At 51.8% G+C, this 230,686-nt stretch carries 185 protein-coding genes, 1 tRNA gene, 6 riboswitches and 3 other annotated features (2 of these 195 running past the window's edge); of the genes, 143 read left to right on the plus strand and 43 right to left on the minus strand.

The features are described 5' to 3' along the window. Both NW747_RS04800 and NW747_RS04805 read left to right on the plus strand, forming a co-directional pair. Nucleotides 1–1,554 carry the 3' portion of a diguanylate cyclase domain-containing protein gene (locus NW747_RS04800; protein WP_273188208.1) on the plus strand. Its footprint begins 168 nt before the window's first position, so the window shows 1,554 of its 1,722 coding nt (coding positions 169–1,722); its start codon lies beyond the left edge, outside the window; it ends in the stop codon at nucleotides 1,552–1,554. A 944-nt stretch (nucleotides 1,555–2,498) separates the two neighbouring features. After that, nucleotides 2,499–5,243, plus strand: a complete 2,745-nt coding sequence (locus NW747_RS04805) for an EAL domain-containing protein (RefSeq protein ID WP_273188209.1) — start codon at nucleotides 2,499–2,501, stop codon at nucleotides 5,241–5,243. A gap of 26 nt (nucleotides 5,244–5,269) precedes the next feature. Here NW747_RS04805 and NW747_RS04810 read toward each other — a convergent pair whose 3' ends face one another. Beyond that, nucleotides 5,270–6,733, minus strand: a complete 1,464-nt coding sequence (locus NW747_RS04810) for an ISLre2 family transposase (RefSeq protein ID WP_273188210.1) — start codon at nucleotides 6,731–6,733, stop codon at nucleotides 5,270–5,272. 135 nt (nucleotides 6,734–6,868) lie between these two features. Here NW747_RS04810 and NW747_RS04815 point away from each other — a divergent pair, with 135 nt between their 5' ends. From NW747_RS04815 to NW747_RS04915, 22 genes are all read left to right on the plus strand, one after another. Further along, nucleotides 6,869–8,815, plus strand: a complete 1,947-nt coding sequence (locus tag NW747_RS04815; protein ID WP_273188211.1) for a GGDEF domain-containing protein — start codon at nucleotides 6,869–6,871, stop codon at nucleotides 8,813–8,815. A 1,416-nt stretch (nucleotides 8,816–10,231) separates the two neighbouring features. Continuing rightward, the gene (locus NW747_RS04820; protein ID WP_273187597.1) at nucleotides 10,232–11,695 is read left to right on the plus strand and encodes an ISLre2 family transposase; all 1,464 of its coding nucleotides are present in this window, start codon (nucleotides 10,232–10,234) and stop codon (nucleotides 11,693–11,695) included. A 163-nt stretch (nucleotides 11,696–11,858) separates the two neighbouring features. Further along, nucleotides 11,859–13,214 carry a hemolysin family protein gene (locus NW747_RS04825; protein ID WP_273188212.1) on the plus strand — a complete coding sequence of 452 codons (1,356 nt, stop codon included), beginning with the start codon at nucleotides 11,859–11,861 and terminating at the stop codon, nucleotides 13,212–13,214. Further along, on the plus strand, nucleotides 13,204–13,659 hold the full coding sequence (locus NW747_RS04830) for a hypothetical protein (protein ID WP_273097422.1): 456 nt from the start codon (nucleotides 13,204–13,206) through the stop codon (nucleotides 13,657–13,659). Before NW747_RS04825 ends, NW747_RS04830 begins: the two co-directional genes overlap by 11 nt. Nucleotides 13,660–14,039: 380 nt before the next feature. After that, nucleotides 14,040–14,843: a uridine phosphorylase gene (gene udp / locus NW747_RS04835; RefSeq protein ID WP_273188213.1), complete on the plus strand. Its 804-nt coding sequence runs from the start codon at nucleotides 14,040–14,042 to the stop codon at nucleotides 14,841–14,843. 866 nt (nucleotides 14,844–15,709) lie between these two features. Continuing rightward, nucleotides 15,710–15,970, plus strand: a complete 261-nt coding sequence (locus NW747_RS04840; protein ID WP_008860614.1) for a hypothetical protein — start codon at nucleotides 15,710–15,712, stop codon at nucleotides 15,968–15,970. Between the two features lie 105 nt (nucleotides 15,971–16,075). After that, nucleotides 16,076–16,750 carry a Pr6Pr family membrane protein gene (locus NW747_RS04845; RefSeq protein ID WP_008860613.1) on the plus strand — a complete coding sequence of 225 codons (675 nt, stop codon included), beginning with the start codon at nucleotides 16,076–16,078 and terminating at the stop codon, nucleotides 16,748–16,750. Between the two features lie 836 nt (nucleotides 16,751–17,586). Beyond that, nucleotides 17,587–18,363, plus strand: coding sequence for a hypothetical protein (locus NW747_RS04850; RefSeq protein ID WP_273188215.1), 777 nt, complete (start codon nucleotides 17,587–17,589; stop codon nucleotides 18,361–18,363). Nucleotides 18,364–19,075: 712 nt separating this feature from the next. Next, nucleotides 19,076–19,204, plus strand: a complete 129-nt coding sequence (locus NW747_RS04855) for an OadG family protein (RefSeq protein ID WP_008860609.1) — start codon at nucleotides 19,076–19,078, stop codon at nucleotides 19,202–19,204. A gap of 33 nt (nucleotides 19,205–19,237) precedes the next feature. Further along, nucleotides 19,238–20,362: a sodium ion-translocating decarboxylase subunit beta gene (locus NW747_RS04860; protein ID WP_008860608.1), complete on the plus strand. Its 1,125-nt coding sequence runs from the start codon at nucleotides 19,238–19,240 to the stop codon at nucleotides 20,360–20,362. Nucleotides 20,363–21,041: 679 nt separating this feature from the next. Next, nucleotides 21,042–22,340: an SLC13 family permease gene (locus NW747_RS04865; protein WP_273188216.1), complete on the plus strand. Its 1,299-nt coding sequence runs from the start codon at nucleotides 21,042–21,044 to the stop codon at nucleotides 22,338–22,340. A gap of 188 nt (nucleotides 22,341–22,528) precedes the next feature. Beyond that, on the plus strand, nucleotides 22,529–22,618 hold the full coding sequence (locus NW747_RS04870; RefSeq protein ID WP_418249456.1) for an OadG family transporter subunit: 90 nt from the start codon (nucleotides 22,529–22,531) through the stop codon (nucleotides 22,616–22,618). Nucleotides 22,619–22,654: 36 nt separating this feature from the next. After that, nucleotides 22,655–23,779, plus strand: coding sequence for a sodium ion-translocating decarboxylase subunit beta (locus NW747_RS04875; protein WP_273188217.1), 1,125 nt, complete (start codon nucleotides 22,655–22,657; stop codon nucleotides 23,777–23,779). Between the two features lie 709 nt (nucleotides 23,780–24,488). Further along, nucleotides 24,489–25,787, plus strand: coding sequence for an SLC13 family permease (locus NW747_RS04880; protein WP_273188218.1), 1,299 nt, complete (start codon nucleotides 24,489–24,491; stop codon nucleotides 25,785–25,787). A gap of 187 nt (nucleotides 25,788–25,974) precedes the next feature. Next, nucleotides 25,975–26,064, plus strand: coding sequence for an OadG family transporter subunit (locus tag NW747_RS10335; protein ID WP_288972829.1), 90 nt, complete (start codon nucleotides 25,975–25,977; stop codon nucleotides 26,062–26,064). 36 nt (nucleotides 26,065–26,100) lie between these two features. Beyond that, a complete protein-coding gene (locus tag NW747_RS04885; protein ID WP_273188219.1) occupies nucleotides 26,101–27,225 on the plus strand; it encodes a sodium ion-translocating decarboxylase subunit beta in 1,125 nt (374 codons plus the stop codon). A gap of 749 nt (nucleotides 27,226–27,974) precedes the next feature. Then, nucleotides 27,975–29,273 carry an SLC13 family permease gene (locus NW747_RS04890; protein WP_273188220.1) on the plus strand — a complete coding sequence of 433 codons (1,299 nt, stop codon included), beginning with the start codon at nucleotides 27,975–27,977 and terminating at the stop codon, nucleotides 29,271–29,273. A gap of 115 nt (nucleotides 29,274–29,388) precedes the next feature. Then, a complete protein-coding gene (locus tag NW747_RS04895) occupies nucleotides 29,389–29,517 on the plus strand; it encodes an OadG family protein (protein WP_273097472.1) in 129 nt (42 codons plus the stop codon). A gap of 29 nt (nucleotides 29,518–29,546) precedes the next feature. Beyond that, complete coding sequence (locus tag NW747_RS04900; RefSeq protein ID WP_273188221.1) at nucleotides 29,547–30,671, plus strand: sodium ion-translocating decarboxylase subunit beta; 1,125 nt, start codon at nucleotides 29,547–29,549, stop codon at nucleotides 30,669–30,671. Nucleotides 30,672–31,515: 844 nt separating this feature from the next. Then, nucleotides 31,516–31,827 (plus strand): phospho-N-acetylmuramoyl-pentapeptide-transferase, encoded by a 312-nt coding sequence (locus NW747_RS04905; RefSeq protein WP_273188222.1) that lies wholly within the window; start codon nucleotides 31,516–31,518, stop codon nucleotides 31,825–31,827. A 205-nt stretch (nucleotides 31,828–32,032) separates the two neighbouring features. Beyond that, nucleotides 32,033–33,184, plus strand: a complete 1,152-nt coding sequence (locus NW747_RS04910) for a sodium ion-translocating decarboxylase subunit beta (protein WP_273188223.1) — start codon at nucleotides 32,033–32,035, stop codon at nucleotides 33,182–33,184. Between the two features lie 10 nt (nucleotides 33,185–33,194). After that, the gene (locus NW747_RS04915; protein ID WP_273188224.1) at nucleotides 33,195–33,317 is read left to right on the plus strand and encodes a hypothetical protein; all 123 of its coding nucleotides are present in this window, start codon (nucleotides 33,195–33,197) and stop codon (nucleotides 33,315–33,317) included. A 186-nt stretch (nucleotides 33,318–33,503) separates the two neighbouring features. Here NW747_RS04915 and NW747_RS04920 read toward each other — a convergent pair whose 3' ends face one another. Beyond that, nucleotides 33,504–34,877 carry an aminopeptidase gene (locus NW747_RS04920; RefSeq protein ID WP_273188225.1) on the minus strand — a complete coding sequence of 458 codons (1,374 nt, stop codon included), beginning with the start codon at nucleotides 34,875–34,877 and terminating at the stop codon, nucleotides 33,504–33,506. A gap of 156 nt (nucleotides 34,878–35,033) precedes the next feature. Continuing rightward, nucleotides 35,034–36,497 carry an ISLre2 family transposase gene (locus tag NW747_RS04925; protein WP_273188226.1) on the minus strand — a complete coding sequence of 488 codons (1,464 nt, stop codon included), beginning with the start codon at nucleotides 36,495–36,497 and terminating at the stop codon, nucleotides 35,034–35,036. A gap of 368 nt (nucleotides 36,498–36,865) precedes the next feature. Between NW747_RS04925 and NW747_RS04930 the strand changes: the two genes are divergently transcribed. The 15 genes from NW747_RS04930 (at nucleotide 36,866) to NW747_RS05000 (ending at nucleotide 54,217) form a co-directional block, all read left to right on the plus strand. Further along, nucleotides 36,866–38,863, plus strand: coding sequence for a TRAP transporter permease (locus tag NW747_RS04930; RefSeq protein ID WP_273188227.1), 1,998 nt, complete (start codon nucleotides 36,866–36,868; stop codon nucleotides 38,861–38,863). Nucleotides 38,864–38,946: 83 nt separating this feature from the next. Next, nucleotides 38,947–39,948, plus strand: coding sequence for a TAXI family TRAP transporter solute-binding subunit (locus NW747_RS04935; protein ID WP_273188228.1), 1,002 nt, complete (start codon nucleotides 38,947–38,949; stop codon nucleotides 39,946–39,948). A 200-nt stretch (nucleotides 39,949–40,148) separates the two neighbouring features. After that, complete coding sequence (locus NW747_RS04940) at nucleotides 40,149–40,592, plus strand: cupin domain-containing protein (RefSeq protein ID WP_273188229.1); 444 nt, start codon at nucleotides 40,149–40,151, stop codon at nucleotides 40,590–40,592. Nucleotides 40,593–40,639: 47 nt separating this feature from the next. Next, nucleotides 40,640–41,635: a DUF362 domain-containing protein gene (locus NW747_RS04945; protein ID WP_273095288.1), complete on the plus strand. Its 996-nt coding sequence runs from the start codon at nucleotides 40,640–40,642 to the stop codon at nucleotides 41,633–41,635. Further along, nucleotides 41,625–42,356 carry an HAD family hydrolase gene (locus tag NW747_RS04950; protein ID WP_273188230.1) on the plus strand — a complete coding sequence of 244 codons (732 nt, stop codon included), beginning with the start codon at nucleotides 41,625–41,627 and terminating at the stop codon, nucleotides 42,354–42,356. The genes NW747_RS04945 and NW747_RS04950 overlap by 11 nt, the downstream gene beginning before the upstream one ends. Nucleotides 42,357–42,638: 282 nt before the next feature. Next, entirely contained in the window at nucleotides 42,639–43,208 is a 570-nt protein-coding gene (locus NW747_RS04955; RefSeq protein ID WP_273188231.1) for a manganese efflux pump MntP, read from the plus strand. A gap of 138 nt (nucleotides 43,209–43,346) precedes the next feature. Continuing rightward, the gene (locus NW747_RS04960) at nucleotides 43,347–43,997 is read left to right on the plus strand and encodes a histidine phosphatase family protein (RefSeq protein WP_273188232.1); all 651 of its coding nucleotides are present in this window, start codon (nucleotides 43,347–43,349) and stop codon (nucleotides 43,995–43,997) included. Between the two features lie 109 nt (nucleotides 43,998–44,106). Beyond that, nucleotides 44,107–44,586, plus strand: a complete 480-nt coding sequence (locus NW747_RS04965; RefSeq protein ID WP_273188233.1) for a YbaK/EbsC family protein — start codon at nucleotides 44,107–44,109, stop codon at nucleotides 44,584–44,586. 33 nt (nucleotides 44,587–44,619) lie between these two features. Next, a complete protein-coding gene (locus tag NW747_RS04970) occupies nucleotides 44,620–45,753 on the plus strand; it encodes an aminotransferase (RefSeq protein WP_273188234.1) in 1,134 nt (377 codons plus the stop codon). 584 nt (nucleotides 45,754–46,337) lie between these two features. Then, nucleotides 46,338–47,630 carry an IS110 family RNA-guided transposase gene (locus NW747_RS04975; RefSeq protein WP_273186860.1) on the plus strand — a complete coding sequence of 431 codons (1,293 nt, stop codon included), beginning with the start codon at nucleotides 46,338–46,340 and terminating at the stop codon, nucleotides 47,628–47,630. A gap of 665 nt (nucleotides 47,631–48,295) precedes the next feature. After that, nucleotides 48,296–48,727, plus strand: coding sequence for a hypothetical protein (locus NW747_RS04980; RefSeq protein ID WP_273188235.1), 432 nt, complete (start codon nucleotides 48,296–48,298; stop codon nucleotides 48,725–48,727). Between the two features lie 3 nt (nucleotides 48,728–48,730). Then, nucleotides 48,731–49,159, plus strand: a complete 429-nt coding sequence (locus tag NW747_RS04985) for an EamA family transporter (protein WP_273188236.1) — start codon at nucleotides 48,731–48,733, stop codon at nucleotides 49,157–49,159. Between the two features lie 172 nt (nucleotides 49,160–49,331). After that, nucleotides 49,332–51,488: an ATP-dependent helicase gene (locus NW747_RS04990; RefSeq protein WP_273188237.1), complete on the plus strand. Its 2,157-nt coding sequence runs from the start codon at nucleotides 49,332–49,334 to the stop codon at nucleotides 51,486–51,488. 255 nt (nucleotides 51,489–51,743) lie between these two features. Then, a riboswitch (ZMP/ZTP riboswitch) is annotated at nucleotides 51,744–51,829 on the plus strand. 66 nt (nucleotides 51,830–51,895) lie between these two features. Next, complete coding sequence (locus tag NW747_RS04995) at nucleotides 51,896–53,197, plus strand: L-lactate MFS transporter (RefSeq protein ID WP_273188238.1); 1,302 nt, start codon at nucleotides 51,896–51,898, stop codon at nucleotides 53,195–53,197. Between the two features lie 114 nt (nucleotides 53,198–53,311). After that, nucleotides 53,312–54,217 (plus strand): carbon-nitrogen hydrolase family protein, encoded by a 906-nt coding sequence (locus NW747_RS05000; RefSeq protein WP_273095312.1) that lies wholly within the window; start codon nucleotides 53,312–53,314, stop codon nucleotides 54,215–54,217. Nucleotides 54,218–54,276: 59 nt separating this feature from the next. On the opposite strand, the gene NW747_RS05005 is transcribed toward NW747_RS05000, so the two are convergent. The 7 genes from NW747_RS05005 to NW747_RS05035 all read right to left on the minus strand — a co-directional run bounded on the left by NW747_RS05005 (nucleotide 54,277) and on the right by NW747_RS05035 (nucleotide 59,226). Then, complete coding sequence (locus NW747_RS05005) at nucleotides 54,277–55,461, minus strand: RuBisCO large subunit C-terminal-like domain-containing protein (RefSeq protein ID WP_273188239.1); 1,185 nt, start codon at nucleotides 55,459–55,461, stop codon at nucleotides 54,277–54,279. A 100-nt stretch (nucleotides 55,462–55,561) separates the two neighbouring features. Next, the gene (locus tag NW747_RS05010) at nucleotides 55,562–56,527 is read right to left on the minus strand and encodes a glycosyltransferase family 2 protein (RefSeq protein WP_273188240.1); all 966 of its coding nucleotides are present in this window, start codon (nucleotides 56,525–56,527) and stop codon (nucleotides 55,562–55,564) included. Nucleotides 56,528–56,786: 259 nt separating this feature from the next. Further along, a complete protein-coding gene (locus NW747_RS05015) occupies nucleotides 56,787–57,467 on the minus strand; it encodes a hypothetical protein (protein WP_273188241.1) in 681 nt (226 codons plus the stop codon). Nucleotides 57,468–57,505: 38 nt separating this feature from the next. Next, on the minus strand, nucleotides 57,506–57,874 hold the full coding sequence (locus tag NW747_RS05020) for a hypothetical protein (RefSeq protein WP_273188242.1): 369 nt from the start codon (nucleotides 57,872–57,874) through the stop codon (nucleotides 57,506–57,508). A gap of 128 nt (nucleotides 57,875–58,002) precedes the next feature. Then, on the minus strand, nucleotides 58,003–58,308 hold the full coding sequence (locus NW747_RS05025) for a hypothetical protein (RefSeq protein WP_273188243.1): 306 nt from the start codon (nucleotides 58,306–58,308) through the stop codon (nucleotides 58,003–58,005). After that, the gene (locus tag NW747_RS05030) at nucleotides 58,305–58,907 is read right to left on the minus strand and encodes a DUF1700 domain-containing protein (RefSeq protein ID WP_273188244.1); all 603 of its coding nucleotides are present in this window, start codon (nucleotides 58,905–58,907) and stop codon (nucleotides 58,305–58,307) included. Before NW747_RS05030 ends, NW747_RS05025 begins: the two co-directional genes overlap by 4 nt. After that, nucleotides 58,900–59,226 carry a PadR family transcriptional regulator gene (locus NW747_RS05035; protein WP_008860263.1) on the minus strand — a complete coding sequence of 109 codons (327 nt, stop codon included), beginning with the start codon at nucleotides 59,224–59,226 and terminating at the stop codon, nucleotides 58,900–58,902. The genes NW747_RS05030 and NW747_RS05035 overlap by 8 nt, the downstream gene beginning before the upstream one ends. A gap of 250 nt (nucleotides 59,227–59,476) precedes the next feature. Further along, nucleotides 59,477–59,676: a binding site (T-box leader), on the plus strand. 179 nt (nucleotides 59,677–59,855) lie between these two features. On the opposite strand from NW747_RS05035, the gene NW747_RS05040 reads away from it, so the two are divergent. Further along, the gene (locus NW747_RS05040) at nucleotides 59,856–61,004 is read left to right on the plus strand and encodes an ABC transporter substrate-binding protein (RefSeq protein ID WP_273188245.1); all 1,149 of its coding nucleotides are present in this window, start codon (nucleotides 59,856–59,858) and stop codon (nucleotides 61,002–61,004) included. A 112-nt stretch (nucleotides 61,005–61,116) separates the two neighbouring features. Here the strand turns inward: NW747_RS05040 and NW747_RS05045 are convergent, their stop codons facing one another. From NW747_RS05045 to NW747_RS05060, 4 genes are all read right to left on the minus strand, one after another. Beyond that, a complete protein-coding gene (locus tag NW747_RS05045; RefSeq protein WP_273188246.1) occupies nucleotides 61,117–61,815 on the minus strand; it encodes a TonB family protein in 699 nt (232 codons plus the stop codon). A 353-nt stretch (nucleotides 61,816–62,168) separates the two neighbouring features. After that, entirely contained in the window at nucleotides 62,169–63,002 is an 834-nt protein-coding gene (locus NW747_RS05050; RefSeq protein ID WP_273188247.1) for a D-alanyl-D-alanine carboxypeptidase family protein, read from the minus strand. 12 nt (nucleotides 63,003–63,014) lie between these two features. Continuing rightward, complete coding sequence (locus tag NW747_RS05055; protein WP_008860267.1) at nucleotides 63,015–63,338, minus strand: DMT family transporter; 324 nt, start codon at nucleotides 63,336–63,338, stop codon at nucleotides 63,015–63,017. A gap of 59 nt (nucleotides 63,339–63,397) precedes the next feature. Continuing rightward, a complete protein-coding gene (locus NW747_RS05060) occupies nucleotides 63,398–64,792 on the minus strand; it encodes an NCS2 family permease (RefSeq protein WP_273188248.1) in 1,395 nt (464 codons plus the stop codon). Between the two features lie 224 nt (nucleotides 64,793–65,016). On the opposite strand from NW747_RS05060, the gene NW747_RS05065 reads away from it, so the two are divergent. Then, nucleotides 65,017–65,925: a radical SAM protein gene (locus NW747_RS05065; protein WP_273188249.1), complete on the plus strand. Its 909-nt coding sequence runs from the start codon at nucleotides 65,017–65,019 to the stop codon at nucleotides 65,923–65,925. A 76-nt stretch (nucleotides 65,926–66,001) separates the two neighbouring features. On the opposite strand, the gene NW747_RS05070 is transcribed toward NW747_RS05065, so the two are convergent. Then, nucleotides 66,002–66,592: a GNAT family N-acetyltransferase gene (locus NW747_RS05070; protein ID WP_273188250.1), complete on the minus strand. Its 591-nt coding sequence runs from the start codon at nucleotides 66,590–66,592 to the stop codon at nucleotides 66,002–66,004. Further along, nucleotides 66,576–66,971: a thioesterase family protein gene (locus tag NW747_RS05075; RefSeq protein ID WP_273188251.1), complete on the minus strand. Its 396-nt coding sequence runs from the start codon at nucleotides 66,969–66,971 to the stop codon at nucleotides 66,576–66,578. Before NW747_RS05075 ends, NW747_RS05070 begins: the two co-directional genes overlap by 17 nt. A gap of 150 nt (nucleotides 66,972–67,121) precedes the next feature. On the opposite strand from NW747_RS05075, the gene mltG reads away from it, so the two are divergent. The 7 genes from mltG (at nucleotide 67,122) to NW747_RS05110 (ending at nucleotide 77,817) form a co-directional block, all read left to right on the plus strand. Next, the gene (gene mltG / locus NW747_RS05080) at nucleotides 67,122–68,180 is read left to right on the plus strand and encodes an endolytic transglycosylase MltG (RefSeq protein ID WP_273188253.1); all 1,059 of its coding nucleotides are present in this window, start codon (nucleotides 67,122–67,124) and stop codon (nucleotides 68,178–68,180) included. Beyond that, the gene (locus tag NW747_RS05085) at nucleotides 68,170–68,760 is read left to right on the plus strand and encodes an O-methyltransferase (protein WP_273188254.1); all 591 of its coding nucleotides are present in this window, start codon (nucleotides 68,170–68,172) and stop codon (nucleotides 68,758–68,760) included. Before mltG ends, NW747_RS05085 begins: the two co-directional genes overlap by 11 nt. 12 nt (nucleotides 68,761–68,772) lie before the next feature. Continuing rightward, entirely contained in the window at nucleotides 68,773–70,002 is a 1,230-nt protein-coding gene (locus tag NW747_RS05090; protein WP_273188255.1) for a peptidase U32 family protein, read from the plus strand. After that, entirely contained in the window at nucleotides 69,999–70,235 is a 237-nt protein-coding gene (locus NW747_RS05095; protein ID WP_273188256.1) for a DUF4911 domain-containing protein, read from the plus strand. The genes NW747_RS05090 and NW747_RS05095 overlap by 4 nt, the downstream gene beginning before the upstream one ends. A 470-nt stretch (nucleotides 70,236–70,705) precedes the next feature. Then, nucleotides 70,706–71,122 (plus strand): pyridoxamine 5'-phosphate oxidase family protein, encoded by a 417-nt coding sequence (locus NW747_RS05100; protein WP_273188257.1) that lies wholly within the window; start codon nucleotides 70,706–70,708, stop codon nucleotides 71,120–71,122. A gap of 228 nt (nucleotides 71,123–71,350) precedes the next feature. Then, complete coding sequence (locus NW747_RS05105) at nucleotides 71,351–72,796, plus strand: nicotinate phosphoribosyltransferase (protein ID WP_273188258.1); 1,446 nt, start codon at nucleotides 71,351–71,353, stop codon at nucleotides 72,794–72,796. Nucleotides 72,797–73,143: 347 nt separating this feature from the next. Beyond that, nucleotides 73,144–77,817, plus strand: a complete 4,674-nt coding sequence (locus NW747_RS05110) for an EAL domain-containing protein (RefSeq protein WP_273188259.1) — start codon at nucleotides 73,144–73,146, stop codon at nucleotides 77,815–77,817. A 53-nt stretch (nucleotides 77,818–77,870) separates the two neighbouring features. Here NW747_RS05110 and NW747_RS05115 read toward each other — a convergent pair whose 3' ends face one another. After that, nucleotides 77,871–78,560, minus strand: a complete 690-nt coding sequence (locus NW747_RS05115) for an HAD hydrolase-like protein (RefSeq protein ID WP_273185613.1) — start codon at nucleotides 78,558–78,560, stop codon at nucleotides 77,871–77,873. 358 nt (nucleotides 78,561–78,918) lie between these two features. On the opposite strand from NW747_RS05115, the gene NW747_RS05120 reads away from it, so the two are divergent. Beyond that, nucleotides 78,919–80,166, plus strand: coding sequence for an IS256 family transposase (locus NW747_RS05120; protein WP_273185616.1), 1,248 nt, complete (start codon nucleotides 78,919–78,921; stop codon nucleotides 80,164–80,166). A 625-nt stretch (nucleotides 80,167–80,791) separates the two neighbouring features. Here the strand turns inward: NW747_RS05120 and bla are convergent. After that, complete coding sequence (gene bla / locus NW747_RS05125; protein ID WP_273185619.1) at nucleotides 80,792–81,733, minus strand: class A beta-lactamase; 942 nt, start codon at nucleotides 81,731–81,733, stop codon at nucleotides 80,792–80,794. Between the two features lie 44 nt (nucleotides 81,734–81,777). Continuing rightward, nucleotides 81,778–82,314 (minus strand): flavin reductase family protein, encoded by a 537-nt coding sequence (locus NW747_RS05130; protein WP_273185622.1) that lies wholly within the window; start codon nucleotides 82,312–82,314, stop codon nucleotides 81,778–81,780. Nucleotides 82,315–82,424: 110 nt separating this feature from the next. Between NW747_RS05130 and NW747_RS05135 the strand changes: the two genes are divergently transcribed. Together NW747_RS05135 and NW747_RS05140 are read left to right on the plus strand one after the other, a co-directional pair. Next, the gene (locus NW747_RS05135) at nucleotides 82,425–82,757 is read left to right on the plus strand and encodes a winged helix-turn-helix transcriptional regulator (RefSeq protein ID WP_273185624.1); all 333 of its coding nucleotides are present in this window, start codon (nucleotides 82,425–82,427) and stop codon (nucleotides 82,755–82,757) included. Nucleotides 82,758–83,048: 291 nt separating this feature from the next. Next, entirely contained in the window at nucleotides 83,049–84,296 is a 1,248-nt protein-coding gene (locus NW747_RS05140; protein WP_273185627.1) for an IS256 family transposase, read from the plus strand. Between the two features lie 185 nt (nucleotides 84,297–84,481). Here NW747_RS05140 and NW747_RS05145 read toward each other — a convergent pair whose 3' ends face one another. From NW747_RS05145 to NW747_RS05155, 3 genes are all read right to left on the minus strand, one after another. Next, the gene (locus NW747_RS05145) at nucleotides 84,482–85,135 is read right to left on the minus strand and encodes a TetR/AcrR family transcriptional regulator (RefSeq protein ID WP_008860282.1); all 654 of its coding nucleotides are present in this window, start codon (nucleotides 85,133–85,135) and stop codon (nucleotides 84,482–84,484) included. Next, nucleotides 85,132–89,421, minus strand: a complete 4,290-nt coding sequence (locus tag NW747_RS05150) for an acyl-CoA dehydratase activase (protein WP_273185630.1) — start codon at nucleotides 89,419–89,421, stop codon at nucleotides 85,132–85,134. Before NW747_RS05150 ends, NW747_RS05145 begins: the two co-directional genes overlap by 4 nt. Before the next feature lie 323 nt (nucleotides 89,422–89,744). Then, nucleotides 89,745–90,299 (minus strand): LOG family protein, encoded by a 555-nt coding sequence (locus NW747_RS05155; RefSeq protein ID WP_273185632.1) that lies wholly within the window; start codon nucleotides 90,297–90,299, stop codon nucleotides 89,745–89,747. 298 nt (nucleotides 90,300–90,597) lie between these two features. Here NW747_RS05155 and NW747_RS05160 point away from each other — a divergent pair, with 298 nt between their 5' ends. From NW747_RS05160 to NW747_RS05305, 30 genes are all read left to right on the plus strand, one after another. Further along, a complete protein-coding gene (locus tag NW747_RS05160) occupies nucleotides 90,598–90,849 on the plus strand; it encodes a L7Ae/L30e/S12e/Gadd45 family ribosomal protein (protein ID WP_008860285.1) in 252 nt (83 codons plus the stop codon). Nucleotides 90,850–90,916: 67 nt separating this feature from the next. Next, nucleotides 90,917–91,291 (plus strand): 30S ribosomal protein S12, encoded by a 375-nt coding sequence (gene rpsL, locus NW747_RS05165; RefSeq protein WP_008860286.1) that lies wholly within the window; start codon nucleotides 90,917–90,919, stop codon nucleotides 91,289–91,291. A gap of 60 nt (nucleotides 91,292–91,351) precedes the next feature. Beyond that, nucleotides 91,352–91,822 carry a 30S ribosomal protein S7 gene (gene rpsG / locus NW747_RS05170; protein WP_008860287.1) on the plus strand — a complete coding sequence of 157 codons (471 nt, stop codon included), beginning with the start codon at nucleotides 91,352–91,354 and terminating at the stop codon, nucleotides 91,820–91,822. A gap of 21 nt (nucleotides 91,823–91,843) precedes the next feature. Then, nucleotides 91,844–93,922 carry an elongation factor G gene (gene fusA, locus NW747_RS05175; protein WP_273095378.1) on the plus strand — a complete coding sequence of 693 codons (2,079 nt, stop codon included), beginning with the start codon at nucleotides 91,844–91,846 and terminating at the stop codon, nucleotides 93,920–93,922. A 19-nt stretch (nucleotides 93,923–93,941) separates the two neighbouring features. Then, entirely contained in the window at nucleotides 93,942–95,129 is a 1,188-nt protein-coding gene (gene tuf, locus NW747_RS05180; RefSeq protein ID WP_273185634.1) for an elongation factor Tu, read from the plus strand. 440 nt (nucleotides 95,130–95,569) lie between these two features. Next, the gene (locus tag NW747_RS05185) at nucleotides 95,570–96,337 is read left to right on the plus strand and encodes a hypothetical protein (RefSeq protein ID WP_273185637.1); all 768 of its coding nucleotides are present in this window, start codon (nucleotides 95,570–95,572) and stop codon (nucleotides 96,335–96,337) included. Further along, nucleotides 96,334–97,146, plus strand: a complete 813-nt coding sequence (locus NW747_RS05190; RefSeq protein WP_273185639.1) for a hypothetical protein — start codon at nucleotides 96,334–96,336, stop codon at nucleotides 97,144–97,146. Before NW747_RS05185 ends, NW747_RS05190 begins: the two co-directional genes overlap by 4 nt. Before the next feature lie 120 nt (nucleotides 97,147–97,266). Then, complete coding sequence (locus NW747_RS05195; protein ID WP_273185642.1) at nucleotides 97,267–98,316, plus strand: asparaginase; 1,050 nt, start codon at nucleotides 97,267–97,269, stop codon at nucleotides 98,314–98,316. 165 nt (nucleotides 98,317–98,481) lie between these two features. Further along, nucleotides 98,482–98,652: riboswitch (cobalamin riboswitch) on the plus strand. Between the two features lie 100 nt (nucleotides 98,653–98,752). Beyond that, a riboswitch (cobalamin riboswitch) is annotated at nucleotides 98,753–98,928 on the plus strand. Nucleotides 98,929–99,647: 719 nt separating this feature from the next. Further along, nucleotides 99,648–100,193 carry a glutathione peroxidase gene (locus NW747_RS05200; RefSeq protein WP_273185643.1) on the plus strand — a complete coding sequence of 182 codons (546 nt, stop codon included), beginning with the start codon at nucleotides 99,648–99,650 and terminating at the stop codon, nucleotides 100,191–100,193. Nucleotides 100,194–100,427: 234 nt separating this feature from the next. Then, nucleotides 100,428–101,891: an ISLre2 family transposase gene (locus tag NW747_RS05205; RefSeq protein ID WP_273185646.1), complete on the plus strand. Its 1,464-nt coding sequence runs from the start codon at nucleotides 100,428–100,430 to the stop codon at nucleotides 101,889–101,891. A 124-nt stretch (nucleotides 101,892–102,015) separates the two neighbouring features. Next, nucleotides 102,016–102,186, plus strand: a riboswitch (cobalamin riboswitch). Between the two features lie 100 nt (nucleotides 102,187–102,286). Continuing rightward, nucleotides 102,287–102,462, plus strand: a riboswitch (cobalamin riboswitch). A gap of 719 nt (nucleotides 102,463–103,181) precedes the next feature. Beyond that, nucleotides 103,182–103,727: a glutathione peroxidase gene (locus tag NW747_RS05210; protein WP_273185643.1), complete on the plus strand. Its 546-nt coding sequence runs from the start codon at nucleotides 103,182–103,184 to the stop codon at nucleotides 103,725–103,727. Nucleotides 103,728–103,929: 202 nt separating this feature from the next. Beyond that, nucleotides 103,930–104,691, plus strand: coding sequence for an HAD-IIB family hydrolase (locus NW747_RS05215; protein WP_273185648.1), 762 nt, complete (start codon nucleotides 103,930–103,932; stop codon nucleotides 104,689–104,691). 35 nt (nucleotides 104,692–104,726) lie between these two features. After that, complete coding sequence (locus NW747_RS05220; protein ID WP_273185650.1) at nucleotides 104,727–105,119, plus strand: HI0074 family nucleotidyltransferase substrate-binding subunit; 393 nt, start codon at nucleotides 104,727–104,729, stop codon at nucleotides 105,117–105,119. Between the two features lie 271 nt (nucleotides 105,120–105,390). Further along, on the plus strand, nucleotides 105,391–106,275 hold the full coding sequence (locus tag NW747_RS05225; RefSeq protein ID WP_050805729.1) for an energy-coupling factor transporter ATPase: 885 nt from the start codon (nucleotides 105,391–105,393) through the stop codon (nucleotides 106,273–106,275). Then, a complete protein-coding gene (locus NW747_RS05230; RefSeq protein ID WP_008860298.1) occupies nucleotides 106,251–107,117 on the plus strand; it encodes an energy-coupling factor transporter ATPase in 867 nt (288 codons plus the stop codon). Before NW747_RS05225 ends, NW747_RS05230 begins: the two co-directional genes overlap by 25 nt. Continuing rightward, entirely contained in the window at nucleotides 107,111–107,914 is an 804-nt protein-coding gene (locus tag NW747_RS05235) for an energy-coupling factor transporter transmembrane component T family protein (RefSeq protein WP_008860299.1), read from the plus strand. The genes NW747_RS05230 and NW747_RS05235 overlap by 7 nt, the downstream gene beginning before the upstream one ends. Nucleotides 107,915–107,956: 42 nt before the next feature. Continuing rightward, nucleotides 107,957–108,754 carry a tRNA pseudouridine(38-40) synthase TruA gene (truA, locus tag NW747_RS05240; protein ID WP_273188275.1) on the plus strand — a complete coding sequence of 266 codons (798 nt, stop codon included), beginning with the start codon at nucleotides 107,957–107,959 and terminating at the stop codon, nucleotides 108,752–108,754. Between the two features lie 178 nt (nucleotides 108,755–108,932). Next, nucleotides 108,933–109,712: a TetR/AcrR family transcriptional regulator gene (locus NW747_RS05245; RefSeq protein ID WP_273185655.1), complete on the plus strand. Its 780-nt coding sequence runs from the start codon at nucleotides 108,933–108,935 to the stop codon at nucleotides 109,710–109,712. Nucleotides 109,713–109,955: 243 nt separating this feature from the next. Next, the gene (locus NW747_RS05250; protein WP_273185658.1) at nucleotides 109,956–111,413 is read left to right on the plus strand and encodes an amino acid permease; all 1,458 of its coding nucleotides are present in this window, start codon (nucleotides 109,956–109,958) and stop codon (nucleotides 111,411–111,413) included. 263 nt (nucleotides 111,414–111,676) lie between these two features. Continuing rightward, nucleotides 111,677–111,752, plus strand: a riboswitch (cyclic di-GMP riboswitch). 109 nt (nucleotides 111,753–111,861) lie between these two features. Then, a complete protein-coding gene (locus NW747_RS05255) occupies nucleotides 111,862–113,232 on the plus strand; it encodes a sensor domain-containing diguanylate cyclase (protein WP_273185660.1) in 1,371 nt (456 codons plus the stop codon). A gap of 84 nt (nucleotides 113,233–113,316) precedes the next feature. Then, nucleotides 113,317–113,527, plus strand: a binding site (T-box leader). A gap of 124 nt (nucleotides 113,528–113,651) precedes the next feature. After that, on the plus strand, nucleotides 113,652–114,431 hold the full coding sequence (locus tag NW747_RS05260; RefSeq protein WP_273185663.1) for a transporter substrate-binding domain-containing protein: 780 nt from the start codon (nucleotides 113,652–113,654) through the stop codon (nucleotides 114,429–114,431). A 30-nt stretch (nucleotides 114,432–114,461) separates the two neighbouring features. Then, complete coding sequence (locus NW747_RS05265) at nucleotides 114,462–115,457, plus strand: ABC transporter substrate-binding protein (protein ID WP_008860305.1); 996 nt, start codon at nucleotides 114,462–114,464, stop codon at nucleotides 115,455–115,457. Between the two features lie 215 nt (nucleotides 115,458–115,672). Continuing rightward, nucleotides 115,673–116,362 (plus strand): YggS family pyridoxal phosphate-dependent enzyme, encoded by a 690-nt coding sequence (locus NW747_RS05270; RefSeq protein ID WP_008860306.1) that lies wholly within the window; start codon nucleotides 115,673–115,675, stop codon nucleotides 116,360–116,362. A gap of 12 nt (nucleotides 116,363–116,374) precedes the next feature. After that, nucleotides 116,375–116,881 carry a cell division protein SepF gene (locus tag NW747_RS05275; RefSeq protein WP_273185666.1) on the plus strand — a complete coding sequence of 169 codons (507 nt, stop codon included), beginning with the start codon at nucleotides 116,375–116,377 and terminating at the stop codon, nucleotides 116,879–116,881. After that, the gene (gene sepF, locus NW747_RS05280) at nucleotides 116,881–117,303 is read left to right on the plus strand and encodes a cell division protein SepF (RefSeq protein WP_273185669.1); all 423 of its coding nucleotides are present in this window, start codon (nucleotides 116,881–116,883) and stop codon (nucleotides 117,301–117,303) included. The genes NW747_RS05275 and sepF overlap by 1 nt, the downstream gene beginning before the upstream one ends. A 2-nt stretch (nucleotides 117,304–117,305) precedes the next feature. Beyond that, nucleotides 117,306–118,103, plus strand: coding sequence for a pyrroline-5-carboxylate reductase (proC, locus tag NW747_RS05285; protein WP_273185671.1), 798 nt, complete (start codon nucleotides 117,306–117,308; stop codon nucleotides 118,101–118,103). Between the two features lie 161 nt (nucleotides 118,104–118,264). Further along, nucleotides 118,265–119,056, plus strand: coding sequence for a YlmH family RNA-binding protein (locus NW747_RS05290; protein ID WP_273096080.1), 792 nt, complete (start codon nucleotides 118,265–118,267; stop codon nucleotides 119,054–119,056). A gap of 56 nt (nucleotides 119,057–119,112) precedes the next feature. Next, nucleotides 119,113–119,832, plus strand: a complete 720-nt coding sequence (locus tag NW747_RS05295) for a DivIVA domain-containing protein (RefSeq protein WP_273185673.1) — start codon at nucleotides 119,113–119,115, stop codon at nucleotides 119,830–119,832. Nucleotides 119,833–119,836: 4 nt separating this feature from the next. Beyond that, entirely contained in the window at nucleotides 119,837–120,694 is an 858-nt protein-coding gene (gene speE, locus NW747_RS05300; protein WP_273185675.1) for a polyamine aminopropyltransferase, read from the plus strand. 406 nt (nucleotides 120,695–121,100) lie between these two features. Next, nucleotides 121,101–121,763, plus strand: a complete 663-nt coding sequence (locus NW747_RS05305; protein WP_273185678.1) for a TetR/AcrR family transcriptional regulator — start codon at nucleotides 121,101–121,103, stop codon at nucleotides 121,761–121,763. A gap of 147 nt (nucleotides 121,764–121,910) precedes the next feature. Here the strand turns inward: NW747_RS05305 and NW747_RS05310 are convergent, their stop codons facing one another. The 3 genes from NW747_RS05310 to NW747_RS05320 all read right to left on the minus strand — a co-directional run bounded on the left by NW747_RS05310 (nucleotide 121,911) and on the right by NW747_RS05320 (nucleotide 124,419). After that, the gene (locus NW747_RS05310) at nucleotides 121,911–122,582 is read right to left on the minus strand and encodes a TetR/AcrR family transcriptional regulator (protein ID WP_273185681.1); all 672 of its coding nucleotides are present in this window, start codon (nucleotides 122,580–122,582) and stop codon (nucleotides 121,911–121,913) included. Nucleotides 122,583–123,489: 907 nt separating this feature from the next. Beyond that, on the minus strand, nucleotides 123,490–124,236 hold the full coding sequence (locus NW747_RS05315; protein WP_273185684.1) for a class I SAM-dependent methyltransferase: 747 nt from the start codon (nucleotides 124,234–124,236) through the stop codon (nucleotides 123,490–123,492). 27 nt (nucleotides 124,237–124,263) lie between these two features. Next, the gene (locus NW747_RS05320) at nucleotides 124,264–124,419 is read right to left on the minus strand and encodes a hypothetical protein (protein WP_273185686.1); all 156 of its coding nucleotides are present in this window, start codon (nucleotides 124,417–124,419) and stop codon (nucleotides 124,264–124,266) included. A 221-nt stretch (nucleotides 124,420–124,640) separates the two neighbouring features. On the opposite strand from NW747_RS05320, the gene NW747_RS05325 reads away from it, so the two are divergent. Beyond that, a complete protein-coding gene (locus NW747_RS05325; RefSeq protein WP_273185689.1) occupies nucleotides 124,641–125,894 on the plus strand; it encodes an argininosuccinate synthase in 1,254 nt (417 codons plus the stop codon). Continuing rightward, nucleotides 125,891–127,318 carry an argininosuccinate lyase gene (gene argH / locus NW747_RS05330; RefSeq protein WP_273185692.1) on the plus strand — a complete coding sequence of 476 codons (1,428 nt, stop codon included), beginning with the start codon at nucleotides 125,891–125,893 and terminating at the stop codon, nucleotides 127,316–127,318. Before NW747_RS05325 ends, argH begins: the two co-directional genes overlap by 4 nt. 108 nt (nucleotides 127,319–127,426) lie before the next feature. On the opposite strand, the gene NW747_RS05335 is transcribed toward argH, so the two are convergent. The 3 genes from NW747_RS05335 to NW747_RS05345 are packed head-to-tail and all read right to left on the minus strand — an operon-like array spanning nucleotide 127,427 to nucleotide 131,751. Then, complete coding sequence (locus tag NW747_RS05335; RefSeq protein WP_273185693.1) at nucleotides 127,427–129,799, minus strand: transglutaminase-like domain-containing protein; 2,373 nt, start codon at nucleotides 129,797–129,799, stop codon at nucleotides 127,427–127,429. Beyond that, nucleotides 129,796–130,809: a DUF58 domain-containing protein gene (locus NW747_RS05340; protein ID WP_273185694.1), complete on the minus strand. Its 1,014-nt coding sequence runs from the start codon at nucleotides 130,807–130,809 to the stop codon at nucleotides 129,796–129,798. The genes NW747_RS05335 and NW747_RS05340 overlap by 4 nt, the downstream gene beginning before the upstream one ends. Further along, nucleotides 130,810–131,751, minus strand: a complete 942-nt coding sequence (locus tag NW747_RS05345; protein ID WP_273185697.1) for an AAA family ATPase — start codon at nucleotides 131,749–131,751, stop codon at nucleotides 130,810–130,812. Nucleotides 131,752–132,786: 1,035 nt separating this feature from the next. Between NW747_RS05345 and NW747_RS05350 the strand changes: the two genes are divergently transcribed. The 6 genes from NW747_RS05350 to bioA all read left to right on the plus strand — a co-directional run bounded on the left by NW747_RS05350 (nucleotide 132,787) and on the right by bioA (nucleotide 138,920). Further along, a tRNA-Ser gene (locus NW747_RS05350) sits at nucleotides 132,787–132,876 on the plus strand. Nucleotides 132,877–132,935: 59 nt separating this feature from the next. After that, entirely contained in the window at nucleotides 132,936–133,787 is an 852-nt protein-coding gene (locus tag NW747_RS05355) for a YitT family protein (protein ID WP_008860322.1), read from the plus strand. A 255-nt stretch (nucleotides 133,788–134,042) separates the two neighbouring features. Further along, nucleotides 134,043–135,350 (plus strand): MFS transporter, encoded by a 1,308-nt coding sequence (locus tag NW747_RS05360; RefSeq protein WP_008860323.1) that lies wholly within the window; start codon nucleotides 134,043–134,045, stop codon nucleotides 135,348–135,350. A 227-nt stretch (nucleotides 135,351–135,577) separates the two neighbouring features. Next, on the plus strand, nucleotides 135,578–136,153 hold the full coding sequence (locus NW747_RS05365; RefSeq protein ID WP_008860324.1) for a biotin transporter BioY: 576 nt from the start codon (nucleotides 135,578–135,580) through the stop codon (nucleotides 136,151–136,153). A 60-nt stretch (nucleotides 136,154–136,213) separates the two neighbouring features. Then, entirely contained in the window at nucleotides 136,214–136,888 is a 675-nt protein-coding gene (gene bioD, locus NW747_RS05370; protein ID WP_273185699.1) for a dethiobiotin synthase, read from the plus strand. Nucleotides 136,889–137,567: 679 nt separating this feature from the next. Beyond that, on the plus strand, nucleotides 137,568–138,920 hold the full coding sequence (bioA, locus tag NW747_RS05375) for an adenosylmethionine--8-amino-7-oxononanoate transaminase (protein ID WP_008860326.1): 1,353 nt from the start codon (nucleotides 137,568–137,570) through the stop codon (nucleotides 138,918–138,920). Between the two features lie 292 nt (nucleotides 138,921–139,212). On the opposite strand, the gene NW747_RS05380 is transcribed toward bioA, so the two are convergent. Next, entirely contained in the window at nucleotides 139,213–140,289 is a 1,077-nt protein-coding gene (locus tag NW747_RS05380) for an energy-coupling factor transporter transmembrane component T family protein (protein WP_148363769.1), read from the minus strand. A gap of 351 nt (nucleotides 140,290–140,640) precedes the next feature. After that, nucleotides 140,641–140,838 (plus strand) — a binding site (T-box leader). Between the two features lie 149 nt (nucleotides 140,839–140,987). Here NW747_RS05380 and NW747_RS05385 point away from each other — a divergent pair. Both NW747_RS05385 and NW747_RS05390 read left to right on the plus strand, forming a co-directional pair. Further along, complete coding sequence (locus NW747_RS05385) at nucleotides 140,988–142,169, plus strand: YkvI family membrane protein (RefSeq protein ID WP_008860328.1); 1,182 nt, start codon at nucleotides 140,988–140,990, stop codon at nucleotides 142,167–142,169. Nucleotides 142,170–142,588: 419 nt separating this feature from the next. Next, nucleotides 142,589–142,753 (plus strand): hypothetical protein, encoded by a 165-nt coding sequence (locus NW747_RS05390; RefSeq protein WP_273185705.1) that lies wholly within the window; start codon nucleotides 142,589–142,591, stop codon nucleotides 142,751–142,753. Between the two features lie 518 nt (nucleotides 142,754–143,271). Here NW747_RS05390 and NW747_RS05395 read toward each other — a convergent pair. The 3 genes from NW747_RS05395 to NW747_RS05405 form a co-directional block, all read right to left on the minus strand. Beyond that, complete coding sequence (locus NW747_RS05395; protein ID WP_273185707.1) at nucleotides 143,272–144,024, minus strand: LytR/AlgR family response regulator transcription factor; 753 nt, start codon at nucleotides 144,022–144,024, stop codon at nucleotides 143,272–143,274. Nucleotides 144,025–144,036: 12 nt separating this feature from the next. Next, entirely contained in the window at nucleotides 144,037–145,758 is a 1,722-nt protein-coding gene (locus NW747_RS05400) for a histidine kinase (RefSeq protein ID WP_008860330.1), read from the minus strand. 635 nt (nucleotides 145,759–146,393) lie between these two features. Next, nucleotides 146,394–146,780: an endonuclease domain-containing protein gene (locus tag NW747_RS05405; protein ID WP_273185710.1), complete on the minus strand. Its 387-nt coding sequence runs from the start codon at nucleotides 146,778–146,780 to the stop codon at nucleotides 146,394–146,396. 1,001 nt (nucleotides 146,781–147,781) lie between these two features. Here NW747_RS05405 and madL point away from each other — a divergent pair. From madL to NW747_RS05500, 19 genes are all read left to right on the plus strand, one after another. Then, the gene (gene madL / locus NW747_RS05410) at nucleotides 147,782–148,177 is read left to right on the plus strand and encodes a malonate transporter subunit MadL (protein WP_008860331.1); all 396 of its coding nucleotides are present in this window, start codon (nucleotides 147,782–147,784) and stop codon (nucleotides 148,175–148,177) included. Nucleotides 148,178–148,189: 12 nt separating this feature from the next. Beyond that, nucleotides 148,190–148,954 carry a malonate transporter subunit MadM gene (gene madM, locus NW747_RS05415; RefSeq protein WP_008860332.1) on the plus strand — a complete coding sequence of 255 codons (765 nt, stop codon included), beginning with the start codon at nucleotides 148,190–148,192 and terminating at the stop codon, nucleotides 148,952–148,954. Between the two features lie 302 nt (nucleotides 148,955–149,256). Next, nucleotides 149,257–150,930, plus strand: a complete 1,674-nt coding sequence (gene mdcA / locus NW747_RS05420; protein ID WP_273185712.1) for a malonate decarboxylase subunit alpha — start codon at nucleotides 149,257–149,259, stop codon at nucleotides 150,928–150,930. A 2,457-nt stretch (nucleotides 150,931–153,387) separates the two neighbouring features. Then, the gene (locus NW747_RS05425) at nucleotides 153,388–153,651 is read left to right on the plus strand and encodes a hypothetical protein (RefSeq protein WP_273185714.1); all 264 of its coding nucleotides are present in this window, start codon (nucleotides 153,388–153,390) and stop codon (nucleotides 153,649–153,651) included. Next, nucleotides 153,648–154,412, plus strand: coding sequence for a zeta toxin family protein (locus NW747_RS05430; protein ID WP_273185716.1), 765 nt, complete (start codon nucleotides 153,648–153,650; stop codon nucleotides 154,410–154,412). Before NW747_RS05425 ends, NW747_RS05430 begins: the two co-directional genes overlap by 4 nt. A gap of 1,398 nt (nucleotides 154,413–155,810) precedes the next feature. Further along, entirely contained in the window at nucleotides 155,811–156,458 is a 648-nt protein-coding gene (locus tag NW747_RS05435) for a prepilin peptidase (protein WP_273185719.1), read from the plus strand. Between the two features lie 42 nt (nucleotides 156,459–156,500). Then, a complete protein-coding gene (locus NW747_RS05440) occupies nucleotides 156,501–157,310 on the plus strand; it encodes a TadE/TadG family type IV pilus assembly protein (protein WP_273185722.1) in 810 nt (269 codons plus the stop codon). Nucleotides 157,311–157,518: 208 nt separating this feature from the next. Beyond that, nucleotides 157,519–159,096 (plus strand): IS21 family transposase, encoded by a 1,578-nt coding sequence (gene istA / locus NW747_RS05445; protein WP_273185725.1) that lies wholly within the window; start codon nucleotides 157,519–157,521, stop codon nucleotides 159,094–159,096. Continuing rightward, the gene (locus tag NW747_RS05450) at nucleotides 159,093–159,848 is read left to right on the plus strand and encodes an ATP-binding protein (RefSeq protein WP_273185728.1); all 756 of its coding nucleotides are present in this window, start codon (nucleotides 159,093–159,095) and stop codon (nucleotides 159,846–159,848) included. The genes istA and NW747_RS05450 overlap by 4 nt, the downstream gene beginning before the upstream one ends. Before the next feature lie 40 nt (nucleotides 159,849–159,888). Then, nucleotides 159,889–160,311, plus strand: a complete 423-nt coding sequence (locus NW747_RS05455; protein WP_273185731.1) for a type II secretion system F family protein — start codon at nucleotides 159,889–159,891, stop codon at nucleotides 160,309–160,311. 73 nt (nucleotides 160,312–160,384) lie between these two features. Beyond that, nucleotides 160,385–160,612 carry a hypothetical protein gene (locus NW747_RS05460; protein WP_273185734.1) on the plus strand — a complete coding sequence of 76 codons (228 nt, stop codon included), beginning with the start codon at nucleotides 160,385–160,387 and terminating at the stop codon, nucleotides 160,610–160,612. Nucleotides 160,613–160,722: 110 nt separating this feature from the next. Then, nucleotides 160,723–161,199: a TadE/TadG family type IV pilus assembly protein gene (locus NW747_RS05465; RefSeq protein ID WP_273185736.1), complete on the plus strand. Its 477-nt coding sequence runs from the start codon at nucleotides 160,723–160,725 to the stop codon at nucleotides 161,197–161,199. A 29-nt stretch (nucleotides 161,200–161,228) separates the two neighbouring features. Beyond that, nucleotides 161,229–162,626, plus strand: coding sequence for a TadA family conjugal transfer-associated ATPase (locus NW747_RS05470; RefSeq protein WP_273185739.1), 1,398 nt, complete (start codon nucleotides 161,229–161,231; stop codon nucleotides 162,624–162,626). A gap of 2 nt (nucleotides 162,627–162,628) precedes the next feature. Further along, nucleotides 162,629–163,558, plus strand: a complete 930-nt coding sequence (locus NW747_RS05475) for a type II secretion system F family protein (protein WP_273185741.1) — start codon at nucleotides 162,629–162,631, stop codon at nucleotides 163,556–163,558. Between the two features lie 838 nt (nucleotides 163,559–164,396). Beyond that, entirely contained in the window at nucleotides 164,397–164,747 is a 351-nt protein-coding gene (locus NW747_RS05480; RefSeq protein ID WP_273185743.1) for a hypothetical protein, read from the plus strand. A 2-nt stretch (nucleotides 164,748–164,749) separates the two neighbouring features. Next, nucleotides 164,750–165,604 carry an IS3 family transposase gene (locus tag NW747_RS05485; RefSeq protein WP_273188276.1) on the plus strand — a complete coding sequence of 285 codons (855 nt, stop codon included), beginning with the start codon at nucleotides 164,750–164,752 and terminating at the stop codon, nucleotides 165,602–165,604. Nucleotides 165,605–166,054: 450 nt separating this feature from the next. Next, nucleotides 166,055–166,402 (plus strand): DUF192 domain-containing protein, encoded by a 348-nt coding sequence (locus NW747_RS05490; RefSeq protein ID WP_273185745.1) that lies wholly within the window; start codon nucleotides 166,055–166,057, stop codon nucleotides 166,400–166,402. 134 nt (nucleotides 166,403–166,536) lie between these two features. Beyond that, nucleotides 166,537–167,469 (plus strand): sensor domain-containing diguanylate cyclase, encoded by a 933-nt coding sequence (locus NW747_RS05495; RefSeq protein WP_273185748.1) that lies wholly within the window; start codon nucleotides 166,537–166,539, stop codon nucleotides 167,467–167,469. A gap of 522 nt (nucleotides 167,470–167,991) precedes the next feature. After that, nucleotides 167,992–171,372, plus strand: a complete 3,381-nt coding sequence (locus NW747_RS05500; protein ID WP_273185750.1) for an EAL domain-containing protein — start codon at nucleotides 167,992–167,994, stop codon at nucleotides 171,370–171,372. Nucleotides 171,373–171,498: 126 nt separating this feature from the next. On the opposite strand, the gene NW747_RS05505 is transcribed toward NW747_RS05500, so the two are convergent. The 4 genes from NW747_RS05505 to NW747_RS05520 form a co-directional block, all read right to left on the minus strand. Beyond that, nucleotides 171,499–171,903, minus strand: a complete 405-nt coding sequence (locus NW747_RS05505) for a pyridoxamine 5'-phosphate oxidase family protein (protein ID WP_273185753.1) — start codon at nucleotides 171,901–171,903, stop codon at nucleotides 171,499–171,501. Between the two features lie 475 nt (nucleotides 171,904–172,378). Continuing rightward, nucleotides 172,379–173,554 carry a MalY/PatB family protein gene (locus tag NW747_RS05510; protein WP_273185756.1) on the minus strand — a complete coding sequence of 392 codons (1,176 nt, stop codon included), beginning with the start codon at nucleotides 173,552–173,554 and terminating at the stop codon, nucleotides 172,379–172,381. A 1,344-nt stretch (nucleotides 173,555–174,898) separates the two neighbouring features. Beyond that, nucleotides 174,899–176,029 carry a trans-sulfuration enzyme family protein gene (locus tag NW747_RS05515; RefSeq protein ID WP_273185759.1) on the minus strand — a complete coding sequence of 377 codons (1,131 nt, stop codon included), beginning with the start codon at nucleotides 176,027–176,029 and terminating at the stop codon, nucleotides 174,899–174,901. A gap of 923 nt (nucleotides 176,030–176,952) precedes the next feature. Further along, nucleotides 176,953–177,330, minus strand: a complete 378-nt coding sequence (locus NW747_RS05520) for an endonuclease domain-containing protein (RefSeq protein ID WP_273185761.1) — start codon at nucleotides 177,328–177,330, stop codon at nucleotides 176,953–176,955. A 400-nt stretch (nucleotides 177,331–177,730) separates the two neighbouring features. On the opposite strand from NW747_RS05520, the gene NW747_RS05525 reads away from it, so the two are divergent. Together NW747_RS05525 and NW747_RS05530 are read left to right on the plus strand one after the other, a co-directional pair. Continuing rightward, nucleotides 177,731–177,979: a hypothetical protein gene (locus NW747_RS05525; RefSeq protein WP_273185764.1), complete on the plus strand. Its 249-nt coding sequence runs from the start codon at nucleotides 177,731–177,733 to the stop codon at nucleotides 177,977–177,979. A gap of 217 nt (nucleotides 177,980–178,196) precedes the next feature. Continuing rightward, nucleotides 178,197–179,432: an IS110 family RNA-guided transposase gene (locus NW747_RS05530; RefSeq protein ID WP_008859454.1), complete on the plus strand. Its 1,236-nt coding sequence runs from the start codon at nucleotides 178,197–178,199 to the stop codon at nucleotides 179,430–179,432. A 318-nt stretch (nucleotides 179,433–179,750) separates the two neighbouring features. On the opposite strand, the gene NW747_RS05535 is transcribed toward NW747_RS05530, so the two are convergent. Both NW747_RS05535 and NW747_RS05540 read right to left on the minus strand, forming a co-directional pair. Further along, nucleotides 179,751–181,094: a sensor histidine kinase gene (locus tag NW747_RS05535; RefSeq protein WP_273185768.1), complete on the minus strand. Its 1,344-nt coding sequence runs from the start codon at nucleotides 181,092–181,094 to the stop codon at nucleotides 179,751–179,753. Nucleotides 181,095–181,993: 899 nt separating this feature from the next. Then, on the minus strand, nucleotides 181,994–182,728 hold the full coding sequence (locus tag NW747_RS05540) for a LytR/AlgR family response regulator transcription factor (protein ID WP_008860341.1): 735 nt from the start codon (nucleotides 182,726–182,728) through the stop codon (nucleotides 181,994–181,996). Nucleotides 182,729–183,518: 790 nt separating this feature from the next. On the opposite strand from NW747_RS05540, the gene NW747_RS05545 reads away from it, so the two are divergent. From NW747_RS05545 to NW747_RS05555, 3 genes are all read left to right on the plus strand, one after another. Continuing rightward, complete coding sequence (locus NW747_RS05545; RefSeq protein WP_273185773.1) at nucleotides 183,519–183,707, plus strand: hypothetical protein; 189 nt, start codon at nucleotides 183,519–183,521, stop codon at nucleotides 183,705–183,707. A 419-nt stretch (nucleotides 183,708–184,126) separates the two neighbouring features. Beyond that, a complete protein-coding gene (locus tag NW747_RS05550) occupies nucleotides 184,127–184,588 on the plus strand; it encodes an ESPR domain-containing protein (RefSeq protein ID WP_273185775.1) in 462 nt (153 codons plus the stop codon). A 181-nt stretch (nucleotides 184,589–184,769) separates the two neighbouring features. Next, nucleotides 184,770–190,283 (plus strand): S-layer homology domain-containing protein, encoded by a 5,514-nt coding sequence (locus NW747_RS05555; protein WP_273185778.1) that lies wholly within the window; start codon nucleotides 184,770–184,772, stop codon nucleotides 190,281–190,283. 542 nt (nucleotides 190,284–190,825) lie between these two features. On the opposite strand, the gene NW747_RS05560 is transcribed toward NW747_RS05555, so the two are convergent. The 4 genes from NW747_RS05560 to NW747_RS05575 form a co-directional block, all read right to left on the minus strand. Then, complete coding sequence (locus tag NW747_RS05560; RefSeq protein WP_273185781.1) at nucleotides 190,826–191,686, minus strand: IS3 family transposase; 861 nt, start codon at nucleotides 191,684–191,686, stop codon at nucleotides 190,826–190,828. Further along, nucleotides 191,683–192,033, minus strand: a complete 351-nt coding sequence (locus NW747_RS05565) for a hypothetical protein (protein WP_273185784.1) — start codon at nucleotides 192,031–192,033, stop codon at nucleotides 191,683–191,685. The genes NW747_RS05560 and NW747_RS05565 overlap by 4 nt, the downstream gene beginning before the upstream one ends. Before the next feature lie 255 nt (nucleotides 192,034–192,288). Continuing rightward, the gene (locus NW747_RS05570) at nucleotides 192,289–192,672 is read right to left on the minus strand and encodes an endonuclease domain-containing protein (protein WP_273185787.1); all 384 of its coding nucleotides are present in this window, start codon (nucleotides 192,670–192,672) and stop codon (nucleotides 192,289–192,291) included. Nucleotides 192,673–193,326: 654 nt separating this feature from the next. Continuing rightward, a complete protein-coding gene (locus NW747_RS05575) occupies nucleotides 193,327–195,591 on the minus strand; it encodes a helix-turn-helix transcriptional regulator (RefSeq protein ID WP_273185789.1) in 2,265 nt (754 codons plus the stop codon). 866 nt (nucleotides 195,592–196,457) lie between these two features. Here NW747_RS05575 and NW747_RS05580 point away from each other — a divergent pair. The 27 genes from NW747_RS05580 (at nucleotide 196,458) to NW747_RS05710 (ending at nucleotide 228,260) form a co-directional block, all read left to right on the plus strand. Then, nucleotides 196,458–197,099 carry a CpXC domain-containing protein gene (locus NW747_RS05580; RefSeq protein WP_008860348.1) on the plus strand — a complete coding sequence of 214 codons (642 nt, stop codon included), beginning with the start codon at nucleotides 196,458–196,460 and terminating at the stop codon, nucleotides 197,097–197,099. A gap of 1,464 nt (nucleotides 197,100–198,563) precedes the next feature. Next, the gene (locus tag NW747_RS05585) at nucleotides 198,564–199,166 is read left to right on the plus strand and encodes a TetR/AcrR family transcriptional regulator (protein WP_273185794.1); all 603 of its coding nucleotides are present in this window, start codon (nucleotides 198,564–198,566) and stop codon (nucleotides 199,164–199,166) included. Continuing rightward, on the plus strand, nucleotides 199,163–200,227 hold the full coding sequence (locus NW747_RS05590; RefSeq protein ID WP_273185795.1) for an efflux RND transporter periplasmic adaptor subunit: 1,065 nt from the start codon (nucleotides 199,163–199,165) through the stop codon (nucleotides 200,225–200,227). The genes NW747_RS05585 and NW747_RS05590 overlap by 4 nt, the downstream gene beginning before the upstream one ends. After that, the gene (locus NW747_RS05595; protein WP_273185798.1) at nucleotides 200,224–203,367 is read left to right on the plus strand and encodes an efflux RND transporter permease subunit; all 3,144 of its coding nucleotides are present in this window, start codon (nucleotides 200,224–200,226) and stop codon (nucleotides 203,365–203,367) included. Before NW747_RS05590 ends, NW747_RS05595 begins: the two co-directional genes overlap by 4 nt. A gap of 941 nt (nucleotides 203,368–204,308) precedes the next feature. After that, a complete protein-coding gene (gene rpmG / locus NW747_RS05600; protein WP_008860352.1) occupies nucleotides 204,309–204,458 on the plus strand; it encodes a 50S ribosomal protein L33 in 150 nt (49 codons plus the stop codon). 29 nt (nucleotides 204,459–204,487) lie between these two features. Continuing rightward, entirely contained in the window at nucleotides 204,488–204,727 is a 240-nt protein-coding gene (gene secE / locus NW747_RS05605; RefSeq protein ID WP_008860353.1) for a preprotein translocase subunit SecE, read from the plus strand. Nucleotides 204,728–204,740: 13 nt separating this feature from the next. After that, nucleotides 204,741–205,364: a transcription termination/antitermination protein NusG gene (gene nusG / locus NW747_RS05610; protein WP_008860354.1), complete on the plus strand. Its 624-nt coding sequence runs from the start codon at nucleotides 204,741–204,743 to the stop codon at nucleotides 205,362–205,364. 105 nt (nucleotides 205,365–205,469) lie between these two features. Further along, the gene (gene rplK / locus NW747_RS05615) at nucleotides 205,470–205,895 is read left to right on the plus strand and encodes a 50S ribosomal protein L11 (RefSeq protein WP_008860355.1); all 426 of its coding nucleotides are present in this window, start codon (nucleotides 205,470–205,472) and stop codon (nucleotides 205,893–205,895) included. 53 nt (nucleotides 205,896–205,948) lie between these two features. After that, nucleotides 205,949–206,653, plus strand: coding sequence for a 50S ribosomal protein L1 (rplA, locus tag NW747_RS05620; RefSeq protein WP_008860356.1), 705 nt, complete (start codon nucleotides 205,949–205,951; stop codon nucleotides 206,651–206,653). A 166-nt stretch (nucleotides 206,654–206,819) separates the two neighbouring features. Then, nucleotides 206,820–207,368, plus strand: coding sequence for a 50S ribosomal protein L10 (gene rplJ, locus NW747_RS05625; protein WP_008860357.1), 549 nt, complete (start codon nucleotides 206,820–206,822; stop codon nucleotides 207,366–207,368). A gap of 38 nt (nucleotides 207,369–207,406) precedes the next feature. After that, entirely contained in the window at nucleotides 207,407–207,778 is a 372-nt protein-coding gene (gene rplL / locus NW747_RS05630; protein WP_008860358.1) for a 50S ribosomal protein L7/L12, read from the plus strand. A 681-nt stretch (nucleotides 207,779–208,459) separates the two neighbouring features. Further along, on the plus strand, nucleotides 208,460–211,882 hold the full coding sequence (locus NW747_RS05635; RefSeq protein WP_273185802.1) for a DNA polymerase III subunit alpha: 3,423 nt from the start codon (nucleotides 208,460–208,462) through the stop codon (nucleotides 211,880–211,882). A 175-nt stretch (nucleotides 211,883–212,057) separates the two neighbouring features. Then, complete coding sequence (locus NW747_RS05640) at nucleotides 212,058–212,849, plus strand: electron transfer flavoprotein subunit beta/FixA family protein (RefSeq protein ID WP_273185806.1); 792 nt, start codon at nucleotides 212,058–212,060, stop codon at nucleotides 212,847–212,849. 10 nt (nucleotides 212,850–212,859) lie between these two features. Beyond that, nucleotides 212,860–213,873 (plus strand): electron transfer flavoprotein subunit alpha/FixB family protein, encoded by a 1,014-nt coding sequence (locus NW747_RS05645; protein WP_273185809.1) that lies wholly within the window; start codon nucleotides 212,860–212,862, stop codon nucleotides 213,871–213,873. Nucleotides 213,874–213,947: 74 nt separating this feature from the next. Beyond that, a complete protein-coding gene (locus tag NW747_RS05650; protein ID WP_273185811.1) occupies nucleotides 213,948–214,826 on the plus strand; it encodes an aminotransferase class IV in 879 nt (292 codons plus the stop codon). Between the two features lie 925 nt (nucleotides 214,827–215,751). After that, the gene (gene ruvC / locus NW747_RS05655) at nucleotides 215,752–216,249 is read left to right on the plus strand and encodes a crossover junction endodeoxyribonuclease RuvC (protein WP_008860423.1); all 498 of its coding nucleotides are present in this window, start codon (nucleotides 215,752–215,754) and stop codon (nucleotides 216,247–216,249) included. Next, nucleotides 216,246–216,857, plus strand: a complete 612-nt coding sequence (gene ruvA / locus NW747_RS05660; RefSeq protein ID WP_273185813.1) for a Holliday junction branch migration protein RuvA — start codon at nucleotides 216,246–216,248, stop codon at nucleotides 216,855–216,857. The genes ruvC and ruvA overlap by 4 nt, the downstream gene beginning before the upstream one ends. A gap of 3 nt (nucleotides 216,858–216,860) precedes the next feature. Continuing rightward, entirely contained in the window at nucleotides 216,861–217,955 is a 1,095-nt protein-coding gene (ruvB, locus tag NW747_RS05665) for a Holliday junction branch migration DNA helicase RuvB (protein ID WP_008860425.1), read from the plus strand. Next, complete coding sequence (locus tag NW747_RS05670) at nucleotides 217,942–218,154, plus strand: DUF2905 domain-containing protein (RefSeq protein ID WP_273185816.1); 213 nt, start codon at nucleotides 217,942–217,944, stop codon at nucleotides 218,152–218,154. Before ruvB ends, NW747_RS05670 begins: the two co-directional genes overlap by 14 nt. A gap of 5 nt (nucleotides 218,155–218,159) precedes the next feature. Continuing rightward, nucleotides 218,160–219,437 (plus strand): SpoIID/LytB domain-containing protein, encoded by a 1,278-nt coding sequence (locus NW747_RS05675; protein ID WP_273185819.1) that lies wholly within the window; start codon nucleotides 218,160–218,162, stop codon nucleotides 219,435–219,437. Between the two features lie 170 nt (nucleotides 219,438–219,607). After that, complete coding sequence (gene queA / locus NW747_RS05680; protein ID WP_008860428.1) at nucleotides 219,608–220,627, plus strand: tRNA preQ1(34) S-adenosylmethionine ribosyltransferase-isomerase QueA; 1,020 nt, start codon at nucleotides 219,608–219,610, stop codon at nucleotides 220,625–220,627. Nucleotides 220,628–220,637: 10 nt separating this feature from the next. Further along, nucleotides 220,638–221,747 (plus strand): tRNA guanosine(34) transglycosylase Tgt, encoded by a 1,110-nt coding sequence (tgt, locus tag NW747_RS05685; RefSeq protein ID WP_273185822.1) that lies wholly within the window; start codon nucleotides 220,638–220,640, stop codon nucleotides 221,745–221,747. Between the two features lie 61 nt (nucleotides 221,748–221,808). Further along, nucleotides 221,809–222,285, plus strand: a complete 477-nt coding sequence (gene yajC / locus NW747_RS05690) for a preprotein translocase subunit YajC (RefSeq protein ID WP_273096131.1) — start codon at nucleotides 221,809–221,811, stop codon at nucleotides 222,283–222,285. Continuing rightward, nucleotides 222,282–222,875: a 5-formyltetrahydrofolate cyclo-ligase gene (locus tag NW747_RS05695; protein WP_273185824.1), complete on the plus strand. Its 594-nt coding sequence runs from the start codon at nucleotides 222,282–222,284 to the stop codon at nucleotides 222,873–222,875. Before yajC ends, NW747_RS05695 begins: the two co-directional genes overlap by 4 nt. A 28-nt stretch (nucleotides 222,876–222,903) precedes the next feature. Beyond that, a complete protein-coding gene (secD, locus tag NW747_RS05700; protein ID WP_419095313.1) occupies nucleotides 222,904–224,127 on the plus strand; it encodes a protein translocase subunit SecD in 1,224 nt (407 codons plus the stop codon). Beyond that, nucleotides 224,127–225,053, plus strand: coding sequence for a protein translocase subunit SecF (gene secF, locus NW747_RS05705; protein ID WP_008860433.1), 927 nt, complete (start codon nucleotides 224,127–224,129; stop codon nucleotides 225,051–225,053). The genes secD and secF overlap by 1 nt, the downstream gene beginning before the upstream one ends. A gap of 147 nt (nucleotides 225,054–225,200) precedes the next feature. Then, nucleotides 225,201–228,260: a leucine-rich repeat protein gene (locus NW747_RS05710; protein WP_273185830.1), complete on the plus strand. Its 3,060-nt coding sequence runs from the start codon at nucleotides 225,201–225,203 to the stop codon at nucleotides 228,258–228,260. Between the two features lie 111 nt (nucleotides 228,261–228,371). On the opposite strand, the gene NW747_RS05715 is transcribed toward NW747_RS05710, so the two are convergent. Then, the gene (locus NW747_RS05715; RefSeq protein WP_273185832.1) at nucleotides 228,372–229,343 is read right to left on the minus strand and encodes an NAD(P)-dependent oxidoreductase; all 972 of its coding nucleotides are present in this window, start codon (nucleotides 229,341–229,343) and stop codon (nucleotides 228,372–228,374) included. Nucleotides 229,344–229,698: 355 nt separating this feature from the next. Here NW747_RS05715 and tyrS point away from each other — a divergent pair, with 355 nt between their 5' ends. Further along, nucleotides 229,699–230,686 carry the 5' portion of a tyrosine--tRNA ligase gene (gene tyrS / locus NW747_RS05720; protein ID WP_273096147.1) on the plus strand. 260 nt of this gene lie beyond the right edge of the window, so 988 of the gene's 1,248 nt are visible here — the first part of the coding sequence; the start codon lies at nucleotides 229,699–229,701; its stop codon lies beyond the right edge, outside the window.

Raw genomic sequence — 230,686 nt, forward strand, 5'->3', positions numbered from 1 at the left:
GCTGCCGAGGTGATCGGGTCCATGATTGATGAAAAGAATGGCATCATTGACGGCATGGGGGACATGGCAGGACTTATGAAAATCGATCCCTCCATCCGGTTTATAGCACTGGTCCCCCGGGAGGGGGAGGCACTATCTTTCCAGGGGAACCGGTGGCTGGGAAGCGGGCGGTCCATGCTGGAAGGGCCGCTGAAGGAAGAGGCTCATGAGGCGCGCCGGCTGGGCGAGCCGGTGATTGCAGACTCTCTGGTACTGGACCATGAGAGGGAGTATCTGGCGGTGCTGAGACCGGTGTATCTGGAGCGGCGTGAGGGCCGCCTGTTCTGGGGCTATGTGCTGATTCTGGGAAATCAGAATTCCATGCTTCAATCGGCCGGTATCACGTCTGGGGAAAGCGGTGAGAAAAATTACCGGCTGCTGCGGGAAAAGAAGGGAGTAGAGCAGGTGGTGGCCGAACAGGGCCAGGTAGGGGATGATGCTCCTTCTGCCTCTGCTTCTATTGGCAAAGAACGGTGGGTGCTGCTCTTGGAGCCCCATAGGGGATGGTTCAATCTGGGGGCCTTCTTCTTTGCCACTCTCTGTGGTGTCATGGCTTCTTTCTTCGTTTCTTTCCTGTGGAAAAGAAACAGGGCTCTTAAGGTCATAGGGGACACAGACAGTTTGACTGGCGTATACAACCGTAAGGGCGGCGATGAGGCGGTGGCTGCCTATCTCCATGAGCATCCCGAAAGCCCCGCCATGGTCATAGCGCTGGATATCGACAATTTCAAGCTCATTAACGATGTGTACGGCCACAGCGCCGGCGACGCCGCCCTGAAGACCCTGGTGGCCGATATGCGGCGCCTCTTTGGCGCAGAAACCCTGATAACCAGAAACGGAGGCGACGAGTTCATCCTTTTCCATCCTTTCCAGAAAAGGGAAGAGGTGGAGAAGAAGATGACCTATTTCACTGAAAATCCCCACAGGATTCAGGTGGATGGAAAGAATGTGCCCTTCTACTCCTCCATGGGCTCTGCGGAATATCCCCGTCAGGGAAGGGAATACGGGAAATTGTGCGTACAGGCGGATTTCGCCCTCTATACAGTGAAGCTGAACGGCAAGGCAGGATGGCGGAAATATGATGATACCATAACCGAAAACAAGCAGCGCACCCAGTTCGGCTTCAACCTGTCGGAGCTTTCAAACAGCATGCCCGGTGCCATGCTGGTGTGCAGGGCCACGGAAGACCAGGAAATCCTCTTCGCCAACCGGGGCATGATCGACCTTCTGGAATGCGATAACTTTGAAGATTTCATGCACTACACCGGCGGCACCTTCTTCTCCATCCTCCATGAGGGAGAAGAAAGGGCCATGAAAAAAGAATTCCACCGGCAGCTGGATGAAAAGGGAAATAAAAATCACACCGACTTCCTCACCTTCCGCCTCATCACCAAGAAGGGACGAGTCATTACAGTGGAAGACATAGGAAGAAAAGTAAATAATCCCTTCTACGGCGAGCTGTACTATATCTTCATGTATGATAAAGCGGAAAAAGAAGGCCGGCAGCGGGGCTAGAGGATAGACGGTCAGACCACAGGGGAACCTATGGGCCGCTGAGAACCCAGTGACACCCTTCCCATCGGGGGGGAGGGGGACCGAGATAGGGGAAGAGAATTTTTCTGCTTATGGACAAGCCCCTTTGGGGCTTGAAGGTTCAGGCGCCTTTCGGCGCCCGGGTTCTATCGTTCGTGTGCTACGCACCGAACGATGGGTTCGGCCCACAGAGCGGGCTGGTTCAGAGGGTAGTTTTATATGCCGCTGCCTGGGGCAGCGAAAACCGTCCAATCGGGCTTCGCTCAAGGGGCCGCCGATTGGCGTTCAGGACCGCGATGGAGCATCCTATCGGTGCTCTGCCCCGTACACCCTTTCCCGCTTCGCGGGACATCGCCCCGATGGGAAGCATGCCACTGGATTTTCAGATCGCTTCGCTCTCTTACAAATCCAGTTCCTTTGCCACCTCAAGGGGAAACGAGAAAATAGGTGGCACTGGATATTGTGTCACATATGACACAGACAGCCAATCCCGTAACGTTCTTGCGTCCCCTTTAGGGGAAGAGGGCCACGAAGTGGCGAAGGGATGTACGAGGGTAAGAATGATTATGATACTCGATGTGGACGTGACCGCCGCAGGCGGCATTATAAAACTCATCGCCCGAAGGGCGCCACCACAACCCTCGGCCTGAAAGGCCGTCAAACTTACGAACCTTAAGAACCCTCGGGGCGCAGCCCCGTCAACCCTCACGCCGAAGGCGTGTCCATTGGCGGCCCTTCCATTTATTTTTCTATATATTTATTACTTCACATAGCATGTGATATAATATTTTCAAAAGGCTAATGTAACATAAGACTTATATTACATGGCATTCTGTTTTTTATGAAGGTGATTTTGTGAAGCTTTTCGGTCCGGGGAAAAGGGATGTACCCTGACGGCGCCGGGTGTTATAAGGCAGATGGTAAATATGGCAGATGGCAGCGGCATGAGAAAGGCGGGGCTCGATGGGCTTCCCTGCGGGATTTGTCTGGTGTCTATGGATGATGAGGAAAGGGTGCTTTATGCAAATCGTTCTTTTCTTCTGCTCATGGGCTTCTCTTCCATGGAGGAGCTTTTTTCACAGCGGGGCAGCTCTTTTAAGGGGCTTGTGGCTGAGGGGTATGTGCCTCTTAGCCAGCGCTGCGGAGCAGAGGAAAGGAGCGGCTCTTTTTATTTTCAGCTGCGCACGTCTTCCGGCAGTGTCCCTGTGAAGGGGGCGGCGGGGGTCTACGAGGACGATAAGCAGGGGAAGGCCTGGTGTCTTTCCTGTATCCGTGACCGGGCGGGAAAGGCGCAGGGGCTGGAGGTCATGGACCGAAAGTCTTTTTATTCTGCCATTACCAGGCTGGCCCGGGAGGATGTGAAGAAGGGCATCTTCGGCAGCCGGGCGCCGGTGTATTTCAATCTCACCAATTTCAAGGTTTATAATTCCCGCCACGGTACAGGGGCGGGGGATGAGCTCATCCATTTCCTGGCAGAGAGTCTTTCTACCCATTTTCCCCATTCCTTCATTGCTCATCTCAATGGTGATACCTTTGCGGTGCTGGCCCTGCATCATGATGTGGCGGAGCGGATCGAGGCGGTGTCCCGGGATGTGAGGGACTACACCGGGGATCCGGCAGTGCAGCTGAAGGCAGGGGTGAATATATTCGACCCCGATACGGTGGAGGTCAGTGAAAGCGGCCTTCATCTTCTCTTTGACCGGGCTAAGATTGCGGCGGACTGGATCAAGGGGGACGCCGGCAGGATCTGGGCGGTTTATGACAAGTCCATGGGGCAGTACCTGACGGATCGGGCCTATGTGCTGGGCAGTTTCGACAGGGCCTTGAAGGAAGAATATATCAAGGTGTACTATCAGCCGGTCATCCGTACGCTTAACGGTAAGGTCTGCGGCACGGAGGCTCTGGCCCGGTGGGAGGATCCGGTGCGGGGCGTGATTATGCCTTCTGTTTTTGTGCCGGTGCTGGAGGAGGCCGGGCTGATTCATCGGCTGGACTGCTATGTCATAGAAAAGGTGGCGAAACTGTACCGGTTTATTATGGATAATCACCGGCCTTTTGTGCCGGTGTCGGTGAATCTGTCGGCCGTGGATTTTGAGGTGATGGATCCTTTCTCTTTTATGGAGGAGCTGATAGAGAAGTACCAGGTGCCCCGGAATTTCTTCCATATCGAAATCACGGAGTCTGCATTGAAGAAGAATGAGGGGCGGCTGAAGCAGGAAATCGAGAAGTTCCGGAAGGCAGGCTATGAGTGCTGGCTGGACGATTTCGGCAGCGGCTATTCCTCTTTGAATGTGCTGAAAACGTACCGGTTCGATACGCTGAAGCTGGATATGGCGTTCCAGCGTAACCAGAATGACCAGGGCCGGAAAATCATGAGTTCCATCATTTTCATGGCCAAGAAGCTGGGCATCCATACCCTGGCAGAAGGGGTGGAAACCAGGGCCCAGGCGGAGCTTCTGAAGAGCATGGGATGCGAGAAAATCCAGGGCTGGTACTACGGAAAGGCGCTGCCCTATGAGGAGAGTTACCAGTACTGCCTCCAGCGTCATCTGGCTGTGGAAACACCGATGGAAAATGCTTTCTATGAAAAGGTGGGACTGGCCAATGTGATTGGCGACACGCCTATGTCTCTTTTCCTCTATGACGGAGAGAATATAGCCATCCTTCTGGAAAATGAAGCCAGCCGCCGGGAAGCGGCGGCCCTGAAGGCCACATATACCGATGTGAAAGGTATGAAGCTGGTGAAACTGGACCTGCCGGTGATGCAGCAGTTTCATGAACTGCTGGACACATCTGCCAAGGGCGGCAGGAAGGAGTCCATGAATTACCTCTTCCATGGACAGTATGTGCGCTGCACTCTGCAGGTGCTGGCAAAGGATGATTATGGCTATGCAGGGAAAATGGAATACTACCTGATTTCAGCCGGTGGGGACAAGAAGGAAACCCATCGCATGGATAAGCTGCTGCGCCATCTTTTCATTGTTTATGACGGGCTCTATGTGATCCGGAAGAAGGAAGGCCTGGTGGAGGTGGCGGAATCCATGAACCGCGTGGTCCGTACCGGGGAGACTGTGCCACTGGGCCGCTTCCTGAAGCTTGGCGATTTCATGCATCCCGAGGATAAGAAACGGTTTCTCCGGATTATGAAGCCGGGGGTGCTGGAAAAGGAGGCCCGGGGAGCCAAGCGCAGTGCGGTGACCGATCTTTTCCGCATAAAAATGGATGACGGCAGCTATCGGTGGAAGGAATTTAATTTTGCCCTTTTGGGTTCCTCCTGGGATGGAGATATTCTTCTGGGCATCAAGGATACCGCCTCGGCTGCCGCCAGGGGGACGGCGGTGCTTCCTTCCTATCTGTCCACTCTGGGGTCTCTGCCGGAAATGGAGAAGGAAGAAAAGCAGCGCTCTTCGGTGCTGCAGGCGCTGGAAGACAATGGAACTATCTGTTTCTTCTGGAAGGACCGGAACGGCCGCTTCCTGGGGGCCAGCCGGGCATTCCTTGAAAAATACGGTTTCACCCTGCCCGACATTCTGGGAAAGACGGATGATGAAATCGGCTGGCACGTCAACGGGCGCCGCTTCCGGGATGAAGAGGAGAAGGTGCTTCGCCAGGGGGCGGTGGCTAGGGGTAAGTGTCAAGTTTTCCTCGGTAATTCATTTGACTGTCGATAATTACTATCTCCGTGGCTTCGGTTTTATCAGTATTTCTGTATAGCTCTGGCCAGTCTCCCCATTGGTGAAGAAGAAGCTCCATAAACGCCTATACGTCCCTCCAGGCATCCCGGCCTATAGTTTCTCATTTTACGCTTCTGCGCCTCACTCCGGACATTCTGGGCGATTTTACGCTCTGCCTGCACCGCAGCCTTGTGCATGGCTCTATCCATCTTTTTGTAGTTTTTCCCATTAGCATGGTACAGGAGAGCTGCTGTAAGTGTTTTATTCTTCCGGGCGGTCAATACCCAAACCATACACTCCATTCCCTCGCTGGACCAGCTCCGTCCCTGCCGCTTCATGCGATAGCTGTAGAACCGGTGATTTGTTTCTGCAGTCCCCAGGTGAATCTCTGTATGGATGCCGCGCTGACTCAGGCTGGGGATATAGGGAGCATTTCTTTTCAGATAGCTCTGCAGCTTGTCTACCTCCTCCAAATCCTCCTCTGTCCGGGCGCAGCTCCGGGCAGTATCCATCCATACGGGAATCTGTTTCATAATATCGTCGCTCTGGTGAAGTTCTCGGATAATACGGTCTATCAGTTTCCTGTTGCAGAAGCTGAGCCGGGTCCGGATCTTTTCATGCACATGATAGCAGTCGCGGAAGTGCTGGTGATCCAGGCAGCCTTCTACCATTCGCTCAAAGTCCTGAAACTGGTATCCGGACCCTCCATCCCCATTCGACAGCACTGTGGTCTTAGATAGGTCATAGTGCCCAAGCAGATAGCTTCTTACCATTGCAAAAAGTTCTTTTCTGCTGGTAGCTGCAAAGCAGCGAAGTCCTACCAGTTCTGTCCTGTTGCCATTTTTCCTGACTCCCTCATATACCTGGAGGCGGTGCACTTCCGAAACGCCGCCTTTCTCCTTGTTCTTGAGTACAATTCCATCTCCTTCAATCGCTATAATTTCCGGCTGTGTCCGCTTTTCAACCTTTTCCTCTTCTGCCAATGCTTTTTCGTAAGCCTTTGCCTTCTTACCGGCATAATTCTTGAGTGAGATAACGGACTGATGGGAGATGGTAATCCCCGCCAGGCTTTGCAGGAGTTCGCTGGCACTGCGAGATGTGGTAATTGCGACAGCCTCGACAATCCGCTCAATCATTCCCAGGCTGTAGTGCTTTCTGGACTCAAAGCCCATTTTGCAGTCCAGGGGATAGAAGCTCTTCCCTTCTTTCTGCAGAAGTCTTCGGGTATAGGTCAGCTCTCCATAGCGGCAGCAAATCGTCCGGGAGTCCCGGCGCGCTACACGCCACCCCTGTGACCTGTAAATCCGATAGAGCTCGGCATCAATATGCTCCAGAGCCATAGCTATAAGCTGACAGTTCATTTCTTCGAGCCAATGAGTTAGCTTCCTTTCAGACTCAATAGAATCATCAGATTCCTTGATGATAGAAATGACTGCTCCTATTGCATTTTCACTCCAAATTTCTCCAGTTTTTGTTATAATATCCATGAGGAAAGCCCTTTCTTTGTTTTATTCTTTGCCACGGAAATTATAACATTTCCACTCAAGGGGAGGCTTTCCTCTTTTATTGTTTCTGGAAAAATTCCCCTACCGAGTAAAATTTTACACTAAGTGGCTAGGGATGTGATCGGCCAGTGCGTCATCAAGGGCCGGATCCACTATGTACAGGCTACCAAGTTTCCCATATACCGGGGCAATGAAATCGCCGGCCTGGTGGGATATTTCATCGATCGGGACAGCATCGGGAAAATCCGGCGGGATAACCAGGAGCTGGATATGAAGGATGCGGAAACGGGCCTTTTAAACTACCGGGGCATGTTTATCACAGCTATCCATTACTTCGACAATTACAAATCCTATGGCGAAAACTGCGCTGCCCTCTTCATGGACATCCCCGCCCTGGACGATGTGGGCCGTCTCTATGGCATGGCCGTGCGAAAGAAACTGATTTCCCGGCTGGCGAAACTGATTTCCCATTTCTTCCGCCAAGGTGCTTCCATCGCGCATCTGGGAGGCGGACGGTTCTGTGTCCTGATGAAGGCGGAGAACACGGCAGACATCCGGCGCCGTATGCTGGATCTGTCCAATGAAATCCATGGCATCCGGGAAGAGGCGGGACGGCAGGTCACCCTTTTCCTCCAGTATGCCCTGGCCATGATATCGGAGGCGCGCACGGTGGATGGACTCTTCCATCTTCTGGCCCGCCGCCTGACGGAGGCGGAACAGGAGAAATACGGGGAATCCCTGTATTATGGGGACCGCATCGCCTTTGACAGGGCCGTCTTCGACAACAGCAGAGACCAGATCATGATTTCCGACCCCGACACTTACAGCCTCCTCTATATGAACAAGGCAGGCCTTCGGGACCTGGGTCTGCCGGAAGACTATCCCTATGCCGGAAGGAAGTGCTATGAACTCATCTGCGGCCAGCCTTCGCCCTGCGAAATCTGTCCCCTGCCCTTCCTCCGGCGGGACCGTTTCTATACCCAGACCTTCCATAACATGAATACCGGCGGCGATTATCTCATCCAGCATACCCTGATTACCTGGCATGGAAAGAACGGCCATTTTGAATTAGCCACAAACCTGGGCAGCTATGCGGAAGGGGACTACCGGAAGAAATACCTGCTCTTCCAGGAAATGGCGGTGAATGATGCCCTGGCGGCAGGAATTACCGCCCCCACACCTCATGAAGGCATCGACCGTCTCCTGGCCCGGGTGGGAAAAATCCTGGAGGCCGAGAAGGTATGTATTTTTGAAGAACAGGGCGATGGCACTGTGAAGAACACCTACGAATGGTGCGCTCCCGGCATACCGCCTTCCCAGGCCTCCATGCAGCATGTGCCCATGGAACTGGCAAGGCCCATTTACGACCGCTTCGGGCCCGACCAGATTGCCATCATTGATGATGTGGAAGAAGTGCAGAAAGAGTACGGGATTTGCAGCGGGGACTACCGGCCGGGACTGAAGCGTCTCATCTCCGGCCATCTGGTCATCAGCGGCCTGTCCCTGGGCTACACGGAAGTGGTGAACCCTTCGGACAAAATCATGAAAGAAGCCAGCCCCCTTCTGGATACTCTCACCCGCTTTGCGGCGAGCCTCATCCGCAACCGGAATGTGATGGACCGGCTTCAGGCCCTGAGTCATGAAGACCAGCTCACAGGCCTCAAGAACCGACTGGCCTTCATGGAATACGTGGAGGGCCTTCCGGCAGGCACAAAGACAGCCTTCCTCTTCGGCGATATGAACGGCCTCAAACAAATCAACGACAAAGAGGGTCACGAAGCCGGCGACAGGGCCCTCCAAACACTGGCAGCCATTGCCGGCGAACTGGTGGGCCGGGATCACGCCTTCCGCATGGGCGGCGACGAATTCATCCTGGCGGCACAAGGAGCTGATGAAGAAAGGGCACAGCAGCTGGCGGCGGAACTGAAGGGCAAACTGCACCTGCAGAACCTCAGCATGGCCCTGGGCATTGCCTGCCGCACCGCTCCCATCACCGATATCGACGAACTGATCATGGAAATGGACAGGAAAATGTATAAGGATAAGAAACATCCGAGAAAGTAGGGAACTGGTGAGCTGGGAAACCAGTGAGCTAGGGAAAATAGTGATGGTCAAAAAAAGCGCCTTTTGGTAAAGAGGGCGCCTTTTTGATGGCTGGCGGGATCAAAGACAGGGAAGATAGAGAGGTTTATTCTGCCCCTGAATAGGGGGGAGGCGAGCGCAGCGAGCCAGTCAGCAGAATGCTTGTCATGCCATATGACACTGAAAGTGAATCCTGTAACGCTCCTTGCGTCCCCTTTAGGGGAAGAGGGCCACAAAGTGGCGAAGGGGTGGACGGTGGTAATCCTGATTATGATACTCGATGTGGACGTGACCGTCGCAGGCGGCCTGTGTCATTTGGGGTTCTTGTCCTTGGACATGCTTGCGGTATGAGGGTTGACGGGCCTTTGGCCCGAGGGTTATGGCCGCCTGATGGCGGCAGGTTGTGTTCGCTAGCGCTCAGGGGGCAACGGCCCTTCGGGCCGAGGGTTGCGGATTGCCGCTCTGCGGCAATGCTTATAAAGTCAGCGTTACAGGATTGGCTTTATGGATCCTATAGCATGATACCCGGATGATGAGCCACCTTCGGTAGCTTCCCCCCCTTTGGTGCCTTACGGCACCACCTTCCCCCCGCTGAGAGGTGGGACAATAAAGCACCGCGGCTGAAAGTTCTGTCAAACCTTAGAACCTTCTGAACCCTTTGAACCCCGGGTCACGGAGTGGCCCATCCAGCCGCCCCCTTCCGTCTCGCTCCGCTCGCCACCCACCCCCGGGAAGGGGGTGGGCAAGTAGCATGGAGGAGAGGAACGTTGCCATATCACATGCCGCTTATGGGTGGAGAGGGCCGCCAAAGGCGGCATTATAAAATCTGCGGCGAAGCCGCCACCACTACCCTCGGCCTGAAAGGCCCGTCAAACTTAAGAACCCTCCGGCCAATGGCCGGTCCATCTTAAGAACCTTCCCTTCTGAACCTTTTGAACCCTCACATCGAAGGTGTGTCCAATGGTGCCTGCCGCTACCGTCATCTCGAGCGGAGCCGCATGCCGCTATGGGGAGCAGATGGAAACCGATCCCATGATGCTCTGAGTCGAGAGATCTCCTACCGTAATGCTGCCCGTACCATCAGAGGGGGGGAGATTTCTCCACTCCGCTTCGCTTCGGTCGAAATGACGGGGATGGGGCCGGCTTTTTTATAATTTGCGGCGAAGCCGCCACCACAACCCTCGGGCCAAAGGCCCGTCAAACTTAAGAACCCTCCGGCCCATAGGGCCGGTCAATCCTAAGAACCTTCCCTTCTGAACCCTGTCAACCCTCACACCTTAGTGTAAAATTTTACTCGGTAGGGGAATTTTTCCAGAAACAATAAAAAAGGAAAGCCTCCCTTTGAGTGGAAATGTTATAATTTCCGTGCACAAATAAAACAAAGAAAGGGCTTTCCTCATGGATATTATAACAAAAACTGGAGAAATTTGGAGTGAAAATGCAATAGGAGCAGTCATTTCTATCATCAAGGAATCTGATGATTCTATTGAGTCTGAAAGGAAGCTAACTCATTGGCTCACTGAAATGAACTGTCAGCTTATAGCTATGGCCCTGGCGCGTATTGACACTGAGCTGTATCAGATTTACAAGGTACAGGGGTGGCGTGTGGCGCGCCGGGACTCTAGGACGATTTGCTGCCGCTATGGAGAGCTGACCTATACCCGAAGACTTCTGCAGAAAGAAGGGAAGAGCTTCTATCCCCTGGACTGCAAAATGGGCTTTGAGTCCAGAAAACACTACAGCCTGGGAATGATTGAGCGGATTGTCGAGGCTGTCGCAATTACCACATCTCGCAGTGCCAGCGAACTCCTGCAAAGCCTGGCAGGGATTACCATCTCCCATCAGTCCGTTATCTCACTCAAGAATTATGCCGGTAAGAAGGCAAAGGCTTACGAAAAAGCATTGGCAGAAGAGGAAAAGGTTGAAAAGCCGACACAGCCGGAAATTATAGCGATTGAAGGAGATGGAATTGTACTCAAGAACAAGGAGAAAGGCGGCGTTTCGGAAGTGCACCGCCTCCAGGTATATGAGGGAGTCAGGAAAAATGGCAACAGGACAGAACTGGTAGGACTTCGCTGCTTTGCAGCTACCAGCAGAAAAGAACTTTTTGCAATGGTAGCAAGCTATCTGCATGGGCACTATGACCTGTCTAAGACCACAGTGCTGTCGAATGGGGATGGAGGTTCCGGGTACCAATTTCAGGACTTTGATCGAATAGTAGAAGGCTGCCTGGATCACCAGCACTTCCTCGACTGCTATCATGTGCATGAAAAGATCCGGACTCGGCTCAGCTTCTGCAACAGAAAACTGATAGACCGTATTATCCGAGAACTTCACCAGAGCGACGATATTATGAAACAGATTCCCGTATGGATGGATACTGCCCGGAGCTGCGCCCGAACAGAGGCGGATTTGGAGGAGGTAGACAAGCTGCAGAGCTATCTGAAAAGAAATGCTCCCTATATCCCCAGCCTGAGTCAGCGCGGCATCCATACAGAGATTCATCTGGGTACTGCAGAAACAAATCACCGGTTCTATAGCTATCGCATGAAGCGGCAGGGACGGAGCTGGTCCAGCGAGGGAATGGAGTGTATGGTTTGGGTATTGACCGCCCGGAAGAATAAAACACTTACAGCAGCTCTCCTGTACCATGCTAATGGGAAAAGCTACAAAAAGATGGATAGAGCCATGCACAAGGCTACGGTGCAGGCAGAGCGTAAAATCGCCCAGAATGTCCGGAGTGAGGCGCAGAAGCGTAAAATGAGAAACTATAGGCCGGGATGCCTGGAGGGGCGTATAGGCGTTTATGGAGCTTCTTCTTCACCAATGGGGAGACTGGCCAGAGCTATACAGAAATACTGATTAAACCGAAGCCACGGAGATAGTAATTATCGACAGTCAAATGAATTACCGAGGAAAACTTGACACTTACCCCTCACACTGAAGGTGTGTCCACGGCCATTCCATTCATGATATAATGAAACCAGATAAAATCCATTGTTTTCAGTAAAGAAGGAGTAACGAAATGGACGACGGCCACATATGGCTTGAAATCATTATTATCATTTTACTGGTCCTGGCCAACGGGGTCTGTTCTCTGGCAGAAATCGCCATTGTGGGAGCGCGGAAGACGAAGCTCCAGGAAATGATTGATGAAGGGAATAAGAGCGCCGGCTATGCCCTGCGTCTGGCAGAGCGGAAGGAGGAGCTTTTTTCTACCATTCAGGTGGGCATTACTACCATCAGCATCATTACCGGTATGTTTTCCGGAGCGTCCCTGTCGGGACCTCTGGGAGAGGAGCTGTCGAAGTTCCCGCCGCTGGCGCCTTATGCCCAGATGGTGAGCATGGTGGCTGTCATGGTGCTGGTGACTTATTTTTCCCTGATTATCGGGGAGCTGGCGCCGAAATGGATTGCCATTGCCATTCCGGAGAAGGCGGCCTGCTTTGTGGCCCGGCCCATGATTATAATGGCTACGGTGTGCAAGCCGCTGGTGCTTTTTTCCACCTGGTCCACCAAGGCCGTGGTGGGTCTCCTTGGCATTCATATGGAAGGGGAGCAGCCGGTTTCGGAAGAGGAAATCAAGGTGCTTCTCCAGCAGGGGGCCAAGCTGGGCACTTTTGATAAGGAAGAACCGGAAATCATTGATAATGTATTCGAGCTCAATGACCGCACGGCAGCGGACTGTATGACGGCCCGTCCCCAGCTGGACTGGATCGACTTGGAGGACAGTGAGAAGAAAATCTGGGCCGATATGATGAAGACGTCCCATTTCCGCCTGCCCCTTGGCAGCGGCTCTCTGGACGATTTCAAAGGGCTGGCTGATTTGTCCGATGTGCTGATGGACCAGCATGCCCATCCGGGGAAGGCTTTGAAGAAATCCCTCATGGAAACGGTGCATGCGCCGGTATACATTCCGGAAACCCTGACGCTGACCAAGGTGCTGAAGCTTTTCCGCACCCGCGGCGTCCATGAAGCCATCGTCATCGATGAGTACGGCACCCTGTCTGGCCTCATCACCCTTCATGATGTGCTGGAAGAAATCGTGGGGGATATGCCCGGTGACAAGGAAGATATTCTGGAGGAGCAGAACAAGTTCATCCGCCGTTCCGAAAATTCCTGGCTGGTGGAGGGACTCTGCTCCATCGACGATTTTCGTGAGTATTTCCACATAGAAGACGAGCTGCCGGGAGAAGCGGAAGGCTACTACAAGACATTGGGAGGGTTTATTACCTATCTCCTTGGATATATACCGAAAGAAACAGAAAAAGCCCGGTATGGCATATTCACCTTTGAGGTGATGGACTGCGATAACCGGCGGGTGGACAAAGTCCTTGTAACGAAAGGCAAAGAAGAGGAGGAAATAAAACATGAGCAGTGAAACGAAAGAATGTCTGAAAGAACGGCTTCATAGGCTGGAACAGGATCTGAAGGAGAATCAGGCTTTCCTTCAGACCTATATGCTGTCCCCCAGCCCCGATTTCCGGCCGGCAGAGGAGGAAAGAATCCGCCAGATTTCCCGCCTGGCCGATGAAATGATGGAAATTCTCACCGAGCTGGCAGGAAGAAGCGAGGACAATGGGGAAGCCGATGCCATGGACGACGATTTGAACCTGGAATACAAGACCCACACACTGGGGGATCCGGACGGCGAGGACAACATTGAAGGGGACTGGAATCTGGATGAAGAAGATATGATTCCCATCAGCGAAGCCCGCACCCTGCCGGAAGCAGAAGAACTTCTGTCCAAAAAAGAAAAGAAAGGTAAGAAGCACGGGAAAAAGGATAAGAAGAAAGGAAAGAAGGGGAAGAAGGGGAAGAAATAAGACATAGCGGCAGGAGGCTGTATTCCCGGACTGGGGAAAGGGGCTTCGCCGCAGGGGAAGTGCCATGGTAAGTGTCCCATGGGGAAAGGTGGTACCGAAAGTACCCCAACGGGGCGTATTCCTACAGGCAAAGCCCGGCGGTATGGGTTTTCTGCCGCCGCAGGCGGGTCTATATACTCATCGCCCGATAGGGCGATACCACAACCCTCAGCGCCGCAGGCGCTGTCGCCCCCTGAGCGAAGCGATACACAACCCGCCGCCGGCAGGCGGCCACAACCCTCGGGGCGCAGCCCCGTTTACCTTTCTTTCTGAACCCTTTGAACATTTGACACATCCCTATGTCAAAGTTAGTGACTGATAAAAGTAAGGAGCCTGAAACCATGCCTCACTATGCATTGCCTCATGAAATCATGTATCATACCGGCCTTTCCCGGGAGATGACGGAAGGTGCCCGGTATGCCCTGGTGCCCGGAGATCCGGGGCGGGTGGAAGGATTGGCGAAGGCGCTGGATGAGAAGGCATCTTTCGTCTGCTCTCACCGGGATTTCACCACCTGGAAGGCCAGGGTTTCCGGCGAAACGGTGCTGGTCATGTCCACCGGCATGGGCGGTCCCTGTGTCACCTTTGCGGTGGAGGAACTGGCCCGGCTGGGGTTGACTTCCTTTATCCGGGTAGGCACCACCGGGTCCATTCAGGAGGACTTGAATCTGGGGGACCTGGTCATCAATAAGGGGGCCGTCCGCAGGGACGGCGCTTCCCGGGCCTATGCGCCCCTGGCCTATCCTGCCATGGCGGATATGCGGATCACCCTGGCACTGGAGGAAGCGGCCCGGGAACTGAAGGTACCCTGTAAAACAGGGATTTCCGTATCCACCGACAGCTTCTGGCCGGGCCAGGAGCGTTACGACAGCTTCTCCGGCTATGTGCGGAAAAATCTGCAGGGGAGCCTCTCCGAATACCGGGCCCTGGGCTGTACGAATTTTGAAATGGAAAACGCCACCCTCTTCACCCTCACCTCAGTGCTGGGCCTTTCGGCCGGTTCTCTCTGCGGCGTAGTGGCCAAGCGGACGGACAGCGAGGCCGTGGCTCCGAAGGCAGTGTATGAGCTGGCGGAAAAAAGATTCCATCAGGTGGTGAAAAGGGCGCTGGAAATGCTGATCGGCCATTTCATGGTGACCATTTAAAAAATAGAAAAGACGCCTTCAGAAAAAGGCGTCTTTTTGAATGAGAAGCAGAGCTCTGGAGAGGGCGTGCCACCTCAAAACTTGCCACCCGCAGCTCGGTGGGCGGCCAAAGGAAAGCGCCTTCACGGGCAGGCCAGGCGCCCACCTTGGCTGACGTGTATCCTTATGCCGGATGTGCACAGTGGGAAGGGGTGACACATGGAAAAATGAGACATAGGTGGTTCTTACCATCACGGAGTTTCCCCCTTTGGTGGCTGCGCCACCACCTTCCCCCCGCAGGCGGTGGGACAATCACAGGGGGACGAAGTCCCGCCAACCCTCACACCGAAGGTGTGTCCAATGGCGAAGCCGCGCCCCTTTTTTTAAAATATGACGTTAGGGCACCACGGCTCTTTCGTCATCTCGAGCGGGGCTGCGTGTCAGTATGGGGCAGATGGAAAACGCTTTGATGATACTCTGAGTCGAGAGATCTCCCACCTCAATGCTTCATGTACCATGGTGGAGTGAGATTTCTCCACTCCGCTTCGCTTCGGTCGAAATGACGGAGGGCGCGGGCCGGCTTTTTTGTCATTTGGGCGTGAGATTTCTCCACTCCGCTCCGCTCTGGTCGAAATGACGGGGATGGGGGCCGGCTTTTTTATAATCTGCGGCGAAGCCGCCACCACCACCCTCGGCCTGAAAGGCCGTCAAACTTAAGAACCTTAAGAACCCTCGGGGCGCAGCCCCGTCAACCCTCACGCCCGCAGGGCGTGTCCCATAGCCCCTTTTTCAAAATCCCCTTGCCATTGAAGGCAAAATCATTTATCATAACAATGATATACTATTGCTTTCAAAGGGAAGCAGAGATAAAGGAGATTTTTGGAAGAATGAGAGCACGTGGTCTTTTATTTGGCGTGGCAGTGGCATTTTCTGTGTGGAATATCATTACCAATGGTGTCAATGTGCGGACTGTGGCAATCTGTGCCATGATCCTGGTATGCCTGGTCATTAATATTTACAATTATCGTCAGAAGCAGCAGCAGCGGGCAGCAGCGGAGGAAGCTGTAAGGGAGAAGGAAGAGGTCCGCCAGCTTCGGGCAGAGGCCCGGCGCAGGCAGAATCGGAGGAACCGGAAGCATCGCAAATAATTCTCTTTCTGCTTGAGGGCCTTTGGCCCTTTTTCTGTTTTCAGGGAAAGTATGAGAAGATGGCATAGGTCATCTGAAAAGTCATAGCTTATCCCGGGAGGTACTATGCCGGCGGCGCTTATCTATCGCTGGGCAGTCTTTATTCTGCTCATTTTGGGTCTGATTCTTCTCATGAAGCACAAGGTGCTGACGCCCTTTGTATTCTGGTCGAGGATCCAGTACTATACGTTTTCTACTTTCACCCTTTTTGTGGTGTGGCTGGGGGCCACTCTGTTCCAGGTGGATGTGCCCTTCCTGTATACAGCGGACTGCCGTTACATAGTGGCGGCCAGTCTGGGGACTCTGTCCCTCATGTATCATCTCATCGTACGGCCCGGTGCCATTCGCACCCACAAGCTGAACGATATCAGCTACGAGCATTTTTCTTTCTACAATTACATATTTCACTATTTCATCCCCATCCTGATGCTGGTGGATTATATCTTCTTCGTGGATAAGAGGGACATGCACTGGTACACCATGTTTACCTGGATGATTTACCCTGCTTTCTATGTGGTATTCGTGTATTTCAGGGCCTGGGTGACCATCGTGACCCACGGGAAATCCCATCTTTATCCCTATACGTTCATGGATCCCAACTTCCATGGACCTCTCTCTATTACCAGGGGGGTGCTCATCGTAGGCGCCCAGTTCTTCGTCATCGGCGTTTTCGTCTATGCTCTGGGCATGGGCCTTTTCTACCTGGGCATTCCGCCCCTTTCCTGGACTTTTAATGGATGAAATCAAAGGCAGAGGCGCTCCGCTGGGGGCGCTTTTTTGATGCGGTCGGGATCGGAATCGGGGCGGTGCTTGCCGGTATTCCCGAAGGTTGACGCGGCTTCGCCGCGAGGGTTGATGGCGCCGCCGGGCCTCAGGCCCTGGGCGCCAAGGGTTCTGTCCGGGACCGGCTGACGCCTTCCGGACAGGTTGAGGGCTCCGCCCTCGGAAGGTATATAGTATCGCTGCGCTGACGAGGTGGGCGCCTCTAAATTATAGAAGGCGCCAGTTTGTATAAAACCATACAACCGCCCTGCGGGCGTTGGAAATGCATCCCCCTTTGGTAGCTGGCGCCACCACCTTGCCCGGTGGGAAGCATGTCACTGGATTCTCAGTCGCCTACGGCTCCTTACGAATCCAGTTCCTTTGCCACCCCCGCAAGCGGGGGCACTATGGGTGCTTAGCCATGGAGCCATGTCTCTGCAGGAAAGCATAGAAACCTATTCTTCCCCCTGAATAGGGGGAAGTCCGGCGCAGCCCGGATAGGGGGTGGCGAGCGCAGCGAGCCAGTCAGCAGAATGGTTATTTTGCCATATGACACTGAAAGTTAATCCCGTAACGCTGACTTTATAAGCATTGCCCGCAGGGCAATCCACCCCCTCTGAACCCTCTGAACCCTCTGAACCCTCTGAACCCTCTGAACCCTCTGAACCCTCTGAACCCTCTGAACCCGGGCCGCGGAGCGGCCCCATAGCGGCCCTTTTTCCCCCGGCCACAAAACATAGAGACATATAAGAAAATAAATGATATAATAATTCCGTTGCATTGAATTTATGCTTTTGCTGTAAGGAGTTTAATTGATGGCAGATACAAAAGACGTGACGACGAAGGATTTTGTGGATCATTCCTATTTCTATAAGCCCTATTGGTTTGTGGTGGCTCTTGGCTTTATCCTGTGGGCCGCTTATGTGTGCTGGACGGGGTACTGGGGGATTGTCCATCACAGGGTGCCGGTGATTGACCTGGGCATGCAGGTGGCCATTCTGTGGTGGCTTCTGGATACGGTGCTCACGAAGACGGTATACCGGCTGGAAAAGGACCGCCTTTATATGCTGAAAACAGGGGTGGGGCACAAGAAGGAGCTTTCCATTCCTTATGAGGATATTTTCGGCGTTCACCATTTCAAAAACCAGCTCATGAAGCCGGTGACTTATCGCTATACCTTCCACCAGTATTCGAAGCTGGACAATCGTCCCATCTGGTCCCTGCTCTATGATATCGACAGTGACAAGAAGGTGGGCCGGGTGCTCATGAAGGCTTCCGAGGATTTCTGGAAGGAGTTTGAACGGCGTATGCCGGGGCAGATCCGCATTCCTCAGGAAGAAGTGGTTACGTTCACATACAAGGCTATGGAAAAGAAACTTCGTGACCAGGGCTATTTCAAGGAACATCCGGAAATGTCCTTTGAAGAAGGTATCAAACAGCTCCGCCAGAAAGGTACGGAAATGGGGGGCCGGGAGGATGAACTGACCGGTGCTGATTTCCACGGTGAAAAGGTGGAACTGGAAAATGGTACCAGTAAGGAAACGTTGGAAGCGGCCAGAAGAAAGATGGAGGAAGGAAGTCAAAAAGAATAGGTTCGTTGAGGGAGCTGTGAAAAGATGTAAATCATTTTTTCACAGCTCTTTTTTATATAGATGAATATATAAAATTATTATAGATACTTATAGAAGGAATATATAGCAGGTAAAAAGAAAAAATGATTCATAGATTGCAGGCAGGCTATTTGCATTTATTCATAGATACATATCCCCGGACAGGGGGAAAGACATGGTGGCGAACGGGGGAGATTAAGGAAGGAAAGGTGGTAAAAAAATGAATCGCCATCTATCCATCATATATAGCAACTTCTAAAAAATAGGAGAATAAATGAGAATACGGAAGTATCATAATGATAAAACACAATAATAGGAATAAATAACCATAATATACTATATTTATTTGAAAATCATGGAAAAATACTGTATATTGACTGTAGATATCTGCGATTCCTGAAGTTTATGCAGTGAAGAAAGGAGGCGTTTCCCTGTTTGATGGATAACAGGATGGGCAGGCTTATTTTCCAGGTGCAGTGATTCTCCGGTTTCATGCCATTATTTCACATAGAGAAGTCATTTTATGGAGAAGTCATTGGACCGCTCTTGGAAAAGCGGATGAAGGCCTGCAGGAGGCGGGGCTCGCGGGCAGCTCTTGGCCCTCCCTTCAGGAAATTTCACAGGCGAAATGCTGATGGCATTCTTTGTCTAGGATGGTATCAGCAGGTTTATTTTTCGAAAGGCGGTTGACTCTATGGCATCTCCAAGCCCCCTCTCCATTTGTCTCACTAACATGGTTATCGTATTTGCGGTCCTCGTTTTCCTGGCGTTTGTGATCCAGCTGATTCACATCGTGGACCCCACGAAGAACAAGAAGAAATAGGAAGATAACGATTAAGGTTAGGAGGTAGACATTATGGATGGTTTTATGAGAGCCCTTGCTTCTGTGTGGACAGATTCGGGATTTGCTTCTCTTACGATTGAAAATATCATTATGATTCTGGTGGGTCTGGTGCTCCTGTACCTGGCCATTGCCAAGGAATATGAGCCTCTTCTGCTCATGCCCATTGCTTTTGGCGACATTATGGCCAATTTCCCCAACACCGGTTTTGAATCGGAAATGGGCGTTATGATGGCTATTGGATTTGGTATTAAGTATGAAATTTTCCCGCCGTTGATTTTCATGGGTGTGGGAGCAATGACGGACTTTTCTCCCCTCATTGCCAACCCGAAAACCATGCTTCTCGGCGCTGCTGCCCAGATCGGCGTTTTCGTGGCCCTGGCAGGTGCCATGATTCTGGGCTTCAATGTGCAGGAAGCGGCAGCCATTGGCATCATCGGCGGCGCTGACGGCCCCACTTCTATTTATCTGACGTCCAAGCTGGCGCCCCACCTTCTGGGTGCCGTAGCTGTGGCAGCGTATTCCTACATGTCCCTGGTACCCCTGATTCAGCCGCCGATTATGAAGCTCCTCACTACGAAGGAACAGAGACAGATCCGCATGGTGAATCTTCGTCCGGTGACTCATTTCGAAAGGGTAGCTTTCCCCATTGTCGTATCTATCGTGGTTTCCCTGCTTCTCCCGCCGGTGGCATCCCTCATGGGCATGCTCTGCCTGGGCAATCTCTTTGAAGTATCCGGCGTAACCGGCCGTCTGTCTGATACGGCGAAAAATGCACTGTGCAACATCGTTACCATTTTCCTGGCAACCGGCACCGGCCTCACCATGACCGGCGACAAGTTCATCCGTGTGCAGACTCTGGAAATCATCTGCCTCGGTCTCGTAGCCTTTGCAGCAGGCACCGCAGGGGGCGTCCTCTTCGGCCAGCTCATGCGCATTGTGTCCGGTAACAAGGTGAACCCCCTCATCGGTTCTGCCGGCGTATCTGCCGTACCTATGGCAGCCCGGGTATCCCAGGTGGTAGGTCTTCGGGACAATCCCTCCAACTATCTGCTCATGCAGGCCATGGGTCCCAACGTGGCAGGCGTTATCGGCACCGCTGTGGCGGCAGGCACCATGCTGGCCCAGTTCGGAGGCTGATTTCCCTTAAAAAATCTGTCATTGATTATGAAAAAGCACTCTCTTTGGAGAGTGCTTTTTGTATATAATCATTTTTTATAGGGGCATATAGAAAATATAACGAATTGAGAAATTAGGAATGATAGCATTTAATAGTTTATAAAATAAAAATTTATAATTTCGGTATATATTTCATGCAAAAGACTGTCAAAATCGTATGAAGAATATAATGAATAGTATACGATGAAATCAATCGAATCATTAGCAGTAAAGTTTTGCATTTGCAGTTTTCAGGGGACAATGGGGAAGGAATAAATTTCAATGACTTAAATGGGAATCATAATCAATAGCATACTATTTTTTAAATAGAATAATATATTCTAAATTGAAATAGACGGTGGAGTGGTTGAATTTTGACAGGTCCATGAATACAATAAGCATAGATGCCTATGTAAGTGCATGCCATGTGCAGCTTCATAGATGGGAGCCCGACCCTGGGACTGTGAACAAAGGAGGATAGAAGGTTTACCAAGGGATTATCATTGTTTTCCGGATCATATTTCGGATTCATGTGGAAACTTGCAATTATTCTTTATAACTTTATATGAGTCCAACAATCTTCCGGAGAAGATTCCGATTTCTGTCCGGTATGCATCGAACCTGGCAGCTATCGAAAAAAATCAAAAGGAAGGTGAACCTTATGGATCCAGCCATTATCACACTGTGTGTATTGGCAGTAGCAGCATTCCTGTTTGTTACCGAACTGATCCCGCTGGCAGTTACCGCTATGGCAGCCTGCACAGCCCTCGGTATTCTCGGCGTTCTTCCGGCTAAACAGGTATATGCAGGTCTTTCCAACTCCACCGTCGTTCTTTTCGGTGGTATGTTCGTTATCGGCGCCGCTATGTTCAAGACTGGCCTCGCTGAAGCCATCGGTCTTGCTGTTGTTAGAAAAGCAGGTACCAAAGAAGTTCCGCTGATGGGCGCCATCATGCTGGTAACCATCATCCTGTCTTCCGTATCTTCCAATACCGGTACCGTAGCATGCCTCATGCCGGTAGTTATCGGTATTGCTCAGGCAGCTAACATTCCGGCTTCCAAGGAACTGATGCCTCTGGCAGTCGCTGCTAACGTAGGCGGCACCATCACCATGATCGGTACTCCGCCAAACGTTATCGTTACCGGCGCTCTGTCTGCAGCAGGACTTCCGTCCTTCGGATTCTTCGAATTCGCCCTCATCGGTGTTCCGCTGTCCGTTATCGTCCTGGCTTACATGCTCACCATTGGCCGTAAGACCATTCCGATCAAGAATGCAGGCGCTATGGATGAAGAAGCTGTGAAAGCAGCTAAGGAGGAAGCTGGTGCTTCTGATGACGACGCTCCGAAGAGCAAGACAAAGATGTGGATTTCCGGTCTCATTCTGATCGGCGTTGTTGTCTGCATGGCTCTGAACCTCAAAACCGTTCCTCTTCAGACTGCCGCTGTTACCGGCGCAATTCTCTGCGTCATCACCGGCTGCCTGAAAGAAAAAGAAGCTTATGCAGGTATCGACTGGGTAACCATTTTCCTCTTCGCCGGCATGCTTTCCGTAGCTACCGCTATGGATAAGACTGGCGCAGGCAAACTGATTGCCGACACCGTAGTAGGTATGATGGGCGATCATCCAAACCCCATTGTTCTCTGCGCTGTACTGTACCTGATTTCCAACGTACTGACCCAGTTCATGAGTAACACTGCATCTGCAGCACTTCTTGCACCAATTGGTATTTCCATTGCTCAGTCCATCGGCGCTGACCCGAAACCGGTACTTATGGCTATCGGTATCGCAGCATCCATGGCTTATGCAACACCAATGGCTACTCCGCCAAACACCCTGGTTCTTGGACCTGGCGGATTCTCTTTCAATGACTATGTAAAAGTAGGCGTTCCGCTCTGCATTATTACATTCATTGTAAGCGTAATCATTATCCCGATTTTCTGGCCATTCTTCCCAGGCTGATACATCTCTTAGCCTTTGGGATTGAAAGACTTGCTGTTAGAAGTGAGAGCTGCCTTTCCGGCAGCTCCCTGCTTCTGATTCTCACTGCGTGAGGCAGAATCCTCACCGGTATCTGCTAAGGTACTGAAAAAAGAAAGGTGGATTTATACATGGACACTCCAAGCCCACTTTCCATTTGTATCACTAACATGGTTATTGTATTTGCGGTTCTGATTGTTCTTGCCTTCGTTATTCAGCTGATTCACATTGTGGATCCAACCAAGAATAAAAAGAAATAAGTAAAACAAAACCATTAGAATTAGGAGGATACAATTATGGATGGCTTTATGAGAGCACTGGTTTCTGTATGGACAGATTCCGGATTTGCTGCATTAACATGGCAGAACATTGTCATGATTCTTGTCGGACTGGTTCTGCTCTATCTGGCAATCGCAAAAGAATACGAACCTCTTCTGCTGATGCCTATCGCTTTTGGCGATATTATGGCTAACTTCCCGAATACCGGTTTTGAAACCGATATGGGCGTTATGATGGCTATTGGATATGGTATTAAGTACGAAATTTTCCCGCCGCTGATTTTCATGGGTGTAGGTGCCATGACCGACTTTGGTCCTCTCATCGCTAACCCGAAGACCATGCTTCTGGGGGCAGCTGCCCAGATCGGCGTATTCGTAGCACTGGCAGGCGCTATGGCACTGGGCTTCAACGTCCAGGAAGCAGCTTCCATCGGTATCATCGGTGGTGCTGATGGCCCGACCGCTATTTATCTGACTTCTAAACTGGCTCCGCATCTGCTGGGCGCCATCGCTGTAGCAGCTTACTCCTACATGTCCCTGGTTCCGCTGATTCAGCCGCCAATCATGAAGCTCTGCACCACCAAGGAACAGAGAAAGATTAAGATGGTTAACCTCCGTCCGGTTTCCCATTTTGAAAAGGTTGCATTCCCGATCGTCGTAGCTATTGTGGTATCTCTGCTTCTGCCACCGGTAGCAGCACTGATGGGTATGCTCTGCCTGGGCAACCTGTTCGAAGTATCCGGCGTAACCGCTCGTCTGTCTGATACCGCTCAGAACTCCCTGTGCAACATCGTTACCATTTTCCTGGCAACCGGCACAGGCCTCACCATGACCGGTGATAAATTCCTTCGTCTCCAGACCATTGAAATCATTTTCCTGGGCCTCGTTGCATTCGCAGCCGGCACCGCAGGCGGCGTACTCTTTGGTCAGATCATGAGAATTGCATCTGGCAACAAGGTAAACCCGCTGATTGGTTCCGCAGGCGTATCTGCCGTACCAATGGCAGCCCGCGTATCCCAGATCGTAGGTCTGAAAGACAACCCGTCCAACTACCTGCTGATGCAGGCTATGGGCCCGAACGTAGCAGGCGTTATCGGTACTGCAGTTGCTGCAGGCACCATGCTGGCACAGTTCGGAGGCTGATTTCTGTAAGAAATCTGTCAATGAAAAGCATCCTCGAAAGAGGATGCTTTTTTATTGCGCCAAAAGCTGATTTGCTCCTTCCAAGCCCTTATAATAATTATTTATATCATCATATATAAAAAAACTAGAATGCTCATTTTAGGTAAACAATAAAACAGAAAACTTGGATTTTCAAAAAGTTGCATAGTATACAATGCGAACATGCAAATGATAATGAACATTGATAACTATGAATTTTCATAGAAGACGATGAAATCGTATACTATGAAAAATTTCAGCTTGAAAAGAGGAAGGAAAGAGGGGAGTATGGGGCAGGTTATTTTCAATTAGAAAATGACAAAAACAGGGGAAATGAAAGGGGCTTGGCAGCTATTTTCAAGGGGAAAGGAAGGATACATAGAATATTATGTAAATTTGCGAAAATCATAGCATCCATATAGAATGAACATAGGTGCCTATGTAATGCATATCAATCGCATCTACATAGATGCAGGCCCTGCCCCAGGGCTTTTCTCAAAGGAGGATAGAAGGTTTGCCGGGGGTCGAATTATTTTCCGGATCGTATTCGGGATTCATATTCGGAATTCAGCATTTATTCTTTTATAACTTCATATGAGTCCTATGACTTTCCGGAGAGTTCCGTTCTGATTTCCTCGTAAGCACCAGTAAAGGAAAAAAGAGTGGAAAAATCAAAAGGAAGGTGAACCTTATGGATCCAGCCATTATCACACTGTGTGTACTGGCAGTAGCAGCATTCCTGTTTGTTACCGAACTGATCCCGCTGGCAGTCACTGCAATGGCAGCCTGCACAGCCCTCGGTATTCTGGGCGTTCTTCCGTCCAAACAGGTTTATGCAGGTCTTTCCAACTCCACCGTCGTTCTTTTCGGTGGTATGTTCGTTATCGGCGCCGCTATGTTTAAAACAGGCCTGGCAGAAGCAGTTGGCCTGTGGGTAGTAAACAAAGCAGGTGCCGGTGAAGTCAAACTGATGGGTGCCGTTATGCTGGTAACCATCATCCTGTCTTCTGTATCTTCCAATACCGGTACCGTAGCATGCCTCATGCCGGTTATTATCGGTATTGCCCAGGCAGCTAACATTCCGGCTTCCAAGGAACTGATGCCTCTGGCAGTCGCTGCTAACGTAGGCGGCACCATCACCATGATCGGTACTCCGCCAAACGTTATCGTTACCGGCGCTCTGTCCGCTGCCGGTCTTCCGTCCTTCGGATTCTTCGAATTCGCCCTCATCGGCGTTCCGCTGTCCGTCATCGTTCTTGCTTACATGCTGACCATTGGCCGCAAGACCATTCCGGTCAAGAGTGCAGGCGCTATGGATGCTGACGCTGTAGAAGCTGCTAAGAAAGAAGCAGGCGCAGGCGATGACGATGCTCCGAAGAGCAAGACAAAGATGTGGATTTCCGGTCTCATTCTTCTGGGCGTAGTTGCTGCTATGGCTCTGAACCTCAAGACCGTTCCTCTCCAGACTGCCGCTGTTACCGGCGCTATTCTCTGCGTCATCACCGGCTGCCTGAAAGAAAAAGAAGCTTATGCAGGTATCGACTGGGTAACCATTTTCCTGTTCGCCGGCATGCTTTCCGTAGCTACCGCTATGGATAAGACTGGCGCAGGCAAACTGATTGCCGACACCGTAGTAGGCATGATGGGCGAACATCCAAACCCCATTATCCTCTGCGCTGTACTGTACCTGATTTCCAACGTACTGACCCAGTTCATGAGTAACACTGCATCTGCAGCTCTGCTTGCACCAATTGGTATTTCCATTGCTCAGTCCATCGGTGCTGATCCGAAACCGGTACTGATGTCCATCGGTATCGCAGCATCCATGGCATTTGCAACACCAATGGCTACTCCGCCAAACACCCTGGTCCTCGGACCTGGCGGATTCTCTTTCAATGACTATGTCAAAGTCGGCGTACCGCTCTGCATTATTACCTTCATTGCAAGCGTTATCATTATCCCGATTTTCTGGCCATTCTTCCCAGGCTGATTTCCAGCTGTGGAAAAGAAAGTCAATTGAAATTTTTCAGGAGATGGGAAGCGCTTCCGGCGCTTCCCGGCTTCTGATTCTCACTGCGTGAGGCAGGAACCTCACTGGTATCTACTAAGGTACTGAAAAAAGAAAGGTGGATTTATAGATGGATACTCCGAGCCCACTTTCCATTTGTATCACTAACATGGTTATCGTATTTGCTGTTCTGATTTTCCTTGCTTTCGTTATTCAGCTGATTCACGTTGTGGATCCAACCAAGAACAAGAAGAAATAAGTAAAACATAACCATTAGAATTAGGAGGATACAATTATGGATGGCTTTATGAGAGCTCTCGTTTCCGTATGGACTGACTCCGGCTTTGCCGCCCTCACCATCGAAAACGTCATTATGATTCTGGTAGGACTTGTCCTGCTCTATCTGGCAATCGCAAAAGAATACGAACCTCTTCTGCTGATGCCTATCGCTTTTGGCGATATTATGGCTAACTTCCCGAATACCGGTTTTGAAACCGATATGGGCGTTATGATGGCTATTGGATTTGGTATTAAGTACGAAATTTTCCCGCCGCTGATTTTCATGGGCGTAGGCGCAATGACCGACTTTGGTCCCCTCATCGCTAACCCGAAGACCATGCTTCTGGGTGCAGCTGCCCAGATCGGCGTATTCGTAGCACTGGCCGGCGCTATGCTCCTGGGCTTCAATGTTCAGGAAGCAGCTTCCATCGGTATCATCGGTGGCGCTGATGGCCCGACCTCCATTTACCTGACTTCTAAACTGGCTCCTCACCTTCTGGGTGCCGTAGCCGTAGCAGCTTACTCCTACATGTCCCTGGTTCCGCTGATTCAGCCGCCAATCATGAAGCTCTGCACCACCAAGGAACAGAGAAAGATTAAGATGGTTAACCTCCGTCCTGTAACCCATTTCGAAAAGGTTGCATTCCCGATCGTCGTTGCCATCGTCGTTTCCCTGCTTCTCCCGCCGGTAGCATCTCTGATGGGCATGCTCTGCCTGGGCAACCTGTTTGAAGTATCCGGTGTAACCGCTCGTCTGTCTGATACCGCTCAGAACGCACTGTGCAACATCGTTACCATTTTCCTGGCAACCGGCACTGGCCTTACCATGACCGGCGACAAATTCATTCGTGTACAGACCCTTGAAATCATCGTTCTCGGCCTGGTTGCATTCGCAGCTGGCACCGCAGGCGGCGTACTCTTTGGTCAGATCATGAGAATTGCATCCGGCAACAAGGTAAACCCGCTGATTGGTTCCGCAGGCGTATCTGCCGTACCAATGGCAGCTCGTGTATCCCAGGTTGTAGGTCTGAAAGACAACCCGTCCAACTACCTGCTCATGCAGGCTATGGGCCCGAACGTAGCAGGCGTTATCGGTACTGCAGTTGCTGCAGGCACTATGCTGGCACAGTTCGGAGGCTGATTTCTTCTGGAAATCTGTCAATGAAAAGCATCCTCGAAAGAGGATGCTTTTTTTATGCTTTCTTTGAGAAAGGAATCTTTCCCTTTGAGGCAGGTCTTAGGTGTCAGGGCGGGACCCAGGAGGAAAGGAAGCCGGATGTTCCGACAGGGAGAAGGGGATATGACGAGTTCCATAAGCCATTATAATAATCTTCTATAGCATCATATAGAAAAATAAAATTCTGAAACAGAAATCAGGTTTCCAAAGCAGAAAGGGAATATCCGGGGATATCCGTTTTTTGTAAATGCTATTCACCAAAGGGAATAAAGATGCATCACAAAGAAATATAAGAAATGATTTATCCGAAAATATCGGATATTTTTCCCTTTGTTTTTCATGGCAGCCTCCTTGAAAAGAGAGTATTTCCATAGGCTGCAATGTATATACATATGCATTGAGTACTATATAATTATAAATACATAGCTATATATATAGTAATATATGCAGATTTGATTATGAATTCTGCGGCAGTTACAATACAAATGAACGAGAGCGCAGTTCCGTTTCTTGTTTCCCATGTGAGTCTTTCCCGGAGACTGTGATGAAAGGAGGATAGCCGGTTAATCAGGGATACAACGGAATGATGCAGATTTTCCTATCGCAGTCAGCTATTATTTATGCTTATTTTTGAAGGTCTGCCATCTTCCGCAGTTTACAGTTCTTTTTTCTATGATGAGAAGAGAGACATTTCTTTAAAGGAAGGTGAACTTATGGATCCAGCTATTACTACACTATGTGTACTGGCAGTAGCAGCATTCCTGTTTGTTACCGAACTGATCCCGCTGGCAGTTACCGCTATGGCAGCCTGCACAGCCCTCGGTATTCTCGGCGTTCTTCCGTCCAAACAGGTATATGCAGGTCTTTCCAACTCCACCGTCGTTCTTTTCGGCGGTATGTTCGTCATCGGCGCCGCTATGTTTAAAACAGGCCTGGCAGAAGCAGTAGGTCTCTGGGTAGTAAACAAGGCAGGTACAAAGGAAGTACCGCTCATGGGCGCTATCATGGTCGTTACCATTGCCCTGTCTGCGGTTTCCTCCAATACCGGTACGGTAGCATGCCTCATGCCGGTTATCGTTGGTATTGCCAATGCAGCCCACATTCCGGCTTCCAAGGAACTGATGCCTCTGGCAGTGGCTGCTAACGTAGGCGGCACCATCACTATGATCGGTACTCCGCCAAACGTTATCGTTACCGGCGCTCTGTCCGCTGCCGGTCTTCCGTCCTTCGGATTCTTCGAATTTGCCCTCATCGGCGTTCCGCTGTCCGTTATCGTTCTGGTTTACATGCTCACCATCGGCCGCAAGACCATTCCGGTTAAAAATGCAGGCGCTATGGATGCAGCTGCCGTTGAAGCAGCTAAGAAAGAAGCTGGTGCTTCTGATGACGATGCTCCAAAGAGCAAAACCAAGATGTGGATTTCCGGTCTCATTCTTCTGGGCGTAGTTGCTGCTATGGCTCTGAACCTCAAGACCGTTCCTCTCCAGACTGCTGCTGTGACCGGTGCCATTCTCTGCGTCATCACCGGCTGCCTGAAAGAAAAGGAAGCTTATGCAGGTATCGACTGGGTAACCATTTTCCTCTTCGCCGGCATGCTCTCCGTAGCTACCGCTATGGATAAGACCGGTGCAGGCAAACTGATTGCCGACACTGTCGTAGGCATGATGGGCGAGAACCCGAACCCCATCGTTCTCTGCGCTGTACTGTACCTGATTTCCAACGTACTGACCCAGTTCATGAGTAACACTGCATCTGCAGCACTTCTTGCACCAATTGGTATTTCCATTGCTCAGTCCATCGGTGCTGACCCGAAACCGGTACTCATGTCCATCGGTATCGCAGCATCCATGGCATTCGCAACACCAATGGCTACTCCGCCAAACACCCTGGTCCTTGGCCCTGGCGGATTCAATTTCAATGACTATGTGAAGGTCGGCGTACCACTCTGCATCATTACATTCATTGCAAGCGTTATCATTATCCCGATTTTCTGGCCATTCTTCCCGGGATAATCTATCCGGAAAGGTTTTGCCTTATGGGAAACAGAGGCTTCTCTGTCCCGTCTCCTGATGGGACAGGGATCTCCCTTTTCCTCGAGACTGTATAAAAAGAAAGGTGGATTCATACATGGCATCTCCAAGCCCGCTGTCCATTTGTCTCACCAACATGGTTATCGTATTTGCGGTTCTGATTTTTCTTGCCTTCGTTATTCAGCTGATTCACATTGTGGATCCAACCAAGAATAAAAAGAAATAAGTACAATAATCATATAGGAGGATACAAACATGGATGGCTTTATGAGAGCTCTTGTTTCCGTTTGGACTGACTCCGGCTTTGCCGCCCTCACCATCGAAAACATCATTATGATTCTGGTAGGCATTGTCCTGCTTTATCTGGCAATCGCAAAAGAATACGAACCTCTTCTGCTGATGCCCATCGCTTTTGGCGATATTATGGCTAACTTCCCGAATACCGGTTTTGAAACCGATATGGGCGTTATGATGGCTATTGGATTTGGTATTAAGTACGAAATTTTCCCGCCGCTGATTTTCATGGGCGTAGGCGCAATGACCGACTTTGGTCCCCTCATCGCTAACCCGAAGACCATGCTTCTGGGTGCAGCTGCCCAGATCGGCGTATTCGTAGCACTGGCCGGCGCTATGCTCCTGGGCTTCAATGTTCAGGAAGCAGCTTCCATCGGTATCATCGGTGGTGCTGATGGCCCGACCTCCATTTACCTGACTTCTAAACTGGCTCCTCACCTTCTGGGTGCTGTAGCCGTAGCAGCTTACTCCTACATGTCCCTGGTGCCCCTGATTCAGCCTCCTATCATGAAGCTCTTCACCACCAAGGAACAGAGAAAGATCAAGATGACCAACCTTCGTCCTGTAACCCATTTCGAAAAGGTGGCATTCCCGATCGTCGTTTCCATCGTTGTTTCCCTGCTTCTCCCGCCGGTAGCAGCACTGATGGGTATGCTCTGCCTGGGCAACCTGTTTGAAGTATCCGGCGTAACTGCTCGTCTGTCTGATACCGCTCAGAACGCACTGTGCAACATCGTTACCATTTTCCTGGCAACCGGCACAGGCCTTACCATGACTGGCGACAAATTTATCCGCGTACAGACCCTTGAAATCATCTGCCTCGGCCTGGTTGCATTCGCAGCAGGCACCGCAGGCGGCGTACTCTTCGGCCAGATCATGAGAATTGCATCGGGCAACAAGGTAAACCCGCTGATCGGTTCCGCAGGCGTATCTGCCGTACCAATGGCAGCCCGCGTATCCCAGGTGGTAGGTCTTCGCGACAACCCGTCCAACTACCTGCTCATGCAGGCTATGGGCCCGAACGTAGCAGGCGTTATTGGTACTGCAGTTGCTGCAGGCACCATGCTGGCACAGTTCGGAGGCTGATTTCTGTAAGAAATCTGTCAATGAAAAGCATCCTCGAAAGAGGATGCTTTTTTGCTCTGGAGGCTCCGCCATTGGATACACCCTATCGGGTGTGAGGGTTCAGAGGGGAAGGTTCTTAAGATGGACCGGCCGTTGGCCGGAGGGTTCTTAAGTTTGACGGGCCTTTGGCCCGAGGGTTGTGGTATCGCCCTTTGGGCGATGAGTTTTATAAGCCGCCTGCGGCGGTCATGTCAGCATAGAGTATCTATTCTCTCCGCTTACCTCGTACACCCTTTCCCGCTACGCGGGACTTCGCCCCGGTGGGAAGCATGTCACTGGATTCGCGGGTCGCGGGGCTCCCCTACGGATCCAGTTCTATTGCCACCTCAAGGGAAAAGAGAGATATGAGGAAAAAAACAGCGAGTCATATACTTCACGTACCATTTCGGCGTTTTCCCCCCTTTGGTGGCTGGCGCCACCACCTTTCCCCCGCAAGCGGGGGCACTATGGGTGCTTAGCAATGGAGCCATGTCTCTACAGGAAAGCATAGAGCAATTTATTCTGCCCCCGCTTGCGGATAGGGGGGCGCTCGGCGCAGCGAGCCAGTCAGCAGAATTCCTATCATAACGTATGATACAGAAAGGTAAATCCGTAACGCTGACTTCATATTCATCGCCCCATAGGGCGATACCACAACCCTCGGCCTGAAAGGCCGTCAAACTTACGAACCTTAAGAACCCTCGGGGCGAAGCCCCGTCAACCCTCGTCAACCCTCGCGCCAAAGGCGCGTCCAAAGGGCCATCATTATCCCCTTGCATTCTCTTTAAAATGCTGATATCATTACACTTGATAAGGAGTACTAATTATGCAGCTAATTGATTTATCTGATGTACATGATTTCAGCGCAGCTCGTTTTCTGCTGTACTGGCTGATTGCTTCCGTGGTGGCCATCATTGTGGCCTACAGTATCGGACAGGAAAACAAACTGAAGTGGTTCAGGCAGCGCAAATCCAATGGTTTCATGGTACGCCGCGGGGTGTTTGGCAATTTCAGTCTGCTGGGCGTGCCGAATTCCAAAGAAGGCTTTGCCATTACGGCAGGCATCTTTATCGGTTCCGGTGTGATCTGGGCCGTTCTTGTATTTGTCATTCTTCCTGTTTTCGGTTATAATTTATAAAGTAAGAGTTTTACAGTTTCATATTCTGTTTCCTGCGTATGGCACAGGGGTAGGAAATCCATCCTGATAGAAGGACCTGGCATTGAAAAAATGTCAGGTCTTTTTTTTAGGAATATATGCATGGCAGGTTATCAAACAGGATGGGCAGAGACAATCTATTTCATAAAGGCAGTTATTTGTATTTTTATTCATTTGGGAGGTTTCAATGACAGCCTGGGAAAGTATTGCCAAAGAGTTGTTCAGCGGGGTCATGGGCATGGGAGACCCTTCGGTGTGGATGATGTTCCTCATTGGAGGTATCCTGATTTATCTGGGGGTGAAAAAGGATTATGAGCCCATGCTTCTTTTCCCCATGGGGGTAGGCTGTATCCTGGCCAATATCCCCGGTCATTTTGCAGTGATTCCCACAGGCGGCGGGGAGCCGGGATTCCTGTCCGTGCTTTATGAGGCAGGCATTGCCAATGAGCTTTTCCCGGTGCTTATCTTCATTGCGGTGGGAGCCATGTGTGAGTTCGATCCTCTGATCCGGGCGCCGTATGTCATGCTCTTTGCGGCGGCTGCCCATTTCGGCATTTTTGCTGCGGCCTTCCTGGCATCGCTGGCGGGATTTCCTTTCAATGAAGCGGCGTCCATCGGCATCATCGGTGCCGCCGACGGTCCTACCACCATTTTCGTGGCCCAGAAATTTGCCACCAATCTTCTGGCACCGTTGACGGTGACAGCTTTCTGCTATATGTCCCTGGTGCCGATTATCCAGCCGCCCATTGTAAAGCTGCTGACTACGAAGAAGGAGCGCCTGATCCGCATGCCCTTCAAGGCGGAGAAACCGGTCTCCTGGACGGCCCGTTTCCTTTTCCCCCTGATGGTGGTGCTTATTGCCGGTATTCTGGCGCCTATTTCGGTACCTCTTATCGGTGCTCTCATGTTCGGCAACCTGCTGAAGGTATCGGGAGTTACAGATTCTCTCTCCAATGCGGCGCAGAATGAGCTGTCCAACCTGGTCACCCTTCTTCTGGGCATTACCGTAGGGGCCACCATGACGGCGGAAAACATTCTGACCATGGACGTGCTCAAAATCCTGGTACTTGGAGCCCTGGCCTTTGTATTCGATACGGTGGGAGGCATTCTCTTTGCCAAGCTGGCCAATCTGTTCCTCACGAAGAAAATCAATCCCATGATCGGTGCCTGCGGTATTTCCGCCTTCCCCATGTCCGGCCGGGTCATTGCGAAGATGGCGCTGAAGGAGGACCCGTCCAATTATATTATCCAGCATGCCATGGGGGTCAACGTGGCAGGCCAGGTGGCGTCAGTGGTAGCCGGCGGTCTGGTGCTGGCATTGATTCCCGTACTGGGATAAGGAGGAAATCATGACGAGCGTAGAATCATCAATGGCTTTAATGGTCATCGCCTATCCTCTTCTTTTCGTGGTGATGGCTGTATTTGCCGGACTCACCTATCTTCTGAACCGGATGTTTCAGGAAAGGAAATAGGGGATGGTGAAATAGGGAAAGGGCTCTCTTCTTTCACAGGAAAAGGTCCCTCCTGACGGGGCAGGCTCTGCGGAAGACTGTTTTTTCGCTGAAGCGGAAGAGGGAACCGCGCTTTTCTATAAAAGACAATCAAAAAGGGCTGTGAAGAAATGATTTCCATTTTTTCACAGTCCTTTTTATTACTTTTTATTTACTTTCAAAGAATGCTTTGTAAGCCAGGTAGGTTTCGTAGGCATCGGCCTTGGAGAGGAGGTCGTAGGGGGAGTGCATGGACAGCATGGCTGTGCCGCAGTCCACCACTTCAGCGCCCCAGTCGGCCATCATGAAGGCGATGGTGCCGCCGCCGCCCTGGTCTACTTTGCCCAGTTCGCCGATCTGCCAGCATACGCCGGCTTCGTTGAAGATGGTGCGGATTTTCTGCAGGAATTCCGCATTGGCATCATTGCTGCCCGCTTTGCCCCGGGCGCCGCCGTACTTGGTGAGGTTAATGCCGTAGCCCATGAAGGAAGCATTGTCCTTTTCCGAAACTTCGGGGAACATGGGGTCCAGGCAGGAGTTTACGTCGGCAGAAAGCATTTCGCTGTTTTCCATGGTTTCATAGAAATCAAGGATGGTATCCTGTCCCTGGAGGGAGAGAAGTTTCATGACGAATTTCACGAAGTAGGAGGATTCCATACCTGTGTTGCCGTAGGAACCGATTTCTTCCTTATCGGTGAGGAGAGCGGCCTGGGTCTTAACCCCCGACTTGGCGTCCAGAATGGCTTCCAGGTTGGCATAGGAGCATACCCGGTCGTCCTGTCCGTAGGAGGCAATGAGGGAACGGTCGAAGCCCACGTCCCGGCTCTTTGTGGCCGGAACCAGTTCCAGTTCGGCGGTGGCAAAGTCTTCTTCTTCAATGCCATAGGTGTCTTTCAGCCATTTCATGAACAGCTCCTTCGGCTTGGCTTTGCCTTCGGCGTTGGTCCAGGCAATGGCCTGCAGCTGTTCGCCGGTAATGCCTTCGGCCAGGGTCTTCTTCATCTGGTCCTGGGCCATGTGGATGAGAAGGTCGGACACGTAGAAAATGGGGTCTTCTTCCTTCATGCCCACATTGATTTCCACTTTCTTTCCATCTCTGGTGTAAATGACGCCGATGAGGGCCAGGGGAATGGTGGGCCACTGGTATTTCTTGATGCCGCCGTAGTAGTGGGTGCGGAAATAGACCACCCCTTCCTGCTCGTGCACCGGGTTGGCTTTCAGGTCCAGCCGGGGAGAGTCGATGTGGGAGCCCACGATTTTGATGCCTTCATGCACCGGTTCTTCGCCGATGACGGCCAGAATGACCGATTTGCCTTTCTGGTTCCAGTATACTTTGTCGCCGGGCTTCAGGGATTTCATGGTGTATACCGGTTTGAATCCCTTTTCCTCGGCCTGGCGGATGATTTCAGCCGCTGCCAGCCGTTCCGTGCGGGCGGTGTCAAGGAAAGCTTTGTATTTCTCGCCATAATCCATAACGGCCTTTCGCTCTTTCTGATTCATGCGCTGCCATACGGATTTTGTTCTGCTGTATGTTTCTTTCATAGCAAACCTCCTGTAATAGAGAATAATTATCACATTTATCATTATACTACAGAGACTCCGGTGGGGCTATGGGAATTATGGGCTTGGTAAGTGTCAAGTTTTCCTCGGTAATTCATTTGACTGTCGATGATTACTATCTCCGTGGCTTCGGTTTTATCAGTATTTCTGTATAGCTTTGGCCAGTCTCCCCATTGGTGAAGAAGAAGCTCCATAAACGCCTATACGTCCCTCCAGGCATCCCGGCCTATAGTTTCTCATCTTACGCTTCTGCGCCTCACTCCGGACATTCTGGGCGATTTTACGCTCTGCCTGCACCGCAGCCTTGTGCATGGCTCTATCCATCTTTTTGTAGCTTTTCCCATTAGCATGGTACAGGAGAGCTGCTGTAAGTGTTTTATTCTTCCGGGCGGTCAATACCCAAACCATACACTCCATTCCCTCGCTGGACCAGCTCCGTCCCTGCCGCTTCATGCGATAGCTGTAGAACCGGTGATTTGTTTCTGCAGTCCCCAGGTGAATCTCTGTATGGATGCCGCGCTGACTCAGGCTAGGGATATAGGGAGCATTTCTCTCCAGATAGCTCTGCAGCTTGTCTACCTCCTCCAAATCCTCCTCTGTTCGGGCGCAGCTCCGGGCAGTGTCCATCCATACCGGAATCTGTTTCATAATATTATCGGTCCGGTGAAGCTCTCGGATAATGTGGTCTACCAGTTCCTTGTTGCAGAAGCTGAGCCGGGTCCGGATCTTTTCATGCACATGATAGCAGTCGCGGAAGTGCTGGTGATCCAGGCAGCCTTCTACCATTCGCTCAAAGTCCTGAAACTGGTATCCGGACCCTCCATCCCCATTCGACAGCACTGTGGTCTTAGACAGGTCATAGTGTCCAAGCAGATAGCTTCTTACCATTGCAAAAAGTTCTTTTCTGCTGGTAGATGCAAAGCAGCGAAGTCCTACCAGTTCTGTCCTGTTGCCATTTTTCCTGACTCCCTCATATACCTGGATGCGGTGCACTTCCGAAACGCCGCCTTTCTCCTTGTTCTTGAGTACAATTCCATCTCCTTCAATCGCTATAATTTCCGGCTGTGTCGGCTTTTCAACCTTTTCCTCTTCTGCCAATGTTTTTTCGTAAGCCTTTGCCTTCTTACCGGCATAATTCTTGAGTGAGATAACGGACTGATGGGAGATGGTAATCCCTGCCAGGCTTTGCAGGAGTTCGCTGGCACTGCGAGATGTGGTAATTGCGACAGCCTCGACAATCCGCTCAATCATTCCCAGGCTGTAGTGCTTTCTGGGTTCAAAGCCCATTTTGCGGTCCAGGGGATAGAAGCTCTTCCCATCTTTCTGCAGAAGTCTTCGGGCATAGGTCAGCTCTCCATAGCGACAGCAAATCGTCCTAGAGTCCCGGCGCGCTACACGCCACCCCTGTGCCTTGTAAATCTGATACAGCTCAGTGTCAATACGCGCCAGGGCCATAGCTATAAGCTGACAGTTCATTTCAGTGAGCCAATGAGTTAGCTTCCTTTCAGCCTCGATAGAGTCATCAGATTCCTTAATGAGAGAAATGACTGCACCAATTACATTTTCACTCCAAATTTCTCCAGTTTTTGTTATAATATCCATGAGGAAAGCCCTTTCTTTGTTTTATTTGTGCACGGAAATTATAACATTTCCACTCAAGGGGAGGCTTTCCTCTTTTATTGTTTCTGGAAAAATTCCCCTACCGAGTAAAATTTTACACTAAGATGGGCTTGCCCCTTTCCCTGCCGGCGGAAGCACTTTCCGATTCCCCGTTCCGATTTCCCCGTTCCGATTCCCCATTCCCGATTCCCCAATCCCCATTCCCCATTTCCCATACCAGGTGCCTGCTTTTCCGGCGGCTCATCAGTCCTGGTGGCATAGGATTTCCTTTCGTGGTATACTTTCATTAATTACTTTCCAAGCAGGGGTATCCCTGGGGGAGGATAGAAGTATAGGAGGAGTTTTAACAAATGAACAACGAAAAAGCAGACGTCCGCCTGGAAGATGTGGAGGGGACGAAAGCGGAGCTGGATAAGAAGGCTCAAAAAATGCTGGAGGATAAGGATGTCGATTCCCGTATGAGGATCTATGATGGACCTCTGGGGAAAGCCATTGTGGTCCTTTTATGTGTATGGACAGCCTTTCAGCTGTATTTCACCACCATCGGCGCCATCAGTGCCATCAACCTTCGGGCTATCCACTGCATTTTCCTTCTGGTATTTACCTTTCTTTTATTTCCTACGTATAAGAAGGAGAAGAGGCGTAGGAAACTGCCGCCGCTGTGGGACTGGTTCTTTATTCTGGGGTCTGCAGGGTCTTTCCTGTACCTGATTTTCAACTATACCCGCATTGCCCAGACGGGAGGACGCATCAGCAGTCTGGAAATCGGCATCGCCTTTGTAGCCATTATCTGCGTATTTGAAGCAGCCCGGCGTGCTTCGGGAAATCTGGCCATTCTGGCGGCCCTGTTCCTGGCGTACAACTGGTTTGGCGCTTACCTGCCGGGATATCTGGGACATAACGGATTTACGCTGAAGCGTGTGCTCATTACCCAGTTCTGGGGCACCCAGGGCCTTCTGGGCACCGGTATCGGTGTATCGGCGACCTATATTTTCCTGTTCGTCGTTTTCGGTGCATTTTTGAAATACAGCGGATTTTCCCATTTCATCAATGATTTTTCCCTTACCCTGGTGGGCCGCACCTCCGGCGGCCCTGCCAAGGTGGCAGTCATTGCGTCGGGTCTCATGGGCATGATCAATGGTTCCGCCATTGCCAATGTGGCTACCACCGGCACCATTACCATTCCCCTGATGAAGCGTACCGGCTACAAGAAGGAATTTGCCGGAGCCGTAGAAGCGGTGGCATCCACCGGCGGCCAGTTTACGCCGCCTATTATGGGAGCCGTGGGCTTCGTGATGGCGGAATTTCTGAATCTGTCTTATACCTATGTGGCTCTGGCTGCGGTAACACCGGCGCTTCTCTACTATGTGGGTCTTCTTCTGGCCGTTCACTTTGAAGCCAAAAGGCTGGGCCTATCCGGCATTGCCAAAGAAAATATTCCTGATGCCATGAAGGTCATCAGGGAGCAGGGCCATCTGGTACTGCCTCTGATCAGCCTTATCGGCCTCATGTTTGCGGGATTCACACCTCTCTATGCAGCGGTGATTTCCATTTTCGTTACCATCGGAGCCAGCTGGCTTCGGAAGGATACCCGCATGACGCCGGACAAAATTCTGGCAGCTGTGGTGGAGGGATCCAAGAGTGCCATTTCCGTCGGGGTCTGCTGTGTCATCATCGGTGTTATCATCGGTACGGTGACCCTCACATCCCTGGGACTCAATATGGGATATCTGATCCTTTCTGTGGTGAATGGAGGAAGCATTTACCTGGCGGGGTTCCTGGTCATGATTATGTCCGCCATTCTGGGCATGGGCGTTCCCGGTGTGGCTGCCTACGTTATCGTGCAGGCCGTGGCAGTACCGGTGCTGATTAAAGCAGGGGCCATGCCTCTCATTGCTCACCTGTTCTGCCTGATTTACGCCTGCCTGTCCAACATTACTCCGCCGGTAGCCATGTCTGCCTATGTGGCATCGGGCATTGCTGATTCGGACCAGACGAAGACAGGCCTTTGGGCGGTGCGTCTGGGACTGATCGGATTTATTATTCCTTTCTTTTTCCTGGATAATCCGGTGCTTCTCATCGGCGTGTCCAAGACAGCCACTCTCTTTGATACGGGATGGGCAGTCTTTACGGCCATGGTGGGCACCTTTGCCCTGGTGGCCGGGCTGGAAGGATGGATCCTTCGCCGCTGCACATTGGTGGAAAGGATTATCCTCATCGCATCATCGCCGTTCCTGCTTCTGCCCGGCGTCCTTACCGATGCGGCCGGTGCTGCAGGTATTGCGGCGGTATGCATTTACCAGTGGATGAGAAGAAATAAAGAGAAGAAAGAAATCGAAGCAGCATAGCAGAAACAGGGGCCCTGGTTTTTGGGTTTACGCCGGGCTTCTGTGATATATTAGTGAAGAATTGCAGTAAGGGAGGAAACAGTATGAAAAACTGGAAAAAAGTATTGGCTGTATCCATGGCGGCCATGGTGATGGCAGGTGCCCTGGCAGGGTGCGGAGATGACAAAAAAGGCGGCAGTGCCAAGCCGGCTGCAGGACAGACCCTGAAAATCAATTTCCCCACCGCCGGAGCATCGGGGGCCCTCTATGCCGTAGGGGCAGCTATTACCAATATGTGGAGCAATAACGTTCCCGGCGTCCAGGCAGCCAGCCAGGCCTCTGCCGGCGGCATTGAAAACCTGAACATGGTATCTGACGGGGAAGCCCAGGTATCCATTGCCATTGCCAGCAATGTGTACCAGTGCTATAAGGGTCTGGACTCATTCAAAGACCATGCCTATCCGGACCTGAAGGTCATCGGCGGATTGTACCTCAATCCGAACCAGGTGGTGGCCAGCGCCAATTCGGGCATTGAAAAAATTCAGGATATCAAAGGCAAGCATTTTGCTGTAGCTTCCGCCGGCTCTTCCGTGTATAACGAAGCAGAGGCTCACCTTACCACGGCAGGCATGAAGTTCCCTGACGACATCAAGGCAGAATACATTACCTTCGGCGATGCAGCTGATATGATTCAGAATGGTTCCATCGACGGCGCCTGGATCATGTCCGGCGCTCCCGCTTCCGCTGTTACCCAGGCTCTCACCAGCGGTGCCCATCTGGTGCCCATTGACGACAACCTTATGAAGGAACTGAAAGCTAAGTACCCCTGGTACACCAGCTACACCATCAAGGCAGGCACCTATCCAAACCAGGATAAGGACATTCAGACCTCCGCCATTAAGATGGTCATGTTCTGCCGCGGCGATCTTCCGGACGATGTGGTGTACCAGCTCACCAAGACTCTGTGGGAACATATGGATGAAATGGGACAGTCCCAGAAGAACCTGAAAGGCCTTACCGCAGAAAATGCAGTGAAAGACATTGCCGGCGTACCGCTCCATCCGGGCGCTGAAAAATACTACAAGGAAATCGGTGTGCTGAAATAGTCTGCAGCCAAAAACGCTTCCCCCTGGGGAGGCGTTTTTTGAGTTAGTGGACTAGTGGACTAGTGGACTAGTGAACTAGTGAACTAGCCTACTATCTCCCCCTTGACTCAAGTGCCCTTTAAGTTTCTATAATAAGGAGGATGAAACAGTTTCCTGTGTATTCCTCTCTATGATAAAATAAGCATAGAACAGGAGGACATATGATACATCGCTTTCATCAGGACAAAAACAGGTGGGACGGCATAGAGCCCCATATTTACAAAGAAAACCCCGGTGTTTTCCGGGATGTGACCAAGCAGGTCCTTTTTGACAACGAGGCGGACCTTCCGGTGCAGTTCCGCTATTTCCAGGTGGAAAAGGGAGGCTTTTCCTCCTTTGAGCACCATAAGCACATGCACGCGGTTATGATTTTCAAAGGGAAGGGCCATGCCCTTCTGGGAAATCAGGTGGTGGAAGTCCATGAAGGAGATTTCATCACCATTGCTCCCTGGGAATGGCACCAGTTTAAGGCGGATATGGGAGACATCCTTGGATTTCTCTGTCTGGTGAACCATGACAGGGATATTCCGGTGTATCCTACGGAAGAAGATATACGGGAAATCCGGAAAAATCCGGAGGCGGCGCGCTTTCTGGACGAAGAGTAGAAGGGCCTGCCGAAGGGCAGGTTTTTCTTATGAAAGGAGAAAAAGAAATGGAACAGGAGAAAAAAGCAGGACTTGGCGGGGAGCATTACATTCCCTATGAGGAAAGAAAGGGAAACGAGTCCATTGTGTATTTCACCCGTGATTTATCGGCAGAGGGCCTTATCCGGCTGTATGAGAAAATCAAAGAGAACCTTACCGGCAGAGTGGCAGTGAAGCTTCATACCGGGGAGCAGCATGGCCCCAATATCATTCCCCGTCCCTGGGTGAAGGAACTGATGGAGAAGGAAATCCCCAATGCCGCCATTGTGGAAACCAATACCTATTATGACGGAGACCGCTATACTACGGAAGAGCATCGGAAAACGCTGGAAGTCAACGGCTGGACCTTTGCACCGGTGGATATTATGGACGAAGAAGGCACCACCATGCTTCCGGTGAAAGGAGGCAAATGGTTCACCGAAATGTCCGTAGGCAGCCATGAGACCCAATACGATTCCATGCTGGTGCTCACCCATTTCAAAGGCCATACGATGGGAGGCTTTGGCGGTTCCAATAAGAATATCGGCATCGGCTGCGCCGACGGACGTATCGGCAAGGCTATGATTCATACCTATCCGGGCAAGGACCAGTGGTCTATTGCAGAGGAAGAGTTTATGGAACGAATGACTGAATCGGCCAAGGCCACAGTGGATTATTTCGGCAGACACATAGCCTTTATCAATGTGATGCGGAATATGTCCGTATCCTGCGACTGTGAAGGCGTGAATGCCCAGCCTGTGGTGACACCGAACGTGGGCATTCTGGCTTCTCTGGATATCCTTGCCATCGACCAGGCTTCGGTGGACATGGTATATGCCATGAAGGAAGAAGACCATCATGACCTGGTGGAACGGATGGAATCCCGCCACGGCCTTCGCCAGCTCACTTATATGAAGGAACTGGGCATGGGCAATGATCGCTACGTGCTCATCGATATGGATCATGGAGAAAAGCGGATTGACGCCAGAGAAGCAGTGGCAGGAGTGAAGCCCTTTGGGAAATAGGACATCTTTTCTTCAGAGAAATACCATCATTTTTGATATGGACGGTACCCTCATTGACTCCATAGGCATATGGAACCAGGTGGACCAGGCCCTTATGGCAGCCATGGGAGGCGCGGCAGAAGAGGAAATGGCGGTGGGAAGAAGGCGGGATGCCTTTCTTGCAGACCACGGGAATGAGGAAAATCCCTACCTTTCCTACTGCCTTTTTCTGGCCAGGCACTGCGGCTGCTCCTGGAGCGGCGAAAAAGTATTCCAAAAGCGCTATGAAATCTCCCGGGATTTTCTCATCCATCAGGTGGACTACAAGAAAGGGGCGCCGGAGGTGATTCAAAGGCTCCATGGCCTGGAAAAGACCCTGGTCATTGCCACTACCACCAAAAGGGCCAACATGGATATATACCGCCATCTGAATGAAAATATCCGGTCCAAAGCGTCGCTGGACAGGTACTTTACAGCCATCTATACCAGAGAGGATGTGTCTTCCATCAAACCGTCGCCGGAGGTCCATGAGAAGCTCATGGCAGACCTGAAAAAGACAAGGGAAGAGTGCTTCATTTTTGAAGACTCCCTGGCAGGACTCATGGCAGCCCGGGCAGCGGGCATTCCGGCAGGCCTTATTTATGACAGGTATTCAGAAAAGGACAGGAATCGCATGGTTCCTCTGGCAGAGGCATGGTATGACAGCTGGGATGAGGTGCTTTCTGAGATGGAAGTTGATTGAGAATGGATTTCGATTAGAAAATTCAGTATTTATGGGCTTTTTCCTTTGACAAGGGGAGAGGAACATGGTATGATTCTCAATAAGTGAGGGAGTAGCAGCCACCCTGTGGAGTAAGTCAACATACTGGCGTGAAGGAAAAACTGATGACATCATGAGTTATCCAAAAATCAGTATTTCCGGCCTGGCTTTCCTTGAAATTGCGAGACTCACGTGCATGGTTTTTACCTGCACGGAGTCTTTTTTTGATGGCTTCGTGAGATCGTTCTTTCAGGAAGTGGGACAATGGATTTTTTATTTCTTTTTAACAGTGTGCTTCTGGGAGCAAGTCTGGCCATGGACGCTTTTTCCGTGTCTTTGGCCAACGGGATTCACGAGCCTTTCATGAAGAAGAGGAAAATGGCCCTCATTGCCGGCACCTTCGGCTTTTTCCAGTTTCTCATGCCTCTTCTGGGATGGATATGCGTCCACTGGGTGGTGGATCTCTTCCAGAGCCTTCTCCCCTATATTCCCTGGATTTCCCTGGTCCTTCTCTTTACCCTGGGCCTCATGATGATTCGAGACGGCCTTTCGGGAGAGGAAGAAGAGGTGTGCCCGGAAACCAGTTTCTCCTGTCTCCTCCTCCAGGGACTGGCCACTTCCATGGATGCTCTGTCCGTGGGCTTTGCCATCGCCTCTTTCGGGGCGAGGGAAGCTGTGGTATCATCTGCCATTATCGGCGTGGTGACTTTTCTTATCTGCCTTGCCGGCATTGTTCTGGGCAGACACTTCGGCATGAAGCTGGCGGACAAGGCCACCGTGGCCGGCGGATTGATCCTCATGGGCATCGGACTGGAAATCTTCCTTTCGGCGTGAGGCAGAGGAAATGGGGAAAAAGGGGCTGTCCGTTTACCGCTGGACTGTATTCCTGCCTTCTATGAACCATTTTCTCCTGCCCTCTTGGCGGCCATGGGGAAAAAAGTGGTATGATACTGATAGAGAAGGAGGCAGGCAATGACTAGGGTATACATGATACGGCATGGAGAAACGGACTGGAATAAAGCTCACCGTCTGCAGGGGTGGAGCGACATCCCCCTGAATGAAAGGGGGAGAGCCCAGGCAGCCTGTGCGGCGAAAATGATGGCCTCAGTCCCGCTGGATGTGATTTACACCAGTCCCCTGAAAAGGGCGGTAGAAACGGCGGACATCATCCGGGGAAAAAGGGCTGTCCCGATGATTTCTGAAAAAGGTTTCATTGAAATCAACCTAGGCCGCTGGGACGGGCATTCGCCGGATGAAATGGATGAGCTTTATCCGGGGCAGTATGATATATGGCGGAGCATGCCCGGCGATGTGCACATTGACGGCGGGGAAAGCTTTGCATCCGTGCAGGAACGGGCGTGGAAATCTTTCCTTTCCATGACAGAGAAGAACAAGGGAAAACGTATACTGCTGGTATCCCATATGGGCTGCCTCAGCACCATCCTTTTCAAAATCGCCGGCTATGGGCTCAATGATTTGTGGAAGCACCCCATCGGAAACTGTGCTCTCTGCAGAGTGGATATAGGGGAAGAGGGGACCATGCATATCGGGGAGTGGGGAAGGGATGACTACATTCCCCCTGATTTAAAGATGAAGGTACCCTTCGGCAGAGTGAAAGATTGATTTCCTTATGGAGACAGCGCGAGGAGCTGTCTCTTTTCTATTGAAAGGGCCTTTCCCTTCGTGGTATAGTTAATCATTATGGAGAAAAATTACAGCAAGGAGGATTTCTATGTCCTTTGAAAAAGTAAAAGCCTATCTGGCACCCTTCGGCCTCTCGGACCGGTGCATTGATTTGAAAGAATCAAGCGCCACTGTGGCACTGGCGGCAGAAGCACTGGGAACCGAGGAGGCACGGATTGCCAAGACCATGTCCTTTCTGGTGGACGATGCGCCGCTCATTGTAGTGGTGGCAGGCGATGCCCGGGTGGACAATCATAAATATAAGGAAACCTTTCATAAGAAAGCCAAAATGATTCCCGGAGCAGACTGCGAAAGGTATATCGGCCATCGCCCTGGCGGCGTATGCCCCTTTGCCCTTCCGGAGGCAGTGCCGGTGTACCTGGATGTGTCCCTGAAGCGTTTTGACATTGTGTATCCCGCAGCTGGTACGGACCACAGCGCCGTGAAGCTGACGCTGGATGAACTGGAAAAGGCGTCCCGGGCCAAAGGCTGGGTGGATGTATGCAAGAACTGGCAGAGCGGGGAATGAAGCGTTTCATGTGGTATGGATGGAGAGAAAGACATGATTGTTGAGCAGTTTGGCGTAGAAGACTGGATGGACCGGTATGAGGAAGGGGCCCGGTACAATATTACCGATACCTGTGCAAAGCCCCTGACCCTGAATGAACTTTTTACCCTTTCCGGGGAAGACCGGCAGGATTTCATGGAAACCTTTTTCCAAAGGGAGCAGACCTATGGTCCCATCTGGGGCGACCGGGAGCTGAAGGAGGAAATTTCGCACCTCTATGAGCATATTTCTCCTGATGAAATCCTGACGGAGCATGGTGCCACCGGCGGCAACCAGCATATTTTCTTTTCCCTCATCCGGCCCGGCGACAGGGTCATTGCCTATGCGCCCAGCTATCAGCAGTTTTATTCGGCGCCCCGGTCCCTGGGAGCCCAGGTGACAGTGCTCCATCTGAAAAGAGAAAGGGGCTACATGCCGGACCTGGAAGAGCTCAGGCAGGCAGCCAGGGAAGGGGTGCGCATGATCTGCCTCAATAACCCCAACAACCCTACGGGCTCTTTGATTCCAAAGGATATGATGGAAGAAATCGTGGACATTGCAAGAGAAGCAGGGGCCTATCTTTTCTGCGATGAAGTCTATGCCGGCGTTTCCCAAAGGGAAGAAGACCGCTGCCCTTCAGTGGCGGACCTCTATGAGAAAGGCATTGCCACAGGCTCCATGTCCAAGGCCTTCTCCCTGGCAGGACTCCGTCTGGGCTGGCTGGCCACAAAGGATGAGGAAGCACTGGCTCAGTTCCGACGGGTGAGGGACTATGACCTGGTGAGCTGCAGTCTCTTCGATGAAGCCGTGGCAGCTCTGGCCCTTCGCCATAGGGAAAAAATCCTGCAGCGCAACAGGGCCATCCTCCAGCACAACCTTCCCATTCTGGAAGACTGGGTGCATGGGGAAAATCATGCTTCCTTCGTGAAACCAAAGGCAGGCACCATGGCTCTGGTTTACTATGATTTCCCTCTGCCCTCCACTCTGTTTTCTCATCGCATGTACTACGAAACCGGCGCCTTCACCGTACCGGGAGACTGTTTCGATGAGCCCTTCTCCTTCCGCGTAGGCTACGGCCACGACGAGGAAACATTGAAAAAAGGGCTGGCAGCGGTAAGCGAATTCTTCAAAATACTGGAAGGAAAGTGAGCTGGTGGACTGGTGTGCTAGGGAAACACTGATTAATTCATAGAGTTTTCTTTTATAAGAATTTTTATGCACTGTTTCGTCATGGGCTTCCTTAAATAGCTCGCTATTCGCGTCAGCCCATTCCTTGCATTGCATAAAAATTCAAGAATAAAAGCAAACAATGATTTAATCAGCGCTTCCCTAGTGAGCTGGTGGGCTAGTGAGCTAGTGGGAGAGTAGAAGCTGCTATCGGCTATCCGCCTTCCGCCGAACGCTGTCATCCTCGTATAGTATGTGTAGGGCATGAAGTCAAATACTTCCATTGCCCATCTTGATGGGTAGGGAATCCTGGTGCTACGATGAAAGTAACATGGAATAGCTCAGAAGACGACCAAGTCATCCTGCGGTTCTACCGCCAGCTCAGTATTCTCGCCTGGCTCTTTCTCCCATTCTGCCTACTTCAGAATTTGCGGCCCCGGGCGGAGCTTCTTCCAGTAAACGATTTACCTCCACGGGTGATTGCCTATTAACGAGATTTTAGAGGGAGTTTGAGATCAGGATTCCTTCTCCTATTTCATGAATGTTGCCAGGAAGGAGGTGCGATTATGAAACAATATGAATTACTCCATTCTTTGTTTGTTGGTATAGACGTTTCGATGAAAGAGAACGTTGTGCATGCGATGCCTTTTTCCCCTGAGGACCATCCTGGGCACGCGCATCTGCGTTTTTCCGCTCCTAACACTCCTGCTGGATCTGTAGGAATTGTCGAAAAAGTCAGTGACTTCTTGAAATTCTATCCTGATGTCATACAGGTTGTCATTGCGTTAGAGGCTACTTCGGTTTATTCTTTTCACCTGGCAACATTTCTGTCCGTTGCACATTTTAACGGACACATCCCAGCCATCGTCTATTCCGTTAATCCCAAAGAGATTCATGCTTACAAGAAAACTTTTACGGATGTAGGGAAAGACGACTATGTCGATGCCATGGTTATTGCCGATTATGCGCGTTCCAACAAAATCCGGTCACGCCCTTGGAAAGGGCCAGAACTGCTTGGCTTGCGGGTACTTACACGTTTGAGATTCCGCATCGCCAAACTCATGGGAATAGTGAAGAACTCGACCGGAAACAGCATCTACCTTGAATGCAGCGGACTTATGACAGGAGAGAATCCCTTTTGTAATGTATGGACCACCACCTGCCAGGAGCTGCTGACAACCTTTCAGGGCCCTGATGAAATCCTCAGTCTGTCCGATGAGGAACTGCTCAATTTCATCACAGAAAAAGGACACGGAAGATTTTCCCATCCTTTAGATGTCGTCGAAAAAGTGAAGAAGGCAGCCCGCAATTCCTATCGGTTGGACAAAAGGGTTTATGAGCCACTGACTTCGGGATTATCCGTGTCCTTTTTCATTATACACTCTCTTGAGGCTGCAATAAAGAAATTGGACAAGTCCATTGAGACAATGGCCAAAAGTTTTTCAAGCGACTCATATCAGATCCTGCTGTCAATCGACGGCGTCGGACCAGTCATAGCCGGAGGGCTCCTAGCGGAAATTGGCGATATCAAGCGGTTCAAAACCGATGATGCCCTAGCTAAATACATAGGATTAACCTGGAGAGGAAAGCAATCCGGTCAATCAGAAAGCCCGGTTAAGCATCTGTCAAAAGCCGGTGATGTGTATCTCCGCTATTATGTGCTCTTAGCTACAGGACAGATCATAAACTACAGCGCTAAATATCGCGAGGCATATGAACGTATTCGCAGTCGTAAGACCCTATTTCCATACAGGGCCGCACTCAATCTCGTTGCTCGAAAGATCGTCCGGCTGATCTTTACATTACTGGATAAACATCAGCTGTATTCCGATAACAAAGTAATGGTAACGTTGGAATAGAAAGATCGAACGCCGGAATATATTCGAAAAAATCAATTTACCCGGTGGTGTGTTAAGGTTACACTTTTTTAAGAAAAAATAATAAATTTCTTCAAAAAAAAGACTTGACCTATGACCAGAATACTGAGCGGAGCGAAGGATCTCGGTGCGTGGAGGCGGTGGGATAAATACTGATAAATACCGGTCGGCGGGAAGACGTTAGACTGTCAGACGGCAGACATCAGAAGGCTGAATTCCTCAATGCAAATGGATTCAAAGAAAGTTATAAAGCCCACTCCGTGGAGGCAAAGTGGGCGCCTTTGGCGCCATTTTATAATGCGGCGAAGCCGCCACCATAACCCTCGGGCCCAAAGGGCCCGTCAAACTTAAGGGCTCTCCGGCCAAAGGCCGGTCAAACTTCATAACCTTATGTTCTTAGCCCTTCTGTACAATCTGCCTTCATCGGCAGGCCGCAGCCGGCGGCGAAGCGGCACCTTTTTTACTTTATGAACATGGGGCGGCGAAGCCGCTCCCCTTATGCTATAATATGATTACACGCTGCTTCGCCACCGGGTGGGGCAGAGGATTTATGAATCCAGGTGTTTTCCCTATTTCCGCAGGTACGGCAGTGAGCCGGGAGAAATGGGGAAAACACTTTTTTTATACCGCAGGAAAGGAAGGAAAATATGGAGCTGTGGAATCTTTGGTGGCCGGTGGGGCTGGTGGTGCTGGCCGATGTGTTTTACCAGGTCTGTGCCCGCCGGCTGTCTTCCCTGAAAAGTCCGCTGGCCGCTCTGGGCATGACCTACCTGGTCAGTGCCTGCCTCTGCGCCCTTCTTTTTGAAATGCTCATACCGGGAGGTCATATTTTCCATGAAATCTGGCCGCCCCATCCGGCGGCGCTTCTGGTGGGGCTTGCCATAACGGGGCTGGAGGTGGGTTCCATTTTCATGTACCGGGCCGGCTGGCCTATGAATATCGGATTCCTTGTGTATACAGCCCTGGCCATTGTGGTGCTGCTCATGGTGGGCCATTTTATGTACGGGGAATCGCTGCGCCCTCTGCAGCAGGCAGGCATATGTCTGGCAGCAGCAGGCATGTTTCTGATTGTGAGGTAATCTATGAAATTCTGGTGGCCCATTGGCCTTATTGTATGCTGCAGCACTGCTTACCAGGTGGGAGTCAAGGAAATTTCCAGCGGCATCCATCCCCTGGCAGCCCTGGTGCTGACCTATCTCTCTGCCTCTTTCGCATCCTTCCTTTTATATTTCTTCCTGGCGCCGAAAGGGGAAAACCGGGGGAAGGCACTGCTTTCCTGGAATCCCTGGGCCCTGGGTCTTGGATGTTCCATTGTAGGCATCGAACTGGGCGTGGTGTACATGTACCGGGCCGGCTGGATGGTGCAGACCTCCTTCATTCTGACCAACAGCCTCATTGTGGCGGCCCTCATGGTGACCGGCGCCCTTTTCTATGGAGAAAAGCTGAAGCTCCGCCAGCTGGCAGGCGCAGTGCTTACCCTGGCAGGGATTGCCTGCATTGTGTGGCAGTAGGATGGAGTCATGGGCGGCATTGTATCATGCGGCGAAGCCGCCACCACAATCTTTTGAACTTTCGAACCCTTTTTCACAACCCTTCTGCACAGCCTCTCTTAACAGCCGCACCCTTTGCATTATGCCCATCCTATTGTATAATGGACTTAGAATATAAGTTCGGAGGGCAGTTATGGACGCATTATGGAATGAGCTGAATGAAAAGCAGAAAGAGGCAGTCACTTCTACGGAAGGCTATGTACGGGTCATTGCCGGGGCAGGATCAGGGAAGACCAGAGCCCTTTCCTACCGGTTCGCCTACCTGGTGAATGAGCTGGGCATCCTGCCGGGGCATATCCTCTGCGTTACATTTACCAATAAATCAGCCAGGGAAATGGCGCGGCGCATCCACAGCCTCACTGGAGACAATGATACGGGATACATCAATACCTTCCACGGCTTCTGCGTGTCGGTGCTGCAGGAAGACAGCCATGCCGTATCCTATCCGAAAAATTTCCTGGTCATCGATAATTCGGACATTGATGACATGCTGCAGATGATTTACGAGGAGCGGGGGCTGACTCTTCGGGATATGCCCTTCAACAAGGCCAGGGACATGATTGAAATGAAAAAGTGTGTGTGGCAGCCGGAGTATTATAAAGACATGATTGCCATGCCCCTGTCCCTCCTTTATGAAAAGTACCACCAGGCCCTTACGGTGGAAGACATCATTTTCTACGGCTACCTGTACCAGGAAAAGAAATGCTTCGCCCTGGACTACAATGACCTCATCAAGTTTACCCTCTATATTTTCGAGGAAAACCAGGACATCCGGCTGAAGTGGCAGAAGCGGCTGGAGTATATCATGATTGATGAATTCCAGGATATCGATCCTCTCCAGTACAGGCTCATGAAGGCCCTCTGCGGATATCACAACAACCTTTTCATTGTAGGGGATCCGGACCAGACCATTTATACCTGGCGCGGCGCCGATGTGCGGTATCTCTTGCATTTTGACAGGGAATTTCCCCATGTGAAAACCATCATTATGGATGACAATTACCGGTCCACGCCGGACATCCTGGATGCCGCCAATTCCCTGATTGATAAGAATGAGAACCGCATCCCCAAGAATCTGATTTCCCATAAGGAAAAGGGAAGGCCTGTGACCGTGATGGCAGCGGCCAACGGCGGGGAAGAGGCCAAAGCAGTGGCGTCGGCTGTCAAAAAACTTCATGCATCGGGCCGGAAATACAGCGACATAGCCATTCTCTACCGGGCCCATTATGTGACCCGGAACCTGGAGGAAGGACTGATAAAGGCGGATATTCCCTATGTGATTTACAGCGGTGCCCAGTTCTTCGACCGTATGGAAATCAAGGATGCTCTCTGCTATCTTCGCATGATTGCCTGCAGAGATGACATGGCTTTCCGCCGCATTGTCAATAAGCCGAAGAGAAATATAGGAAGGCGCCGTATGGATTTTCTCACGGAAAAGGCGCAGGAAGAGAACACAAGCCTCTATGAAACGCTGAAGAAGTATGTGGAAGATCCCCTTTTCAAAAAGACAAAGGCCGGCGATTTCATCGAGCTCATCGAATACTTTACCAAGGACAGCGAAGGGAAGCAGGTGTCCGAGGTTTTGTCTGCCATTCTGGATGAAAGCGGCTACGAAAAAATGCTCCGCACCGAAGGCAGCCAGGAGCGGCTGGATGATCTGGCAGAGCTGAAGCAGTCTATTTTTGAGTATGAATCAACGGCAGGGGAAGAAACGTCCATTTCCGACTATCTGGACCATGCGGCTCTCTTTTCCAATATGGACCGGGGGCCGGAGAGGGATGCGGTGCGGCTTATGACCGTCCATACCGCCAAGGGTCTGGAATTTCCGGTGGTGTTCCTCTGCGGCATGAATGAAGGCATCTTCCCCTCCCGGAAGACAAGGACGAAAAGAGGTATGGAAGAGGAAAGGCGCCTGGCCTTCGTGGCCATGACCCGGGCAGAGGATGAGCTCTACCTCACAGAGGCGGAGGGGACGAATCTGGACGGCACGCCCCGTTTCCCTTCCCGTTTCATTCTGGACATAGACAGAAAGTACCTCTCCTTTGATCCGCCAGTGAATGAATCCCTCTGGAAGGCGGGGAAGGCTTATGTGGAAAGAACAAGCGCCTACCTGAAGGATGATGGGGACAAAGGCCATTTTCCCGTGGGCTGCCGGGTGCGGCACACCGTCTTCGGCATGGGCACCATTGAAGAGGTGGATGAAAAGAACAATTCCTACCGCATCCGTTTTGACAGCATGGATACCACCAGGGATATCGCCTTTAGGGCCAGACTGGTGAAGGTGGATTGAGTATCTGCCTGCGTTGATGGCAGGAAACTCTCTTCTTGAAGGTTGACGCCTCCTTTTGCAGGCGGGGATTGAGGCCCCCGAATCAGCTGCCCTCTAGAGTTTAGCGAATATAACCTTTTGCCTGCAGGGGCAAAGATTCTGCCCCAAAGTGGCACCCTCAACCCCATTCCCCATTCCCCAATCCCCAGTCCACTAAACCATATAGAAAATCCTTGACATACTTCTCTTTCCATGGTATTCTGTATGCACAAACGAAAGAGATACCGGAACTGACGGAGAAATGTGGAATTGACCACGTGAACCGGTATTATCTGAATCAGCCGACCGTCTGGGCAGGGAAACCTACTCAGACGGTCTTTGCGTCTCCGGTTTCCCTTCATTGCTTACTGCTTATGGAGGGATTTCAAATGAAAAAGAAAAATCGCTGGCTTATTGCCCTGGCAGCTGTGGGCATCCACATCTGCATCGGCAGTGTGTATGCATGGAGTGTGCTGACGAAGCCGGTTATGGCGGCTATGGGTCTTTCCCTTTCGGAAACCACCTGGGCCTTTTCTATTGCCATTCTGTTTCTGGGGCTGTCGGCCGGCTTTCTGGGCGGCGTGGTGGAACGGATGGGACCGTCCCGGTCCGGTCTGGTATCGGCAGCCTTCTTCGGCACCGGCCTTCTGGGCACGGCGCTGGCTGTCCACGTCCATTCGCCGATGCTCCTTTATATTTTTTACGGCATGATCGGCGGTATCGGGCTGGGCACCGGCTATATCACCCCTGTGTCCACCCTGGTGAAATGGTTCCCGGAACACCGGGGCTTTGCCACTGGCCTGGCTATCATGGGCTTTGGCTTTGCCGCCCTTGTGGCAGGACCGCTCATGCGTTATCTCACTGACACCTATGGCCTGACTGCCAATTTCCTCATCCTTGGCATTGCCTATGCGGTGATTATTTCCCTTTCCGCTTCCTATCTCCGTCCGCCGAAGAAGGGTGAAATCCCAGTTATGCTGGAAGAAGTGCTTCGCCGGGAAGCGGCTATGGGCAGGAAACGCACCGTGGTAGGTCCTCAGATGACGAGAAAAGAAGCGATGCATAGCTGGAAATGGTTTGCTCTGTGGTGGATTTTCTTTACCAATATTACCTGCGGCATCGGTCTTCTGGCCGTGGCTTCTCCCATGGCCCAGGAAGTTATCGGCATGACGCCGGTTCAGGCGGCCTCTCTGGTAGGCATCATCGGCATCGTCAATGGCGGCGGCCGTATCGTGTGGTCCACCGTTTCTGACTGGATCGGCCGCGGCGTGACCTACATGGTATTCTTTGCCCTGGAAGTATGGGCTTTCTACCAGCTCTCCATTACCACGGAAGGTCTCATTTTCCAGGCTCTGGTTCTTCTCATTATCAGCTGCTACGGCGGCGGCTTCTCCTGCATGCCCGCTTACCTGTCCGATATTTTCGGCGTGAAACAGCTGTCCTCCATTCATGGGTCCATCCTTACTGCCTGGGGCATTGCCGGTGTAGCCGGTCCCCTGATCCTGGCATTCATGAAGGAAAATACCGGCGGCTATGCAGCTACCCTTCATCTCTTCTCCGCCATGCTGGCGCTGGCTTTCCTCATTGCCGCCGTGCTTCGCTGGAGAAATGAAGTGGATAAAAGAAAATGGGAAGTGAAGGAAGAAAAGAATTTTCATGGCCCCGTGGCAAAAACCACCACAGTCTCCTGAAGAAAGATTGACTTTCCTCCGGAAGGGGACTATACTGAAGCCATACAAATCAAGCAAAGGTGCTTATAGGGATTTTCCCTGTAGGCACTTTTTTGTTTACAAGGAGGGTTTATCATGAAGGATATCTGTACGATTTCGGTGGTTACTTTTCATCCTGTGTGGGGCGATAAGGCGTCCAACCTGAGACGGATTGAAGAATATATCGAATGTGCTTACCGCAAGGGCAGCCAGATCGTTATATTCCCGGAAATGAGCCTCACCGGCTACGACGATGAAGCAGATAAGCCTTTCAAAGAAAAGATGCAGTACAAGCTGGCGGAAACGGTGCCGGGGCCAAGTACGCTGGAGGTGGCAGAGCTCACAAAGAAACTGGGCATGTATGTCATCTTCGGCATGCCCATCAGGGATGATAAGAATCCGGATATCATCTATAACGGGCTGGCCATTTTCTCGCCGAAAGGACTGGAAGGGGCTTATCACAAAATGCACCTGCCTTCTCCGGAACCGAACTGGGCCACCCGGGGGGACAAGCCTTTCATCCTCCATTCCGAATGGGGCCCTATTGGCTGCGCCATCTGCTATGATAATTATGCCTTCCCGGAACTGACCCGGTACTATGTGGCCAAGGGCTGCCGCCTCCTCATCAACAGTACAGCCCTGGCCAAATGCCATGGCCCTTATTTCGGTTCGCCCACCCTGGAAGCCTCGGTGATCCAGAATGGCATTTACATCGCTTCTGCCAATATTGGCGGCCTGGATGTGGATAACTATTTCTGGGGCGGCAGCTCCATTATCGGGCCGGGACAGAAGCATCCCTGGTCCTTCTATTACTATGCAGGACGGAAATTTACCGATGAAGATGCACCGGAAATTGAAATGTTCACCGCCACCGTGGATTTGTCCCTGGCAAGCCGCTATGCCTTCAAACATAACCCGGCAGTAGACGGAACGGACTGGAGACCGGATAAGTATATTGAAATGTACAAGGATATCCTGAAGGATCCGGATTTCGGAAAATAAAGCATAAAAAAGGTCTGCGAAGAAATGATTTACATTTCTTCACAGACCTTTTTATGATGTTACTGCTGTGCTTCTTCCAACTTTTCAAGGAAGAATTTCACATTGTCCGTCAGGTTTGGCCCTTCAGTCTGGAGAGCGCCGCCTACGAGGAAAATGGTATCGGCACCGTAGGTCTTGTACATGTCTTTGAAGAGCTGCCATCTCATGCCGCCGGAGGGAATGGGGAAAATGGGGCGGAGGTAGGCCATTTTTTCATTGGTGCCTTCGCAGATGTTGGTGCAGGTCTCCCGGGAGAAGGAGAAGCGGCCGCCGAAGCTGGTGAAAATGACGGCGTCAGCGCCGGCCAGGCGGGAGAGCTGGCCGTAGTAGCAGAAGGGGGAAATGCCCGATTCTCTGGAAAGAACCTGGGGGCCGGAGAAGCAGGGATGGAGGAAAATAGGAAGGTTAAAGTCCGGATCCCTGGCCAGGTCGCGAATCATGGTGAAACCGGTAATGGCAGGCGCTGCCATGATGCCGTCGGCACCGATTTCCTTTGCCTTGTAGGCCCTATCCAGGAACTGGAGGCCGTCGGCGGTACAGTTGGCAATGTACATGCTCTTTTTATCGGTTTTCTCTTTAGCATCGGCCAGTGCCATGACGCACTGAAGGACTCTTTCCTCGAAGGGGGCATAGTCCTGGTTCATGAGGCTGTGGTCGTCTTTAATGATGGGGCAGCCTCCCATGGCCAGGTCATACACCATCTGGCCCAGTTCCTTGGGGCTTCTGCCCAAAGGTTTGATGGCGCTCATGAGAATGGGTCCCCGGGGTACGCCGCAGAGATCCCGAAGGCCCGTGCGGCCGAAGCGGGGACCGGGATAGTTGTCATACATGGCTTCAGGAAGGTCGAAGGACATGAGCTTGATACCGGGCTGGAGACTTGTATTGCCGAAGAGCATGTTCAGAAGCTCCGCCATTTCATTGCCCACTGCCGTTGGGTCATAGGAAATGGTGGCGTAGTAGGCGCCGGGCTCTGCCTTTTTCAGGTCTTCGATCTGGCCTACGATGGTATCGCCGATGGGAGTTCCCTTCACCAGCTCGTAGGGGCATTCTACGGTCTGTTCGACGCAGATGCCAAAAGCCAGCTTCCTGGCTTCTTCATAGTCCGGGGCCGCAATGCGGTAGGTGGCAGTAAAACGGGAAGACTGGGTCAGGTCTTCTTTCAGCTCTGCAAAAAGTTCGCTTTCAAAAAAGGGGGTATCACTCATAACTCTATCCTTCCCGGCAGGGGACACTGCAAAGGAGCGGGGGCATTCCTCCGCTTCCTCAAGGCAGCCTTCTGCCTTATGAAATTGGAAAAACGGGGAATCACCGGGGGTTCCCGTTACTGTGGGTTTTATAATAAGGGTTGTCCTCGTGGGCGGCGCTGTCGTCGGAGAGCCAGTAGAGGGGGCGGTTTCTTGTTTCTTCAAATACGTGGCCTATGTATTCGCCCAGAATGCCAAGGCACATGAGGTTGAGACTTCCGAAAATGGAAATCAGGATGGTCATGGTGGCCCAGCCGGGCACGGCCTGTCCGGTAATGACGCAGTAGAGGACGTGGAGAATCAGCAGAAATCCGGCAAAGGCGGACAAAAGGCCGATGTAGAAGGAAATGCGCAGAGGGATGGTGGAATTGGTAATAATGCCATCCATGGCAAAGTGAATCATTTTCTTCATGGAGAATTTGGAAACCCCTGCATGACGGGCAGGCGCTTCAAACTCGATGGATGTCTGTCTGAATCCAAGGCCTCCTACGATACCGCGGATGAACCGGCTGTGCTCCCGGAACTTCAGGAACGTATTCAGCGCTTTCCGGTCCATCAGTCGGAAATCGGAACCTCCCGGGACCACCCGGGTGGTGGAAATGGAATTAATCACCGCATAGTAGCCGGAGGAGGTTATCTTTTTTAAAAATCCGGCGTCCTCAGTGGCAGTGCGGATGGTCTGCACAATGTCATAGCCTTCCTGCCATTTTTCGATGAGATTGGGAATGAGGGCCGGCGGATGCTGCATGTCTCCGTCCATGGTAATCACCGCATCGCCTTTGGCAAAGTCCATGCCGCAGGTAATGGCAATCTGGTGCCCGAAATTCCGGGCGAAGGTCAGGGCCCGCACGTGGGGGTCCCGGTCTGCCAGCTGATGAATCAGCTCGTCCGTGCGATCCCTGGATCCATCATTTACATAAATGATTTCATAATCCATGGCCAGTTCCTTCATGACTTTTGTCACTTCATCATGAAAGTATACCACGTTGCCTTCTTCGTTATAGACAGGCGTCACAATTGATATCATAATCATCCTCCAGGTCAGGCTGTATGCCAATGTATATTATAGCACATAAATGAGTTCTTCTTTCTCTCCAGATTATATATAACCGGAAGGGCCTGCGGTTTAAGGAATTTTAAAATTTTTATAAAAGACAGGAAAAAGGGGCTGTGAGGAAATGATTTACATTTTTTCACAGCCCCTTTTGTCAGAGGGTATTGGGTTATGATAACAGTCAAATACAATTTCTTATGAAATCAGACGGTGCCAGTGAATCATCGCTTCGTCAGAATCGGGCATCTTCCGGCTGCATAGCGGCCGATTTTCTTTTGCCCCTGTCATGGTGACGGCCGCCGGGTCTGCCCCGGCCGGGGTCTTTGTCTTTATCAAAGCGGCGCTGACGGTGCTCATCGAAGCGATGGTCCCGGTCATTATCGTCTTTGTCAAAGCGGTGCTGATGGTGCTCGTCGAAGCGATGGTCCCGGTCATTATCGTCTTTGTCAAAGCGGCGCTGATGGTGCTCGTCGAAGCGATGGTCCCGGTCACTATGGTCTTTGTCAAAGTGGCGCTGGCGGTGCTCATCGAAGTGATGGTCCCGGTCACTATGGTCTTTGTCAAAGCGGCGCTGGCGGTGTTCGTCCAGGCGCTGGCTTTCCTCTCTGTCATGGTGACGGAGGGAAGGGGCACATTCCCTGTAAGTGCTGCCTTCTCCGGCATCCTTCACATCCCGGGGACGGGAGACAGGATTTTCCTTTTCTTCCTTCAGGGGCTTATGAATGACAGGGCCTCTGGAATTTTCCGCATTGATTAAAGCAATGCGGTAGTCCCGGCCTGTATTGGATACGGGGCCGGCAGGTTCGGCAGCCTGCAGGGAGGCGGCGGATACATCATTTCCCAGGGCGGCGCCGGCGGCAGAGAAGGAAAGCAGCAGAGCTGCGGCTAATATGGTTCTTTTCAGGTTTCTCATAGTAAGACCTCTTTTGAAGTAGACGGTAAGTCTATCTATTACAGACGGTGCCAGGTCATGCCGTCATCATCTTCTATGTTCTTCTTTTCAGGATTTCCTTTCTTCGCATCCCTTTCTCTGGCTTCCGGATGCTGTTCATAGTACTTTTCTTCCCAGGGTTTCAGCTTGCGCTGAGGACCCTGGTCTTTTTTATCTCTCATTTCTTCCCGGTCTTTCTTATCCTTATGGACCTTGTCTTTCTTTTCTACATGTTTCTTTTCCTTGTGCACCTGGGGACGGCCATTGTACTGCTGCATTTCCGGCGGATGTCTGTAGTCTGCTGCGGAAGCGGTGCCGGCAAAGAAGAAACCGCCTGCCAGTGCCAGGCCTGTCATGGAAGCAATGATGAGTGCGTTTAATTTTTTCATAATAGAACCTTCCTTTCAAAATGGGTCAATCTGTTCGAGGGAGTTTCCCTGAAACCCCCTCACTTTATTCTGGGGATATATATAAATCAATGGACGGGGCTGGTATCCCCGCCATGATGGACGAAGGATTACTCTTTATCGGGCCCTTTCGTATCTTTCTGGCGGTCCTGCCGGTTATCGGGCATATCTTTCCGGTCCTGGTCCATGGCATTTCTGTCGTGATGGTCTTTCCTGTCTTCCCGCAGGCGGTCGTTGGAAGGCATTTTCTTTGTGTCCTTCCGGTCCTTCCCCCAGCGGTCAAAATTTTCCATCATCCGGGGCCCATTGTCCGCCATCCACCGGTGGTAGGCGGGCAGGTCATTGATGATAAAGGAAAAGGTGCCCACCATGAGGGAGATAATGGCAAGAACAGAAGAAATGATGATTTTCTTCATTTCGTTTCACCGCCTTTGTCATGGCCGGTGCCGATCAGGCTCGTTTCAATGGCCCGGCTCCCTTCCCTGGCAATAAGGTAGATGGAAAGGGCTGTAAAGATACCGAAGCTTCCGATGGAGGCCAGGGTAAGGAAACTGAACCGGGGCAGCGGCGCCATGCCGTGGAAGGGAACCAGATTGGTGGAGAAGAGGCCTATCACCAGTCCCGCAGCCGCCAGGACCACGATGGCCATGATGATGCCGGCCGCTGTGAGAAGGCGGGCGGTCATGCGGGCTGTGGCTTCCGCAGCTCCGGGGAGCCGGGGACTCACGGCATCCCAGGTCTTTCCCATCTTGTCCTGGGCGTCCTTAGCCATGTCCAGAGCCCTGCTTTTCAGCGGGCTGCCTTTGGCCTTTTCATCCACCACTCCTTCGGACTGGAAGGAATTGTAGATATCCTTCGGACTGCCAAGCTCTCTGGCAATTTCTTCCTCTGACAGGCCTCTCTTTTTCCCTTCTTCAAAATGGGATTCATAATCGGCCAGGATTTCTTCTACCTCTTCGGTCTTTGCATTTCGGAAATAGTAGCGCAGGAGATCTAAAAATTCTGTTTCATTCATGGATATCGCCTCCTTCTTCCAGTATTTTCTTGACGGCTTTTGTAAATTCGGTCCATTCCCTGAGGGATTCTGTGAATTCCTCCCGTCCGGCGTCGGTGATGCGGTAATATTTTCGGGGAGGACCGTTATGTGATTCCGCCAGGTAGGTATCTACCAGGCCGTCCTTCTTGAACCGGTTCAGCAGGGGATAAATAGTACCCTCCGACATTTCAATGTATTTTGAAATCTCCGTGACCAGCTCATAACCATAGTAGTCTTTTCGCCTGAGCATAGATAGAACCACAATTTCCATGACGCCTTTTTTCAGTTGGATGTTCATGGCTTTTCCTTTCTGAGGAATCAGGGGTTCTTAAGAGGAAATCGGCCTGCCGGCGATTAAACCGGTAGTCAATTTCTTCGTCGATAACAATATATCACAAAGTACTTTGCAATGCAAGGTACTTTGTGAAACAAAATGATATATCTGTCAAAATCATGGAGAGAGCTGTTTATGCTAAATCTGCAATGCTGCTTTTTACCTGTTGACGGATGGAAGGAAATCATGTATCATCATAGCCATATCAAAACCAGTACATGCTGTGAACGAGAAGGAAACAGACAGGAAGCTTCAGAGAGCCGGCGTATGGTGAAAGCCGGTGCGGAAAATCTGCGGACTATCACTCGTGAGCTTCCTGATTGAAAGAATTTCCGTAAATCAGGACGGAAGTCCCCGTTACAGGACAGGCCTTCAGAGTATAATGCAGGGTGGTACCGCGATTTCGCCCCTGTCCCATGGTGGACAGGGGCTTTTTGTTTCCTCCCTTCCTATGCCTGGCGGCTGAGCGATAAACCGGAGTGGTACCGCGCCATGCGCCTCTGTCTGATATGTCAGATAGAGGCTTTTTTTATGGCTCCTCCGGGAAGAGTGAAGATTGCACATGTGCTATTTCATCCAAAGGAGAAATGAAAATGATGGACTGGAAAAAAGGACTCAAACTGGCAGGCCTTGGCCTTATGATGACAGCTGCATGTGCAGGACTTTCCGGCTGCGGCGGAAAGGGAGAAGGACAGGGCAGCGGAAAGACCGCCAAGGTAGGCTTTATCAACGGCGTTTCCGGCGGCGTGGCTTCCTACGGCCTGGCGGAAAAAGAAGGCTTTGACATGGCGGTGGATGAAATCAACAAAGAAGGAAAAATCCACATGGATGTGGAAATGGTGGACACCAAGGGCAATGTGCAGCAGGCGGTGGCGGCGGCCCAGAAACTTATTGCAGCTAAAAAGGTGATCGTGGTGGGACCTTTGATTTCCGGTGAATACAAGGCGGTGGGGCCCCTCTTCCAGCAGGCGAAGATTCCCCTTCTGGGTGTGGCTACCACGGCGGAAGGGCTTATGGATATAGGGGACTATATGTTCCGGAACTGCGTGCCGGAATCGAAAAATATCCCCCAGACTGTTGAGAAAACCCATAAACTCCTGGGCTATAAGAGAGTGGCCGTGCTTTATTCCAACAACAATGAGCATCAGGTGTCCGCCTACAAGACCTTCAAAAAAGCACTGGAAAAGGAGGGCGTGGAAATCGTGGCGACAGAAACCTTTGCCGATAAGGACACGGACTTTTCCGCCCAGCTCACCAAAATCCACAATGCCAATCCTGATGCCGTGGTGGTGGCAGGCTACTACCAGGAAGGAGGGCTCATCCTCAAGAAAATGAGAGACCTGGGCATGAACCAGCCGGTACTGGGGGACAATGGCTTCATGTCTCCGGAACTGGTGAAAATTGCAGGTCCTGCAGCAGACAATGTGTACGTATCCTCCATGTGGTCCCCGGACAGGGACTCCGAGGCTACAAGAAAATTTGTGAAGGACTTCCGGGAACGGTATCATCATGATCCCGACAACTTTGCCGCTTGCGCCTATGTATCGGCCAAGCTGGCAGCCAAAGCCATGGAAAATGCAGGCACCACCACGGATTCCAAAAAGGTGCGGGACGCCCTGTCCCATATCAAAAACTTTGAAAGCGCCGCCGGCCCCATGACCTTCAACAACTCCGGGGACCCGGAAGTGGACCTGGTGCTTCTGAAAGTGGAAGACGGGACATATAAGGCAGTGAAAGTGTAAGGAATCACTGCAAAAAAGGCAGTGAAGGAATAACTGCTGTTTCTTCACTGCCTTTTTTCTATGAAATTTTCCTTTCGGTATGGATGACCAAAGCGTGTCATGTCGCCATGGACTATAGGGTTATGGAAATGGCCGTTTCCGCATCGATGGCTTCACCGTCGGGATTTCTGGCGGGCGCAAAGGTCCACTGCCGGAGGGACCGTTCTATATAGGAAGAAAGGATTTTGAAATCGGCATCGCTCAGGCCGGTCCCTTCCTTTTCAATCACCGGCGGGGCGCTCATTTTTCCATTCCTGTCTATGGAGAGCTTCACCGTAAAGGAAGGGTGACCGGATCTTTCGGCGGCCTGCTCTTCCTTTTCCTTCATGTCCGCCATGATTTGCTTTTCCGGTGCTGGCGGCACGGATACCAGGGCTGACGTAAAACGGACGGGAATACGGACGGTCAAAGGAATATCCTGATCTCCCCGGCGGGCGGGATGGAAGGTCCAGGACTTAGCGGATCCCGCGGCGTACTGGTCCAGAATCAGGGAGGATGAGCTTTCAGCGATTTCTTCATGGGTGACGGCACCGTCTTCATCAATGGCAAGAAGCAGTACGGTGGATGCTGCATGGGGAAGCTGGGAGAGGGCCTCGCGGACAGCGGCAGACTGAGGCAGCATGGGGGCCGACTTCACCGACGGAGGGACCATCTGCTCTTCCGTTATGGGACTGCCTTCTTTATCCAGATACACACCTTCCCTGGGAAGGGCGGCAGAGGCAGTCAAGCCCAGGGTAAGCAGGAGAGACAGGGAGATGAGAATCTTTTTCATAGGGGCTCCTTTGACATATTTGCATTCTGACTCATGTAATATACATTTTACACATCAATTTCTCCATTTATTTTAATAAATAGGAAAGGGAAGCGCAACCGGTTTTCTATCTGCTGTGGTACAATCATGGCAGATAGCACAGGGAGATGATGCAAAGGAGGCCATCATGAAGAAAGAAGATATGGAAGAGTTCATGGAGGAAGACCGGAAAGCGGGGGCAGATAATGAAAATGGTGGATGTCACCCGGGTGAAACGGCAGGCCGCCTGGGGTCATAGAAATTGAAAAGAGTGCTGCGAAGAAGGGAGCTTCTTCACAGCACTCTGTATTCCGGCGCCGAAAGGCGCCTGCTTTTTAAGCCTTTTTCTTATCAGAAGAGGGCTCTTTTTTTATGAGGGAAAAGCCATAGTCCAGCAGTTTGGCCGCTTCTGTAAACCGGCTGTCCATATCCCTGGAATGCATGATGATGACGATGAGCTCATGATTGTCCCTGACGGCGGAGGCAGCCAGGCAGCCGCCGGCAGCGCGGGTGTAGCCGGTTTTGATGCCCGTGGCGCCGGGGTAGGTGTAGAGGAGTTCATTGCTGTTTTCACAGGTGAAGATTTCTGCAGGGCGGATATAGCGGATTTGTTTCCTTTTGGTAGAAACGATGGAGCGGAAATTTCGATTTTCCATGGCGTATCGGGCAAGGCGGGCCATGTCCTCGGCGGTGGAATAGTGATTTTCATCAGGCATGCCGTTGGCATTGACGAAATGAGTGCCGGTCATGCCGATATCCTTTGCTTTCTGGTTCATCATATCTGCAAAGGCTGGAAGACTGCCGGCCGTATTTTCCGCAATGGCCGTGGCGGCGCCGTTGTCGGAAATCATCATCATCTGGTTTCGGAGATCCCCCAGAGAGAGCCATTCGCCGCCGTTTAATGCCGTGGATTCCACGTCCGCTGCCTTTGGGCTCACAGTGACGGTTTGATAGGTGTTTCCTTTTTCAAGAGAAAGAATGCAGGTCATGATTTTGGTCATGCTGGCAGGATATTCTCTTTTGGTCCCGTTTTTCTCGTAGAGGAAACGGCCGTCAGAACCGTCCATAATGACTGCGGCATCGGCGGTGATGTCCGGCGCTGCGGCATGGAGGGGAGAGCAGGATATACAGGTGAAGGTGAGAGCCAGGAGGAACATTTTATATGTCATAGAAACCTCCCGTCAGGACTTTGTGCCGAAGAAGTTCAGCAGCACACAGCCTGCAATAATGAGGAATATGGCCAGCATTCCAGTGGCCGTCAGCTTCTCGCCGAAAAAGAACCAGGAAATGAAGGTGGTGGCCAGGATGCCCACACCGCTCCAGGTGGCATAGGCCAGGGCCAGGTTCAAGGACGTAAGGGCCCGGGAGAAGGAGAAAAAGCAGAGACCGTAGGAACCAAGGCATGCCAGGGTGGGAAGGGGGAGGGTAAAGCCATGGGACATTTTCAGGAAGGTGGTACCGGTGAGCTCCATGGCAATGGCAAAGAACATGAGAAAATAGGCCATTAGGAATTCCTTTCAAGTAAAAAGCCTGCGCCTTCCGGCGCAGGCCTGGATAGTAGAAATCAGAGGAAAATATACTTCAGAATGAAAATCACAGTGAGCGCCATCATGAGAGCGCTTACCTTGCTTCTCCGTCCGGTGAGGAGGTTAATCAGGGTGTAGGTGATGGTGCCGAAGGAAATGCCTTCTGCAATGCTGTAGGCGAAGGGCATGGCAATGATGGTGAAGTAGCAGGGAATGGCTTCGGTGGGATCATTGAAGTCAATGCCGGTGACAGCGGTGAACATGAGGAATCCTACGATAATCAGGGCCGGTGCGGTAGCAAAGGCAGGAATGGCCATGAACACAGGGGAAAGGAACATGGAAAGAAGGAAGAGCACAGCCACGGTGACAGCGGTGAGACCGGTACGGCCGCCTTCGGAAACGCCGGAGGCGCTTTCCACGTAGGTAGTGGTGGTGGACACGCCGAGCACAGCGCCTACGGAGGTGGCTACGGCGTCAGCCATGAGGGCGCCCTTGATATGGGGCAGCTTGTTGTTCTCATCCAGCATATTGGCTTTGGAGGACACGCCGATGAGGGTGCCGATGGTATCGAAAATATCAACAAAGAGGAAAGCCAGCAGTACCACCACGAAATTGAAGGTGCCTATCTGGGAGAAGTCCAGCTGCATGAAAATGGGGGCCATGCTCTTCGGTTCAAAGGCGGAAAGGCCGCCGGAGAAATTGGGGAGGGTGCTGAATGCGCCTACGGAAGGATCCGGCACATAAAGTCCGGAGATTTCACAGACAACGCCCAGAAGCCAGGTAAAGAGAATGCCCCAGAGGATATTGCCTCTCACCTTCTTCACCATGAGGATGGCCGTGAAAAGGACGCCGATAATGGCCAGCACCACCGTAATGCCGGTGGTATGGAAGGTGCCGGCGGCCATGGCCTGCTTGAAGGAAAAGAGGGAAATCTTGGTGGCAGGATTGGCCACGATGATCTGGGCGGAGCCTAAACCGATGAAGGCGATGAAAAGGCCGATACCTGCAGATACGGCTTTCTTCAGATTAATGGGGATGGCGTTGAAGATGGCTTCACGCACATTGGTCAGGGACAGGACGATGAAAATGATCCCTTCCACAAAGACCGCAGCCAGTGCCATTTCCCAGGAATAGCCCATCTGCTTTACTACAGTGAAGGCAAAGAAAGCGTTGAGCCCCATGCCCGGTGCCAGGGCAAAGGGGTAGTTGGCAAAAACGGCCATGAGCATGGTGCCCAGGAAGCCGGCCAGGGCAGTGGCAGTAAGGACGGCCCCCTTGTCCATGCCGGTGGTACTCATGATAGAAGGGTTGACGGCGAGGATATAGGCCATGGTCATAAACGTGGTAATCCCTGCCATGATTTCGGTCTTTACGGTGGTGTGACTTTCCGACAGATGGAAAATTCGCTCCATGAGACCTGCATTGTTTTCCATGAATAAGCTCCTTTCGCGTTGAAAAGCATTCCGGCGTCTGGAAAAAACGCCATAGAACATTTTTTACGCTTTTATTATATGATTTTTAACAGCTTGAATCAATGAATTTTATCTATTCATGGAATGCAGATATATCATTCTTCCATGAGGAAAAGGAAGTCCTTGGCTTCCTGTGCTACAATAAAAAAATAACCGGCAAAGAGCCGGCGGAAAGGGAGTACATCATGAGTATATGCAACCTGTGCCCCAGGGCATGTAAAATAGAAAGAAAAATATCGGTAAAGGACAAAGGGAATGTGGGATACTGCCGCTCCGCCATGCTTCCCGTCATTTCCAGGGCTGCCCTCCACCATTGGGAAGAACCCTGCATTGCAGGAAGCCGGGGCGCCGGCACCGTTTTCTTTGCCGGCTGCAACCTGTCCTGCGTATACTGCCAGAACTATGAAATATCGGAAATGAGAAAGGGCATCGAAGTGTCCGTGGAGAGGCTTCGGGAAATCTATTTCGAACTTATTGAGGAGGGAGCCCATAACATCGACCTGGTCACCCCTACCCACTACACCCACGCCATTTTCCAGAGCCTGCGGGACCCGCTTCCGGTGCCGGTGGTATACAACTGCGGCGGCTATGAAAGCGTGCACACCGTGGCCTTCCTTAGAAACAAGGTACAGTGCTGGCTGCCGGATCTGAAGTACGCAGACAGCAGCGCTGCTGCCCGCTACAGCGATGCGCCGGACTATTTTGAAAAGGCCACCGCCGCCATTGAGCAGATGTTCCGCCAGACCGGTCCCTATGAAATAGACAGCAGCGGCATCCTCAGGAAAGGCGTACTCATCCGCCACCTGATCCTTCCGGGACAGGTGGAGAATACGAAGAAAGTACTGGAGTATGTGGCCGGCACCTTCGCTCCCGGCGAAGTACTCTTCAGCCTCATGCGCCAGTATGTACCCTGCGGAAGGGCAGCGGAATATCCTGAAATCAACCGTCCTATTACCGATGAGGAATACGAAGAATGCGAAAGCTATATGGAAGAACTGGGCATCGTAGACGGCTACGTCCAGCAGAAAGCCAGCTCCGACAAAATGTTCATTCCCGCCTTTGACGGTACAGGGGTACTGAAAAGGGAGGAATAGAAAAGGGTCTGTGAAAAAATGGAAATCATTTCTTCACAGACCTTTTTGCTGTTTTTGACCGGTGCAGCATGGAAATTTACAGCCTGGAGGACAGCTGGGAGAAGGGAATAAACGCTCCGGGATGGAGAGGCCGTTTCCCGATTTCCTTTCCCATCCAGATCATGTCATACCAGCGGCCGAATTTATACCCACACTTTTCAAAGCGGCCAAGGGTTTTGAATCCAAGACTTCTGTGAAAAAGGGGACTGTCTTTGGGAAGGAAGGGGTCCTCCTCTTTTGTGACGGCAATGCAGGCATAGAGGTTGAATACCTGCTGGGAAAGGAGGATGGACTCCAGCTGGCCATAGAGCGCCTTCCCCAGGCCCCGGTGATGGAAAGGAGGAGCTATATAGATAGAAAGTTCTGCGGCATGGTCATAGGCTTTCCTTGGATGGAAGGGCCCGGCATAGGCATAACCTGCTATCCGGCCATCGGAAAGGGCGGCAAGATAGGGGTACCGTTCCAGGGTAGAGGCCATGCGATGCTGGAAATCTTCCAGGGTCGGCGAGTCTTCTTCAAAGGTAATCGCCGTGTTTTCCACATAGGGCCGGTAAATGGAAAGAAGGGAAGGTGCATCTTCTATGGACGCCTGGCGGATGAAAAAGGAAGGGTTACTGCTTTTTTCCATTTCTTTGTTCCGCTTTTTCCATAAACCTTACGCCATCTACCAGGAAGCGGTCATGGTCTGCTTCTCCGATGTCCCCATTTTCATCGGCAGCGGTGATGTGGAAGGAAATTCTCTTTCCCTTCACCTCTGTTACCGTGGCGGTAACGGTAATCACATGGCCCGGCAGGGTGGGGGCTTTATGGATAAGGGAAATGGAACCGCCTACGGTGGTTTCCCCTTCCGTAAGATGCGGTGCCAGCGCCTTGCAGGCCGCTTCCTCCATGGCCGCCGACAGCACCGGCGTGGCCAATACGGGCAGGGACCCGCTTCTTACCTTTTCCGCCGTATCCTTTTCGGTAATGGTTCTTGTAATCTGTGCAGTGATTCCTTTGATAATCATAATAAACTCCTTTCTTTTATCAGCATTCCAAAGAGAGTGCTGAATAAAGAATATGAATCCTTTTCATAGTATATGATATAATTATAAGATAATTTATGATTATTTCCATATACGATCTGGAATCCCTTGAAATTTCTTGAGAGGTGCAATTTGGAAGATAAAAAGACAGAAGACACGGGAGAAACGGAAAGGACCCTCTTTCCCCGGAAGGAGGACCGCCGGAAATGGTCAGCTCTGGGAGGCATTCTTTTCGTTCTGGTCCTTCTTATGGCCGGTGTGTATTTCTATGCCTTCGACAGGGTGGGACTTCATGGCACGGCCATGGTGGATGTGCCCCGGAATTCTACAGGCCGGGACATTGCAGATACCCTGGAGAAAAAGGGCGTCATCCGGAGCAGCACCCTGTTCCGGATGTATTCCAGGATTCTGGGAAGCGGCAAGAGCCTGCAGAGCGGGACCTATAAGATGAAACAGGGAATGACGGTGAAAGAGGCCATGACCAAGCTCCGTTCAGGCATGACAGAATCCGTATTTGTTACGGTGCCCGAAGGGTATACAGTACACCAGATAGCGGCTCTTCTGGATGAAGCCGGTGTCAAGGGGGCCGATGATTTTGAAGGAGAGGCCGTTTCCTACGGCCCCTTGAAATACCAGTACGGTCCGCTGCCGGTATCGGTAAAGGCAGAGGGATTCCTCTTCCCTGACACCTATAATATTCCCAAAGAGTATACAGCCCGGCAGATCTGCGATATGATGTACAAGCGCACCGATGACATGCTGACGCCGGAGATTCGAAAGAAGGCGCAGGCAAAGCATTTGACCCTCCATGATCTCATGACCCTGGCCTCCATGGTGGAAAAGGAAGCCCGGTTCAAGGAAGACCAGGAGCCCATTGCATCGGTGATGCTGAAGCGTCTTTCCATAGGCATGCCTCTCCAGATAGACGCCACCATCCAGTATGCCCTGGGCAGTCCGAAGGCGGAGCTTACCATACAGGATACCCGCATCGACTCCCCCTACAATACCTATACCCATAAAGGCCTGCCGCCAGGTCCTATTGGAAGCCCCGGCATGGATGCCATTGAAGCGGTGCTGGATGCAAAGCCGGGAGAGTACCTTTACTATGTAGCCCAGCCTGACGGACACCACGTCTTTACGAAATCCTATGAGGAGCATCAGGCGGAAACGGAGAACATTTATGGGAAATGACTGGCAGGTCCTGAAAAGGGAACTGGAAGACCATGCAGAGAAAAAGGGAGTGCCCATTATCCGGGGGCCGGAGCGGGAGCTCCTCCTCAAGGCGGCAGCCCTGGCGGAGCCCCGCCGCATGCTGGAAATAGGAACGGCCATCGGCTACTCTGCTCTTCTTCTGGCAGAGCGTTTTCCAAAGGCCCAGATCCATACGGTGGAGCTTGATGAAGAGCGATATCACATGGCGGTGCAGGTGATGGAAAGAGCGGGCCTCACGGGCCGGGTCCACTGCATTCTGGGGGATGCGGGACAGGTGATTCCTACCCTTTCGGGGCCCTATGATTTCCTTTTCCTGGACGGGCCCAAAGGACAGTACCTGAGAGAACTGAAGGCTATTGAGCCTCTCCTTTCCGAAAAGGCTGTCATTGCGGCAGATAACGTCCTCTTCCGGGGGCTGGTGGAAGCAAAGGATCCTGTGCCTCACCGGTACCGCACCCTGGTCATGAGACTTCGGGAATATATAGATTATGTGAACGAAAAATATGAAACTCGTATATATAAAGAAGGAGACGGTTTGGCCGTTTCTCTTAAAAAATAGAAAGGAACATATATGAAGAAAATGGAACTTCTCGCTCCGGCGGGAACAATGGAAAAAATGAAAATGGCGCTCCTCTACGGGGCAGACGCGGTCTATCTGGCAGGCAAGGTCTTCGGCCTTCGCGCCTACGGCGGCAATTTTTCCATGGAAGAACTGAAGGAAGCCGTTTCCTATGCCCACAGCATGGGGAAAAAGGTGTACGTCACAGTGAACATTATCCCCAGAAATGAAGATCTGGAAGGACTGGACGACTATCTCAAATATCTGGAATCCATTCATGTCGATGCAGTCCTGATTTCCGACCTGGGAGTCTTCTCCCTCTGCCGGGAAGTGGCGCCCCATCTTCCCATCCATGTATCCACCCAGGCAAGCTCCGCCAACTGGCGCACGGTGAAAATGTGGAAAGACCTGGGTGCCGAAAGGGTGGTGCTGGCAAGAGAAGTGTCGGTGAAGGAAATGGCAGACATCCGTAAAAAAGTGGACATTGACCTGGAAGTTTTCGGCCACGGTGCTATGTGCATTTCCTGGTCCGGCCGCTGCCTTCTTTCCAATTTCTTCACCAACGGCAAAAGGCAGTCCAACCGGGGCGAATGCATCCAGGCCTGCCGCTTCCGCTATGCGGTCATGGAAGAATCCCGGCCCGGACAGTACTGGCCGGTGGAAGAAGATGAGCATGGCACCTACATTTTCAACAGCAAAGACCTCTGCATGATCGACCATATTCCAGAGCTCATCGAAGGCGGCGCTGCTTCCCTTAAAATCGAAGGCCGCATGAAGAGCGTATACTACGTGGCAGCCGTGGTGGCAGCCTACAGAAAAGCCATCGACGCCTACTACGCCGAAGGCGGTGCCTACAGGGTGCGGCCGGAATGGCGGGAGGAACTGGAAAAGGTATCCCATCGTCCCTACACCACAGCCTTTGCCTTCCAGAATCCGGACCACAGCGCCCAGGAATATGTGAAATCCCAGCCGGAGCAGCCCTATGACTTTGTGGGACTCATTCTTCCGGGCCACGGGGAAGAAGGCACGAACCAGGTGCAGCAGAGAAATCATTTCAAGGTAGGGGAAATCCTGGAATACCTGACGCCCCAGGGCCAGGTGGGCCTTGTGAAAATCACAAAACTGGTGAACCAGGAAGGCGAAGAGGTGGACAAGGCGCCTCATCCGCTGGAAGAACTGACCATGGCAGGAGACAAAACCCTTCCTGCTTTCTCCATTCTGAGGAGGCGTGCAAAGAAATGACAGAAGATACAAGGGTATATATAGAAATCCCGCCGGAAGAAGTGAACTACATCAACCGCATTATCGAAGGCTACGAATATCTGGGCGTACTCACCACCTTAAACGCCAAAAGGGCCACCTGCCAGATCAACTCCACCAAAGACACCAGGGATACGGTGATTGAGGTGCTCACCCATCTGCCTGATGTGAAGGTCAAAATTCTTTCCAGCCGGGAAGAAGCACTGAAGGACTAAAGAGAAACTTTTCCTTCCTTTTCCGACTATACCCATAGAGAAGCGAAAAGACCGGAAAAACCGGCTGGCACATCCCGCTGGCGCCCATCCATGGAAAACGGGAATGCCGGAGTTTCCTGTCCTGTCCTGTCCTTCTCCTTCAGCCGGCTGAAACAATCAAAACATACGAAAACTTCCCGCAAATCCTTCAAGGCCCTGCCTGAAGCGGCCACTGGCGCGCCCGCTTTTGGATTTCGGGAAGTTTTTTTGCGTGTCCTTTAAGGCACTGATTCATACCATTCCTTATGACATCAGGCTATGCATGCAGCAGCCCTCTTCCGACACGGGAAGAAAAAAGAGCAGGCGCCGGCGGGAAAGGCATGGCATCCGGGGGGCCATACCCTTCCCTTTGCCAGAAATCTCTGGAGCCTTTGCATTTCCCCCTGCTCTGTGTACAATAATAATGACAAAGAATGAAATCAAGGAGGCTTATGATGGATTCTGTGAAGCTGGTACTGGAATATCTGAGGGAATGTGAAGTGTTTTATATGGCCACCGTGGACGGACTGGAGCCCCGGGTGCGGCCCATGAGCGGGGTGTGCGAAGTGGAAGGAAGGCTCTGCTTCCTTCTGTCCCGGTCCTCTGCCCTCTATCATGAAATCATGGGGAACCGCCATGTGGAAATCTCTGCGGTGCACCCGGACAAGTCCTGGATTTCCATCCGGGGCTGGCTGAAGGAGGAAGAGGAGAAGGAGACCAGGGACTCCATGCTGAAGGCCTGCCGGGATGATATTGAAGATATGGGCCTGGTGGACAGGGAGGATATGGCTGTCTTCAGTCTCCATGGGGGCAGTGTATATCTGCGCGACCGGAATGAGGGAAGAGAGAAAGAGCTGAATCTGGGCTAGCCATTACGACAGTGCCGGCTATACACCTGAAGGATCATAGATCTTGTGCTTTGCGGATGTCATAGAAAAGGGCCGTACCTTCTTCGCTGCCGTGAACCTTCGGGCATGCCGTTTCATGCCCTGTCCAGACTGTAAAATTATGATTTAATGCACCATTAATGGCATAAAGTGTTATAATGGTTTCAATCTACCCATTGTCATGACAATGGGAATACAAAGGGGGATATTATGGCATCCAATGGACTTATCACTGATTTGTATCAGCTCACGATGACCAATGCTCTTTTCAAGAAGGGCATGCATGAAAGAAAAGTCGTATTTGACCGTTTTTATCGGGTGAATCCCTTCAAGGGCGGCTATACCGTGGTGGCAGGACTGTCCCATCTGGTGGATTTTGTAAAGAATTTTACCTACAGCGATGAGGATATAGAATATCTCCGGAGCCTTCATATTTTCTATCCGGAATTTCTGGATTATCTTTCCCATTTCCATTTCACCGGAAATATTTATGCCATGCCGGAAGGCACGGTAGCTTTCCCGGGAGAACTGCTTCTCCGGTTTGAAGGGACCACCACCGAGGCCATGCTGCTGGAGACCGGACTTTCCATGATTATGAACCATGAAAGTTTGATTGCCACCAAGTGCCGCAGGGTGCGTACCGTGGCGCCGAAGGATGCGCTCATGGAATTCGGCCTTCGAAGGGCCCAGGGCCATTCAGCAGGACTCTGGGGCGCCAGGGCTTCCATGATTGGCGGCTTCAACGGCACTTCCAATGTGGAAGCAGGAAAGCTTTTCGGCATTCCTGTGCTGGGCACTATGGCCCACAGCTGGGTCATGAGCTTCGATACGGAGCTGGAGGCCTTTGAGGAATATGTGAAGCAGTACCATGACAATCTCATCCTTCTGGCAGATACCTATAATGTGCTGGAAATGGGGGTACCCCATGCCATTAAGGTATTCCGGGAACTGAAGGCGGCCGGAAAGCTGCCGAAGAAGTACGGCATCCGCATTGACAGCGGTGATCTGGGCTACCTTTCCCAGGAAGCATCCCGCATGTTCCGGGAAGCCGGTTTCCCGGATGCCATCATTTCCGGATCCAACGATCTGGATGAATACCTGATCCAGTCTCTGAAGGAACAGGGCTGCACGGTAACAAGCTGGGGCGTCGGTACGAAAATCATTACGGCTGACGGCACATCCGCCTTGGGCGGGGTGTTCAAGATGAGTGCCCGTGAAAAGGATGGCACCTTTGAACCGGTAATGAAGATTTCCAATGATGTAAGTAAAATGACAAATCCCGGCATCAAGGCAGTGCGCCGCTTCTACAAGAAGGGCACCGGCAAGATGATTACGGACCTGGTATGCCTGGCTGATGAGCCTTTCCCTGACGGCGGCGATTTTACGCTGGTTACGGAATCGGCCAAGTGGAGGAAGAAGGAACTGAAGGCAGGCACCTATACCTGTGAGGACATGTTAAAGCCTGTCATTCTTCAGGGGAAGGCTGTGAAACTTCCAAGCCTTGACGAAACCATTGCCTATGCCAACAGGCAGATGGAAACCCTGTGGCCCGAGTATACAAGGCTTCTGAATCCGAACATTATGGAAGTGAACCTGTCGGACAAGCTGCAGGAGCTGAAAAGCCATATTATTGATGAAGATTTGAAGAAAAAATAATCATGAAATGGAAATGCCTCTCTTCGGAGAGGCATTTTTTTTCTGGGCTGTCCTTCTCCATCACTCTTTTTCGGGAGAAAATTTCTTCTAATGATGGAATTGACTTTAGATAATTTTGGGTATACATTAGTCACATGAAAAAAATACAAGATAAAAATACAAGATTTTATAAATGATTATATTTTATAATTGACTTCAGGAAAACAGGGATTTATAGATTCTGGTGTGATACGAATTTATGGCACCGGCTGCATGGTACTGCTCTCTAGAGGACATACTATGCCTGAAAAAATCAGTAAGCCCTTTCACGGGCGTTTCCTGGAGAAAATAGAAACAGTGAGGATAGAGTGAAAAATTGGAAAGAAGACCGGTCCCGGTTTATGGAGGCTGTGTGTGACCATTTTCCCGGCGGCGTCATGGTATACCGTGACGATGAGGAAAAGGAAATTATATTTGGAAATCAGAAACTGCAGCGCATCCTTGGCTGCCGTGATGAAAAGGACTTTGCCGCTTTGACTGGCGGAAAGCTTTCAGGGCTTCTGAAGGAGAACGCAGTTCTGGTGGAGAAGGACATGGAAGGGCAGATGAAGGCTCCCGGCCGGCGGTTCCACCTGGTTACCACGGTGGCTCTCGGGGACGGAAGCCAGAGGCAGGTGGATATGCAGGGCTGCCGGGGAGAGAGGGAAGAGGAAAAGGACCTGGTTTTTGTCTTTGTGACGGCGGTGAATGAAGAACTACCGGTGTATGAAAAGGATCATATTACCGGATTCCCCGGGATGAGGCAGTTTCTGGCGGATTCTGAGAAGGTGGTGAAGGAAAGCGGCCATCCCGAAAAGTATGCCCTTTTATTTTTTGACATTGTCCATTTCAAGTTTTTCAATGTGACCTACGGCATACCGGAGGGGGACGCTTTTCTGCGTCAGATCGGAAACTGTCTGAAAGAGGTCTTTCCAGGGTATTTCATTTCCCGCTTTGATGTGGACCATTTCATGGTGCTGGCAGACAGCTCCGGCGTGGAGGATAAAATCCGGGAGGCCCACAGCCGCATCCTGGCTCTTCGCCCTTCCGCCAAGGTGGACTGCAAGGCAGGCATTTACCAGCTGGGCCGCTGGGGCGCAGACCCCAATCTGGCGGTGACCAGGGTCAAGATTGCCTGCGACAGCATCCATGACAGCGGCGACCGGTTCATGGCTTACTACACGGCGGCTCTGGACAGGAAGGTGGAGCTTAAGGATTATGTATCCCGTCATATGGATGAAGCGGTGGAAAAGGGATACATCAAGGCCTATTACCAGCCCATCGTGCGCACTGTGTCCGGCGCTCTCTGCGGTATGGAGGCTCTGGCCCGGTGGGAGGATCCAGAGAAGGGGTTCCTCCAGCCGGCGGATTTCATTTCCGCCCTGGAAGAGAGCCGGCAGATTCATAAGCTGGATCTGGAAATCATCCGGCAGGTATGCGAAAATTTTTCCCGCTGCATGGCCGAGGGCCGTCCGGTGGTGCCGGTGTCGGTGAACCTGTCTCGCCTGGACTTTCTGCAGTGTGATATTTTCCAGGAAGTAGAGAACCGGGTGCTGGAGTACAATGTGCCCCGGGACATGATTCATATCGAAATCACGGAAAGACTGCTTAACGCCATGGATTCTCGCATCCGGCAGGGGCTTCAGCGGTTTCGGAAGGCAGGCTATGAAATCTGGATGGATGATTTCGGAAGCGGCTACTCCTCTTTAAATCTGTTGAAGGGGTATTTCTTTGATGTGCTGAAAATCGATATGGCCTTTCTGGGAAGCTCCAGCGAAAGGGCCCGAAAGATTATCAGTTCCATCATTTCCATGGACAAAGGTATCGGTACCCGCAGTCTGGCAGAAGGGGTGGAAACAAAGGAGCAGTTTGAATTTCTGAAGAACAGCGGCTGCGAAAAGGTGCAGGGCTATTTCTTCGGAAAGCCCATGCCCTATGAGGAAAGCCTTGACCACTGCATGCGGGAAGGGCTGAAGGTTGAAACCCGGGCCTGGAAGGCTTACTACGATACCATCGGTATGGTCAATTTCCAGACCGATGAGACCCTGACTCTTCTGGAATATGATGGACGCGCCGTTCGCTACCTTTTTGCCAACAGTGCCTATGTTGACATGATTCGCACCCTGGGAGACCATGACGTGAGGGAGGCGGAGCGCTATATCAATGATCCCACCTTGGAGCTTTCTTCCATTTTTCGGAAATATCTGGATAAATGCACCGCCGACGAAAAGGTGCATGAGCTTGTCTATCTTATCCATGACCAGTTCATAAAGGCTGTGGGGCGCTGCATCGCCCAGTGCAACGGCAGAGCCTGCATCAAAATCAGGATATCCAATATTACCGGAAGCATGACCCATGAGGAGCAGCAGCGGGTATACCAGGTGCTCCATAATGTGTATGCCGTATATGACGATATTTTCCTGCTGGACCGGGATAAGGATACCCTGGAGCCCATGGCTGTCAGCGACGGCGACTGGTCGGAGCATGAAAAAATCCCTCATGCTGGAAACTGTATCAGAAATTATGGACTCCGCAACATTTATGCCGATGATTATGAAAGATACATGGCCTTCATGGATATGGATACCTTGGAAAAACGGATCCAAAAGGCAGGCACCGGATTCCTTTCCGGCTTTTTCCGCACCCGGGTGGAAAAGGGACGGTTTATGTGGATGATTCACACCCTGATTCCCATTCCCCGGACCAATTATAGTCAGGTGCTCCACTGTATTCATCGGATTTCCGGAAACAGGTCTGATTTTCCGGAAGGCCTTTCTCTTCCATCGGAAAACAGGGAACAGGGGATGTTTTCGGTTGAGGAGCTGTGGAATTCGCTCATTCACGGAAGCAGGCGGGCCTATTTCTGGAAAGACCGGGAAGGACGCTATCAGGGGGCCAGCCGGAATTTCCTCCTCTATACCGGCCTCCCTTCTGTCAGTGCCATGAAGGGAAAGACTTCCTCAGACATGGGCTGGCTCATGGATGACCATGGGGCGAGGAAATTGGAAGGCCGTGTCCTTTCCGGCGTGGTGGTGGTAAACCGGCCTATGGACATCATTGTGAAAGGGGTGGCGAAGAGCATCGTTTATGGCAAGGTGCCCATTTACCGGGACGGGGAAATCATAGGCACTCTGGGCTGGTTTGAAGATGCGGAGCAGATGGAAAAGGAAACGGGCCGCCAGCCCGTCATGGTCACCGACCGGATCACCGGTGTCATGAACAGCCGGGGCGTCATCGAATCCCTCATCGGCTGCCAGGAGGCGTACCGGAACTTTGGCAGCGATTATGCCATGCTTTTCCTGACCATCCCTCAGTACCGGCGGATCCTTCACAGCTATGGAGAAAAGACAGCCAACGGCCTCTTAAAGGCAGCAGCCGGCAAAATCCGCCATATCATGGGTACCAGAGGCACCGTGGGCCGACTGGATGGAGCCGGTTTCGTCATTCTCTTCCATTATGAAGACCAGACGGAAGTGACGTTCCTGTGCCGGAAACTTCGGCAGGCCATCGCCGATATCCACGAGGTGGGAGGCAGCAGCTGCACAGTGACAGCGGAAATCATCATTACCTACGGCTCCGACGGGATTACCACCGGCCGCCTCTTAAGGGAGGCTGTGGGCATGATGCGGGATAGTGACGAAGGATACAGGGATAAGATGGATCGCTGGGTGGACCGGGAAGCTCTCTTCGATGCCCTGCCGCTTCCTTATGCCCTGCTGGATACACCGATGGGGGAAGATGGAGGCATATCCCAAATCATCTGCCGCTACCATAACGATGCCTATGGCAAAGCCCTGGGTCTTAAGGAAAATGAGGAGCTGAGCCGTCATCTGACTGCCCTTTTGAACCAGGAAAACTACAGCTGGGGCCAGAAGGCCTATGAAGCAGCCTATGAAAAACATACACTGTACGGAGAGAAATACGTGCCCCGGCTGGCAAAAACCATACGCTATATGATGGCCCCCGGGCCCTGGCGGGGCAGCTGCGTCCTCATGCTTCTGGGCCGCGGAGAAACGACGAAGGATCGGCCGGTGCACAAGTCCACAGAGCACCAGATTCTCCGCCTCACCCGCATGCTCATGACGGCTTCGGACTATGAAGCATCGGTGAACCGGGTGCTTCGGGAAATAGGGAATTTCCTGCCCTGTGACAGGGTGTATATATTTGAAAAACAGGGAAACCGGATTTCCAATACCTTTGAGTGGTGCAGGGAAGGGGTCACTTCGGAAATGGGAGAGCTCCAGGACCTGAACTACGAAGAATATGTGGGTGTATGGGACCGGTACCTGAGGACAAACAGCAGCGTGGTGATTCCAGATATTGAAGCAATCCGCCAGACGGACGCCATTACCTATGACTGCCTGAAAAAGCAGAACATTCACTCCCTCATGGAAGCGCCCATGTACCATGACCATAACCTGTCCGGCTATCTGGGCGTAGATAACTATAAGGAATCGGATGCGGCGGACATGAAGTACCTGCTGGAAAATATGGCGGTGTACCTGTCCCGGAAAAAGGATATCCATGACCTTATGGACAGGCTTCGCTATCTCAGCGAAAACGATATCCTCACCGGCGTTCATAACAGAAACGCCATGAATCGGCGCCTTTCGTCCCTGAAGGCAGAGGACCGTTCCCTGGGCATTATCTACGTGGACCTGAACAACCTGAAATGGACAAACGATACCTATGGCCACAGCGTGGGAGACAGCCGTCTCCGGGACATGTCGGCCCTGATGAAATCCGTATGCCCGCCCCAGGATATTTACCGGCTGGGAGGGGATGAATTTGTGGCCTTTCTGGATGGGGCCGATAAAGAAAGTTTCAAGAAAACCTTAGAGAACTTCCGGAAAGCCGCAGAAGGCCGTTCCATTCATGTGGCGGTAGGCGGAAAGTGGATTCCCCATGCGTCTTCGCTGGTGCGGGGCATGCGGGACGCGGAACATCGCATGTACAGCGAAAAACGGCGTTCCCATGAGGGACGGGAAGACAGCCTTTCATGAAATCAAAAAAGACCTGTCAGGAAATGGAAATCATTTTCTGACAGGTCTTTTTTTTAAGAAAGAAGCAGGGAAGAAAGCTCCTTCGGCGAAGAAGCGATGGCATCAGCGCCGGCTTTTTCCAGCTCTTCCCGGCTTCCGTAGCCGTAGGAAACGCCGATGGCCGGTAAATGGTTTTCCCTGGCTCCCTCTATGTCGTAGAAGGTATCGCCGATCATTACCGTATGGGAAGCAAGGAAATCAGGGGAGAAGCCCTTTTTCTCCAGCAGGGACAGGGCTTTCCGTATAATCCGGGCCTTCTGGTCCCGGGTAGCCCTTTTCTTCAGCTCATCGCCTATATCACTGCCGCAGATGACGGAAAAATAGGGGGCAAAACCGAAGTGGGCTATGATTTCCTTCACAAAGGGCTCAGGCTTGCTGGAAGCCACGGCCAGGGTATGGCCGCGGTTCACGGCCTCTTTTAAAAAGGGGGCCAGTCCCGGATAGGGCCGGCAGTCCAGGATGCCCTTCGTTTCATAGAGCTCCCGGAAATGGGTGACTGCCGTCACAATGTCTTCGTCACTCATATGATAGAGCTTTTTCATCTGTACATTAAGGGGCGGCCCGATAAAGGTTTTCAGCTTTTCCGGGTCTGTTTCGTGGATGCCGGCAAAAGAAAGGCCGTACTGCACGGCCTTCACAATGCCCGGGGCGGATTCGGAAATGGTACCGTCCAGGTCGAAGAGAAAAACAGGATAGGATTTCATAAGGTCCTTTCTGGATATAGTGAGCTAGTGAGCTAGTGAGCTAGTGAGCTAGTGAGCTGGTGAGCTGGTGAGCTGGTGAGCTGGTGGGCTGGTGAGCTGGTGGGCTGGTGAGCTGGTGGGACAGGGGAGCCTGTCCCACTGTCCGCTTGCCGCCGACTGCCTTGAATATATGAAACTATGCTTAGTGTCCATAGTGCCACCGCGAAGCGGGGGAAAGGTGGTTCCGTAAAGCACCAAGGGGGGTCCGCAAAGCGGGGCCCGGGTGTGTAAAATATTTTGTGTAAACGCAAAAGCGTCTTGCTCAAAATTAATTTATAACCCATACTGAAAGGGATCAAAGGCAAAGGAGCGAAACACTATGGCAAAGCGTACCCCTACCCCTGCGGAAAAAATTGGTCAGGCTATCTACGATACATACAAGCCTCAATCTGTAGAAGAGATGCAAGATGCCCTGAAGAAGATTTTTGCTCCCCTTTTCGAAGCCGCACTCAAAGGAGAATTGGAGAATCATCTTGGTTATCCCAAGAATGGTGCCATTCCTGAGAAAACCGGTAACTCTCGCAACGGATATTCCCAGAAGACTGTAAAGACTTCCATGGGCGATGTCCCCATTCAGATTCCCCGTGACAGGGAAAGCACTTTCGAGCCTCAGATCATCAAAAAACACCAGAGAGATGTCACGTCCATTGAAGGAAAAGTCCTGGCTATGTACGGTCGGGGTATGAGCCAGCGGGATATTTCATCAACCATTGAAGATATCTACGGCTTTACCATGTCCCATGAACAGATTTCTCACATTACAGATTGTATCCTGGATGAAGTCCATGAATGGCAAAACCGGCCGCTGCTTCCGTTCTATCCGTTCCTGTTCGTAGACTGCATCTACGTCTCCATGAGGACGGAGAGAGCTATCAAGCAGAAGGCAGTCTATGTCATGCTCGGATATGACATTAATGGAAATAAGGATATCCTTGGTTTATGGATCAATGAAACAGAAGGCAAACATACCTGGATGCAGATCTTCGATGAAATCAGGAGCCGCGGCGTCCAGGATGTGGGCTTTATCTCCATGGATGGAGTCAGTGGGCTTGAAGAAGGGGCCCGCTCCATCTTTCCGGGGACCGTTGTTCAACGCTGCATCGTTCACCTGATTCGAAATTCACTGCGGTATATTCCCTGGAACAGAAGCCGTGAATTTGTAAGGGAACTGAAACAGATTTACCGGGCAGTGAATGCAGCTGAAGCCCGCAGACTCTTTAATTCATTCAAAGATAAATGGTCTCAATATCCAGGAGCCATAGCTGTCTGGGAAAGAAACTTCGTCCACGTGGAACAGCTCTTTAACTATGGTCCTGCTGTCCGCAGGGTCATGTACACGACGAACGCTATTGAAAGCGTCAACTCCAGTTTCAGGAAGGTCACAAAAAGAGGTTCCTTTCCCAATGACGAAGCTGTTATGAAAGTCTTCTATCTTCGGATTCTGGAACTGGAAAAGAAAAAACGGAAAGGAAAGGGTCGCGTAGCTAACTGGTCAGATGTTAGAAACCAATTATTGATTGATGAACGAATGGGCAAGCTCATAGCAAAATATGATGAGCTAAACTAAAAACACAAAATTCTTGACAATCCCTAAAATCCACAGCAGCCCTTTCTTCCACCATTTCATAAAACCACCCCCGGTACATCAGGACCTGCCAGAAATCGTTCCGCCCGGCGTCCTCTGCAGTTTTTCCATTTTTATTATAGCATCTTATCTGGGGTGAAGATTGGACAGTAAAAGGCTGCAGGGGTGTTTTGAGATGGGATTCACGATCAGCCGTCAGCAGCCAGCCGCCAGCAGTCAGTGGTCGGCTCTTGAAAAGTGTCCACATTTAGGGGTACAGTACAGTTATAAGTTGTGGGTTATAAGTTGTGAGACGCGGGGCGCGGATTTTCGCGGGTCGCAGTTCGCGTACAGCCGTCAGCATCCAGCTGACAGCAGCCAGCCGCGGTTTGCGATCTGCGATCTGCGATTTGCGGTCCGCGGTCTGCGGTCCGCGAGGTACAGGCTTTGATGCTGCTGGGATGGGAAAACAAAATAGAAAAGACGTGAGCAAAAATCGCTCACGCCGCTCAGGGAACTGATCGGGACTTATTTCAGGATTTGACAAAGACCCGGAACAGAATACACGTCCGTCCAGCCCCTCCTCCTGCCCGATGCTCCGGGTAAAATCATGGGCCAAAAATACCGGTCACGGTTCAGTATATCCGGGTACCAGGCTGGATAAGGCGATTCGGGTAACTGCGGCAACCAGCGCATCATCACTGGGTGCATCTTCCCGGTCATGGGTGGTCATGATGACCAGCAGGACGGGAGCATGATGGGGTGGAAAAATGACAGCAGCATCATTTCGCGTTCCAAAACCGCCGCTGCCGCTTTTATCAGCCACGTGCCAGCCGGTTGGCGTACCGGCCCGTACCAGTGACCCCGTTATGGGACTGTCCATCATCCAGTCCATAAATTGCCGACGCTCTTTAGATCCAAGAATGTCCCCAAAGGCATAGGCATGCAAATCAAAGGCCAGTTGGTGCGGCGTAGTCGTATCAGCGATTTCGTAAGGACGTGCCGTATTCAAATCAGGTTCCGGCCGCGCTGGGCTGGTCACAAAATCATGGAGCGCGACAAGTGACCGCTTCAATCCCTCGATTCCGCCGATTCGCTCCAGCAGCAGGTTGGCCGCAGTGTTGTCGCTCATTCGCAGGGCGGCAGAACAAAGTTCAGCAACCGTCATTCCCTGTGCCACATGTTCTTTTGTCACCGGTGCGTAAGAAAGCAAATCAGCAGAGGTATAGGAGATTTTCTCATCCAGTCCAATGCCCGAGCCTTTTTGCAGACAGGCGCCGACAATGAGCATTTTGCCTGTGGAACAGTAAGCAAACCGTTCATCGGCCCGGTACTGGAGACGTTGGCCAGTTTCCATATCCCAGGCATATACGCCCAGGCGGGCACCATGCTCAGCCTCCAGTTGGGCAAATGAAGCTTCCGGCAGATGCTCCGCTGATCCTGCTGCAGGAGCGGCTGCTGTCTTTTGGCTGTAGGTGGGAAATGACACACCGGCCGCCATCAGGCAGACTGCCACAGCCAATACAGTTTTTTTGAGCTTTGAACCTTTAATTCCCCATTTCCAATGCAAGACAGCATTCCCCCTTTTTCCTGTTCCATTCGTCCAACGTTCCGTCATTCGATGATGTAGGCGTCCACGATTTCTCCGTAGTAAGCGGTATGGACGTCACGGTTTTCTCCGGACGCGCTTCCGTCGACGTCCTGGGGATAGAACCGCTTCTGATTTTCTTCACTGATGGCTTCGAGCTCCTGTTTCTGCTTATAGATCACCCGGCATTCCAATGTCAGAGGAAGTTCTTTGATGCCCGGGACGGAAATGGTTTCCGGATTTTCCAGCGTCAGCCCCAGTTCTTTGATCTTGTCCATATTCCGGCCGCTCCTCGTGCCGGCGATGCCCAGGATCTTCCGATTGAACTGTCCCACCGGGATGTTGATGGTGAATTCCGGATTCTTTTCCAGCTGCTCATGGGTGAACCGGTTCTGCCGGACGAATACAGTGAAAATGGGTCTCGCCCATTCGATGCCCAGCGTCCCCCAGGAGATGGTCATGGTATCGACTTTTTCCCCGTTTTTCGTGGTCAGCAGGACTCCTTTCTGCACGGCCTCCAGGATCGTCTGACTGTATGCGAACACGTTGATTTTCTTTTTCATGGTATTATATCCTCCATCCTTTATTGTCTTCGATGGGTATGGTATCATGGAATGAGACGAATGAACAGTACGCACTATTTTGGAACATACTACCAAAAAGGAGAGTAAAGATGAAGGATACGGAAGTCAATATCGCCCCCTTCGCCTACGCCATCAGGATGGTCAATGGGAAATGGAAGATGCACATCCTTTTCCGGCTGTGGAAAAAAGGGACCCTGCGGTACGGAGAACTGAAACGGGCTCTGGGGCCCGTCACCCATAAGATGCTGAGCGCCCAGTTAAAGGAACTGGAAAGGGACGGGCTGATCGACCGGCACGAATATCCCCAGGTGCCCCCGAAAGTGGAGTATTCCATGACAGCACGGGGACTCACCCTGATGCCCGTGCTGCAGTCCCTTTGCCAGTGGGGAACGGAACATATAAAGGATGCTGTGGAGCCTTGAGGCCGCGGTTCCGCAGGCCGCGGTTCGCAGGCCGCGGGTCGCGGGTCGCGGACAGCCGTCAGCGTCCAGCCGCGGTTCGCAGGCCGCGGGTCGCGGGTCGCGTACAGCAGTCAGCAGTCGGCCGCGGTCCGCGGTCCGCGATCTGCGATTCGCGAAATACAGCTTTGATGCCCCGATGCTTTGGGTCCACCCTGGGTGTGTAAAATATTTTGTGTAAACGCAAAAGCGTCTTGCTCAAAATTAATTTATAACCCATACTGAAAGGGATCAAAGGCAAAGGAGCGAAACACTATGGCAAAGCGTACCCCTACCCCTGCGGAAAAAATTGGTCAGGCTATCTACGATACATACAAGCCTCAATCTGTAGAAGAGATGCAAGATGCCCTGAAGAAGATTTTTGCTCCCCTTTTCGAAGCCGCACTCAAAGGAGAATTGGAGAATCATCTTGGTTATCCCAAGAATGGTGCCATTCCTGAGAAAACCGGTAACTCTCGCAACGGATATTCCCAGAAGACTGTAAAGACTTCCATGGGCGATGTCCCCATTCAGATTCCCCGTGACAGGGAAAGCACTTTCGAGCCTCAGATCATCAAAAAACACCAGAGAGATGTCACGTCCATTGAAGGAAAAGTCCTGGCTATGTACGGTCGGGGTATGAGCCAGCGGGATATTTCATCAACCATTGAAGATATCTACGGCTTTACCATGTCCCATGAACAGATTTCTCACATTACAGATTGTATCCTGGATGAAGTCCATGAATGGCAAAACCGGCCGCTGCTTCCGTTCTATCCGTTCCTGTTCGTAGACTGCATCTACGTCTCCATGAGGACGGAGAGAGCTATCAAGCAGAAGGCAGTCTATGTCATGCTCGGATATGACATTAATGGAAATAAGGATATCCTTGGTTTATGGATCAATGAAACAGAAGGCAAACATACCTGGATGCAGATCTTCGATGAAATCAGGAGCCGCGGCGTCCAGGATGTGGGCTTTATCTCCATGGATGGAGTCAGTGGGCTTGAAGAAGGGGCCCGCTCCATCTTTCCGGGGACCGTTGTTCAACGCTGCATCGTTCACCTGATTCGAAATTCACTGCGGTATATTCCCTGGAACAGAAGCCGTGAATTTGTAAGGGAACTGAAACAGATTTACCGGGCAGTGAATGCAGCTGAAGCCCGCAGACTCTTTAATTCATTCAAAGATAAATGGTCTCAATATCCAGGAGCCATAGCTGTCTGGGAAAGAAACTTCGTCCACGTGGAACAGCTCTTTAACTATGGTCCTGCTGTCCGCAGGGTCATGTACACGACGAACGCTATTGAAAGCGTCAACTCCAGTTTCAGGAAGGTCACAAAAAGAGGTTCCTTTCCCAATGACGAAGCTGTTATGAAAGTCTTCTATCTTCGGATTCTGGAACTGGAAAAGAAAAAACGGAAAGGAAAGGGTCACGTAGCTAACTGGTCAGATGTTAGAAACCAACTATTGATTGATGAACGAATGGGCAAGCTCATAGCAAAATATGATGAGCTAAACTAAAAACACAAAATTCTTGACAATCCCGCGGGCCCTATAAGATTGCCGCGAAGCGGCCTCCAGAACCCTCGGGCCCAAGGCCCGTCAAACTTTAGAACCTTAAGAACCTTCGGGGCAAAGCCCTGTCAACCCTTCCGCGCCGGGCGGCGCGGAACCCTTTGAACCCGGGCCTGCAAAGCAGGCCCCTTTTACTTGGCGCCCTGCAGGATTTCCTTTAAATACTGATTGGTTTCTTTCTTTTCATCCAAAGTGCCCAGAAGGATGTCTACGTAGCGATCCAGGGTGTCGGCGTCGGTATAGCCGGAGATGAAGGAGTTGCTGCGGTTGCTTTCCAGAATGATGGGAAATTCCACGGCTGAGAAAATCTGCATGGCCTTCAGCTCCAGGTCCTTTTCATTGGTATAGCCTGTAATTTCCGCCACATTGCGGATGACCTTCTCCCAGCACTGGCTGTGGAGGAGGGAAAGGTAAATGAAGTAGGTGTCCTTGGCGTCTTCGCTGGAGGGATTGGAAATGGAACGGAACAGGGCAGGGTGCTGGCGGGCCAGATGGAAATAGGCGAGAATGTATTTTTTCATCCGTTCCCTGGCGGGGAGGCGGGTGTCATCCAGGTAGGAAACGATATTTTCCAGATTGCCCATCATGTATTCCAGAGCGCAGCCGATGAGTTCTTCCTTGGAGCCGAAGTAATAGCGCACAGAGGCAATGTTTACATTGGCTTCTCTGGCAATGGTACGGACGGTGGCTTTTTTGAAACCCTGCTGCTGCAGGATGTGCACCGTGGTGGCAATCATTTTCTCGCGGACTTTTTCACCTTTTCCTGTTAATTTTCTTGCACTCATAATGTGGTACCCTTTCTGATGTTCATGGTCTTTCTTACAAAGGACAGATCGTCCGGTGTTTCTTTCTTTTCTGTCAATGCGTTCATCATCAGCTTGAGGCGGTTGGCCTGGTTCACTTCGCTGGCACTGGCATCGCAGTCCAGGGCCAGGAATACGGCTTCCGGATAGGCACTGTGGAGTTTGTGAATCATGCCTTCCCCGGTAATGTGGTTTGGCAGGCAGGCAAAGGGCTGGAGGCATACCACGCCCCGGCATTCATGGTAGAGAAGGTCGATCATGTCGGCGGTGAGGAACCAGCCTTCACCGGCCCGGTTGCCCAGGGAGAGGTACTGGGAGGCTCTCTTGGCCAGCTTGCCGATGCTGGTGATTTCATGGAAACGTTTGGAGTTTTTCAGCGCTTTTTCCAAGGGCTTTCTGTACCATTCGATGAGGTAGCGGGTGAAGGTACCTTTCAGGTCATCCTTGAAGGTGCCGTCCATTTCCTTCCTCTGGAAATGGCTGTCCAGGGAGCCGTAGAGGAAGAAGTCCAGCATGCCGCTTGTTTCCGCTTCGCCACCGTTAGCCTCGATGGCATGGACGATGTCATTGCTGGCAATGGGGCTGAATTTCACGTAGATTTCACCTACAATGCCGATGCGGGGACGGCGGGGCACGTCGGCAAGGGGCAGACGGTCGAAGTCTTTGATGATGGAGGCAATGTTTTTCTTGTACTGATGATAGGACTCGCCTTTCAGAATGGCGGCAGCCGCCTTTTTCTGCCAGGACCGGTAGAGAGTCTCCGCACTGCCCGGTTCCTTTTCGTAGGGGCGGGTGCGGTAGAGGCACTGCTGCAGGGCGTCGCCGTACACCACGGCCTGGATGAGTTTGACGCCCAGGCCCGGCGTGAATTTGAAGCCCGGCTGGGGTTCAAAGCCGTGGGTATTGAGGGAAATCACTGGTATCTGGGACAGCCCTTCTTCGTCCAGGGCTTTGTGGATGAAGCCGATGTAGTTGGAGGCACGGCACATGCCGCCGGTCTGGGACATCATGACGGCTGTGCGGTTCAGGTCGTATTCCCCTGATTTCAGAGCCCTCATGAGGGAGCCGATGGTAATGATGGCAGGGTAGCAGGCGTCGTTGTTCACGCAGGAAAGGCCTTCGTCAATGTCAGCCCGCACCGGCGGCAGTACCTTTACATGGTAGCCGCTGCTTCTGGCAGCTGCTTCGATGAGAGGGAAATGGATGGGAGACATTTCCGGCACCAGAATGGTGAAGTCTTTCTTCATGTCTTCGGTGAAGGCGGATTTCGGATAGAGAATGGGTTCAGCCTTTGTGTTTTCTTCCACCCTTTCCTTGATGGCCGATTTCAGAGAACGAAGGCGGATGCGGACGGCACCCAGGTTCAGACTCTGGTCGATCTTGAGGCAGGTGTAGAGGCGGTCTCTCTTGTTCATGATTTCCTGTACCTGGTCGGTGACTACGGCGTCCAGACCGCAGCCGAAGGAGTTGAGCTCCACCAGCTCCAGATTGCTGTGGCGGGTGACGTAGTCGGCTGCTTTATACAGACGGCTGTGCCAGGTCCACTGGTTCATGACCCGGAGGGTGGGGAACTGGCCGCCCACCATGGATACGCCGTCTTCTGAAAGCACGGCCATGCCCAGCTGGTTGATGAGGTCGGGAATGGAGTGGTTCACTGTGGGATCCACATGGTAGGGACGGCCGGCCAGTACGATGCCGATGAGGTGCTTTTCTTTGATTTCTTCCAGAATCCGTTTCGTTTCCCTGTACAGGTCCTGGCGGTATTCTTCTTCTGCTGCCTGTCCGGCGTAAATGGCGGATTCGATGTCACTGCCCGGAATGCCTAAGGGCTTGAAGAATTTCTTCAGCCTGCCGAAGATGGCTTTGGAATGAAGGGGCAGGAAGGGGTGGTAGAATTTAGCTTTGTACCGGGAGAGCACTTCGTCCATATTGGCCTGGATATTTTCCGGATAGGAGGCCACCATGGGGCAGTTGTAGCTGTTGGTGCTGCCTTCGTCAGGTCCCTTGTCGATGCAGGGGTACCAGATGAAGTCTACGTGTTTCCTGGCCAGGTCGTACACATGGGCATGGGCCAGCTTGGCAGGGAAGCATTCGGAGTAGGATGGAATGGTTTCCATGGCTTCCGTAGGAATGTCCCGGAGCTGTTCACTGGAAAGGAGGACCCGGTAGCCCAGTTTGGTGAAGAAGGCATGCCAGAAGGGATAGTCCTCGTACATGTTCATGGTGCGGGGAATGCCTACGGTGCCTCTCTTGGCGTCTTTGGGGGACAGAGGGCGGCGGTACCAGATCTTATCGTATTTCCAGCGGTAAATATTGGGAAGGGTGGAGTGGGGCGCCGTCTTGCCGGTGAGCATGATGGCAGCGCCTCTTTCGCAGCGGTTGCCGGAAACAAAGGCGCGGCCGTCGTTGAAGCGGGTCAAGGTAATCATGCAGTGATTGCCGCAGCCGGGGCAGCGTTTCATTTCATTGGTATAGGAAAGGGTCTTCAGTTCTTCCGGTGTAACCAGAGAAGACACATGGCCTTCGGGGCAGGAGTCCTTCGTAATGAGGGCAATGCCGTAGGCGCCCATGAGGCCCGCCACATCGGGACGGATCACATGGCAGCCAAGGAGCTTTTCCAGCGCCCGGAGCACGGCGTCATTATAGAAGGTGCCACCCTGCACGACGATTTTATTTCCCAAATCCGATGCCTTCCTGAGGCGGATCACCTTGTAGAGGGCATTTTTAATGACTGAGTAGGAAAGGCCGGCGGAAATATCAGCCACAGATACACCGTTTTTCTGGGCTTCCCGTACCCGGGAATTCATGAATACGGTGCAGCGGGAGCCCAGGTCCACCGGATGGGGGGCTTTGAGGGCAATGCGGGAGAACTCCTTGATGTCCATGCCCAGAGACTGGGCAAAGGTGTCCAGGAAGGAGCCACAGCCGGAAGAGCAGGCTTCGTTCAAAAGAATGTCATCCACGGCGCCGTCCTTGATGCGGCAGCATTTCATGTCCTGGCCGCCGATATCCAGAATGGTGGTGACGTCGGGAAGGAAATGCCGGGCACCCCGGTAGTGGGCCATGGTTTCCACTTCGCCCACGTCGGCCTGGAGAGCCCGCTTAATGAGCTCTTCGCCGTAGCCGGTCACGCCGGCACCGGCAATGACAGCTCCCTTGGGCAGCTTGCTGTAGAGGTCGGAAAGAATCTTTCTGGCACCGGCCAGGGGCGTGCCTTTGTTGCTGCTGTAATATTCGTAAAGAATGCGTCCTTCCTTATCCAGAAGCACGGCCTTGATGGTGGTGGAACCGGCGTCGATGCCAAGCCACAGGGACCCTTTGGCTTTTGAAATATCGCCCCGGGGTGCATGGAAGCGGCTGTGCCGCTCTGTGAATTCCCGGTATTCCTCTTCATTGGCAAAAAGGGGCGGCAGGGTTTTGGAGGTGCCCAGGTCTACGTCTTTTGCCTCTTCCACTTTGGCCAGCCAGCTGTCCAGATCCATAGGGCGGTCATGACGGCCGGACAGGGCGGCGCCCATGGCCACATAGAGTTCCCCATGCTCTGGTACGATCATATCTTCATCGGCAATGTCCAAAGTCTTCTGGAAACGCTCCCGCAGCATGGGCTGGAAAGTCAGAGGCCCTCCAAGAAAGGCCACTTTGCCGTGAACCGGACGGCCGCAGGTGAGACCGGAAATAGTCTGGTTCACTACGGACTGGAAAACGGAAAGGGCAATATCCTCATGGGAAACGCCTTCATTCAAAAGGGCCTGGATATCGGTTTTGGCAAATACGCCGCAGCGGGAAGCAATGGGGTAAATCCGGCCGGCTTTGGCGGCCAGCTGTCCCAGGCCTGCTGCATCCACAGAAAGGAGGGAGGCCATGCGGTCGATAAAAGCACCGGTGCCGCCGGCGCAGGCGCCGTTCATGCGCTGGTCCACGCCGTTGCGAAGATAGGTGATTTTCTCATCTTCCCCGCCCAGCTCGATAATCACATCGGTGTCGGGATGGAAAGTCTCCACCGCCTTCGTTTCCGCCAGAATTTCTTGGCAGAAGGGGAGACCCATCAGTTTGGCCAGCCCCATGCCGCCGCTGCCGGAAATAGAAGCGGTGATGCGATAGCCCGAAAATTTCTCCTGCAGTTCTTTCAGAAGAGACATGGTAGCGCTTCGGATATCAGACATATGGCGCTGGTACCGCCCGAAAAGAAGCTTCAGGTAAGGCGATAAAGCAGCCACCTTGACTGTGGTGGAGCCCACATCGATTCCTACGTGAATGACTGGTTTCATGAAATAACCTCCCAGGTCTGCGATTGCACCGCTGACCATTAAAAATCAATGAAAAACATCCTGTTACAAAATACATACTGTTGTTTATAATCATATGATTGACTTGTTCGATTATATTTTAGCACTCTTCGATAAATCCTACAATCATGGAACTTTAAAACAACCGTTTGAAGTGATACATATTTGCATATGATTTTGATTAAATTCATAGATAACTGCATAGAAGGCTATGGAAATAGGGGTCCGCAGAAGAGACAGCCTAAGAAGGCCCGGGGAAAAGCCCGGGCCTTCTTACAATATAATATATCGATTTCGCAGGGAAATCATTTTTCTAGGATTTTCATGATTTCTTCCAGGGAAGAACAGAAATGGATGGAGGAAAGGTCTTCCTTTTCAATGAATCCAAGGCGTAGCCAGTTTTGGAAAAGGGCCTTCAGGGGATCGTAGATTCCGTTTATATTGGCAATGAGAATCGGCGGGCGGCTCCCGGGGGCGGCGTAGATGCGGTAGTGGCTGAAGGTGTCGGCCAGTTCTTCCAGCGTGCCTATGCCGCCGGGAAGGACGATGAAGGCGTCGCCGGATTCAATCAATTTCTGCTTTCTGGTAATCATGTCCGGTACTTCCAGAAGCTCCGTAATACCCCGGTGGGCCTGTTCCTTTTCGATGAATACCCGGGGGATAATGCCGGTGACCCGGCCGCCGGCGGCCATGGCGGCGTCTGCCGCAAGGCCCATGAGGCCCACGGTGCCGCCGCCGTAAATCATGTGGAAGCCTCCCTTCCCCAGCGCTTCTCCCAGCCGCGCTGCCAGGGAAGCGAAGGCACCATCATTTCCAAAGTGGGAACCGCAGTAGACAGTAATATTTTTATAAGTAGTCATGGCTTTTCCTTCTTTTTACACAAATCATAGGGAATAGAGCTGTTATTTATTGTATCATAGAGAAAGGGAAAGGAAGGGAAATCCTCTTTTTGAGAAAGTTTCCGCTTTCCGGACCTGGAGGGCATCTGCCGGGCAGAAAAGGCTCTTTTTGAAGCAAATGGCACGCCAGGAACCGTGGTAAAAAAGTTATGCATAAATACGGAGAAAAAAGCCAATAAAAAGTTTGACATGGAAGGCTGGTAATGATATAATTCCAATGTTGCGTGGATTTAGTGTGCTGCAAAGCAGGTGAGAATGAATGACACTGGAAGAATTGAAATCCGGCACATTTGTAGTCGGAATGAAAGAAACTGAGCGGGCCATTGAGAAGCAGGAAGCGGCATGCGTTTTTATTGCCTCGGACTGCGATGAAAGAATTTCACGTCCCCTCATGGAAGCCTGCCAGTCGTCAGGAATTCCTGTGGAACAGGGATTCACTAAAAAAGAAATAGGCCGTGCCTGCGGTATCAAAGTAAAAGCCGCATCCGCTGCTCTTCTTACATCCCGGTAATATCTTTCGGGGCTATGCCCTGGAGGATCAATTATAAATTTACTTTTGAAGAAAGGAGGTGCCCATTTTGCCGACAATTAATCAGCTGGTTCGTAAAGGCCGCCAGACTCTGGCTACCAAAGCGAAGACCCCGGCTCTGAAACAGTCCCCACAGAAACGTGGTGTCTGCACCAGAGTTTACACAGCTACCCCGAAGAAGCCAAACTCTGCTCTTCGTAAAGTAGCCCGTGTACGCCTGACCAACGGAATCGAAGTTTCTGCTTACATTCCTGGTGAAGGCCATAACCTGCAGGAACACTCCGTCGTCCTCATCAGAGGCGGCCGTGTTAAGGATCTTCCAGGCGTTCGTTACCACATTATCCGCGGCGCACTCGATACCGTAGGTGTATCCGGTCGTCAGCAGGGCCGTTCCAAATACGGCGCTAAGCGCGAAAAGAAATAATTCATTCGTATTCATTAACTAATGTGACTAACAAAGAACGTTTTAAGGAGGAAATTAACAATGCCGAGAAAAGGTGCTGTTCCGAAACGTGACGTGCTGCCGGATCCCGTGTATGGAAATAAGACAGTAACCCGTTTCATCAACAAGGTTATGCTGGATGGCAAAAAGGGTGTCGCTGAAAAAATCGTTTATGGCGCATTTGACATCTGCCACAGCAAGCTGAACAAAGAACCAATCGAAATTTTCGAACAGGCTCTCAATAATGTTATGCCGGTTCTGGAAGTACGTGCCCGCCGTGTAGGCGGCGCCAACTACCAGGTGCCGGTTGAAGTCAGAGCAGACCGTCGTCTGACTCTGGGTATCCGCTGGATGGTCAACTATGCCCGCCAGCGCAGCGAACGTACCATGGAAGAACGTCTGGCAGGAGAACTGATGGATGCTTTCAACAATACGGGCGCAGCAGTAAAGAAGAAAGAAGATACTCATAAAATGGCTGAAGCCAACAAGGCTTTTGCTCATTATCGCTGGTAATTTTAATAAGGAGAAACAATCGTGGGCAGAGAATTTCCGCTTGAAAAAACAAGAAACATCGGCATCATGGCACACATTGATGCAGGTAAGACAACAACCACGGAACGAATCCTGTATTATACCGGTGTAAACCATAAGATCGGCGAAGTTCATGATGGCGCTGCCACCATGGACTGGATGGCTCAGGAACAGGAACGCGGTATTACCATTACATCTGCTGCTACCACCTGCCACTGGAAAGGCTATCGTGTCAACATCATCGATACCCCAGGGCACGTAGACTTCACTGTAGAAGTTGAACGTTCCCTTCGCGTACTGGATGGCTCCGTAGCTGTATTCAGTGCTAAAGACGGCGTTCAGACCCAGTCTGAAACCGTTTGGAGACAGGCAGATCACTACCATGTTCCCCGTATTGCATTCATCAACAAGATGGATACAGTAGGTGCAGATTTCCTGCATGCAGTCAAGACCATCGACACCCGTCTTCATGCCAAAGCTGTTGCTATGCAGCTCCCAATCGGCGCACAGGATACCTTCAAGGGCATCATCGATCTGCTGACCAGGGAAGCTGAAATCTACGACAGCGATGACGGCAAAGAATATCATAAGGAACCTGTTTCCGATGATATGAAAGACATGGTAGAAGAATACCGTGAAAAGATTATCGAAGCTGCTTGCGACGGCGACGATGAACTGGCTGAAAAGTACCTGGAAGGCGAAGACATTTCCATTGAAGAAATCAAAGCTTCCATCCGTAAACAGGTACTGGCATGCAAGCTCTTCCCCGTATTCTGCGGCTCCGCATACAAGAACAAAGGTATCCAGATGCTTCTGGATGCTGTCCTTGATTACCTCCCGTCCCCGCTGGATATTCCTCCGGTTAAAGGCACTTCCCTGGACGGCGAAGAAGAAGAACGCCCGGTATCCGACAGCGCTCCGCTGGCAGCCCTGGCATTCAAGATCATGGCAGATCCATTCGTTGGCAAACTGGCATACTTCCGCGTATATTCCGGCGAAATGCACCAGGGCACTTACGTTCTCAACTCCACCAAGGACAAGAAAGAACGCGTAGGCCGTATCCTTCTGATGCATGCTAACCACCGTAAGGAAATCGATGTAGCTTACACCGGCGACATTGCCGCTGCAGTAGGCTTCAAGGATGTTACCACCGGCGATACACTCTGCGACCCGGACAACCCGATCATCCTTGAAAAGATGGAATTCCCGGATCCCGTTATTTCCGTTGCTGTTGAACCGAAGACCAAAGCTGACCAGGAAAAGATGGGCAACGCCCTCCAGAGACTGGCAGAAGAAGATCCGACCTTCAGAGTACACACCGATCCGGAAACCAACCAGACCATCATTTCCGGTATGGGCGAACTTCATCTGGACATCATCGTCGACCGTATGCGTCGTGAATTCAATGTAGACTGCACCGTAGGCAAACCTCAGGTTGCTTATCGTGAAACCATCCGCAAATCTGTTGAATCTGAAGGCAAATTCATTCGTCAGACCGGCGGTCATGGTCAGTACGGCCACTGCTGGCTCCGTCTTGAACCGATGGAAGCAGGCAAGGGCTTCGAATTCGATAACGAAGTCGTTGGCGGCGTGATTCCTAAGGAATTCATCAACCCGATTCAGGCCGGCGTCGAAGCTGCTATGCAGGACGGCGTTGTAGCAGGATATCCGATGGTTGATATCAAAGTTACCGTATACGACGGTTCCTATCATGATGTCGACTCCTCCGAAATGGCCTTCAAAGTTGCAGGTTCCATGGCATTCAAAGACGGTGCCAAGAAAGCAGATCCTGTCCTCCTCGAACCATATATGAGCGTAGAAGTCGATGTTCCGGAAGATTACATGGGCGACGTTATCGGCGGCCTCAACTCCCGCCGTGGCCGCATCGAAGGCATGGAAACAGAAAACGGCGAATCCAGAATCAAAGGCTTCGTTCCGCTGTCTGAAATGTTCGGTTATGCAACCGCTCTCCGCAGCTCCACCCAGGGCCGTGGCACCTTCACCATGACATTCGACCACTATGAAGAAGTTCCGAAGGCTATTTCCCAGAAAATTACGGAAGAAAGACTCGGAAATAAATAATTTTTAAGGAGAAACCAAAATGGCAAAAGCTCATTACGAAAGAACAAAGCCGCATGTTAACATCGGCACCATCGGCCACGTAGATCACGGCAAAACAACCCTGACCGCTGCTATTACCAAAGTACTGGCTGAAGAAGGCAAAGCTAACTTCCTCGACTATGCTTCCATTGATAAAGCACCGGAAGAAAGAGCTCGTGGTATCACAATCAACACCTCCACCGTTGAATATGAAACCGAAAACCGTCACTATGCACACGTTGACTGCCCAGGGCACGCTGACTATGTAAAGAACATGATCACCGGCGCAGCTCAGATGGACGGCGCTATCCTCGTTGTATCCGCAGCTGACGGCCCCATGCCCCAGACCCGTGAACACATCCTCCTGGCTAAACAGGTAGGCGTTCCGGCTATCGTAGTATTCCTGAACAAAGCTGACCAGGTCGATGATCCCGAACTGATCGACCTCGTTGAAATGGAAATCAGAGATCTCCTCTCCTCCTACGACTATCCGGGCGATGATGTGCCGATTATCGTTGGCTCCGCTCTCGGCGCTCTTAACGGCAATAAAGAAGATGAACAGAAGATTCGCGACCTCATGAAGGCTGTTGACGAATACATCCCGACTCCTCAGCGCGATACCGATAAACCGTTCCTGATGCCTGTCGAAGACGTATTCACCATCACCGGCCGTGGCACCGTTGCTACCGGCAGAGTAGAACGCGGCACCGTTAAAGTAGGCGATGCAGCTGAAATCGTCGGCCTCCAGGATAAACCGACCGAAACCGTTGTAACCGGCGTAGAAATGTTCAGAAAGACTCTGGACCAGGCTATGGCAGGCGACAACATCGGCACCCTGCTCCGCGGCATTGACCGTAAGGACATCGTTCGCGGCCAGGTTCTTGCTAAACCGGGCACCGTTCATCCCCATACCGAATTCACCGCTCAGGTGTATGTACTGACCAAAGATGAAGGCGGCCGTCATACCCCGTTCTTCAACGGCTATCGTCCGCAGTTCTTCTTCAGAACCACCGACGTAACCGGCGACATCACCCTGCCGGAAGGCACCGAAATGTGCATGCCTGGCGATAATGTCGAAATGGCTGTTAAGCTCATCACCCCGATCGCTATGGAAGAAGGCCAGCGTTTCGCTATCCGCGAAGGCGGCCGTACCGTTGGCGCAGGCGTTGTAGCTAAGATTGCAAAATAATCTTTTGCCACTCTAAAAGAACTCCCTTTACGGGAGTTCTTTTTTGTTGACAGGTTTCCCGTTCGTCATGGGGTTGTTGCATATCATCCCTGCTGTAACCCCTTGGCCACCGGTTTCCTGCTCGGCATGGGACCAATGCGTGACATGCCAGTGGGAAACCCTTCGCCAACAGTTTCCCGTCCGTCATGGGACCACTGCGTAACAATCCCACAGGAAACCTTCGCCAACAGTTTCCTGTCCGTCATGGAACCACTGCGTAACAATCCCACAGGAAACCTTTGCCAACAGTTTCCTGTCCGTCATGGGACCACTGTGCATCACACCCACAGGAAACCATCCCGCTGCTTCAGCGGCCCGGGAATTGCCATAGTCACGGGCCCCTGTAAAATGCTATAATATTTTTAATAACTCTGCATTGATTAAAGGAAAGGTGAAAATATATGAAAATGAAAAAGTGGCTGGCTGTTTCCATGACTACTCTGGCTATGGCTGCCGGTACCATGGCGGTGTCTGCCGATTCTCTGACCCTGTCCGGCGGAGAAGTGCTGGATATGGGGTCCTCTGTTTCCGTATATCCCGGAGAAAGGTCTTTCTTTGGAAGTCAGCTTCATGACTGGCTGCTGGAAGGGAATGCGGCAAAGACCGTGGAGGCGGCGCTGGAAGGGGCAAAGATGTTTCCCAAAGACAAGGATTACTCCAGAGAATTTTCGGAAATGGCTGTTTCCATCCTCCGCACCGGAAAGGTGTACCAGGTGAGGGCACAGGCCGACGATACCTTTTATCAGGGCATGATGGTCTCCCTTTCCGTTTCGGACAGCGATATGTTGAAACTGGCCCTTTATGGGAAGGAGGCTCTGGCAGACCGGAATGAAGGGGAGAAGATAGCGGATGTTAAGGCGGCTTCTTCTGAAAAAGCCGAAGCATCGGAAAACTCGCTGGACCGGGCCCTTACCCTTCTGCACGGTGCGGTGAAGGTGGAAGACCACTCTTCCTGGGAAGACAGAAAGTCTGAGAAAGGCCTTGCTTACCGCACTGCCGATGCAAGGGCAGTCATCACCAGAAACGGGTTCATGATTCCTCTCTACGTGAAAGGAATTATTACCAGAGGAGAAGGGAAGACAGTGTATACCCTCTTTGCCGCAGACCAGGCATCGGGCCGCTATTTCCAGCCCCTTCTGGATAAAGCGCTGAAGGAAGCAGGGAAATGAACATCAAGAAAACAGCAGCGCTCCTTGCCCTTCCATTCATGATGGCAGCAGGCAGCGTCATGGCGGCAGATCTTCCTGCCGCCGGCAGCGGCGCCATGGGAGAGATGAATGCTCTGGCTCCGGTCTTCCCAGGGGTGGGGCCGGTGATAGAAGGAACGGCGCCTTTGGCTGATTCTGTCAAAGCGGCAGCCCCTGTGCCGGTTTCGGAAATGGGAGACTTGTTTCTGAACCATGTATCTATGCCCAAAAACGTGCATTACGAACCTCTGGGCCGGGGGGACTCTGCCATAGCCCGTCACCTGGGCATGATGACGGTGAAAGGGAAGACCTATACTGCCGGCGCCGTGGCTCTGGGAGCCACCTTCAAAGGGAAGGAGTCCGATGAATTCTTCGGCGGCATGTTCCTCCCCCGGGGCCATACCCGGGAGGCAGGCGGACGGATGCTGGCCTTTAATATGGGCCTCCTGAAGCTGGAAAGTGCCATGAATGAAGTATTCCTCCAGGCAGTGGATGAGGCGAGAAGGGAGACGGGAGAAGAGCTTCCCTATAATTTCCTGACAGTGGACATGGTCCATGTGGAACAGCTTCACAGCCTGAAAGGGAGTCCCAAAACCTACAGCTTTTCCATTCGTCCTGCTTTTTCTGCCGACGGCTTTCTCCTTCCCCTCTTTATCCGGGGCTTTGCCTCCAAGGTGGGAGACAGCTACCGCTTCCTCTTTCTGGCAGCGCCGGACAGTCAAAAGGATATGGTCAGTGAAGCAGGACTTTCCCTTATGAAACGGCGGGAAGAAAAGAATATACAGAAATAAGAAAAGGACTGTGAAAAAATGTAAATCATTTCTTCACAGCCTTTTTTCGACTCCCTTTCGGCGCTGCCGGGACAGGAGTAAAATGATATAATTGACATAAATAATGACAGGAGGTATACCATGATTTTTTTCATGATTCTGCTGATTTCCCTGCTTCTTTTGGTTCCCCTTTCCTCGGTGAGGGCAGAGAGGAAACCGTCGGTCCATCTGCTGGCTACCGGCGGCACCATTGCAGGGAAGGCCGCTTCCGAAACAGCTACCACCGGCTATGAGGCCGGCGCCCTGGGAGTAAAGGATTTACTGGGGAGCCTGCCGGAGGCCCAAAACTTCGCCCAGGTGACGGGAGAGGAGATATCCTCCATAGACAGCAAGGATATGACCGATGATATCTGGTTTTCTCTGGCAGAAAGGGCCAATGAGCTGGAGGGGGAAACCGATGGCCTTGTGGTCATTCATGGTACCGATACTATGGAAGAGACGGCCTGGTTTCTCCAGCTGACCGTGAAGCCCTCCATTCCCCTGGTGCTTACAGGGGCCATGCGTCCTGCCACCGCTGTCAGCGCAGACGGGCCCATGAACCTGCTGAATGCCATCCGTCTGGCAGCCCATCCATCCGCCCAGGGAAAAGGGGTGCTGGTCATGATGAATGATACCATCTTTTCCGCCAGAAATGTGACAAAGGGAAATACCCTTTCCCTTGACACCTTCCGCTCCCCCGACGGCCCCCTGGGCTATATGAATGACGGGCATCCCTGCTGGTGCGCCCTGCCAGTGCATGTGCCCAAGGGAGAGGCACCTTTTGATGTGAAGGGGCTCCATCGCCTTCCCCGGGTGTATATCATCTACGGCCATGCCGGTGCCGATGGTGCCATGGTGCGGGCGGCTGTGTCCGCCGGCGCCGAAGGCCTTGTTTATGCAGGCTGCGGAAACGGCAGCATTCACAGGGAAGACGAAAGGGAGCTGGCCAAGGTGGCATCCCAGGGCATTCCGGTGGTGAGAAGCTCCCATGCCGGAAGCGGTTCTGTCATTTCCGCAGAAGCCTCCTATGAAGAGGAAGGCTTTATCCGCAGCGGATCCCTGTCTCCCCAGAAAGCTCGGATTCTTCTCCAGCTTTCTCTCTCAAAGACAGGAGACTTCAGGGACATACAGAAGATTTTTGATAGATATTAAAGAAGCGCATGAATCAGTACGTCCCGGGCATCCCTTTTGGCAAAATCATGCTTTCTGGTGCAAAGACAGGCTAGGATGCCCTCGCCTATTGCGGAACCGGCCTGTTTCGTACCATGTCGCAAAATCTATTTGACAACAGCTATCAAGAGTGATACTATAATGACAACCGAATATGAAAAGAAAGGTGCCCTGAGGGCTTAATAGGGAAGACCGGTGAAAAGCCGGCACGGTCCCGCCACTGTAATGCGGAGCGAATCCAATGATGTCACTGAGAAATCGGGAAGACGGATAGCGAGGAAGCAGAGTCAGGAGAACTGCCTGTCTTATATCACCGTTTGAACCCACGAGCGATGGGAAGGGGATGTCATATGGATGTCTCTTTGCCTTGGGTAAAGAGCTTTTTTCATGGGTTGAACATTCGGTTATTGAGGAGCACAATTTCATAAGTAAAGCAGGTGCCCTGAAGGGCTTAATAGGGAAGACCGGTGAAAAACCGGCACGGTCCCGCCACTGTAATGCAGAGCAAATCCAACAGAAGTCACTGAGGAAATTGGGAAGGCTGGAGAAGCGAGGAAGCAGAGTCAGGAGAACTGCCTGTTTTGTATCACCGTTTGACCTACGAGCGATGGGAAGGTGTGTATTCATAAAGCCGATTTCTTTGGCCTGCCTTGAATCCACCTTGTCTGCAAGGTGGATTTTCTTTTGCATACCCGCCGGGAGATGATGACAGGGAACATCATTCTCCCGGAAATCTTCCCACCCTCTATCATTCGATGTAACGCCTGAAGAAGGCTTTACATATACCTGTGGGGATCTCTCCATGGTTCATCTCCTTTCGGGTGATGGCGGTAAAAGGGAAATATCATCATCACCCACCCCGTTTACCATACCTTCTTTATGAAGTTCCTATATATCGGGTGCTTCGGCACCACTCTGATACAGGGGGCTGCCCCCTGAGATTCATCTCCCTTTGGCGATGGTCATAAAAGGGAAATATGATCATCGCTCCTTTTTTACCATCCCTTCCTCCGGGAAGTCCTCATAAACCGGTGCGGCGCACCGGAAAGGCTCTGCCATACGCCTTCGGTGAAAGGCAGATGGCCTGTCATTTGGGTAATAGCATTCCGTAAGGATGTTATTATACAGGTTCTCATAGGAGCGCACTGCTCCAACCCCTTTTGAAGCGGCTCGGTGTCGCTTCTTTTTTTGCTTGCATTATTCGATGGAATTCGATATAATAGAACCATAAGATAGATAAATATAGTTTTACTTAGAAATGGATTAGCCGGCGGCGCCGCCGCCTGTAGGGCATGAGAGCCCGGGAGGTTTATATGAACGTATACGATTTCAAAGCAGTGAACGGAAAAGGCCAGGAAGTTTCCCTGTCCGACTACAAAGGCAAAGTTCTTCTCATTGTCAATACAGCCAGCAAGTGCGGCTTTACGCCCCAGTTTGAGGGACTGGAAAAACTGTACAATGCCTACAAGGACAGGGGCTTTGTAGTGCTGGGCTTCCCCTGCAACCAGTTTGCAGAGCAGGATCCCGGAAGCGACGGGGAAATTCAGGAATTCTGCCGCCTGAACTACGGCGTCACATTCCCCATGTTCCGCAAGGGTGATGTAAGGGGAGACAGTGCACAGCCCCTTTTCAAATACCTGACAAAGGAAAAGGGATTCAAGGGTCTTGACATGGACCATCCCAATGCCAAAGTCCTTCTGGATTTCATCAAAAAGAATTATCCCCATTTCCTGGATGATGATTCCATTAAATGGAATTTCACCAAGTTCCTTATCGACAGGAAGGGACAGGTAGTAGAACGGTTTGAACCCACCAAAACACCGGAAGCCATAGCACCGGAAATCGAAAAACTGCTGTAACAGTCATTGAAAAAGGACAGTGAAGGATTTTCTTCACTGTCCTTTTTTGCTGGTGCCCGTAGAGAGCCGCTGCCTTAAGACGCCGAGCACCGCAGGACTCTTCATTTTGCCTTAGTGTAAAATTTTACTCGGTAAGGGAATTTTTCCAGAAACAATAAAAGAGGAAAGCCTCCCCTTGAGTGGAAATGTTATAATTTCCGTGGCAAAGAATAAAACAAAGAAAGGGCTTTCCTCATGGATATTATAACAAAAACTGGAGAAATTTGGAGTGAAAATGCAATAGGAGCAGTCATTTCTATCATCAAGGAATCTGATGATTCTATTGAGTCTGAAAGGAAGCTAACTCATTGGCTCGAAGAAATGAACTGTCAGCTTATAGCTATGGCTCTGGAGCGTATTGATGCCGAGCTGTATCAGATTTACAAGGCACAGAGGTGGCGTGTAGCGCGCCGGGACTCCCGGACGATTTACTGTCGCTATGGAGAGCTGACCTATACCCGAAGACTTCTGCAGAAAGATGGGAAGAGCTTCTATCCCCTGGACCGCAAAATGGGCTTTGAACCCAGAAAGCACTACAGCCTGGGAATGATTGAGCGGATTGTCGAGGCTGTCGCAATTACCACATCTCGAAGTGCCAGCGAACTCCTGCAAAGCCTGGCAGGGATTACCATCTCCCATCAGTCCGTTATCTCACTCAAGAATTATGCCGGTAAGAAGGCAAAGGCTTACGAAAAAACATTGGCAGAAGAGGAAAAGGTTGAAAAGCCGACACAGCCGGAAATTATAGCGATTGAAGGAGATGGAATTGTACTCAAGAACAAGGAGAAAGGCGGCGTTTCGGAAGTGCACCGCCTCCAGGTATATGAGGGAGTCAGGAAAAATGGCAACAGGACAGAACTGGTAGGACTTCGCTGCTTTGCATCTACCAGCAGAAAAGAACTTTTTGCAATGGTAAGAAGCTATCTGCTTGGGCACTATGACCTGTCTAAGACCACAGTGCTGTCGAATGGGGATGGAGGGTCCGGATACCAGTTTCAGGACTTTGAGCGAATAGTAGAAGGCTGCCTAGATCACCAGCACTTCCGCGACTGCTATCATGTGCATGAAAAGATCCGGACCCGGCTCAGCTTCTGCAACAGGAAACTGATAGACCGTATTATCCGAGAACTTCACCAGACCGACGATATTATGAAACAGATTCCCGTATGGATGGATACTGCCCGGAGCTGCGCCCGAACAGAGGCGGATTTAGAGGAGGTAGACAAGCTGCAGAGCTATCTGGAGAGAAATGCCCCCTATATCCCCAGCCTAAGTCAGCGCGGCATCCATACAGAGATTCATCTGGGGACTGCAGAAACAAATCACCGGTTCTACAGCTATCGCATGAAGCGGCAGGGACGGAGCTGGTCCAGCGAGGGAATGGAGTGTATGGTTTGGGTATTAACCGCCCGGAAGAATAAAACACTTACAGCAGCTCTCCTGTACCATGCTAATGGGAAAAGCTACAAAAAGATGGATAGAGCCATGCACAAGGCTGCGGTGCAGGCAGAGCGTAAAATCGCCCAGAATGTCCGGAGTGAGGTGCAGAAGCGCAAAATGAGAAACTATAGGCCAGGATGCCTGGAGGGGCGTATAGGCGTTTATGGAGCTTCTTCTTCACCAATGGGGAGACTGGCCAGAGCTATACAGAAATACTGATAAAACCGAAGCCACGGAGATAGTAATTATCGACAGTCAAATGAATTACCGAGGAAAACTTGACACTTACCCATGTCGCAAAATCTATTTGACAACAGCTATCAAGAGTGATACTATAATGACAACCGAATATGAAAAGAAAGGTGCCCTGAGGGCTTAATAGGGAAGACCGGTGAAAAGCCGGCACGGTCCCGCCACTGTAATGCGGAGCGAATCCAATGATGTCACTGAGAAATCGGGAAGACGGATAGCGAGGAAGCAGAGTCAGGAGAACTGCCTGTCTTATATCACCGTTTGAACCCACGAGCGATGGGAAGGGGATGTCATATGGATGTCTCTTTGCCTTGGGTAAAGAGCTTTTTTCATGGGTTGAACATTCGGTTATTGAGGAGCACAATTTCATAAGTAAAGCAGGTGCCCTGAAGGGCTTAATAGGGAAGACCGGTGAAAAACCGGCACGGTCCCGCCACTGTAATGCAGAGCAAATCCAACAGAAGTCACTGAGGAAATTGGGAAGGCTGGAGAAGCGAGGAAGCAGAGTCAGGAGAACTGCCTGTTTTGTATCACCGTTTGACCTACGAGCGATGGGAAGGTGTGTATTCATAAAGCCGATTTCTTTGGCCTGCCTTGAATCCACCTTGTCTGCAAGGTGGATTTTCTTTTGCATACCCGCCGGGAGATGATGACAGGGAACATCATTCTCCCGGAAATCTTCCCACCCTCTATCATTCGATGTAACGCCTGAAGAAGGCTTTACATATACCTGTGGGGATCTCTCCATGGTTCATCTCCTTTCGGGTGATGGCGGTAAAAGGGAAATATCATCATCACCCACCCCGTTTACCATACCTTCTTTATGAAGTTCCTATATATCGGGTGCTTCGGCACCACTCTGATACAGGGGGCTGCCCCCTGAGATTCATCTCCCTTTGGCGATGGTCATAAAAGGGAAATATGATCATCGCTCCTTTTTTACCATCCCTTCCTCCGGGAAGTCCTCATAAACCGGTGCGGCGCACCGGAAAGGCTCTGCCATACGCCTTCGGTGAAAGGCAGATGGCCTGTCATTTGGGTAATAGCATTCCGTAAGGATGTTATTATACAGGTTCTCATAGGAGCGCACTGCTCCAACCCCTTTTGAAGCGGCTCGGTGTCGCTTCTTTTTTTGCTTGCATTATTCGATGGAATTCGATATAATAGAACCATAAGATAGATAAATATAGTTTTACTTAGAAATGGATTAGCCGGCGGCGCCGCCGCCTGTAGGGCATGAGAGCCCGGGAGGTTTATATGAACGTATACGATTTCAAAGCAGTGAACGGAAAAGGCCAGGAAGTTTCCCTGTCCGACTACAAAGGCAAAGTTCTTCTCATTGTCAATACAGCCAGCAAGTGCGGCTTTACGCCCCAGTTTGAGGGACTGGAAAAACTGTACAATGCCTACAAGGACAGGGGCTTTGTAGTGCTGGGCTTCCCCTGCAACCAGTTTGCAGAGCAGGATCCCGGAAGCGACGGGGAAATTCAGGAATTCTGCCGCCTGAACTACGGCGTCACATTCCCCATGTTCCGCAAGGGTGATGTAAGGGGAGACAGTGCACAGCCCCTTTTCAAATACCTGACAAAGGAAAAGGGATTCAAGGGTCTTGACATGGACCATCCCAATGCCAAAGTCCTTCTGGATTTCATCAAAAAGAATTATCCCCATTTCCTGGATGATGATTCCATTAAATGGAATTTCACCAAGTTCCTTATCGACAGGAAGGGACAGGTAGTAGAACGGTTTGAACCCACCAAAACACCGGAAGCCATAGCACCGGAAATCGAAAAACTGCTGTAACAGTCATTGAAAAAGGACAGTGAAGGATTTTCTTCACTGTCCTTTTTTGCTGGTGCCCGTAGAGAGCCGCTGCCTTAAGACGCCGAGCACCGCAGGACTCTTCATTTTGCGAACCCTTCATGCCTTAAAGAGCGCGCCCCTTTGAACACTCTTCCTCTTATGGTACTATAAGAAAGGAAATGAAAAGCAAAGGAGGCAGAGGATGAAGAAATATTTCTTTTTTGATATTGATGGTACCCTGACTACGCCGCTGACAGCAGATTATCCGGAAAGCACCAGGGAAGCGGTGAAGGAACTCATCCACCGGGGGCACTTCGTTTCCCTGGCCACCGGCCGCATGCAGGCAGATGCCCTGGAAGTAGCCAGGACCCTGGGTATATCAGCCCTGGTGTCCGATGGCGGCAATGCGGTCACCATTGACGGGAAGATTCTTTATGATGAAGGCCTGCCTCTTTCGGACTGCATCCGTACCCTTTCAGACATTGATGAGGAAAAGCATCCCTGGGCGGCTGCTCCCTATAATAAGAAATACCGCGTTACAAGGACCCCTCTGTATCTGGAAAAAGTCAAAGACCGGTATTATGAAACGGAAGTGGATCCCTCCTTTGACTTCCGCAAAGTCTCTGCCATCCACAAGATTTTTGTGGCCTGCAGCAAACAGGAAAGGGATGACATTCCTCTCTATACGCTGCCCCACGTATGGTTCAGCACGGACACCATGCTCATCGAACCGGTACATAAGGAAAGGGGCATTATGGAAATACAGAAACGGTTCCATATCTCCGATGAAGATATCGTAGTTTTCGGTGACGGCATGAACGACCGCACCATGTTCCGCAGAGAATGGTTCCGCATCGCCATGGGCAACGCCAAACCGGAGCTGAAGGCCCTTGCCAGCTACATCACCGACCGGGCTGATGAAGACGGTATCTACAACGCCTGCCGCCATTTCGGGTGGATCTGAGGTTCCTTGGTAATAGATGAGGGAGACTGTTTTCCATGACAAAGTTTGAGAATTTCAATAAAACGCTGAGAAATCTGGAAGAAATGAATCGTGTGAACCCTCCCTATGATGTGGTCGTTACCGCCGGGCTTTGCTCCCTTTTCGCCCAGTGCTTTGAACAGGCATGGCGCGCCATGAAGGAGTATCTCACGCAGAAGGGATGGAAAGAGGCGGAAACCGCTTCTCCCAGGCAGACATTAAAGATTGCCTCTGAAGCGGGCCTGATTCAGGATGAAGCGAACTGGCTGAAGGCCATGAAAGATAGAAGTCTTGAGCTTTATGTTTTCCGTCAGGAAGTGGCGGACACACTGATTGCAGACACATGCAATATTTTCCTTCCCCTTTTCCGCAACCTGCGGGAGGAGCTGGAAAAGAGATATGGAAATTGAAATGTAAAGGACTGATGCAGGGAGGCGCCTCCATGCATCAGTCCTTTCTTTTTTGCGCGCATTTCCCCGTATTCAAGAAGCAAGAAACGGTCTCCTGCATTTGACCATATCCACATGATTGTAAACAGATAAAACCTCACAAATTGACAAAAGGACTGCCGCTGATTATTATATAAAAGACAGTCTTTTTCATTGACGGAAAAAGGAATTGTCTGTTATCATAAAGTATCATTGTATTTTTGTATTTCTCAGGACATAAGAAAGAGGAAACATGGAGAAAGAAAGTATGAAGGATGAAAAAAAGGGTGGAGACATTCTTTTTGATATCCGTCATTTGACCCATACCTTTGAGACGGAAGAGGGAAAGAAGTTTGATGCCCTCTCCGATGTATCCGCCACCATCAGGAAGGGGTCCTTTACGGCCATCATCGGTACCAACGGCAGCGGCAAGTCCACGCTGGCCCGTCATTTGAACGCCCTGCTTATTCCCACGGATGGGGAAATCTATGTGGAGGGCATGAAGACCTCCGATTTTTCCCATATCTGGGATATTCGCCAGAAGGTGGGCATGGTGTTTCAGAATCCGGACAATCAGCTGGTGGCTGCCATTGTAGAGGAAGATGTGGCCTTTGGTCCGGAGAACCTGGGCATTCCTTCGGAGGAAATCAAAAAACGGGTGGATGTGGCTTTGGAGAAGGTAGGCATGACGGCTTACCGCACCCATTCTCCTGCCATGCTTTCCGGCGGGCAGAAGCAGCGCATCGCCATTGCAGGCATTCTGGCCATGCATCCGGACTGCATCGTGCTGGATGAACCGACAGCCATGCTGGATCCCCATGGCCGTAAAGAGGTTATGGATACGGTACATGAGCTGAATGAAAAGGAAGGCATAACCATTGTGCTCATTACCCATTTCATGGAAGAAGCGGTGACGGCGGACCATGTGATGGTCATTGACAAGGGCCATCTGAGAATGGAAGGAACGGCCAGGGAGGTTTTCTCCCAGGCCGACAAGCTGACGGCCCTGGGCCTGGATGTGCCGGTGGCGGCGGATCTGGCCCATGGACTTCGGAAGAAGGGCTTCCATATACCGGAAGATTGTTTGACAGATGAGGAGCTGGGAGAATCGTTATGTCCATATGCGTCGAAAATGTAAGCTGTGTGTACAGCAAAGGTTCTCCCTTCGAGAAGGTGGCGCTGGAAAATATCAGCCTCACCATTGAAAAGGGAGAATTTATCGGGATTATCGGCCATACGGGCAGCGGAAAATCCACCCTGATCCAGCATCTGAACGGCCTCATCCATCCCACCTCCGGAAAGGTGACCATTGACGGCGTGGACCTGGCAGCCAAGACGAAGGAAGCGGTAGCCAAGCGCCATTCTGTGGGCATGGTTTTCCAGTATCCGGAGCATCAGCTCTTTGAAGAAACCGTGGCCAAAGATATCGCCTTCGGCCCGAAGAATCTGGGCTGCAGTGAAGAGGAAACGGAAAAAAGAGTGAAGAGTGCCATGAAATTTGCAGGCCTTGATTATGATACCTTCGGCGGCCGTTCGCCTTTCCGCCTTTCCGGCGGCCAGCAGCGGCGCGTGGCCATTGCCGGGGTGATTGCCATGCATCCCGATTTCCTTATCCTTGATGAGCCGTCGGCAGGCCTTGACCCCATCGGACGGCGTGAAATTTTCTCCCGTATCCAGAGCTGGTACCAGAAAGGCGTTTTTTCCGTCATCCTGGTATCCCACAACATGGACGACATTGCACGGCTGGCTACCCGCCTGCTGGTGATGCACAAGGGTCATCTGGTGATGGATGGAAAGCCTATGGATATTTTCCTCCACCATCGCAGGGAGCTTCAGGAATGCGGCGTCGATGCACCGCCTTTGACACAGACCCTTCTGTATCTGAAGGAGAAGGGCATTCCGGTGCCGGAGGATGCGAAAACCGTGGAAGAAGCGGTGGATAGAATGAGTCAGATGCTGGGAGGCGGAAAATCATGTTAACAGATATTACCCTCGGCCAGTATTACCCGGGAGATTCTTTCCTGCACCGCATGGACCCCAGAGCCAAGATTCTCTGCACCATGATTTTCATTGTGGCCATTTTCCTGGCCAATAACCTGTGGTCCTACATCCTGGTGGCCGGATTTACTTTCCTGGCCATCGCCCTGTCCGGCGTGCCGGTGTCCCTGATCTGGAAAGCCATCAAGCCTTTGTGGATTATTCTGGTATTCACCATGGGTATCCATGTGCTTACCACACCGGGCAATGAGCTTTTTACCTGGAAATTCATTCATATCAGCCAGGAAGGGATACAAAACGGCCTCATCATGACCCTGCGTCTGGTGTTCCTCATCGCCTTTTCTTCCCTCCTTACCTATACCACCAGCCCCATTGTGCTCACTGACGGTATCGAAGCACTGCTCATGCCTTTCAAACGGTTCGGCGTACCGGCCCATGAGCTGGCCATGATGATGACCATTGCCCTTCGCTTCATTCCTACCCTTCTGGAAGAAACGGACCGTATCATGAAAGCCCAGTCCTCCAGAGGCGCCGATTTCGTAAACGGAAATCTCTGGCAGCGGGCGAAGAACATGGTCCCCCTGCTGGTGCCCCTCTTCATTTCCGCCTTCCGCAGAGCCGACGATCTGGCCACCGCCATGGAAGCCAGATGCTACCGCGGCGGAGAAGGTCGCACCAAAATGCATCAGCTGGCCTATACCTGGAGAGACAGGAATGCGTTCCTGGCAGTGGTATTGGTTACAGCCCTGCTCCTTGGACTGTATATCTATTTCAAATAAAAGAAAGGAAGCCGGGGCAGAGGCCCCGGCTTTTTGAAAACGATGAAAAATATATGGATTACCCTTTCCTATGAAGGCACAAGCTACGGCGGGTTCCAGCGGCAGGAAAACCGCATGACCGTGCAGGAAATGGTGGAAAACTGCCTTCAGTCGCTGACCGGCGTGAAAACTACTCTCTACTTCGTGGCCCGCACTGACGCCGGCGTCCATGCCTACGGCCAGGAATGCACTTTCTACACCGATTCCACCATTCCCGGGGACCGTTTCCTTTACGCCATGAATGCCAGCCTTCCCTATGATATCCGCGTCACCGCCAGCCGGGAGGTGGACATGGACTTTTCCGTAAGAAGGAGAAACTACGGAAAAACCTATGGCTATCTTTTGACGGAAGGAAGGGAAACATCGCCCTTTCTGAAACGGTACATCTGGCGCACCGGGAAGAAGCTGGACCTTTCCCTCATGGAAAAGGCGGCAGAAGTGCTTAAAGGACGTCATGACTTTACCTCCTTCCGCGGCAATAACTCCGTGCCTTCGGACCCGGTGAGGAATATCAATGACATCCGCATCCAAAAGGAAGGCTCCCTCTATCGCATTTACGTAACCGGCGAGGGCTTCCTCTACCACATGGTGCGCAACATAGCCGGGGCCCTGGTGGATGCAGGACGGGGCGCGCTGTCTCCGGAAGACATGACCCGTATCCTTGAAGCCAGGGATCGAAGGAAACTGGGCATCACGGCGCCTGCCGAAGGCCTCTGCCTCCTTCGTGTGTACTTTGCACCCATTACCGGGAAGGATATCGACGAAACCCTGAAGATGCCTCTTTATCCCTGGTGCCTTTGAGAAGATAGCAATGATTTGCGGCAGCTGGCTGCTTTCCGTAGGATGGCAGGAACTGCCGCTTTTTTGAACACTGGGAGCTGAACGGTTCAATCATTTCATCTCTGCTGTTCCAATCGGAAAGAAAATCATATATAATAGAAAGAATGAAACTGTGCAGGTACTCCAGGGGGCGTTCATCATGGAAGCAGGAAAAAAGGAAAAAATAGAAAAGGCGGCCCGCCGCCTTTTCGGGGAAAAGGGATACCATGATACATCCCTTCGGGACATCAGCCGTCAGGCAGGGGTCAGCGTATCATCCATTTCCTATTATTTCGGCACCAAGGAAGAGCTGTATCATACCCTTTTCCCGAAGGAAGAAAAGGAGAAGGCACCGGACAAGAAGGAGCAGATTGAAAATGCAGCCATCCGACTCTTTGCGCTGAAGGGCTATTCTGACGTGTCCATCCGGGATATCGGTAAGGAAGCAGGGGTGAACAGCGCCGCCATTTCCTATTACTTCGGCGGGAAGAAGGAACTCTATGCCGCCATACTGGAACGGGGAAGCGCCCTTCTGGTGGATTTCGTGGAAATGGCTGCCGACGGCACCAGAAAGCCCATGGAAATCATGGAAATGTATTCCCGCTTTTTCTTCCGCCTCATGAAGGAGCATCCCTATATTCTCCGTATCTTTTCCTGGGAAATGATTCATCCCACCGACGTATTCGCCTCCATTGGAAAGGAACGATTCGCCATGGTGCTGGTGGTGCTCCGGGCAGCACTGACGGAGGGCATGGAGGAAGGCATTTTCCGCCATAATCTGAAACCCACGGAGGTCTGCATTTCCTGGGCCGGCATGGTGGCCTATTACTATCTCATGAGTGAAATCAAGAAGCGGTTTGCGGTGAAGGAGGAAATTTCCGAAGCCTCCTACATGGACCAGGCCTTCGACGTGCTCATGAACGGTATCAAGGAGAAATGATGATTTTTATAGATAAAATCTATTGATTACAGTCACCATGAGTTTTATGTCATGAATATATAAAATTTATATTCCCTGGGTCATTAAATCAGAGCCGTATGTATGAAAAAGTATGGAAAATGTAAATTTCTGTCTTGATGTACAGGGGGTCTGCGTATAAAATAAAAAAAGTAGTTCTTTTCTCCGGATCTTCCCCATGAAAGGGCGCGGATCCGGAGTTTTTGTCAGATTTGGGAGTTTCATATGGCAGAAAATAATCAGGAAATGCATGAGAACCTTGAAAGAGGGTTGAAGAACCGGCACATCCAGCTGATCGGCCTTGGCGGAGCCATCGGCGTAGGCCTGTTCCTCGGATCCGCCACAGCCATCGAACTGGCAGGGCCTTCGGTGCTTTTGACTTATATCATAGGCGGCGTTGCGATTTATTTCATTATGCGGGCCCTGGGCGAACTGTCCGTGGCCTACCCTGTATCCGGTGCCTTCAGTGCCCACGCGGCCCGTTTCCTGGGACCCAAGTGGGGCTACCTCACTGGCTGGACCTACTGGTACATGTGGATGGTTACTTGTATGGCGGAACTGACGGCCGTAGGGATTTACATGAATTTCTGGTATCCCGACCTGCCCCAATGGGTATCGGCCCTCTGTGCTCTCCTCCTGATGACGGTGGTTAATTTCATTGCCGTTTCTGCTTACGGGGAGTTTGAATTCTGGTTTGCCCTGATTAAGATCTGCACCATTATCTTTATGATTATCGGCGGTGCCGGCATGATTCTCTTCGGCATCGGCAACGGCTGGGAGCCTGTGGGGATTACGAATCTGTGGACCCACGGTGGCTTCTTCCCCAACGGCATCGGCGGCACCCTCATGGCTCTGGTCATGGTGATGTACTCCTACCTGGGTATTGAAATCATCGGCGTTACTGCCGGCGAAGCCCATGATCCGAAATCCACCATTAAGAAAGCCATTGATGAAGTGTTCTGGCGTATCCTGATTTTCTATGTACTTTCCCTCGGCGTCATCATGGCCATTTATCCCTGGGATGAAATCGGCCATCTGGGAAGCCCCTTCGTTATTACCTTTGAAAAACTGGGCATTGCAGGAGCCGCTGACATTATCAATATCGTAGTCATTACAGCGGTGCTGTCCTCCTGCAACAGCGGTATCTTCAGCTCCGGCCGCATGCTTTACAACCTGTCCCTGCAGGGGAACGCTCCCTCCTGCTTCCAGCGTCTGAACCGTCACCGCCTGCCCTGGATCGGCATCCTCTTCTCTGCGGCAGTGCTGCTTTTCTCGGTGCTCATGAATTACATCATGCCGGCCCAGGTCTTTGTGTATGTCACCAGCGTGGGATCCTTTGGGGCTCTCTTTACCTGGTTCGTCATTCTCCGGACCCAGCAGAAATTCCGAGCCACCCTTTCTGCGGAAGAAAAGAAACTTCTTACCTATAAAATGCCCTTTGCTCCCTACTCCGGCTATCTGACCATGCTCTTCCTTCTGGGAGTGGTAGTGGCTTCCGCTTTCCGCGATGATACCCGGGTAGCCCTTTATGTGACACCTGTATGGTTTGCCATCCTTCTCATCGGCTACCATTTCATTGAAAAGAATAAAAGAAAACATGAAAGAAAATCCGGCAGCTTTAAGGAAGAAGGAGAAACGGCGGAAGGCTTTGCTGCATCTCCTGCCGATGCGAGAATAAAATAAGTGGAAAACAGCTCCTCAGGGAGCTGTTTTTTTTAGAAAGGGAAAGTATAGGGCCTGGTCTTTAGCAGTCTGCCAAAACTCCTGCCAAAGGAGACTCTTGCAAGCCCTGGCCCATCTTTAAAGGCTTCTGCAGCCTGAGAGCAGTATCCTTTCTTTTTTATCATTCTTCTATTATTCTTGTTTATACATTCGATTTTTCTTGAAAACATCTGCTGAATTCTGTTATAATAAATCAATGATAATTTTATAAGCATAATACTTTATGGGTATAAAGGCAAAGCAGGTGAAAATCTGTGACGCAAAACTATAGGGCCTGTAACATGGCAGCCAGCTGCAACGAAGGAGCAATTGCAAAAAGCACTGATTCTGTTCATCAGTGCTCTCTTTGGGCGCAGTGCAGGCTGTGCCCTTTTGTGATGCTTAGCTGAGAAAGAAATGGAAGTTTGCAATGGAAGATGACAAGTTTATACCGGACCTGGATATGAATGTGCCGGTAGCCTATGCTGCTTTTGAAGTGGTAATGGATGAGGAAAAGAAAAAGGCCATAGACGCCATCTATGTATATGCAAATAAGGCGTACTGCGAAATGGTGGGGAGAGATAAGTCCGAGCTTTTGGGCCATTCTTTCCTGTCAGTCTATGACAATGCCGATGAAAAATGGTTCGACTACTGCTATGAAGCGGCAAAGGGCAGACAGGTGCGAAGCCGCATGTACAGCCGGGAAGTGGGCCACTGGCTGGAATTTGAAGTGGAACCGGCAGGGGAAGGCCGGGCTGCCTTCATCTTTATGAATGTGGACATGGACCATGTGGAAAAGATGAAACTCCGCCAGTCCAGCAATACCGACGACATTATCATCCGCCTTGCCAAAATCATGAACGGCGGGGAAAGCTATGATAAAGCGGTGAACCACATGCTGGCCGAGCTGGGGAACATTATTCATGCCGACCGCCTCTACATTCTGGAAACCGACGGAAAGAAGGCAAGCAATACCTTCGAATGGTGCCGGGAAGGAATAACACCGGAAATCGATACCCTGCAGAACCTGGACTATGATACATATCTCGGCGGATGGGAAAAATACCTGGTTCACAACACCAGTCTGGTGCTGGAGGACATCAGCGTTTTGGCCGACGATGACCCGCTGGACTATGAAAACCTGAAACGGCAGGGCATACGGAGCATTATGGATTCCCCCATTTACGACGGCGGAAAGCTTATCGGCTACATCGGCGCCGATAACTATGAAATCAGCGATGCAGTAAATACCCAGAAAATACTGGAAACCATTTCCTATTTTCTGGGAGCCCGCATGGTGAACCAGAAGCTCCTTTCCCGGCTGGACTACCTGAGCCACCGGGACATGCTGACCGGTGCGAGAAACAGAAACAGCTTCATGGAAAAGCTGGATGAACTGGAACAGCTGGACCATCCGGTGGGCATCGTATTCGGCGATGTGAACGGACTGAAAAGGGCCAATGATGAAGAGGGCCATGTGGCAGGAGACGGGCTCCTCCGGCGGGCGGCCAGGGCCATGCAGCAGTTCTGGGGCGATGCGTTTGTATACCGCGTGGGCGGAGACGAATTCGTGGCACTGCTGCCGGATATTTCCGAATGTGATTTTTACAGGAATTTTGAAGAATTTTATGATGCCATGAAGGCCAAAGAGAATATGTCCCTCGCCCTCGGCGCCCAGTGGGCCGAAAGCGGCAGCCATCTCAATGCTGCCTTCAACCAGGCAGACCGGAAAATGTATCAGGATAAGAAAAAACACTACCATCTCTGCCTCACGGAAATGGATCCGGAAAAGGTGAAATGAAAAAGTGAGCTGGCGGTCCAATCCTCCAGTCCGCTGATTGACCCTTGACAAGACCGGTCCCATTGGCTACAATGGACACATATCAAAAAAGTGCTGATGGAAAAAAGTACTCATTTTAGAAGCCAAGCAGAGAGCCGGCATTTGGTGGGAACCGGCGGCGGAGGAATGGGGAAGTTCTTTCCTGAACTGCGCGGCTGAACGTAAAAGTAGGCTGCGACGCATGCCCCCGTTACCGGGCGTAGAGTTGATCTGATGAAGATAATTTGGGTGGTACCACGGATATTCCGTCCCTTGGGTACCACCCTTTTGTGTTGATTCAGGTAAACAGGGTGGTACCGCGATGTGTCCCGTCGTCCCTTGCTTAGAAATAAGCAGGGGACTTTTGATTTTCATAAAGGAAAGCATGGGAGGATGGAAAGATGGATATGAAGAAGATGGCAGGAGCCGCTGTGCTGGCAGCAGGGCTTCTCCTGGGAGGCGCCGGCAGCGCATGGGCGGCGCACCTGGAGGATATTGCAGCCCGGGGGACTCTCCGGGTGGGTACCACCGGCGATTACAGGCCTATGTCCTATAAGGACGCTGATGGAAAGTATGAAGGCTTTGATACAGAACTGGCAGAAAAGCTGGCAGACTCCCTTCATGTGAAGGTGGAGTACGTGCCCACCGCATGGAAGACCCTTTCCGCCGATACGGCAGCAGGAAAGTTTGACCTGGCCCTCTGCGGCATTACAAGAACCTTTGACCGGGAAAGGACCCTGGCCATGTCTGATGGCTACCTTCTCTTCGGCAAGACCATTCTCTGCCGGAAGGGAGAGGAAGGAAAGTACAAGTCCCTGGCAGACCTGGACAGGCCGGAGGTGAAGGTCATGGTGAATCCGGGCGGAACCAATGAGAAATTTGCCAAGAGCCGTCTGCCTCATGCCACCCTTCTCATCCATGAGAAGAATGCGGAAATCCCTTCCCTCATAGCAGAAGGAAAGGCGGATATCATGATTACGGAAACCATGGAAGCCCGGCGGTATGTGCGCATGAATGAAAAGCTGGCGGCGCCATTGGTGGACAAGCCCTTTACCAGAAGCCGTTTCGGCGCCCTCATGGCCAAGGGAGACCAGGATTTTCTGAACTATGTGAATTTCTTCCTGGCAGAAATGGAAACTGACGGTACCATGGATGCACTGGAAGATACATACATTAAATAAAGCAGTATAGGAACAGGGGAGGACATAGAAATGAAGACATGGATGAAAATGAGCATGGCAGCAGCTTTGGCAGCAGCAGCACTGGTATATGGAGGATGCGGCGGCAGTCAGCCCAAGGGCGGCGCCGGCTCTGCTTCCGGAAAACCGATTATCGGCGTGGTGCAGATCGTGCAGCATGGATCTCTGGATCAGGCCAATAAGGGCTTCGTAGACGGCTTAAAGGAAAGGGGCTATGGCGAGGATAAGGTCACCTTTGACCAGCAGAATGCCCAGGGCGACCAGTCCAACCTGAAAACCATTGCATCCCGTTTCAAATCGGAAAAGCCGAAACTCATCTGCGCCATTGCTACTCCTGCAGCCCAGGCGGTAGCCAATGAAATCAAGGATATTCCCATCGTAGGCACTGCCATTACGGACTATACCACGGCCAAACTGGTGAAGAATGATGAAAAGCCCGGCGGCAACGTGACCGGCGTCAGCGATTTGGCTTCCATTGATGCCCAGATGGATCTGGGAAGGGCCCTGGTCCCCAATGCCAAAACGGTGGGCCTCATTTACTCCTCCAGCGAGGTGAACAGTGAAGTCCAGGCCAACATGATGAAGGATTACTGCAAAAAGAACAACCTGGCCGTAGAGGAGAGGACTGTAAACAGCGTGAACGATATCCAGCAGGTGGCGGAATCCCTGGCAGGCAAGGTGGATTTCATCTATGTACCTACCGATAACACACTGGCTTCCTCCATCCCCACCCTGATGAAGGTCACCGATGCCAATAAGATTCCGGTCATCGTGGGAGCCGACATTATGGCCAAAGACGGCGCGCTGGCCGCTCTTTCCGTAGACTACTACAAGCTGGGCGTTCAGACAGGCCACATGGCCGCTGATATCCTGGACGGAAAAATCAAGCCGGAAACTGCAGCCATCCAGCACCAGAAGGAATATACCATTGTCATCAATAAGAAGGATGCTGACATTCTGGGAATCAAGATTCCCGATGAAATTGCAAAGAAAGCACAGATGGTTTAAAACAGTCCATCAGGCAGGGGCTTTGAAAAAGGGCAGTCACTTTTTCAAAGCCCCTTTTGGCATGGGAAAATACCATTTTACCGGCCTGTACTGTTTTTAAAATCCATTTTCCTGTTTTTTCTCCTAAATAACTGTGATATAATAATCTCTAGGTATATCCATTTATCCATAGCATGGAGGATATACGAAAGATACTTGCAAAGAAGGCGGGGGCTATGTCAGAAATCAAAGAAAGATTAGCCCATGTAATGGACCGGATCGAAGCGGCCAGGAAGCGTTCTCCCTATGGACAGAAAGTGACCCTGGTGGCAGTGACAAAATTCCATCCTCTGGAGGATATGGAAGAAGCCATTCATCTGGGAGTCACCCAGGTAGGAGAAAACCGGGTCCAGGAAATGGAAGAAAAGTACAAAGCCTTGAAGCTTCCGGTCATTTGGAACCTGCAGGGACATTTACAGAAAAATAAAGTGAAAAAAGCGGTGGCCATGGCGGACCTGATTCAGTCGGCAGATTCTCTGGATATTATGAAGGAAATCGACCGGCGGGCAGGAGAAATCGGCAAGGTGCAGGATGTACTCCTGGAATTCAATATTTCCGGAGAAGAATCAAAGCACGGCCTTCCTCCACAGTCTATGAAGGAAGCCCTGGACACAGCCAAAGCCCTTTCCCATATCCGGGTCAAGGGGCTCATGTGCATGGCACCGGCCTATGAGGATGTGGAAAAGACCCGCCCCGTATTCCGGAAGGCCCACAGCATGTGGACTGACATGAAGAAAGAATTTCCTGAAGGACAGATTTCCATTCTGTCCATGGGAATGACCCATGATTTTGAAATTGCCATTGAAGAAGGAGCCAATATGGTGCGCATAGGCACTGCCATTTTTGGCGAAAGACACTACCATTGAGAGGAGAAAAAAATGAGTCTGCTTGATAAATTTAAGGATCAGTTTGTAGACAGGGATGAGGATGAAAGAGAAGAGGACATGGAAGAGGAAGCTGCACCGGTCAGCCCTTCTGCTCCCGTTCCGCCTCGTGCATCTGCGGTAAACCCTGTGAGAGGCATTGGCCGCACCGCCCAGCCCCGTCAGGCTGCCAAGCCCTACACCATGGTGGTGGTAAATCCCAAGAGCTATGGGGATGCTGAAAAAATCGGCGACCATCTGAAGGCTATGCGCCCGGTGGTGATGAACATGGAAAAAACCGATGCTGATGAAGCACAGCGGATTGTAGATTTCGTACAGGGCATCATGTATGCACTGGACGGACGGATTGACCAGATTTCCGAAAATATTTATCTCTGCGCGCCGAATAACATGAGCGTATCCCGTGAAAATTTCGCTGCCTATCAGGATCAGCAGCAGGCACCGGCAGCGCCTCAGTGGAACGCCCAGACACCTCAGGGACCTGAGGCTCCCCAGGGCTGATGTCTTTTCTTTCCCAGGGAGTGAACTGGCTGAAAAGCCAGTTTGAAGAAGCTCCTGAAGAAGACAGCTATGAGGAACAGGAACGGGACGAGGGAGAAGATGTACCGGCGGCAGGCGCGCTGCCCGCAAGGAGCATCCGGCCCCAGGAAGTGGATATCATGGTTCCCGGTTCCTACGGAGATGCCCGTCGTGCCGTGGATGCCCTGGCAAGGGGCATGACGGTTATCGTTGTTTTGAATGATAATGTGGATGATGAAGCAGCCAGCCGTTTTGTGGACTTCATGAGCGGCGCTGTCTATATGGCCCATGGAGATGTGATGCTCCTCAATGATGATGTGCTCATCTGCGTTCCGTCTACGGTGGATCTTCATGAAGACAGGCTGGCCTTTGTTTCAGGTATTCCCACCTGGAAAGGACCGTAGAAATGAAGAAGATTCTCATTTTCGGCTGCGGCGCCATGGGAGGAGCCATCCTCTCCGGCTGCCTTGCCAAAGGGCTGTGGAAAAAAGAAGAAATATATGTGAAAGAGCATTCCGAAGAAGCCTCCCGCGAAAAGGCGTCCCGCTACGGCGTTCATGCTTCCATGGACGGCAGGGAAGCCAAAGAGGCGGACCTGGTGATTCTGGCGGTGAAGCCCAATGTGGTACCCGGAGTGCTTCAGGAAATATCCCGGTATCATCCATCCCGGGTTCTTTCTATTGCGGCGGCGGTTACCCTGGAAGCCCTGGAAGGGGCCCTTCCGGAAGAGACCGAGGTGATCCGCGTCATGCCCAATACCCCTGCATCGGTGGGGGAAGGCATGGCTGCCATTGCGCCGGGAAAGAAGGCATCCCCCGATTTCATCAGGGAAGCAGAAGAGATTTTCTCCGCCCTGGGGAAGGAAGCGGTGGTGACAGAAAGGCAGCTTGACGAGCTGGGCGCCCTCTCCGGCGCCGGTCCGGGATATGCCTTCGTCATCATTGATGCCCTGGCTGATGCGGGAGTGCTCATCGGCCTTCCCCGGAAGCTGGCCATTGAAGCGGCGGCACAGACATTGTATGGAGCCGCCAAAATGGTACTGGAAACAGGGAAGCACCCGGCAGAGCTGAGAGACCAGGTCACAAGTCCCGGCGGTACCACCATTGCAGGCATTCATGCCATGGAAAGGGACGGCATCCGGGCTGCCCTCATGGATGGCGTCAAGGCATGCCTTGAAAAATCTGACGCTATGGCAGGAAAATAAGAAGGCACAGGAGCAGGGCAGATGTTCTGTTTCCCCCTGCCTCTCAATCCCGGGAGAGCACCGGCTTAAGCTGAGCCGCCTGCTCCCCATGGCATAACATACAGGAATGAAAGCGGACATGATTCAATCAGCGCTTCCCTGAAGACAGGAAAGAGGATGGAATGAAGGATAGAGAAAAAATACTTCGTTATTTTGCGGCCTCCGGTGATGAATCGAAGGACATGGCCATGCGGCTTCTGGACCTGGCGGATGCGGTAGACCGGGGACGGCCCTTTGCAGTAGGCCCGTTCATGGCCCCCTTTGCCCGGCAGATCGGCCAGACCATTGCGGCCCATATGAAGACTGTGAAATCCACAGCCTTTGGCGGCTATCATGAAGCAGAAAGGGTGCGTATCGCCTTCCAGCGAGTGGATTACGATGGCCCTGTGGACTTTTCCGAAAGCCTGCTCTCGGTGACCTGGGACGGCCGGTACCGTCTCATCGGCCATCGAGATGTACTGGGCTCCCTCATGGGCCTTGGCATCGACCGCTCTGTGACAGGAGATATCCTCATGCAGGGCGCCGGCTGCCAGATCGTGGTTGACAGTGCCATGAAGGACTGGCTCATGGACAACTTCAAAAAAGTGGCCATGGTGCCGGTGAAGGTGGAGGAAATCCCTCTCTCTGATATTCAGCCGCCCAAGCAGACCGCCAAAGAAGTGCGGGCCACAGTGGCATCCCTTCGTCTGGATGCCGTAGGAGCTGCAGGCTTCGGCATTTCCCGTTCCAAAATGGTGGCGGCCGTGGAGGACGAAAGGACGGAAGTGAACTGGCAGCCTGCCAAAAGCGCTTCCCAAACCGTAAAGGCTGGAGACATTATCAGCATCCGCGGAAGAGGCCGCATAGAAATCAAGGAAGAAACCGGCATGAGCCGGAAAGGACGCACGGGCCTTCTGATATACAGATATAAATAGAGGAGCCTGCTTTCCATACAAGGTAAACACAGACATTCCAAAGGAGACATATACATATGATTACACCAATGGATATACACAATAAAACATTTTCCCGCCAGATTCGCGGCTATGCACAGGATGAAGTAAATACATTCCTGGAAGAACTGGCCAAGGACTATGAGCGGATTTACCGGGAACATCGGGAAATGGAAGAAGAAATGGACACCATCCGGACAAAGCTCAGAAACTATGAAAAGATGGAAGCCACCATGTCCAATACCCTGGTCATGGCCCAGGAAACGGCAGACAATGTGAAGAAAAACGCTCATAAGGAAGCGGAACTTTCCATTCGGGAAGCCCAGAACGAAGCCCATAAAATCGTGGCTGATGCAGAAGCTGCCCGCCGCCGGATGAACGGGGACCTTCTCAAGACAGAAGGGGACATGAACCTTTACATTGAAAAGCTTCTCTCCAATTTCAAATCCGCTCTGGCTCTCATCGAGTCCGCCAAGGCCGTGAAAGCGCCCCAGCCTGTAGAAGACGGCACCGCGAAACCGGCACCGGCTGCCGAAGCAGCACCGGAGACAGAAGCTGCACCGGCCGCAGAGGAAGCACCGGAAGCAGACGCTCCCAAAGAAGAACCTGCCCAGGAAGCAGCGCCGGCTGCCGAAGAGACAGAAGAAGTAAAAGAACCCGCTGCCGGCGGCAACCTCTTTGACCAGGCCGCTGCTACTGCCAAAGGAACGGAAGAGAAAGCAGAAGATCCGGCAGCGCAGGAAGAAAATAAGGAATAAACCGATGGAAGAAAAAAAATACGTCACCGAATGGGCCAATGAAAACCTGGGCCTCACATTGAAAATCACAAACATGGTGCATGAGGAACAGACACCATTCCAGCATATCGAAATCGCAGACACCCTGGAATACGGCAGGCTCCTGATTCTGGACGGCGTATTTCAGACCTCAGTGAAGGATGAATGGACCTACCATGAAATGATTTCCCACGTGCCCCTCATGCTGCACCCCCATCCGGAAAGGGTGCTCATTATCGGCGGCGGCGACGGCGGCGTGGCCCGGGAAGTGTGCCGCCACCACTGCGTCACCCATGTGGACCTCTGCGATATTGACGGCCGGGTCATAGAACTGTCCAAGGAGTATTTCCCCACCATTTCAAAGGTCCTTAGAAATCCTCCGGAAAAACTTCATGTCCACGTAGGCGACGGCATTGCCTTTGCCAGGAAGGTGAAGGACTTCTACGACGTCATCATCATTGACTGCTCCGATCCCATCGGACCGGGAGAAGGACTTTTTACCAGGGACTTCTATAAGAGCGCCTTCGCGGCCCTTCGCAAAGACGGGCTCCTTGTGCAGCAGACCGAGTCCCCCATTGTGCAGCAGTCTACGGTACACGATGTATTTGAAGCCATGAATGATGTATTCCCCATTGTGCGCATGTACTATTCCCATGTGCCCATTTACCCGGCCTGCATGCATTCCTTCATGCTGGCCTCCAAGGTGTACGATCCCCTCACGGCAAAGCCCAGGGAAGGGGCACCGGAGCCTATGAAATACTACAACCGCCACATTCAGAAGAGCTGCTTCGTTCTTCCCAATTTCATCAAAGAACTTCTGTACAAGGGACAGAAATCCTTCTGATGAAAAAAGCACTGATTTCCATGAAATCGGTGCTTTTTTGATGAGTTCCAAAGGGGTGATGCTCTCCTTTTCCTGAGGAAGGGATATTCAGCGGCTGCATTTTAGAAGGAAAAACATAGAATATTATCTTTTAGGGCATTCATTTTAGCAAAAGGGGACAAAGCTTCTACAGAAGGCTGTTTCTACATAAGGCTTATGAAATCTGATTTATTTGACCTATTGACAAATGCCAGGAAAGAAACTATACTGAAAGATAATGAAAAATGTTCTAAAATGCTATTGTTTAGAAGAATGGGAAGGGCAGAAGAAGATTTTCTTTTCTGCACCCCCGGAAGGGAATAGACGGGGAATGCCTATTTCATTGATTTTCCCGTCGGTTCATTTTTAGTATCAAAGGAGCTTTGATATGAATCAGTCACCAGTCATGGCAGAAAGAATGAGGCAGACGAAAAACAGGATTCTGCAGACAGCGAAGGATATTTTTCTGGAGCAGGGCTGCCGGCGGACCACCATCCGCCAGATTGTGGAACGCTCCGGCATTACCTCCGGCAGCATTTACAATATTTTTTCCAGCAAGGAAGAAATATTCAATACCCTGGCCGCCGATGTGCTGGAAAACTGCATCCGCATGGTGCAGAAGGAAGCGGGCGGTGAATCGCCGCTCTATCAGTATGCGGCAGTGCTTCTGGTGGAAATGGAAGCCATTGCCCGGGATGAACGGGTGAGGGAGCTGTATCAGGAGGCCTATACATCACCGGCCATGTTTGAAGCGGCGGTGAATCGTCATGTGCGCCTGGAAATGAAAATTTTCGGCGAATCTTACGGGAAGCTCTTCAAGGAAGATGAGATCCTTGCCCGGAACTACATGGTGAAGGGGGCCATGGGCGGCTTCATCAATTCCTTCTATTTCAAGGACCAGCCCCCTGTGGAAGAAGCGGAATTCCTTCTCCTTTCCCTGACCTTCAGGGTCCTGGGAAGCAAGAAAAAGGATATCCTTCCCATGCTGAAATCACTGGACCGGAAGAGGGAGGTATGGGCTATGATGGCAAAGGATATCCTGAAAAAATAGAAAGGGGAAAGAGGTTCTGTCATGGCTGCATCCCTTGCATCCGATTTCTTTAGAGGCCGGGATGAAATCAGAATCGGCAGAAACGTGAAAAAGCGGGGCGCCAGTGAATTTTCACTGACGCCCCGCTTTTTATTTTATGTAAGGCATTTAGGCTTCCGGTGTCTCGCCAGAATGGTTCAGTACCTGGTTGGCTAGATCCAGCCAGAGTGCTTCATGCTCTTCCATGTACTGGACAAGGCGGCTTGACTCCCTTGCTTCCAGTCCCATGTTCCGGAGGATGCAGAGCACCACTTTCCGACGGATTTCAGAATAATCCAGTTTCTGGGAGAAATCGAAGGAAATGACATAGGACGATACGGCACCTTCGGAAAGAAGGATGGCTGTGGAAAGCTTGGAATTACGGGGATGTCTCCTGCCGGCCCACACTTCTTCAGCCAGAGTGGAGTGACGCTTAATCACCGTTTCCATAAGGAAGGGAGATGTATGGAAGGCACACATCAATTCCCTGACCACCGGATTCTTTTCCGTAATGTAAAGCTCCATGCCCAGAAGGCCTACCATACGGTTTTCTGCCGGCTGTCCTTCCAGTGCTTTGTCAATCTTTGCTTTGGCATTGGTCAGGAATTCATCAACCAGAGCGGAAAACAGATGTTCTTTATCCTCAAAAATATTGTAAATACTGCCGGATGTAATACCGGATTCCTGCACTATCTGACGAATGGTCGTGGTTTTATAACCCTGGGTCAGAAACAGCTTCTCTGCAGTTCTGAGAATCTGATTCCGTATACCCTTCATGTGGACTGCCCTTTTTTCGGACATAGTAATTTGTACCTCACTTTTCCCCTAAACAAAAAACGTATACACATGCATTATATATACCTAAAATGCCCCTGACTTAGTTTATTATAAAAGACATTCCACCCTATTGTCAAACGGAAAATGATTTAGAGATTGACGGAAGAAGAGAAAAAGGGTAAAAATACGGAAGTTATGGTAAAAACATGACATGACAAGAAGATAACATTCTTTACATATTTGCCAGACCCCCTATTTTTTATAGAGGGGAAGAATGAAAAAAAGAAAGGAAATAGAAAAAAGCTCATATGCTTAAAGAGGTATGCTCTTTTAGATTTCTTTTAGTTTTAATGAAATAGTAAACACCTGTCCAGCCATAGAGGCCTGCTTTATTCTGTTTCAGGCAAAAGGAAAGGCGCAGGACTTAGGGGGATCCTGCGCCTTCATCTTCTCTCCCGGCAGGCAGGAACCAGACCGCATCTGAAATAAGGGCGTTATTTCAGTATGGCGGGACCGGTTCTATTTGGGGCAGACCGGCCGGGGGAGAATTACCTTGGAATGTGGAAACATTCCCGTTCCAAAAGTCCCTTAGGAGCGTTTAGAACGCATTTAATTATAATGCGTATATAGTACAAAAGTCAATACTATTTTTATAAATTCATGAAATATTTCCAAAAACAAACTTTAAGATTTGAAAAGTTGCGAGGCATCAAGGATTGTGAAAAGGAAGTGACTTTTTCTGTCATGCTTTTACAGTTATTCTTTGCATAAAAAGAAGGAAGCGGCAGAAAAAGGACGAAGCACCGGGCGGTGTTTCGTCCTTTTTCATGGGTGAATGATATCAAAATTCTGATAACATATGACCAAAATTAAAGAATGCAGTATAAGCAGTAAAGCCTTTTTACCATAGGTCTGGGACATGAATCCCTTTTCAGGACCGGTATTTTCTGGAGGCCCCATAGGCAGCAAGACCCAGGGCGGCAGCACTCAAGGCGGCTGCCGTCAGCTTACCGTAGGGGATGGAAGAGAGATGGAGTTTCCTTCTGGCTGTATCCAGAGGAGTCACCGGCTTTTCCGATACCACCGCCAGGGCCCCCAGCCGGGAGCGGATGGTGACATCTCTGAACCCGGCATCTTCCAGAAGTTCCTTCAAATCGCTTCTGCCATAGACCTTCATGCCGGGAATCAGTTTTTCATACATCCGGTGAAGAGGAAGGCCGCCTTTGGACTGAAGGATGAGCAGGGAAGCGCCGGGCTTCATGACCCGGAGCACTTCTTTCAGGCAGGCTTCCGGATCCTTCCAGAAATAAAAGGATTCCGCTGCCAGGACGAAGTCAAATTTCTTTTCATTGAAAGGAAGCACATCGGGAGCGCCTTCGTACACAGAGCAGCGGCCCTCCCGGATGGCCTTTTCGTTCTGGCGGTAGGCAAAGTCCACGGCCCGGAAGGAAGAATCAATGCCGGACACATGACCTTTCGGCGCTTTCTTCAAAAGACGCTCCAGGTTTTTCCCGCCGCCGCAGCCGATTTCAAGGATTTCCGCATCCTCCGGTATGGTTACCTGGGACAGCCCCCAGAGAGAAAGGGGCGTATTCCAGAGATTCGATGCCGACAGCAGGTATCCCTCGGCTTTCGGACCGGCGTGGAAGGGAAACGATTTTTTGAGTAATGTTTTCATGGTAACAGCCTCCTTTATCCAGTTTTCTTACTTATTATTATAGCTGAAAATGGAGGAGAATGACACGTCCTTTCCCCTGATCTGGAGCCGGGAAGAACGGGCCACGTGGCAGCCAAAGGGCATCACCTCGCTGAGCCGCCACAGGTTCCGCTGGGCTTTTTTCTTTTTATGTATATTCTGCATAAAAAATAAAAGAAATTTCTCTTGGCGCTGAAATAGAGAAATAATAGATAAATACTGAGAAAATCAGCATTTATAAAAAATAAAAATGCAGAAAATGTAAAAAAATCCAAATTTCCTATTGCACATTTATGCAAAGCGCTGTATAATTATCACATCTTAAGAAAAGCCCCGTGAAGGGCTTATGAAATTGTCTATATTCCACGAAGAAAGGCGGCATTCCTATGGCTGATGTAAAAAATGTAAAAAAAGTAGTTCTTGCTTATTCCGGCGGACTGGATACGTCCGTTATTATTCCCTGGCTGAAGGAAAACTATGGCTGCGAGGTCATTGCCTGCACAGTGAACCTGGGCCAGCCTGAAGATTTTGATGCCATCCACAAGAAAGCCCTGGCATCCGGTGCTTCTGTGGCAGAAACGCTGGATGTAAGGAAAGAATTTATCGAAGAATACGCTTACAAAGTGCTCCAGGCCGACGGCCGGTATGAAGGCAAGTATCTGCTGGGCACTTCCTTTGCCCGTCCCCTTATCGGCAAATGCCTGGTGGACATGGCCAAGAAGTACGGCGCTGACGCCATCTGCCACGGTGCTACAGGCAAGGGCAATGACCAGGTTCGTTTTGAACTGACCATCAAGGCCCTGGCTCCTCATATGAAGATCATTGCTCCTTGGAGAATCTGGGATATGAAGTCCAGAGAAGATGAAATGAAGTACGCTGAAGCCCATGGCGTACCGATTGATAAATACGATGAAAAGCAGACTGACGAAGAAAAGGCTGCCCAGAAATACCCCTACTCCATGGACTGGAATATGTGGCATCTGTCCCATGAAGGGGACGACCTGGAAAACCCGGCCAATGCGCCTCACAAGGATATGTACCTGGTGACCTGCGATCCCGAGGATGCTCCAGACAAGGATGAACTGGTAACCATCGAATTTGAAAAAGGCGTGCCCACCGCAGTGAACGGCAAGAAAATGGACGGCGTGGAACTGGTGAACACCCTGAATGCCATCGGTGCCAGAAACGGCATCGGCATTGATGACCTGGTAGAAAACAGACTGGTAGGCATGAAGTCCCGGGGCGTCTATGAAAATCCCTGCGGCTCCATCCTCTTCTATGCTCATACAGAACTGGAAAGACTGTGCCTGGACCGGGCGACCTTCCATTTCAAGGAAGTGGCTGCAGTGAAATATTCCGAACTGGTGTATGACGGCATGTGGTTCGCACCGCTCAGAGAAGCACTCCAGGCCTTTGCTGATAAGACTTCTGAAACTGTAACCGGCAAGGTCACCCTCCGTCTCTACAAGGGTAACATTATGTCCCACGGTGCAGAAAGCCCCTATTCCCTGTACAATGAAGAATTCGTCACCTTTGGCGAAGATGATGTATACAACCAGGCTGATGCAGAAGGTTTCATCAACCTCTTCGGCCTGCCCCTGACCATCCGGGCCCTGATGAAGGAGAAGAATGCAAAATGAGTGATATGATGTGGGGCGGACGCTTTACCAAGGCGGAGGAAAAGAATGCCCTTGATTTCAACGCATCCATTTCCTATGACTGCCGGATGTATAAAGAAGATATTGCCGGCTCCAAAGCCCATGCGAAAATGCTTGCCCGCCACGGCATCATTTCCAAAGAGGACTGTGAGAAAATCACAGAAGGCCTCTCCGCCATCAAGAAGGAAATCGATGATGGAAAGTTCCCCTTCTCTATCGAGCTGGAAGATATCCACATGAACGTGGAAAAAAGGCTGACCGATGATATCGGTGACGCCGGAGCAAGGCTTCACACCGCAAGGAGCCGGAACGACCAGTGTGCTTTGGACCTTCATATGTATATGAAAAGGCAGATAGGCCGGGTGGCGGAAAAACTGATTGCTGTGGAAGAGGCGCTGCTTGGGGCTGCCGAAAAGTACAAAGATGTGATCCTGCCCGGTTATACCCACATGCAGCGGGCCCAGCCGGTGCTCTTTGCCCATCACATGCTCTGCTACTTTGCCATGTTGGAAAGGGATTTCAAACGGCTGGAAGAATGCTATGACATGGCGGACATGTCCCCTATCGGCGCCTGCGCCCTGGCAGGCACCACCTATCCCACCAATCCTCTGGAAGAAGCGGAAGAGCTCCATTTTTCCAAGGTTTATGGAAACAGTCTGGACGCCGTGTCCGACCGGGATTACCTCCTCCAGTTTCTTTCCTTTGCCTCCATCTGTGCCATGCACCTGTCCAGGCTTTCGGAAGAATTCATTTACTGGAGCAGCAGCGAATTCCATTTCATAGAGCTCGATGATGGCTACTCCACAGGAAGCTCCATTATGCCCCAGAAGAAAAATCCGGACATGTGCGAGCTCATCCGCGGCAAAACGGGCCGTGTCTACGGAAGCCTCATGGGTCTCCTCACCGTGATGAAGGGCCTTCCCCTGGCCTATGACAAGGATATGCAGGAAGACAAGGAAGGGGTATTTGATGCCATAGATACCCTCTACTTTGCCCTGGATATTTACGCCGGCATGATCAGCACCATGACCGTCAACGGGAAGCATACCCGGGAAGTGCTGGAGCATGACTTCTCCAATGCCACCGATATGGCTGACTACCTGGCCAAGAAGGGGCTTCCCTTCCGTCAGGCCCATGCGGTAGTAGGCGGAGCAGTTCATTACTGCATCGAACATCACAAGGTGCTTCATGACCTGACTATGGAAGAATTCAAATCCATGAGCCCCCTCTTTGAGGAAGATATCCTGGAAGCACTGAAAATAGAAAACTGCGTGAAAAATCGTGAAAGCTACGGCGGCACAGGACCGAAATCCGTAGAACGCCAGAAAGCCCATGGGAAAGAAGCGGTGGCAGCTATGAAGGAAAAGGCTGCTCAGTGGAAAGAATCCATGGCCTTCCTGGGATAACAGAAGCCATAGCGCCCTGCGCTTGGTATAGACAATTTCACAGGAAAAAGCCCCTGCTTTCGCGGGGGCTTTTTCCTGTGGGGAATAGGATAACCGGGCATACCGTTCTCAGAGCTTATGGATGAAGAGGAAGCGGAGTTTTTCTTCCCAGGTCATGGAGGCTAGACATTTTTCCCGGGCTTTCACAATGAGGGAAAGGACTTCTTCTTTTTCTTCCCGGTCAAGGGGGTTTCCGGACCATCTGGCTTTCACCAGAAGATCCAGCAGATGGTCCCATCCCTGGAAGCGCTGGTCCTTTTGGAAGGCAGCCTTTCTTTCTTCATAGCTTCCCTTTTGCGGAAGGCCGGCATAGGAGGAAAGGCGGTCCATGTAGTCCAGAAGGCGGTTAAATCCTTCCTTCCCGGAGGTTCCGTTTTTGAAAATCCGGCTCACTTCTATCAGACGGAAAACAAGGAAGCCTGCCAGAAGGAGAGGGATCAGGAGAAGGAGGAAAAGAATTTTCGGGAATGACTTTGCTCCTTCCACCGGGCTCTGCTGATTCAGCCGGGGAGGCTGGGGAGCAGATTCGCCCTTTGGCTGTGCCTGCGGCTGTCCCTGACTTTGCGGAGGTGATTCTTTGGGGGACTGGTCCTTCTTCGGCTGGGACCGGCTGGTTTTATCCTTTTCGTCTACCGGAGCATCAGGGGCGCCGGTGTCATTTTTCTGCCTGTCTGCCGGAAGGGGGAAGGGGTTTTCACTGCCTTCATAGCCCGGCGTCATTTCCACCGGCCGCCAGCCCAGTCCGTCTACATAGACCTCAGCCCAGGCATGGGCGTGGTGGTCATTGATGGACAGGCGGTGAAGGCCGCCTTCGGAAAGGGGAGCGTCTTTGATTTCATCAGCTCCCACTGTGAGGCCTGCGGCGTAACGGGCAGGAATGCCGCTGGCCCGAAGAAGCATGACGGCGGCGGAAGCAAAGGAGGTGCAGTAGCCTTTTTTGCTTTCTGTCAGGAAATAGGTAATGAAATCTTTTCCTGCCGGTGTCTTTCCGGGGCTTCTGGTATAACTGTAATTTTCAGCAAGGAAACGGCGGATATCCTCGACCCGCTGCCGCTTTTCCGAAAGGCTTCGGGCCGGAGGAATGGGTCCCAGGGCGGCAAGCCCCTCTTTTACGGAATCCGGAATGTCCAGATAATGGTCATAAACGAAGCGGCGGTATTCCTTCTCGGCGCCCAGATAGGTGCGGAAATAGGGGTCGCTGCTGTTTTCTTCCTCCATCATGGAGAGAAGGGCACCGGCAGGCAGGTTCCACAGGTAGGTGCTGTAGGCCTTGCCTTCCCGGCTCATGGGAGAGCGGTCATAGGCAAAGAGGGGAGCGCCGAAGCTGGTATCGTAGGGAAGAAGGAAGAAAGGCGTCTTTTCATACACGGCGTCTACATTGAAATCCTTTTTCAGGCCTTCCACCGATTCGTCATCTTTCATGTAGTTGGAAAGGCTCTGGGAAAGGGCAGGGCTTCGGGCAATGACTTCCATGAGCCAGGCCCCCTGGTCGTACCATTCGCCCTGATTCTTTTCAAATAAATGCGCAACCCTTTCATACCGGCCATCGGGCAGGTCTTTCCACTGATTGCTGCCGTAGTCTCCGCCGGTCCAGCTGCGAAGGTAAAGGCGGTGCGGCTGGTCTGCCGCTTCGATATCCGCAATGATGCGGCCGGAGTAGCGGATGCCTTTCACATTGCCCAGCTTCTGCCTTCCGGCGCTGCCCTTCATCATGCCGGTGTAGGCATTACCGGCATGGAAGATGGGATCGTAGGGGTCAACGAAGGATACGATTTCTTCCTGGAGTTTGGAAAAGAGGGCGGGCTGTTCATAGCGGCTCTCCGGAATTACAAAGGAAAGGACAAGGCCCATGAGAAGAGCCGCCAGGAATGCGGGGATTTCCGGATGGGTAAGGGTGTTTCCCTTCAGCCGGGCAGGCAGGGAAATCATGAAGGCCCCGGCGAGGGCTAGAGCAAGGGGCGGCGGATTGATGCCGAAGTAGAATCCCAGAAGCAGAATGGCGAGGGAAAGAAGGGAAGATAAGACAGCGCCGGTTTTGGAAAGGAAGGCGCTGAGGAAAAACCAGGAAAGGAAGAGAACCATATACACTTCCGCCGCCAGAGGAGATGCTCCCTCGGGCAGGCGGGGAAGTGCCAGGTCCACATCATAGGGCTCCTTCAGGGTGGTGAAGAGGGGAACGGAAAAGGCGGTGAAACTGTCTTTCAAAGTGGAATGGAAAAGGATGAGCACGGCTGCCAGGCAGGCAAAGAGAAGGGCCGTCAGCGGGAACCGCTTCTTTTCCGGCAGGGCGGCAAGAAGGAAACTCCCGGCCAGTACCAGAACAAAGGCAGCCATGGCAAACAAGAAGGTGTTTCCACCGGCATAGGAAAAGAAGAGGGAAACCGTTCCGGCGGCGCCTGAAGCGGTGACAAGGGCGGCAAAAAAGGAAACGTTTTTCATCATGCATCTCCTCCCAGCGCTTTATAAATTTCATGGCGTCCCGACAGGGCAGCCCTCTCGGCCCCCTCTTTGGCGCACCAGATGGCAGGAAAGAGTTCCGGTGGAATGGGGGGATTCGGATTTCCTGTGATATAGCAGATGGGAATATAGGGAGAAAGGCCGGAGCCCATGAGGGCGCCGGTCCGTCCTGCCCGTAGGAAGCCGGACAGGGCATCCATCCATTCCTCCCTGGTGCGGATGGTGTGGGACGCAGTCCCCTTTGGGGCGGCAAAGACGAAGCGGAAAGGGATGCGGGCAGACAGCAGGGCAAGGCCGGCGGAATAGAGGGCATCCCCTACCGTATCCCGGAGCACCTCATCCTCCTCATAGTCAGCGGCCAGAACGATTCTATCACTGCCGGCGGGATAGGAATCCCGCACATATACATCATCCTTCCGGGCAGTGACCTTCCAGTTGATGAGATGGGGATTGTCTCCGGGCTTGTATTCCGTGGCACCGAAATATTCTACCTCCTCGCTGCCGGCTATGCGGCGCAGGGCAGCCAGGGCATCATGGAAGGTGCCAGCCTGCTTTGGATACACCAGGATGGGAGACGCCGGGAGCTCTCTTTGAAAATGGAAAAGGCCGAAGGGGTCTTTCCAGGAAAAGGTGATTTTTCCCAGAGAAAGGCGGCCGCAGTGGACCATGGACCGGGTGAAATAAAAGACAAGCCCTTCCTTTTCTTCCTCATAGGCCTCATAGGGGGAGCCGGAAAGACGTATTTCCGGCGAAGACAGGAAAGGAAGAAAAGGACTTTTCAGGGAAACGGCAATGTCCGCCTCTTTTCCCCGTTCTACGCGGCTGGGAGCCTCACAGGCGAAGGAAACGCTGCGGCCTGCCTTTTTGCTGAAAAAGTAAAGGCAGAAAGGTGATAGAAGAAGCATGACTGAGAGCAGGAAGGAGTCATAGAGGTCATAAATCACCATGAGGAAAAAGGCGATGAGAAGAAGGAACACATAGTAAAAACGGCCCATTTACTCCTCCTTCAGCGATGGCAGGGGCAAGGAGGAAAGAAGGGAGGAAAGAACAGATTCCGCCGTCTTCCCTGCATACCGGGCATCGCCGGAAAGAGATATGCGGTGGCCCAGAGTATAGGGAGCCACGGCGGCCACATCATCGGGAGTGGCATAGGACCGTCCTTCCATGAGGGCATGGGCCCGGGTCATGGCAGAAAGGGCCATGGTGCCTCTGGGCGATACGCCAAGGCGGATGTCCGGATGATTTCTGGTGGCCCGGGCAATATCTACCATGTAGCCGTAAAGGCTTTCCTCCACATGAATGCGGGATACCTCCTGCCGGAGGGCCAAGAGCCCTTCGGGGGTGATGACAGAAGAAAGACCTTCGGCGGGGTTCTTCTTTTCACCGGAGAGAATGCGGATTTCATCTTCCCTTTCCGGATACCCTACGGTAATGCGGATCATGAAACGGTCCGTCTGGGATTCCGGCAGCTCCTGGGTGCCGGAGGAACCGAAGGGGTTCTGGGTGGCCATGACAATAAAAGGCTGGGGCACGGCATAGGTCTTACCGTCAACAGAAAGCCGGCCTTCCTGCATGACTTCCAGAAGAGCGGACTGGGTCTTCGGAGAAGCCCGGTTGATTTCATCGGCCAGGAAGAAATTGGTCATGGCGCTGCCCGGCATGTACCGGAAGGTGCCGGAATTTTTATCGTACATGGAAAAGCCTGTAATATCCGATGGCAGTACATCCGGCGTAAACTGCATGCGCTTGTAGTCCAGACCCAGTACATGGGTGAAAGCCACGGCAATGGTGGTCTTCCCTACGCCGGGAATGTCGTCAATCAGAATGTGGCCGCCGGCCAGAATGGCAGTCAGTATCCGGCGGAGCACTTCATCCTTGCCCAGCACCGCCTTTCCCGTTTCAGAAAGGATCGCATCAATGGTTTCTTTTGTATTCATAGGGATACCTCAATTCTTGTACATAATTAATATATTACCTATTATACCCCCTGTGGGAAGAGGTCTTGGATGCATTGGCTCATTGAGGCTCTGGTCTCCGTCGCCCCTGAGCGAAGGCGATGCAGCCTTTCTACACAACCCGCGGCGCCAGCCGAGCCCCTTTTTTATAAAATCTGCGCCCGAAGGGCGCCACCACAACCCTCGGCGCCTTATGGACAAGCCCCTATGGGGCTTGAGGGTTGACGGCCCGCTGGGCCGAAGGTTCTTAAGGGACTTAAGTTTGACGCGCCTTTGGCGCGAGGGTTGTTGTAGGGCGCCTCTAAATGATAGAAGACGCCAGTTTGTATAAAACCATACAACCGCCCTGCGGGCGAGGAAATGCATTCCCCCCTTTGGTGGCTGGCGCCACCACCTTGCCCGGTGGGAAGCATGTCACTGGATTCGCGGGTCGCGGGGCTCCCCTATGAATCCAGTTCCTTTGCCACCCCCGCAAGCGGGGGCACTATGGGTGCTTAGCAATGGAGACATGTCTCTGCAGGAAAGCATAGAGCGATTTATTCTGTCCCCCGGATGGGGTGGCAAGGGAACACGATTCGTAAGGGAGCAAAGCGACCTGAGAATCGTGTGACACGCTTTCCCGTGGAGAAAGTCCGGCGCAGCCGGATAAGGGGGAGCCGCGCAGCGGCTAATCACCAGAATGCTAATCAAGCCTTATGACACAGAAAAGCAAATCTCGTAACGCTGACTTTATAAGCATTGCCGCGAAGCGGCAATCCGCAACCCTCGGCCTGCAAGGCCGTCAAACTTAAGAACCCTTGGGCCGTAGGCCCATCCATCTTAAGAACCTTTTTCCACAACCCTTCTACACAACCTGCGGCGGAGCCGCGCCCCCTTTTTTTTACAATCTGCGCCCGAAGGGCGCCACCACAACCCCCTCTGAACCCTCTGAACCCTCTGAACCTTCTGAACCCGGGCCGCGGAGCGGCCCTATACCATTGACAACGCTCTCTTTCTCCCCTATAATAGTATCGTTATGGAAGGGTGTCCGAGCGGTTGAAGGAGGCGGTCTTGAAAACCGTTAACTTCGTGAGAGGTTCATGGGTTCGAATCCCATCCCTTCCGCCATAAAAATGAATCCGCGGCATGGACCGCGGATTTTTTGTATCATCATGGAGGCTGTGACTATGGCAGGAAGAAATATAGACCTGTTGTCTATTTTTAGAAAAATACTGGGGCTCACGGTGGGAGCGGTGATTTACTCGGCCGGACTGAACCTGTTTCTTATCCCCAACCACATCATCGACGGCGGGATTACCGGTATTTCCCTTCTGGTGCAGGCTTTGACGGGCATTCCCTTCTCCCTGCTCATTGTGATTTTGAACCTTCCTTTCTTTTACCTGGGATACCGGAGACTGGGAGCCGGGCTGGCGGCATCTTCCACCTATGCCATTGTAGTCCTTTCCCTCTGCTCCTCCTGGTTTGAACAGCTCAAGCCTGCCACTACGGACCCTTTCCTGTCCACCATTTTCGGCGGCATCATCATCGGCATCGGCGTAGGCATTGTCATTAAGAGCGGCGGCTCTACGGACGGTACGGAAATCGTGGCCATCTGGATGGATAACAGGACTTCCTTTTCCGTAGGGGAAATCATTATGTTCTTCAACTTCTTCATCCTGGGTGCTGCCGGATTTGTGTTCAGCTGGAACAGCGCCATGTATTCCCTCATTGCCTATTTCATCTGCTCCCGCATGATTGACGCTGTCTCCACCGGCCTTGATTCTTCCAAAGGCGTCTTCATCGTGACCACGGACTATGACAAAGTATCGGATGCCATTGTCCACGATATGCACAGGGCCGTTACCCGCCTCCACGGCCAGGGCGGTTTCCTGAAGGATGACAAGGATGTGCTTTACTGTGTGGTGACCCGTCTGGAAGTGACCAAGCTGAAACAGGTGGTTCACGGCATTGATCCCAATGCCTTTCTCTCGGTTTTCGATGTGCAGGAAGTTCAGGGAGGACTGGTGAAAGGGAAATAGGATGGAGTCCCTGGAGGATGACTGTCATTTAAGACGCAGGAGGGTTCAGGCGCCTTTGGCGGCTCATTTATATGCATTGCCCCGAAGCGGCCATCCATCGCCCTTTGCTCCTTTTGCATCCCGGGCCGCCAAGCGGCCTTTTTTTTATTTTTTCCCCTTTACAAATGAAGATTTCCATTATAAAATAAGACAATTTGTGCCGAAATCGGCGCAGTCAGTTTTTTATTCATTTGGAAGACCTGTTAGGGGGATACTATGTCGGAAAAATCTTTGGAAGAACTGGAGTTTGAAGAAACCGGTGTCACGCGGAAGGAACGATGGAAAATCATGTGGGCTTCCATCATCGGCTATGCCATGGACGGTCTGGATGTGCTGATCCTTTCTTTTGCCATGGCGGCCATTGTCAGTGAGTTCGGCCTGACCCTGGGAGAAGGGGGCCTCATTGCCACCTATACCCTCATCGGTACGGTGCTGGGGGGATATCTCTTCGGTATATTCGCTGACTACTTCGGCCGGGTCCATACCTTTTCCCTGACCATCATTATTTTCTCCATCTTTACGGGAGCCTGCGCCTTTGCAGACAATGTAACCCATCTGAATATTCTCCGTTTCCTGGCCGGCCTTGGCCTGGGCGGCGAATACGGCATTGGCATGACCCTTGTTTCTGAAACCTGGCCGGCTGCCAAGCGGGCCAGAGCCACTGCCGGTGTAGCCATGGGCTGGCAGGCCGGCGCCGTGCTGGCAGCTATCCTGGCGGCTGTGGTGCTTCCGGATTATGGCTGGAGAGGCCTTTTCCTGGTAGGCGTGGTACCGGCGCTCCTGGCTGCCTGGGCCCGTCATGGCATTAAAGAACCGCCTATGTGGGTGAAGCGCAAGGAAATGAAGAAGGAACTGGCTGCCAGAAAGGAAAGGGGAGAAACCCTGACGGCCGAGGAAGAAGAGCAGCTGGAGGAAGCAAAGAAGTTCCCCCTGGCCCATCTTTTCGCCAGTCCTTCCAAAACCGTAACCACCCTGTCCCTCACGGTGATGACCAGTGTACAGAATTTTGGCTACTACGGCATTATGGTGTGGCTGCCCATGATCCTGCTGAAGGAACATGGCCTTACCACGAAATCCATGTCCGGCTGGATGATTGTGACCGTTATCGGCATGATTGCCGGCATTTATGTGTTCGGCTATCTCTGCGACCGTCTGGGACGGAAGATTCCTTACCTTATTTTCTATATCTGCGCAGCGGCCATGGTTTATATTTACGTGAACCTGGGCACCCCGGTGGCCCTTCTCTTCGGCGGCGCCTTCCTGGGCTTCTTCTGCAACGGTATGATGGCAGGCTATGGTACCCTTCTTTCTGAAAACTATACCACCGATGCCCGCTCCACTGCCCAGAACTTCATCTTCAATACAGGCCGTGCCGTAGGGGGCTTTGCTCCTGCCATTATCGGCGCCCTGGCCCAGTCCCACGGCTTCAGTGCCGCCTTCGCCCTTCTGTCCTGCGTTTATGTGGCAGCAGCGGTGAATGTCCTCTTTTTCATCAAGGATACCAGGGGCACAGTGATTCGCTGATGCCTTATTTCAAAAACTGTCATGGAATGATCCCATGGCAGTTTTTTTATTGGAAGCCCTGGTGCGGTCACCTGCCGCCAAGAAGGCTGGATGAATCCATGGGTGATTCCTTTACTTAAAAATACATTGTAAACGTTGAAATAAAAGTAAGGTTGTTATATTATATACGTATGTAAACCGTGTATACGGAGAATAAATAACAATTAGTTTACAAACGAGGCGAGAACATGGTTCGGGAAAATGCATTGGAGCAGGGACAGGGGAGGTCCCGGGAAATCGTTCTTTTCGGGTTGTTTACGGCGCTCATTGCCATTGGCGCTTTCATTCGCATTCCGGTGCCGGTGTGTCCCTTTACGCTGCAGCTTCTCTTCACCACCCTGGCGGGGCTCCTTCTGGGAAGCCGGAAAGGGGCTCTTTCCGTAGCCCTTTACGTGCTGCTGGGACTGGTGGGAGTGCCCGTATTTACGGAGGGCGGCGGCCCTTCCTATATTTTCCAGCCCACCTTCGGCTACCTGGTGGGATTCATTGCCGGCGCCTGGCTCACAGGAAAGCTCCGTGAAATGAGCGGCTCCTGGTCCTTTGGCAAGGTCCTCTTTGCCAATCTCTGCGGACTGGCAGTGGTGTATCTGTTCGGCATGATTTACGTCTACTTCATCAATAATTTCTACATCGGGAAAACCATTGGCGTATGGGCAGTGATTCTGTACTGCTTCCTGCTGGCTGTACCCGGTGATATCTGCCTCTGTATTCTGGCAGCCTTTCTTTCCAAGAGGCTGGTGAAGGCACTGGGCATCCATGAGTAAAGGTTTCACAAGGAAGAACGAAAAAGGTCTTCCTTATTTTATTGCAAGGGGGAGTTTGAAATGAGTAAAGGATTATTTATTACCGGCACCGACACGGATATCGGCAAAACCTACGTAACGGCGCTGATTGTGAAAACCATGAGGCAGGCCGGCTATGACGCAGGCTACTACAAGGCTGCCATCAGCGGTGCGCCTACGGTGGCCGCTTCTGACGCAGGCTTTGTAAACAAGTTTGCCGACATTCATGAACCGGAAGACATGATCCTTTCCTATCTCTACCAGCATGCCGTATCGCCCCATCTGGCAGCAAAGCTGGAAGGCCATCCCCTGGAAAAAGAAGTGATTTTGCAGGCCTGGAAACGGGTTACGGAAGCATATCCCTACGTGACCATGGAAGGAAGCGGCGGCATTGTCTGCCCTATCCGTCACGATGAAAAAGCCCATTACTACCTCACCGACATTATCGGCTGGCTCCATCTGCCGGTACTGGTGGTGGCCGATGCTGGCCTTGGCACCATTAACCATGTGGTGACTACCTGCGAATACATCAAAAACCGCCACATCCCCATCAAAGGCATTATCCTCAACAACTGGCAGGGCGGCGTCATGGAAGAGGACAATGTAAAGATGATAGAAGAAATCACCGGCGTCAAGGTGATTGCTCTGGTGAAAAAAGGAGATACCATCCTCCACTGCGACCCCAAGGTGCTGGAAGGATGCTACGCGGAAGTGTGAGTGATTGAGGGGATGGCTGTGCTCCCTGGGGAAGCGCTGATTAAATCACTGTCTGCTTTTATTCTTGGATTTTTATGCAATGCAAGGAATGGGATGACGCGAATAGCGAGCTATTTAAGGAGTCCCATGACGAAGCAGTGCATAAAAATTCTTATAAAAGCAGACTCTATGAATGAATCAGTGCTTCCCTAATGTGCGTAAGGGTTGACGGAGCCTTTAGCTCCGAAGGTTGACGACCCTGCCGGGCCGAGGGGGCTCAGGTTTGACAGGCCTAACGGTCAGTCGATTAAAAGGGAGGCCCTTTTATGGGCAGGCTATGGGCCAACTTCGACTGACGTGCACATTCTCTGCAGAATGTGCACAGCCTGAGGGTTGTGGTATCGCCCTGCCGGGCGATGAGTATATATGCCGCCTGCGGCGCAGTTATACGATTTTGCGAGCGAAGCGAGCCAGCCTCCGCAAGGAGGCTATAAACTGCGGCGAAGCCGCCACTACAACCCTCGCGCCGTCAGGCGCGTCAAACTTAAGAACCCTCAGCGGCGAAGCCGCTGTCAATCCTAAGAACCTTTTTACACAACCCTCCTACACAACCCACGGCGAAGCCGTGCCCCCCTTTTCACGGAAACTGACACCATATCCATCCAGACCAAATGACAATAAACACAAAGGAGTATATAAAATGGCAGACATTAACTGGGAAGAGGAAGATAAAAAATACATCTGGCATCCGGCCATGCAGATGAAGGATAACGAAGTATTTCCGCCGGTAGTGGTAGACCACGGCAAAGGGGTATACCTTTATGACACCCATGGCAAGGAATACCTGGACATCATTTCCTCCTGGTGGTGCAATCTTCTGGGCCACTGCAATCCGGAAATCAATGAGGCTTTGAAGAAGCAGGTGGATCAGCTGGAGCATGTCATTTTCACCAACTTCACCCATAAACCGGCCATCGAACTGTGCCGGGAGCTGGAACCGCTGCTGCCGAAGGGACTCACCAAATTCACCTTCCACGACAATGGCTCTTCCTCTGTAGAAGCGGCTTTGAAAATGGCCTTCCAGTACCAGTATCAGACCGGTCATCCCGAAAGGACCCGTTTCATGTGCCTGCCCGAATCCTATCACGGTGAAACCATCGGCGCCCTGTCCGTGGGCTCCATGGACCTCTATGCCAAAATATTCCACCCCATGCTCATGAACAATATCCATTTCAAAGGTCTGGACTGCTACCGCTGTCCCTACGGCAAGACCCGTGAAACCTGCAGCGTAGAGTGCTTTGAAAGCGCCGAGGAAGCCTTTAAGAAACACGGAAAGGAAACGGTGGCCTGCATTGTGGAGCCTATCCTTCAGGGCGCGGCAGGCATGCGCATCTATCCGGCAGAATACCTCCGGAAACTCCGCAAGCTCTGCGATGAATACGGCGTCCTTCTCATCGACGATGAAATCGCCGCCGGCTTTGGCAGGACCGGCACCCTCTTTGCCATCGAACATGCCGGCGTGTCCCCGGATATCCTCTGTACCTCCAAAGGCCTCACCGCCGGCTACATGCCCATGTCCATGACCATTACCACCGACAAGGTATACGATGCCTTCTACGATGACTACGGTACCCACAAAGCCTTCGTCCACAGCCATACCTATGCAGGAAATCCCATGGGCTGCGCCATCGCCCTGACGGTGCTGAAAATCATGAAACGGGACCATATTCTGGAAAAGGTGAATGAAGACGGGAAATATCTCCATGAAGAACTGATGAAAGCCCTGGGCCATCATAAGAATGTAGGCGAAATCCGCCACATCGGTCTCATCAATGCCATCGAACTGGTGGAAGATCCGAAGACAAAGAAAGCCTTCGATCCTGCCAGACGTATCGGATGGCACATCTTCCGCAAAGCCATGGACCTGGGCCTGGTGCTCCGCCCCATGGGAGACATTATCTACTTCAATCCGCCGCTCACCATCGAAAGAAAAGATATGGATAAGGCAGTGAAACTCTGTACCGAAGCGGTTCATGCGGTGCTGGGAGAATAACCGGTCATCAAAAAGAGAGAAAGCCATTTGGGCTTTCTCTCTTTTTGATTGCATGACTATTGGGTAAGGCGGCTTTTATGCTGATGGATAGAGTCACTTGTGGGGGCTGCCAGGAAGGCTGATCTGCCTGCGGCGCTTCCTCCTGGATAATTCCACCAGTCATTCATGCCGTGGGCTGCAGAGTCTTTCTGGAAGCTGGAAGCTGGCAACTCGCAGCTCCGTGCCAGTGGCTCTACCCGTCAGCATGCATTCGCCAGGGGGGCACAACAAGCATGGAGAGAGGCTCTTCATACTATCCCTGGCTGTCATTCCTGTTATGCCGGATGGCATCGTCCAGGGACAATTCTTTTTCTTTCTGCTCTTTGCGTTCCTTCTCCATGGCCCCTTCTGTGCCTGCCAGAAGGGCTGTATCCGCAGGAGATTCTGCAAGAGGACCTTCAGTGCCATGGATGGGAGCTGCATCTATGGCATCAGAGGGGATGGAGCCATCGGTGCTGTCTGCATAGGAATCCCCGTGGTAGGAATAGTTATTTTCCGGAATGCCATCGGGATTCGTGGCTTCATAGCCGTGGACATGCTGCACTTCACCATCGGGACCGGTACGGAAGTAATCATGGGTGTGGTGGACGCCGGGAGCGTCGGAGACATCGTGGCTGCCGGCATCTATGGAGTCATGATGGATTATATCGGGATGACTGAAATCGTCCATATCGGTATGGCCGAAATCCGCTGTATCCACGGTATGCCCGCTTCCATCTATGCCGTCGAAGGAATGGCCGCCGGCATCCACTGTATCCACTCCTGTTTCAAAGCTGTCGAAGGCTTTGATGAAGGGGAGAAAGAGGAGGATGATGAGAAGCGGCGCCACCCCCATAATGGGCAGGGCCTGCTGCAGGGTATAATGGTGGCGGTAGAGCCAGCGCATGATAAAATGGAAAATGACCGTGAAAAAGAGGGCTACCATTGCGGCAAGGGTGTATTCCAAGCCCTGGTATCCCCAAAGGGGGTTTATACCATTCAATCGGTAATGGTAGAAAGAAATGCCCCAGATCAATTCTCCAAATACAGAACCATAGAAAGCAAATCCGAAGGCCAGGGCATACATGTAGAATCCTGCCAGCACGGCCCGCCAGTTTTTCAGGATATAGCTGAGCCGGGCTATGAAGATAATAACCATGAGAATAAAGGCCACGGGAGCCAGGAAGGGGAAGAAGGACACCAGGGCAAAGGCAATGGCGGCGGTGATAAGAATCAGCAGGATCCGGCGCCAGGTGTAAAAGATGAAGAGGCCCATGGAGCAGGCAATGGCTTCTCCCTTCAGTTCCGGGTGGGTAATATTGATGAGTATGTACAGAAAGGTAACCATCATGAGCACCCAATGGGGACGGATGCCAGATGAGGCTTTTATGCTGCTTTGGGATTGCAAGAAATCACGTCCTTGTAAGGTAGAGTTTTGTATGTATTATAACAGAAGGCAGTCTGGGTTGCTTATGGATACAGCCATTCGCGTGGGGGCTTTTAGCCTCCGGCAATCAGGAAAATTGATTTGTCTGTGGCACTTTTCATTTGATATTTTCGATAGTCATTCATGCCGCAGGCCGTAGAGTTTTCCTGAAAGCTAGAAGCTAAAAGCTGGAAGCCCCATGCCGGTGACTCTGTTCCTCGGCACCGAAAATCAGTTTTTCCTTGACAATGGGTCTCATGGTGCTATAATAGCCCATAAAGAGCGATGAGCAAGATGGACATGGCTGACGATGTCCCAGAGAGCCGGCGTATGGTGAAAGCCGGTACACACGGGTCATGGACAATCACTTGGGAGCATCTTTCCTGAAGCAGCAGTAAGGAAAGCGGGAGTGCCCGTTACAGGACTATGACATAGGAGTATAATGCAGGGTGGTACCGCGATTTCGCCCCTGTCCGATTATTCGGACAGGGACTTTTCTTTTTCCATCGTCTTTATGCTTTGTGTCTGAGTGATAAATCAGAGTGGTACCGCGGAACATCCGCCTCTGTCTATTGTGGCAGGGGCTTTTTTATTGCCCTGCCGAATATTGAAGGAGGGTTATTATGAAAGTATCTTCGATGTTTGATGGGAACCTGGGGAAATATCTTCTTCCAGGCATTGTGCTGCAGTCCGTCATGATTGGCGGCGGTTATGCCACGGGCCGGGAAATCGTGGAGTACGGCGCCAAGTTCGGCGCCTACGGCTGGTATGCAGGCCTTGGCATTATGGCAGGCTTTGCCCTGGTGGCAGTGCTGTGCTATGAACTGATCCGCCTGTACCATGTGTATGATTACAAATCCTTCATCCAGTCCATTGCAGGACCCCTGTATCCGGTGTTTGACCTGGTATACACGGTGTTCATGGTTATCATTCTGGCTGTCATGTCCTCAGCCACCGGCGCCGTGGTACAGCAGATGTTCGGCGTGTCCCACTGGTTTGGCGTCGTAGGCATTATGGTGGTGGCAGGCCTTCTGAATTTCTTCGGTGAGAAAGTGATTTCCTTCTTCGAAACCTTCGGCACCCTGGCCCTCTATGCAGGATATCTCACTTTCTCGGTGCTGGTCATTTCCGGACACACAGGAAATATTGCAGCCGTCATGGCATCTTCAGACCATTCCTACGTGCCCGATGCCACCATGGGTCATGCTCTCTGGACAGGCCTTCTCTACATGGCCTGCAACCTGGTGGTATTTCCGGCATCCTTCTTCACCATTAAGAAACAGACGAAACGGAGAGAATCGGTAGTGAGCGGTGTGCTGGCCGGCCTTCTGGCTACGGTGCCCTGGTTCCTTACCTACTTTGCCGTCATGGGCTTCTATCCTTCCAAAGAAGTACTGGGCGCCCAGGTGCCCTGGATGATGATGATGCAGGAAAGTGGCGTGCCTTCCTGGATGATGGTGGCCTTCAGCTTCATCATGGGATGGACTCTGGTGGAAACAGCCACCGGTATGATTCATGCCCTCCTGGAAAGGGTGGACAAGGGACTGGAAGAAAAGGGAAGAACCGCCCTTTCCCGCAGAAATAAAGGGCTGACCACGGTAGTCATCATGGCCTGCGCTGTGGCTCTGGCCCAGGTAGGCATTATCGACCTCATCGCCAAAGGCTACATGGCCCTGGCCTACGCCTTCATGGCCCTCTTCCTCCTGCCGCTCCTCACGGTGGGCGTATATAAAATCTTCCGGAAAGAAGAAGGAGAGGAAATGGAAACAGAAGAGCTGGCAGCAGACTGCCGGCAGAAGGCGTAAGGGAGGTCGCTGATGCTCCCCTACAAATCCAGTTCGCATAGTGCACCAACTGCTGTCACTAACTCACTGGATTTTCAGGTTGCTGATGCTCCCTTACAAATCCAGTTCGCATAGTGCACCCACTGCTGTCACTGACTCACTGGATTTTCAGGTCGCTGATGCTCCCCTACAAATCCAGTTCGCATAGTGCAAAATGTGTTCGCTGTGCACCGCTTCGCTCGGAGGGGGCCGCCGATTGGCGGCCAGGACCGCGATGGAGCATCCTATCGATGCTCTGCCCCGTACACCCTTTCCCGCTTCGCGGGACTTCGCCCCGGTGGGAAGCATGTCACTGGATTCGCGGGTCGCGGGGCTCCCCTATGAATCCAGTTCCTTTGCCACCTCAAGGGGAAACGAGAAAATAGGTGGCACTGGATATTGTGTTACATATGACACAGATAGCTAATCCCGTAACGCTCCTTGCGTCCCCTTTAGGGGAAGAGGGCCACGAAGTGGCGAAGGGGTGGACGGTGGTAATCCTGATTATGATACTTGATGTGGACGTGACCGCCGAAGGAGGCATTATAAAATTCATCGCCCCCTAAAGGGGAAACGACTCACTACATTTTGCGCGTCGCTTGCGCTCCTTCAAAATGTGTTCGCTGTGCACCGATAGGGCGATACCACAACCCTCAGCCCAAAGGGCCGTCAAACTTAAGAACCTTCCGGCCCAGTGGGCCGGTCAATCTTAAGCACCTTTTCCCCGCCCCCTGAGCAAAAGTGATGCAGCCCTTCTACACAACCTGCGGCGAAAGCCGCACCCGCTTTCTTGCCCATTGAGGCGTGAGATTTCTCCACTCCGCTCCGCTACGGTCGAAATGACGATAGGGGTGCCAGCCAATATCGTCATCTCGAGCGGGGGGATGCGCCGGTATGGGTGTTAGAGGGGAACCGCTTCGATGAAACTCTGAGTCGAGAGATCTCCCACCAGAAAGCCAATCCCGTAACGCTGACTTTATCATCTGCGGCGAAGCCGCCACAACAACCCTCGGGGCCAAAGGCCCCGTCAAACCTAAGAACCCTCCGGCCGCCAGGCCGGTCCATCTTAAGAACCTTCCCTTTTTCATATATGCAGTATGCTCTTGAAGGCTTTGATATAGTGCCTTGACACAGGCACTTTCTGCTTTTCATAGCTGGTCATGGTGAGAAGGAGAGTGCCGTTGTCCTGGGGCTGGATTTCATGGATCATGGAAAGGTTCACAATATAGCCCTTATGGGTACGGAAGAAGCCCAAAGGAGTGAGGAGGCTTTCTATATCCCGGAGGGTCATCCTGGATTCCACGATGCCGCTGGTGGTATAAAAGAGGGAGCGGTCCGATTTTTCCGTACATACCAGCACGATTTCTTCAGAAGGGGAAATCATGAGGGTTTTATTTTTTGTCTGGATAGATACCTTCTGGGAAGTGACCCGCACTTCGCCGGGCACTATTTTCCCGCGCTGCAGGGCCAGGCTGTCGGTGAGCCTTTCTATGATACGGCGGATGCGATTTTCAGAATAGGGCTTCAGAATGTAGTCGAAGGCTTCCAAATCAAAGGCCTGCAGGGCAAACTGGCTGTAGCCTGTGGCGAATACGATTTTCAAGGGCAGGTCCATCTGGAGGATTTCCCTGGCACATTCCAGACCGTTCATGATAGGCATTTCGATATCCAGAAAGAGGATGTCCACATTGGGGTGGGCCTTTAAAAACTGCAGCACCTCTCTGCCGTTGGCACATTCGCCCACGATTTTCACGCCGGGAATGGCAGAAAGCTCATACTTCAATTCTCCTCTGGCCGGAAGCTCGTCATCAGCCACCAGCGTTTTGATTTCTTCCATAATATTCCTTTCTTATTTCTTTGTCGGCAGGACGATGGTTTTCGTAATGGCTCCTTCCTCGTCTGCCAGAGAGGCAGGGGCCTTTTCAATTTTGGGGATATTGGCAAATACAAGGGTGCCCCGGTTTTCCTTACTTACGATATGGAGGCCGCAGGCACTGCCGAAGAGAGACATGAGGCGCTGATGCACATTGATGAGGCCGATCTGGTCCCTCCGTTTGTGATCTATGAGAAGCCTCTTCCGCTTCCTGGCGGGAATGCCTACACCCGTATCCAGTACATAAATTTTGAAATACTTCGGATGCTCGATGAGGCCCACCTTGATTTTACCGCCTTCCGGCCGCTTGAAAATACCGTGGATCACCGCATTTTCCACCAGAGGCTGCAAAAGCAGGGGCGGTACCTGGATATCATTCAGCTTATCCTTCGGAAAATCGTAGGTGATTTTCAGCCGGTCGCCGAACCGCGCCCGCTCCAGCTCCGTGTAGCATTCAATGACATGAAGCTCCTCCGACAGGGGAATGAGCTTAGAAGGATTGTTCAGACTGTGGCGGAAATAATCGGACAGGTACTGGATGAGCTTTCGCGCCGTATCAGGGTCGCTGCGCACATAGTAGCTGATGGTATTCAGCGTATTATAGAGGAAATGGGGATTGATCTGGGCCTGCAGCGCCCGGATTTCCGCTTCCGCTAGCAGATTTTCCTCCTCCTTCATGCGGTCGTACTCATAAATGGCTTCCATCACATGGCAGATGCCGTGCAGAAATTCGATACCCATCTTCGTGAACGTATCGCCCTTGCTTTTGGCGGCGATAATATATCCCACCGTCTCATTTTTGTAAGTTACCGGCAGCGTCATGAGATGGGGCATATCGGGCAGAGACTTCTGCAGCTTCAGAATGGCGATTTCCGCATCCCCCTGGGTCTCATCGGCTTCGGTTTTGTAATTGGTGCGGGTGTAGAACTGGTCCTTGTAGGAAATGGCCGTCCAGATGAGACTGGGCAGGGAAGAAGTCATAAGCTCTGCAATTTTGGAAATATTGGCATCGTTGAACCCGTCGTGCAGCGTGGCAAAAAGGGCAGCCACCGCATCGAAGGTATTCTTCGTGGTCTGGGTCTTTTCTGAATCCCGCTGGTGGATAAAGAACTCAATCACCATGTAGAAAAGAGAAACGGCAATGGTATTGGTTACGATGATAGGCAGGGACAGGGCAAAGAAATCCTCGGGATGGCTGATGGTCTGGGGAAAGGTGAGAAAGGCGTAAAACAGCCAGAAAAGGATTTCCAGCGTAAAGGCATCCAGAAAAGCCCACATCCACAGCTGGTGATGGTGCTTCTTCAGCCGCTTGGAAAGGAAACCGGCCGCAATGCCCTGAATAATGGTGAGGCCCCCATGGATAAAGGCGGCATCGGTGGGAATAAAGAAGGCCCGATGGAAACCGGTGATAAGTCCCGTCACCGTACCCACCACCGGCCCGCCGATGAGGCCGGCCAGGATAATGCCTACCGCCCGGAAATTGATAATGCCCCCGCCGGCCCGCACATTCCAGTAGGTACCGCAGATGGAAAGGACGGAAAAGAGCAGGATGAAAAACACCATATGCCTCCGGCTGAAATGCTTGGCGGAAATGGCTTCACGGAAAAAAGTGGTGCGGCAGATCAGAAGCAGGAGAAGAAGGAAAATGGAAATGCCGAACCATACATGCTGGATGCCGATAATCCAGGAAGAATTCATAGTATCATCCTTTCCATGGGAAAAGTGGGGAACTTCTGGCGATGGGGAAATGAAAATTTTAGGGCCTGTCTGGGGTGGAGTGTCATTTGAGGCTCTTGCCGTACAACACCCCCGCGCCACTTCGTGGCCCTCTCCCCCTCAAGGGGGCGCAAGGGTCAGCGGCACAATCTCTTGTTTCCCCTTGAGGGGAAATGCCGCGCAGCGGCAAAAGGGTGTACAAGGCTGCGTGTAGAGAAGAAGCGCAAAGGCAGACCTGACCGCCAGACGGCGGCCTGCCTGGGGGGAGTATCATTTGAGGCTCTTACCGTACAGCACCCCCGCGCCACTTCGTGGCCCTCTCCCCCTCAAGGGGGCGCAAGGGTCAGCGGGACCATCTCTTGTTTCCCCTTGAGGGGAAATGCCGCGGAGCGGCAAAAGGGTGTACGAGGCTGCGTGTAGAGAAGAAGCGCAAAGGCAGCCCTGACCGCCAAACGGCGGCCTGCCTGGTGGAGTATCATTTGAGGCTCTTGCCGTACAGCACCCCCGCGCCACTTCGCGGCCCTCTCCGCCCCGGTGGGAAGCGTGTCACTTGATTCTCAGTCGTCTTCGACTCCCTGCGAATCAAGTTCCCTTGCCACCTCAAGGGGGCGCAAGGGTCAGAGGCGTTTTTCCCAAGGGTTAAATCCCAGCCTGTCTTGCAGGATGCGGTCAATATCTTTCTTTACCTCAATGAAATGAAGGGAAATGTCACGATTGGTGTAGCGAATCACAAGAATTCCTAACTTTTTTAAATAGGCAGTTCTTTCAAAATCATAGGTTTCCTGCTTATCTTCATAATGCTGGCTGCCATCGATTTCTATGGCAAGCTTTGCTCTGTGGCAATAGAAATCAAGTATGTATTTGTCCACAATTTTTTGACGATAAAATCGAATCGGGTGATTTTTCAGGAAAGTAAACCAAAGCTTTCTTTCCTGCTCTGTCATGTTTTTACGGAGATTCTTAGCATAACCTAAGATTTGTGTATGACGATTATCTATAGTCATAGCGATACCGGCCTTAACGAAAAATACATTAAGAGTATTTTAATGATGGCTGTTCATTGAAGTTCTCAGCATAGTACACCCCCGCGCCACTTCGTAACCCTCTCCCCCTCAAGGGGGCGCAAGGGTCAGCGGTGCTTTGCGCTCTTGCCGTCTCCAATGGAGCAAGGGTCAGCAGGACCATCTCTTGTTTCCCCTTGAGGGGAAATGCCGCGCAGCGGCAAAAGGGTGTACGAGGCTGCGCGTAGAGATGGAGCGCAAAGGCTGCCCTGACCGCCAAACGGCGGCCTGCCTGGGGGGATGCCACTTGCGGTTCTTGCCGTACAGCACCCCCGCGCCACTTCGTGGCCCTCTCCCCCTCAAGGGGGCGCAAGGTTCAGCGGGACAATTCCTTGTTTCCCCTTGAGGGGAAATGCCGCTCAGCGGCAAAGGGGTGTACAAGGCCGCGCGTAGAGAAGAAGAGCAAAGGCAGCCCTGAGCGCCAAACGGCGGCCTGCCTGGGGGAGTGTCATTTGAGGCTCTTGCGGTACAGCATCCCCGCGCCACTTCGTGGCCCTCTCCGCCCCAGTGGGAAGCGTGTCACTTGACTCTCAGTCGTCTTCGACTCCCTGCGAATCAAGTTCCCTTGCCACCTCAAGGGAGCGCAAGGGGAAGCGGTGCTTTGTGTTCTTGCCATCTCAAGGGGCGCAAGGGGAAGCGCACTTTCTTAAATCATAGATAGTAACCTTTATGTTTCAGGAAATTAATAACTTATAAACTATGAATTATCCAATCAATACATTTTATTTGCATCTTATCCCCCGTTTCCTGCATCTGGGCTCATAATTTTTTAATTTTTTAAAGAAAGCAGGTATACTAAGGCTGAAAGAAATCAAAGGATTTTTGATAAGTCCTATTTGCTTTTATTATAACAAATAGAGACTTGCAGGGTTCAAGTTTTTTGAAAGGCGAAGCTCCCTGAGGGGGGCGGAAACGGACGTTTTTCAAAGAAAGGAAGGGTTATTATGGTTGTTTACGGTGTTGCACTTTTAGCCGGCTGCTATATGGCAGGCAATTTCATCGGTGATGTGCTGGGAGCGCTTCTGGGCGTGAAGGCCAATATCGGCGGCGTAGGTTTCGCCATGCTGCTCCTCATCCTGATTTCTACCTGGGCCATTCAGAAGGGATATATGAAGGCACCGGAGGAACAGGGCATTAAATTCTGGAGTGCCATGTATATTCCCATCGTTGTGGCTATGAGCTCCATTCAGAACGTGGCAGCTGCTCTTTCCGGCGGCGTGGTGGCTGTTCTGGGCGGTGTGCTGGCAGTGGTCATCGGATTCCTGGCTATTCCTTTCTTCGCAAGGAAGAAAGCGGAAGCTCCGGTATCGGACAGCGAACTGGCCAAGGATCACAAATAAGGAGGGAAAATCATGGATATGGCAGCAATGATTACAAAGTTATTCGTTAAAAACGGCATGATTTTCGCCTTTATGCTTCTGGGCATCATCATGTTTGTGGCCTATAAACTGGGCGGCCTCACCAAGGGCCGGGTACATGGCAGTGCTATTGCCATTTTCCTGGGCCTGGTACTGGCTTACATCGGCGGTGTCACCACCGGAGGAAATAAGGGTATTGCCGATATTCCTCTCTTTGCAGGCATGGGCCTGGTGGGCGGCGCCATGTTTAGAGATTTCGCCATCGTTTCCACTGCATTCGGTGCGGATCTTCGTGAAATCAAGAAAATCGGCTGGCGCGGCGTAGCGTCCCTGTTCTTCGGCGAATTCATCTGCCTGGTGGCAGGTATTGCAGTGGCTTATCCTCTGGGATACACCAGCGCCGTTGACCTGGTGACCATTGGCGCCGGTGTGGCAACCTTCGTAGTGGGACCGGTTACCGGCGCCGCTCTGGGTGCTTCTTCTGAAGTCATCGCTATCTCCATTGCAGCAGGCGTGGTAAAATCGGTACTGGTCATGGTGGTGACCCCCTTCGTGGCAAAACCACTGTCCATTGATAATCCTCAGTCTGCCATGGCTTTCGGCGGCATCATGGGCACCACCTCCGGCACTGCAGCCGGCATGGCCGCTGTCAACCCGAAACTGGTTCCCTATGCAGCCATGACCGCTACCTTCTACACCGGCCTGGGATGCCTCCTTTTCCCCTCGGTATTCTACTTCCTGACTACCCTCTTCTTCTGAGTCGGTCATAGGAAAGAGAGATTCCTTTTACGACATCCCCTTTCCTTCACTATCCCATTCCGGGGAAGCGCTCCGGGAGCTGAAAGATTCCCCTTCCTTCAGCGCCCATCTCTCACAGGAGGCGGATCCGGAATGATTCCCTTCCTTTTTCAGGCGCGGGGCATCCAGGAAATGCCCTGCACCTGCAAAAGTAAAGGACTTATATTATAATAAAAAAACCTGTATTATCAAAAAGAACCTGCCAGCCAAGTGCTGCAGGTCATCACTCTGCTTATCGCATTTCATAAGAAAGGATTGATATTATGTTGGAAATCAAACCAAGCAATAAAAACTGGCATACCAGAGGAGACGACACCGCTACAAGAATCGCTGCCGCCGCTCCCTATGCCCATGGCAAAATCGTAGATCCTGCCGATACAGTAAAGCTGCTGGAAGCAGTCCTTCGCCCCGGCGACAAAGTCAACATCGAAGGGGACAACCAGAAACAGGCAGACTTTTTGGCTAAGAAACTGTGCGAAGTGGATCCCGCCAAGGTTCATGACCTCCACATGATTCAGTCCACCCTTTCCATTCCGGAACACCTGGATGTTTTCGATAAAGGCATTGCCCGCAAGCTGGACTTCGCCTATGCAGGCAGCCAGGGCAAACGGCTGGCCCAGATGGTACAGAACGACGGCATCGAACTGGGCGCCATCCACACCTATCTGGAAATGTACTCCCGTTACTTCATCGACCTGGTACCCAGAGTTTCCCTGGTCTGCGCCGATGCAGCTGATAAAGACGGAAATATTTACACCGGCTTCTCCACCGAAGATACACCGGCTATCGTAGAAGCTACGAAATTCAACCAGGGCATCGTGATTTTCCAGGTCAACAAAATGGTAGATAAGCTGCCCCGCGTGGATATTCCGGCTGACTGGGTAGACTTCGTTATCGAAAGCCCCACCCCCTACATGCTGAACCCCCTCTTCACCAGAGACCCCGCTAAGATTACAAACGACCGCATCATGAAAGCCATGATGGCCATCAAAGGCATTTACGCTGAATACGGCGTGAAAGTCCTGAACCATGGCGTAGGCTTCGACACCGCTGCCGTAGAACTCCTTCTCCCCACCTTCGGCGAATCCCTGGGACTCAAGGGCAAGATCTGCACCCACTGGGTACTGAACCCGCACCCCACCCTGATTCCTGCCATTGAAACGGGCTGGGTACAGGCTGTCTACTCCTTCGGCTCCGAAGTAGGCATGGAAGAATACATCAAAGCCCGTCCAGACATCTTCGCCATCGGACCGGACGGCACCATGCGCTCAAACAGAGCCTTCTGCCAGGCAGCAGGTCACTATGCAGCAGACATGTTCATCGGCTCCACCATGCAGATCGATAAATACGGCAACTCTTCCACCGCCACCAAGAACAACGTGGCAGGCTTCGGCGGCGCACCGAACATGGGCTGCGATGCCAAAGGCCGCCGTCATGTCACCCCGGCATGGCAGAAAGCAGGCGCCGAAGTGGCTAACCGTTTCGAACTCATGGGCGATGCCAACCGCGGCAAGAAACTGGTGGTCCAGATGATTACCACCGTTTCCGCCAAAGGCTTCCCGGGCTTCGTAGAACAGCTTGACGCCGTAGCACTGAAAAAGAACGCCAACCTGGATCTGGAACCGATTATGATCTACTCCGATGACCTCACCCATATCGTTTCCGAAGTAGGTATCGCTTATCTCCATAAATGCCACAACATGGAAGAAAGAATGGACGCTATCCGCGCCGTGGCAGGAAACACCGAAGTAGGCAAACTGGAAGATCCGGAAATCACAAAGAAGCTCCGCAAAGAAGGCATCGTCAAACTGCCGGAAGACCTGGGCATCAACCCTGCTGACGCCACCAGAGACCTCCTGGCTGCCAAGAACATGAAAGACCTGGTAGACTGGTCCGGCGGCCTCTACAATCCGCCAGCTAAATTCAGAAACTGGTAATCAGAAATAGAAAGCCATCAGAAAGGGCTGTGGAAAAATGGTAATCATTTTTCACAGCCCTTTTTCGATGAATTATTCTGATGGCAAGATTCCAACCATGCGTCCTCTCGAGGGAGAGAGGGCCACAAAGTGGCGGGGGGGGGTGCTGTACGGCAAGAGCCTCAAATGACACTCCCCCAGGCAGGCCGCCGTTTGGCGGTCAGGGCAGCTTTTGCGCTTCATCTCTACACGCAGCCTCGTACACCCTTTTGCCGCTGCGCGGCATTTCTCCACGGGAAAGCATGTCACTGGATTCGCGGCTCGCTTTGCTCCCCTATGAATCCAGTTCCTTTGCCACCCTCAAGGGGAAACAAGAGATTGTGCTGCTGAACCTTGCGCCCCCTTGAGGGGGAGAGGGCCACAAAGTGGCGCGGGGGTGCTGTACGGCAAGAGCCTCAAATGATACTCCATCCAGGCAGGCCGCCGTTTGGCGGTCAGGGCAGCCTTTGCACTTCATCTCTACACGCAGCCTCGTACACCCTTTTGCCGCTGCGCGGCATTTCCCCTCAAGGGGAAACAAGGAATTGTCCCACTGAACCTTGCGCCCCTTGAGGTGGCAAGGGAACTTGATTCGCAGGGAGTCGAAGACGACTGAGAATCAAGTGACACGCTTCCCACCGGGGCGGAGAGGGCCACAAAGTGGCGCGGGGGTGCTGTACGGCAAGAGCCTCAAATGACCACTCCACCCAGGCAGGCCGCCGTTTGGCGGTCAGGGCATCGTTTTGGCCAATTTGTCTCTCTGGAAATGACTGTATGCTGCCCGCAGGCATCGTCATCTCGAGCGGAGAAACGCGCCGGTATGGATGGCAAAGACTTTGGGCTCTAATGAAACGCAGAGTCGAGAGACCTCCTGCCACCATGTGGCGTGCCACATTTCGGCGTGAGATTTCTCCACTCCGCTCCGCTTCGGTCGAAATGACGGGGGCGGGGCATCGTTTTGGCCAATTTGGCCCTCTGCGAATGACTGTATGCTGCCTGCCGCTATCGTCATCTCGAGCGGGGCTGCCTGTCGTTATGAGTGATAGATACTCATCTCTATTGAAACGCTGAGTCGAGAGATCTCCTGCCACCATGGAGCTTGTCACACTTTGGAGTGAGATTTCGCTGCTCCGCTTCGCTTTCGTCGAAATGACGGGGGCAGGGCGGTATCATCTATTTCTTCACGGCCCTTTTGTCTTTAGGGCTGATGGGGAGACAGTTCCTTCCTTTACCGGACTATATCAGCAGAGAGGCGAAAAGGCCGGGCCGAAATCCTTCCTATGCCGCAGCGCACAATCCATGGAAGCGGAGAGGGGAGGACAGAAGCCTTCATGAAATTCACCTCTCCGGCGCGCCAACCATATAAAAACTCCTGAAGAAAACCTGCTAGAAATCCTGGTGGCAACTATGGCTATACCTGTTCTTCCTTGACGACACAGACATTCCGTTTAGGCGGCTACCCCTGGCCGATTCATCGAAGCAGAACGCCTGAGCCCTACCGTGCATCAGTATGGGACGAATCAGGAGTTTTTTGCGTGGACAAAGGGCTGTGGAAAAATGGTAATCATTTTTCTACAGCCCTTTTTTTATGACTTATTCTGATGGTAAGCTTCCCGCCATGCGCCCCCTTGAGGTGGCAAGGGAACTTGATTCGCAGGGAGTCGAAGACGACTGAGAATCAAGTGACACGCTTCCCACCGGGGCGGAGAGGGCCACAAAGTGGCGTGGGGGTGCTGTACGGCAAGAGCCTCAAATGATACTCCATCCAGGCAGGCCGCCGTTTGGCGGTCAGGGTAGCCTTTGCGCTTCATCTCTACACGCAGCCTCGTACACCCTTTTGCCGCTAACGCGGCATTTCCCCTCAAGGGGAAACGAGAAAATAGGTGGCACTGGATATTGTGTCACATATGACACAGACAGCCAATCCCGTAACGCTCCTTGCGTCCCCTTTAGGGGAAGAGGGCCACGAAGTGGCGAAGGGGTGGACGGTGGTAATCCTGATTATGATACTTGATGTGGACGTGACCGCCGAAGGCGGCACTATAAAACTCATTGCCACCTCAAGGGGAAACGAGAGATATGAGGGAAAAAACAGCGAGTCATATACTTCACGTACCTTTTTGGTGTTTTCCCTCTTTGGTGGCTGTCGCCACCACCTTGCCCGGTGGGAAGCATGTCATATGACACTGAAAGTAAATCCCGTAACGCTGGCTTTATACTCATCGTCTGATAGGGCGATACCACAACCCTCGGCCTGAAAGGCCGTCAAACTTAAGAACCTTACGAACCCTCGGGGCAAAGCCCCGTTAACCCTCACGCCGAAGGCGTGTCCAAAAGCCACCACCATCCTTTGAACCCTTTGAACTTACCGGCCCTGTTTCCGTATTTGCAATGATTTAAATTTCTATATACAATAAAGATAAGACAGGAGGTGTGGATATGAGCCGCTTATATGAAATCTCACTCAAAAAGGAAATCATGAGAGAAGCTTATGCAGGTCTTATTGCTGATTTCCTTGCTTATTTCAATCAAAACCATATCAATGATAAAGCAGATACAAAGAATCCCATGGTCATTTTATTTTATAAAATCCAGCACGTGTATATGAGCATACTTCAGACCAACAGCCTTGAAAAAATGAATGAAATCGAGGGTCAGTTTAAAATCGTAAATGCCATGATGAAAGAAATAGGAGCCAGATGAATTACCAACCTCATGATTTTCAGACGGCAAAACAGAATATTATAGAATACCTATATGGTGATATCACACCGGTGCCGCATCCCAAAGCACACCTGGTCTGCGCACAGCCAGGAGCTGGTAAAACAGGACTTATTTCACAATTTGCCGGCAATGCAGCTTTTATTAATGGTGATGAATATCGAAGGTATTATCCCGGATATAGAAAACGGTACGAAGAAATTGGAAATCTTATAATAGATGAAACGAAGTGCTTTGCTGCTAAAATGACAGAAGCTCTCATTGATGAGTTGAGCAGGAAATCATTGAATTTAATTGTTGAGGGCACACTTCGTACTGTGGAAGTACCGGAAAAAACAAGAAGAATTTTGGAAGCGAGAGGATATGAAGTGGAACTTGATGTTCTTATGGTAAAGTCGGAAATTTCATATCTCCGAACTCTGAAAAGATATGCAGAAATGAAAGAAGCCGGAACCGTGCCAAGGATGACAAGCAAGGACCATCATGACCTGGTTGTTCGCGGGCTTGTACAGAATTTATCATATCTTTATACACATCATTCCTTCAAAGAAATCAAGCTTTTTAAAGAAGAGCAGGAACAAATGAAGCAGGTTTATTCTTATAGGGAAAAACCTGCCGTGAATCCGGCTGACAGATTGAAATCGGAATTTGAGCGGAAAATGAGTGAAGAGGAAATCAATCAGATGATTCATGATTATGGCCCATATGCAGGAAAGGAAATCTATAAAATCCTGGGAATATAGCGAGAGACTGTCTGATTTGATGAGAAAAGGCGCCCTTTTATATTTCAGGGCGCCCGCTGCCGCTGCGAAAAGGCCTTTCATCTTCTTCCGGTGAAGAGGGCCACGAAGCAGCGAAAGGAAAGGCGAGTGGAAACAGAATTGCCGCTGTTCCTCCGTCGCTTGCCGTCACCGGCTGGTCGAACTTCAAGGTGTTCCCTTGATGGGCAGAGAGCAATGATGGAGCTCCGAAGAGCCATTCATCGAAGCAGAACGCCTGAGCCCTACCGTGCATCAGTATGGGACGAATCAGGAGTTTTTTGCGTGGACAAAGGGCTGTGGAAAAATGGTAATCATTTTTCCACAGCCCTTTTTTATGACTTATTCTGATGGTAAGTTTCCCGCCATGCGCCCCCTTGAGGTGGCAAGGGAACTTGATTCGCAGGGAGTCGAAGACGACTGAGAATCAAGTGACACGCTTCCCACCGGGGCGGAGAGGGCCACGAAGCGGCGCGGGGGTGTTGTACGGCAAGAGCCTCAAATGACCACTCCACCCAGGCAGGCCGCCGTTTGGCGGTCAGGGCAGCCTTTGCGCTTCATCTCTACACGCAGCCTCGTACACCCTTTTGCCGCTGCGCGGCATTTCCCCTCAAGGGGAAACAAGAAGATTGTGCCGCTGCCCTCGCTCCATTGAAGACGGTGAGATCACAAAGCACCGCCGAACCCCCTCGAGCGGAGGAACACATCGGTATGGGTGGCAAGGACTTTGGGGTCTATTGAAACGCAGAGCCGAGAGATCTCCTGCCACCCTGAGGCTTGCCACGTTTCGGAGTGAGATTTCTCCACTCCGCTTCGCTACGGTCGAAATGACGGGGGCGGGGCATCGTTTTGGCCAATTTGTCTCTCTGCGAATGACTGCATGCTGCCTGCCGCTATCGTCATCTCGAGCGGGGCTGCCTGTCGTTATGAGTGATAGATACTCATCTCTATTGAAACGCTGAGTCGAGAGATCTCCTGCCACCATGGAGCTTGTCACACTTTGGAGTGAGATTTCGCTGCTCCGCTTCGCTTCGGTCGAAATGACGGTGGCGGTGTCATCTTGAGCGGAGGAACACATCGGTATGGGTGGCAAAAATCTGAACCTTTTGGACTCTATGAACCCGGGCCGCGGAGCGGCCCATCCAGCCGCCCCCTTCCGTCTCGCTGCGCTCGCCACCCACCCCCGGGAAGGGGGTGGGCAAGTAACATGGAGGAGGAGAACGTTGCCCTCAAAACTTGTCGTTTATGGGTGGAGAGGGACCGCGAAGCCGCCACCACCACCCTCTGAACCCTCTGAAACCTCTGAAACCTTTGACTCCTTTGAACCTGAGCCGCAAAGGGCTCTATTATGATATAATGAAAGCAAATAGACAAGGAGACTGTATGACGACTTCATTTTATCTCTATGTTCTTTTAGTGGCGGCGCTGTCCCTGGCCCTTTCTTTCTTTGGCTCTCGCTGGATAGAGGGGCTTTATGGGAAAAACAGAGAGATTCTGACTTTCCCTGATGACGTGAAACGGCGGGGCCGGTGGCGGCCTTATGTGCTGGGCGTCCTGTTTCTGGCCTGCGGCATCCGATTTCTTTTCATGACCTCCGGCCTTCCGCTCTTCTTTCTCCTTTTCCTGACGGCCCTGCTCATCCTGATGACAGTGACAGACTTTGAGCAGTACTGCCTTTTCGACAGCATGATGATTCCCCTGGCTCTGGGGGGCATGGCTCTCACCGCTGTTTACCCCTCCCTCTTCACAGACCACGCCCTGGCGGCGGCAGGAGGCGGAGTGGTGTTCCTGCTCCTGGGCATTCTGTCCCGCGGCGCCCTGGGCGGCGGGGACATCAAACTCATGGCCTGCCTGGGCCTCTGGCTGGGCACCGACGCCCTTATCTTCGTAGCGGCGGCAGGCAGCATCTTCGGCGGCCTTTCCGCGCTGCTCCTTCTTCTTCTTGGAAAAAAGAAACGGAAAAGCGCCTTTGCCTATGGTCCCTACTTCACACTGACCGCTCTGGCCCTGGTGCTTATCCGAGGCATCTGATTCTCCCTTTTTCTTCATCATTGGTACATGGAGGTGCTCCCTATGCGTTTTGACATGTGGAAATCCAAAGCCCAGAAGGGGGCTTTTCTTGTGTTTACAGCCCTCATGATTCCCATTATCTTCCTTTGCGCCGGTTTTGCAGTGGATTTAGGAAACGCCTGGGCTTATAAATCGAAGCTGCAGAATGCGGCGGATGCGGCTGTTCTTGCCGGAGCCTATCAATATCAGGCAGATGCAAATGATAAGAATAAAGTAGAAGACCGCATTGATAAATATATGAATGCAAACAATGGAGGCATACCATTTTCCAGAGATAAAAAAGATGATAACAAGAATGGTATTTTTTATCGTTTTCCCCAAAAGGGAAGTTCGGCAAAAGGACTGCTGCTAACTTTGCATGTAAGCGAAGAAGCGCCGACCACTTTTTCCAAAATGTTTGGGTTTGGAAGCCTGCATGTGGCAGTTGTATCTACTGCACGTATTTTGCCATCAAGTGGTGGTGGCAGTAGTGGTGGTAATGATGCATTTAGCTACGCAATAATTGGAGCGGCGTCAAGAAATTCGGAAATTATGAAAAAGTTAAACAGGTGGAACCCATATTCTGTTTGGTTTAATTGTAATGGATTGACGGTGAAAGGAAAAATTTATGCAAATGATTGGGTTCGTCTTGATGGTCCAAGACAAGTTTATCTGGAAAATTCTGACGAGTTTAGCACTTCAGAAAATCGTGATTATAAATTATGGGCTATGGGAAATAATGTCGAATTGTATAAGATTTACACAACTAATGGGACCCCAATATATGCGGAGGATCATTATGTCCCATTAGACAAAATGAGTATTCCGCAGTAGGTGTACCGCCTGTCCGCCAAGGTGTACCGTTTGTCCGCCGAGGTGTACCGCTTGCCATTTTTAGGTAACTTCTTGAACTATTGGTGTACATGCCAGCTGAAATACTCCTAAATTCTTTTAATAAATATATTAATATATGGCTTCCTGCCATAGAATGAAAACAGGGACGTAGTATTTCCCTTTGTTCTATGAAAGGAGGCCTTTTAATATGGCCAATTTTGCCAGGATCCGGCTCATCCTGGAGCTCCATGACCGCGGAATGTCTCAAGATGAGATTTCCCGCTCCCGTCACATGTCGAGGAGTACGATTACTACCGTACTGCGAACAGCGCGGAAGAAGGGCATCACTTATGCGGGCATCCGCAAGCTGGATGATGCAGCACTACAAAAGCTCTTCTTCCCTGACCGACCGGAAGGTTCAGACATGTACGAGCTGCCGGATTACGAATCCATCCATAAAGAGCTCAAGAAGCCGGGTGTGACTCTTTCATTGCTCTGGACGGAGTATCGTGACAGGTGTCACCAGAATGGAAACATTGCTGTAGGGCATACCAAGTTCTGTGAGGATTACGGCCGGTACTGCACAACCCATGACCTGACCAATCATCTGGAGCATAAGCCCGGAGCCCAGTGCGAGGTCGATTGGAGCGGGCCGACCATGCAGATCATCGACCGTGATACCGGCGCGACCATTTCCGTGCATCTCTTTGTTTCCTGCCTCACATACAGCAGGTATGCCTACGTGGAGGCCACGCTGGATATGAAGATGGATACATGGCTCCGGTGCCATGTCCACATGTACGAGGCATTTGGCGGCGTTCCTGTGCGGACAGTCTGTGACAATCTCAAAACCGGCGTTGTGAAGCATCCCAAAGAGGGTGAAGTGGTTCTCACCGACGCCTATGAGGCACTTGGGCTTCATTATTCAACTGCTATTATGCCTGCCGGTGTGCGGAAGCCCAAGCAGAAAGCATCCGTGGAGAATACGGTTGGAAATATTGCCACCGCTATCATCGCCCGTCTTCGCAATAAGGTTTACTTTACTCTTGGCGAGCTGCAGAAGGATGTAGTAACTGCTACAGATAAGTACAACCGGCAGCCCTTCCAGAAAAGGCAGGGAAGCCGCTATGAAGTATGGCTGGACGAGAAGAAATATCTCCGGGCTCTTCCACGAGCTCCTTATGAAATCGCCGCGGTTATTCTGGGAAGGAAAGTATATCCCAATTTCCACGTTTCCTTTAAGAAAAACTGGTACTCCGTTCCCTACGTATACCGCGGGCAGTCCGTGGACATCCGTTACACCGACAAACTTGTGGAAATCTACTGCGGAAACCGGCGTATTGCCTCCCACATCAGATTTCCTGACTACATGACCAACCACTATTCCACACGCCCGGGAGATATGCCGGATGAATTCAACCAGCCGGAAATGGACAAAGATCGCATCTGTGCCTGGGCCGGGAAAATCGGACCGTGTACGTCGGAAGTCATCAGGAGGATCTTTGACAGTGTAACCATAAAAGAGCAGGGCTATAATGCTTCATTGGCCGTTCTGCATCTCAGTCAGAAATATCCGAAGGACCGCTTCGAGAATGCCTGCCAGTATGCTTTAGCCCACACAACATCGCCCCGCTACAACTATCTTAAAGCTGTATTGGGGAACAATCAAGACAAAATCCTGGACGGCGTACATTCCGCCCGTTATGAAAATACCGGAAAACACAGTATTTCCGAAAAAGGCGCTTACATCCGCGGCGCAGACTATTATGGAGGAAAGACAAAATGATCAATGAAGAAACACAGCGGAAACTCCGCAACATGAAAATGGAACCTCTGGTAGAAGCCCTGCAGAACCAGCAGAGTGATCTGGAATCTTATGCCCCTTTGGACTTCGATTCGAGGCTGACACTGGCCATCGATGAATGCTATTCAGTAAAATTGGATGATCGCATCCGGAGGCTGACGCATATTGCTAAGTTTCGCTATCCTGATGCCGATGTTCACACCCTTATCCTGCAGGGAAGAGGTTTCAGCCGCGAAGAAATCCTGGGCTATGCCAGCTGCGGTTACATTGAACGCCATAAGAATCTGATCATCAACGGATTTACCGGAGTAGGAAAGACCCACCTCGCCTGTGCTTTAGGGAAAGAGGCCTGCCGCCATCTGTACAGGGTCAAGTATTTCCGCATGCCGGAGCTTATGGAACAGTTCAATTATGGAACCGAAGTCGGACGGAGCGTGGCCAGCATTGTAAAGAAGTTCTCCGGCTACGATCTCCTCATCATCGACGAATGGCTTCTCGAGATGCCGACGGAAGTGGAGCAGCAGTATCTTCTTGAAATCTTGGAAAACAGGTACGATGCCCATTCTACTATTTTCTGTTCCCAGTACAAAAGCTCAGAATGGTATCCGCGCCTCGGTGATGGGGTTCTGGCCGATGCGATTATGGACAGAATCATTCACAATGCCTACCACATCAATTGCGGATCAATGAATATGAGAGAATATTTGAATAGCACCGATGCGAAAAATGACTAAATTATTTTAACATCATAACCTAAAGAATAAGCGGTACACCTTGGCGGATAAGCGGTACACTTTCCGCGGAAAGGCGGTACCGCTTTTTCGGATAGGCGGTACACCTGTTGCGGAATATTCAAGAGTGGGCAGCGCCGATTTCTCCCTGGTGGTGACAGCTGTACTCATTCAGCAGCAGGTAGGCGGCAATCTGGCCACTATCCTGGATACGATCAGGGAAACCATTTCAGAGCGTATCCGTCTTCGTCGTGAAATTGGAACACTCACTGCCCAGGGGCGGGCCACAGGCATCATTCTGGCCTGCATTCCAGTGGTGCTGGCTTTATTTTTCTATACGTTGGCCCCCTCTTTCATACAACCCCTTATTACGACTACCATCGGCCATATTGCCATCGGGGCAGCCATTATTCTTGAAATCGTAGGGTTTATCGCCATCTATAAGATAGTGGATATTAAGATTTAATGTTTTGGTAAAAAGCCTTCCGGCTTTTTATATATTCAATATGATGGATTACCATGGAAGGAGGTGAATCCCCATGATGTCTCTCGCTTCTCAGATGTATGACTACTATGTAAGACCATACCTTGGTGAAAAAGGTCAGGATCTGGTAGAATATGCTCTGCTTCTGGCTATCATTGTTGCTATCGGCTTCCTGATTTATAAGACTAGTGGTCTTGAGGATAGTCTTACAAAGATTTTCGACAATGCTGGTAAAGTTACCAGTTCTGCAGCAGCTGTTGCTACTAAGAATGCTGGAGCCTAATCGGTTTTCGGGCAGATTCAAAGAACCCCTGTTTATGCAGGAGTTCTTTGGACAGGGCAGCAGTATATGCTGCTTTGTCCAAAGAACTATGAAATGAAGGAGGAATCAACATGAAAATGCAAAGAGGCCAAGAAATTGTAGAATTTGCACTGTTGATTCCCTTTTTTTTCATTTTTTTCTTTGGAATCATGTACTGCGGCTTTCTTTTTGGTGACTATATTACTCTATCTAACATGGCCCGCTCAGCGGCTAGAGAAGCCGTTATTGTAGGTGAAAAAGTGCCTGAAGGACAAGAAAACGACCCAAAGGCACAGGCATCTTATAAATATTTGGAGAAACAGTATGCAGACATGATTCATACTTCGCATATGACTACCAATTTATATACCTTTGATGGTATCACCATATCTGAAACAGGAAATAATCCACCAAATGGAGTGCCTGCTGATTCTGTAGGTGTGGAAATTAAGGCAACGTTGAATAAGGATTATGCGTTTCCGATAGTTTTAGAGAACCTGGGCATCGGATTACCACAGAACTACAATATTGTCTATTATATGTATGATGAGAATAAAAATAAGACTTAATTGATTTCAATACAAAGGGGATGTAAACCGTGACACTGCTGGAACGTCTGGGGCGCCGTGAAGAGAAGGGCAAGACCGAGGTCAAGGAAGAGAATATATTTGCCGGGCGGGCGGTGGATGCGAAGGAAGAGGAATACCAGGCACTGAAGCTTGATGTACACCGGGCCATTGTAGAAGAAATGACTTCGGAACAGCAGAAAATCCTGGACGGTACGAACCGCAGCCGCCAGGATATTGAGAATGTGATTTCCGGCTACGTGCAGCGGGTGCTGGAACACAATCCCTTTGTGGTGCCCCGGGGCGAAAGGGCCCGGCTGGTGTCGGATATCTGCGATGAAATCCTGGGCTACGGTCCTATCGAGCCATTCCTGAAAGATGACTCTGTCACCGAAGTCATGGTGAACGGGCCGAAGAAGATTTATGTGGAACGGATGGGGAAACTCCATCTGACAGGCGCCCAGTTCCATGATAATGCACACTTAATGTCCATTATCGACAAAATCGTCACCCCCATCGGCCGTCATGTAGATGAAGCATCTCCTCTGGTGGATGCCCGCCTGCCTGACGGTTCCCGTGTCAATATCGTTATTCCGCCGCTGTCCCTCATCGGACCCTGCGTGACGATCCGAAAGTTTTCCAAAACGCCATTTTCCGTGGAAAATCTCATTTCCTTCGGCACCCTGTCGGAGCAGATGGCCATTTTCCTCCGCGCCTGCGTGAAGGCGAAGCTGAATATCATGGTCAGCGGTGGTACCGGCTCCGGTAAAACCACCAGTCTGAACGTGCTGTCTTCCTTTATTCCCCATGATGAACGTATCGTCACCATCGAAGATGCGGCGGAACTTCGTCTGGAGCAGCCCCATGTGGTGACATTGGAAGCCCGCCCGGCCAACATCGAAGGGAAAGGGGCAGTCACCATCCGGGACCTGGTAAAGAACTCCCTCCGTATGCGCCCTGACCGCATTATTGTAGGCGAAGTCAGAGGCGGCGAAGCCCTGGATATGCTGCAGGCCATGAATACCGGCCACGACGGCTCCCTGACGACGGCCCATGCCAACAGCCCCAGAGATGTGCTGTCCCGTCTGGAAACCATGGTGCTCATGAGTGGTCTGGACCTTCCTGTGCGGGCCATCAGAGACCAGATTTCCTCGGCCCTGGACCTCATTATCCACCAGGAACGTATCCAGGACGGTTCCCGTAAAATTACCTATATTACAGAAGTACAGAAAATGGAAGGGGATGTCATCGTTCTCCAGGACCTCTTCCGCTATAAACAGACCGGATTTGATGAAAACGGCAAAGCCCTGGGCCAGTTCATGCCCACAGGCCTCCAGCCCCAGTTCCTGTCCAAGTTCAAAGCCCACAATGTGGAATTTCCGAAATTCATGCAGCAGGCCGGAGTCGGCCAGTGGGAGGACGGTGACTAACCATGCTGGCTCTTTCCTTATCCATTGCCCTGGCCCTCTTCTTTTTCCTGGCTCTAGTGGTGCTGGCGGTTAAACATTTTAACGGCCAGGAAATGAAACGCCGTCTGGACAGCTTCCGCGAGGAAACGGAGGAAGAAGAGGAAACCGGGGAAGATGATCTGAAAAAGATTCCTCTCTACCAGCGTACCGTAGGACGGCTGCTGGCCCATGTGATGGAATTTCTCTCCCACTTTGCCCCCTCCGCCATGCCGAAAATGATGGAACGGCGTATCATGCTGGCAGGAAAACAGGGCATATGGAAGGTGAGGACCGTGGTGGGACTCTGGTTCTTCTCCATGGTTTTCTTCGGCCTTCTGGGCTTTTATTATACTGCCAAAAATCCCATGGACACCCTCCATGGCCTCTGCGTGGTGTGGGGCAGCTTCCTCTTCGGCGCCCTCCTTCCCTTCGGCATATTCAACCATATCATCAGAAAGCGGCAGGACCTGATCGTCCGCCAGCTGCCGGATGTGCTTGACCTCCTTTCCATTTCCGTCCAGGCCGGCCTTTCTCTGGACGGTGCCATGCGTAAAGTGGTGGAACGGATGGAAGGCCCCCTGATTGACGAATTCCGCCGCATGCTTCGGGATACCCGAATGGGCATGACCCGCCGCCGCTCCATGCAGCTCATGGCGAAACGCTGCGACGTGCAGGACGTATACCTCTTCGTCATGTCTGTGGTGCAGTCCGAGCGCCTGGGCGCTTCCATGTCCGACACCCTGGTCATCCAGGCCGACAACATGAGGGACCTGCGCCGTCAGAGAGCCAGAACCCAGGCCATGAAGGCCCCGGTAAAAATGGTTTTCCCTCTGGTGTTCTGCATTTTCCCCGCCATCTTCGTGGTCGTGCTCCTGCCGTCCCTGATCTCCCTCATGCAGACCATGGGGAAATGAGTGGCTTTTCTTAAACCTTTCCTCCTCATGGATAGGGAAGGAAACTACGCTCTTATCACTTGCCTCCCACCGCTCGTCGGGGGGAGGGGGACCACGAAGTGGTGGAGGGGGGCCGCCGAAGGCGGCTTATAAAAATTGCGGCGAAGCCGCCACCACCCTCGGCCTGAAAGGCCGCCAAACTTAAGAACCCTTGGGCCCAACGGGCCGGTCCATCTTAAGAACCTTCCCCCTCTGAACCCTATGAACCCGGGCTGCGGAGCGGCCCATCCAGCCGCCCCCTTCCGTCTCGCTGCGCTCGCCACCCACCCCCGGGAAGGGGGTGGGCAGGTAACATGGAGGGGAGGAACGTTGCCTCAAACCCTGCCTATCCCATTTTGTGGGGGGGGGAAAAGGAGACCACGACCTTCAAACTTGCCTCCCACCGCTCGTCGGGGGGAGGGGGACCACGAAGTGGTGGAGGGGGGCCGCCGAAGGCGGCCTTATAAAACTTGCGGCGAAAGCGCCACCACCACCCTCGGCCTGAAAGGCCGTCAAACTTACAAACCCTCCGGCCCAACGGGCCGGTCCATCTTAAGAACCTTCCCCTCTGAACCCTATGAACCCGGGCTGCGGAGCGGCCCATCCAGCCGCCCCCTTCCGTCTCGCTGCGCTCGCCACCCACCCCCGGGAAGGGGGTGGGCAGGTAACATGGAGGAGAGGAACGTTGCCTCAAACTGAAATGGTAAACTAAAATTGGACACAGAGGGGGTAATTTTTAGACATACAGTGTACACTGCATAGGCAGTGCAAAATAAGCACTGGACAGAGTGTCTCCCCTTTACTGGACAGGAGGTTTGCCATGAAGTACACGAAAGAGCAAAGATTGGACATCGGTCGACGAATTTACTACAGCGAAATAAGCCGGTATGAAGCCGCAGAAGAATATGGCATCAGTGAGCAGACCGCACGGAATTACATGAGAATGTATCGGGATGCCAATCGGCTGCCGCCCAAACGCGGACAGAGATCCATCAGCGCACTCTCTTTCAAGAAAGGGCCGGCAGAGCTGGATGAACTGAAATCTATGACAAAGGAGGAATTGATCCAGGAGCTGATTAAAGCCAGGATCACAGAAGCAAGGTTAAAAAAAGGATACGAGGTGAAGGGAGATGGTACGGTAATTCTATACGCCAGCAAGACTACCAAGTGATTATGGAACTGTCAGGAGAAATCCCAGTGAAGATCCTATGTAAAGCAATGGGCATCCAGCGGAGTAGTTTCTACGCATGGAAGAAGCATCTTTCTCAGCCTTCGGAAAGAGAGAAGAACCTTGCAAGCAATGTCAGGCTGTTTCAAGAATACCACTTGAAGTATCCATCGCATGGTTACCGCTGGCTGAATGCCAAGATACGCCTGGACAAAAACATTGTCCTGTCTGATCCCTATGCTCATAAGTGCTGCAAGATTGCGGGAATCAAGAGCAAGTCCAAGCATTACCGCTACAAGAAGGCTGGAGATCCGGCGCGAATATTCCCCAATCTGCTCCTGTCAGAAATGCAGATTGACGGGCCAATGCAGTGCATCGTGAGCGATATGACAGCGTTTTATGTGAAGGGCACCTACTACGAACTGACTCTTTACATGGATCTCTGGAACGATGAGATTGTCAGCCATTCCCTTTCGGCAAAGCGTGGCGACCGCATGACCTATATCAGTGGGCTGAAAGATCTGATTGCATGGAAGGAGCAACATCCGGAGCACCAAATGATTCTGCACACGGACCAGGGATCTGTCTACGCATCTAAGGCCTACAACGACCTGTTGCCCATGTACGGCATTACCCGGTCGATGTCACGTGCCGGAACGCCGACAGATAACGCTGCAATGGAATCTGTCAATGGATGGATTAAGGCCGAGATGTTCATGGACTTGCACGTGACCGGAGAGAAGTCCATCGCGGAAGAGGTGGATGATTACATCCATTTCTTTAACGAATATAGGCCGGCCTATACATTGGGCTACCTGACGCCGAAGCAGTACCGAGAACGCCATATTTCTAATTGCTGAACTTATTCAAGTTATAGTTGGCATGAAGTGTCTGTCGGTTCCCGAGGCGATGTTGGAAGATTCACTGCGCCTTGTACAAGTATTCAATTTTTATGCCTAATTTTTTTAGTTTCGTGTCCAATTTTTGTTGACAAGTGCAAACCCTGCCTATCCCATTTTGTGGGGGGGGAAAAGGAGACCACGACCTTCAAACTTGCCTCCCACCGCTTATCGGGGGGAGGGGGACCACGAAGTGGTGGAGGGGGGTCGCCGAAGGCGGCCTTATAAAACTTGCGGCGAAGCCGCCACCACCACCCTCGGCCTGAAAGGCCGTCAAACTTAAGAACCCTTGGGCCCAGGCCCATCCATCCTAAGAACCTTCCTCTCTGAATCCTCGCGCCGAAAGCGCGTCCAAGGCCGCTTTGCGGCCCTATCCCCGTGAATCCCTTCACGGTCTTTTTTATAGGAGGCATGATGTTGCAGAAAGAAGTCTGGTCCTTTGAGGGCCATCCGGAGATTTCCATTTCCGTGGAGCTGGCGGAGAGCTGGTGGGCCCGGTTTAAGGGGCTTATGCTGTGCTCGCCTCTTTCTCCCGGCCAGGGGCTGTTTCTGAAATCTACGAACAGTATTCATATGTGTTTTATGAGATTTGCCATTGATGCCGTATATTTTGACTCTTCCATGACTATTGTGAAAATCGTCCGCCGTCTCCATCCCTGGATCGGCCTGTCCGCCTGCCTCAGGGCATCGTCGGTGCTGGAGATGAAGGCTGGGGAAGCGGACCGGCTTGGTCTTGCAATCGGCATGAGAAAAATATAAACTATGTGTTATAGAGAACTTTTCTTCCAGGGAGGAGAAAAGTCTCGGCACGTTTCAAGGATTTCGGACCCGGTGACGGAACGGAGCTGTCTGTCGGAAGGTTCGTGGTGCATGAAGATGAGGAGGTTGCTCTTTTGACAGTAAGTGAAAATGATTTCTTCCAGCTGGTTGCGGCGCTGCCCTATGGTGTGTATATCGTTAAGCCCGATAGAACCATTGTGTACTGGAACCGGGCGGCGGAGAGCATCACCGGCTACAGCAGGGAGGAAATGGTGGGCCGGCGATGCCCGGACACGGAGCTGAACCACATGGATGAGGAAGGGACGCCTCTGTGCAAGACCTACTGCCCTCTGCTGGCCTGCATGGATGAAAACAGGCCTTCCACCAAGAAGCTGGTATTTACCCATAAGAAGGGATACATGGTGGCCGTGCAGGCCCATTTCATTCCGCTGGAGGATGAAATGGGAAAGTTAAAGCTGGTGGCAGAAGTGTTTACTCCCATACAGCTGATGAACCGGGAAACCCGTATCGTGGAAAATCTTTATTCCATGGCCTATCATGACGCCCTCACCAAGCTGCCGAACCGGCTCTTTCTGGAAGCGGTGCTGAAGACACGCTTCTCTGAGTACCATCGTCTGCAGGAGCCTTTTGCCCTGCTTTTTGCGGATATCGACCACTTTCACGACTTTAATGAAGCCTACGGCCATCAGGCAGGTGATGAAATCCTGAAAACCTTCGCCCAAACCGTGAGCAGCCATATCCGGAAAACCGACACCGTTGGCCGCTGGGGCGGAGAGGAATTTATCGGCATTTATCCCATTAAAAATAAAAGGGATATCATTCCTATTTCCAAGCGCTTTCAGCAGATCGTATCCATGGTAGTGGTGGGAGATGGCAAAGAAAATCTTCATATCACCATGTCCGTAGGCATTACGGCGGTGACACCGGAGGATACGATGAAGTCCATCATTGGCCGGGCTGACCGATATATGTTTGAAGCGAAAGGAAAAGGAAGAAATACCATCGTTCATGATGAAATAGACGGGCCCTCCGGGCCCGAAGGTTGACGCACCCTGCGGGTGCGAGGGTTGACAGGCCTGGCGGCCTGAGGGGGCGTAAGTTTGACGGGCCTGCCGGCCCGAGGGATGTGGTGGGCGCCTGCGGCGCCGGTATAAATGCCGCCTGCGGCGGCCCCCTTTGGTGCCTGCGGTACCACCTTTCCCCCAGCTTCGCTGGGGGCACTATGGGTGCTGAGCATTTCAGTCATCAGCTGTGTATAGCCTTCCGGCGGCGAGAACCATACAACCGCCCTGACGGGCGAGGGAAATGCACCCCTTTTGGTGCTGGCGCACCACCTTTTCCCCGGAGGGGGAACTTCTATCGGTGCTATGCATAGAGTGACATAAGAAGCAGTAAGTTGAGCGTAGAGTAAACTTTTGCCGCCGAAGGCGGCCTTTATATTCATTGCCGCGATAGCGGCAATCCACAACCCTCAGCGGCGAAGCCGCTGTCAATCTTAAGAACCCTCCGGCCCAAGGGGCCGGTCAAACCTAAGAACCTTCTGAACGTTTCTTTTATCCGAGGTTGCTATGAAAGAATCTACACCGCTTGATTTTCACTTCGATGACCTTCCCGAAGGGATATGTGTGATCGAAGATAATGAAAAGGAGAAAATCCTTTTTGCCAATCAGGCTCTTCTACATCTGTACAAGTGTCACAGCATGGAGGAGTTCCTTTCGCATACCGGAGGAGTGCTCCGGGGAATGGTGGAGCTGTCGGATTACCGGCCTCTTTCGGAGGTGGGACTGACTGGTGCGCAGTCTTTGGGAAATGACCGGTTTTATGTTTCTTTCAGCTGCCGTACCAGGGATGGCCATTTCCGCCGCATGGAAGGAGTGCTGTCCCGGTCAGTCCGTGAGGGGACCGGGGCGGTGTGGGTGCTGAGTGTGGTGCCGTCGAATATCATTTCCTCTCTTTCTTCCCGGGATGTGCTGACGGGGCTTCTTTCTCTGCCGGTGTTTGTGAAGAAAATGCTGGCTCAGGCGAAGAAGGATGCGGAGAAGGGAACTTTCGGCTCTTATTATCCCATATACTTCAATCTGACCAATTTCAAAATCTATAATGCTTCCTATGGCAGGGAAGCGGGAAATCGGCTGCTGCAGAAAATCGCTGATGATTTGCGGACATATTTCCCTGATGAATTAGCCGCTCATCCGGAACGTGATACCTTCTTTCTCCTGGGGTCCCGGAGACGGGTGCCGGAGGCGCTGGAGGCTATGATTCGGGACATCGACAGATATATTGATGATTCCAGTGTCCGACTGAAGGCAGGCGTTTGTGATTTTGGAAAGACAGTGCCTCCGATTACGGCCCTTCGCAATTCCTTCGATCTGGCAAAGATTGCCTGTGATTCCATCAAAACCGACGGGTCCCGAAGCTGGGCCTTCTATGAAGACTCCATGGGCAGTATGCTGGAGAACCGGGCTTACGTGCTTCGTCACTTTGACAGGGCCCTCCGAGAGGGGCATATCAGGATTTATTTCCAGCCGGTCATCCGCACGCTTTCAGGAAAGATCTGTGGTATGGAAGCCTTGGCACGCTGGGAAGATCCGGATAAAGGACTGCTTACGCCTGGTATTTTTATCCCTGTGCTGGAAGGGGCCCGTATCATTGATAAGCTGGACCGGTACGTTCTGGAGGCGGCAGCCCGTTTCCTTGCAGAGAGAAGGAGGAAGGGCCTTCCTGTGGTGCCAGTGTCGGTGAACCTGTCCCGGGTGGATTTTGAGGTTTCCCAGCCACTGGATATGGTGGAAGAAGTGATGAAGCGCTATCGCCTGCCTCGCCGTCTGATCCGCATTGAAATCACAGAGTCCGCCCTGGTGAAAAGTGAAAAAGTGCTGAAAAAGGCGATTGCCGCTTTCCGAAAGGCCGGTTATGAATGCTGGCTGGATGATTTCGGCAGCCAGTACTCTTCTTTGAATGTGCTTCATACGTTCTATCTGGATGAGCTGAAAATCGATATGGCCTTTCTGCGTCATTTCAATGAGCGGAGCAGGAAGATTATCAAGTCCATCGTAGTCATGGCCAAGACCCTGGGCATCCACACCCTGGCGGAAGGGGCGGAAACCCGGGAGCAGGTGGAATTTCTAAGGTCCATAGGCTGCGAGAAAATTCAAGGCTTCTATTACAGCCGCCCCAGGCCCTGGCAGGATTTAGAGCAGTGGATGAAGGGAAAAAAGATAGACATGGAGAGTGCTGCGGAAGAAGCAGTACTGAACCGGGTGGGCCTGGTGAATGTGGTGACCCATGAGCCTGTGGCCCTTTATCTGGGAAGGGGCAGCCATATCCAGCTTCTTCTCCAGAACGAAGCCCATGAGGGAAATCTGAAAGGTGCCACGGCGGTCACGGCTGAAGAGGTGAACCGCGTCCTGGCCGATCCGGATTTCCCCCTTCGTGAAAAGTTCCTGGCCTTCGTGAAACGGCTGCTGGCGCGGCAGGAAAGGCAGACCATGACTTTTACGGACAATGGTTTTTATTTCCAGCTTTCCGGCGAAATCCTGGCAGGAGATGAGAACCTGTATGCAGGGGAAACATCGGTGTACAATCTGGCGTCCGATGAAAGGATGAAGAAAACAGAAAGTCTGGACAGCCTCCTTCGCCGTACCGTTTCCATCTGTGATGAATTAAGCCTGTACCATACGGAAGAGGGAACCCTGGAGGTACTGGAAACCACCAGTTCTCTCTTCCACCCGGGTGATCAGATGCCGGCAAAAGATACATTCCATCGTTTCGCAGAGAGACGGGTGCATGACGAGGACAGGGAAAGGTTCCTTCACTTTGTGGAGCCTTCGGTGCTTTACAGCCTGGGCAGCGAGAAGAACCGCTATGTGCCTTGCGAACTCTTCCGGGTCCGGGAGAGAAACGGGAATTATGTATGGAAGGAACTGGATGCCTACCTTTTGGACCACAGGGGCGGGAAGGACATTCTTCTTATGATGATGGGTGCCGCCATCGAAAGGGCCTGGGACAGAGAGGCCTTTCTGAATGCCTTCGTCCGTTCCTTTGCCGTGGCCGGAAACAGCCGCGTCGAAGAATGGAGGAAAAAAGCCGCTGTCTTTTCTTCCTTCCAGAAAGAGGGCCATATCAAATGGTTCGTGAAGGACAGAAACCGCCGCTTTACGGCAGTGAGCCGGGATTTTCTGTCCTACTACGGCCTTTCTCCGGACCAGGTCCTGGGAAAGACCGATGAAGAAATGGCATGGCATGTGGACAATGAGCCTTTCAAACATATAGAGGAAACGGTGATTGCAAAGGGCATTACAGCCCGCCATGCCATCGGCAGCTGCCTGGTCAGAGGCCGGCTGAAAACCATTGCCGCCACGAAGTTTCCTGTGTATGATGGCAGAAAAATCACCGGGCTGGCCGGCTATTTCCATGATATGGCCGAAGAAAAGGTGCTGGGGGAAGAGGAAAGGAAGCTTTCCTTCGTGGATAGTGAAACGGGACTTGCCTCCTACCGCGGCATGATAGCCGCCGGTTTGACCTATGAGGACAGTTACCAGCGGCGACAGGAAGAGTACTTGGCCATGCAGGTGAATGTACCGGCCATGAATGAGGTGGAGCATGCCTTTGGACATAAGGTGCACCAGGTCCTTCTCGCAAAGGTGGTGGACATTTTTTCTGCCCTCAGCCTTCCGGACATATCCCTTGCCAGAATCAGCCTGTCTTCCTTCATATTCCTCTTTAAAAAAGAAGGCCATAAAGATATGGAAAAGCGGATTCTGGAGGCCGCAGAAAAGATACATGAAATCAAGGAAATCGAAGGATTTCCCGTGACCCTCTATCTGCAGTATGCCATGGTAAGCCGCAGAGAAACATCAAGCCTTGACGGTATGCTGCAGCTCCTTACCAACAGGCTGGCTCATGAAGAAAAAGCAATCACGTCAAATCCTTCCGGAAGGCCCCTTTGAAAAATACTTGTCCGAAGGTCAGAGCCGGCAGGGAAAGACAGGCTGTCACACGCTGAACATGAAAAAAGAGGCTGTGAAGAAATGATTACCATTTTTTCACAGCCTCTTTTTGCGTGCTTTATTCATTTATTCCAGGGAAAGGATTTTTTTATTATCCGGCCCCGGGGTGGTGACTACGATTTTTTCCGGAGTGATAATGACAGCTCCCTTAGCCGTGCAGGCGCCGTGGAAAAGTTCTTCTGCCAGGGCCTTGAATTTTTCCACCACCGGTCCGTCGGTTACATAGTCAGCCCTTCCTTTGATCTGGTAGCCCTCCGTGGTTTTGGGATCAAAGGCGGAAATGGCAATGCGGTGGTTGGCTTCAATGTTTTCCAGAGTCTGTTTCAGGAATACATCGCCAATGGCCAGTTTCCCATCGTTCAGCACCGCTTTGAATCCCACTGGCACCACATTGGGGAATCCCTTGCTGCATACAGTGGCTGCTTCCCAAAGATTGTTTTCCAGAATTTTCTTGACCTGTTCATTCATCATAGAAAAACCTCCTTTGCAACTGTTTTTATTATACTCCCTGCTGCGTAAAAGAGGAGAGGAACGCTGCCTTAAACCCTCTATCCCATTTTGTGGGGGGAAGGAGAACCACGCCCTTCAAACTTGCCTTTCCCATCTATGAGGGAGGGGTACCACGCCCCTCAAACTTGCCTCCCACCGCTCGTCGGGGGGGGAGGGGGACCACGAAGTGGTGGAAGGGGGCCGCCGAAGGCGGCATTATAAAAAACTGTGGCGAAGCCGCCACCACCACCCTCGGCCTGAAAGGCCGTCAAACCTAAGAACCCTCCGGCCATAAGGCCGGTCCATTTTAAGAACCTTCCCCGCTGAACCCTCATGTGCGCATTCTGCATAGAATGCGCAAGTCAGCTGAAGTTGGCCCTTAGCCTGCACATCAAAGGGCCTTCCTATTGTCGGCTGACCGTTCGAAGGCGTGTCCAATGCACCCTTTGGGCGCAGATTATCTCGCAAATCCTTCTTTCAGCTGGCGAAGTCCCTGCTCCAGCGTTTTCCGGGGGCAGGCGAGATTGAAGCGGAGGAAGCCTTCCCCTTCTTTTCCGAAGACGTACCCCATGTCCAGCCACAGGTGGCAGTCATAGAGGACTTTGTGCTCCAGATCTTCATTGGAAAGGCCATAGGCCGAGGCGTCGATCCAGATGAGGTAGGTGCCTTCCGGTTCGATGAGTTTCATTTTCGGAAGGTTTTCGGAAAGGTAGGTTCTTGTGAAATCCAGATTTTCCCGGATGTATTCCTTAACGGTGTCCAGCCATTCCCGGCCTCCTTCATAGGCGGCACGGCAGGCGGCAAGGCCCATAACGTTGAGCTGGTCGTAGCCGAAGGAGTCCAGTTCTTCCTGGAAGGCCCGGCGGATGCGGGGATTGGGAATCAGAATGTTGGAGTTCTGCAGGCCGGCAATGTTGAAGGTTTTGGAGGGAGCGGTGCAGATGATGGCATTTTGAGCCGCTTCTTCGCTGACGGTGCCGAAGGCGGTGTGCACGTGGCCGGGGTAGGTGAAGTCTTCGTGGATTTCATCAGCCACTATGGTCACGCCATGGGAGAGGCAGATGTCTGCATAGCGGGTGAGTTCTTCCCTGGTCCATACGCGGCCTACCGGGTTGTGGGGCGTGCAGAGGAGGGCGAGCTTTACATGACCCTTTACGATTTTTTCTTCCAGATCCGCAAAATCCATTTCATAATGACCGTTCTTCAGCACCAGAGGGCTGTTCACCAACTTCCTTCCGTTTTTGATGACCGCATTGAGGAAGGGATAGTATACAGGCTGGTTGATGAGGATGCCGTCTCCCGGTTTGGTCAGGGCTTTGACAGCCAGGTTGATGGCAGGCACGACGCCGGGGGTTTTGATCAGCCATTCCGGGCGGATGGTCCAGTGGAAATAGGTTTCCTGCCAGGCGGCCAGGGCTTTGAAATAGGCTTCGCCAGATTCGGAATAGCCGAAGATGCCATGGTGCACCCGCTTTTCCAGGGCGTCCAGAATGGGCTTTGCAACTTTGAAATCCATGTCGGCTACCCAGAAGGGAAGCACGTCTTTCGGTTTTCCGCGCTGCACAGCAAAATCGTATTTCAGGCAGCCGCTGCCGCGGCGGTCAATGATAGTATCTAAATCAGAAAGTTTCATGATGGACTCCTTTGTATATTGATTCAATGGTGGTGTCATGTGTGGCGCTTGATCGTATTCCCGAAGGTTGACACGCCCTTACGGGCGTGAAGGTTGAGCCAGCCGCCGGGCCTTTCGGCCCTGGGCTGCCAGGGTTCTGCCTGTGATCGGCTTCGCCTTACAGGCGGGTTGAGGGCTCTCGCCCTCGGGAGTTATATAGTATCGCTGCGCTGGCGAGGTGGGCGCCTTATGGACAAGCCCCTTTGGGGCTTGAGGGTTCAAGCGCCTTCGGCGCTCGGGTTCAAAAGGTTCAGAGGGTTCAAAGGGTGGAAGTGGGCGCCTTTAAATCATAGAAGGCGCCAGTTTGTATAAAACCTTCACAACCGGGCTTTCGCCCGTGGGAAAACTATACAACCGCCCTGGTGGGCGAGGAAATGCAATCCCCCTTTGGTGGCTGGCACCACCACCTTTCCCCCTCTTCGAGGTGGCACAACAACCCGTGCTTACTGTAGAGATGCTTATGAAGAGAATATTTTGCGGTGTTTTATTCTGTCCCCCGGATGGGGGAAAGTCCGGCGCAGCCGGATAAGAGGGAGCCGCGTAGCGGCTAATCACCAGAATGCTTATCATGCCATATGACACTGAAACCAAATCCCATAACGTTCTTGCGTCCCCTTTAGGGGAAGAGGGCCACGAAGTGGCGAAGGGGTGGACGGTGGTAATCCTGATTATGATACTCGATGTGGACGTGACCGCCGAAAGGCGGCATTATAATACTCATTGCCCCCTAAAGGGGAAACGACTCACTACATTTTGCTCGTCGCTAGCGCTCCTTCATCCTCTGCTGTCACTGACTCACTGGATTTTCAGGTCGCTGATGCTCCCTTACAAATCCAGTTCGCATAGTGCAAAATGTGTTCGCTGTGCATCGCTTCGCTCGGGGGGCCGCCGATTGGCGGTCAGGACCGCGATGGAGCATCCTATCGGTGCTCTGCCCCGTACACCCTTTCCCGCTTCGCGGGACTTCCCCTCAAGGGGAAACGAGAGATATGAGGGAAAAAACAGCGAGTCATATACTTCACGTGCATTTTCGGTGTTTTCCCTCTTTGGTGGCTATCGCCACCACCTTGCCCGGTGGGAAGCATGTCCATATGACACAGAAAGTAAATCCCGTAACGCTGACTTTATACTCATCGCCCGATAGGGCGATACCACCACCCTCGGCCTGAAAGGCCGTCAAACTTAAGAACCCTCCGGCCCATAGGGCCGGTCAATCCTAAGAACCTTTCCCTTCACAACCCGCCGCCGACAGGCAGCCACAACCCTCGGGCTGGAAGCCCGTCAACCCTCACACCGAAGCGGCCTTTATCCCAGGGCCTGCTCCAAATCAGCGATGAGGTCGTTTACATCTTCAATGCCTACGGAGAGGCGGAGGAGGCAGGCGGTGATGCCGCGGGACTGCCGTTCTTCTTCGGTGAGGTCGCTGTGGGTCTGGGTAGCAGGGTAGGTGATGAGGCTTTCTACGCCGCCCAGGCTTTCAGCGAAGCGGATCAGTTTCACATCCTTCAGCACCTTGAGGGCTGTTTCATGGCTGTCGGTATAGAAGGAGAGCATGGCGCCGGCGCCGCGGGCCTGCTTGAAGTGGATATCTCTGCCGGGGAAATCGGCAAGGCCGGGGTAGAAGACTTTGGTGATTTTCGGATGGTTTTCCAGCCAGTGAGCCAGGACGTCTGCATTTTTCTGAGCTGCTTCCATGCGGAGGGCCAGGGTTTTGATGCCCCTGGTTACGAGCCAGCTGTCCCAGGGAGCCAGGCAGCCGCCTACGGTTTTGTAGAGGAAGCGGATTTTTTCTGCTACTTCCTTATCTTTCGCCACTACGAAGCCTGCCAGTGTGTCGTTATGGCCTGCCAGGTACTTGGTACCGCTATGGATGACGATATCGGCTCCGAAATCTATGGGGTTGCAGAAATAGGGGCTCATGAAGGTATTATCTGCAATGAGGAGGGCACCGTGAGCATGGGCGATATCTGCTGTTTTCCGGATATCGGTAATCTGCATCATGGGGTTGGTCGGGGTTTCGATATAGACAGCCTTTACCGTTTCATCGAAGGCTTCTTCCACCTTGTCTTCATGGGAGGTATTGACGAATTTGAACTGAATGCCGTTCTTTTCGTTCACGAAACGGAAGAGACGGATGGAGCCGCCATAGAGGTCATCGGAAGAAATGATGGTATCCCCCGGCTTGAAGAGTTCCATGACCATGGAAATGGCGGCCATGCCGGAGGCATAGCTGGTACAGTCACAGCCGTGCTCCAGAGCGGCTACCACTTTTTCAGCACACTCCCGGGTCGGATTTTGAACCCGGGTATAGTCATAGCCCGTGGACTCCCCCAGCTCCGGATGGCCGAAGGTGGCACTCTGGAAAACGGGTACGGAAATGCAGCCGGTAGGATCCATCCAATCGCTGCCATGAATGCAGATTGTTTTGATATTCATATGAAAAACCTCCCTGAAATGATGTTGAAATAAAAAAATCGTCCCTCGAAATCGAGAGACGATGTATCACCGTGTTACCACTCTTCTTTTCCCCTCCGTTACCGGAAGAGGACTTGACAGGTACGCCGGACAATGCCATAAATACCCTGCTGCTGTAACGGGCAGTCCCGGCGGGCTTGACCATTCGGCCCGGAGGCTCCAAGTCCATCTTCAGGCGGCCCTCCTGCACTGCTTTCACCACACGCAGCTCTCTTTGCCATTTGAGAAGCCCTACTCTTCTTGTCATTGCCTTCTTTGAAATTGGAAATATGATACCACGGGTCACCATGGATGTCAAGGATAAGTGTCATAGCACCTCTGGCGTGCACAGCGAACATGATTTGAAGGAGCAAAGCGACGCACAAATCATAGTGAGTCGTTTCCCCTTTAGGGGCGAGGGTTGTTGTGGGCGCCTATGAATTGATAGAAGACGCCAGTTTATATAAAACCTTCACAACCGGGCTTCGCCCGTGGGAAAACCATACAACCGCCCTGGCGGGCGAGGAAATGCACCCCTTTTGGTGGCTGGCGCCACCACCTTCCCCCCGGCGGGGGGACTTTATTCTTCGCTATGCGTTGAGCGGCTTAAGTCAGCACTAAGGTAAGGGTAGAGTAAATCTCCCCCATCGGGGGAGATGCCGCAGGCAGAAGGGGTGCATTTCCAACGGGCCATAGGCCCGGTTGTTTGTTTTTTCTTGCTAAAGGCATATAGGGGTTAAGATTGATTTTCCCTTAGGGAAGCGCTGATTAAATCATTGTTTGCTTTTATTCTTGAATTTTTATGCAATGCAAGGAATGGGCTGACGCGAATAGCGAGCTATTTAAGGAAGCCCATGACGAAGCAGTGCATAAAAATTCTTATAAAAGAAAACTCTATGAATTAATCAGTGCTTCCCTAGCTCTTCCACCCTTTTCTTTACAATCAAATCAATCATGATGCGGACGCCGTCGAAGCGGTGGCGGATATCACTGTTGGAGAAGCGGAGGACAGCAATGCCTTCTTTTTCTATATGTTTTGTGCGCCACTGGTCATAGCTCCTGCCGTAATCGGTGTAATGCTGAGAGCCGTCGATTTCTATGGCCAATCTGGCTTGATGACAGTAAAAGTCAAGGATAAAAGGGGCCTGTATCTGTTGACGGCGAAATTTGACAGGATAGGAGCGGAGGTATTGGTACCAGAGTTTCTTCTCCTCCGGAGTCATCCCTTTTCGCAGGGAGGCAGCTCTGACTTTTAAGGTGCGGTTCAAAGGGGGATTGTTCATAAGGGACTCCTTGATGGAGAAATGCTATAGAAGCAGGAAACAGTGGGAATCATTTCAAGGAACAACCGATGGGGCGGGAAAACTGTACAAACGGGCTTTCGCCCGTGGGGAAACCATACAACCGCCCTGGCGGGCGAGGAAATGCACCCCTTTTGGTGGCTGGCGCCACCACCTTCCCCCCGGCGGGGGGACTTTATTCTTCGCTATGCGTTGAGCTGACGAAGCGAGGCTTCGCGGTGTTTTATTCTGCCCCCTGAACAGGGGGCAGTCCAGCGCAGCGAGCCAATCCGCAGAATGCTTATCATGCCATATGACACAGACAGCCAATCCCGTAACGCTCCTTGCGTCCCCTTTAGGGGAAGAGGGCCACGAAGTGGCGAAGGGATGTACGAGGGTAAGAATGATTATGATACTCGATGTGGACGTGACCGCCGAAGGCGGCATTATAAAACTCATCGCCCGCAGGGCGATACCACCACCCTTTGAACCCTTTGAACCCTTTGAACCTTCTGAACCCTCATATAATATGTTTGGAAGGGGAAGATTAGAGGATTTATCCCTGCTGGATCTTTCCCCTTTACAACATGAGCATGCCTTTGGAATAATGGTTATAGGAGCCATAGAGGATATTCCGCTGAACCCTGTTTGACGATGCGTGCGTCTATTCTTTCAAAGCTTGTCTCCTTTGGCTGGTGGTAAACTACTAACACATAGGCTGTTTGCTGCGTCATCCGGTTCCTTATAGCAGGAAGGAAGAGTGTATTCCCGGTGCGTGGACTATTCTAATAATGAGGCTGTATTGCGCCAGTCCCAAAGGCATCTGCTCTGTTGGCTCCTTACTCTGTGTGGAAGGGGAGGTGAGATTTATGAATAACACACTGTTCGTTGGCATTGACATCAGTAAACGTTCCAATGTGGCTACTTTCATGAATTGCGAGGGAAAAGTTGTTGGAAGGCTGACCTTTTCCAACAATGGATCAGGTGCAGATCGGCTGGTGGCGAAAATCCTTTCATACTATGAGAAGGAAGATTTTGAAGCAATTAGGATTGGCATGGAAAACACCTCCGTTTATAGCAAGAACCTGGTATGGTTTTTGTACGAGCACGAAGCATTGAATGAGCATAAGCTTTCAATTATTCCGCTGAATGCCATAATGGTGGCGAATTACAAGAAATCATTTTTGGATATGGACAAAGACGATATCACCGATTCTTTCGCCATAGCCGACTTTATAAGGATCCGCCCAGGTCTTCTGCCATTCAAGTTGGATGACAGACAGGAAGCACTTAAGATTATGACCCGAAGCAGATATAACTACGTGCAGGCATTGAGTCGGATGAAGAGCCAGTTTTTAACCCGACTGTTCCTAAGCTTTTCAGAAATGGAAGCGGGGAAACCGTTCTACAGCATTTTTAGTAAAACATCCCTGTCGCTCTTAGAAGAAGAGTTTACGCTGGATGAGCTGGCGGAAAAGCCGATTCCGGAACTGGTGGAATTTCTCCAAGAGAAGGGAGGAGGAAAATTCCAGAATCCGGAAGAGATAGCCAAAGTGCTTAAAAAGGCAGCCAGCAGCTCGTACAGAGTGCCCGCCATGGTAAGAGAATCACTGAACAGAACGATGGCCAGTGATATGGAAATCATGAGGATACTGGAAAACGAAATTCATAATTGCGACAAAAACATTGAGAAACTGATGAAAAGTGTTCCCGCAATCTTAGTCTCAATACCAGGAATCGGCCCAGTCCTTGCAGCTGGAATCATGTCAGAAATAGGCGATATAAGCAGATTTCAGAAACAGGAAAGCCTGGGCAAGATGGCTGGTTTCAAATGGAAGCGGAACCAGTCTGGAAAGAAAGAGTCTGAGGATAAAGCTGCAGTACTTTCTGGAAATAAGAAGCTGAGATATTATCTAGTCGAAGCCGCAAATCGGGTTAGAATACACGATCCGGTTTTTGAAGCTTATTACCGGAAGAAATATGCAGAAAGCAAAACACACGCGCATAAACGAGCCCTCATTTTAACAGCCCGGAAGTTAGTACGAGTTATTTTCTACCTGTTGAAAGAAAATAAACTGTACAAACCCGATGTTGGAATAAGCTGAGGACGCCTTCGAAAAAAATCGATTTTCGAAGGGCGTGGTTAGAGTGCGCCATTTTCAAGTAATTTAATTAAATCCCAACGCAAATGCGATGATTTTAATTAAAACTTAACTTGCAGTCTTACCATAGGGCTTTGAACCCGGGCCACAGAGTGGCCCCATAGCGATACCACAACCCTCGGGGCCAAAGGCCCCGTCAAACTTAAGAACCCTCCGGCCCATAGGGCCGGTCAATCCTAAGAACCTTTCCCTTCACAACCCTTCTACACAACCCGCCGCCGACAGGCGGCCACAACCCTCGGGCTGGAAGCCCGTCAACCCTCACGCCGAAGGCGTGTTCAATGGCGTGTCAGGCAGGGTGAAATAGATTTCAAAGCGGACCACGCCATCTTTCTGGGTGAAGTTCTTAAAGCCTTTATAGGACATAATAAAATGATGGACAGAGGTCATACCGATACCATGTCCCTGTCTGTGGGTCACAGGGTAGCCGTCTTCATTCAAGGAAACCGGTTCAGCATAGTAATTTTCCACAGAAAGGAAGACCTGGCGGCCCTTGGTCTGCAGGTTGATATGGAGAAAGCGTTTATCCTCATCCTGGGTTTCTGATACGCGGATAGCATTTTCCAGAAGGTTGGCCAGGGCAAAGGAGAGATTTTCCTGCACCTTTGGCACCTCTTCCGGAAAGTTTACCCGGCAGGTGACGGGTATGCCGGCGTTTTTGGCTTTGACGATGTAAACGGAAAGCACCGCATTGACGAAGGGATTCAGACAGAAGGGATGAATGGCGGTTTTTTCCAGATGCTCGTCAAAGGAGCGGAGTAAATGGAGGGCTTCTTCCGATTTCCCGCTGCTGATGAGGCCGTAAAGGATATTGATCTGGTGGCGCATGTCATGGCGGAGAATGGAAAACTGTTTGGTACTGGCCTGTATGAGGAGCATGTTGCTCTGGAAGAAACGGATGGCTTTCTGCTGCACTTCATTTGTGCTTTTTAGAAGGACCTCCGTTTCCAGATCCCTGGCCTGCAGCTTGATATAGCGGTAGAGGGCGATGAAAGGCACAAAAGTAAGAATCCGGGAAAGCAGTTTGTCCATGGTCCAAAGGTCCGGGTCCAGGATGATGGGCAGCTGAGTGCATACAATCAGCAGAGGCAGGAAGGCGATGTAGTAACCGTAGGGCTTATCATTGATGAGCTGGCGGGAAGGGCACATATGGCGGAACATGCGGGCTGCAAGGGGCAGGGAGAGGAGAAAATAGAAAAGAAAGCAGGTCAGATGCATGGAAAGATGCCATTCCACAGGAATGTTCCTCCCCAGGAAAATAACGGTCAATATACTGGCAGTGTGAAGGAAGAAATTCCAAAGGCCCTGCATGCCAAAGACAAAAATCTGCTGAGCAATGAGTCGGGGCAGCCAGTAAAAGGAAAGGAGCACATAGGGAATCCAGCCCAGCGCCTGGGAGGCCTTGTAAAGGACGACCGTGTGGGTGAACCCCTGAAAGAGGACGTAGTAGAAGATAAAGTTTAAAAGGGCCAGAATGATAAAGGAAAGGGCGATTTTCTTCCAACGGTTTTGAGGAAGAAAATCGCGAAAGGCTTGAAACCAGATAAAACGGCCTGCCAGATGAACCAGGACCGTGCAGAGGGCCAGGGAAGAAATCGTATCCATAATGTACTCCTTTTAAAAAGGGATAGGTGGTGCAAATGGTCATGGAGGCGCGTACACGGTCAGCCAAATCATAAGTTGCTCACAGCATAACGGAGCTTTATAGTGCTTACTGTAGAGCCATTTATGAAGAGAGTGTTTCGCGGTGTTTTATTCTGCCCCCTGCATAGGGAGAAGTCCGGCGTAGCCGGATAGGGGGAGGCGAGCGCAGCGAGCCAATGGGCAGAATGCCTATCATGCCATATGACACAGAAAGCCAATCCCGTAACGTCTCTTGCGTCCCCTTTAGGGGAAGAGGGCCACGAAGTGGCGAAGGGGTGGACGGTGGTAAGAATGATTATGATATTCTTATTCTATGTCTTATCACCCTTCGCTCAGGGGGCCGCCGATTGGCGGTCAGGACCGCGATAGCGCATCCTATCGATGCTCTGCCCCGTACACCCTTTCCCGCTTCGCGGGACTTCCCCTCAAGGGGAAACGAGAGATATGAGGGAAAAAGCAGCGAGTCATATACTTCACGTACCATTTCGGCGTTATCCCCCTTTGGTAGCTGTCGCCACCACCTTGCCTAGTGGGAAGCATGTCATATGCCACCGAAAGTAAATCCCGTAACGCTGACTTTATAAGCATTGCCCCCTAAAGGGGAAACGACTCACTACATTTTGCGCGTCGCTAGCGCTCCTTCAAAATGTGTTCGCTGTGCACCGATAGGGCAATCCACAACCCTCGGGGCCAAAGGCCCCGTCAAACTTAAGAACCCTCCGGCCAAAGGCCGGTCAATCCTAAGAACCTCTTTCCCTGCCCCCTGAGCGAAAGCGAATACAACCTGCCGCCATCAGGCGGCCATAACCCTCGGGCCAAAGGCCCGTCAACCCTCAAGCCGAAGGCGCGTCCAGGCCCTATTATTTCGACAGCATATACTGCATATAATGCTGTTTCACTTCTTTTTTCTTTCTCCGGCTGATGGGAACGGAAATATTTCCTTTCAGCAGGAAGGAATCTTCTTCCATGGATTCAATGTAGTCCATGTTTACCATGAGCCGGTGGTAGCATTCGAAGAATCGGTGGTCTGATGACAGATTCCGGGCCAGATCTTGGAAGGCGTTGGTGGTGTTGATATTCTTTTCTATCAGATGAATGGAAGCGTTTCTGCCTTCGCTGCAGTCCATGTAGAGAATATGGCTGAAAGGAACGCGAAGGGTTTCGCAGCCGGGAATGCGGGCGGAGAGTACTGCCGGTTTCAAAGAGCCCCGGGGAAGGGCGTAATCCAGGGCATGAAACAGCTCCTCCCGGTGGCTTGCCAGGGGCTTTAGAATATAGCCCGACGCAAAAACCTTATACCCTTCCAGGGCGTGTTCCCGACTGGTGGTAAGAAATATAATTTTTACGCTCTCGTCCAGCCGCCGCACTTCCCTGGCCACATCCATGCCCTCCATGGCAGGCATGTAGATGTCCAGGAGAATGAGGTCAAAATCATCGGGTCGGAAATCTGCCAGAAACGAGGGACCGTCCATGTAGGAAGAAATGGAAATTTCCATATTGGCCGCATCGGGACGGTTTTGGAAATAGGTATCCACATAGTGCTTCCCAATATCAATATCACTGGGATTGTCGTCGATCAGGGCAATTCGTATCATAAGATTCCTCCTATCCCATCATAGAATGACTGCTTTGTCTCTATTATACTAAAAGGAAAAGAAAAAGGGAAAACAGCGGAAGAGAAATGGTTTCCTGCGAGTCATTGGCGAGGCTGGCTGTCCGCATCCCATCGGGTCATTCTTCATGTCATTCAGAATGACCCGTCCGGCGTAAAGGTAAACATGTAACCTCCTGCCACCCTGTTCAGGGAGCAGAATAAAACCCTCCATACCTGTTATGATATGTGGCAATGCATAGCATCCATAGGGCCCCTTTAAAAATTGCGGCGAAGCCGCCACCACAACCCTCGGCCCCAAAGGCCGTCAAACTTAAGAACCCTTGGGCCCATAGGGCCCATCCATCTTACGAACCTTTCTACACAACTCTTCTACACAACCTGAGGCGCCAGCCGCGCCCCCTTTCTTTAAAATCTGCGCCCCATAGGGCACCACCACCTTTTGAACCTTTTGAACCTTCACACCGACGGTGTGTCCCATGGTGAACCCTCTGAATCCCGCCGCTCCGAGGCCTCATATACGAAAGTATACTTTCCTCCCTTTCCGGAAGGATTTTTTTATTTTTCAGGAGACATATTTCTTTTTCATAGATACCCTGTATATCTTCGAAGACCGGAAAGGCGGGAAATCCCCACGGGGGGGGATGAAGCGGTGCCGGCCACGGATGGGGAGAAGAAAAGTTGAGAGAAATAAAAGGTATACTTTCGTATACTTTTTGTGTGTTTGTGTATAGTCTATACTTCAGACAAATAGAAGAGAGAGCCTTAGCTCTATGAAATCCGGCAGAAAAAATAGTTTTACAGACTTGAACAATGTGCATAAATATGCATTATTTAAAGCCGCCCATTTTCAGACAAACGAAAAAACTCTGCCGGAAAGGAAAGGCAGAGTTTTTCTTTTGCCAGAAAATCAGAAATTGACCACTTTTGCAGAAAAACGACCACTTTTGCAGAAAAAATAGAAAGTTTAGTTCCTTTAAGATATAGTAACGACAGATAAAGCGGAACAATTACATAGGAAATCAGAAGCGTCATATGTCGAAAAAATGTTGACTGGGGACCTTTATTTCGTGCGCCCTGAAATCGGGAGCAGTGGAAAACGAGGAAGCTTCATAGAAAGTCATACACCAAAAACGGGCGGCGCCGAGGGTTTCCGGGTTCTGTATAATCTGCATACATGCATTCAAAGGCCCGCTCTGAGCCTTGAAGATATGAGTATACACAATAAGAACCGGATAAAGGAGGCATAGGTACAAACCGGTTCCGCCGCTGGGACGAACCCCCTGGGGCTATGTGAGTCAAAAATGCGGCACATCCGGCGCTAAGCCGCAAGAAAATGATTCGGAGCATCTATCATTTCCATTTAAAGGAGGGTAACACCATGAATAAGATTTACAAAGTCATCTGGAGTAAAGCAAAACACACCTATGTGGTGGCATCGGAAATCGCCAAAGGCCACACCAAGGGCGAAACCACAGGAAAAGGACTGAAGAAACTGGCCGCAGCCATGCTGGTGGCAGCAGCTCTTCTGAGCCCGAACTTCGCCTGGGCTGCGGATACGGCTACAGTGACTGATACGGGAAGTAACCCGCAGACAGTTTATACCAAAGATGGTGCCGATACTACTTTTGTGAAAAAAGGTTCCAACAATGGCAATAGCCTGACCATTGGTGCCAGCGAGTCCGAAATTCTTTCTTCTCATCAATATGTGACCGGTGTGCAGACTACGTATGATGGAGTGAATGGACAGGTTGTCACTCAGGCTACCGGGGGCAAGTCCTCCATCAGTTTAAAAGTCGGGAATGAAGACAACTTAACTTATAATTTTACGGAATTATTCTGAGGTAACAACCACAAAAGATGGAGGAACTACTTTTACCTACCATTATGAAGGTGGCGCGCAGACTATTGATAATAGTACTACTATCAAAGGTAATACTGTTACCACGGGCAGAGTCACCGCTTCCGCTGGTGTCGTAGATGAGACAACCCAGGATGGGGTCTCTGTTAAGAAGACTAATACCGTGGGCCAGAACCTGAGCGTCCTGGATGACCGCATTACTGCCGTTAAGGACTATGTACTGAATGAAACTGGGAACAATTATGTGAGCAAGACTGATGCAGCGGTACAGGACGGAGCCATCGTCAAAGTAGATAAGACCATCGGCGAGAATGTGACCAACCTGGACGCCGCTCTGGCCAAAGAAACCGCCGCCCGTCTTGGTGCCGATGCAGCCCAGGACAAGGTGATTCAGCAGGTCAATGATAACCTGGTAACAAGCGTCAACACCATCAACAAGAACGTGGCTGATGGATTCACTGCCTTGAACCAGGCAGATGCCAAGGAAGCTGCAGCCCGGGAAGCGAAAGACAATGAACTGAACGAACGCATCACGAACGAAGCCAATGGGATCCATGATGAAATCAAAGCCGGCGATAAGACCCTGAATGACCGGATTACTGCCGTTAAGAACTATGTACTGAATGAAACTGGGAACAATTATGTGAGCAAGACTGATGCAGCGGTACAGGATGCCGGTGTCGTGAAAGCGGATAAGAAAATCGGCGAAAATGTGACCGCACTGGGAAAGGGCCTGTATGATGAAACGGCTGCCCGCATCGGTGCTGATAAAGCCCAGGACAAGGTGATTCAGCAGGTCAACCAGAATATGGTAGATGGATTCAATACCATCAACAAGAATGTGGCAGATGGATTCAAGGCTTTGAATGCAGCGGATGCCAATGAAGCCAAGGCCCGTGCAGATGCTGACGCAGCGGAAAAAGCAGCCCGCATCGGGGCTGATAAAAAACTGGCGGAAGCCGTCAATAGCGGACTGAGCCTGAGCAATGACAATGTTCTGCAAAAGAACACCACTACCATTGACGCCCAGGGCAACGTGACCACCTCCAAGACCGATGCCAAGGAAATGATCCTGAACAAGGGCAAGGACAACCAGATTACCCTGAACGAAAAGGGGATCAAAGTTGGCACCAACAGCACGGTGGTGGATAAAGACGGTGTCTACACCGGCGGCGATACCTACAGCGAAGCCAAGGCAGCGATGAGCGCTGACGGCAAGATCAAAGGGGCCAACGGGGCTTTCACCGTAGATGAAAACGGAAATGTCGCTTCCAAGGCAACCATCACCGGCGAAACAGTAACCGACGGTAAGGGTGCTTCTATGAACAACGGAACGGTAACCGGCAAGACCCTGACCGATGGAATTGCTACCATTACTAATGGCAACATCAATACCAGCGGTTCCGTTACCGGCGGCACCGTAACTTCCACGGGCAATATCTCCGCATTGGGTGATATCCACGCAGGCGGCGCCATTACGGGAGCCAGCGCTTCCATCCAGGGCGCTCTCACAGCAGGCAGCGCCACCATTACCGGTGACCTGACCGCCGGCGGCGCTATCCAGGGTAAGAGCATCTCCGATGGTACGGCAACTATGCAGAATGGCAACCTCACTGGTGTGAAGAACCTGAGCGCTGAAACCATTACCACCAGCGGCGATGCCACTATCGGCGGTGACCTGACTGTTAAGGGCAAGCTGAACGTTGACGAAATCGACCTGACCAAGAACGGCATTGTAGGTGACAACAACGTAACGGCCAGCACGAAAGTGGCAGCCGGTGAAATCACCTCCTACAAGAAAGCCACCAGCACGAAAGATGGCAGCGAAAAAGAAAGCGCTATCGACTACGATGAAAACAGCACTTCCACTTGGGCCAAAGCTACCGATGCAGATGGTAAGTGGAGCAAGAGTACTTTGACTGTAGAAGGCAGCGATGTAACGTCCAAGGTTGTCGATTCTAAAGAGAACAGCAACCTGTCTACACAGACATCTACTCAGTCACAGAGCACACTGACGGATAAAGATAGTAACACCAATGTATCCACCCAGACCGCCAGCGAATCCAGCTCTGTAGTTTCCGGCAAGGATGGAGGAAATAACTACAAATCTTACATCACCCAGAACCTGAAGAAGATTCTCCAGAAAATTGAGGATGGCGACGGCCATGTTCTGACCAGTACGGAACAGACAGAAATGGACATCACCAACACTGCTAAGAACGGCACTATCACCAATGATGCAGGTAAACTTGTCAATACAGCCAGCGACACCATTGCTAATATGGCTGGAAATGACATTACCAACACCTCAACCAATGGCAATATTGCTAATACTGCAGCCAATGGCACGATTTCTAATAATGCCAAGAATCTGACAAACACGGCTTCTGAGAACATCACTAACAAGGCTGAAAATGGTAATATCAGCAACATTGCTTCCAATGGCACAATCAGTAATGAAGCGAAGACCATTTCCAACAAAGCTGATGAAGCGTTGACCAATGATGCAAAAACCATTACCAATACGGCCAGTGAATCTGTAACCACCCAGATTGGAGACGGTTCGGAAGTGCAGAGCGTGATGAATGGAGGCGGTATCGCCAATAAAGCAACCGGCAAATCCATCACAAACGATGCTGCTAAGATTACGAATACCGGCACCACCAGCGTGACAAATCAGGTTGGCAATAACAAAGTCCTCGTTGATACCACCCATGTACAGTCCGCATTTGGAGATACCATCTACACCACCTGGGATGAAAGCGGTATCACAAACAATGCAACGGATAAGACCGTAGCAACCAATGCCAAGAATATCCAGAACACCGCAACCGGTGATATTACCAACACCGCTGAAAAAGGTACCATTACCAATAAGGCACAGAATCTTGTCAATGATGCTTCTGTCAATATGACCACCACTGTCGGCGGTGAAATGAAGACTACCGTCACCGGCAAAGTGACGGAAGATTATAAGTCCGATTTGGATACCAAGGTTGGCGGTAATGAAACTCATTATGTAAAAGGAAACCAGACTAATACCGTGTCCGGCAACCGTACCGTCAATGTGAAGGGCACCGAAACTGAAAACTTCAATGCCCTGGAGACCAACGTCAAGACCGACCAGAAGACCTCTGTGGGCGGCAACCAGACTACCATCGTAACCGGTAACCAGACCAATAATGTCAGCGGCAGCAAGACTGAAACAGTCAAAGGTTCTGTAACCGAGAAGTACGGCAGCCAGGCAACTACCGTCGATGGCGACCAGAGCACGAACATTGGTGGCAACCAGACTACTGTGGTAGCCAAGGATCAGACCAATACGGTCAGCGGTAACAAGACTGAAACCGTGAAGGGTGCCGTGAACGAAACTTACGGCAGCCAGACCACGAAAGTCAATGGCGATCAGAGCACGACTGTGACCGGTAAGCAGACCAACAGCATCACCGGTGACCAGGTCAACACCATCGGTGGTAACCTGATCGACACCATCATGGGGACCAGCACCACCACCGTAACCGGCAAGGTTACGGAAGATTACAAGTCCGACCTGAGCACGAAGGTGGGCGGCGACGAAACCCATGCGGTAACTGGAAACCAGACCACCACGGTTTCCGGCAACCGTACCGTCAATGTGAAGGGCAACGAAACTGAAAACTTCAATGCCCTGGAGACCAACGTCAAGACCGACCAGAAGACCTCTGTGGGTGGCAACCAGACTACCATCGTAACCGGTAACCAGACCAATAATGTTAGCGGCAGCAAGAACGAAACTGTCAAGGGTTCTGTAACCGAGAAGTACGGCAGCCAGGCAACTACCGTTGATGGCGACCAGAGCACGAACATTGGTGGCAACCAGACTACTGTGGTAGCCAAGGATCAGACCAATACGGTCAGCGGTAACAAGACTGAAACCGTGAAGGGTGCCGTGAACGAAACCTACGGCAGCCAGACCACGAAAGTCAATGGCGATCAGAGCACGACTGTGACCGGCAAGCAGACCAACAGCATCACCGGTGACCAGGTCAACACCATCGGTGGCAATCAGACCACGACCGTAACCGGCGACAGCAGCCTGAGTGCCAAGAACATCACCAACACAGCTTCCGAAAAGATTACCAACCAGATTGGCGACGGCTCTGCAGTGAAGAGTGAAATGACTGCCGATGGTATCACCAATACGGCGGAAGGCGGCACCATTTACAACAAGTCGAAAGATATCCTGAACGAAGTGTCCGGTGATATCCTGAACTTTGCAGATGGAGAAATTGGAAATTCTGCCACCAAGATTACCAATCTGACTGGCGATAACACCGTAACCAGTGATACCAATGGTACCACCTTTGAAAACAAGGCACACAGCACTGCCATTGAAGAAGGATCCGTCACAAAGACCACCATTTCCGGAAACACACTGGAAACCGGCAAGGCAACCATGGACTATGCGGAAGTGATGAAAGACCTGGGCGTTCGCGGCAATGCAGCGGTAGATGGAAACACCACCCTCGGCAAGGAAGGCGCAGAAACCACTCTCACCGTCAACAGCACGTCCACCTTCAAGAAAGATGTAACCATGAAGGAAAACGCTACAGTAGAAAACGATCTGGCAGTGAAAGGCAACACCAAGCTGGATGGCACCCTGGAAGTGGGCGGCAAGTCCACATTCAAGGATGATGTCACCATGGAAAAGAACCTGGATGTGAAAGGCACCACAACTACCGCTAAACTGGTGGTTAACAACGGAGCCACTGTAACCGGCGGCACCACCACCGATACACTCCATGTGACCAGCACTGCAACCTTTGATGATATTGTGACCATGAAGAAAGACCTCTCGGTCGGCGGAAATGTGGATGCAGCTTCCTACACCGTGAAAGGTACAGGCATCAAGATTGATGAAAATGGCATCAATGCCGGCGGCACTAAAGTCACCGGCCTGGCTCCGGCAGATATCAGCCACGCAGGCTCCACCGATGCCGTTTCCGGCGGACAGCTCTATGAGACCAATACCAGGGTCAGTGGACTGGAAACCCGTATGGGCACCGTGGAAACCAGAGTGGATAAACTGGACAACAAGATCGACAAGGTAGGCGCCAACGCCGCAGCTATGGCAAACCTGCACCCCCTGGAATTCGATGAAGACTCTAAGTGGAATGTGGCAGCAGCAGTAGGCAGCTCCGGCAGCGAAACTGCCAGTGCGGTAGGCGTATTCTACCGGCCTAATGAAAACGTGATGGTCAATGCCTCCGCTGCCATGGGCACCGGTGAGAATATGTTCGGCGGCGGCGTATCCCTCCGTCTCGGCCACGGCGGCAACAAAGCCAAAGAGGCACAGATGAAGGCAGCTGCAGCAGAAAATAAGGAACTCCGTGCTAAAGTGGACGACCTTACCGCCCGCATGGACGCTCTCCTCTCCGTACTGAATCCCAACATGTCCAAAGATTTCCCGGATGTGCCGGAGAATCACTGGGCCTACGAAGCCGTTTCCCGTCTGGCAGGCAATGGCATCGTGGAAGGCTATGAGGACGGCAAGTACCACGGAGAACGGCAGATGACCCGCTATGAAATGGCAGAAATCATCTACAACGCCCTCTCCAAAGGCGCTAAGGCGGAAAAGAAACTGGTTGAAGAATTCCGCCCCGAACTCCAGGCCATGGCAGCCCAGAAAAAAGCCTAGCCTCACCAATCACTCCCCCTTCATCCCTCCAAGCCGGATGACTGCTAATATGAAGGACAGTGATATGAGGATATAATCCCTGCCCCTTCCCCCCGGAGGGGAAAGGGATAATAAACCCCCGGGACGAAAGTCCCGGGGGTTTTGCGATGGGATTGTGACAAGCCCCTATGGGGCTTGAGGGTTGACGGCCCGCTGGGCCGAAGGTACTTAAGGGGCTTAAGTTTGACGCGCCTCTGGCGCGAGGGTTGTTGTAGGGCGCCTCTAATTTATAGATGGCGCCCTTTTATAAAAAAACTTTACAACCGCCCTGCGGGCGTCGGAAATGCACCCCTTTTGGTGGCTGGCGCCACCACCTTCCCCCCCGGCGGGGGGACTTTATTCTTCGCTATGCGTTGAGCGGCTTTGCACTTGTCAACAAAAATTGGACACGAAACTAAAAAAATTAGGCATAAAAATTGAATACTTGTACAAGGCGCAGTGAATCTTCCAACATTGCCTCGGGAACCGACAGACACTTCATGCCAACTATAACTTGAATAAGTTCAGCAGTTAAAAATATGGCGTTCTCGGTACTGCTTCGGCGTCAGGTAGCCCAATGTATAGGCCGGCCTATATTCGTTAAAGAAATGGATGTAATTATCCACCTCTTCCGCGACGGACTTCTCCCCGGTCACGTGTAAGTCCATGAACATCTCGGCCTTAATCCATCCATTGACAGATTCCATTGCAGCGTTATCTGTCGGCGTTCCGGCACGTGACATCGACCGGGTAATGCCGTACATGGGCAACAGGTCGTTGTAGGCCTTAGATGCGTAGACAGATCCCTGGTCCGTGTGCAGAATCATTTGGTGCTCCGGATGTTGCTCCTTCCATGCAATCAGATCTTTCAGCCCACTGATATAGGTCATGCGGTCGCCACGCTTTGCCGAAAGGGAATGGCTGACAATCTCATCGTTCCAGAGATCCATGTAAAGAGTCAGTTCGTAGTAGGTGCCCTTCACATAAAACGCTGTCATATCGCTCACGATGCACTGCATTGGCCCGTCAATCTGCATCTCTGACAGGAGCAGATTGGGGAATATTCGCGCCGGATCTCCAGCCTTCTTGTAGCGGTAATGCTTGGACTTGCTCTTGATTCCCGCAATCTTGCAACACTTATGAGCATAGGGGTCAGACAGGACAATGTTTTTGTCCAGGCGTATCTTGGCATTCAGCCAGCGGTAACCATGCGATGGATACTTCAAGTGGTATTCTTGAAACAGCCTGACATTGCTTGCAAGGTTCTTCTCTCTTTCCGAAGGATGAGAAAGATGCTTCTTCCATGCGTAGAAACTGCTCCGCTGGATGCCCATTGCTTTACATAGAATCTTCACTGGGATTTCTCCTGACAGTTCCATAATCACTTGGTAGTCTTGCTGGCGTATAGAATGACCGTACCATCTCCCTTCACCTCGTATCCTTTTTTTAGCCTTGCTTCTGTGATCCTGGCTTTAATCAGCTCCTGGATCAATTCCTCCTTTGTCATAGATTTCAGTTCATCCAGCTCTGCCGGCTCTTTCTTGAAAGAAAGTGCGCTGATGGATCTCTGTCCGCGTTTGGGCGGCAGCCGATTGGCATCCCGATACATTCTCATGTAATTCCGTGCGGTCTGCTCACTGATGCCATATTCTTCTGCGGCTTCATACCGGCTTATTTCGCTGTAGTAAATTCGTCGACCGATGTCCAATCTTTGTTCTTTCGTGTACTTCATGGCAAACCTCCTGTCCAGTAAAGGGGATACTCTGTCCAGTGCTTATTTTGCACTGCCTATGCAGTGTACACTTGTATGTCTAAAGATTACCCCCTCTGTGTCCAATTTTAGTTTACCACTTCAGCTTAAGTCAGCACTAAGGTAAGGGGAGAGCAAATCTCCCCCACCGGGGGAGATGCCGCAGGCAGAAGGGGTGCATTTCCAACGGGCCATAGGCCCGGTTGTTTGTTTTTTCTTGCTAAAGGCATATAGGGTTTAAGATTGGTTTTCCTTTAGCTCTTCCATCCTTTTCTTTACGATCAAATCAATCATGATGCGGACGCCGTCGAAGCGGTGGTGGATATCACTGTTGGAGAAGCGGAGGACAGCAATGCCTTCTTTTTCTATATGTTTTGTGCGCCACTGGTCATAGCTCCTGCCGTAATCGGTGTAATGCTGAGAGCCGTCGATTTCTATGGCCAATCTGGCTTGATGACAGTAAAAGTCAAGGATAAAAGGGGCCTGTATCTGTTGACGGCGAAATTTGACGGGATAGGAGCGGAGGTATTGGTACCAGAGTTTCTTCTCCTCCGGAGTCATCCCTTTTCGCAGGGAGGCAGCTCTGACTTTTAAGGTGCGGTTCAAAGGAGGATGGTTCATAAGGGACTCCTTGATGGAGAAATGCTATAGAAGCAGGAAACAGTGGGAATCATTTCAAGGAACAACCGATGGGGCGGGAAAACTGTACAACCGGGCTTTTGCCCGTAGGGAAACCATACAACCGCCCTGCGGGCGAGGAAATGCACCCCTTTTGGTGGCTGGCGCCACCACCTTCCCCCCGGCGGGGGGACTTTATTCTTCGCTATGCGTTGAGCGGCTTAAGTCAGCACTAAGGTAAGGGGAGAGCAAATCTCCCCCACCGGGGGAGATGCCGCAGGCAGAAGGGGTGCATTTCCAACGGGCCGAAGGCCCGGTTGTTTGGTTTTTCATTCCGCAAAGCGGAATTACAAACTCATTGCCCCCTGAGCGAAGCGAACATAACCCGCCGACGGCAATCCGCAACCTTCGGGGCCAAAGGCCCCGTCAAACTTACGAACCCTTGGACCGAAGGCCCATCCATCTTAAGAACCCTTTTTATGCAACCCTTCTACACAACCCGCGGCGCCAGCCGCGCCCCTTTTTTAAAATTGCGGCGTCAGCCGCCACCACCCTCTGAACCCCTCTGAACCCCTCTGAACCCCTCTGAACCCCTCTGAACCCCTCTGAACCCTCTGAACCCTCACACCCGATAGGGTGTGTCCAAAAGCCGCCCCCTCATTTTTCTTTAAACATCCCTACCAGCTGGGCGCGGTTTTTGATGTCCAGTTTTTTATAGATAAGGGAGAGCGCTTTTTTTATGGTGATTTCCGCCACGTTCATTTCAGCGGCGATTTCTTTATTGGTTCTGCCTTTCATGACGAGGCGGATGATGCCCATTTCACGGGCGGTGAGTTTTTTGCTCAGCTGATCCAGGTGGATTTCTTTTTCCAGAATCTGCCCGGCCGATTCAAAGCGGGAGTCCATGATGTCTTTCAGGAGGGAGGAGGCAGGGCTGGCTTTGAGGTGGGCCCAGCGGGAGGCGAGGCGGTTTTTGACGGTGAGGAAGGGGATGATGAGGTGGTCCGGCTCTGCCAGGCGGAGGGCTTTTTCCATGGCTTCCAGGCATTGGGCGTTTTCGTGGAGCATGTCGCAGGCGATGGCCTGGTGGAGGAGGGCGTGGATTTCGCCTATGAGGGAGCGGCGCTGGCGGGCCAGTTTTTCGTGGCGGCGGGCAGAAGCCAGGAGGGTTCTGCCGTTTCCGGGGTGGACGAGCCGTTCGTCTTCCACAATGTGTAGGAAGGTAAGGGCAGGAAAATAGAACATGGAGCTGTTGATGGCTTGATTTTGGCGGTCTCCGCCTTCTCTGGAGGGGAGGATGATTTCCAGGCTTTCATCGCTCATGCGGGCGAGGAGGGCCTGGAAAGGCTGGGCGGTGTTCATGAGTTCATGAAGCTTTTTTCGGGACTCTTTCAGGCCGGCGGTATCTCCGTAGAAGTAGGAGAGCATGGCCTGGTAGTGGAGGCAGCGGATTTGGATGGAAAGGTCCTCCCTATAGGATTCGGTGGCTTCCAGGGTGGAGAGGGCGTCTTCTGCTTCGCTGAAATGGCCGGTGTTGAAGGCGTATTCCATCTGGAAATAGAGGGCCCAGGTTCCATTATGTGGCATGCGGTTGATACGGCAGCAGATTTCCTGAATTTCTATGAGCTGCTCCGTTTCTTCTTTCAGTTTTCCCGGCGTGGAGTGGTACATCATAAGGAAGGAGGGACAGCAGAATCCGAGACGGGGCGCTATGAACTGGTCTTCCAGATGAAATTTGCGGATGTCTTCAAGGACTTTGGCAAAGAGGGAGGTCATGGTGTCCAGATGATTGAAGGCGGTGGCCCCTTCGAGAAAGGTCAAGGCCGTCTGCCCCGAGAGGGAGAGCTCCAGCCGCTGGATGCGGGCCATGTTCCTTCGATAGCTGGCATGAAGTTCGGAGAAATAGAGGTCGTAGGCCATGAGAAGCACTGTTTTCATGTGCTTCTTCATCAAGTCATGGGGAATGTGGTCCAGAAGGTCGGCAGGATAGATGCGGGGTCCCGCCAGAAGAATGGAGTCGGTGCCTTTGTCCAGAATAATGAGGGAGAGCTCATAGTTTTTCGCCAGGCTGGCAAATCGCATGGCTTCGGGGAGGCTTCCCATGGAGTAGTACCAGTGGGCCGCCTTATCCAGGTACTGCCGCTGTGTTTCTTCGCTCCAGATTTGGAATTCGGACTGGAGAAATTCCTTCATCAGGGGAAAGAAGAAATATTTGCGGGTCTGCCGATTTAGATAGAGAAAAAGGCCGTTCTTTTCCTGACTGGAAAGGATGGCGGGCACATCTGCGTCAGGGCACATGAAAAGGGCCTTGTTCACAGAAAAGCGGTCGAAAAGGGAAAGAACTGTCAGGGTTTTTCTTGTGGCCTCGGACAGATAGCGGAAAACCTTATCATTGATGGTGAGGAAGAGCTCTTCTTTCTTCCTGTCGTCGATCATGCCGGTGCCGTAGTGGTTATGGAGCCAAAGGTCCTTCACGCCTTCGGATACCGCAAAGGTTTCCTTATCCTTCAGCTTGTTGTAGGAAATGGAATTGTTCAGATGTACCAGTTCCCAGCCATTGCCGCTGGCAGCTTCCGGATTTCTTCGATAGAGAAAATCACATTTCATATGTTCCTTCAGAAAGAGCTGGAGCTGCGGCGCCGTTTCCAGATCGGCGGTCACGGTGTAGAGCCAAAAGTCCTGGCTCAGAGGATGGGATATCCACTGCTCATGGGAGAGGACTGTGGGAATCATCTTGTCCCTGGTAGTAATAAAGAAACGGGTCACTGCATCCCGTCCGGAAGCAGCCATATCGGACCCTCCTCCCGTCCAGGTGATATCCCGGGCCATGAAGGCAAGAAGCAGGGTGATTTCGTTCTTTTCATAATAGTCATGAAGGATTTCCTGGGAGCAGGAGAGCAGGAGGCTTTCTGTGTCGGTCATGGGAATCAATCCTTTTTTATATACGATAAAATGGATTCTTTACTGCATTATATCATATGGATGGTGGGTGCCATATGGACAAGCCCTGCGGGCTTGAGGGTTGACGGCCCGCTGGGTCGAAGGTACTAAAGGGGCTTAAGTTTGACGCGCCTCTGGCGTGCACAGCGAACATGATTTGCACTATGCGAACTGGATTTGTAAGGGAGCATCAGCGACCTGAAAATCCAGTGAGTCAGTGACAGCAGTGGATGAAGGAGCAAAGCGACGCACAAATCATAGTGAGTCGTTTCCCCTTTAGGGGCGAGGGTTGTGGTGGGCGCCTTTAAATTATAGAAGGCGCCCTCTTATGATAAAACCTTTACAACCGGGCTTCGCCCGTCGAAAAACTATTCAACCGCCCTGCGGGCGAGGAAATGCACCCCTTTTGGTGGCTGGCGCCACCACCTTCCCCCCGGTGGGGGGACTTTATTCTTCGCTATGCGTTGAGTGACGAAGCGAGGCTTCGCGGTGTTTTATTCTGCCCCCCTGCATAGATGGAAGTCCGGTGCAGCCGGATAGGGGGTGGCGAGCGCAGCGAGCCAGTCAGCAGAATGCATATCAAGCTATATGATCCATAATGACAATCCCGTAACGCTGACTTTATAAGCATTGCCCGCAGGGCAATCCGCAACCCTCGGCCCGAAGGGCCGTCAAACTTAAGAACCCTCCGGCCAAAGGCCGGTCAATCCTAAGAACCTTTCCCTACACAACCCTTCTACACAACCCGCCGCCGACAGGCGGCCACAACCCTCGGGGCAAAGCCCCGTCAACCCTCACACCGAAGGTGTGCTATAATAAAAATCAAATCAGTTGATTAGGAGGCTGTCATGTCACAGAGTGCAATGCAGGAAATCACCTGCCCCAAGTGCGGGAAGAAACATTCCTTTCAGGTTTGGGACAGTATCAATACCCTTGAATTTCCGGAAATGAAAGAGAAGGTCAGGAACGACGAAGCTTTCCGCTACCGCTGCCCTGACTGCGGTGCTACGGCTCTTTTGAATTACAATTTCCTTTATCACCAGCAGGAGGACAAAATCCTGATTTTTGTGGATGCCGACGGCTCTTCCTATGGGGATATGGAAAAGATTCTGAAGCAGAGAGGCAATGCGTTTGACGGGTACCGGAAGCGCATCGTCCTTTCCTATAACGATTTCAAGGAAAAACTCCTGATTTTCGATGCAGGGCTGGATGACCGGATTGTGGAAATCATTAAGTCTTCCATTTGGGACAATGTGGAGGAACGGTACAAGGATAAGCACATTGATGAAATCTACTTTGCCACCAACGAAGACGGGGAGAATGGATTCCTTTTCCGGAAAGAAGGTCACATGGTGGCGTCCATGGAGTTTGACAAGGCTCTTTACAATGCCATCAAAGAAGCGGCCCTTTCCCGTATCGATGCCATTTCCAGAGATGATCTCATTATCGACAGAAATTGGGCCAAAACCATTGTAGCCCGTCTGGGATAACACAGGGAAAAATAAAAAAAGGCTGTGAAGAAATGATTCCCATTTTTTCACAGCCTTTTTGCGTGGAAAGAGTCCTGCGTGCCGGCGAGGGTTGACGCGCCTTTTATGGACAAGCCCCTTTGGGGCTTGAGGGTTCAGGCGCCTTTTGGTGCGGTCGGGACCGGGACCGGGCGGTGCTTGCCGGTATTCCCGAAGGTTGACACGCCCTTGCGGGCGTGAGGGTTGATGGCGCCGCCGGGCCTTTGGCCCTGGGCGCCAAGGGTTCTGCCTGTGATCGGCTGACGCCTTACAGGCGGGTTGAGGGCTCTCGCCCTCGGGAGTTATATAGTATCGCTGCGCTGGCGAGGTACGGCGCTTTCGGCGCCATTTTTTATACCGCCTTTGGCGGCGAAAACCATACAACCGCCCTGCGGGCGTGGAAATGCATTCCCCCCTTTGGTGGCTGGCGCCACCACCTTTCCCCCGCAGTTCGGTGGGGCGGCAAAAGGAAAGCGCCTTAATGGGCAGGCTAGGCGCCTTACTTCGCCCCACTTGGAGGTCCTATGCAGGACCTCCACAGTGGCACTATAACCCGTGCTTACTACAGAGCCATTTATGAAGAGAGTGTTTCGCGGTGTTTTATTCTGTCCCCCGGATGGGGGAAAGTCCGGCGCAGCCGGATAGGGGGAGGCGAGCGCAGCGAGCCAATCCGCAGAATGCTTATCATGCCATATGACACTGAAAGTAAATCCCGTAACGTTCTTGCGTCCCCTTTAGGGGAAGAGGGCCACGAAGTGGCGAAGGGATGTACGAGGGTAAGAATGATTATGACACTTGATGTGGACGTGACCGCCGAAAGGCGGCATTATAATATGCATTGCCCCCTAAAGGGGAAACGACTCACTACATTTTGCGCGTCGCTAGCGCTCCTTCAACCACTGCTGTCACTGACTCACTGGATTTTCAGGTCGCTGATGCTCCCTTACAAATCCAGTTCGCATAGTGCAAAATGTGTTTGCTGTGCACCGCTTCGCTCGGGGGCCGCCGATTGGCGGTCAGGACCGCGATAGCGCATCCTATCGATGCTCTGCCCCGTACACCCTTTCCCGCTTCGCGGGACTTCCCCTCAAGGGGAAACGAGAAAATAGGTGGCACTGGATATTGTGTCACATATGACACAGGCAGCCAATCCCGTAACGCTGACTTTATAAGCATTGCCCGTAGGGCAATCCGCAACCCTCAGCGCCGCAGGCGCTGTTGCCCCCCTGAGCGGAAGCGAACCACAACCCTTCTACACAACCCGCGGCGGAGCCGCGCCCCTTTAAAAATCTGCGGCGAAGCCGCCACCACCACCCTCTGAACCCTTTGAACCCTCTGAACCCTTTGAACCCGGGGCGGCGCAGCCGCCCTTTATTGACATCCCTTACCGGTATCCCCTATAATAGCTACAGTACTAAAAAAACCAAATCAGTACTGGGAGGGAAAATGAAAGACAGGCTTGTGCAGGCGACGCTGGAAGAAATGAAATCGCGATCGCTGAAGTTTACCATGGATGATCTGGCAAGGAAACTCCATGTCAGCAAAAGTTCCATTTATAAGATGGTGGAGTCCAAGGAGGATCTGGTGCGTCTGGTGATGCACTGGGCCATGGAACGGTTTGACCGGAAGGCGGAGGCTCTGCTTCATGGAGAGGGGCCGGTGAACAGACGGCTCATGGCGTTCTGCGGCCTTTTCTTTGATACCTTCTGGTACCTGCCGGATGCGGTGAATGAGGATCTGGAATCCAGGTATGAGGATATCTGGAAGGAATGGGAGAGCTACCGGGAGTCGAAGTTTGATGATATGGTGGCACTTCTGAAGGAAGGCGTGGATAAAGGGGAGTACCGGAAGGTGAATCTTCCGGTGGTACGGCAGTGTGTATTCTACGCGGCCCAGGGTCTCACGAACCCTGCCTTCCTTCGTGAAATGAATATGACCGGCAAAGATGTGCTGGAGATTCTGGAAGATATTATGCTGAAAGGTTTGGAAAAGCAGGACCATGTACAAAGTCCGGCAGCACCTGTGAAAGAGGGGGAGAAGTCGAGATGAGGAACTGGAAGAAATGGGTGTGTCTCACGGCAGCGGGTATGGCATTTTTCATGGCCGGCTGCGGTAAAGAAGCCGCCGTATCTACGGAAGCGCCGCTGGTGAAGACGGTGGTGGCAGGAGAAGCAGCCAAAGGGGAAAAGACAAGTTTCTCCGGTACGGTGCATGGGTATTTCGAATCTCCTCTGGCTTTCCAGACAGGAGGACGCATTATGGCCCGGTATGTGGACCAGGGCCAGCGGGTGAGCGCCGGCGATGCACTGATGAAGGTGGATTCCAAAGATGCCGAGGAGCAGGTGGCTTCTGCCCAAAGTGCGGTCATTGCGTCCCGGGCCAAGGCAGACCTGGCCTATTCTACGCTGGCCCGCTATGAAAAGCTTCACGCGGCCAATGCTATTTCCGACCTGAATATGGACCAGGTGAGGAACCAGGCCCAGCTGGCCCAGGCGGAGCTGGATTCTTCGGAGGCCACTCTTTCCCGGGCAGAGAATAATCTGGGCTTTACCCTGCTCACGGCAGACCGGGACGGCGTCATCGGTTCTACTCTCTATGAGGTGGGGCAGGTGGTGGCTGCCGGTACGCCGGTGGTGACCATTATTGATGATTCCAGACTAGATGTGCATATTTCCCTCACTGAAAAGCAGTACCGCTCCTATGGTGTAGGTACGCCGGCTACAGTGACCTTCTGGGCCCTGCCCGGTGTGACGGTAGAAGGGACGGTGCGTGATGTGGCAGCCGCTCCCAATTCCCAGACCGGCACCTATGATGCCAAGGTGACCCTGGTGGATCCGCCGGACACCGTGGCTGTAGGCATGACGGCAGAAGTGAAATTCGGCAGCCAGAAGGACAGTCAGGGATTCATGATACCGCTGTCGGCCATGGCTTCCCAGAAAGAGAATCCGTCCGTGTGGGTCGTAAAGGACGGCAAAGTCCATCTGGTGCCGGTAACCGTGGGCCGGTATGGGGATGATACCGTGGAAATTACCGGCGGCCTTTCCCGGGGAGACCGTATCGTTTCCGCCGGCGCTTCCAAGCTGTCGGAAGGTGAAGAGGTGAGGACATGAAAAGGCTGAATCTGGCGGAATGGGCCATCCGCCATAGACAGATTATTTATTTCTTCATCATTTCCATTATCATTGGCGGTGTATTTTCCTATTTCCGCCTGGGCCGCAGTGAAGATCCGAATTTCACAATCCGTGAAATGGTGGTGGCAGCTGCCTGGCCGGGGGCTACGGCAGAGCAGATTACAGACCAGGTCACCTATCCCCTGGAGCGGAAGATCCAGGACACCAAGGGACTGGACTATATCAAGTCCTTCACCCATGACGGCAAAACGGTTATTTATGTGGACTTGAAGGATGAAGTGCCTGCATCGGAAGTGAAGCAGCGCTGGCACGATGTGCGAAACGCCATTACCGATGTGTGGGGCGATATGCCTGCCGGCGTCATAGGGCCGGTGATTAACGACCGCTTCGATGATGTGTACGGCTCTATTTACGCTTTGACCGGCGATGATTACAGCTATGAGGAAAAGCGTAAGTATGCGGAAAATATCCGCCGGCAGCTGGTGCTGGTACCGGACGTACAGCAGGTGAAGCTCCTGGGCGTACAGGAGCAGATGATTTATGTGGAAATGGACCAGAACAAGCTGGCCTCTTTCGGACTGAATCCTTCTGATATTTACAAGGTGCTGCAGCAGCAGTCCGCCATGATGCCTGCCGGCACCATCCATACCAATACCCGCAACGTGGCTATCCGGGTGGAAGGGCTTCTGGGGACTACGGCAGCTCTGGAAAATATTCCTATCCATGTGGGTGAGCGCAGTTTCCATCTGGGCGATGTGGCCAAAGTGACCCAGACCTATACGGACCCGGAAACGTCCCTCATGTATTTCAACGGCAAACCGGCCATCGGCATTGCCGTGGCCATGGCTGACGGCGGCAATAACCTGACCCTGGGCAAGAACCTGGAGGCTGCCGTAAACAGAATGAAAGGGGACCTTCCGGCAGGCATGGAAGTGAGCCTGGTGGCTGACCAGCCGAAGGTAGTCAACAATTCCATTGCCGAATTTACGGAAGCCCTGATTGAAGCCCTCATCATCGTGATGGCGGTGAGCTTCCTGTCCCTGGGCCTTCGGAGCGGCATGGTACTGGCCATGTGCGTGCCGGTGGTGGTGTGCGCCTCTTTCCTCTTCATGAAATGGCGGGGCATTGACCTTCATATCGTGTCCCTGGGCTCCCTCATCGTGTCCCTGGGCCTTCTGGTGGATGATGCCATCATCGTGATTGAAATGATGCAGGTGAAACTGGAGCATGGATGCAGCCGCATGGAGTCAGCCGAAGGCGCCTACAAGGCCTGCGCCGCCCCCATGCTGGCAGGCACCCTGATTACCGCAGCCGGCTTCATTCCCGTGGGCCTGGCCGTGGGGCAGGTGACAGAATATACCAATTCCCTTTTCTGGGTCATCAGTTCCACCCTGGTACTTTCCTGGATTGCTTCCATTTTTGTCAGTCCTGTTTTGGGATACCAGTTCATTAAACTGGGAAAACCGAATCCCATCAAGGTGAAAGTACAGGAAAAGGCTTACGGTGCCTTCCGCAAAGCGGTGAAATGTTTCATTCATTACAGAAAAACGGCCATTGTGGGCGTGGCAGGCCTTTTCATCTTCTCTCTCCTCACCCTGCCCCTGGTGAATCGGGAATTCTTCCCGCCTTCCGTTCGTCCGGAAATCATTCTGGACGTGAACCTGCCTTCCGGTGCCTCCATTAAGGACACAAAGAAAGTGATGAGAGCTGTGGCAGACAGCCTGTACGGTGACAAACGGGTGTCCTCCTTCTCCACCTATATCGGAGATACAGCGCCCCGTTTCATCCTTCTTTTCAGTCCCCAGGCAGCAGAAGATGACCATGGACAGATGATTATCGTAGCCAGAGATACCACCTCCAGAGACAGCCTCCAGAAAGATGTGCAGAAATTCCTGGCCGACAGCTATCCAGAAGTGCGGGCCCATACCCGCTTCATCCAGACCGGGCCGCTGGAAGAATATCCGGTAATGCTTCGTCTCCGGGGACCTGATGCCGGAAAGACGGCAGCCCTGGCAGAAGAGGCGCTGGCTCTGATGAAGCAGAATCCCCACGTCACCAATGCGTCCCTGGACTGGCCGCAGCAGACACCTACGGTTCATCTGAAAATCAACCAGGACAAAGTACGGGAACTGGGCATCGACAACTATGCCGTTTCCCAGGACCTCTATGTGAAACTGTCGGGCTACAAAGTGGCTGAATCCTACCAGGGCGACCAGCTGGTGCCCATTTCGTTCCGTCTGGAAGGGGATAACGCCGCCCGTCTGGGAAGCCTTTCCTCCCTTCCGGTGTATGTAGGAAACGGCCGCTACGTGCCGCTGGGCGAATTCGCCGATATTTCCTACCAGAACGAAACAAGCACCATCTGGCGCAGAAATATTGAACCCTGCATCACCCTCCGCAGTGATATTACCGGTGATGCTACCTCAGATACCGTGGCCTCCTCTGTATATGACAAGACACTGAAAGATTTCAGAAATAACCTGCCCGAAGGGTATACCCTTGAAAAAGGCGGCACCCTGGAACGAAGCGACATTTCCATGGGACAGATCATGGCTACCGTGCCGATTATGATATTCATCATCCTCATGATCCTCATGTTCGAGCTGAAAGACCTGCGCCTTATGATTATTGCCGCCATCTCCGCTCCCCTGGGCATGATCGGCTGCATCCTCACTCTGGTGGTCACCCAGAAGCCCATGGGCTTCGTAGCCATTATCGGCATGCTGGCCATCGGGGGCATGGTGGTGCGAAACAGCATCATCCTGCTGGACCAGATCCGTCAGCACCTGGAAGACGGCATGACTCCCTATCAGGCAGTGGTAGAATCGGCGGTCCTCCGTTTCCGCCCCATCATGCTGACCTCCTTCGCCGAAGTACTGGGCATGATTCCCCTGCTCCCGAACCCCTTCTGGAGCCCCATGTCCGCAGCCTTCATCGGCGGCCTCTCCGTGGCCACCCCCCTGGGCCTCCTCTTCGTCCCGGCCCTCTACTCCTTCTGGTATAAAGTGAAAGAACCGGAAGATATAGTGGAAGAATTTGAAGAACGGGCCGAAGAAAAGAGAGAAAGGAAAGCGGAGAAAGAGAAAAATAAAGAAGCCCGGAAAAAGGTAAAGAAATAAAAAAGAATCCATCCCGAAAGGGGTGGATTTTTTTGATGGGGCATGGGACAAGCCCCTTTGGGGCTTGAGGGTTGACGGCCCGCTGGGCTGAAGGTTCTTAAGGGGCTTAAGTTTGACGCGCCTTTGGCACGAGGGTTGTTGTGGGCGCCTTACATTTATAGAAGGCGCCCTCTTATGATAAAACCTTTACAACCGCCCTGCGGGCGTGGAAATGCATTCCCCCTTTGGTGGCTGGCGCCACCACCTTTCCCCCGCAAGCGGGGGGCACTATAAAGCTCCGTTATGCTGCGAGCGACTTATGAAAGGAATGCTTCGCGGTGCTTTATTCTTCCCTCGCTTGCGGGGGAAGTCCGGTGCAGCCGGATAGGGGGAGGCGAGCGCAGCGAGCCAATCCGCAGAATGCTTATCATGCTATATGATGCAGAAAGGTAAATCCCGTAACGTTCTTGCGTCCCCTTTAGGGGAAGAGGGCCACGAAGTGGCGAAGGGTGTGCAAGCGAACTGGATTCATAGGGGAGCCCCGCGACCCGCGAATCCAGTGAGACGCCATCCAGCGAAGTCGGTGTGGACGGTGGTAATCCTGATTATGATACTTGATGTGGACGTGACCGCCGAAGGCGGCATTATAAAACTCATTGCCCCAGGGCAATACAATAAAAAAGGCAGTCAAAATGGTGGTTTTAAATGTCATTCATGAAATGAACTTTTAAAATCAAGTATACAAAAGAAAGATAAAATACCGGTTATTGCCATGAAAACAATCTGTAAAAAAATATTTGCAAACTCTCCGGCCCTATGCTACAATAGTCCTGCTGGGATGGCCCGGCTTTTTTAAATGCCAGGTTTGCAAATTTCTGTTGACTTGTGCATTGTGCTTGTGATATACTAATCAAGCATGTTAATTGGCCGCGGGCCGAGAAAGATTGAGTGAGGTGTAAAGAATGCGTGAAGGAATTACTCTTGCATGCACAGAATGCAAGCGCCGCAATTATCGTACAAACAAGAATAAAAAGAATACGACCGAACGTATCGAAATGATGAAGTATTGCAAATGGTGCCACAAACACACTCTGCATAAAGAAACCAAATAATTTTGAGTGATTGAAACTGGGGTGTGAGCATGGCCAAGGCGAAGCGTAAGACACAGGCAGCGAAAGCACAGGAAGCTAATGCTTCATGGACCAGGTTTTTCAAGGAAACCAAGATGGAAATGAAAAAGGTCATCTGGCCTGAAAAGCGCCAGATGGTCCAGTACACCATTGCCGTCATCGTGTCCGTGATTTTGGTTTCATTCCTGATCGTTGCAGTAGACTTCGTATTCAGTGGCCTCTCCAAATTGTTAGTACACGCTGTGGGCTGAAAGGAGAGAGACTATGTCGGATATGGAAGTTGAAAACAAGAATGTAAAAGCAGAAAATCAGGCTGAAGTCAGTGCTCCGACCGAAATTGGCGAACCTACTGAGGGGGCCAAGAAGGATATCCGCTGGTATGTCATTCATACCTATTCCGGATATGAAAATAAGGTCAAAGATACGCTGACAAGGAAAGTTCATTCCATGGGAATGGACGATACCATCCGTGAAATTCTGCTCCCACTGGAAGAAGAGGAAGAAGAAAAAGACGGGAAGGTAAAACTTGTCTCCCGTAAAGTATTCCCCGGCTATCTCCTCATCCGGATGGAAGTGAATGACAGGAGCTGGTACGTGGTCAGAAATACGCCCGGTGTTACCGGTTTCGTAGGAACCACCACCAAGCCGATTCCTCTTTCCGATGAAGAAGCTGAAAAAATCATTCATGGCGGCACCAAAGCAGCAAAGAATGAAATCAATGTAAAACCGGGTGACCGGATTCGCATAACAAAAGGCGTGTTCGAAGATCGGACCGCCGTGGTTCTGGAAGTTTCCGATGACAAGACCAAAATTAAGGCTGACATCAGCAACTTCGGTACCACTACTACGATAGAGCTGGAAGCCGGTTCTTTTGAACCACTTCCTTAAATATACTCTTGTGAGACTGTCTTGAACTAGGCTCGTCTCACTGTGGGAGGGCCCGTTACAGCCCGAAATTACCACATTCCCAATACGGATAGGAGGTGTAACATTATGGCAAAGAAAGTTTCTAAAGTTGTAAAACTGCAGGTTGCTGCAGGCAAAGCTACCCCGGCACCGCCAGTAGGCCCGGCCCTCGGCCAGGCAGGCGTTAACATCATGGCCTTCGTTAAAGACTTCAACGATCGCACTGCTAAGCAGGTAGGCCTGATTATCCCTGTAGAAATTACCGTTTATGAAGATAGGAGCTTTACATTCATTTGTAAGACTCCGCCGGCAGCTGTTCTTCTGAAGAAGGCTGCAGGTATTGAAAAAGCTTCCGGTGAACCGAACAAGAAAAAAGCTGGCAAGGTCACCAAAGCCCAGGTCAAGGAAATCGCTGAAACAAAGATGCCTGACCTGAACGCTAACGACGTAGAAGCAGCAATGCGTCTCGTTGAAGGCACAGCCCGTTCCATGGGCATCGAAGTAGTAGACTAAGACTGACCCGTTCGTGGCAGGGTAAATCCCCAATGACCACATAGGAGGAAACAATGGCAAAACTGACAAAGAAACAGAAGGCAGCTGCAGCCATCGTTGACAGTCATAAGTTCTATGACCTCGACGAAGCTGTAAAGCTGGTCAAAGAAGCAGCATCCGCGAAATTCGATGAAACCATCGAAGCTGCTTTCAATCTCAATATCAACCCGAAATACGCTGATCAGCAGCTCCGCGGCGCTACCGTTCTCCCCGCAGGCACCGGCAAAACCAAGAAAGTCCTGGTTTTCGCCAAAGACCACAAGGAAGACGAAGCCAAGGCAGCAGGCGCTGATTACGTAGGCGGAAAAGAACTGGCCGATAAGATTATGCAGGGCTGGATGGACTTTGACGTCGTAGTGGCTACCCCGGACATGATGGCTGTAGTTGGCCGTCTGGGCCGTATCCTCGGACCGAAAGGCCTCATGCCAAACCCGAAGGTTGGCACCGTAACCATGGATGTTACCAAAGCTGTCAACGAAATCAAAGGCGGCAAGGTTCAGTACCGTACCGACAAAGCAGGCAATGTACAGGTTATCATCGGCAAAGCATCCTTTGACGAAGACAAACTGAAACAGAACCTCCTGGCTATCTTCAACACCATTCAGAAAGCACGTCCTGCTTCTGTAAAAGGTGTATACATGAAGAGCCTGACCATCAGCTCTACCATGGGACCTGGTATCCATCTGGATATCTCCAGCGTAGCAGCACCAAAAGCTTAATAAGCCTATTTACACTTAGCTTAAGACCGGCGGTAAATCATTTTAAAGGGCCAAGGCCCGCCTCCCGAGGCTGAGTACTGGAAAGCCAGTACACGACCTCGCAGGCTCTGCGGGGTCGTTTTAGCTAACGTGATAAATATAAACCAATAGCAGAGGAGGTGTACTCATGAGCGAAGAAAAGTACGAAGTAAGAATTCGTCCCGAAAAGGAAGCTGTTGTTGCAGAAATGAAAGACAGACTCTCCTCCCAGGGCGTTGTTCTTCTCACATTCAACAAACTGACAGTGAAAGACGCAACACTGCTGCGTCGTAAATTCCTGGCTCACGGCGTTGAATACAAAGTTATTAAAAACACACTGACTCGTATTGCAGCTGACGAACTTGGTCTTGAAGGCCTTGACGATCTGCTCCAGGGTCCGAACGGACTTGCAACCTGCAAGGACGATCCCGTAGCACCGGCAGCAGCTCTGAAAGAATTCCTGAAGGAAACCAAGAGCGAAGCAATCACAGTTAAAGCAGGTGTACTCGATGGCAAAGTCATCGACAAGGACGCTGTCAAAGCACTGGCAGATCTGCCAAGCAGAGAACAGCTCCTCGGAATGGTGGCAGCAACCCTGCTGGCTCCTATTTCCGGACTGGCCCGTGCCCTCAACGGCAACATCCAGAACCTCGCATATGCTCTCGAAGCTGTGCGTAAACAGAAAGAATCTGCGTAATCGATACGCATAAAAATCATTCCATGGAGGAAACAAAAATGACAAACGAAGAAATCCTTGAAGCCATTAGCAATATGTCCGTTCTCGAACTCTCTGAACTGGTAAAAGCAATTGAAGACAAATTCGGCGTATCCGCTGCAGCTCCTGTAGCAGTAGCAGCAGCTCCGGCAGCTGGCGCAGCTGCAGCAGCTGAAGAAAAGACCGAATTCGACGTAGTTCTCAAAGAAATCGGCGAAAAGAAGATCCAGGTTATCAAAGCCGTTCGTGAAATCACCGGCCTTGGCCTGAAAGACGCTAAAGCTCTCGTTGATGGCGCTCCGAAAGAAGTTAAAACCGGCGTAGCTAAAGCTGAAGCTGAAGAAATGAAGAAGAAACTGGAAGACGCTGGCGCAACTGTAGAACTGAAATAATTGCGGCTCTTCTAAGAACTAAGAAAAGATGGGACTCTCTCGGGAGTCCCATCTTTTTTATGCTCCAAAAGTTTGGCATCCTACCAAGGATGAGAAAAAAGCCTTCCGGCTCCAGCCGGAGGTGGCTCGGGAAAGCACCGATTCTGTGCTTGAAAAAATAGGGAGTCTTGTATCAGATAAAGATCAATATTAAACAAAAATTAGGAATGTATGAATTAAAGGGAAAACTTTCGATGCGTGGAAGTTTCAAAGCCTTGCATATCCATGGGAAAGGCGGCCAATTTTCTAGTTTCCTTGCTCCCTGAGCGAAGCGATGCACAGCAAACATGATTTGCACTATGCGAACTGGATTTGTAAGGGAGCATCAGCGACCTGAAAATCCAGTGAGTCAGTGACAGCAGAGGATGAAGGAGCGCCAGCGACGCACAAATCATAGTGAGTCGTTTCCCCTGTGGGGACACAACCCTTCTACACAACCTGCGGTGCCAGCCGCGCCCCTTTTTTTAACTTGCGGCGAAGCCGCCACCACAACCCTCGGCCTGAAAGGCCGTCAAACTTAAGAACCCTCCGGCCATAAGGCCGGTCCATCTTAAGAACCTTCCCATCTGAACTCTTAATCCCTTATCCCCTCATTGTGATACAATAAAACAAAAACCTTTTTCAATGATTTCAGGAGGGACCATGGATCCATTCGTTCATCTTCATGTGCATACAGAATACAGCTTGTTTGACGGCACCTGCCGCATTAAGGAACTGGTGTCCCATGTGAAGGATATGGGGCAGACGGCTCTGGCCATTACGGACCATGGGGTCATGTACGGGGCGGTGTATCTGTACAAGGAATGCATGGCCCAGGGAATCAAGCCCATCATCGGCTGCGAGGTCTATGTGACCCGGGGAAGCCGGTTTGAGAAGCGGGCAGGGGGAGAGAAGGAGAAGCTGGCTCATCTGATTCTTCTGGCGGAGAATAATGAGGGCTATCAGAACCTCATCAAAATCTGCTCCAAATCCTGGACGGAGGGGTATTATTTCAAACCCCGGGCGGACCATGAGCTGCTGCAAAAGTACCATAAGGGCCTCATCGCGCTCTCTGCCTGCGTAGGCGGCGAGCTGCCCCAGGCCATTCTGAACCATGATATGGAGAAGGCCCGGAAGGTGATCCAGTTCTATATGGATACTTTCGGGAAGGACAATTATTTCATCGAGCTCCAGAATCACGGTCTTCCGGAAGAAGCGGCGGTGCGTCCGGTGCTGGCATCGCTGGCCAGGGAATATGGCCTTGGTCTGGTGGCCACCAACGATTTCCACTACACCAGGAAGGAAGATGCAGGGAGCCAGGAAATCAAGCTCTGTATTTCTACAGGAAAAACGCTGGATGATCCCTACCATTTCCATTTTGCCAATAATGAGTTCTACTGCAAGAACGGGGCGGAAATGGAAGCTATTCTGGGAGAGTATCCCGGCGCCATTGAGAATACGAAGAAGATAGCGGACCGCTGCCATGTGACCCTGACCTTCGGGGACCATAAGCTGCCCTCTTTTGACGTGCCTGAGGGAGAGACGTCCACCACCTATCTTCGAAAGCTCTGCGAGAAGGCGCTGCCGGAGCGGTATCCCCATCCTTCGGGAAAGGAGAAGGAAAGGCTGGACTATGAGCTGGGAGTCATCGAGCACATGGGCTTTTCTGACTATTTCCTCATCGTCATGGATTTCATCCATTATGCCAAGTCCCATGGCATCCCCATCGGCCCGGGCCGCGGCAGTGCGGCAGGAAGCATTGTGGCCTATCTCCTTCATATTACGGAAATCGATCCGCTCCGTTTTGACCTTCTCTTCGAACGTTTCTTGAACCCCGAGCGTGTGTCCATGCCGGATATTGATACGGACCTCTGCTACCGGCGGCGGGGAGAGGTCATCGATTATCTGGCCCGGAAGTACGGCAAGGACCAGGTGGCCCAGATCATTACCTTCGGCACCCTGGCGGCGAGAGCGGTCATCCGGGATGTGGGCCGTGTCACCAATATGCCTCTTCGGGATGTGAATAAGATCGCCAAAATGGTGCCTTCCGGTCCCGGTGTGACACTGAAAAAGACCCTGGAGGGCTCCCGGGAATTCAAAGAGCTTTATGAATCCAATCCCCAGGTGCACAGTCTCATCGACCACTGTCTGGACCTGGAAGGGCTGTCAAGAAATTCCGGCACCCATGCAGCAGGCGTAGTGATCTGTTCAAAGCCTGTAGACGACTATGTGCCTATCCAGCTCACCCAGGACAATTTCATCCAGACCCAGTACGAAAAGGATCAGGTGGAACAGCTGGGACTTCTGAAGATGGACCTTCTGGGGCTCCGAAATCTGACGGTCATCCATGATGCCCTGGAAATGATAGAGAAAAACCGGGGCATCCATCTGGATATCAACAGTATTCCCACGGAAGATGAGGAAACCTGCCGCATGCTCTGCGAGGGAGACACCATCGGTGTGTTCCAGTCTGAATCCTCCGGCTTCACGTCCCTTCTCATGAAGCTTCACCCGGACCGGTTCGAGGACCTGATCCCCATGGTGGCCCTCTACCGGCCGGGGCCTCTGGGAAGCGGCATGGCGGAAGATTTCATCAAGAGAAAGCATGGGGAAATCCCGGTGGAGTATCCTCATCCCTCATTGGAACCGATTCTGAAGGAAACCTACGGCGTCATCCTCTACCAGGAACAGGTCATGCAGATTGCCTCTGTCATGGGTGGATTCAGCCTGGGCCAGGCCGATATGCTGCGCCGCGCCATGGGCCACAAGGAGCCGGAAATCCTGCAGAAGAACAGGGATACCTTCCTCGAAGGGGCCCTGAAGAACGGGGTGGATGAGAAGACGGCCAACTATGTCTTTGACCTCATGGTCCACTTTGCAGGCTACGGCTTCAATAAATCCCACAGTGTGTGCTATGGCTGGATTGCCTGGCAGACGGCGTACCTGAAGGCCCATTTCCGGCCGGAATTCATGGCGGCCATGATGACCTGCTATATCGGCGACCGGGAGAAGGTGAGCCGTTATATTTCCGATACAAAAAGGGCGGGGGTGGAAATCGCCGCTCCCGACGTGAACCTGTCAGAGGCCTATTTTTCCGTTAAGGGAAATAAGATTCTCTTCGGACTGGACGGCATCCAGAATGTAGGGGAAAATGCAGTAAGTGGCATCATTGAGGCCAGAAGGAAGGGAGGCCCCTTCAGGGATATCAGCGACTTTCTGGAACGGGTGGACAGCCGGGGCCTGAACAGCCGGGCCTGCGAAAGCCTCATCCGCTGCGGCGCCCTGGATTCCCTGGGCCGCAACCGCTCCCAGCTTCTGGCGGTGCTGCCGGAAGCCATGAGCAATGCCCAGTCTGTGAGAGAAGACCGGGAATCGGGACAGGTGAGCCTTTTCGGCGACATGGACAGCGCGAAAACTATCATCTATCCGCCCCTTCCGGATATTCCGCAGAATGAAAAAATCGAGTGGGAAAGAAAGCTTCTGGGCTTCTACGTCAGCGGCCATCCCCTGGATGCCTATAAGAAGCAGATGGCCCAGTGCATTCCTATTTACAAATTGAATTCAGAAAGTGCCAAGTATGATGGAAAGGCAGTAACCGTAGGCGGTACCGTGACCCGGGTGAAGGGTACCATGACAAAGAAAGGAGCCCCCATGGGCTATGTGACCCTGGAGGACTATGACGGTGAACTGGAAGCGGTGGTGTTCCCTTCGGTATGGGAAAAGGCAAGACCGGTGCTCACCGAAGATGCAGCGATATGCATCAGAGGCCGGGTGCAGTCCAATGAAAGGGAAGTCAAAATCCTGGCGGACGAAATCATCCCCCTCTCCCTCTTCCATAAGACAGTGCGCCCGCCGGTATCAGCGGTCCATCTCTATGTGGATGAAAGGCATGAAAATAACATGGTCAGTGATGCCCTGGGCCGTATCCTTCTGAAATACCACGGGAACACGCCGGTATTCCTCCATATCCAGAGGACCCGGCAGGAAATCCGCATGGTGCCTAGGTTCTTCCTGGACTTTTCAGAAGAAGCGGAAGAAGCGCTGAAGGGTCTTCTGGGCAATGCCTGCGTGGAAGGACGGAAGTGAGAGAGCTGGGGAGGCTGCCTAACGAAGGGCCGTCAGAGGCAGGAACCTTTCACAGCCTTCTGAACGGGCCGTTTATAAATATAGGTATGCCGCGGACCCTTTTCATATGGTATACTTAAATGGAATGAAATCTTCTAAAGAAAGAAGCCTTGGAGTTGTTGCAAAGGGGGTTATTATGAAGTTTCTGGTTTGCGTGAAACAGGTAGTGGATACTTCCCAGATGGAAGTGGATCCGGCTACCGGCAGATTGAAGAGAAATAATGCAAACAGTATCCTGAATCCCATGGACCGGAATGCGCTGGAGGCGGCACTGAGCCTTCGGGACCAGACCGGCGGCAGGGTGACTGTGATTTCCATGGGGCCGCCCCAGGCGGCAGCGGTGCTGAAGGAAGCCATTTCCATGGGAGCCGATGAGGCGTACCTGGTGACAGATCGGGCCTTTGGCGGCGCCGATACCCTGGCTACCAGCTATACCCTGGCCAGTGCCATCCGGAAAATCGGCAGCTTTGACCTGATTTTCTGCGGCATGGAATCCATTGACAGCAATACCGCCCAGATCGGGCCGGAAATCGCTGCAACCCTGGGGATTTCCGATGTGAGCGCTGCCATTGGCCTTTCCTATGAAAAAGAAGGCTATGTACAGGTGGAGCGGCAGTTTGGCGATGACCGGGAAGTGCTGGACATGAAGCTTCCGGGTGTCATTACCTGCACCGGCGAGCTGAATAAGCCCCGCTATCCCAGCATTAAAGGCATCCTGAAGAAGGATGAAGTGGAAATCCATAATCTCACGGCAGCAGACCTTCCGGTGGATGCCGGCCGTATCGGCATGAAAGGGTCTCCTACCCAGGTGCGGCAGGTGCGGCCTGTGGTGCCGCCGAAGAAGGAAAATCTCCGCATTGAAGGAAAGCCGGCGGCAGAGGCAGTGGAAGAATTGTTTGGCGCCATGCGGAAGCTGAATCTGGTATAGGAGGGCAATGATGGATTTTTCTACATATAAAGGAATTTATGTAATTGGTGCTCTCGTAAACGGCGGGATTCAGAAAGTGACGGGGGAACTGGTCGGAGAAGCCCGTCTTCTGGCTGATGAGCTGGGCGAGACGGTGCATGTGGTGCTCGTAGGCGGAGCGCTGAAGGATGACCCGGCATCCCTGATTCCCCTGGGAGCGGACAAGGTCTATGTGCTCACTCATAAGCTCCTTTCCCATTATGACGGGAAAGCCTATCAGAAGGTACTGGCTTCTTTCTTGAAAGACCGGAAGCCGGACACCATTATTTTTGCAGCCACTTCTTTTGGAAGAGACCTGGCACCCCGGCTGGCGGCAGAGCTGGTATGCGGTGTCACTGCCGATGTGACGGAGCTTTCGGCAGATAAGGAAAAAAGGCTGGTCATCTGGTCCCGTCCTGCCATGGACGGCAACATTATGGCCGACATTGTAAGTCCTCTTTTCCGGCCTCAGGTAGGCACCGTGCGGCCGGGGATTTTCAAATATCCCAAGGCCGATGAGTCCCGCCGGGGCACGGTGGAAGAAGTGCCGGTGACCCTTGATGAAGAGGATCTGGGCACTGTTTTGAAATCCATCATCCAGGGCGAAAAGGATGAAAATCCTGTGGAAACGGCCAAAGTCATTGTGGCAGGAGGCCGCGGTTTCCACAGCCGGGAGGAATGGAAAATGGTTCATGAACTGGCGGACCTTCTGGGCGCTGCCGTAGGCTGCAGCCGCCCCATTTCCGAACTGGGCTGGGAACCTCACAGCCGCCAGATCGGACAGACCGGCAAAGGCGTGTCTCCCAAGGTGTACTTTGCCCTTGGCATTTCCGGTGCCATGCAGCATATGTGTGCTGTGAACGCGGACATTGTCATTGCGGTGAACCGGGACCCCAAGGCGCCGATTATGGAAATGGCAGACTATGCGGTTGTGGCGGACCTGAAAGAATTTATGCCCCGGCTCATAGAAAAAATGAAGGCCTGGAAGGCAGAAAAACAGGCCTGACAATGATATAATAAAATAGAAGTTCTCTTTGGCAGGATTTCCTGCATTCCCTTTTCACTTTGGAGGTGAATGGTATGGCAGAAGCAAAAACTACCATCTACTACAATCACAATTTCTACTATGATTTCTCCAAAATCATCAGTGCCGACGACAGAGGCCTGCAGTTCGGCGACGGCTGCTACGAATGGATCCGGGTATTCCAGGGTCATCCCTTTGCCCTTTCCTACCATGTGGACCGTCTGTACCGCTCCATGCGTCTTCTGGGCATCCGTCCGGTGACGGCGCCTGATGAATTCACGGAAATCGTGGAAGTGGTTATCGAAGAAACAGGAGTTACAGAAGGATATGTGAAAATCATCGTCACCCGCGGCAGCGGCGACCACGATTTCACCATTCCTTCCCGGAATGCGCTCCGCCCCAATGTACTGGTCTATGCAAAGCCCATTAACCTGGACAGCATTGCCAAGGTACAGGACGGCGTCAAGTGCATTACCATGAATGATGACCGCGGACATCACTGCGATATTCTCTCCCTGAACCAGCTGAACAATATGATGGCCCGGGCAGAAGCACAGAAAAAAGGCTGCTACGATGCCATCTTCATCAAAGACGGCCTTCTCACCGAAGCCAGCCATTCTAATGTGTGCATCGTCAAGGCCGGCGTCATCTGGACTCCTGCCAAGAATGAATTCATGATTCCCGGAATTACCCGCTCCCTGGTGCTCTCCCGCGTAGCTCCCACCGCCGGCGTTACCTCCATTGATGACGGCGCGGAACCGGTGCGTCTGGACAACATGATGGATGCGGAAGAAGTATTCCTCACCAACAGCCAGGACGGCATCGTGCCGGTGACTGCCATCGATGGCAAGCCCATCGGCGATGGTAAAGTGGGCACGGTGACAAGAAAGATTCAGGAACATTACCACCATCTCATGACTGATGGTTTGCCGTAACAGGCAGTCAAAAAAGCTGAGAAAAAATGTTCAATCATTTTTTCTCAGCTTTTTTTCGTGGGGAAAACTTAACCACCCTTGCCTTACCCAATAAGGGCAAAGGAAACACTTCTCCTCGGGGCAGGGGCCGGGCCTTTAAAACTTACGCTTTGCTTTTTACCGTTTACTGCCGGAGAGGAACCGCAAAGCCGCCGAAGGCAGCATGATAAAACTCATCGCCCCCTAAAGGGGAAACTACTCACTACATTTTGCGCGTCGCTAGCGCTCCTTCATCCTCTGCTGTCACTGACTCACTGGATTTTCAGGTCGCTGATACTCCCTTACAAATCCAGTTCGCATAGTGCAAAATGTGTTCGCTGTGCATCGTTTCGCTCAGGGGGCCGCCGATTGGCGGTCAGGACCGCGATAGTGCATCCTATCGGTGCTCTGCCCCGTACACCCTTTCCCGCTTCGCGGGACTTCCCCTCAAGGGGAAACGAGAAAATAGGTGGCACTGAATATTGTGTCACATATGACACAGACAGCCAATCCCGTAACGCTCCTTGCGTCCCCTTTAGGGGAAGAGGGCCACGAAGTGGCGAAGGGATGTACGAGGGTAAGAATGATTATGATACTCGATGTGGACGTGACCGCCGAAAGGCGGCATTATAATACTCATCGCCCGATAGGGCGCCACCACAACCCTCGGCCTGAAAGGTCGTCAAACCTAAGAACCCTCCGGCCAAAGGCCGGTCAATCCTAAGAACCTCTTTCCCTGCCCCCTGAGCGAAGCGGACCACAACCCTTCTACACAACCCGCGGCGCCAGCCGCGCCCCCTTTTTATAACTTGCGGCGAAGCCGCCGCCACATCTCTGCCTCCTTTTGAAACTATGGTATAATATAACAGTCAAGAACAAACTTTTCAGCCATGAAACAGGAGGAACTATGCGGGTATTAGGCATTGACCCGGGCACCGGACGGTGCGGGTTCGGTGTGGTGGACAAGGTGGGCACGTCCATTACGCCGGTGAATTACGGGGTCATCGAGACCTACAAGGACCAGAGCGACCTGGAGCGGCTGAATATTGTGTATGAAGGCATATGCGAGCTCATTGCTGCCTACCGTCCCCAGTTCATGGGGGTGGAGACACTGTATTTCAATACGAATATTACCACTGGCATCAAGGTGGCCCAGGCCAGAGGCGTCATCCTTCTGGCAGGGTATCGGCAGAATATTCCTATCGTGCCGGTGACGCCGCTGCAGGTGAAGCAGCAGATGACCGGCTATGGCCGGGCCGGAAAGAAGCAGGTCATTGAAATGGTGAAACGGCTTATGGGTATCCATAAGAACATTGATCCCGATGATGCAGCCGATGCACTGGCTATCGGTCTCACTGCCGCCTACCATGTGGAACATCGTCAGTTGTATGGGGGAATGAAATGATTGGATATATCAGAGGAAAGGTCACTGCTTTGTTTAAGGATTCCTGTTTTCTGGAGGCCGGCGGCATAGGCTATCGGATTTTTATTTCCGATAAGACGAGGCAGCAGCTTGCCATTGGAGAGGAAGCGAAACTTCTGACCTATATGGCTGTACGGGAAGATGCCATCCTGCTCTATGGTTTTCTGGGAAAAGAAGAGTATGATCTCTTCCTCCTGCTGATTTCTATTTCCAAAGTGGGTCCCAAGGTAGCCATGGGCATCCTGTCTGCCATGACGCCTTCTGCTTTTGTAGGGGCCATTACCACAGGAAGTGTCACCCGGCTCACCAAGCTGCCGGGCATCGGAAAGAAGACGGCGGAAAGACTTCTGGTGGAACTGAAAGATAAAGTAGGCGCTTTTTCGGTGGAACCCCTTTCCGACGACGGTCGTGCAGCGGCTCCTTCGGCAGAGGGAAATCCTGCAGCTGATGAGGCAGTGAAGGCCCTCATGAGCCTGGGCTATGAAATGGATGAAATCACGCCGGTGCTGGGAAGGCTTTCAGGCTCCTATGATAATGTGTCGAAGCTGGTCAGCGCCGCGCTCCGTGAATTTGCAAAAAAACGGGAGTAATAGATGAATAATAAGTATATAAAAAGTCTGGGAGGCCAGGAGGAAGAAGAGGTGCTGGGCAGTAAGGGCCGCATCGTTTCTACGGAGGAAACGCCGAAAGATGAGTGGCAGAATTCCCTGCGCCCCCAGCGGCTGGATGATTACATAGGCCAGGAAGCGTTTAAGAAAAACCTGAAGGTATATATTGCAGCGGCGAAATCCAGGAAAGAAGCACTGGACCATGTGCTTCTCTACGGCCCGCCGGGGCTGGGAAAGACCACCATGGCGAAAATTATTGCCAATGAGCTGGGAAGCCAGTTCAAAGTGACCAGCGGCCCTGCCATTGGACGGCCGGGAGAGCTGGCATCCATTCTGACCACCCTGCAGGACCATGATGTGCTTTTCATTGATGAAATCCATCGGCTGAACCGGAATGTGGAGGAAATCCTCTACTCCGCCATGGAGGATTTCGCCCTGGATATCGTCATGGGGAAGGGCACCGGCGCCAGTTCCATCCGCATCGACCTGGCCCATTTCACTTTAATCGGCGCCACCACCCGGGCAGGCTCCCTGTCAGCGCCTCTTCGGGACCGGTTCCTCATTACCAATCATATGCAGTTTTATGAACCGGCGGAACTGAAGAAAATCATCACCAGGGCTGCTCATATTCTGGGCATTGATATCGAGGACAGCGGCGCCGAAGAAATCGCCCGCCGCAGCCGCGGTACGCCCCGTATTGCCAACCGCCTGCTGAAGCGGATAAGGGATTTTGCCCAGGTACAGGGAAGCGCCATTACCGCCGATATTGCATCAGAAGCGCTGAAGGCCCTTCATGTGGATGAAATCGGCCTGGATGATCTGGATAATGAAATCCTGAAGGCCATCATTTATAAATTTAACGGCGGCCCCGTGGGCATTGATACCATTTCCGCCGCTGTCAGCGAGGAAAGGGCTACCATTGAAGACGTATGCGAGCCTTACCTCATGCAGATCGGCTTTATTTCCAGAACTCCCCGGGGACGGATAGCCACGGCGGCAGCCTATGACCATCTGGGGATTTCCTGGCCCGGCAAAGAGGGAGAAACGAGCCTCTTTGGAGGAGATCATGGGGATCGGTAAAACACTTATCATTATCGGTGTCCTTTTCATTCTGGCCGGCCTTTTCTATATGGCCGGCGGCAGGCTCACCTTCCTGGGCCATCTGCCCGGGGATATCCATTTTTCCAGAGGAAATACGGAGTTTTATTTCCCTGTGATTTCCTGTATCCTTGTCAGCGTCATCGGCACCATTCTTCTTAATCTGTTTTTTAGAAGGTAATCATTATGAATCAAAAATTATGGACAGCCCTGCTGCTTCCTTTTGCTTTTTCGCTGGCAGTGCTGCCGGCAGAGGCAGAGTCTATTCCCATTCATAGAAAATCGGCGATTTCCGTCAAGGCCCCTGCCGTAAGAAAGGCGGTGCCCCGGAAGAAGTCGTCAGCGCCTGCGCCGAAAAGAGATGAAAACAAGTCATCCGGCCTGGGTCCTGATGTGGAGGTAGGACTTTTGACTTCCGGCGAGGTGACTATTACGGGCCTTGCAGATTTCAAAGCGGAATCGGCAGGAAAGGTGGTAGGGAAATATGGAAATGGCACGCGGCTTTCTATTTCCAGAAGCGGAAATACCATCCTTTTGAATGGCAAAAAAGCAGGGGACAAGGTGTACCTCACCACAGGAAACAGCGCCCCTGCCTTTGCGGTGAAGGGCAACCGATACCGGGGACAGATGAAGCTCATCCCTTCTGCCTGGGGCAGCGGCGTCACCGTAGTGAATGCAGTGCCTATGGAACTGTACCTGCAGAGCGTGGTGCCAGCGGAAGCAGTGCCTTCCTGGAAGGCCGATGCCCTGAAAGCCCAGGCGGTGGCAGCCAGAACCTATGCCATGTACCATAAGAATGGCTACCGTTCCTCGGGCTATGACGTTACCGATGATACCAGGTCCCAGGTCTATTCCGGCATATCTTCCGAAACGGAAGCTACCAGCCGGGCGGTGAGGGAAACGGCAGGGGAGATCGTGACCTACGGCGGAAAGCCCATTGATGCCCTTTTCCATTCCAGCGGCGGCGGCTATACGGAAAACAGCGAAAATGTGTGGGGTTCGGTCATTCCCTATCTTCGGGGCGTCAAGGAATCCTATGTAGGAAATCCATGGACAAAGACCATTCCTCTTTCCTCCTTTGCGCGCACCATGAGCAACTATGGCTATGGCGTAGGCGCATTAAAGGGTATCAAACTCTCCAGGCTCCGCATAGGCGAAGCCCACAGGAGCAGTGACCGGGGCATTTCCGGCAGGGTGAAGACCTTTACCCTCATCGGCAAGGGGGGAAGCAGGACCGTTCCGGGAGACAAGCTCCAGTCCATTTATGGCCTGGACAGTACCCTCTATGATTTAAACGTGAAGGGAAGCAATCTCATCATCACCGGCTACGGCTACGGCCACGGTCTGGGTCTTTCCCAGTGGGGCGCCGAAGCCATGGCGGAAAAACAGGGCAATGGCAGGGACTACTATAAGACCATTCTTACCCATTATTACTCGGGAACGAAAGTGGAAAAAATGTATTGAGAAGGGCGGCGATACCACCATCCTCTGCACCTTTGACACAGGGCATATGGTTCCTCTGCCTGACGCGTGTCTCCAATAAACCGGAAACTGGAAACTTTCCATCATTTTGTCATATAATATAAAGGTTAAACTGATAAAGAATTACATTGAATGACAGGAGATAAGAATTAATGAAACTTGAAGAATTCAACTATAACCTTCCCAAAGAGCTCATTGCCCAGGAACCGGCGGAACCTCGCGATTCCTGCCGGCTTATGATGCTGGACAAGAACACCGGCGCTTGGGAGCACCATCATTTCCGGGATATTCTGGATGAAATCCGCCCGGGCGATGTATTCGTATTCAACAATACCAAGGTGATTCCCGCCCGTCTCTACGGAAAGAAAAGAACTACCGGCGGCAAGGTGGAAATGCTTCTTCTTACGCCGAAGGGCAATGATGTGTGGGAAGTGCTGGTGAACCCGGGCAAGAAGGCTCTTCCCGGCACGGAAATCGAGTTCTCCGATTCCTGCTATTGCAAAGTGCTGGACAAAACGGACTTTGGCGGCCGGGTCGTGGAATTCCACTATGACGGTAATTTCGACAGCCTCCTGGACCAGCTGGGAGAAATGCCTACACCCCCTTATATCCACAAGAAGCTGGAAAACAAGGATGAGTACCAGACGGTCTATGCCAAGTACAAAGGCTCCGCTGCCGCTCCTACGGCAGGTCTCCATTTCACGCCGGAACTGATGGAGGAAATGAAGAAGAAGGGGGCTGAACTTCTCTTCGTTACCCTTCATGTAGGCATCGGCACTTTCCGCCCGGTGAATGAGGAAAATATCGAAGACCATGAAATGCACAAGGAATGGTACACCGTAAGCCAGGAAACGGCGGATGCAGTCAATCAGGCCAGAAGCGAAGGCCGCCGCATCATTGCTGTAGGCACCACCTCCGTGCGTACCCTGGAATCGGCAGGACAGAGCGGCACGCTGCAGAGCGGCAGCGGCTGGACCCAGCTCTACATTTACCCCGGCTACCAGTGGCATATGGTGGACGCCATTGTTACCAATTTCCACCTTCCTGAATCCACCCTCATTATGATGATGGCATCCTTTGCAGGAAGGGAGCATATCCTGGCAGCTTATGAGGAAGCGGTGAAACAGAAGTATCGTTTCTTCTCCTTCGGCGATGCCATGTTTATCAGATAAGGAATCCTCTATGGTTATCAACTACGAACTCATTGCAGAAGATAAGAAAACAGGAGCCAGAGCGGGCCTTCTTCATACGCCTCACGGCACCTTCAAAACACCTATGTTCATGCCCGTAGGTACCCAGGCTACGGTGAAGACGGTGACGCCGGAGGAACTGGAAGACATGGGCGCCCAGATCATCCTGTCCAATACGTACCATCTCTTTCTCCGGCCCGGCACGGAACTGATCCGGGAAGCCGGCGGACTTCATGATTTCATGAACTGGCATAAGGGAATCCTCACCGATTCCGGCGGATTCCAGGTGTTCAGCCTGGGCGCCATGAGAAAGATTACGGAAGAGGGCGTCCATTTCCGTTCTTTCCTGGACGGATCTAAACAGTTCCTGTCACCGGAAGTATCCATCCATGCCCAGGAAGATCTGGGCAGCGACATTGCCATGGCCTTCGATGAATGTATTCCCTATCCTGCAGATTATGACTATGCCGACCATTCCACCGCCCGCACCACCCGCTGGGCGGAGCGCTGCATCAAGGCCCACACCCGCACCGACCGGGGCATGTTCGGCATTGTGCAGGGCGGCATGTACAAGGATCTCAGAAGAAGGAGCGCCGAGGAAATCTCTGCCATGCCCTTTGACGGCATGGCCATCGGCGGTCTGTCGGTGGGCGAACCCCATGACCTCATGTATGAAATGCTGGAATACACCACCCAGTTCCTGCCGGTGAATAAAGCCCGCTACCTCATGGGCGTAGGTACGCCGGACTGCCTGGTGGAAGGCGTGGCCCGAGGGGTCGACATGTTTGACTGCGTGTTCCCTACCAGAGTGGCCAGAAACGGCATGGCCATGGTGCACAGCGGCCGCATGAACATGAAGAATAAAAAATATGAGAAGGACTGGGCGCCTCTGGAAGAAGGATGCCAGTGCTATACCTGCACCCATTACAGCAGGGCTTATATCCGTCATCTCTATAAGTCCGAAGAACTTCTTGCTTTCCGTCTCGTCACCATCCATAACCTGTATTTCCTGCTCCAGTTCATGCGAGATATGAGACAGGCCATTATTGACGGAAACTTTACGGAATTCCGCGAAAATTTCATGGCAAACTACAAAAGATAAAGACATCCCCCCTGTTTTATGCTAAAATGATTCTATACGTTCGTTGGAGGTGAAATCATAAGTGGAACAAGCAATGAATATCCTGAGCCTGGTATGGCCTTTCCTCATTCTGGTAGCCATTATGTACTTCTTCATGTACCGTCCTACCCAGAAGATGAAGGTTGAAAGAGGACGTTTCCTCATGGCTCTCAAGAAAGGCGATAAGGTGGTAACATCCGGCGGTGTCCATGGGACCATTAAAGTTCTCCGTGATAAATACGTGGAACTGGAAATCGCACCGAAAGTAGTCATCAAGGTTGAAAAATCGGCAATCCAGCACTTTGAAGGCAAGCCGGCTGTAGGCGAAGCTCCTGCTTCTGAAGTGATTCCGGAAAACAAGAAATCCAAGAAGGATGAACCGGAAACCCAGGTGGTAGAAGAAGTGGTGGAAGTGGACGATCCCAAAGACGCAGGTACCGAAGTCATCGAAGAAGAAGTGGAAGTGGATGACAAGGATGCGGCTAAGGATGCAAAGCCCAAAACTGAGGTAAAGAAATGACAGAGACGGATATTTCCTCTTCGGAACTGAAAAAGGAAATCCGCCGGAAGATGCTCGCCTTACGGCGGGCTCTTTCTGATGATGAGGCAGAAAAAAAGGCAGACTGCCTCACCGAGCAGATCCTTTCTCTTCCGGAATACAAAAAAGCAAAGCGGATCATGGCTTTCCTGGCCATGAAAGGCGAGTCCAATCTGGACCGGCTCATCTCCCTGGCCCTTTCCGAGGGAAAGAAAGTATACGTGCCGGTATGTCTGCCAGAACGGCAGATGGAAGCCGGAAGGCTTCTGGACATGGACCATTTTGTGAAAGGGCCCCTGGGCCTTCGGGATCTGCCCAAAGGGTATGACACCATTACTCCGGAAGAACTGGATCTGGTACTGGTTCCCGGTGTGGCCTGCGACAGGGCGGGAAACCGTCTGGGCATGGGCGCCGGTTATTATGACCGCTACCTCTCCCGGGTGCCTTTGGAAAAGAGGGTGGCTGCCCTCTGGGATTTCCAGGTGGTGGAGGCCATTCCTTCTGAGCCCTTTGATAGAAAAATGGCAAAAATTGTAACCGATACCGGTATCATTGTAACGAAAAGAGGTTGAAGTTTTGGAAACAAAAAGGAAAAGCCCCCTGAGAAAGGGAGCTCTCATCCGATTCTGGGTGGTGATCCTGGTCATTATCGGTGCCTTTGCGGCCGCTGTGGGACCGCTGGCCAGTCATATCCGGCAGGGGCTGGATCTGCAGGGCGGTACCCATATCGTCATGCAGGCGGAAGATACGCCGCAGAACAAGGTCACCCCCGAGGCGATTACCCAGGTCATTAATATCATGCAGAAGCGTGTCAATGAAATGGGCCTCACCGAACCGATTATCCAGCGGGAAGGGGCCAACCGTATCATTATCGAACTTCCTGGTGAACGGGATCCCCAGAAAGCCATCGAAACCATCGGTAAGACGGCAGTCCTCGAATTCAAGGACGAGGAAGGCAATGTCAAGCTGACCGGTGAAGATCTGAAGAACGCCAAGGAAGAAATGGGTCAGAACAAGCAGCCTCTGGTAGCACTGCAGTTCACCGATGAAGGCGGCAAAAAATTCGGCGACCTTACTGCCGCCAATATCGGCCGCCACATCGGGATTTACCTGGATGGCGAACTTTTGACCAATCCGGTGGTTAATGAAGCCATTACCGGCGGCTCTGCCGTCATTACCGGACAGCGCACCCTGGAAGAAGCCAAAGATCTGGCCATCCTCCTTCGAAGCGGCGCCCTTCCGGTGAAAGTTTCCGTACTGGAAGTCAGAACCGTAGGTCCTTCCCTGGGCCAGGACTCCAAGGATAAGTCCGTGGTAGCCTTTACCATCGGTATTTCCCTGGTAGTACTCTTCATGATGGCGGTCTACCGCATGGCAGGCTTTGTGGCTGATACGGCTCTTCTGGTCTATGTGCTCATCCTTCTGGGCGTGCTGAATATCCTTCACGCCACCCTGACACTCCCTAGTATTGCCGGCGTCATCCTGTCAGTGGGGATGGCGGTGGATGCCAACGTCCTTATTTTTGAACGATTCAAGGAAGAAATCGCGGCGGGCAAAATCCTTCGTCTGGCGGTGCAGGCCGGTTTCAAGCGGGCCTTCGTCACCATTTTCGATGCGAATATGACCGTCATCATTACCTCCTGCATCCTCTTCTTCCTGGGCAGTGCTACGGTGAAGGGTTTCGCCTTCTCCCTGGGCCTTGGCGTGGCAGTTTCCATGTTCACCGCCATTACCGTGAGCCGTACCCTCCTGATGCTCCTTATTGATGCCAGCTGGATTCATAATCCCTGGTGGTTCGGCGGGAAAAGGGGGTATGACAGATAATGTTTAAGAATTTCGATTTTATCGGCCATAAGAAGATCTGGTTCACCTTCTCGGGAATCATGATCATCCTCTCCATCATTTCCATCATCCTGTTCCGCTTCAACTGGGGCATTGACTTCACTGGCGGCACCATTCTGGAACTGGGCTTTGACAAGAATGTCACCGTAGAAGAAGTACGTGACGGACTTCGAGAAGACGGACTCCAGACAGCCACCATCCAGCTTTCCGGCAATATGTCCGGTGAGACCAGCAATGATGTGATCATCCGTACCAGAAACCTGTCCTCTGAAGAGGCACAGACCGTGGTAGGTCATGTGAAGGATAAAGTAGGCAGCGGCGACGTGAAGCGTATCGAAACGGTAGGTGCCGTCATCGGTTCCGAAGTAACCAGAAGCACCCTGCTGAACGTACTCATTTCCTTCGGCGCCATGATTCTCTACATGTCCATCCGCTTTGAACATAGGATCGCCATCTCCGCCATTGTGGCCATCTGCCATGATATCCTCATGGTACTGGGGGTCTTTGCTTTCTTCCATCTGGAAGTGGACGCCTCCTTCCTGGCCGCCATCCTTACGGTTCTTGGCTACTCCATGAACGAATCGGTAGTTATTTTCGACCGTATCCGTGAAAACCTTCACACCCACAGAAGGACCGACAGCTTTGCCACTCTGGCCAATGACTCCATTCACCAGACCATCCGCCGTTCCCTCTATACATTGACCACCACCCTCTTCTGCGTAGCATCCCTTTACTTCTTCGGCGGGGATACTACAAAGAACTTCGCCCTGGTCATGCTCATCGGCTTCATCTCCGGTGCCTATTCCTCCATCTGCGTGGCATCCAGCATCTGGGTCACCTGGCATGAACACCTTCACAGCCAGAGAAATGAACCTCACGCAGTGAAAGCGAAAAAAGCAAAAGCCTGATAGGCACAAAAAAAGACTTCCCCCTGGGGGAGGTCTTTTTTTGTGGGGAGGAGAGGGAAGATATATTCCCGGTCTATCATGTGACAGACCCTGCCTTGCGTAGTACAATAAAATACAAGAAACCTTTGATTGAATAGGAGGATTGCCATGTTTTGCATGAACTGCGGAAAACCGCTGCCTGATGGTTCGAAATTCTGCCCCCACTGCGGGACGCCGGTGATTTCTTCCGAAGGAAGGGGCTCATCGGAAGAGGGGCCTTCTTTGGATGATCTCTTGAAGAAGGTAGATGAGAAGAAGGAAGAAAAAATCTATCCTATTTTCTGCTCTCCCCATGACGACAGTGAATCGCTCCGTCCTTTCCATGACGGAGAAAGGGGAGTCTATGCTTTTGACATGGACGGCTGCCATTTTGAATACGATGAGCGGCAGGTGGGATTTTTCCGTCTGTTTAAGGTTATGATGGCTGAAGCAAAAACTCCGGCAGAACTCAAGCGTATTTACCTGGGCGAAGGTGATGTGAAGGGGCTTCTTCAATTTGTTTCCGATGAAAAGGCGGTGAAGAAACTCTTTGGAAGCCTCTTGAAAAAGGAATCGTCCCTCCTCATGGGCCGCGGCATTTACGGTTTGGAATTTCAAAACTTTATGACCCGGGATACGAAGGAAGGAGCCCCTTCTGCGCTGGATGCCTGGCAGGACTTCATCGAATTCCTTCTGGAAAAGGTGGGCCGGATTACAGGCAGCGCCGAGGCGGCCAGAAAATACAGGGAACTCCGCAAGGAGTATAGAGGCCGCATTATAGGCGGCGGCTTCGGTATCGGCGGCGCCATTGAAGGCATGATTACCGCCGGCATTGCCAATCTGGTCATTGGCGCCGGCCACAGTCTCTTCAATGCCATAGGCAATGCCTTTACAAACAGCCAGGAAAGGCAGGAGCTGGAGAAACTTTTTCAATCAGAGGACCTCATGAAGTCCTTTATGAATGCCTATCAAAGGGCAGCGGGATGCCTGGTGATGGATGCAGCGGACCGGCTGAACCTGCTGCCGCCGGACAAGAAGGACGTGAGAGTGCCGGAGAGGATTCTTTCTGCCATCCAAAACGGAGAGCTGGAGAAGGGCCGCCGAAAGGATGGGGCTGCTTATGCCCTGGCCCATAATCCCTGCAGCATGCTTTCCTATAAGCTTTTCTATGCCTTTGGCAGGGACCAAAAGGGTACCGCTGACCGTATTGCCGAGGCCTTCGGCCTTGGGGGAGCATTGGAAAAGGTGAAGTATGAACTTTCCATGGCAGTGCTTTCATCCTATGAAAAACAGAGGGGCCTTCCGCTGCCTTCCCTCTTGCAGCGGATAAAGGAAGGGGGGACGGCGCTTGACGAGATCATGGACCGGGAACTTCTTCCAAAGGCAGGAGATATTGCTGCGGCCATGGAAGGCGTGGAAACAAGATTTCCCTATGACCTTATGGATGAATTAAAGAAGGAAACAGAAGAAATCGTCATTCAAAAGGGACAATCCCGGAATATGGGAGAAGATGGCACCATTCCCTCCTTCTATTTCTATCACCGGGACGATGAATCCATTACGCTCCCGGAAGGGGTGACGGCCCTTTCCGACTACGCCTTCTGCTACTGCATGAACCTTAAGGAAATCAGACTGCCAAAGAGCCTTAGAACCATCGGCAGGCATGCTTTTTACAGGCTGCCTTCTTTGAAGGTACTGTCCATCCCTTCCTCTGTATCGGTGTATCCCCTTTCTGCGGCAGAGGGAAACATGGTGGTGGAGCTTTCGCCGGATACCATGGTGGAAGACGATGAGGACCGGGAATCTCCCGTGCGGCTGGACATCCCTCTTTCCGGCAAGGCCTATGAATATATGAAGGAAAGAGACCTTTTAGACAGCCATACCACCATTCTTACGAAGGAAGGTGCAGGGGATATCATTTCCGCAAAAGAACACCCGGGTCTTCCGGTGGAATACAGGCGGCTCCTTCCGGATATTTCAAAGCTCCTGGAGGAAGACAATGATCGCTTTCCTGAAGTCATCCACATTCCGGAAAAGGGAGAAGGAGCAGCTCCCTATAGGAAGCTGGACTGCGGCGCCTTCATCAAAGCGCCCATCTGCTATCTTCACCTGAAAGGAGATATCAAAGAAATCGGGGAGTCCTGTTTCCAAAAATCTACAGTGTACCAGATAAAGGCAGACGAGGGACTTGAATCCATAGGGGCCCATGCCTTTGAAGGGCTGCTTTACTTTGCCAAGGCAGAGCTGCCCCGAAGCCTTTCCTATGTGGGAGACCATGCCTTTGCCCACTGCCGGGACCTTCATTTCATGGAGCTCCTTCAGCAGGACTGCCATATCGGGGAGGGAGTCTTTGAAGGTGATGAAATCACGGTGTGCTGCCTGCCGGGAAGTTCCTGGGAAGTTTACTGCCGGGAAAACCATATTCCCTATTTCCTGAAGGGAGAGAAGTCGCCTCTCATGAGGGAAGTGAAAGACGAGCAGCTGAAGCGGAAGTACTGGGCTGAAAATCACTGGCACATTTACGACAATTCCAAATACTACAGCCACGACGGGTTTATGGATGATTTCAAGCGCACCGCTCCTTCTACCAGCAGCATCCGGGGCATTCCGGTGGACAGCAGGGGAAGGGAAAAAGAGGACAATGGCGAAAGAATTTATTTCATCAGAGTCCAGGCGGAAAAGAACGGAGACTATGACCGGGAGGCCATGGCCCGTGCCATCATGGCAGATCCCAGCCGTCCGGCATATACATCGGCCGACGGAAAACGGCATATCCTCATTTATCCCTGGACCATGACCTTCAACAATTACATCTGCACCGACACCTACAATCACGCCACCCTTCTCTACGTAAACGGCGGCAGGGATATTGAATACATCGGCGAATATGCCTTTGCCTCCTCCGAACTCATCGCCTTCTACGGCGAAAAGGTGAGGGAAGTGTGGGCCGGTGCCTTTAAGGACTGCCGGGCCCTGACCTATGTGGAACTGGGAAATCAGCTGTCCCGGCTGGAAGACGAAGCCTTCGCCGACTGCCCGAACCTTCGGACCATCACCCTTCCCTCAAACCTTCGGGAAATAGGGAAAGATGTATTCAAAAATACGCCGGTCACTGTGAAATGCGAAAGGGACAGCAGGATTTATGCCTACTGCATGGAAAAGGGCATTCCCGTGGAATGCTGGGACTAGGGAAGCGCTGATTAAAATCACTTCCCTGGAAATGGCTGAAAAAGCAGGTCTCTCCGAAAGGAGGGACCTGCTTTTTCAGGAAAAGATTCCGAAGAATCCCAAATCTCAAATCTATCTTCTATATTCTTCTCTGTTCACCTTTCCTTTCACCGGTTTTCCATCCAGGAAAGCGCGGATGTTATGGAGGGCATTCATGAGGGCTTCCCGGTGGGCGGTGCTGCTCATTTCTGCATTGTGGGCGCTGCCGATGACGTTGGGATAGGCCAGCAGGGGATCGCCGTCCTTTGGATAGGCTTCGTTTTCTTCCCACCATACGTCCATGGCCACATGGAAGCGGGGATTATTTTTTACTTTGTCCAGCAGGGCTTCCCGGTCAATGAGCTGGGCCCGGGCTACGTCTACCAGCAGGCTGTCCTCTTTCATGAGGGAAAGTATGTGTCTGCTGATGAGGCCTTCCGTTTCTTTGGTGAAGGGCAGGGCCAGTACTAGTACGTCCGCTTCCTTCACCGCTTCTTCCAGCTGGTCCATGGTGTAGGCTTTGTCAAGAAGAGGGGACTTGGGCAGGTGGCGGGAAATGGCGGTGAGGCGGCAGTGGAAAGGGGAAAGCACTTCTGCCACGGCTTGTCCGATGCCGCCGAAGCCTGCAATGAGCACGGTCTGTTCGGAAAGAAGTTTCTGGTGGTAGCCCAGGATATGGAATTTCCCCTGCTGCAGGTCCTGGAGCTGTTCCCGGAGGCAGCGGTTCAGGGCGATGATCATGCCGCAGGCGGACTCTGCAATACCCCGGGCCCAGCCGCCGGAGTTGCAGTAAAGGCGGATATCCTTCGGCAGTTTTTTGAAATCCAGGTGATCCACGCCGGTTCTGGTGGTCTGCACCATGGCTGGTTTGGCAAGAAGGGGGATTTCCTCTTTCCTGATATCGCCCACAATATTTCTGGAAAGCACCACATCTGCCTTTTCCAGGGCCTTTTGCCGCTTCTCTTCATCCAGATCTTCCAGCCAGAACAGGGCGGCATCAGGGAAGAGGGCTTGGACATCTTTTTCATAGGTTTCTTTGATGGGCGGGGCAATGACAATATTCATAGTTTTTCTCCTTTGTTTACAGGAATCCTTTGGATGGAGCAGGCTGATGCAGAAAGAAAGGAAAGAAGGCGGGGCTGTTCTTCCACTGGAGGGGCCGGGCCCATTTCTTTTTTTCTTGCGCTGCCATAGAGGGAAAGGAAAGATTTCGATTTTCTTTATTATAAGATGATTCCTCTCAGGCGGAAAGGGGCAGGGAAGGCGGGAAGAGAGAAGATTTTCATGATGGAAACTTTCCTGTCATCCCATACTGATACAGGAAACTATGTTCTCCATATCTATCCATTAAAAATTGTGTTATAGTTGTTACATATTGAATCTAATCAGACAGATATTGAATGAAGAAAGGCGGAGTTCGATGAATATTATTGATGAACTGAAATGGCGTGGCGCTGTCAATCAGCAGACCGATGAGGAAGGACTGTACAAGCTGGTAGGGGAAAAATCCATTTCCCTTTACTGCGGCATTGATCCCACCGGCGACAGCATGCATATCGGTCATCTGATTCCATTCATGATTCTGAAGCGTTTCCAGCTGGCCGGTCATCATCCGGTCATTGTGATCGGCGGCGGCACCGGTTCCATCGGCGATCCTTCGGGCCGGAAGACAGAAAGGGTGCTCCAGTCCCAGGAGACTATCCAGCATAATGCGGAATGCCTCACAGCCCAGATGAAGAAACTTTTCGGCGAAGATGGCTTCACCATGGTGAACAACTATGACTGGCTTTCCAAAATTTCCCTTCTGGAATTCCTTCGTGACTATGGCAAGCTGTTCAATATCAATACCATGCTGGCCAAGGAAGTGGTGGCTTCCCGTCTGGAAACAGGGATTTCCTTCACCGAATTCTCCTACCAGATTCTCCAGTCCATTGATTTCAAAATGCTCTATGACAAGTACAATGTGCAGCTCCAGATCGGCGGCGCTGACCAGTGGGGCAACATTACAAACGGCGTAGAACTTCTCAGAAAGACGGAAGATGTGCATGATGCCTTCGGCCTCACCATTCCCCTCATGCTGAAGGCAGACGGCACCAAGTTCGGCAAAACCGCCGGCGGCGCGGTATGGCTGGATCCGAAGAAGACGTCCCCCTATGAATTCTATCAGTTCTGGTTCAACCAGGATGACCGGGATGTGGTGAAGTATCTGAAGTATTTCACCTTCCTTTCCCATGAGGAAATCGACGCACTGGAAAAAGAAGTGGCAGAACATCCGGAACACAGAAGCGCTCAGCGGAAGCTGGCTGAAGAAGTGACCCGCTTCGTTCACGGCGAAGAAGGGCTGGCCCAGGCAGAAAAGGTGACCCAGGCTCTCTTCTCCGGCAACATCCAGGAGCTCTCGGGCGATG

The sequence above is a fragment of the Dialister succinatiphilus genome, assembly GCF_928721695.1.
Classification (GTDB): Bacteria; Bacillota; Negativicutes; order Veillonellales; family Dialisteraceae; genus Dialister; species Dialister succinatiphilus.

What these genes read in the sequence shown, in the direction of transcription:
- NW747_RS04805 (WP_273188209.1), top strand. Translation starts at nt 2,499, where the DNA reads ATGGCAGATGGCAGCGGCATGAGAAAGGCGGGGCTCGATGGGCTTCCC.
- NW747_RS04810 (WP_273188210.1), bottom strand. Translation starts at nt 6,733, where the DNA reads ATGGATATTATAACAAAAACTGGAGAAATTTGGAGTGAAAATGCAATA.
- NW747_RS04820 (WP_273187597.1), top strand. Translation starts at nt 10,232, where the DNA reads ATGGATATTATAACAAAAACTGGAGAAATTTGGAGTGAAAATGCAATA.
- NW747_RS04825 (WP_273188212.1), top strand. Translation starts at nt 11,859, where the DNA reads ATGGACGACGGCCACATATGGCTTGAAATCATTATTATCATTTTACTG.
- NW747_RS04830 (WP_273097422.1), top strand. Translation starts at nt 13,204, where the DNA reads ATGAGCAGTGAAACGAAAGAATGTCTGAAAGAACGGCTTCATAGGCTG.
- udp (WP_273188213.1), top strand. Translation starts at nt 14,040, where the DNA reads ATGCCTCACTATGCATTGCCTCATGAAATCATGTATCATACCGGCCTT.
- NW747_RS04840 (WP_008860614.1), top strand. Translation starts at nt 15,710, where the DNA reads ATGAGAGCACGTGGTCTTTTATTTGGCGTGGCAGTGGCATTTTCTGTG.
- NW747_RS04845 (WP_008860613.1), top strand. Translation starts at nt 16,076, where the DNA reads ATGCCGGCGGCGCTTATCTATCGCTGGGCAGTCTTTATTCTGCTCATT.
- NW747_RS04850 (WP_273188215.1), top strand. Translation starts at nt 17,587, where the DNA reads ATGGCAGATACAAAAGACGTGACGACGAAGGATTTTGTGGATCATTCC.
- NW747_RS04855 (WP_008860609.1), top strand. Translation starts at nt 19,076, where the DNA reads ATGGCATCTCCAAGCCCCCTCTCCATTTGTCTCACTAACATGGTTATC.
- NW747_RS04860 (WP_008860608.1), top strand. Translation starts at nt 19,238, where the DNA reads ATGGATGGTTTTATGAGAGCCCTTGCTTCTGTGTGGACAGATTCGGGA.
- NW747_RS04865 (WP_273188216.1), top strand. Translation starts at nt 21,042, where the DNA reads ATGGATCCAGCCATTATCACACTGTGTGTATTGGCAGTAGCAGCATTC.
- NW747_RS04870 (WP_418249456.1), top strand. Translation starts at nt 22,529, where the DNA reads ATGGTTATTGTATTTGCGGTTCTGATTGTTCTTGCCTTCGTTATTCAG.
- NW747_RS04875 (WP_273188217.1), top strand. Translation starts at nt 22,655, where the DNA reads ATGGATGGCTTTATGAGAGCACTGGTTTCTGTATGGACAGATTCCGGA.
- NW747_RS04880 (WP_273188218.1), top strand. Translation starts at nt 24,489, where the DNA reads ATGGATCCAGCCATTATCACACTGTGTGTACTGGCAGTAGCAGCATTC.
- NW747_RS10335 (WP_288972829.1), top strand. Translation starts at nt 25,975, where the DNA reads ATGGTTATCGTATTTGCTGTTCTGATTTTCCTTGCTTTCGTTATTCAG.
- NW747_RS04885 (WP_273188219.1), top strand. Translation starts at nt 26,101, where the DNA reads ATGGATGGCTTTATGAGAGCTCTCGTTTCCGTATGGACTGACTCCGGC.
- NW747_RS04890 (WP_273188220.1), top strand. Translation starts at nt 27,975, where the DNA reads ATGGATCCAGCTATTACTACACTATGTGTACTGGCAGTAGCAGCATTC.
- NW747_RS04895 (WP_273097472.1), top strand. Translation starts at nt 29,389, where the DNA reads ATGGCATCTCCAAGCCCGCTGTCCATTTGTCTCACCAACATGGTTATC.
- NW747_RS04900 (WP_273188221.1), top strand. Translation starts at nt 29,547, where the DNA reads ATGGATGGCTTTATGAGAGCTCTTGTTTCCGTTTGGACTGACTCCGGC.
- NW747_RS04905 (WP_273188222.1), top strand. Translation starts at nt 31,516, where the DNA reads ATGCAGCTAATTGATTTATCTGATGTACATGATTTCAGCGCAGCTCGT.
- NW747_RS04910 (WP_273188223.1), top strand. Translation starts at nt 32,033, where the DNA reads ATGACAGCCTGGGAAAGTATTGCCAAAGAGTTGTTCAGCGGGGTCATG.
- NW747_RS04915 (WP_273188224.1), top strand. Translation starts at nt 33,195, where the DNA reads ATGACGAGCGTAGAATCATCAATGGCTTTAATGGTCATCGCCTATCCT.
- NW747_RS04920 (WP_273188225.1), bottom strand. Translation starts at nt 34,877, where the DNA reads ATGAAAGAAACATACAGCAGAACAAAATCCGTATGGCAGCGCATGAAT.
- NW747_RS04925 (WP_273188226.1), bottom strand. Translation starts at nt 36,497, where the DNA reads ATGGATATTATAACAAAAACTGGAGAAATTTGGAGTGAAAATGTAATT.
- NW747_RS04930 (WP_273188227.1), top strand. Translation starts at nt 36,866, where the DNA reads ATGAACAACGAAAAAGCAGACGTCCGCCTGGAAGATGTGGAGGGGACG.
- NW747_RS04935 (WP_273188228.1), top strand. Translation starts at nt 38,947, where the DNA reads ATGAAAAACTGGAAAAAAGTATTGGCTGTATCCATGGCGGCCATGGTG.
- NW747_RS04940 (WP_273188229.1), top strand. Translation starts at nt 40,149, where the DNA reads ATGATACATCGCTTTCATCAGGACAAAAACAGGTGGGACGGCATAGAG.
- NW747_RS04945 (WP_273095288.1), top strand. Translation starts at nt 40,640, where the DNA reads ATGGAACAGGAGAAAAAAGCAGGACTTGGCGGGGAGCATTACATTCCC.
- NW747_RS04955 (WP_273188231.1), top strand. Translation starts at nt 42,639, where the DNA reads ATGGATTTTTTATTTCTTTTTAACAGTGTGCTTCTGGGAGCAAGTCTG.
- NW747_RS04960 (WP_273188232.1), top strand. Translation starts at nt 43,347, where the DNA reads ATGACTAGGGTATACATGATACGGCATGGAGAAACGGACTGGAATAAA.
- NW747_RS04965 (WP_273188233.1), top strand. Translation starts at nt 44,107, where the DNA reads ATGTCCTTTGAAAAAGTAAAAGCCTATCTGGCACCCTTCGGCCTCTCG.
- NW747_RS04970 (WP_273188234.1), top strand. Translation starts at nt 44,620, where the DNA reads ATGATTGTTGAGCAGTTTGGCGTAGAAGACTGGATGGACCGGTATGAG.
- NW747_RS04975 (WP_273186860.1), top strand. Translation starts at nt 46,338, where the DNA reads ATGAAACAATATGAATTACTCCATTCTTTGTTTGTTGGTATAGACGTT.
- NW747_RS04980 (WP_273188235.1), top strand. Translation starts at nt 48,296, where the DNA reads ATGGAGCTGTGGAATCTTTGGTGGCCGGTGGGGCTGGTGGTGCTGGCC.
- NW747_RS04985 (WP_273188236.1), top strand. Translation starts at nt 48,731, where the DNA reads ATGAAATTCTGGTGGCCCATTGGCCTTATTGTATGCTGCAGCACTGCT.
- NW747_RS04990 (WP_273188237.1), top strand. Translation starts at nt 49,332, where the DNA reads ATGGACGCATTATGGAATGAGCTGAATGAAAAGCAGAAAGAGGCAGTC.
- NW747_RS04995 (WP_273188238.1), top strand. Translation starts at nt 51,896, where the DNA reads ATGAAAAAGAAAAATCGCTGGCTTATTGCCCTGGCAGCTGTGGGCATC.
- NW747_RS05000 (WP_273095312.1), top strand. Translation starts at nt 53,312, where the DNA reads ATGAAGGATATCTGTACGATTTCGGTGGTTACTTTTCATCCTGTGTGG.
- NW747_RS05005 (WP_273188239.1), bottom strand. Translation starts at nt 55,461, where the DNA reads ATGAGTGATACCCCCTTTTTTGAAAGCGAACTTTTTGCAGAGCTGAAA.
- NW747_RS05010 (WP_273188240.1), bottom strand. Translation starts at nt 56,527, where the DNA reads ATGATATCAATTGTGACGCCTGTCTATAACGAAGAAGGCAACGTGGTA.
- NW747_RS05015 (WP_273188241.1), bottom strand. Translation starts at nt 57,467, where the DNA reads ATGAGAAACCTGAAAAGAACCATATTAGCCGCAGCTCTGCTGCTTTCC.
- NW747_RS05020 (WP_273188242.1), bottom strand. Translation starts at nt 57,874, where the DNA reads ATGAAAAAATTAAACGCACTCATCATTGCTTCCATGACAGGCCTGGCA.
- NW747_RS05025 (WP_273188243.1), bottom strand. Translation starts at nt 58,308, where the DNA reads ATGAAGAAAATCATCATTTCTTCTGTTCTTGCCATTATCTCCCTCATG.
- NW747_RS05030 (WP_273188244.1), bottom strand. Translation starts at nt 58,907, where the DNA reads ATGAATGAAACAGAATTTTTAGATCTCCTGCGCTACTATTTCCGAAAT.
- NW747_RS05035 (WP_008860263.1), bottom strand. Translation starts at nt 59,226, where the DNA reads ATGAACATCCAACTGAAAAAAGGCGTCATGGAAATTGTGGTTCTATCT.
- NW747_RS05040 (WP_273188245.1), top strand. Translation starts at nt 59,856, where the DNA reads ATGATGGACTGGAAAAAAGGACTCAAACTGGCAGGCCTTGGCCTTATG.
- NW747_RS05045 (WP_273188246.1), bottom strand. Translation starts at nt 61,815, where the DNA reads ATGAAAAAGATTCTCATCTCCCTGTCTCTCCTGCTTACCCTGGGCTTG.
- NW747_RS05050 (WP_273188247.1), bottom strand. Translation starts at nt 63,002, where the DNA reads ATGACATATAAAATGTTCCTCCTGGCTCTCACCTTCACCTGTATATCC.
- NW747_RS05055 (WP_008860267.1), bottom strand. Translation starts at nt 63,338, where the DNA reads ATGGCCTATTTTCTCATGTTCTTTGCCATTGCCATGGAGCTCACCGGT.
- NW747_RS05060 (WP_273188248.1), bottom strand. Translation starts at nt 64,792, where the DNA reads ATGGAAAACAATGCAGGTCTCATGGAGCGAATTTTCCATCTGTCGGAA.
- NW747_RS05065 (WP_273188249.1), top strand. Translation starts at nt 65,017, where the DNA reads ATGAGTATATGCAACCTGTGCCCCAGGGCATGTAAAATAGAAAGAAAA.
- NW747_RS05070 (WP_273188250.1), bottom strand. Translation starts at nt 66,592, where the DNA reads ATGGAAAAAAGCAGTAACCCTTCCTTTTTCATCCGCCAGGCGTCCATA.
- NW747_RS05075 (WP_273188251.1), bottom strand. Translation starts at nt 66,971, where the DNA reads ATGATTATCAAAGGAATCACTGCACAGATTACAAGAACCATTACCGAA.
- NW747_RS05085 (WP_273188254.1), top strand. Translation starts at nt 68,170, where the DNA reads ATGGGAAATGACTGGCAGGTCCTGAAAAGGGAACTGGAAGACCATGCA.
- NW747_RS05090 (WP_273188255.1), top strand. Translation starts at nt 68,773, where the DNA reads ATGAAGAAAATGGAACTTCTCGCTCCGGCGGGAACAATGGAAAAAATG.
- NW747_RS05095 (WP_273188256.1), top strand. Translation starts at nt 69,999, where the DNA reads ATGACAGAAGATACAAGGGTATATATAGAAATCCCGCCGGAAGAAGTG.
- NW747_RS05100 (WP_273188257.1), top strand. Translation starts at nt 70,706, where the DNA reads ATGATGGATTCTGTGAAGCTGGTACTGGAATATCTGAGGGAATGTGAA.
- NW747_RS05105 (WP_273188258.1), top strand. Translation starts at nt 71,351, where the DNA reads ATGGCATCCAATGGACTTATCACTGATTTGTATCAGCTCACGATGACC.
- NW747_RS05115 (WP_273185613.1), bottom strand. Translation starts at nt 78,560, where the DNA reads ATGAAATCCTATCCTGTTTTTCTCTTCGACCTGGACGGTACCATTTCC.
- NW747_RS05120 (WP_273185616.1), top strand. Translation starts at nt 78,919, where the DNA reads ATGGCAAAGCGTACCCCTACCCCTGCGGAAAAAATTGGTCAGGCTATC.
- NW747_RS05130 (WP_273185622.1), bottom strand. Translation starts at nt 82,314, where the DNA reads ATGAAAAAGAAAATCAACGTGTTCGCATACAGTCAGACGATCCTGGAG.
- NW747_RS05135 (WP_273185624.1), top strand. Translation starts at nt 82,425, where the DNA reads ATGAAGGATACGGAAGTCAATATCGCCCCCTTCGCCTACGCCATCAGG.
- NW747_RS05140 (WP_273185627.1), top strand. Translation starts at nt 83,049, where the DNA reads ATGGCAAAGCGTACCCCTACCCCTGCGGAAAAAATTGGTCAGGCTATC.
- NW747_RS05145 (WP_008860282.1), bottom strand. Translation starts at nt 85,135, where the DNA reads ATGAGTGCAAGAAAATTAACAGGAAAAGGTGAAAAAGTCCGCGAGAAA.
- NW747_RS05150 (WP_273185630.1), bottom strand. Translation starts at nt 89,421, where the DNA reads ATGAAACCAGTCATTCACGTAGGAATCGATGTGGGCTCCACCACAGTC.
- NW747_RS05155 (WP_273185632.1), bottom strand. Translation starts at nt 90,299, where the DNA reads ATGACTACTTATAAAAATATTACTGTCTACTGCGGTTCCCACTTTGGA.
- NW747_RS05160 (WP_008860285.1), top strand. Translation starts at nt 90,598, where the DNA reads ATGACACTGGAAGAATTGAAATCCGGCACATTTGTAGTCGGAATGAAA.
- rpsG (WP_008860287.1), top strand. Translation starts at nt 91,352, where the DNA reads ATGCCGAGAAAAGGTGCTGTTCCGAAACGTGACGTGCTGCCGGATCCC.
- tuf (WP_273185634.1), top strand. Translation starts at nt 93,942, where the DNA reads ATGGCAAAAGCTCATTACGAAAGAACAAAGCCGCATGTTAACATCGGC.
- NW747_RS05185 (WP_273185637.1), top strand. Translation starts at nt 95,570, where the DNA reads ATGAAAATGAAAAAGTGGCTGGCTGTTTCCATGACTACTCTGGCTATG.
- NW747_RS05190 (WP_273185639.1), top strand. Translation starts at nt 96,334, where the DNA reads ATGAACATCAAGAAAACAGCAGCGCTCCTTGCCCTTCCATTCATGATG.
- NW747_RS05195 (WP_273185642.1), top strand. Translation starts at nt 97,267, where the DNA reads ATGATTTTTTTCATGATTCTGCTGATTTCCCTGCTTCTTTTGGTTCCC.
- NW747_RS05200 (WP_273185643.1), top strand. Translation starts at nt 99,648, where the DNA reads ATGAACGTATACGATTTCAAAGCAGTGAACGGAAAAGGCCAGGAAGTT.
- NW747_RS05205 (WP_273185646.1), top strand. Translation starts at nt 100,428, where the DNA reads ATGGATATTATAACAAAAACTGGAGAAATTTGGAGTGAAAATGCAATA.
- NW747_RS05210 (WP_273185643.1), top strand. Translation starts at nt 103,182, where the DNA reads ATGAACGTATACGATTTCAAAGCAGTGAACGGAAAAGGCCAGGAAGTT.
- NW747_RS05215 (WP_273185648.1), top strand. Translation starts at nt 103,930, where the DNA reads ATGAAGAAATATTTCTTTTTTGATATTGATGGTACCCTGACTACGCCG.
- NW747_RS05220 (WP_273185650.1), top strand. Translation starts at nt 104,727, where the DNA reads ATGACAAAGTTTGAGAATTTCAATAAAACGCTGAGAAATCTGGAAGAA.
- NW747_RS05225 (WP_050805729.1), top strand. Translation starts at nt 105,391, where the DNA reads ATGGAGAAAGAAAGTATGAAGGATGAAAAAAAGGGTGGAGACATTCTT.
- NW747_RS05230 (WP_008860298.1), top strand. Translation starts at nt 106,251, where the DNA reads ATGTCCATATGCGTCGAAAATGTAAGCTGTGTGTACAGCAAAGGTTCT.
- NW747_RS05235 (WP_008860299.1), top strand. Translation starts at nt 107,111, where the DNA reads ATGTTAACAGATATTACCCTCGGCCAGTATTACCCGGGAGATTCTTTC.
- truA (WP_273188275.1), top strand. Translation starts at nt 107,957, where the DNA reads ATGAAAAATATATGGATTACCCTTTCCTATGAAGGCACAAGCTACGGC.
- NW747_RS05245 (WP_273185655.1), top strand. Translation starts at nt 108,933, where the DNA reads ATGGAAGCAGGAAAAAAGGAAAAAATAGAAAAGGCGGCCCGCCGCCTT.
- NW747_RS05250 (WP_273185658.1), top strand. Translation starts at nt 109,956, where the DNA reads ATGGCAGAAAATAATCAGGAAATGCATGAGAACCTTGAAAGAGGGTTG.
- NW747_RS05255 (WP_273185660.1), top strand. Translation starts at nt 111,862, where the DNA reads ATGGAAGATGACAAGTTTATACCGGACCTGGATATGAATGTGCCGGTA.
- NW747_RS05260 (WP_273185663.1), top strand. Translation starts at nt 113,652, where the DNA reads ATGGATATGAAGAAGATGGCAGGAGCCGCTGTGCTGGCAGCAGGGCTT.
- NW747_RS05265 (WP_008860305.1), top strand. Translation starts at nt 114,462, where the DNA reads ATGAAGACATGGATGAAAATGAGCATGGCAGCAGCTTTGGCAGCAGCA.
- NW747_RS05270 (WP_008860306.1), top strand. Translation starts at nt 115,673, where the DNA reads ATGTCAGAAATCAAAGAAAGATTAGCCCATGTAATGGACCGGATCGAA.
- NW747_RS05275 (WP_273185666.1), top strand. Translation starts at nt 116,375, where the DNA reads ATGAGTCTGCTTGATAAATTTAAGGATCAGTTTGTAGACAGGGATGAG.
- sepF (WP_273185669.1), top strand. Translation starts at nt 116,881, where the DNA reads ATGTCTTTTCTTTCCCAGGGAGTGAACTGGCTGAAAAGCCAGTTTGAA.
- proC (WP_273185671.1), top strand. Translation starts at nt 117,306, where the DNA reads ATGAAGAAGATTCTCATTTTCGGCTGCGGCGCCATGGGAGGAGCCATC.
- NW747_RS05290 (WP_273096080.1), top strand. Translation starts at nt 118,265, where the DNA reads ATGAAGGATAGAGAAAAAATACTTCGTTATTTTGCGGCCTCCGGTGAT.
- NW747_RS05295 (WP_273185673.1), top strand. Translation starts at nt 119,113, where the DNA reads ATGATTACACCAATGGATATACACAATAAAACATTTTCCCGCCAGATT.
- speE (WP_273185675.1), top strand. Translation starts at nt 119,837, where the DNA reads ATGGAAGAAAAAAAATACGTCACCGAATGGGCCAATGAAAACCTGGGC.
- NW747_RS05305 (WP_273185678.1), top strand. Translation starts at nt 121,101, where the DNA reads ATGAATCAGTCACCAGTCATGGCAGAAAGAATGAGGCAGACGAAAAAC.
- NW747_RS05310 (WP_273185681.1), bottom strand. Translation starts at nt 122,582, where the DNA reads ATGTCCGAAAAAAGGGCAGTCCACATGAAGGGTATACGGAATCAGATT.
- NW747_RS05315 (WP_273185684.1), bottom strand. Translation starts at nt 124,236, where the DNA reads ATGAAAACATTACTCAAAAAATCGTTTCCCTTCCACGCCGGTCCGAAA.
- NW747_RS05320 (WP_273185686.1), bottom strand. Translation starts at nt 124,419, where the DNA reads ATGCAGAATATACATAAAAAGAAAAAAGCCCAGCGGAACCTGTGGCGG.
- NW747_RS05325 (WP_273185689.1), top strand. Translation starts at nt 124,641, where the DNA reads ATGGCTGATGTAAAAAATGTAAAAAAAGTAGTTCTTGCTTATTCCGGC.
- argH (WP_273185692.1), top strand. Translation starts at nt 125,891, where the DNA reads ATGAGTGATATGATGTGGGGCGGACGCTTTACCAAGGCGGAGGAAAAG.
- NW747_RS05335 (WP_273185693.1), bottom strand. Translation starts at nt 129,799, where the DNA reads ATGATGAAAAACGTTTCCTTTTTTGCCGCCCTTGTCACCGCTTCAGGC.
- NW747_RS05340 (WP_273185694.1), bottom strand. Translation starts at nt 130,809, where the DNA reads ATGGGCCGTTTTTACTATGTGTTCCTTCTTCTCATCGCCTTTTTCCTC.
- NW747_RS05345 (WP_273185697.1), bottom strand. Translation starts at nt 131,751, where the DNA reads ATGAATACAAAAGAAACCATTGATGCGATCCTTTCTGAAACGGGAAAG.
- NW747_RS05355 (WP_008860322.1), top strand. Translation starts at nt 132,936, where the DNA reads ATGGCAGGAAGAAATATAGACCTGTTGTCTATTTTTAGAAAAATACTG.
- NW747_RS05360 (WP_008860323.1), top strand. Translation starts at nt 134,043, where the DNA reads ATGTCGGAAAAATCTTTGGAAGAACTGGAGTTTGAAGAAACCGGTGTC.
- NW747_RS05365 (WP_008860324.1), top strand. Translation starts at nt 135,578, where the DNA reads ATGGTTCGGGAAAATGCATTGGAGCAGGGACAGGGGAGGTCCCGGGAA.
- bioD (WP_273185699.1), top strand. Translation starts at nt 136,214, where the DNA reads ATGAGTAAAGGATTATTTATTACCGGCACCGACACGGATATCGGCAAA.
- bioA (WP_008860326.1), top strand. Translation starts at nt 137,568, where the DNA reads ATGGCAGACATTAACTGGGAAGAGGAAGATAAAAAATACATCTGGCAT.
- NW747_RS05380 (WP_148363769.1), bottom strand. Translation starts at nt 140,289, where the DNA reads ATGATGGTTACCTTTCTGTACATACTCATCAATATTACCCACCCGGAA.
- NW747_RS05385 (WP_008860328.1), top strand. Translation starts at nt 140,988, where the DNA reads ATGAAAGTATCTTCGATGTTTGATGGGAACCTGGGGAAATATCTTCTT.
- NW747_RS05395 (WP_273185707.1), bottom strand. Translation starts at nt 144,024, where the DNA reads ATGGAAGAAATCAAAACGCTGGTGGCTGATGACGAGCTTCCGGCCAGA.
- NW747_RS05400 (WP_008860330.1), bottom strand. Translation starts at nt 145,758, where the DNA reads ATGAATTCTTCCTGGATTATCGGCATCCAGCATGTATGGTTCGGCATT.
- NW747_RS05405 (WP_273185710.1), bottom strand. Translation starts at nt 146,780, where the DNA reads ATGACTATAGATAATCGTCATACACAAATCTTAGGTTATGCTAAGAAT.
- madL (WP_008860331.1), top strand. Translation starts at nt 147,782, where the DNA reads ATGGTTGTTTACGGTGTTGCACTTTTAGCCGGCTGCTATATGGCAGGC.
- madM (WP_008860332.1), top strand. Translation starts at nt 148,190, where the DNA reads ATGGATATGGCAGCAATGATTACAAAGTTATTCGTTAAAAACGGCATG.
- mdcA (WP_273185712.1), top strand. Translation starts at nt 149,257, where the DNA reads ATGTTGGAAATCAAACCAAGCAATAAAAACTGGCATACCAGAGGAGAC.
- NW747_RS05425 (WP_273185714.1), top strand. Translation starts at nt 153,388, where the DNA reads ATGAGCCGCTTATATGAAATCTCACTCAAAAAGGAAATCATGAGAGAA.
- NW747_RS05430 (WP_273185716.1), top strand. Translation starts at nt 153,648, where the DNA reads ATGAATTACCAACCTCATGATTTTCAGACGGCAAAACAGAATATTATA.
- NW747_RS05435 (WP_273185719.1), top strand. Translation starts at nt 155,811, where the DNA reads ATGACGACTTCATTTTATCTCTATGTTCTTTTAGTGGCGGCGCTGTCC.
- NW747_RS05440 (WP_273185722.1), top strand. Translation starts at nt 156,501, where the DNA reads ATGCGTTTTGACATGTGGAAATCCAAAGCCCAGAAGGGGGCTTTTCTT.
- istA (WP_273185725.1), top strand. Translation starts at nt 157,519, where the DNA reads ATGGCCAATTTTGCCAGGATCCGGCTCATCCTGGAGCTCCATGACCGC.
- NW747_RS05450 (WP_273185728.1), top strand. Translation starts at nt 159,093, where the DNA reads ATGATCAATGAAGAAACACAGCGGAAACTCCGCAACATGAAAATGGAA.
- NW747_RS05460 (WP_273185734.1), top strand. Translation starts at nt 160,385, where the DNA reads ATGATGTCTCTCGCTTCTCAGATGTATGACTACTATGTAAGACCATAC.
- NW747_RS05465 (WP_273185736.1), top strand. Translation starts at nt 160,723, where the DNA reads ATGAAAATGCAAAGAGGCCAAGAAATTGTAGAATTTGCACTGTTGATT.
- NW747_RS05475 (WP_273185741.1), top strand. Translation starts at nt 162,629, where the DNA reads ATGCTGGCTCTTTCCTTATCCATTGCCCTGGCCCTCTTCTTTTTCCTG.
- NW747_RS05480 (WP_273185743.1), top strand. Translation starts at nt 164,397, where the DNA reads ATGAAGTACACGAAAGAGCAAAGATTGGACATCGGTCGACGAATTTAC.
- NW747_RS05485 (WP_273188276.1), top strand. Translation starts at nt 164,750, where the DNA reads ATGGAACTGTCAGGAGAAATCCCAGTGAAGATCCTATGTAAAGCAATG.
- NW747_RS05490 (WP_273185745.1), top strand. Translation starts at nt 166,055, where the DNA reads ATGATGTTGCAGAAAGAAGTCTGGTCCTTTGAGGGCCATCCGGAGATT.
- NW747_RS05500 (WP_273185750.1), top strand. Translation starts at nt 167,992, where the DNA reads ATGAAAGAATCTACACCGCTTGATTTTCACTTCGATGACCTTCCCGAA.
- NW747_RS05505 (WP_273185753.1), bottom strand. Translation starts at nt 171,903, where the DNA reads ATGATGAATGAACAGGTCAAGAAAATTCTGGAAAACAATCTTTGGGAA.
- NW747_RS05510 (WP_273185756.1), bottom strand. Translation starts at nt 173,554, where the DNA reads ATGAAACTTTCTGATTTAGATACTATCATTGACCGCCGCGGCAGCGGC.
- NW747_RS05515 (WP_273185759.1), bottom strand. Translation starts at nt 176,029, where the DNA reads ATGAATATCAAAACAATCTGCATTCATGGCAGCGATTGGATGGATCCT.
- NW747_RS05520 (WP_273185761.1), bottom strand. Translation starts at nt 177,330, where the DNA reads ATGAACAATCCCCCTTTGAACCGCACCTTAAAAGTCAGAGCTGCCTCC.
- NW747_RS05525 (WP_273185764.1), top strand. Translation starts at nt 177,731, where the DNA reads ATGATTATGATACTCGATGTGGACGTGACCGCCGAAGGCGGCATTATA.
- NW747_RS05530 (WP_008859454.1), top strand. Translation starts at nt 178,197, where the DNA reads ATGAATAACACACTGTTCGTTGGCATTGACATCAGTAAACGTTCCAAT.
- NW747_RS05535 (WP_273185768.1), bottom strand. Translation starts at nt 181,094, where the DNA reads ATGGATACGATTTCTTCCCTGGCCCTCTGCACGGTCCTGGTTCATCTG.
- NW747_RS05540 (WP_008860341.1), bottom strand. Translation starts at nt 182,728, where the DNA reads ATGATACGAATTGCCCTGATCGACGACAATCCCAGTGATATTGATATT.
- NW747_RS05545 (WP_273185773.1), top strand. Translation starts at nt 183,519, where the DNA reads ATGAAATCCGGCAGAAAAAATAGTTTTACAGACTTGAACAATGTGCAT.
- NW747_RS05550 (WP_273185775.1), top strand. Translation starts at nt 184,127, where the DNA reads ATGAATAAGATTTACAAAGTCATCTGGAGTAAAGCAAAACACACCTAT.
- NW747_RS05565 (WP_273185784.1), bottom strand. Translation starts at nt 192,033, where the DNA reads ATGAAGTACACGAAAGAACAAAGATTGGACATCGGTCGACGAATTTAC.
- NW747_RS05570 (WP_273185787.1), bottom strand. Translation starts at nt 192,672, where the DNA reads ATGAACCATCCTCCTTTGAACCGCACCTTAAAAGTCAGAGCTGCCTCC.
- NW747_RS05575 (WP_273185789.1), bottom strand. Translation starts at nt 195,591, where the DNA reads ATGACCGACACAGAAAGCCTCCTGCTCTCCTGCTCCCAGGAAATCCTT.
- NW747_RS05580 (WP_008860348.1), top strand. Translation starts at nt 196,458, where the DNA reads ATGTCACAGAGTGCAATGCAGGAAATCACCTGCCCCAAGTGCGGGAAG.
- NW747_RS05585 (WP_273185794.1), top strand. Translation starts at nt 198,564, where the DNA reads ATGAAAGACAGGCTTGTGCAGGCGACGCTGGAAGAAATGAAATCGCGA.
- NW747_RS05590 (WP_273185795.1), top strand. Translation starts at nt 199,163, where the DNA reads ATGAGGAACTGGAAGAAATGGGTGTGTCTCACGGCAGCGGGTATGGCA.
- NW747_RS05595 (WP_273185798.1), top strand. Translation starts at nt 200,224, where the DNA reads ATGAAAAGGCTGAATCTGGCGGAATGGGCCATCCGCCATAGACAGATT.
- rpmG (WP_008860352.1), top strand. Translation starts at nt 204,309, where the DNA reads ATGCGTGAAGGAATTACTCTTGCATGCACAGAATGCAAGCGCCGCAAT.
- secE (WP_008860353.1), top strand. Translation starts at nt 204,488, where the DNA reads ATGGCCAAGGCGAAGCGTAAGACACAGGCAGCGAAAGCACAGGAAGCT.
- nusG (WP_008860354.1), top strand. Translation starts at nt 204,741, where the DNA reads ATGTCGGATATGGAAGTTGAAAACAAGAATGTAAAAGCAGAAAATCAG.
- rplK (WP_008860355.1), top strand. Translation starts at nt 205,470, where the DNA reads ATGGCAAAGAAAGTTTCTAAAGTTGTAAAACTGCAGGTTGCTGCAGGC.
- rplA (WP_008860356.1), top strand. Translation starts at nt 205,949, where the DNA reads ATGGCAAAACTGACAAAGAAACAGAAGGCAGCTGCAGCCATCGTTGAC.
- rplJ (WP_008860357.1), top strand. Translation starts at nt 206,820, where the DNA reads ATGAGCGAAGAAAAGTACGAAGTAAGAATTCGTCCCGAAAAGGAAGCT.
- rplL (WP_008860358.1), top strand. Translation starts at nt 207,407, where the DNA reads ATGACAAACGAAGAAATCCTTGAAGCCATTAGCAATATGTCCGTTCTC.
- NW747_RS05635 (WP_273185802.1), top strand. Translation starts at nt 208,460, where the DNA reads ATGGATCCATTCGTTCATCTTCATGTGCATACAGAATACAGCTTGTTT.
- NW747_RS05640 (WP_273185806.1), top strand. Translation starts at nt 212,058, where the DNA reads ATGAAGTTTCTGGTTTGCGTGAAACAGGTAGTGGATACTTCCCAGATG.
- NW747_RS05645 (WP_273185809.1), top strand. Translation starts at nt 212,860, where the DNA reads ATGGATTTTTCTACATATAAAGGAATTTATGTAATTGGTGCTCTCGTA.
- NW747_RS05650 (WP_273185811.1), top strand. Translation starts at nt 213,948, where the DNA reads ATGGCAGAAGCAAAAACTACCATCTACTACAATCACAATTTCTACTAT.
- ruvC (WP_008860423.1), top strand. Translation starts at nt 215,752, where the DNA reads ATGCGGGTATTAGGCATTGACCCGGGCACCGGACGGTGCGGGTTCGGT.
- ruvA (WP_273185813.1), top strand. Translation starts at nt 216,246, where the DNA reads ATGATTGGATATATCAGAGGAAAGGTCACTGCTTTGTTTAAGGATTCC.
- ruvB (WP_008860425.1), top strand. Translation starts at nt 216,861, where the DNA reads ATGAATAATAAGTATATAAAAAGTCTGGGAGGCCAGGAGGAAGAAGAG.
- NW747_RS05670 (WP_273185816.1), top strand. Translation starts at nt 217,942, where the DNA reads ATGGGGATCGGTAAAACACTTATCATTATCGGTGTCCTTTTCATTCTG.
- NW747_RS05675 (WP_273185819.1), top strand. Translation starts at nt 218,160, where the DNA reads ATGAATCAAAAATTATGGACAGCCCTGCTGCTTCCTTTTGCTTTTTCG.
- queA (WP_008860428.1), top strand. Translation starts at nt 219,608, where the DNA reads ATGAAACTTGAAGAATTCAACTATAACCTTCCCAAAGAGCTCATTGCC.
- tgt (WP_273185822.1), top strand. Translation starts at nt 220,638, where the DNA reads ATGGTTATCAACTACGAACTCATTGCAGAAGATAAGAAAACAGGAGCC.
- NW747_RS05695 (WP_273185824.1), top strand. Translation starts at nt 222,282, where the DNA reads ATGACAGAGACGGATATTTCCTCTTCGGAACTGAAAAAGGAAATCCGC.
- secF (WP_008860433.1), top strand. Translation starts at nt 224,127, where the DNA reads ATGTTTAAGAATTTCGATTTTATCGGCCATAAGAAGATCTGGTTCACC.
- NW747_RS05710 (WP_273185830.1), top strand. Translation starts at nt 225,201, where the DNA reads ATGTTTTGCATGAACTGCGGAAAACCGCTGCCTGATGGTTCGAAATTC.
- NW747_RS05715 (WP_273185832.1), bottom strand. Translation starts at nt 229,343, where the DNA reads ATGAATATTGTCATTGCCCCGCCCATCAAAGAAACCTATGAAAAAGAT.